This window comes from Streptomyces sp. NBC_00370, from assembly GCF_036084755.1.
Taxonomy (GTDB): domain Bacteria; phylum Actinomycetota; class Actinomycetes; order Streptomycetales; family Streptomycetaceae; genus Streptomyces.
Genome location: NZ_CP107968.1, coordinates 6327672 through 6558357, shown reverse-complemented (window position 1 = coordinate 6558357; position 230686 = coordinate 6327672). Strand labels below are relative to the sequence as shown.

199 protein-coding genes, 1 tRNA gene, 1 pseudogene and 1 riboswitch (2 of these 202 only partly in view) are annotated in these 230686 nt (G+C 70.7%); of the genes and pseudogenes, 66 read left to right on the top strand and 135 right to left on the bottom strand.

Features of this window, described 5'->3' with window-relative positions; all coding sequences use genetic code 11:
* The 10 genes from OHS57_RS29330 to OHS57_RS29285 all read right to left on the bottom strand — a co-directional run.
* A protein-coding gene (locus tag OHS57_RS29330) for a nuclear transport factor 2 family protein (RefSeq protein WP_328583825.1) crosses the window boundary here: on the bottom strand, window positions 1-21 show its 5' portion. The gene continues 462 nt to the left of window position 1, outside the view; the window shows 21 of its 483 coding nt (coding positions 1-21); its start codon is at window positions 19-21; its stop codon lies off the left edge, out of view.
* Entirely contained in the window at window positions 18-1208 is a 1191-nt protein-coding gene (locus tag OHS57_RS29325; protein WP_328583824.1) for an alkene reductase, read from the bottom strand. Before OHS57_RS29325 ends, OHS57_RS29330 begins: the two co-directional genes overlap by 4 nt.
* Before the next feature lie 138 nt (window positions 1209-1346).
* Window positions 1347-2192 carry a ribokinase gene (locus OHS57_RS29320; protein ID WP_328583823.1) on the bottom strand — a complete coding sequence of 282 codons (846 nt, stop codon included), beginning with the start codon at window positions 2190-2192 and terminating at the stop codon, window positions 1347-1349.
* Window positions 2189-3103, bottom strand: coding sequence for a carbohydrate ABC transporter permease (locus tag OHS57_RS29315; protein WP_041991970.1), 915 nt, complete (start codon window positions 3101-3103; stop codon window positions 2189-2191). Before OHS57_RS29315 ends, OHS57_RS29320 begins: the two co-directional genes overlap by 4 nt.
* A 2-nt stretch (window positions 3104-3105) precedes the next feature.
* On the bottom strand, window positions 3106-4053 hold the full coding sequence (locus tag OHS57_RS29310) for a carbohydrate ABC transporter permease (protein ID WP_328583822.1): 948 nt from the start codon (window positions 4051-4053) through the stop codon (window positions 3106-3108).
* Between the two features lie 64 nt (window positions 4054-4117).
* Complete coding sequence (locus tag OHS57_RS29305; protein WP_041991969.1) at window positions 4118-5479, bottom strand: extracellular solute-binding protein; 1362 nt, start codon at window positions 5477-5479, stop codon at window positions 4118-4120.
* A 33-nt stretch (window positions 5480-5512) separates the two neighbouring features.
* A complete protein-coding gene (locus tag OHS57_RS29300) occupies window positions 5513-6520 on the bottom strand; it encodes a nucleoside hydrolase (RefSeq protein WP_052457157.1) in 1008 nt (335 codons plus the stop codon).
* Window positions 6517-7836 (bottom strand): ADP-ribosylglycohydrolase family protein, encoded by a 1320-nt coding sequence (locus tag OHS57_RS29295; RefSeq protein WP_328583821.1) that lies wholly within the window; start codon window positions 7834-7836, stop codon window positions 6517-6519. Before OHS57_RS29295 ends, OHS57_RS29300 begins: the two co-directional genes overlap by 4 nt.
* A gap of 14 nt (window positions 7837-7850) precedes the next feature.
* The gene (locus tag OHS57_RS29290) at window positions 7851-8864 is read right to left on the bottom strand and encodes a LacI family DNA-binding transcriptional regulator (protein WP_328583820.1); all 1014 of its coding nucleotides are present in this window, start codon (window positions 8862-8864) and stop codon (window positions 7851-7853) included.
* 232 nt (window positions 8865-9096) lie between these two features.
* A complete protein-coding gene (locus OHS57_RS29285; RefSeq protein ID WP_328583819.1) occupies window positions 9097-10020 on the bottom strand; it encodes a LysR family transcriptional regulator in 924 nt (307 codons plus the stop codon).
* A gap of 148 nt (window positions 10021-10168) precedes the next feature.
* Here OHS57_RS29285 and OHS57_RS29280 point away from each other — a divergent pair, with 148 nt between their 5' ends.
* The 4 genes from OHS57_RS29280 (at window position 10169) to OHS57_RS29265 (ending at window position 15198) form a co-directional block, all read left to right on the top strand.
* On the top strand, window positions 10169-10930 hold the full coding sequence (locus OHS57_RS29280) for an SDR family oxidoreductase (RefSeq protein ID WP_328583818.1): 762 nt from the start codon (window positions 10169-10171) through the stop codon (window positions 10928-10930).
* A gap of 282 nt (window positions 10931-11212) precedes the next feature.
* Window positions 11213-13135, top strand: a complete 1923-nt coding sequence (locus OHS57_RS29275) for an ABC transporter ATP-binding protein (RefSeq protein ID WP_328585196.1) — start codon at window positions 11213-11215, stop codon at window positions 13133-13135.
* Between the two features lie 158 nt (window positions 13136-13293).
* Window positions 13294-14238, top strand: a complete 945-nt coding sequence (locus OHS57_RS29270) for an SDR family oxidoreductase (protein ID WP_328583817.1) — start codon at window positions 13294-13296, stop codon at window positions 14236-14238.
* A gap of 93 nt (window positions 14239-14331) precedes the next feature.
* On the top strand, window positions 14332-15198 hold the full coding sequence (locus OHS57_RS29265) for an LLM class F420-dependent oxidoreductase (protein ID WP_041983139.1): 867 nt from the start codon (window positions 14332-14334) through the stop codon (window positions 15196-15198).
* 147 nt (window positions 15199-15345) lie between these two features.
* Here the strand turns inward: OHS57_RS29265 and OHS57_RS29260 are convergent, their stop codons facing one another.
* Both OHS57_RS29260 and OHS57_RS29255 read right to left on the bottom strand, forming a co-directional pair.
* The gene (locus OHS57_RS29260) at window positions 15346-15933 is read right to left on the bottom strand and encodes a class F sortase (protein WP_443042987.1); all 588 of its coding nucleotides are present in this window, start codon (window positions 15931-15933) and stop codon (window positions 15346-15348) included.
* An 82-nt stretch (window positions 15934-16015) separates the two neighbouring features.
* A complete protein-coding gene (locus OHS57_RS29255) occupies window positions 16016-16612 on the bottom strand; it encodes a hypothetical protein (protein ID WP_328583816.1) in 597 nt (198 codons plus the stop codon).
* A gap of 365 nt (window positions 16613-16977) precedes the next feature.
* Between OHS57_RS29255 and OHS57_RS29250 the strand changes: the two genes are divergently transcribed.
* Window positions 16978-17328: a PRC-barrel domain-containing protein gene (locus OHS57_RS29250; protein ID WP_041983140.1), complete on the top strand. Its 351-nt coding sequence runs from the start codon at window positions 16978-16980 to the stop codon at window positions 17326-17328.
* A gap of 127 nt (window positions 17329-17455) precedes the next feature.
* Window positions 17456-18493, top strand: a complete 1038-nt coding sequence (locus OHS57_RS29245) for a zinc-dependent alcohol dehydrogenase family protein (RefSeq protein WP_328583815.1) — start codon at window positions 17456-17458, stop codon at window positions 18491-18493.
* Here the strand turns inward: OHS57_RS29245 and OHS57_RS29240 are convergent.
* On the bottom strand, window positions 18480-19184 hold the full coding sequence (locus tag OHS57_RS29240; RefSeq protein ID WP_328583814.1) for a TetR/AcrR family transcriptional regulator: 705 nt from the start codon (window positions 19182-19184) through the stop codon (window positions 18480-18482). The genes OHS57_RS29245 and OHS57_RS29240 overlap by 14 nt on opposite strands.
* Window positions 19185-19326: 142 nt before the next feature.
* Between OHS57_RS29240 and OHS57_RS29235 the strand changes: the two genes are divergently transcribed.
* Both OHS57_RS29235 and OHS57_RS29230 read left to right on the top strand, forming a co-directional pair.
* A complete protein-coding gene (locus OHS57_RS29235) occupies window positions 19327-20358 on the top strand; it encodes a medium chain dehydrogenase/reductase family protein (protein ID WP_328583813.1) in 1032 nt (343 codons plus the stop codon).
* Between the two features lie 78 nt (window positions 20359-20436).
* Window positions 20437-21531, top strand: coding sequence for a hypothetical protein (locus tag OHS57_RS29230; RefSeq protein ID WP_328585194.1), 1095 nt, complete (start codon window positions 20437-20439; stop codon window positions 21529-21531).
* A gap of 21 nt (window positions 21532-21552) precedes the next feature.
* Here the strand turns inward: OHS57_RS29230 and OHS57_RS29225 are convergent, their stop codons facing one another.
* Window positions 21553-21945: a cupin domain-containing protein gene (locus OHS57_RS29225; RefSeq protein ID WP_052456964.1), complete on the bottom strand. Its 393-nt coding sequence runs from the start codon at window positions 21943-21945 to the stop codon at window positions 21553-21555.
* Between the two features lie 276 nt (window positions 21946-22221).
* On the opposite strand from OHS57_RS29225, the gene OHS57_RS29220 reads away from it, so the two are divergent.
* The 10 genes from OHS57_RS29220 to OHS57_RS29175 all read left to right on the top strand — a co-directional run bounded on the left by OHS57_RS29220 (window position 22222) and on the right by OHS57_RS29175 (window position 32917).
* The gene (locus OHS57_RS29220; protein ID WP_328583812.1) at window positions 22222-23061 is read left to right on the top strand and encodes an ABC transporter ATP-binding protein; all 840 of its coding nucleotides are present in this window, start codon (window positions 22222-22224) and stop codon (window positions 23059-23061) included.
* Window positions 23033-23869, top strand: a complete 837-nt coding sequence (locus tag OHS57_RS29215; RefSeq protein WP_328583811.1) for an ABC transporter permease — start codon at window positions 23033-23035, stop codon at window positions 23867-23869. Before OHS57_RS29220 ends, OHS57_RS29215 begins: the two co-directional genes overlap by 29 nt.
* Before the next feature lie 11 nt (window positions 23870-23880).
* Window positions 23881-24891 (top strand): ABC transporter substrate-binding protein, encoded by a 1011-nt coding sequence (locus OHS57_RS29210; RefSeq protein WP_328583810.1) that lies wholly within the window; start codon window positions 23881-23883, stop codon window positions 24889-24891.
* Window positions 24892-24916: 25 nt separating this feature from the next.
* Window positions 24917-26374 carry a UbiD family decarboxylase gene (locus tag OHS57_RS29205; RefSeq protein WP_328583809.1) on the top strand — a complete coding sequence of 486 codons (1458 nt, stop codon included), beginning with the start codon at window positions 24917-24919 and terminating at the stop codon, window positions 26372-26374.
* Complete coding sequence (locus OHS57_RS29200; protein ID WP_198533173.1) at window positions 26371-27135, top strand: GntR family transcriptional regulator; 765 nt, start codon at window positions 26371-26373, stop codon at window positions 27133-27135. The genes OHS57_RS29205 and OHS57_RS29200 overlap by 4 nt, the downstream gene beginning before the upstream one ends.
* A gap of 68 nt (window positions 27136-27203) precedes the next feature.
* A complete protein-coding gene (locus OHS57_RS29195; protein WP_328583808.1) occupies window positions 27204-27701 on the top strand; it encodes a (2Fe-2S)-binding protein in 498 nt (165 codons plus the stop codon).
* Window positions 27701-30028: a xanthine dehydrogenase family protein molybdopterin-binding subunit gene (locus OHS57_RS29190; protein WP_328583807.1), complete on the top strand. Its 2328-nt coding sequence runs from the start codon at window positions 27701-27703 to the stop codon at window positions 30026-30028. Before OHS57_RS29195 ends, OHS57_RS29190 begins: the two co-directional genes overlap by 1 nt.
* Window positions 30028-30957, top strand: a complete 930-nt coding sequence (locus tag OHS57_RS29185; protein ID WP_328583806.1) for an FAD binding domain-containing protein — start codon at window positions 30028-30030, stop codon at window positions 30955-30957. Before OHS57_RS29190 ends, OHS57_RS29185 begins: the two co-directional genes overlap by 1 nt.
* Window positions 30954-31814, top strand: coding sequence for an alpha/beta fold hydrolase (locus tag OHS57_RS29180; RefSeq protein WP_328583805.1), 861 nt, complete (start codon window positions 30954-30956; stop codon window positions 31812-31814). Before OHS57_RS29185 ends, OHS57_RS29180 begins: the two co-directional genes overlap by 4 nt.
* Window positions 31811-32917 (top strand): amidohydrolase family protein, encoded by a 1107-nt coding sequence (locus OHS57_RS29175; protein ID WP_328583804.1) that lies wholly within the window; start codon window positions 31811-31813, stop codon window positions 32915-32917. The genes OHS57_RS29180 and OHS57_RS29175 overlap by 4 nt, the downstream gene beginning before the upstream one ends.
* On the opposite strand, the gene OHS57_RS29170 is transcribed toward OHS57_RS29175, so the two are convergent.
* Entirely contained in the window at window positions 32847-33614 is a 768-nt protein-coding gene (locus OHS57_RS29170; RefSeq protein ID WP_328583803.1) for a GntR family transcriptional regulator, read from the bottom strand. The genes OHS57_RS29175 and OHS57_RS29170 overlap by 71 nt on opposite strands.
* Window positions 33615-33656: 42 nt before the next feature.
* Here OHS57_RS29170 and OHS57_RS29165 point away from each other — a divergent pair, with 42 nt between their 5' ends.
* Window positions 33657-34316, top strand: coding sequence for a UbiX family flavin prenyltransferase (locus OHS57_RS29165; protein ID WP_328583802.1), 660 nt, complete (start codon window positions 33657-33659; stop codon window positions 34314-34316).
* Window positions 34309-35493: an XdhC/CoxI family protein gene (locus tag OHS57_RS29160; protein ID WP_328583801.1), complete on the top strand. Its 1185-nt coding sequence runs from the start codon at window positions 34309-34311 to the stop codon at window positions 35491-35493. Before OHS57_RS29165 ends, OHS57_RS29160 begins: the two co-directional genes overlap by 8 nt.
* Before the next feature lie 64 nt (window positions 35494-35557).
* Here the strand turns inward: OHS57_RS29160 and OHS57_RS29155 are convergent, their stop codons facing one another.
* From OHS57_RS29155 to OHS57_RS29145, 3 genes are read right to left on the bottom strand one after another with little or no spacing between them, the layout of a single operon-like run.
* Window positions 35558-35968 (bottom strand): Rid family hydrolase, encoded by a 411-nt coding sequence (locus OHS57_RS29155; protein WP_107070039.1) that lies wholly within the window; start codon window positions 35966-35968, stop codon window positions 35558-35560.
* Window positions 35965-37092, bottom strand: coding sequence for a mandelate racemase/muconate lactonizing enzyme family protein (locus tag OHS57_RS29150; RefSeq protein WP_041983159.1), 1128 nt, complete (start codon window positions 37090-37092; stop codon window positions 35965-35967). Before OHS57_RS29150 ends, OHS57_RS29155 begins: the two co-directional genes overlap by 4 nt.
* Entirely contained in the window at window positions 37079-37870 is a 792-nt protein-coding gene (locus OHS57_RS29145) for a creatininase family protein (RefSeq protein WP_078863353.1), read from the bottom strand. The genes OHS57_RS29150 and OHS57_RS29145 overlap by 14 nt, the downstream gene beginning before the upstream one ends.
* Window positions 37871-37911: 41 nt before the next feature.
* Between OHS57_RS29145 and OHS57_RS29140 the strand changes: the two genes are divergently transcribed.
* Window positions 37912-38871: an ROK family protein gene (locus tag OHS57_RS29140; RefSeq protein ID WP_078863354.1), complete on the top strand. Its 960-nt coding sequence runs from the start codon at window positions 37912-37914 to the stop codon at window positions 38869-38871.
* 53 nt (window positions 38872-38924) lie between these two features.
* On the opposite strand, the gene OHS57_RS29135 is transcribed toward OHS57_RS29140, so the two are convergent.
* The 5 genes from OHS57_RS29135 to OHS57_RS29115 form a co-directional block, all read right to left on the bottom strand.
* Window positions 38925-39749: an ATP-binding cassette domain-containing protein gene (locus OHS57_RS29135; RefSeq protein ID WP_328583800.1), complete on the bottom strand. Its 825-nt coding sequence runs from the start codon at window positions 39747-39749 to the stop codon at window positions 38925-38927.
* On the bottom strand, window positions 39746-40552 hold the full coding sequence (locus OHS57_RS29130; protein ID WP_328583799.1) for an ABC transporter ATP-binding protein: 807 nt from the start codon (window positions 40550-40552) through the stop codon (window positions 39746-39748). Before OHS57_RS29130 ends, OHS57_RS29135 begins: the two co-directional genes overlap by 4 nt.
* 74 nt (window positions 40553-40626) lie before the next feature.
* Entirely contained in the window at window positions 40627-41538 is a 912-nt protein-coding gene (locus tag OHS57_RS29125) for an ABC transporter permease (protein WP_328583798.1), read from the bottom strand.
* Window positions 41535-42461, bottom strand: a complete 927-nt coding sequence (locus OHS57_RS29120; RefSeq protein ID WP_078863865.1) for an ABC transporter permease — start codon at window positions 42459-42461, stop codon at window positions 41535-41537. Before OHS57_RS29120 ends, OHS57_RS29125 begins: the two co-directional genes overlap by 4 nt.
* A 71-nt stretch (window positions 42462-42532) precedes the next feature.
* Window positions 42533-44107 carry an ABC transporter substrate-binding protein gene (locus tag OHS57_RS29115; RefSeq protein WP_041983167.1) on the bottom strand — a complete coding sequence of 525 codons (1575 nt, stop codon included), beginning with the start codon at window positions 44105-44107 and terminating at the stop codon, window positions 42533-42535.
* A 54-nt stretch (window positions 44108-44161) separates the two neighbouring features.
* On the opposite strand from OHS57_RS29115, the gene OHS57_RS29110 reads away from it, so the two are divergent.
* Both OHS57_RS29110 and OHS57_RS29105 read left to right on the top strand, forming a co-directional pair.
* Complete coding sequence (locus OHS57_RS29110; RefSeq protein WP_328583797.1) at window positions 44162-45046, top strand: IclR family transcriptional regulator; 885 nt, start codon at window positions 44162-44164, stop codon at window positions 45044-45046.
* Window positions 45043-46071, top strand: a complete 1029-nt coding sequence (locus OHS57_RS29105) for a serine hydrolase domain-containing protein (RefSeq protein ID WP_328583796.1) — start codon at window positions 45043-45045, stop codon at window positions 46069-46071. Before OHS57_RS29110 ends, OHS57_RS29105 begins: the two co-directional genes overlap by 4 nt.
* A gap of 7 nt (window positions 46072-46078) precedes the next feature.
* Here OHS57_RS29105 and OHS57_RS29100 read toward each other — a convergent pair whose 3' ends face one another.
* From OHS57_RS29100 to OHS57_RS29085, 4 genes are all read right to left on the bottom strand, one after another.
* Window positions 46079-46648: a hypothetical protein gene (locus tag OHS57_RS29100; RefSeq protein ID WP_328583795.1), complete on the bottom strand. Its 570-nt coding sequence runs from the start codon at window positions 46646-46648 to the stop codon at window positions 46079-46081.
* Window positions 46649-46737: 89 nt separating this feature from the next.
* The gene (locus OHS57_RS29095; RefSeq protein WP_328583794.1) at window positions 46738-47571 is read right to left on the bottom strand and encodes an alpha/beta fold hydrolase; all 834 of its coding nucleotides are present in this window, start codon (window positions 47569-47571) and stop codon (window positions 46738-46740) included.
* 55 nt (window positions 47572-47626) lie between these two features.
* On the bottom strand, window positions 47627-48025 hold the full coding sequence (locus OHS57_RS29090; protein WP_041983178.1) for a RidA family protein: 399 nt from the start codon (window positions 48023-48025) through the stop codon (window positions 47627-47629).
* Entirely contained in the window at window positions 48022-49188 is a 1167-nt protein-coding gene (locus OHS57_RS29085; RefSeq protein ID WP_328583793.1) for an acyl-CoA dehydrogenase family protein, read from the bottom strand. Before OHS57_RS29085 ends, OHS57_RS29090 begins: the two co-directional genes overlap by 4 nt.
* A 103-nt stretch (window positions 49189-49291) precedes the next feature.
* Between OHS57_RS29085 and OHS57_RS29080 the strand changes: the two genes are divergently transcribed.
* A complete protein-coding gene (locus OHS57_RS29080; protein ID WP_041983185.1) occupies window positions 49292-50938 on the top strand; it encodes an AMP-binding protein in 1647 nt (548 codons plus the stop codon).
* Window positions 50939-50942: 4 nt separating this feature from the next.
* A complete protein-coding gene (locus tag OHS57_RS29075; protein WP_328583792.1) occupies window positions 50943-51770 on the top strand; it encodes a PaaX family transcriptional regulator in 828 nt (275 codons plus the stop codon).
* Here the strand turns inward: OHS57_RS29075 and OHS57_RS29070 are convergent.
* Complete coding sequence (locus OHS57_RS29070) at window positions 51757-54042, bottom strand: bifunctional salicylyl-CoA 5-hydroxylase/oxidoreductase (RefSeq protein ID WP_443043104.1); 2286 nt, start codon at window positions 54040-54042, stop codon at window positions 51757-51759. The two genes, OHS57_RS29075 and OHS57_RS29070, sit on opposite strands and share 14 nt — an antisense overlap.
* Window positions 54043-54200: 158 nt before the next feature.
* The gene (locus OHS57_RS29065) at window positions 54201-55028 is read right to left on the bottom strand and encodes an enoyl-CoA hydratase family protein (RefSeq protein WP_041983191.1); all 828 of its coding nucleotides are present in this window, start codon (window positions 55026-55028) and stop codon (window positions 54201-54203) included.
* A gap of 239 nt (window positions 55029-55267) precedes the next feature.
* On the opposite strand from OHS57_RS29065, the gene OHS57_RS29060 reads away from it, so the two are divergent.
* Window positions 55268-55708, top strand: coding sequence for an ATP-binding protein (locus tag OHS57_RS29060; protein ID WP_041983194.1), 441 nt, complete (start codon window positions 55268-55270; stop codon window positions 55706-55708).
* Between the two features lie 42 nt (window positions 55709-55750).
* On the opposite strand, the gene argF is transcribed toward OHS57_RS29060, so the two are convergent.
* The 6 genes from argF to OHS57_RS29030 all read right to left on the bottom strand — a co-directional run bounded on the left by argF (window position 55751) and on the right by OHS57_RS29030 (window position 64225).
* Window positions 55751-56761 carry an ornithine carbamoyltransferase gene (argF, locus tag OHS57_RS29055; protein WP_328583790.1) on the bottom strand — a complete coding sequence of 337 codons (1011 nt, stop codon included), beginning with the start codon at window positions 56759-56761 and terminating at the stop codon, window positions 55751-55753.
* Window positions 56762-56863: 102 nt separating this feature from the next.
* Window positions 56864-58096 (bottom strand): arginine deiminase, encoded by a 1233-nt coding sequence (locus OHS57_RS29050; RefSeq protein WP_041983199.1) that lies wholly within the window; start codon window positions 58094-58096, stop codon window positions 56864-56866.
* Window positions 58097-58163: 67 nt separating this feature from the next.
* The gene (locus tag OHS57_RS29045) at window positions 58164-60743 is read right to left on the bottom strand and encodes a polynucleotide kinase-phosphatase (protein WP_328583789.1); all 2580 of its coding nucleotides are present in this window, start codon (window positions 60741-60743) and stop codon (window positions 58164-58166) included.
* The gene (locus OHS57_RS29040) at window positions 60740-62269 is read right to left on the bottom strand and encodes a 3' terminal RNA ribose 2'-O-methyltransferase Hen1 (protein WP_328583788.1); all 1530 of its coding nucleotides are present in this window, start codon (window positions 62267-62269) and stop codon (window positions 60740-60742) included. Before OHS57_RS29040 ends, OHS57_RS29045 begins: the two co-directional genes overlap by 4 nt.
* Window positions 62270-62312: 43 nt before the next feature.
* On the bottom strand, window positions 62313-63224 hold the full coding sequence (gene mmuM, locus OHS57_RS29035) for a homocysteine S-methyltransferase (RefSeq protein ID WP_328583787.1): 912 nt from the start codon (window positions 63222-63224) through the stop codon (window positions 62313-62315).
* Window positions 63225-63301: 77 nt separating this feature from the next.
* A complete protein-coding gene (locus tag OHS57_RS29030; RefSeq protein WP_041983207.1) occupies window positions 63302-64225 on the bottom strand; it encodes an LLM class F420-dependent oxidoreductase in 924 nt (307 codons plus the stop codon).
* Between the two features lie 133 nt (window positions 64226-64358).
* Between OHS57_RS29030 and OHS57_RS29025 the strand changes: the two genes are divergently transcribed.
* Complete coding sequence (locus OHS57_RS29025; RefSeq protein ID WP_328583786.1) at window positions 64359-64547, top strand: hypothetical protein; 189 nt, start codon at window positions 64359-64361, stop codon at window positions 64545-64547.
* A 60-nt stretch (window positions 64548-64607) separates the two neighbouring features.
* On the opposite strand, the gene OHS57_RS29020 is transcribed toward OHS57_RS29025, so the two are convergent.
* The 3 genes from OHS57_RS29020 to OHS57_RS29010 all read right to left on the bottom strand — a co-directional run bounded on the left by OHS57_RS29020 (window position 64608) and on the right by OHS57_RS29010 (window position 66027).
* Window positions 64608-65057 (bottom strand): DUF6099 family protein, encoded by a 450-nt coding sequence (locus OHS57_RS29020; RefSeq protein WP_328583785.1) that lies wholly within the window; start codon window positions 65055-65057, stop codon window positions 64608-64610.
* 130 nt (window positions 65058-65187) lie between these two features.
* On the bottom strand, window positions 65188-65580 hold the full coding sequence (locus OHS57_RS29015; protein WP_041983210.1) for a nucleotide pyrophosphohydrolase: 393 nt from the start codon (window positions 65578-65580) through the stop codon (window positions 65188-65190).
* A gap of 45 nt (window positions 65581-65625) precedes the next feature.
* The gene (locus tag OHS57_RS29010; protein WP_041983212.1) at window positions 65626-66027 is read right to left on the bottom strand and encodes a cell division protein SepF; all 402 of its coding nucleotides are present in this window, start codon (window positions 66025-66027) and stop codon (window positions 65626-65628) included.
* A gap of 226 nt (window positions 66028-66253) precedes the next feature.
* Here OHS57_RS29010 and OHS57_RS29005 point away from each other — a divergent pair, with 226 nt between their 5' ends.
* Together OHS57_RS29005 and OHS57_RS29000 are read left to right on the top strand one after the other, a co-directional pair.
* Complete coding sequence (locus tag OHS57_RS29005) at window positions 66254-67723, top strand: sugar porter family MFS transporter (RefSeq protein WP_041983215.1); 1470 nt, start codon at window positions 66254-66256, stop codon at window positions 67721-67723.
* Between the two features lie 284 nt (window positions 67724-68007).
* A complete protein-coding gene (locus OHS57_RS29000) occupies window positions 68008-70818 on the top strand; it encodes a hypothetical protein (protein ID WP_328583784.1) in 2811 nt (936 codons plus the stop codon).
* A gap of 114 nt (window positions 70819-70932) precedes the next feature.
* Here the strand turns inward: OHS57_RS29000 and OHS57_RS28995 are convergent, their stop codons facing one another.
* Complete coding sequence (locus tag OHS57_RS28995) at window positions 70933-71322, bottom strand: hypothetical protein (RefSeq protein WP_328583783.1); 390 nt, start codon at window positions 71320-71322, stop codon at window positions 70933-70935.
* Window positions 71323-71458: 136 nt separating this feature from the next.
* On the opposite strand from OHS57_RS28995, the gene OHS57_RS28990 reads away from it, so the two are divergent.
* Window positions 71459-73147, top strand: coding sequence for a serine/threonine-protein kinase (locus OHS57_RS28990; RefSeq protein ID WP_328583782.1), 1689 nt, complete (start codon window positions 71459-71461; stop codon window positions 73145-73147).
* Here the strand turns inward: OHS57_RS28990 and OHS57_RS28985 are convergent.
* Window positions 73090-74010, bottom strand: a complete 921-nt coding sequence (locus tag OHS57_RS28985; RefSeq protein WP_328583781.1) for an alpha/beta fold hydrolase — start codon at window positions 74008-74010, stop codon at window positions 73090-73092. The genes OHS57_RS28990 and OHS57_RS28985 overlap by 58 nt on opposite strands.
* Before the next feature lie 214 nt (window positions 74011-74224).
* Between OHS57_RS28985 and OHS57_RS28980 the strand changes: the two genes are divergently transcribed.
* The gene (locus tag OHS57_RS28980) at window positions 74225-74587 is read left to right on the top strand and encodes a winged helix-turn-helix transcriptional regulator (protein WP_328585193.1); all 363 of its coding nucleotides are present in this window, start codon (window positions 74225-74227) and stop codon (window positions 74585-74587) included.
* A gap of 57 nt (window positions 74588-74644) precedes the next feature.
* Here OHS57_RS28980 and OHS57_RS28975 read toward each other — a convergent pair whose 3' ends face one another.
* The gene (locus tag OHS57_RS28975) at window positions 74645-75619 is read right to left on the bottom strand and encodes a helix-turn-helix domain-containing protein (RefSeq protein WP_328583780.1); all 975 of its coding nucleotides are present in this window, start codon (window positions 75617-75619) and stop codon (window positions 74645-74647) included.
* A 190-nt stretch (window positions 75620-75809) separates the two neighbouring features.
* Here OHS57_RS28975 and OHS57_RS28970 point away from each other — a divergent pair, with 190 nt between their 5' ends.
* The 3 genes from OHS57_RS28970 to OHS57_RS28960 all read left to right on the top strand — a co-directional run bounded on the left by OHS57_RS28970 (window position 75810) and on the right by OHS57_RS28960 (window position 80052).
* Entirely contained in the window at window positions 75810-77627 is a 1818-nt protein-coding gene (locus OHS57_RS28970) for a right-handed parallel beta-helix repeat-containing protein (protein ID WP_328583779.1), read from the top strand.
* Window positions 77628-77780: 153 nt separating this feature from the next.
* Window positions 77781-77945 carry a hypothetical protein gene (locus OHS57_RS28965; protein ID WP_328583778.1) on the top strand — a complete coding sequence of 55 codons (165 nt, stop codon included), beginning with the start codon at window positions 77781-77783 and terminating at the stop codon, window positions 77943-77945.
* Window positions 77946-77988: 43 nt separating this feature from the next.
* On the top strand, window positions 77989-80052 hold the full coding sequence (locus OHS57_RS28960) for a SpoIIE family protein phosphatase (RefSeq protein WP_328583777.1): 2064 nt from the start codon (window positions 77989-77991) through the stop codon (window positions 80050-80052).
* A gap of 79 nt (window positions 80053-80131) precedes the next feature.
* Here the strand turns inward: OHS57_RS28960 and OHS57_RS28955 are convergent, their stop codons facing one another.
* Window positions 80132-81013, bottom strand: coding sequence for an SDR family oxidoreductase (locus OHS57_RS28955; RefSeq protein WP_328583776.1), 882 nt, complete (start codon window positions 81011-81013; stop codon window positions 80132-80134).
* Window positions 81014-81098: 85 nt separating this feature from the next.
* On the opposite strand from OHS57_RS28955, the gene OHS57_RS28950 reads away from it, so the two are divergent.
* Window positions 81099-81677 (top strand): TetR/AcrR family transcriptional regulator, encoded by a 579-nt coding sequence (locus OHS57_RS28950; RefSeq protein WP_328583775.1) that lies wholly within the window; start codon window positions 81099-81101, stop codon window positions 81675-81677.
* Window positions 81678-81739: 62 nt separating this feature from the next.
* Here OHS57_RS28950 and OHS57_RS28945 read toward each other — a convergent pair whose 3' ends face one another.
* The gene (locus OHS57_RS28945; protein ID WP_328583774.1) at window positions 81740-82138 is read right to left on the bottom strand and encodes an ATP-binding protein; all 399 of its coding nucleotides are present in this window, start codon (window positions 82136-82138) and stop codon (window positions 81740-81742) included.
* A 236-nt stretch (window positions 82139-82374) separates the two neighbouring features.
* Between OHS57_RS28945 and OHS57_RS28940 the strand changes: the two genes are divergently transcribed.
* Window positions 82375-82692, top strand: a complete 318-nt coding sequence (locus OHS57_RS28940; protein WP_041983233.1) for an STAS domain-containing protein — start codon at window positions 82375-82377, stop codon at window positions 82690-82692.
* On the opposite strand, the gene OHS57_RS28935 is transcribed toward OHS57_RS28940, so the two are convergent.
* The 3 genes from OHS57_RS28935 to OHS57_RS28925 form a co-directional block, all read right to left on the bottom strand.
* Window positions 82689-83951, bottom strand: coding sequence for a phospholipase D-like domain-containing protein (locus OHS57_RS28935; RefSeq protein WP_328583773.1), 1263 nt, complete (start codon window positions 83949-83951; stop codon window positions 82689-82691). The two genes, OHS57_RS28940 and OHS57_RS28935, sit on opposite strands and share 4 nt — an antisense overlap.
* A 52-nt stretch (window positions 83952-84003) precedes the next feature.
* Window positions 84004-84342, bottom strand: coding sequence for a MerR family transcriptional regulator (locus OHS57_RS28930; protein WP_041983234.1), 339 nt, complete (start codon window positions 84340-84342; stop codon window positions 84004-84006).
* 641 nt (window positions 84343-84983) lie between these two features.
* Window positions 84984-85919, bottom strand: a complete 936-nt coding sequence (locus tag OHS57_RS28925; RefSeq protein ID WP_198533177.1) for a GntR family transcriptional regulator — start codon at window positions 85917-85919, stop codon at window positions 84984-84986.
* A gap of 278 nt (window positions 85920-86197) precedes the next feature.
* Between OHS57_RS28925 and OHS57_RS28920 the strand changes: the two genes are divergently transcribed.
* A complete protein-coding gene (locus tag OHS57_RS28920) occupies window positions 86198-88249 on the top strand; it encodes a hypothetical protein (protein ID WP_328583772.1) in 2052 nt (683 codons plus the stop codon).
* Between the two features lie 147 nt (window positions 88250-88396).
* Here OHS57_RS28920 and OHS57_RS28915 read toward each other — a convergent pair whose 3' ends face one another.
* Together OHS57_RS28915 and OHS57_RS28910 are read right to left on the bottom strand one after the other, a co-directional pair.
* Entirely contained in the window at window positions 88397-89668 is a 1272-nt protein-coding gene (locus OHS57_RS28915; protein ID WP_328583771.1) for a hypothetical protein, read from the bottom strand.
* Window positions 89665-92301, bottom strand: a complete 2637-nt coding sequence (locus tag OHS57_RS28910; RefSeq protein WP_328583770.1) for a hypothetical protein — start codon at window positions 92299-92301, stop codon at window positions 89665-89667. Before OHS57_RS28910 ends, OHS57_RS28915 begins: the two co-directional genes overlap by 4 nt.
* Window positions 92302-92765: 464 nt before the next feature.
* Here OHS57_RS28910 and OHS57_RS28905 point away from each other — a divergent pair, with 464 nt between their 5' ends.
* Entirely contained in the window at window positions 92766-93368 is a 603-nt protein-coding gene (locus tag OHS57_RS28905) for a hypothetical protein (protein ID WP_328583769.1), read from the top strand.
* A gap of 184 nt (window positions 93369-93552) precedes the next feature.
* Entirely contained in the window at window positions 93553-93993 is a 441-nt protein-coding gene (locus OHS57_RS28900) for an ester cyclase (RefSeq protein ID WP_328583768.1), read from the top strand.
* Window positions 93994-94013: 20 nt separating this feature from the next.
* On the opposite strand, the gene OHS57_RS28895 is transcribed toward OHS57_RS28900, so the two are convergent.
* A complete protein-coding gene (locus tag OHS57_RS28895; RefSeq protein WP_328583767.1) occupies window positions 94014-94814 on the bottom strand; it encodes a TetR/AcrR family transcriptional regulator in 801 nt (266 codons plus the stop codon).
* 64 nt (window positions 94815-94878) lie between these two features.
* Here OHS57_RS28895 and OHS57_RS28890 point away from each other — a divergent pair, with 64 nt between their 5' ends.
* On the top strand, window positions 94879-95394 hold the full coding sequence (locus tag OHS57_RS28890) for a cupin domain-containing protein (protein ID WP_328583766.1): 516 nt from the start codon (window positions 94879-94881) through the stop codon (window positions 95392-95394).
* 42 nt (window positions 95395-95436) lie between these two features.
* On the opposite strand, the gene OHS57_RS28885 is transcribed toward OHS57_RS28890, so the two are convergent.
* Window positions 95437-96330 carry an NADP-dependent oxidoreductase gene (locus OHS57_RS28885; protein ID WP_328583765.1) on the bottom strand — a complete coding sequence of 298 codons (894 nt, stop codon included), beginning with the start codon at window positions 96328-96330 and terminating at the stop codon, window positions 95437-95439.
* 70 nt (window positions 96331-96400) lie between these two features.
* On the opposite strand from OHS57_RS28885, the gene OHS57_RS28880 reads away from it, so the two are divergent.
* Entirely contained in the window at window positions 96401-96988 is a 588-nt protein-coding gene (locus tag OHS57_RS28880) for a TetR/AcrR family transcriptional regulator (RefSeq protein WP_328583764.1), read from the top strand.
* Window positions 96989-97050: 62 nt separating this feature from the next.
* On the opposite strand, the gene OHS57_RS28875 is transcribed toward OHS57_RS28880, so the two are convergent.
* Both OHS57_RS28875 and OHS57_RS28870 read right to left on the bottom strand, forming a co-directional pair.
* The gene (locus tag OHS57_RS28875; RefSeq protein ID WP_328583763.1) at window positions 97051-98355 is read right to left on the bottom strand and encodes an RNA polymerase sigma factor; all 1305 of its coding nucleotides are present in this window, start codon (window positions 98353-98355) and stop codon (window positions 97051-97053) included.
* On the bottom strand, window positions 98355-98774 hold the full coding sequence (locus OHS57_RS28870; RefSeq protein ID WP_041983275.1) for a YciI family protein: 420 nt from the start codon (window positions 98772-98774) through the stop codon (window positions 98355-98357). Before OHS57_RS28870 ends, OHS57_RS28875 begins: the two co-directional genes overlap by 1 nt.
* A gap of 200 nt (window positions 98775-98974) precedes the next feature.
* Between OHS57_RS28870 and OHS57_RS28865 the strand changes: the two genes are divergently transcribed.
* Window positions 98975-99049, top strand: a tRNA-Trp gene (locus OHS57_RS28865).
* A 78-nt stretch (window positions 99050-99127) separates the two neighbouring features.
* On the opposite strand, the gene OHS57_RS28860 is transcribed toward OHS57_RS28865, so the two are convergent.
* Window positions 99128-101407 carry a LamG domain-containing protein gene (locus tag OHS57_RS28860; RefSeq protein WP_328583762.1) on the bottom strand — a complete coding sequence of 760 codons (2280 nt, stop codon included), beginning with the start codon at window positions 101405-101407 and terminating at the stop codon, window positions 99128-99130.
* Window positions 101408-101839: 432 nt separating this feature from the next.
* Window positions 101840-102469, bottom strand: a complete 630-nt coding sequence (locus OHS57_RS28855) for a TetR/AcrR family transcriptional regulator (protein ID WP_328583761.1) — start codon at window positions 102467-102469, stop codon at window positions 101840-101842.
* Between the two features lie 71 nt (window positions 102470-102540).
* Between OHS57_RS28855 and OHS57_RS28850 the strand changes: the two genes are divergently transcribed.
* Entirely contained in the window at window positions 102541-103419 is an 879-nt protein-coding gene (locus tag OHS57_RS28850; protein WP_328583760.1) for a ketopantoate reductase family protein, read from the top strand.
* Between the two features lie 67 nt (window positions 103420-103486).
* Here OHS57_RS28850 and OHS57_RS28845 read toward each other — a convergent pair whose 3' ends face one another.
* Together OHS57_RS28845 and OHS57_RS28840 are read right to left on the bottom strand one after the other, a co-directional pair.
* Window positions 103487-104593: a Gfo/Idh/MocA family protein gene (locus OHS57_RS28845; RefSeq protein WP_328583759.1), complete on the bottom strand. Its 1107-nt coding sequence runs from the start codon at window positions 104591-104593 to the stop codon at window positions 103487-103489.
* Between the two features lie 93 nt (window positions 104594-104686).
* Window positions 104687-105658, bottom strand: a complete 972-nt coding sequence (locus tag OHS57_RS28840; protein ID WP_328583758.1) for an aldo/keto reductase — start codon at window positions 105656-105658, stop codon at window positions 104687-104689.
* Between the two features lie 95 nt (window positions 105659-105753).
* Here OHS57_RS28840 and OHS57_RS28835 point away from each other — a divergent pair, with 95 nt between their 5' ends.
* A complete protein-coding gene (locus tag OHS57_RS28835; protein ID WP_328583757.1) occupies window positions 105754-106338 on the top strand; it encodes a MarR family winged helix-turn-helix transcriptional regulator in 585 nt (194 codons plus the stop codon).
* Window positions 106339-106512: 174 nt separating this feature from the next.
* Here the strand turns inward: OHS57_RS28835 and OHS57_RS28830 are convergent, their stop codons facing one another.
* On the bottom strand, window positions 106513-106683 hold the full coding sequence (locus tag OHS57_RS28830) for a hypothetical protein (RefSeq protein WP_198533180.1): 171 nt from the start codon (window positions 106681-106683) through the stop codon (window positions 106513-106515).
* A gap of 253 nt (window positions 106684-106936) precedes the next feature.
* Between OHS57_RS28830 and OHS57_RS28825 the strand changes: the two genes are divergently transcribed.
* The 3 genes from OHS57_RS28825 to OHS57_RS28815 all read left to right on the top strand — a co-directional run bounded on the left by OHS57_RS28825 (window position 106937) and on the right by OHS57_RS28815 (window position 111141).
* Window positions 106937-107821, top strand: a complete 885-nt coding sequence (locus OHS57_RS28825) for a winged helix-turn-helix domain-containing protein (RefSeq protein ID WP_328583756.1) — start codon at window positions 106937-106939, stop codon at window positions 107819-107821.
* A 217-nt stretch (window positions 107822-108038) separates the two neighbouring features.
* The gene (locus tag OHS57_RS28820; RefSeq protein WP_328583755.1) at window positions 108039-108731 is read left to right on the top strand and encodes an HAD family hydrolase; all 693 of its coding nucleotides are present in this window, start codon (window positions 108039-108041) and stop codon (window positions 108729-108731) included.
* A gap of 226 nt (window positions 108732-108957) precedes the next feature.
* A complete protein-coding gene (locus tag OHS57_RS28815; RefSeq protein WP_328583754.1) occupies window positions 108958-111141 on the top strand; it encodes an aminoglycoside phosphotransferase family protein in 2184 nt (727 codons plus the stop codon).
* A 14-nt stretch (window positions 111142-111155) separates the two neighbouring features.
* Here OHS57_RS28815 and OHS57_RS28810 read toward each other — a convergent pair whose 3' ends face one another.
* Together OHS57_RS28810 and OHS57_RS28805 are read right to left on the bottom strand one after the other, a co-directional pair.
* Window positions 111156-112496, bottom strand: a complete 1341-nt coding sequence (locus tag OHS57_RS28810) for a class I SAM-dependent RNA methyltransferase (RefSeq protein WP_328583753.1) — start codon at window positions 112494-112496, stop codon at window positions 111156-111158.
* 143 nt (window positions 112497-112639) lie between these two features.
* A complete protein-coding gene (locus OHS57_RS28805; protein WP_041983298.1) occupies window positions 112640-114685 on the bottom strand; it encodes an APC family permease in 2046 nt (681 codons plus the stop codon).
* 235 nt (window positions 114686-114920) lie between these two features.
* Between OHS57_RS28805 and OHS57_RS28800 the strand changes: the two genes are divergently transcribed.
* Together OHS57_RS28800 and OHS57_RS28795 are read left to right on the top strand one after the other, a co-directional pair.
* Window positions 114921-115589 (top strand): potassium channel family protein, encoded by a 669-nt coding sequence (locus tag OHS57_RS28800; protein WP_041983301.1) that lies wholly within the window; start codon window positions 114921-114923, stop codon window positions 115587-115589.
* Complete coding sequence (locus OHS57_RS28795; RefSeq protein WP_041983303.1) at window positions 115589-116260, top strand: potassium channel family protein; 672 nt, start codon at window positions 115589-115591, stop codon at window positions 116258-116260. The genes OHS57_RS28800 and OHS57_RS28795 overlap by 1 nt, the downstream gene beginning before the upstream one ends.
* Before the next feature lie 84 nt (window positions 116261-116344).
* On the opposite strand, the gene OHS57_RS28790 is transcribed toward OHS57_RS28795, so the two are convergent.
* From OHS57_RS28790 to OHS57_RS28735, 12 genes are all read right to left on the bottom strand, one after another.
* Complete coding sequence (locus OHS57_RS28790; RefSeq protein WP_328583752.1) at window positions 116345-117181, bottom strand: DUF3159 domain-containing protein; 837 nt, start codon at window positions 117179-117181, stop codon at window positions 116345-116347.
* A gap of 3 nt (window positions 117182-117184) precedes the next feature.
* Window positions 117185-117535, bottom strand: a complete 351-nt coding sequence (locus OHS57_RS28785; protein ID WP_041983307.1) for an OB-fold nucleic acid binding domain-containing protein — start codon at window positions 117533-117535, stop codon at window positions 117185-117187.
* 70 nt (window positions 117536-117605) lie between these two features.
* Window positions 117606-118295 (bottom strand): response regulator, encoded by a 690-nt coding sequence (locus tag OHS57_RS28780; protein WP_328583751.1) that lies wholly within the window; start codon window positions 118293-118295, stop codon window positions 117606-117608.
* A gap of 26 nt (window positions 118296-118321) precedes the next feature.
* A complete protein-coding gene (locus OHS57_RS28775; protein WP_041983312.1) occupies window positions 118322-120865 on the bottom strand; it encodes a sensor histidine kinase in 2544 nt (847 codons plus the stop codon).
* Between the two features lie 191 nt (window positions 120866-121056).
* Window positions 121057-121791 carry an ABC transporter ATP-binding protein gene (locus tag OHS57_RS28770; protein WP_443042986.1) on the bottom strand — a complete coding sequence of 245 codons (735 nt, stop codon included), beginning with the start codon at window positions 121789-121791 and terminating at the stop codon, window positions 121057-121059.
* Between the two features lie 64 nt (window positions 121792-121855).
* On the bottom strand, window positions 121856-122518 hold the full coding sequence (locus OHS57_RS28765; protein ID WP_328585191.1) for a potassium-transporting ATPase subunit C: 663 nt from the start codon (window positions 122516-122518) through the stop codon (window positions 121856-121858).
* 11 nt (window positions 122519-122529) lie between these two features.
* Entirely contained in the window at window positions 122530-124641 is a 2112-nt protein-coding gene (gene kdpB, locus OHS57_RS28760) for a potassium-transporting ATPase subunit KdpB (RefSeq protein WP_443043103.1), read from the bottom strand.
* A 26-nt stretch (window positions 124642-124667) separates the two neighbouring features.
* Window positions 124668-126332 (bottom strand): potassium-transporting ATPase subunit KdpA, encoded by a 1665-nt coding sequence (kdpA, locus tag OHS57_RS28755; protein ID WP_328583749.1) that lies wholly within the window; start codon window positions 126330-126332, stop codon window positions 124668-124670.
* Window positions 126333-126335: 3 nt separating this feature from the next.
* Complete coding sequence (gene kdpF, locus OHS57_RS28750; protein ID WP_041983318.1) at window positions 126336-126425, bottom strand: K(+)-transporting ATPase subunit F; 90 nt, start codon at window positions 126423-126425, stop codon at window positions 126336-126338.
* A gap of 310 nt (window positions 126426-126735) precedes the next feature.
* Window positions 126736-127527, bottom strand: coding sequence for a DUF3710 domain-containing protein (locus OHS57_RS28745; protein WP_041983322.1), 792 nt, complete (start codon window positions 127525-127527; stop codon window positions 126736-126738).
* Between the two features lies 1 nt (window position 127528).
* Window positions 127529-128044: a dUTP diphosphatase gene (gene dut, locus OHS57_RS28740; protein WP_041983325.1), complete on the bottom strand. Its 516-nt coding sequence runs from the start codon at window positions 128042-128044 to the stop codon at window positions 127529-127531.
* On the bottom strand, window positions 128041-128661 hold the full coding sequence (locus OHS57_RS28735) for a PaaI family thioesterase (protein WP_078863366.1): 621 nt from the start codon (window positions 128659-128661) through the stop codon (window positions 128041-128043). The genes dut and OHS57_RS28735 overlap by 4 nt, the downstream gene beginning before the upstream one ends.
* Before the next feature lie 57 nt (window positions 128662-128718).
* Between OHS57_RS28735 and OHS57_RS28730 the strand changes: the two genes are divergently transcribed.
* Entirely contained in the window at window positions 128719-129177 is a 459-nt protein-coding gene (locus OHS57_RS28730; protein ID WP_041983331.1) for a DUF3093 domain-containing protein, read from the top strand.
* Between the two features lie 45 nt (window positions 129178-129222).
* Here the strand turns inward: OHS57_RS28730 and OHS57_RS28725 are convergent, their stop codons facing one another.
* From OHS57_RS28725 to OHS57_RS28710, 4 genes are all read right to left on the bottom strand, one after another.
* On the bottom strand, window positions 129223-130140 hold the full coding sequence (locus OHS57_RS28725) for a hypothetical protein (RefSeq protein ID WP_041983335.1): 918 nt from the start codon (window positions 130138-130140) through the stop codon (window positions 129223-129225).
* 13 nt (window positions 130141-130153) lie between these two features.
* Window positions 130154-130450: a DUF4193 domain-containing protein gene (locus OHS57_RS28720; protein ID WP_030902691.1), complete on the bottom strand. Its 297-nt coding sequence runs from the start codon at window positions 130448-130450 to the stop codon at window positions 130154-130156.
* A 404-nt stretch (window positions 130451-130854) separates the two neighbouring features.
* Window positions 130855-132087, bottom strand: a complete 1233-nt coding sequence (locus OHS57_RS28715; protein WP_041994920.1) for a sensor histidine kinase — start codon at window positions 132085-132087, stop codon at window positions 130855-130857.
* Window positions 132088-132092: 5 nt separating this feature from the next.
* On the bottom strand, window positions 132093-132746 hold the full coding sequence (locus OHS57_RS28710) for a response regulator transcription factor (protein WP_041983338.1): 654 nt from the start codon (window positions 132744-132746) through the stop codon (window positions 132093-132095).
* A 354-nt stretch (window positions 132747-133100) separates the two neighbouring features.
* Here OHS57_RS28710 and OHS57_RS28705 point away from each other — a divergent pair, with 354 nt between their 5' ends.
* Window positions 133101-133274 carry a hypothetical protein gene (locus OHS57_RS28705; RefSeq protein WP_198533181.1) on the top strand — a complete coding sequence of 58 codons (174 nt, stop codon included), beginning with the start codon at window positions 133101-133103 and terminating at the stop codon, window positions 133272-133274.
* Between the two features lie 142 nt (window positions 133275-133416).
* Here OHS57_RS28705 and OHS57_RS28700 read toward each other — a convergent pair whose 3' ends face one another.
* Together OHS57_RS28700 and OHS57_RS28695 are read right to left on the bottom strand one after the other, a co-directional pair.
* Window positions 133417-134235, bottom strand: a complete 819-nt coding sequence (locus OHS57_RS28700; RefSeq protein WP_241778443.1) for an inositol monophosphatase family protein — start codon at window positions 134233-134235, stop codon at window positions 133417-133419.
* An 11-nt stretch (window positions 134236-134246) separates the two neighbouring features.
* Complete coding sequence (locus tag OHS57_RS28695) at window positions 134247-135374, bottom strand: ferrochelatase (RefSeq protein WP_041983343.1); 1128 nt, start codon at window positions 135372-135374, stop codon at window positions 134247-134249.
* Between the two features lie 91 nt (window positions 135375-135465).
* Here OHS57_RS28695 and OHS57_RS28690 point away from each other — a divergent pair.
* Window positions 135466-136745 (top strand): annotated as a pseudogene (locus OHS57_RS28690) (MFS transporter).
* The gene (locus OHS57_RS28685) at window positions 136687-138024 is read left to right on the top strand and encodes a D-arabinono-1,4-lactone oxidase (protein WP_328583748.1); all 1338 of its coding nucleotides are present in this window, start codon (window positions 136687-136689) and stop codon (window positions 138022-138024) included. The pseudogene OHS57_RS28690 and the gene OHS57_RS28685 overlap by 59 nt, the downstream one beginning before the upstream one ends.
* 15 nt (window positions 138025-138039) lie before the next feature.
* Here the strand turns inward: OHS57_RS28685 and OHS57_RS28680 are convergent, their stop codons facing one another.
* Window positions 138040-138894: a hypothetical protein gene (locus OHS57_RS28680; RefSeq protein ID WP_328583747.1), complete on the bottom strand. Its 855-nt coding sequence runs from the start codon at window positions 138892-138894 to the stop codon at window positions 138040-138042.
* Window positions 138895-139360: 466 nt separating this feature from the next.
* Here OHS57_RS28680 and sepH point away from each other — a divergent pair, with 466 nt between their 5' ends.
* Window positions 139361-140407, top strand: a complete 1047-nt coding sequence (gene sepH / locus OHS57_RS28675; protein ID WP_328583746.1) for a septation protein SepH — start codon at window positions 139361-139363, stop codon at window positions 140405-140407.
* A gap of 84 nt (window positions 140408-140491) precedes the next feature.
* On the opposite strand, the gene OHS57_RS28670 is transcribed toward sepH, so the two are convergent.
* Complete coding sequence (locus tag OHS57_RS28670; protein ID WP_328583745.1) at window positions 140492-141319, bottom strand: sulfurtransferase; 828 nt, start codon at window positions 141317-141319, stop codon at window positions 140492-140494.
* Between the two features lie 219 nt (window positions 141320-141538).
* Here OHS57_RS28670 and OHS57_RS28665 point away from each other — a divergent pair, with 219 nt between their 5' ends.
* Window positions 141539-142315, top strand: coding sequence for a VOC family protein (locus tag OHS57_RS28665; protein WP_041983352.1), 777 nt, complete (start codon window positions 141539-141541; stop codon window positions 142313-142315).
* Window positions 142316-142382: 67 nt separating this feature from the next.
* Here the strand turns inward: OHS57_RS28665 and OHS57_RS28660 are convergent, their stop codons facing one another.
* The 15 genes from OHS57_RS28660 to OHS57_RS28590 form a co-directional block, all read right to left on the bottom strand.
* Complete coding sequence (locus OHS57_RS28660; protein WP_328585190.1) at window positions 142383-143255, bottom strand: HpcH/HpaI aldolase/citrate lyase family protein; 873 nt, start codon at window positions 143253-143255, stop codon at window positions 142383-142385.
* 38 nt (window positions 143256-143293) lie between these two features.
* Entirely contained in the window at window positions 143294-144523 is a 1230-nt protein-coding gene (locus tag OHS57_RS28655; protein WP_328583744.1) for a CaiB/BaiF CoA transferase family protein, read from the bottom strand.
* Between the two features lie 50 nt (window positions 144524-144573).
* The gene (rbsK, locus tag OHS57_RS28650) at window positions 144574-145488 is read right to left on the bottom strand and encodes a ribokinase (protein WP_328583743.1); all 915 of its coding nucleotides are present in this window, start codon (window positions 145486-145488) and stop codon (window positions 144574-144576) included.
* A complete protein-coding gene (locus tag OHS57_RS28645) occupies window positions 145485-146888 on the bottom strand; it encodes an ADP-ribosylglycohydrolase family protein (protein ID WP_328583742.1) in 1404 nt (467 codons plus the stop codon). The genes rbsK and OHS57_RS28645 overlap by 4 nt, the downstream gene beginning before the upstream one ends.
* Window positions 146885-148030 (bottom strand): ADP-ribosylglycohydrolase family protein, encoded by a 1146-nt coding sequence (locus OHS57_RS28640; protein WP_328583741.1) that lies wholly within the window; start codon window positions 148028-148030, stop codon window positions 146885-146887. The genes OHS57_RS28645 and OHS57_RS28640 overlap by 4 nt, the downstream gene beginning before the upstream one ends.
* The gene (locus OHS57_RS28635) at window positions 148027-149313 is read right to left on the bottom strand and encodes an ADP-ribosylglycohydrolase family protein (protein WP_443043102.1); all 1287 of its coding nucleotides are present in this window, start codon (window positions 149311-149313) and stop codon (window positions 148027-148029) included. The genes OHS57_RS28640 and OHS57_RS28635 overlap by 4 nt, the downstream gene beginning before the upstream one ends.
* Window positions 149252-150340 carry an ADP-ribosylglycohydrolase family protein gene (locus OHS57_RS28630; RefSeq protein WP_078863367.1) on the bottom strand — a complete coding sequence of 363 codons (1089 nt, stop codon included), beginning with the start codon at window positions 150338-150340 and terminating at the stop codon, window positions 149252-149254. Before OHS57_RS28630 ends, OHS57_RS28635 begins: the two co-directional genes overlap by 62 nt.
* Before the next feature lie 61 nt (window positions 150341-150401).
* Window positions 150402-151721 (bottom strand): ABC transporter substrate-binding protein, encoded by a 1320-nt coding sequence (locus tag OHS57_RS28625; protein WP_328583740.1) that lies wholly within the window; start codon window positions 151719-151721, stop codon window positions 150402-150404.
* Window positions 151721-152587: a carbohydrate ABC transporter permease gene (locus OHS57_RS28620; RefSeq protein ID WP_041983366.1), complete on the bottom strand. Its 867-nt coding sequence runs from the start codon at window positions 152585-152587 to the stop codon at window positions 151721-151723. Before OHS57_RS28620 ends, OHS57_RS28625 begins: the two co-directional genes overlap by 1 nt.
* On the bottom strand, window positions 152584-153537 hold the full coding sequence (locus OHS57_RS28615; protein WP_041983368.1) for a carbohydrate ABC transporter permease: 954 nt from the start codon (window positions 153535-153537) through the stop codon (window positions 152584-152586). Before OHS57_RS28615 ends, OHS57_RS28620 begins: the two co-directional genes overlap by 4 nt.
* Window positions 153534-154562, bottom strand: coding sequence for a LacI family DNA-binding transcriptional regulator (locus OHS57_RS28610; protein ID WP_328583739.1), 1029 nt, complete (start codon window positions 154560-154562; stop codon window positions 153534-153536). Before OHS57_RS28610 ends, OHS57_RS28615 begins: the two co-directional genes overlap by 4 nt.
* Window positions 154563-154736: 174 nt before the next feature.
* Complete coding sequence (locus OHS57_RS28605) at window positions 154737-155387, bottom strand: thymidine kinase (RefSeq protein WP_328583738.1); 651 nt, start codon at window positions 155385-155387, stop codon at window positions 154737-154739.
* A gap of 58 nt (window positions 155388-155445) precedes the next feature.
* The gene (locus tag OHS57_RS28600; RefSeq protein WP_041983374.1) at window positions 155446-156642 is read right to left on the bottom strand and encodes an alkaline phosphatase family protein; all 1197 of its coding nucleotides are present in this window, start codon (window positions 156640-156642) and stop codon (window positions 155446-155448) included.
* The gene (locus OHS57_RS28595; protein ID WP_041983377.1) at window positions 156642-157238 is read right to left on the bottom strand and encodes a DUF5998 family protein; all 597 of its coding nucleotides are present in this window, start codon (window positions 157236-157238) and stop codon (window positions 156642-156644) included. Before OHS57_RS28595 ends, OHS57_RS28600 begins: the two co-directional genes overlap by 1 nt.
* Before the next feature lie 115 nt (window positions 157239-157353).
* Complete coding sequence (locus tag OHS57_RS28590; protein WP_328583737.1) at window positions 157354-160092, bottom strand: bifunctional acetate--CoA ligase family protein/GNAT family N-acetyltransferase; 2739 nt, start codon at window positions 160090-160092, stop codon at window positions 157354-157356.
* A gap of 142 nt (window positions 160093-160234) precedes the next feature.
* Between OHS57_RS28590 and OHS57_RS28585 the strand changes: the two genes are divergently transcribed.
* Window positions 160235-160516 carry an HPr family phosphocarrier protein gene (locus OHS57_RS28585; protein WP_041994926.1) on the top strand — a complete coding sequence of 94 codons (282 nt, stop codon included), beginning with the start codon at window positions 160235-160237 and terminating at the stop codon, window positions 160514-160516.
* Window positions 160517-160621: 105 nt separating this feature from the next.
* Here the strand turns inward: OHS57_RS28585 and OHS57_RS28580 are convergent, their stop codons facing one another.
* The 3 genes from OHS57_RS28580 to OHS57_RS28570 form a co-directional block, all read right to left on the bottom strand.
* A complete protein-coding gene (locus tag OHS57_RS28580) occupies window positions 160622-161398 on the bottom strand; it encodes a M23 family metallopeptidase (RefSeq protein ID WP_328583736.1) in 777 nt (258 codons plus the stop codon).
* Window positions 161399-161411: 13 nt separating this feature from the next.
* A riboswitch (cyclic di-AMP (ydaO/yuaA leader) is annotated at window positions 161412-161573 on the bottom strand.
* Window positions 161574-161766: 193 nt separating this feature from the next.
* Window positions 161767-163134: a M16 family metallopeptidase gene (locus OHS57_RS28575; RefSeq protein WP_328585188.1), complete on the bottom strand. Its 1368-nt coding sequence runs from the start codon at window positions 163132-163134 to the stop codon at window positions 161767-161769.
* A 17-nt stretch (window positions 163135-163151) separates the two neighbouring features.
* Window positions 163152-164516: a M16 family metallopeptidase gene (locus tag OHS57_RS28570; RefSeq protein WP_198533373.1), complete on the bottom strand. Its 1365-nt coding sequence runs from the start codon at window positions 164514-164516 to the stop codon at window positions 163152-163154.
* A 189-nt stretch (window positions 164517-164705) separates the two neighbouring features.
* On the opposite strand from OHS57_RS28570, the gene OHS57_RS28565 reads away from it, so the two are divergent.
* A complete protein-coding gene (locus OHS57_RS28565; RefSeq protein ID WP_328583735.1) occupies window positions 164706-167156 on the top strand; it encodes a DNA gyrase/topoisomerase IV subunit A in 2451 nt (816 codons plus the stop codon).
* 6 nt (window positions 167157-167162) lie between these two features.
* Here OHS57_RS28565 and OHS57_RS28560 read toward each other — a convergent pair whose 3' ends face one another.
* Together OHS57_RS28560 and OHS57_RS28555 are read right to left on the bottom strand one after the other, a co-directional pair.
* The gene (locus OHS57_RS28560; protein ID WP_041983393.1) at window positions 167163-168239 is read right to left on the bottom strand and encodes a CobW family GTP-binding protein; all 1077 of its coding nucleotides are present in this window, start codon (window positions 168237-168239) and stop codon (window positions 167163-167165) included.
* Window positions 168240-168265: 26 nt separating this feature from the next.
* The gene (locus tag OHS57_RS28555) at window positions 168266-169432 is read right to left on the bottom strand and encodes a citrate synthase/methylcitrate synthase (RefSeq protein WP_328583734.1); all 1167 of its coding nucleotides are present in this window, start codon (window positions 169430-169432) and stop codon (window positions 168266-168268) included.
* A gap of 130 nt (window positions 169433-169562) precedes the next feature.
* On the opposite strand from OHS57_RS28555, the gene OHS57_RS28550 reads away from it, so the two are divergent.
* Window positions 169563-170825 (top strand): citrate synthase, encoded by a 1263-nt coding sequence (locus OHS57_RS28550; RefSeq protein WP_328583733.1) that lies wholly within the window; start codon window positions 169563-169565, stop codon window positions 170823-170825.
* Between the two features lie 48 nt (window positions 170826-170873).
* Here OHS57_RS28550 and OHS57_RS28545 read toward each other — a convergent pair whose 3' ends face one another.
* The 13 genes from OHS57_RS28545 to OHS57_RS28485 all read right to left on the bottom strand — a co-directional run bounded on the left by OHS57_RS28545 (window position 170874) and on the right by OHS57_RS28485 (window position 191332).
* Entirely contained in the window at window positions 170874-172598 is a 1725-nt protein-coding gene (locus OHS57_RS28545; protein WP_328583732.1) for a glycosyl hydrolase family 28-related protein, read from the bottom strand.
* Window positions 172599-172734: 136 nt separating this feature from the next.
* The gene (locus tag OHS57_RS28540; RefSeq protein WP_041983398.1) at window positions 172735-174339 is read right to left on the bottom strand and encodes a glycoside hydrolase family 13 protein; all 1605 of its coding nucleotides are present in this window, start codon (window positions 174337-174339) and stop codon (window positions 172735-172737) included.
* Between the two features lie 292 nt (window positions 174340-174631).
* Entirely contained in the window at window positions 174632-175582 is a 951-nt protein-coding gene (locus OHS57_RS28535; protein WP_078863369.1) for a carbohydrate ABC transporter permease, read from the bottom strand.
* Window positions 175583-175597: 15 nt separating this feature from the next.
* Window positions 175598-176557: a carbohydrate ABC transporter permease gene (locus OHS57_RS28530; protein WP_041983400.1), complete on the bottom strand. Its 960-nt coding sequence runs from the start codon at window positions 176555-176557 to the stop codon at window positions 175598-175600.
* A 7-nt stretch (window positions 176558-176564) separates the two neighbouring features.
* The gene (locus OHS57_RS28525; protein WP_041983401.1) at window positions 176565-177914 is read right to left on the bottom strand and encodes an ABC transporter substrate-binding protein; all 1350 of its coding nucleotides are present in this window, start codon (window positions 177912-177914) and stop codon (window positions 176565-176567) included.
* A gap of 736 nt (window positions 177915-178650) precedes the next feature.
* Window positions 178651-179691: a LacI family DNA-binding transcriptional regulator gene (locus OHS57_RS28520; RefSeq protein ID WP_041983404.1), complete on the bottom strand. Its 1041-nt coding sequence runs from the start codon at window positions 179689-179691 to the stop codon at window positions 178651-178653.
* Window positions 179692-179813: 122 nt separating this feature from the next.
* A complete protein-coding gene (locus OHS57_RS28515; protein ID WP_443042985.1) occupies window positions 179814-184109 on the bottom strand; it encodes a discoidin domain-containing protein in 4296 nt (1431 codons plus the stop codon).
* 415 nt (window positions 184110-184524) lie between these two features.
* Entirely contained in the window at window positions 184525-186117 is a 1593-nt protein-coding gene (locus OHS57_RS28510; protein ID WP_041983407.1) for a solute symporter family protein, read from the bottom strand.
* Window positions 186114-186590 carry a DUF485 domain-containing protein gene (locus OHS57_RS28505; RefSeq protein ID WP_041983408.1) on the bottom strand — a complete coding sequence of 159 codons (477 nt, stop codon included), beginning with the start codon at window positions 186588-186590 and terminating at the stop codon, window positions 186114-186116. The genes OHS57_RS28510 and OHS57_RS28505 overlap by 4 nt, the downstream gene beginning before the upstream one ends.
* Before the next feature lie 96 nt (window positions 186591-186686).
* On the bottom strand, window positions 186687-187373 hold the full coding sequence (locus OHS57_RS28500; RefSeq protein ID WP_328583730.1) for a response regulator transcription factor: 687 nt from the start codon (window positions 187371-187373) through the stop codon (window positions 186687-186689).
* The gene (locus tag OHS57_RS28495) at window positions 187370-188542 is read right to left on the bottom strand and encodes a sensor histidine kinase (protein ID WP_041983412.1); all 1173 of its coding nucleotides are present in this window, start codon (window positions 188540-188542) and stop codon (window positions 187370-187372) included. The genes OHS57_RS28500 and OHS57_RS28495 overlap by 4 nt, the downstream gene beginning before the upstream one ends.
* Complete coding sequence (locus OHS57_RS28490; protein WP_041983414.1) at window positions 188539-189069, bottom strand: DUF1453 family protein; 531 nt, start codon at window positions 189067-189069, stop codon at window positions 188539-188541. Before OHS57_RS28490 ends, OHS57_RS28495 begins: the two co-directional genes overlap by 4 nt.
* A gap of 139 nt (window positions 189070-189208) precedes the next feature.
* The gene (locus tag OHS57_RS28485; protein ID WP_041983415.1) at window positions 189209-191332 is read right to left on the bottom strand and encodes a DNA gyrase/topoisomerase IV subunit B; all 2124 of its coding nucleotides are present in this window, start codon (window positions 191330-191332) and stop codon (window positions 189209-189211) included.
* Window positions 191333-191780: 448 nt separating this feature from the next.
* Here OHS57_RS28485 and OHS57_RS28480 point away from each other — a divergent pair, with 448 nt between their 5' ends.
* The gene (locus OHS57_RS28480; protein WP_041983417.1) at window positions 191781-192011 is read left to right on the top strand and encodes a DUF7455 domain-containing protein; all 231 of its coding nucleotides are present in this window, start codon (window positions 191781-191783) and stop codon (window positions 192009-192011) included.
* A gap of 130 nt (window positions 192012-192141) precedes the next feature.
* Here OHS57_RS28480 and OHS57_RS28475 read toward each other — a convergent pair whose 3' ends face one another.
* From OHS57_RS28475 to OHS57_RS28445, 7 genes are all read right to left on the bottom strand, one after another.
* Window positions 192142-192990: a serine protease gene (locus tag OHS57_RS28475; RefSeq protein WP_328583729.1), complete on the bottom strand. Its 849-nt coding sequence runs from the start codon at window positions 192988-192990 to the stop codon at window positions 192142-192144.
* A 145-nt stretch (window positions 192991-193135) separates the two neighbouring features.
* Window positions 193136-194680: an RNA polymerase sigma factor gene (locus OHS57_RS28470; protein WP_041994930.1), complete on the bottom strand. Its 1545-nt coding sequence runs from the start codon at window positions 194678-194680 to the stop codon at window positions 193136-193138.
* Between the two features lie 346 nt (window positions 194681-195026).
* On the bottom strand, window positions 195027-195968 hold the full coding sequence (locus OHS57_RS28465) for a FadR/GntR family transcriptional regulator (RefSeq protein WP_328583728.1): 942 nt from the start codon (window positions 195966-195968) through the stop codon (window positions 195027-195029).
* Between the two features lie 116 nt (window positions 195969-196084).
* Window positions 196085-197884: an ABC transporter ATP-binding protein gene (locus tag OHS57_RS28460; RefSeq protein ID WP_328583727.1), complete on the bottom strand. Its 1800-nt coding sequence runs from the start codon at window positions 197882-197884 to the stop codon at window positions 196085-196087.
* A 56-nt stretch (window positions 197885-197940) separates the two neighbouring features.
* Window positions 197941-198705 carry an NUDIX hydrolase gene (locus OHS57_RS28455; protein WP_041983427.1) on the bottom strand — a complete coding sequence of 255 codons (765 nt, stop codon included), beginning with the start codon at window positions 198703-198705 and terminating at the stop codon, window positions 197941-197943.
* Between the two features lie 70 nt (window positions 198706-198775).
* Window positions 198776-200773, bottom strand: coding sequence for a glycogen debranching N-terminal domain-containing protein (locus OHS57_RS28450; protein WP_328583726.1), 1998 nt, complete (start codon window positions 200771-200773; stop codon window positions 198776-198778).
* A gap of 115 nt (window positions 200774-200888) precedes the next feature.
* A complete protein-coding gene (locus tag OHS57_RS28445; protein ID WP_328583725.1) occupies window positions 200889-202187 on the bottom strand; it encodes a DUF4192 domain-containing protein in 1299 nt (432 codons plus the stop codon).
* A gap of 164 nt (window positions 202188-202351) precedes the next feature.
* Here OHS57_RS28445 and OHS57_RS28440 point away from each other — a divergent pair, with 164 nt between their 5' ends.
* Window positions 202352-203005 (top strand): class I SAM-dependent methyltransferase, encoded by a 654-nt coding sequence (locus tag OHS57_RS28440; protein WP_052456975.1) that lies wholly within the window; start codon window positions 202352-202354, stop codon window positions 203003-203005.
* A gap of 78 nt (window positions 203006-203083) precedes the next feature.
* Window positions 203084-204433, top strand: coding sequence for a PP2C family protein-serine/threonine phosphatase (locus OHS57_RS28435; RefSeq protein WP_041983432.1), 1350 nt, complete (start codon window positions 203084-203086; stop codon window positions 204431-204433).
* A gap of 28 nt (window positions 204434-204461) precedes the next feature.
* Here the strand turns inward: OHS57_RS28435 and OHS57_RS28430 are convergent, their stop codons facing one another.
* The 3 genes from OHS57_RS28430 to OHS57_RS28420 form a co-directional block, all read right to left on the bottom strand.
* Window positions 204462-206090: a carboxylesterase/lipase family protein gene (locus OHS57_RS28430; RefSeq protein ID WP_328583724.1), complete on the bottom strand. Its 1629-nt coding sequence runs from the start codon at window positions 206088-206090 to the stop codon at window positions 204462-204464.
* Entirely contained in the window at window positions 206087-206710 is a 624-nt protein-coding gene (locus OHS57_RS28425; RefSeq protein ID WP_328583723.1) for a TetR/AcrR family transcriptional regulator, read from the bottom strand. Before OHS57_RS28425 ends, OHS57_RS28430 begins: the two co-directional genes overlap by 4 nt.
* A gap of 71 nt (window positions 206711-206781) precedes the next feature.
* Window positions 206782-208941, bottom strand: coding sequence for a RecQ family ATP-dependent DNA helicase (locus OHS57_RS28420; protein WP_328583722.1), 2160 nt, complete (start codon window positions 208939-208941; stop codon window positions 206782-206784).
* A gap of 365 nt (window positions 208942-209306) precedes the next feature.
* Between OHS57_RS28420 and OHS57_RS28415 the strand changes: the two genes are divergently transcribed.
* A complete protein-coding gene (locus OHS57_RS28415) occupies window positions 209307-209939 on the top strand; it encodes a hypothetical protein (protein WP_041983436.1) in 633 nt (210 codons plus the stop codon).
* A 158-nt stretch (window positions 209940-210097) separates the two neighbouring features.
* Here the strand turns inward: OHS57_RS28415 and OHS57_RS28410 are convergent, their stop codons facing one another.
* The 3 genes from OHS57_RS28410 to OHS57_RS28400 form a co-directional block, all read right to left on the bottom strand.
* A complete protein-coding gene (locus OHS57_RS28410) occupies window positions 210098-210754 on the bottom strand; it encodes a hypothetical protein (protein WP_328583721.1) in 657 nt (218 codons plus the stop codon).
* Between the two features lie 128 nt (window positions 210755-210882).
* Window positions 210883-211593, bottom strand: a complete 711-nt coding sequence (locus OHS57_RS28405) for a ribonuclease HII (protein WP_041983441.1) — start codon at window positions 211591-211593, stop codon at window positions 210883-210885.
* Between the two features lie 51 nt (window positions 211594-211644).
* Window positions 211645-212271: a TetR/AcrR family transcriptional regulator gene (locus OHS57_RS28400; RefSeq protein ID WP_328583720.1), complete on the bottom strand. Its 627-nt coding sequence runs from the start codon at window positions 212269-212271 to the stop codon at window positions 211645-211647.
* Window positions 212272-212405: 134 nt separating this feature from the next.
* Between OHS57_RS28400 and OHS57_RS28395 the strand changes: the two genes are divergently transcribed.
* Complete coding sequence (locus OHS57_RS28395) at window positions 212406-213965, top strand: MFS transporter (protein WP_328583719.1); 1560 nt, start codon at window positions 212406-212408, stop codon at window positions 213963-213965.
* A gap of 129 nt (window positions 213966-214094) precedes the next feature.
* On the opposite strand, the gene OHS57_RS28390 is transcribed toward OHS57_RS28395, so the two are convergent.
* Entirely contained in the window at window positions 214095-214754 is a 660-nt protein-coding gene (locus tag OHS57_RS28390) for a histidine phosphatase family protein (RefSeq protein ID WP_041983448.1), read from the bottom strand.
* 37 nt (window positions 214755-214791) lie between these two features.
* Window positions 214792-215397, bottom strand: a complete 606-nt coding sequence (locus OHS57_RS28385) for a YdbC family protein (RefSeq protein ID WP_063779600.1) — start codon at window positions 215395-215397, stop codon at window positions 214792-214794.
* A gap of 188 nt (window positions 215398-215585) precedes the next feature.
* On the opposite strand from OHS57_RS28385, the gene OHS57_RS28380 reads away from it, so the two are divergent.
* Window positions 215586-216113: a TerD family protein gene (locus OHS57_RS28380; RefSeq protein ID WP_328583718.1), complete on the top strand. Its 528-nt coding sequence runs from the start codon at window positions 215586-215588 to the stop codon at window positions 216111-216113.
* Between the two features lie 108 nt (window positions 216114-216221).
* Here the strand turns inward: OHS57_RS28380 and OHS57_RS28375 are convergent, their stop codons facing one another.
* Window positions 216222-219137, bottom strand: coding sequence for a vitamin B12-dependent ribonucleotide reductase (locus tag OHS57_RS28375; RefSeq protein ID WP_328583717.1), 2916 nt, complete (start codon window positions 219135-219137; stop codon window positions 216222-216224).
* Between the two features lie 153 nt (window positions 219138-219290).
* Window positions 219291-219800: a transcriptional regulator NrdR gene (gene nrdR, locus OHS57_RS28370; protein ID WP_041983456.1), complete on the bottom strand. Its 510-nt coding sequence runs from the start codon at window positions 219798-219800 to the stop codon at window positions 219291-219293.
* Between the two features lie 457 nt (window positions 219801-220257).
* Between nrdR and lexA the strand changes: the two genes are divergently transcribed.
* The gene (gene lexA, locus OHS57_RS28365) at window positions 220258-221043 is read left to right on the top strand and encodes a transcriptional repressor LexA (RefSeq protein WP_041983459.1); all 786 of its coding nucleotides are present in this window, start codon (window positions 220258-220260) and stop codon (window positions 221041-221043) included.
* A gap of 90 nt (window positions 221044-221133) precedes the next feature.
* Here lexA and OHS57_RS28360 read toward each other — a convergent pair whose 3' ends face one another.
* The 5 genes from OHS57_RS28360 to OHS57_RS28340 form a co-directional block, all read right to left on the bottom strand.
* Window positions 221134-223104 carry an ATP-dependent DNA helicase gene (locus OHS57_RS28360; protein WP_041983461.1) on the bottom strand — a complete coding sequence of 657 codons (1971 nt, stop codon included), beginning with the start codon at window positions 223102-223104 and terminating at the stop codon, window positions 221134-221136.
* A gap of 53 nt (window positions 223105-223157) precedes the next feature.
* Window positions 223158-224972: an IucA/IucC family protein gene (locus tag OHS57_RS28355; RefSeq protein WP_041983463.1), complete on the bottom strand. Its 1815-nt coding sequence runs from the start codon at window positions 224970-224972 to the stop codon at window positions 223158-223160.
* 84 nt (window positions 224973-225056) lie between these two features.
* Complete coding sequence (locus tag OHS57_RS28350) at window positions 225057-225767, bottom strand: GNAT family N-acetyltransferase (RefSeq protein WP_328583716.1); 711 nt, start codon at window positions 225765-225767, stop codon at window positions 225057-225059.
* 43 nt (window positions 225768-225810) lie between these two features.
* Complete coding sequence (locus OHS57_RS28345) at window positions 225811-227667, bottom strand: IucA/IucC family protein (RefSeq protein WP_328583715.1); 1857 nt, start codon at window positions 227665-227667, stop codon at window positions 225811-225813.
* Between the two features lie 37 nt (window positions 227668-227704).
* A complete protein-coding gene (locus tag OHS57_RS28340; RefSeq protein ID WP_328583714.1) occupies window positions 227705-229075 on the bottom strand; it encodes a diaminobutyrate--2-oxoglutarate transaminase family protein in 1371 nt (456 codons plus the stop codon).
* Window positions 229076-229375: 300 nt separating this feature from the next.
* Between OHS57_RS28340 and OHS57_RS28335 the strand changes: the two genes are divergently transcribed.
* The gene (locus OHS57_RS28335; RefSeq protein ID WP_328583713.1) at window positions 229376-230551 is read left to right on the top strand and encodes a trypsin-like serine peptidase; all 1176 of its coding nucleotides are present in this window, start codon (window positions 229376-229378) and stop codon (window positions 230549-230551) included.
* 110 nt (window positions 230552-230661) lie between these two features.
* Here the strand turns inward: OHS57_RS28335 and hflX are convergent, their stop codons facing one another.
* Window positions 230662-230686 carry the 3' end of a GTPase HflX gene (gene hflX, locus OHS57_RS28330; RefSeq protein WP_041983474.1) on the bottom strand. 1493 nt of this gene lie beyond the right edge of the window, so 25 of the gene's 1518 nt are visible here — the last part of the coding sequence; its start codon lies beyond the right edge, outside the window; it ends in the stop codon at window positions 230662-230664.

Genomic DNA, 230686 nt, shown 5'->3' with positions numbered 1-230686 from the left:
TCGCAGGGTCGTGTCAGTCATGACGTCCTCCGGGGTTGTGGTTGAGACGGAACAGGTTGCGGGCCGACCTCCGCCGCCGGCGAGGCGCGTATCGGTGCCGCCGGCGGATAGTCGGTGTAGCCGTCGGGGCCGCCCTGGTAGAACGTGGCCCGGTCACCCGTGGTGAGCGGCAGGCCGTGCCGGAAGCGGGCGGGGAGGTCGGGGTTGCCGATGAACAGCTCGGCGAAGGAGACCAGATCGGCGAGGCCTTCGCCGATGACGGCGTTGGCGGAATCCTGGTCGAGGCCCGCGTTGGCGATGAGCGTTCCGCGGTACAGCGGCCGGAACAGCCCGAGGGATTCCTGCCGTTGGGCCGGAGTCACCTTCTCGTTGGGCCGCCGGGTCATCATCAAGTGCAGATAGGCAAGCGGGTAGTCGTTGAGCCGCGCGGCCACATGCTCGTGCACGGCCAGGATCTCCGGCGAGACCTCGTGGGACGCCCCCAGCGCTTGGTGCGGGGCGAACTTGACGCCCACCCGGTGCGGCCCCCAGACGCCGGTCACCGCGTCGAGCACCTCGAACAGGAAGCGGGCCCTGCCCTCCACCGTGCCGCCGTAGGCGTCGGTACGCAGGTTGAGCACGGGATTGAGGAACTGGGCGATGAGATAGCCGCGTTGGGCGTGCAGCTCCACACCGTCGAAGCCCGCCAGCCGCGCGTTGGCCGCGGCCGACCGGTACTGCTCCACGACGTCCGCGATCTGGTGTGTGCTCAGCGCGCGGGGCGTGATGACGTGGGTGGGCCCGTTCGGCGTGTGCACCGTACCGCCGGGATTGACGGCGGAGGGTGCGACCGGGAGATGCCCCTGGTGGAAGTCCGGGTGCGAGGCGGCGCCGGTGTGGGCGAGTTGGGCGAAGACGGTTCCGCCCTCGTCGTGCACGGCCGACGTCACCGCCGCCCAGGCCCGTACCTGCTCCTGGCTGTAGATGCCGGGCACACGCACCGCCCCCACCGCTTGCGGGCTGATCCAGGTGCCTTCCGACACGATCAGACCGGCGCCGGCCCGCTGCCGGTAGTACTCGCTGTGCGACGTCGTCGGAGCCAGCGCCGGATTGTCCGCCCTGGCCCGGGTCATCGGCGCCATGACCACGCGGTTGCGCAGTCTCAGCCCCGCACCGAGATCGTAAGGACCGAGCAGCGGCTGCTCTTCGGTCCGGGGTGGGAGGGACATGCCCGCCTCCTCGCAGTGGCAGTGGTTCAAGCCGGTACCACCACTGTCACGCCGAGGCAGCCATCACGTCCAACGATGTCTAATGCTGATCACCAGCACCGTGGGTGATGGTGACTGCCCGTCCAAGAGGTGCGGGTCCTATCGTCCGGCCCTCGGGGTGCGGATCGCCTCGGCCGCTGCCTGGGTGGCCTGCTGGGCCGCATCGACGAGGCTGCTTCCGTTGACGAGACGGGCCGCCGTGACACCGGCGAACACATCACCCGCCCCCGTGGTGTCGACCGGTGTCAGCGCCGGTGCGGGCAGGTGGGTCGTCCGTCCGTCCGCCACGACGAGCGCGCCGTCGGAGCCGAGCGTGACGATGACGGAAACACATCGCTCCGCGAGTCGGGCCGCTGCTTCCGCCGGTGTGCCGGCGGCCGTCAGATGGTGTGCTTCGGAGACGTTGACGATGAGGGGATCCGCGGCGGCCAGGACATGCTCGGGCAGCGGGGCGCTGGGGCTGGCGTTGACCATCAGCCGGGCGCCGCGCGCCACCGTCCAGCGCGCCGTGGCCTCCGTCGTCGCCTGCGGGATCTCCAACTGGGTCAGTACGAGCCGCGGAGCGAGGGCGTCGAGTGCGCGGGTGACGTCGTCGGGCAGCAGCAGGTTGTTGGCCTCGGGGAGCACGGTGATGCTGTTCTCACCGTCGGGCGTGACCGTGATCAGGGCGAGGCCGCTGGACTCTCCCCGTACGGCGAACTGCGAGGTGTCGACGCCCCGTCGTACGAGCTCGGCCTCCAGCGCCCGGCCCGCGTCGTCGGACCCGCGGCACCCGACGAACGCCGTCGTTGTGACGCTCGCCGCGGCGACCGCCTGGTTGAGGCCCTTGCCCCCGGGGTGCCGGCGATAGTCGGTGCCCAGGACCGTCTCGCCCGCGCCGGGGCGACGGGGCGTACGGGCGACGAGGTCGAGGTTCGCGGATCCGACCACGGCTACGCGGCTCAATTCTTGCTCCCGGTGGTGGCGACCGATGCGACGAAGTAGCGCTGCAGACCGAGCAGGATCACGGCGGGAATGACCGCCAGCACGGCTGTCTCGGCGAAGACGCGGCCGTAGTCGGTGCTGAACGCGTTGAAGGTCTTGGCGATGGCGACGGGGGCGAGGTCCTTCCCGTCGCTGGTGGTGACGAGGATGGGCCACAGATAGGCCTGCCACTGGAAGAGGAAGAGGATCAGACCGGTGCCGATGAGGGCCGGCCGGGTCAGCGGCAGATAGATCTTCAGGAAGATCCTGGGCCACCCGGCGCCGTCGACACGCGCCGCCTCGGCCAGTTCGGACGGGATCCCCAGGAAGAACTGACGGAGGGTGAAGATGGCAAGACCGTTCCCGAGTCCGGGCAGGACGAGGGCGGGAATGCTGTTGGTCAGGTCCCAGTCGCTGAACGTGTGCGCCAACGGGATGGCGATGGCCTCGAAGGGGACGAGGAAGCTCAGCACGACCATGCCGAAGACGAACTTGCGGCCGGGGAAGTCGACGACCGCCAGGGCGAAGGCCGCCATCGCGGAGATCACGATGCCGAGGACGACGGTCACGGCCGCCACGATCACACTGTTGGAGAGGTTGCGCAGAAAGCCGTTGTCGACCGCGGAGCGGATGTTGTGGAACGTCCAGTGCTCGGGCCACAGCATGTGCCAGTTGAGGGAGGAGCTGTTGGCGAAGGTTTCGGTGGCGCCGCGGAACGTGCTGGCGATGAGCCAGAGGACCGGCAGCAGGAAGGCGAGGCCCACGACGACGGCGACGACGGCCAGCACGATCCGGCCGGTGCGGCCGGTGTGCCCCGTACGACCGGTGTCACCCGTGCGGCCGGACGCGGAAGCCGCGGGCCTGACAGGGTTCGGGAGCGGGGTGCGGTTCATGATCAGCTCTCCTCGACGCTGCGCAGCAGCCGGAACTGGACCGCGACGATGACGATCATCAGGGCGAGCAGCACCAGCAGTTCCGCGGCGGCGGTGTGCGGATCGGCGAGCTCGAAGCTGTTGTGGAAGATGTCGTACATCAGGAAGTTCGACTTTCCTTGCGGTCCCCCGTCGGTCAGGATCTGCATGGGCGCGAACAGGACGAAGTTCGAGACGGTGTCGGCGACCAGGACGAACAGCAGCGGCCTGCGGAGCAGCGGAAGCGTCACCGACCAGAAGCGACGGAGCGGGCCCGCTCCGTCGATGGCGGCGGCTTCGTAGTACACGGTCGGGATGTCGTTGAGACCCGCGATGAGGAAGATCATCCAGTAGCCGACGCCGATCCAGCTGGCGATGAGGATGAGGCTCGCCACCACCTGGCCCTGTCCGGTGAGGAAGGGCTGCTGGTGGATGCCGACGCCGGTGAGCGCCGCGTTGACCGGACCGTCCGGGCGGAGCGCGATCCCCCACACCACCGCGGACCCGGTCATCGGGACGGCGGCGGGCAGGAAGATCAGTGTGCGCCAGATGCCGGTGGCCGGCAGGTTCTGGGTGAGGAGCACGGCGAGGGCGAGCGCCAGCACGATCTGCAGCGGGTTGACGATGACGTTGAAGATCAAGGTCTGCTGGACGGACGACCAGAAGGCGTGGGACGAGAAGAGCGCCGTGAAGTTGTCCAGGCCCACGAAGCTCGGCGGCAGTGTGCTGCCGGGGAGACTGGTGTGCGTGGCGTCGTTGACGGCCTGGATGACCGGGATGAGCCGCAGCACGATGATGAGCGTGAGGGCGGGCGTCAGGAAGATGGCGGCTGCGCTGAGATTGCCTACGAGCCTGCGCCGGTGAAGTGTGCCTTTACGGCGTGGCGCGGGAGCCGTCTCTCCGGCGTCCGGAGGGTGCGTGGTGAGTGTCATTGCGGGAGTCCCTCCCGCCGGCCGGGGCTTGGTCGGCCCGCCCCGGCCGGTCGGTTCACATGGGTCAGCGGTACTTGGCCCACGCCTGGTTGATCGTGCTGGTGGCGGAGGACAGGGCGCTGCTCGCGGAGGCGCCGTTACTGATGTCGTCGAAGGTCTTGGACAGGGTGTCCTCGAACTCGACGTAGCCGGCGGTCCTGGCGCGCAGCGTGGCCGTGTTGGCCAGTTCGTACTTGGTCAGGTCGACGGCGCCCGCCATGCGGGGGTCCTTGAAGACCTTCTCGTCGTAGAAGGTCGCCGTACCGGCCGTGTTGGAGGGCGGCACGGTGAGGCTGGGCATGTACTGGGCGAAGCCGCCCTTGTCGAGGGCCATGAACTTCATGAAGATCTCGGAGGCGACCGCCTTCTTGCTCGCGGGGTTCAGCCCGAGCGACCAGCCACCGGTGGGTGTGGCCGCCTTGCCGCCCTTGAAGTACGGGTAGGCGGTGACGCCGAAGTCCAGCTTGGCGTTGGACGCGAACTGGGGTCCCCACCAGGGGCCGCCGGGGAAGAAGGCCACCTGGCCCGAGGCGAACAGCTCCGGGGTCTGGGCGACCGGTACGCCGCGCGGGGAGACCTTGTCCTTGTACAGCGAGCCGTACCAGGTCATCGCCTTCTCCCAGCCCGCGGTCTCCAGCTTGGGCGTGAGGTTTTTGTCCCCGCCGGCGCCCGGGCCGCCGCCCAGGCTCTCGGCCAGGGGCTGCAGCTGGTAGTAGCGGTTGACCTGGTCGAACAGCAGGCCCCACTTGGCGCCTGCCTGCTGGGTCTTCTTCGCGTCGGCGGTCACCGCCTCCCAGGTCAGCCGGTCGGCTGGCTTCGCCGAGGGGAAGGGGATGCCGGCCTTCTTCAGCAGCGTCTTGTTGTAGAAGAGCAGCTGGCTCGACGTCTGGAAGGGCATGGCGACGAGCTTTCCGTCGCTGGTCGCCGCCTGCAGTGACGTCTTGTCGACCTTGCCTGCCATGTCGGGGAACGCCGACGTCAGGTCGGTGAGCCAGCCCCGTGCCTGGTAGGCGTCGGTGCGCGGCATGTCGACGTCGTACAGGTCGAGCGTCGAGTCCCGGCGGCTCAGCCGGGTGCTGAGCACACTGTTGAACTGGTCGAACGGCACCGCCTGGTAGTTGACGGTGATGTTCGGGTGCTCCTTGTGGAAGGCGGCGAGCACCGGCTTGATGTCGTCGGCCGAGTACGCGGCGCCGGCGTAGTTGATGGTGACCGGCTTCGCCGGGTCCTTGAGGCTGTCGGCGGCGGTGAGGCCCGCGGGCTTCTGTCCGCCGCCGGACGAGTCGGAGCCGGATCCGCAGCCCGCGACCAGCAGGGCCGTGGCGATCGCGCCGACGGCGAGTTGTGTTCCGGCCCTGGCGGGGCGGGGAAGGGTGGGAAGCTTCATGACGGTCCTCTCTGACGGTCATGGGATGACGGGTCAATCGCCGGCGGACGTACCGGTGAGGCGATCGAGGAAGAGGCGGCCGAAGCCAGGCACGTCGGTGTCGACGGCGACCGAGGCGTTGGGGGGTCCGGGGGGCGGGGCGAGGGCGAGTCCGCGGTCGGCGACGACCAGGCCCCGGGCGAGTTCGCTGGTGGTGTCGGTGGCGACGTGGGCGTCGGCCCACGTGCACAGGGACGGGTCGGCCACGGCCGCCACGACGAGGGGGTCGTGCAGGAAACACGCGTCCCTGTGTTCCTCGCGCAGCGGGAAGGCCCTGGCCAGGAAGTCGATCCAGGCCAGCGCGCACTCCCCGGCCCAGCGGCCGAAGGAGTCACCGCGGGACAGTACGGCGGCGTCGTCGCGGGTGAGCCGTACCCGGGAGGTCTGGTCGATGCCCACCATGCGCAGCTCGGCGCCGCTGGCGAGGACCATCGCGAGTGCCTCGGGGTCGACGTAGGCGTTGAAGTCGCCGACGACGGTGATGTTCTGGGCGTAGCCGGTGGCGGAGCCGGCCATCATGACGATTTCCGCCACGTTCTGGGCGAACCCGGGGTCGAGTCGCAGGGCCAGCGCGAGATTGGTCATGGGGCCGATGGCGACCACCGTGATCTCGCCGGGATGCGCGGCTGCCAGCTCCACGAGATACGCGGCGGCGGTGAGGTCGCTGGTCGGTCCGAGCCGGTCGGCCGCCGCCGTGGGGACGGCGGGCCGGTCACCGACGACGTCGTCGAACAGGGCGCGCAGTGGAGCCATGTCCCGCAGCAGCGGGCGGTCGGCGCCGCGCAGGACGGGGAGGCCGGGGTGGCCGAGCCGCTGGGTCAGCCGGCGGGCGACGTCGACCCCCGTGTCGACGTCGACGTTGCCGTTGACGACGGTCAGTGCCTCGACGGTCAGTTCGGGCGACCGCAGGGCCAGCGCGATGGCCAGGCCGTCGTCGATGTCGGAGCCGGGTTCGCCCAGACCTGGGTCGGTGTCGATCACGATCCTGCGTGCGGTGGTCATGCGGGCACATCCTGTTCGAAGGTGGTACGAACGGCTTCCGTCCGTGCGGCGAGTTCGGTGACGGTGATCCGGTCGAAGCCGCGTACGGCGCTGCGGACCACTCCCCCGGTGGGTTCCACCAGCCGGCCGGGGACGGCGTCCACACCGTGCAGGGCACCGAACACACTGCCGACCGTGGCGGCCGTCGAGTCGGTGTCACGGCCCGCGCCGACGGCGAGGGCGATGCTGCGTACGAAGTCGCCCTCACCCCACAGCAGAGCGGCGGCGATGATGGCGGCGTTGTTGACAGTGTGCACCCAGTTGTAATGGCCGAGTTCGCTGTCGATCCAGCGCTGCACCGTCTCGCCGGTGGCGCCCCGCTCGGCCATGCGCAGCAGCTCGGCCTGGCTCGTGTACAGCCGCGAGCGCGGTGGGACGACGGTGAGCGCGGCCCGCAGGGCGTCGATCGGCTCGGTGGACACCAGCGCCTCGGCGTTCAGCGCCGCGGACCACATCGCACCGTAGATGCCGTTGGCGGTGTGCGACAGGACCGCGTCGGTCAGCGCCATCTTCGCCGCGGCACGGGGGTCGCCGGGCTGTACGTAGCCGTAGATGTCGGTGCGGATCAGCGCGCCGATCCACTCGCGGTACGGGTTGTCGTGGGTGGCCGTGCGGGGTGCGCGCAGGCCCCGGATGAGGTTGCGGTACGCGGCGCGCTCCGCCGTGAACGTCTGGGTGAAGGGAACGCGGTCCAGCCACTCGCGGCCGATGTCCTCGGTCGTCAGGCCGCGCCCGTACGTCTCCAGCAGGTGCAGGCCGAGGATCGTCCAGTCCAGGTCGTCGTCCCTCGGGACGGCGTCGAAGCGGCCGGCCGCGGCGAACGGAGCCGATTCGTGGAGGTGGCTGACACCGGCGGGCAGTGTGTCCAGCAGCGGGATGAATCCGGTCTGCGGCCACTGGCCGACGGCCCGCAGGTAGATGCCGACTTCGTCGCGGGTCAGGCCCTCGACGGGTTTGCCCATCGTGTTGCCCACACACCGTCCCAGCCAGGCACCGGCCAGTCGGCCGGGCAGCTGTTCCGGTGCGGCGGGCCGCGCGGCTGCCGGCGGGGCGAGCGCCGCCCATATCTCCTCGGCGTCGGACGGTTCGTCGAAGTCCCAGCTGGCGGAGCGCGGCAGGGCGGCGAGGGCGGCCGCCACGGAGGCGAGTCCGGCGAGGTCGTCGGCGGCGGCGGCCCGGCGGGCCGCCGCCAGCAGTTCTTCTGCGGCGTGGCCCGACGACAGAAGCTGTTCGGCTTCGTCGGGGACGAGATCGCGTGGGTCGAGTACGTCGTGCACGAGCGGTGAGCTCCTCAGGCAGATTCGCGATGAACGAGGTGGTGCTGGACCAGGACGCGGCGGGGCGTTCCCGAGGGGTCGTCTATGCGGCCGAGCAACAGCTCGCCCGCCACCCGCCCGATCTCCTGGGCGGGGACCCGCACCGTGGTCAGGGAAGGGCTGACGAGGCTGGCCGCGTCGATGTCGTCCACCCCGAGGACGGCGACATCGGCGGGGACGGCGAGCCCGAGCGAACGGGCCGCGTCGAGCGCGCCGATCGCCATGAGGTCGTTGGCGCAGAACACGGCGGTGGGCCGTCGCTCCAGGTCCATGAGCTGGTTCATCGCCTTGGCCCCGGACTCCCGCGTCCAGTCCCCCTCCGCCTCGGCGGCCCGCAGGGGCCGCAGGCCGTGGTCGCGCAGGGCCTGCCGGTAGCCGCCGAGACGCGCGGAGCCGGGGGCGACCCGGCTGGGTCCCGAGATGATGCCCAGGGTCCGATGGCCCTGTCCGTGCAGGTAGCTGACGGCGTCGGCGGCGATCCGCTCGTCGTCGGACGACACCACGTCGGTGGAGGTGCCGTGCCGGGGCGAGCCGACGGTCACCACCCGGGCGCCCGAGCCGAGCAGCGGTTCCAGCATCCGGTCCGGTACGTCGACGGCGGCGACGACGACCCCGTCCACCCGGCGCTGCACTGCCTCGTTGAGGAAGGCCTCGATGGGGGGCGTGCCGGCTCCGACGTCCGCCAGGAGCACGACGTACTCGCGCTCACCCACCGCTTGCTGCAGGCCACGGGCGAGGGCGGGATAGAACGGGTTGGTCAGGTCCTGGACGACCAAGGCGATGGTCTGACTGCGGCGGCCCGACAGGCCGAGTGCGAAGAAGTTCTGCTGGAACCCCATCTCCTCGACCACCCGCATCACCTTGCGGCGGGTGGCTTCGGAGACCGGGCGCCGGCCGGAGAGCACGTGCGAGACGGTCGTCTTGCTCACTCCGGCCCGCGCGGCGACGTCCGAGATGGTGGCGGGCCCTTTTGACTCCTCAGTCTCCAAACCGGTTTGCCCAGGGACCGCCTCAGGCGTACCGCCCGTCTCCGCCATCTGCACTCCTCGTTTGCAAACCGGTTTGCTTATCGGGAGCAACAGTCACCCAGATGACGCGGAGAAGTCAAGAGGCGGACCGCCTGAAATCCGACACCGCCGGAAGCAGGGCCGGAGAGGAGCGCCGGATGGGAGCGCCGGACATGAGGGCAGGACGAGACGGCAGGACATGAGGGCAGGGCGGCTACGACCTGTCGTCGTCCGGTCCGCCCAGCTGCCGCAGGGCGGGGTGCCGCTCGCGGAGCAGGTCGAGGAGGGCCTCGGTGGTCGCGCCGGGGCGGCGGTTCGCTGCGGTGGCGACGCCGAGCTGCCAGGTCAGTTCGTGGTCGGCGACCCGCAGGACGTCGAGCCCCGTCAGGTCGTGGATGAGGAAGCGGCTGAGGAAGCCGATGCCGAGCCCGGCGCGAATGAACGTGACGGCGGTTCCGATGTCGGCGACCTCCAGGGTCACCTCCCGCTCCACCCCCGCGGAGGCGAAGGCCCGGTCGACCACGATGCGGTTGCCGAAGCCCGGCGGGGAGTCCACGAACGGGAACTCGGCCAGTTGCGCCAGGGAGACCTGGCCGGCGCCGGCCAGCGGGTGGACCCGGGGCACGTAGAGCAGCAGGGGCGCGACGGCCAGCGGCCTGGTGTCCAGGCCTGCGGGCGAGGGACCCGGCAGGGACAGGAACGCCACGTCGAGCCGCCCGTCGCGCAGGTGGTCGACGAGGCCCAGCGAGCCCGCCACCGCGGCCCTGAGCCGGACCGTGACACCGGGATGCCGCTCGTGCAGCTCGGCCAGCAGTCCGGGCAGGTCGACCAGGTCGATCGAGGTCAGTGTGCCGACCGTGACCGTGCCGTGCAGGGCGCCCTGGGTCCGGTGGACGGCGTCCTTGGCGGCGCGTGCAGCGTCCAGTGTCTCCCGCGCCCGGGGCAGGAAGGCGCGCCCGGCGGCCGTCAGGGTGATCTCCTGGGGACTGCGCACGAACAGGGCCGAACCCAGCTCCCGTTCCAGCGACTTGACCGTGGCGGACACCCCCGACTGGACGACGTTCAGCCGGCTCGCCGCGCGCGTAAAACTGGCGGTGTCGGCAACGGCGAGGAAGTATTCGAGATGGCGTAGTTCCATGGCTTTTATTATCGCTCGCGGTGCTGACGCCCAGCATGAGCCATCGTTGGACGTGATCGATGCTCGGCGTGACAGTGGGGGGACGACCTGCTCGACCTACGTCCCGTCTGTCCTGTCCGTCCCGTCTGTCCCGTCACGGAGAATCGCCATGACCGCACCAGCCGCATCGTTCGACGGCAAGACCGCCCTCGTCACCGGGGGCTCCTCGGGTATCGGCCACGCCATCGCCGCAGCGCTCGCCGCGGCGGGCGCCCGCGTGTACATCACCGGCCGCAGACAGGCGGAGCTGGACGCCGCGGTCGCTGCGATCGGCCCACGCGCCTCGGGTGTACGCACCGACGTGGCCGACCTCGCCGCGGTCGACGCCCTGTACCGGACCGTCGAGGAGCACGAGGGCCGGCTGGACATCCTGGTCGCCAACGCGGGAGGCGGCGGTGGCGCGCCGCTGGGGACGATCACCGAGGAGCACTACGCCGCCACGTTCGACACCAACGTCAAGGGCCTGCTCTTCACCGTGCAACAGGCACTCCCGCTGATGGAGCACGGCGCTTCGGTGATCCTCATCGGCTCCACCACGGCGACCAGGGTCGACGGGCCCGGCATGAGCGTCTACGCGGCGAGCAAGGCCGCCGTGCGGAGCTTCGCCCGCAGCTGGGCGGTCGACCTGCGGGGACGCGGTATCCGGGTCAACGTCCTGACCCCGGGCCCCACAAAGACCCCTGGTCTCCTCGGACTTGCCGAGCCCGGTCAGGAACAGGAGCTGCTGGACTCCTTCGCGGCGAAGGTCCCGCTGGGCCGGGTCGCCGACCCTGCCGAGATCGCCACGGCGGCGCTGTTCCTGGCGTCGGACGCGTCGAGCTTCGTCAACGGGGCCGAACTCTTCGCCGACGGCGGGCACGCCCAGATCTGACCGGCTCCGTCACTCCGACCGGCCTTCCATGCGGGCCCACCGCCGCGACGTGCCCACCGGCGTGACGGTCCCGGCGCCGCCACGGTCCCGGCGCCCGCGCGCCGCGTGATGCTCCCGTGCGACCGCCTGCCGCCTCCGGGCCCCGGACTGCCCGGCCCGTCCTCCGGGTAGCGCTGTCACGGCGACGGCTTTCGCGACGACGGCTCTTCGCGAACCGCCGACAGGCGCCGGCGGATCCGCTCTGGGAGGCAGCCCGTGAGAAGACTCTTCGGACGCGTACGGATGGCCGAGCCGCAGGTCTCCGACGCCGAACAGGAGCTGTTCGGCGGCCCGTTACGGTACGACATGGGCTGGTCCCAGCACGAGCACGCAGCGCTCGACCTGACCCTGCTGTCCGCTCTGCGCTCGATGCCGAGGCTCGTCGGGGCGACCCTGCGGATCGCGTGGCACGCGGACCGGCGGGCGTTGCTCGCCGTCGCCGTCAGCGAGATAGGCCAGGGCGTGGCGGCCGCCGTCGGACTGCTCGCGGTCAACGCCGTCATGCACGCGCTGCTCGGCGCGGGCACAACGGTGGAGCGGCTGCACGCGCTGCTGCCCGGCGTGCTCGCCGGCGCCGGGGCCGCCGTCGTCAACTCGGCGCTGGCCGGCTGGTCCACCTCGCGGGCAGGACGGCTGGAACCTCTCGTGGAGCGGATCGCCACGACGCAGTACCTGGCCGCAGCGGCCTCGGTGGAGCTGGAGGCCATCGAGGACCCGCAGTTCCGCCGGCTGATCGACGTCGCCCAGTACGGCGCCGCATCCGCGAGCCGCATGATCGGGGCCTGTGTGGCCGCGCTGAACGGCACCATCTCGCTGGTCTCCACGGCCGGTGTCCTGACCATCCTGCATCCGCTCCTGCTGCCCATGCTGATCCTCATCGCGGCGCCGCGCGGCTGGGGTGCGATGCGCGTGGCGCAGGAGCGGTACGTGTCGGCCATGAGCTGGATCGAGCATGTCCGGGCCAGCCGGCTCATCGGCAATCTGCTCACCGAACGCACCGCCGCCCAGGAAGTGCGCATCCACGCCGTCGGGCGCTTCCTGCTCAGCCGTTACGAGCGCATGGCCGAGAGCGCCGAGGCGGAGCAGGAGCGGCTGGCGGCGAGCAAGGCCGTCACCGAGTGGGTGGCCGCGGCACTGTCCGGGGTGGCCATGGCGGCGACGTACGGCGCCATGTTCTGGCTGACCGTCAGCGGGCACATGAGCCTGGCCGTCGCCGGCACCGCCGTGATCGCCGTACGCTCCGGGTCGGCGAGCCTGGGCGCCCTGGTGATGCAACTCAACACACTGCACGAGGAGTCGCTGTACGTGCGCGACCACTCCCGCTTCCTGGCCGAGGCGAAGCGGCGCACCATCCCCGGCGGCGGCGATCCCGTTCCCCTGCGGGTAAGGGAAGTCGTCCTCGCCGACGTCACATACCGCTACCCGGACCGTGACTTCCCCGCCCTGGACGGAGTGTCGCTCACCCTGCCGATGGGCTCGGTCACCGCCGTGGTCGGCGAGAACGGTTCGGGCAAGAGCACACTGATGAAGGTGCTGTCGGGGCTGTTGCTCCCGCAGGGCGGAAGTGTGTTGTGGGGCGACGCCGATGTGGCCTCGCTGGACCGTTCCGAGGTCTTCGACCGGGTCTCCCTGCTCACCCAGGACTTCCAACGCTGGCCCGTGACAGCGGCGTTGAACATCCGCATCGGCCGGCCGTCCCACGAGGCGGCCCCCGGCGACCTCCAGCCGTCCATCGACTACGCGGGAGCGGGACCGGTCATCGAGAAACTGCCCGACGGCCTGCGGAGCCTGCTGGCGCTGATGTTCCGCGGGGCCAGCGAACTGTCCGGCGGTGAGTGGCAGAAGGTGGGCCTGGCCCGTACCCACTGGCGCAGTTCGACGTCACAGGCCGACAGCGTCCTCATCGTGGACGAGCCGACCTCCGCCCTCGACCCGGAGGCCGAGATCGCCGCGTTCGACCGTATCCGCAGGCTCACCGCGCCGCACCGGGCCGTCGTCCTCGTCACCCACCGCATGTCCGGCGTCCGCCATGCCGACCGTATCTACGTCCTGCACCACGGACGGCTGACCGAGCACGGCAGCCACGACGAACTCGTCGCAGCCCAGGGGCGGTACGCCGCGATGTTCGCCGCGCAGGCCGCGCAGTACGCCCCCGCCGGCGGCTGACCTCCGGCACGCGCGCGAAGGGGGGATCGGCGGTCCCTGGATCTGTTGTGCCTTCATCCATGTGCGCGACCGCGCGAGTGTTGTCCGTGAGGGCCGGTAATTCCCTTGGACATACGGGTAAAGGGGCTGTTCCGGCCGTGATCATGAAGGAGCAGCTGATGTCCCGTTCCACGCTTGATCTCACCGTGCCCGAGCTGTCCGGCAAGCTGGCCGTGGTGACCGGCGGCAGCGACGGGATCGGGCTCGGGCTGGCCGGGCGGCTCGCCGCGGCGGGGGCCGATGTCGTCCTGCCGGTGCGTAACGCGGCCAAGGGCGCGGCGGCCGTCGAGCGGATCAAGGCCGACCACCCCGCGGCGAAGGTGTCCACCCGCGAACTGGACCTGGCGTCGCTGGCCTCCGTCGCCGCGCTCGGCGCGACGCTCAACGGCGAGGGCCGGCCCGTCAACATCCTTGTCAACAACGCCGGTTTGATGACTCCGCCCGCCCGTCAGGAGACCGAGGACGGCTTCGAGCTGCAGTTCGGGACCAACCACCTGGGCCACTTCGCCCTCACCGCCCACCTCCTGCCGCTGCTGCGCGCGGGGTCGGCGCGCGTGACCTCCCAGACGAGCGTCGGCGCGCGCACCGGCGGCATCAACTGGGACGACCTGGCCTGGAAAGACTCGTACAACGGCAGCCGCGCCTACAGTCAGTCCAAGATCGCGGTGCTGATGTTCGCCCTGGAGCTGGAGCGGCGCAGCCGGGCTGGCGGCTGGGGCATCACCAGCAACGCGGCCCACCCGGGCATCACGCCCAGCAATCTGCTGGCCGCGCAGCCGCACATGGGCAGGACCAAGGACGCGCCGCCGCTGAGGCTGATCCGCGCGTTCGCCCGGGCCGGGTTCCTCTTCCAGCCGCTGGAGGACGGTCCGCTGCCCTCGCTGTACGCGGCGACCGGCCCGGCGGCGCGCGGCGGCGCCTTCTACGGGCCGAGCGGCTTCCAGCACCTCGGCGGCGCACCCGCCGAGCAGGACGTCTACAAGCCCGCGCGCGACGAGGCCGAAGCGACACGGATGTGGACAGTTTCTGAGGATCTGACCCGTGTCAGCTTCCCCGCCGGCTGATCGGAAGTGCCAGGCTCTTGCTGACGACGCCGCGCAGGACCGGGCCGGCGTCACGACTACAGACACGTCACGACCACAGACAGAGGAATCGCCGTGAAACTGGGCATCCATTTCGCCAACCACACCCTGCCGGGGGGCGCGCCCTCGCTCGCCGAAACCTTGGCCAAGGCCGCCGAGAGCGCCGACGACGCGGGCTGTGCCTGGGTCACACTCATGGACCACTGGCTCCAGATGGAGCAGTTGGCCACCGCCCAGGACCCGATGCTGGAGGGGTACACCTCCCTCGGTTTCCTGGCGGCGAGGACCAGCCGCGTACGGCTCGGCCTGCTGGTCACGGGTGTGACGTACCGCAACCCCGCGCTGCTGGCGAAGACCGTGACGACCCTGGACGTACTGTCCGGGGGCCGCGCGATGCTGGGCATCGGGGCGGCCTGGTACGAGCGCGAACACCGCGCGTACGGTGTGACGTTCCCACCGGTCGCCGAGCGCTTCGAACTGCTGGAGGAGACGCTGCAGATCGTCCGCCAGATGTGGAGCGACGACGAAGGCCCGTACAACGGGCGGCACTACCAGCTCGCCGAGACGATCTGCTCCCCGCGCCCGCTGCAGCAGCCGCACCCGCCGATCCTGATCGGCGGCAGCGGCGAGAAGAAGACGCTGCGTCTGGTCGCCAAGTACGGGGACGCGTGCAACCTGTTCGCCACGACCCCCGACGAAGTCGCCCACAAGCTGCGGGTGCTGGCCGAGCACTGTGAGCGCGAGGGCCGCGACATCGCCGAGATCGAGAAGACCATCCTGGGCGGGGACCCGTTCGCCGACCCCGACGGGTTCCTCGCAGAGATGGAACAGTACGCGCGGCTCGGCGTCGATCACGTCCAGGTGATGCCGGGGACCCCGGACCCGGTCGAATACATCGAGACGATCGGCAGGACCGTCATTCCCCGCCTCGCCGACATCTGACAGACACAGCCGCCTGACCCGCACGGCCGAATCCACCCACGGCGCCGCGGGTGAGGTGGATGCGACGACAGCCGCCGCACGCCCTGACCCATGACGCGTTCGACCGGGTCGCGGTGGACGCGCCGTGGGTCGAGGTGGACACCACGGTCACGGGGTGGTGACGCCGGTGAGGTGGGCGAAGACCACGACGTTCGCGGAGTAGCCCTTCTTGTGGTCGAACCGGCCGCCGCAGGTGAGGAGCCGGAGTTCGGCGCGGCCCGTGTCGCCGTAGACCTGCCGGTTCGGGAACGACCCCCGCGTGTACGTCTTCACGGAGTCGACCGTGAAGACCGCCGTACGGTGGTCGGCCCGCCGCACCTTGACGAGGTCACCGGGGTGCAGCGCGTTGAGGTTGAGGAAGATCGCGGGGCCCGTCGTGGTGTCACGGTGCCCCACGACGACGGCTGTTCCCCGTTCGCCGGGGGACGGGCCGGCCGCGTACCAGCCGACCCAGCGCGGCTTGCTCATCGGCGGCGTACCGAGCCGGCCGTCCCGGGCGAGGGACAGTCGCATGACCGGAGCCTCGATCATGATGCCCGGCACCGCCACCTTCTTGGGCGCAGACGGCGGCAGCGGAGCGTGGTTGACCACCGGTCGGGCGTGTGCGGTGACGGCGGCCCCCGCGGCGCGCGCCTTGCCGAGCTGGGGTGCGGCGGCGGGCTCCTCGCCGCCGCACCCCTTCACGACTCCGGTCACCAGCAGCGAGCACACGCTGAGCGTGATGGCCAGGCGGCACGCGCGGCTGGGGCCCCGGCGACGGCGACGACGAGGGCGCTCGTTATGCCGCACTGGGCATACGCCGGCGGGCCCACCGCACCGCGAACAGCGCGGCCGTACCCAGGGCGGTCGCCGCGAGCAGCGGCCCCGCCGTGGAGTGTCCGCCGCCGGCGCCGCCGATCGGCGGGACGCCGCCGCCACCCGCGCTCACCGGACCCTGCGGCTTCGCGTCGCCGGCCCCGCCGCAGTTGACCTTGAACGTCTTCTGCTTGGGCACTCCGCCGGGGAAGGTCCAGCTGAGCTGGTAGGTGCCGTCGGGCAGCGCGGTGTCCGGGGTCGCGCCCTTGCCCTGCTTCAGCGCGAGCTGGCCCGTCAGCGTCGGCTTGCCTGCCGCCTTCGGGAGCGGGGAGATCGTGTAGGTGACGGACGGTACGGTCTGGAAGTTGACCGCCGAGAGGTTGAACGAGCAGACCTTGGGCGCGTCGCTCGTGTTCGCCGCCGGCACCCCTGCGGCATGGATCCGGATCACACCGCTGTCACCGGGCGCCGCCGAAGCCGGCACGGCGCCCATCAGGGACACGCCGCCCACGGCCACCGCGGCGACAAGGGCCGACCCGAGCCGCGCGCCACCGCGGTCCGCACGCACGTGGATTCTCATTCGAGGCCTCTTTCGCGTTAGAACGATTGTCATACTGGCTGACACCGGGTCACTGAATGCCCTGACGCCCCGCCAGTCCACCGCGCAACGCGGAAGCGCCCGCAGAACGACTCGATCGGCCTACACCGCCGGTGCGCCGGCGACGAGCACGCGCCGCGACGCATGACCACGGAATTCCCGGGCACACGGCGAAATCTTCTTTTGCTTTTTCTGTCTCTTTTCGGTACGGGTTTCGGCCGGCCGGAAGTCGGCCGGAAGTGATGTGTAGGGCCGGAATCGCCGGGCACGCGGTTCATCAGCAAATACCCGCCGCGCCACGGACGCACGATTATCCGTGGCCCATAAACAAATGAGGAGCCATCTTTATGAGCAGCAACATCTGGGGTTACCAGCCGACGACCGGCCACTCCGCCGGCGCCGATCTGACCGGCTTCAAGGTCGAGGCGACCGACGGCAGCATCGGCAAGGTCGACAAGCACTCCGACGAGGTGGGCTCCTCCTACCTGGTGGTTGACACCGGCGTATGGATCTTCGGGAAGCACGTCCTGCTGCCCGCCGGCACCGTCAGCCGCATCGACACCGACGACAAGAAGGTCTTTGTCGACCGGACCAAGGACCAGATCAAGAACGCGCCCGAGTTCGACAAGGACAAGCACACCGGTGACGCGGGCTATCACGAGCAGGTCGGCGGCTACTACGGCGAGCACCGCGCCTGACGCGCGACGGTAATCCGGGGTGGGGGCCAGGGCAGTTGCCCTGGCCCCCACCCCGTGCCACCGTTGATCGTGACGGGGGCAGGCGAGTGTCGGCGGGTGGACCGACCCGCGGACCGAAAGGCAATTCATGCGAGCGACTCTTATTTACGGCGCAGGCGACATACGGGTGGAGGACGTGCCCGACCCCAAGATCCGGCAGCCCACCGACGCGGTGGTGCGCGTACTGCGCTCCTGTATCTGCGGCAGTGACCTGTGGCCCTACGGTTCCAGGCCAGCCTCCGACACGGGCGCCAGGATTGGCCACGAATTCCTGGGCGTGGTGGAGGAGACCGGCGCCGAGGTGTCGGGGCTGAAGCGCGGCGACGTCGTGGTGGCGCCCTTCGTATGGGCCGACAACACCTGCGACTTCTGCCAGGAAGGGCTGCAGACCTCCTGCCGGCACGGCGGCGGCTGGGGATCCGACGGCGTGGACGGCGGCCAGGGCGAGGCGGTACGGGTACCGCAGGCGCAGGGCACGCTGGTGAAGCTGCCCGTCGGCGAGGACTCCGCGCTGCTGCCGTCGCTGCTGACGCTCTCGGACGTGTTCTCCACCGGCCACCACTGCGCGGTGACCGCAGGTGTCGGACCCCGTACGACGGTGACGGTCGTCGGCGACGGCGCCGTGGGTCTTTCGGCGGTGCTGGCGGCCAAACGGCTGGGCGCCGAGCGGATCATCCTCATGGGCCGGCACAAGGACCGTACGGATCTCGGCCAGGACTTCGGCGCCACCGATGTCGTCGCCGAGCGTGGCGACGAGGGCATCGAGAAGGTCCGCGAGCTGACCGATGGTGACGGCACCCACACGGTCCTGGAGTGCGTCGGCCTGAAGCCGGCCATCGACACCGCCCTGGGCGTGGTGCGGTCCGGCGGCACCATCAGCCGCGTCGGCGCCCCGCAGTACCGGGACGTCCCGATGGACTTCCCCGTCTTCCTGCGCAACATCACCCTCACCGGCGGTGTGGCCCCGGCCCGCGCCTACATCGAGGAGCTGCTGCCCGACGTCCTGGACGGTACGGTCGAGCCGGGCCGGGTCTTCGACCGTACGGTGAGCATGGACGAGGTGCCGGACGGCTACCGGGCCATGGCCGACCGCGAGGCGCTGAAGGTGCTCGTCAACCCGGTGTGACCGTGGTCAGGCCTTCCAGTTCGGCCTCGAAGAGCAGCGCGGGGTCGAAGGTCATCCCGGCGAAGTGCCCCGCGAGTTCCAGGGACAGCACGCCGTGCAGCCGGGTCCAGAACGCCAGCGCCCGGCGCAGCGCGGCGACCGGGGCGGGGTGACCTTCGGCCCACTGCCTGTGGTCTTCGAGGTGTGTGTCGAAGGTGGTCGCCGCTCGGGTGGGCGCTTCCGTGGGCGCTCCGTCCGGGGGCGCGGATACGGACGGGGGCGACGCCGACGCCGTGTAGGCGTCGAGCAGTGCCGCCATGATCTCGGCCGCGATCCCGGTGATGTCGGCGGGCGCGTGATACCCGGGCACGGGCGTGCCGTAGACGAGGAAGTACCGCTGCGGATCGGCGAGCGCCCAGTCGCGCAGGGCGTGTGCCAGCGCGGCCACGTCGGGCCCCGATGCGGCGGCGGCGCCGAAGGCGTCGGCGAGACTGCGGTACGAGTCCCTGATGAGCTCGGTCATCAGCTCGTCCCGGCCGGCGAAGTACCGGTAGAGCGCGGGTCCGCTCATGCCCATCCCCTTGGCGATGGCGTTGAGGGAGAGCGCCGACGCCCCGGCCGAGGCCATCTGCTCCCACGCGCGTTCCTTGATCTCCGCACGCACCTGCGTGCGGTAGCGCTCGCGCGGGGTCCGTGTGCCCGTCTCCGCCATGGCCTGCCACCTTCCACATCTCCCGTATCCACCAGCTCCAGTTAGAGGCTATCACTGGATCTATTGACTCTCACTCTCCTTCGTTATAGCTTCTAACTAACGCGAAGCACGATAACGAATCACAGAGCATGCGGAGGTCGCCATGAGCACCGAAGGACTCGTCGAGGTCGTCCTGCCCGGCAAGGTCGAGCCGGAGGGACTGCAGATCAGGCGCGGCGCCGTCCCCTCCGCGGGCCCCGGCCAGGTCGTGGTCCTGATGGAGGCGACCGGGGTCTCCTTCGCCGAGCAGCAGATGCGCCGCGGCCGGTACTACGACCAGCCGCCGTTCCCCTTCGTGCCCGGCTACGACGTGGTCGGTACGGTGCTGACGGCCGGCCAGGGCGTCGAGCCGGGACTGGTCGGCACCCGGGTCGCCGCGCTGGTCAAGGTAGGCGGCTGGGCCAGCCATGTGGTGATCGAGGCGGCGGACGTGGTGGAGGTGCCCGAGGGGATCGGCGCCGCCGAGGCGGAGACCGTGGTGGTCAACGGCATCACCGCCTGGCAGATGCTGCACCGCAAGGCCTGCGTCCGCGCCGGGCAGACCGTCCTGGTGCACGGCGCCAACGGCGGTGTCGGCTCGGTCCTGGTGCAGCTCGCACAGGCCGCCGGTGTGAAGGTGATCGGTACGGCGTCGAAGCGCCACCACGACGCCCTGCGGGAACGGGGCGTCGTCCCCGTCGACTACCGCGCGGGGAATGTCGCGGCGCGGGTGCGCGAACTGGCCCCCGGCGGTGTGGACGCCGTCTTCGACCACGTCGGCGGCCGGAGCGTCGTCGACTCCTGGGGCCTCCTCGCGCCGGACGGCACGCTCGTCTCGTACGGCAGCGCCTCCACCCGCGACGACACCGGCTCCAAGCAGTGGCCGGTGATCAAGCTGCTCGGCCGGGTGTGGCTGTGGAACGCGCTGCCCAACCGCCGCCGCGCCTACTTCTTCAACATCTGGGCGGGGCGGTCGCTGGGCAAGGACCGGTTCAGGGCCCGGCTGCGCGCCGACCTCACGCAGGTCTTCGCGGCGCTGAAGCGGGGTGACGTGACCGCCCAGATCGCCGCCCAACTGCCGCTGACCAGCGTCGCGGACGCCATGCGGCTGGCCGAATCGGGCACCGTCGCCGGCAAGATCGTGCTCAACCCTTAGGGTTGCCGTATGTGATGATGCAGGACGGCAACTGGCCCTGGGGAGCGCCGGTTGAGTGCGTACGAGGGGGATCTCGGGGTGGGTAAGGGTGACTCGTCCATATCGGACGAGGAGTGGGAACGTTTTCTGCGGGAGTCCGAGGCGGGGGCGCCGAGTGCGCCCGAGGAGCCGTCGGCCCGGGCCCGGATGGTGACGCGGCGGCTGCGCGAGCAGTCCGGGCAGCCGCAGGGATGGCGGACCCACCAGCCGGCCAAGAGCCGCAAGGGCAAGGCCTGGTACGTGGTCGGGCTGCTGGTGCTGGTCGCGCTGATCGTTGTGGCGGTGGCACCTGACCGGGTCACCGGATGGTTCGGCGGCGACGACGGAAACGGAAACACACCGCTCGCGGCGGAGTCGGAACGGCCCGACCAGCCGCCCGCGACGCAGGCGGCGGCCCAACAGCCCACACTGCGCGAGCCGTTCAGAGGGTCACCGGCGGTGCGGTGGGCCGACGGAACGGCGGGGATCGACGTGCCGGCGGCGCGGGCCACCGGCTGGATGACCAAGAAGCAGGTGGAGCGGACGCTCGAAAAGAGCCGGGACTTCCTCGCCGCGTCCAGTCTCGATCCGGGTGTGCTGGCAGGACAGCGGCCCACGGAGGCCATCGCGCTGATCAATCCGCGTCAGCGCGATGTACGGGACTACGTGAAGGCCGCGTTCGTCACACCCACCCGCGAGAACGATCCGCTGCTGCTGTTCAGCCGTTTTCCCAAGGCGAAGATCAAGCTCGTCGGGGATGTCGTCAAGACCCGGGGCCGGATGACGTACCGGGAGGGAGAGCGCGGCGCGGTCGAGGTGACCACCGACGTCACGTACGTCTATCCGGTCACCCGCGCCGAGCAGGGCAGCGACGAGGTCGTACGCACCATCGCGCGCCGTGAGGTCGTCATGAGCTGGGACGATCCGGCGAAGGTGATCACCGAGCCGGGGACGTTCTCGCTCGTCTCCTACAAGGTGGACTCCACCAACGGCGGCTGTGACACCGTCACCGGTTACTTCGTGCCCACGTTCCGCGCGGAGCGCCCGGCCGCCGGGGAGGGCCCCGAGGTCGACCCGTACGACCGGAGCACGTCGATGGAGGAGCGCATGCGGGACGCTGACGACGGGAAGTGCGGGACCGCCACCCGGGAGTGATCCGGCCCGAAGCGCGGACGGTCAGCGGACGGGCCTTGCGAAGGGCTCGTCCAGCTGCGGCGCCGGGGCGTTGATCGCCAGGTGCACCGTCTCGGTGTCGCCCGCGTTCCAGTTGCGGTGCGGCACGCCCTTGGGGAACACCACGAGGCTGCCGGGGCCCGCGTCGTACGTACGGCCGTCGACCTCGACGGTCATGGTCCCGGCCAGCACGTAGAACACCTGCTGGACGACATGGGTGTGCAGGCCCTCGGGCGAGCCGCCGCCCGGCGGTGTGCGTATGTAGTTCACCTCGACCGCGCCTGCCCCGCTGGCGCGGTCGAGGAGTTTCTGGGACAGGCGCTCGTCGGGGCCGAGCGCGGCGAAGCGCGCGAAGTCGACCTGGCGCACGTGGGCGAATCCTGGATCGTCGGTCAACGGTCTCCCTTTCGTGGTCGACCCGGCGCTCTCTCCTGGTCGACTCCACCTCGGTAAGTGTCGACACTTAATCTATCCCATGCGCGACCTCCTCAATCGGGCCGAGTCTCGCGGATCCGACCCCTCACCCTCACCTACTGGGCTTCCATCGCCATCTGAAACAGATCTGTCGTGTGGACGTCACCCCCTAGACATCGGCCGGAACGCGCGCTTGAATCAGAGTGTCGACACTTTGCGACGGGTTGCAGTGATCGGCTTCCCATCGAGGAGGTATCCGTGAACCATCCGCGTCAGAAACTGGTCGTAGAAGACCTCAAGCTCGGCCACTGGTCGCGCCGCTCCGAAGCGTTCTCCCTGGCGTGCGACGGGCTGACGTTCGATGTCGCCGAGGGCGAGTTCGTGGCGATCGTCGGACCGAGCGGCTGTGGGAAGACCACCTTCCTGACGGCGCTGGCGGGGCTGATCCCGGTCACCTCGGGCCGTCTGGAGCTCAACGACCAGCAGATAGTGGGCGCCGCCCCTGACAGGTCCCTGGTCTTCCAGCAGTCGTCGCTGTTCCCCTGGCGAAACGTCGTGGCGAACATCGAGTTCGGGCTCAAGGCCCAGAAGCGGCTCGACGAGAGCGGCCGGGCCAGGGTCGCCGAGCTGGTGGAGCTGGTCGGCCTCGCGGGCAAGGAGGACAAGTACCCACGGGAGCTGTCCGGCGGCATGAGCCAGCGGGTCAATCTGGCCCGCGCGCTCGCCACCGATCCTGATCTGCTGCTGCTCGACGAGCCGTTCTCGGCCCTCGACGCGCAGACCCGCGAGGTCATGCAGGAGGAGCTGACCCGGATCTGGCAGTCCGACGGGGGCCGGACCGGCAACACCGCGGTCTTCGTGACCCATGACGTGCCCGAGGCGGTGTTCCTCGCGGACCGTGTCGTGGTCTTCTCCGCGGGCCCCGCCCATCTGGTCGAGGTCGTCAAGGTCGACCTGCCGCGACCGCGCGACGCGCAGATCAAGCGGACGGCCGAATTCCAGGAGATCAGCGACTACATACTCCGGCTCGTGATGAGCCAGACCCAACCAGGTCGAAGGGCGAAAGACCATGACAGCAACGCAACTGTCGTCGGATAGGGTCCGCACCCCCGTCCCGATGGTGAAGCGGCCGAGCGGGCAGGGTCCGGCGGGCCGTCACCTCAATCTCATCCTCGGTGTCATCGGCATGATCGTGGTGCTCGGCGCCTGGCAGATCTGCGCAGCGACGAAGATCGTCGATCCGAACTTCAGCAGCTCACCGGCGGGCGCCTTCACCGCGCTGGTCGACGCGGTCCGGACCGGCTCCCTCTGGGATCCGCTCGGGTCGACCCTCTCCATCGTGGCCCTCGGCATGGCCATCTCGATCGTCGTCGGCATACCGGCCGGGCTGCTGATCGGCCGGAGCAGGATCTTCTACGGGCTGACCGACCCGATCATCAGCATCATGTACTCGGTTCCCTATGTGGTGTTCCTGCCGATGCTCATCTTCTGGTTCGGCATCGGCTCCAACGCGCGGCTGGTCATCGTGGTGTGGAGCGCGCTCTTCCCACTGCTCATCAATGTGATCGCGGGTGCCCGCAACCTCGACCAGGCGCACATACAGGTCTCCCGGGTCTTCTGCGCCTCGCGGATGATGACACTGCGCTCGGTCGCCTTTCCCGCGACACTCCCCTACATACTCGCCGGCATCCGCCAGGCCGTCGGCCGCGCCCTGATCGGCGCGATCGTCGCCGAGCTGTTCATGGGGTCGGCGGGCCTCGGCTATCAAGTGCAGCTCCAGACCTCGAACTTCGAGATGGACGACGCCATGGCGTCGATCGCCGTCATCGCCGTGGTGGCCATCGTCCTGACACGCGGCGTCGGTTATCTGGAGCGCCGTTTCACCTTCTGGTCGGGCACGGACTGATGGGGCACCGCATGCGCATCACCACACCTCTCTGCCTGTCGCTGGGCGCCGTGCTCGCCGCGAGCCTCACCGGCTGCGCGGTGACGTCGTCGGCGGCCACCCCGCCGACGAGCATGAAGATGACGATCGGCTACACGGCGATCGGCGCCGCCTACTCGGACCTGTACATCTGCGAGGACCAGGGCGTCTTCAAGAAGAACGGGCTCGACGTCAAGATCACCCTGCTCAACAGCTCCTCGCAGCTCGTTGCCGCCCTGATGAGCAACAGCGTCCAGATCGGGGTGGGCGCCACCACCTCGACCGCCGCCGGTGCCATGAATCTCAAGGGGGTGGACCTGCGGTACGTGGCTCTGCCGATCAACCGCTACTACCTGGAGATGTGGGGGAAGAAGTCCGTCACCCCGGGTGAAGGTCTCAAGGGCAAGAAGATCGGGCTCAGTTCACCGGGCTCGCTGGGGGACGCGGCCGTCGACTCGCTCGTCAAGAGCAAGGGCTGGTCGGGCGACGACGTCCAGAAGATCTTCCTGAAGTCGACCCCCGCCGAGGTGTCGGCGCTGGAGAACGGCGCGGTGGACGCGATCGTCACCCAGCCGCCGACCGGCACGAAGACCCGGAAGAAGGGCTTCAAGAAAATCATGGACTTCACCGGGCTGCCGGCAGCGGCCAACGCCTACACGGTCAAGTCCAACTATCTGGACGCGAACCAGAAAGCGGTCAGCGCGTTCACGAAGTCCGAGACCGAGTGTCTGGCCATGTTGCACAACAACAAGGATCTCGCGGTCAAAAGCATCATGAAACACAGCGGAGTCAACGACAAGGCGCTCGCCGAGTATTCGTACGACTTCTTCAACCCGCTCTGGGCCAAGGACCCGAGGGTCGATCCCGCCCTGGTCAAGGACGCGTTCGCGGCCACCGTGGCGAAAGGGGTCGGGACGATGCCGAAGGACACGTCCGAATACATCGACAACAGCTACGTCGACAAGCTGCGGAAGTCCGGCTTCATCGACTCGCTCTACCACTGAGCCGGAAACTACGGAGGTGAGTGGCATGGCGTCACTTGACGACATCAACGATCTGCGCGGCTGGCTGGAGCTGGCCGAGAAGCTCGGCGAGGTCAGAACCATCACAGGTGCGCACTGGGACAAGGAGATCGGCGCCGCTTCCGAGGTGAACTACAAGCGCCCCTCACCACCTGCGCTGCTCTTCGACGACATCGTCGGCTACTCCACAGGGCAGCGTGTCCTCACCGCCTCCATGGCGAACGCCCGCAGGCTGGGAATGACCCTGCGGCTGGGCACCGACCTCGACGACCGGTCCCTGGTCGAGGCGCTGCGCACCCGGCCCGGCGAATGGGTCGCGCACGCCGCCGACTATCCCGTACGCGTGGTGGAGAGCGGTCCCGTACGGGAGAACGTGTTCGCCGCCGGGAAGGCGAATCTGCTGGACTTCCCCGTCCCGAAGTGGCATGAGGGGGACGGCGGGCGGTACATCGGCACCGGCTGCGCCGTCTTCACCACCGACCCGGAGACGGGGAAGCTCAACGCGGGCGCGTACCGGATGCAGGTGCAGAACGACGGCCGGGCGGCGAGCATCAACATCGAGGCCGGCAAGCACGGCGCCGCCCATGTCCGGGAGTGGTTCGCCCGGGAGGGGCGTGCCCCCGTGACCGTCTCGCTCGGGCACGATCCGCTGCTGCTCGTCGTCGCGGGCACCGAGGTCCCCGGCGGGGTGTCCGAGCTGGAGTACGCGGGGGCTGTGCTGGGGCGCCGGATCGAGGTGATCGAGGGCGACGTCACAGGACTGCCGATCCCGGCGACCTCGGAGTTCGCCGTCGAGGGCTGGCTGTATCCGGACCGCAAGGAGCAGGAGGGGCCGTTCGGGGAGTGGACGGGCTACTACAGCGGTGGCACGGAGGCGGTGCTCACGATGGACATCGAGCGCGTCTACCACCGTGACGACCCGATCCAGCTCGGGGCCCCTCCCGGCAAACCGCCCCACGACTACTCGTACATGCGCAGTGTCATGAAGTCGGCGATGATCCAGGACGCCCTGGTCAGGACGGGGCTGCCGGGCGTCGAAGGAGTGTGGGCGCACGAGGCGGGCGGCGGGCGGCAGTTGCTGGCCGTGGCGATACACCAGCAGTACGCGGGCCACGCACGCCAGGCCGGCATCCTCACCTCGCAGCTCCCGGCCGCCGCGTACATGAACAAGTTCGTGGTCGTCGTCGACGCCGACGTGGACCCGCGCAGCCTCAACGACGTGGTGTGGGCGATGTGTACGCGTACGGACCCGGCGGCGGACATCGAGACGATGCGGCAGACCTGGGGCAGCCGGGTCGATCCGCTGCGGGAGCAGGGACTGCCGCCGTTCAACACCCGCGCGGTGATTGACGCCTGCCGCCCCTACACCCGGCTGGCCGCGTTCCCGAAGGTCGCCGAGGCGAGCAGGGAACTGATCGACCAGGTGCTGAGGCGCTGGCCCGAGCAGCTGGGGGGCTCAAGGTGAGCGCGGAAACGGCGGCCCGGGCGACCATGCGGGGCAACGCGCTGGTCTTTCCCTCGCTCGGCGACACGGGCCAGCGGCTCGAACTGACCCAGATGCTCGGCCGGGGCATGAGCGGGCACAGCATCGCCGACGAGATAGCGCTGGCGGTGGCGACCGAGATAATCGAGGGCCGGCTGTCACCGGGCGACGACCTGAACTCCGTCGAGCTGGCCCGGACGTTCAACAGCAGCAGGACCCCGGTCCGTGAGGCGCTGCTCGTGCTGGAGCGGGAAGGGTTCGTGGAGATCACGGCCCGGCGCAGGCCACGGGTGGCCAGGCTGCTGCTCCGTGAGGTGCGCGAGCTGTACAGCCTGCGCGCCGAGCTGTACGCCGTGGTGAGCCGGGCCGTCGTACGGCTCGCGACGGAAGCCGATCTGGAGATGCTGCGCGGCCATCAGCGGGCGCTGGAGGCGGCCGTCGCCCATGACGACGTGGACCGGTACTTCTGGGTCAACGTCCAGTTCAGGAACACCGAGGCGGACATAGCCCGCAACGCGACACTGCGCCGGGTGCTCGACACACTCGCGCTGCGCGCCCTGCAACTGCGGCATCTCAGCCTGTCGCAGCCCGGACGGCTCGGCCCTTCGGTCGCCGACCACGGCCGGCTGCTGAAGGCGTACGAGGACAGGGACGCGGAGCTGGCGTCCGCCCTGACCCAGTCGCTGGTGCGCAAGGGGTTCGCGGCCATAGAGCGCTCGGGATGGACCGGAGAAGAGACATGACCGGCACAGAGACAACCAGCACAGGGACCAGCAGCACAGAGACGAACGGTGTGAGGAGGGGGAAGACCATGTCGGTCGCCTTGCGTTTCCGGCTCAACCACGAGGACGTGGAGATCCACGTCCAGGACCCGGCGGCGACCCTGCTCGACGTCCTGCGGACCGACCTCAATCTGACCGGCACCAAATCGGGCTGCGAGATCGGCTACTGCGGCGCCTGCACGGTCATCGTGGACGGCGCGGCCGTCCCGGCGTGTCTGCAGATGGTTGGGCTGCTCGAAGGGCGTGACGTGCGGACCGTCGAGGATCTGGGCGGTCCTGACGGACTCGACCCCGTCCAGCGGGCGTTCGTGAAGTGCTCCGGGTTCCAGTGCGGCTTCTGCACCCCGGGGCATGTGATGGCGCTGCGGGCGCTGCTCGACCAGGAGCCCGATCCGGGCGAGGAGCGGATCCGGCAGACGGTCGACGGCAACTACTGCCGCTGCACCGGCTATGCGAAGATCCTCGACTCCGCGCGCGAGGCCGTCGCCCTGGACCGGGCACACACGGCGGCAGGGGAGGCGCGCTGATGTCGACCACCACGGTCCCCGTGACCGGCCTCGATCTGGGGCACGCGGTCCTGCCACCGCTCATCGGCAGCGCCGTCGAGCGCATCGACGCCCTGGAGAAGGTGTCGGGCCGCGCCTCGTACGCCGCCGACACCCGGCTCCCCCGCATGCTGTTCGGCGCGGTGGTCCGCTCGCCGCACGCCAGTGCGCGCATCGTCTCGATCGACACCTCGGCCGCCGAGCGGCTGCCGGGTGTGCACGTGGTCATCACGGGGGCGGACACCGCGCAGGTGAAGTGGGGCGCTTTCCGGCCCGATCTGTATCCGCTGGCCGTCGACTACGTCCGGTACGTCGGGGACGACGTCGCGGCGGTCGCGGCCCGTGACATCGAGACCGCTCGCAGGGCGGCCGAGCTGGTGGTCGTCGAGTACGAGGTGCTGCCCGCCGTGCTGAGCCTGGACGAGGCGCTGGCCGAGGGCGCGCCGCTGGTGCACGAGAACACCCCGGGCAATGTGGCGCACGAGTTCTCCTTCGACCGGGGCGGTGTGGAGGACTGGTTCGAGCGCAGCGACGTCATTGTCGAGGGCACCTGGCAGACGGCCCGGCAGTGGCACGCGTCGATCGAGACGATCGGCTGCACGGCCGAGTGGTCCGGTGACCGGGTCAGTCTGTGGGTCAACACGCAGACGCCGTTCCTGGCGCGCCAGCGCTACGCGACGGCGCTCGGGCTTCCACTGCGTGCCGTACGGGTCGTGCAGACGGAGATCGGCGGCGGCTTCGGCGGCAAGTCAGGTGACGACAACGCCTCGGTGATCTGCGCGATCCTCGCCCGCAGAACAGGGCGGGCGGTGCAGCTCATGCACACCCGTGAGGACGAGTTCCTCGCCAGCCATCCGCGGATCCCGATGCGCTACAAGGTCCGGCTCGGCTTCACCTCCGACGGCCTGGTGACGGCGAAGGACATCGAGGTCACCGCCGACAACGGCGCGTACACGGGCAAGGCGCAGGCGGTGCTCGGCGCCGCGACCGTACGGCACGACGCGCTGTTCAACTACCGCGCCGTGCGCGCCCATTCGCGTCTCGTCTACACCAACCTCGTGCCGACAGGTGCCTTCCGCGGCTTCGGCAACCCGTCGGCTGACTGGGCCGTCGGCCAGGCGTGGGATCTGGCGGCCGACCGGCTCGGCATCGAGGTGCCGGACCTGTTCCTGCTCAACGCGGTGGAGACCGGCAGTGTGTCGCCGCACAACCACAAGATCACCAGTTGTGAGCTGAAGCAGTGCATCACCATGGCGGCCAAGGCGATCGACTGGGCGGGCAAGCGGGCCGCCCCGAAACCGAACCGCGGTCTCGCGATGGGTGTCAGTGTCCATGTGTCGGGCCGGCGCAGCTTCGGTGACTACGACGGGAGTTCGGCGATCGTCCGGCTGGCGGAGGACGGCCGCGCTGTCGTCATCGTCGGTGAGGGCGAGATCGGCACCGGCGCCCGTACGACGCTGGCACAGATCGCCGCCGCCGAGCTGGGTCTCGCCGTCGCCGATGTGTCGGTGACCCGCCCGGACACCGATCTCACGACACACGCGCTCGGCGCGCTGGCCAGCCGGGTGACGTATGTGGCGGGGAACGCGGTGAAGCGCGCAGCCGAGCACGCGTGCACCCAGCTGCTGGAGGCGGCGGCGAGCCAACTGGGCCGACCGGCCTCACAGTTGTGGGTCGAGGACGGTGTGGTGCACGGTCCGGCGGGGTCCGAGGGCGAGGGGCCCGTTCGCTCGCCCGTCGGCGCGGTCGTACGGGCCGCGCTGTACCGCCCGGACGGCGAGCCGATCGTCGGGGTGGGGTCGTTCGACAACCCCTCCGAATTCCCCGACCAGTCGCGGTACGGCAACGAGTCGGGCGCGTACAACTTCGCGGCCGAGGCCGCCGAGGTCGAGGTCGACCCGGAGACCGGCGCGGTGACCGTCGTCGAACTGGCGGCGGCGGTGGACTGCGGGACGGTCCTGAATCCGCCGCTCGCCGAGGGCCAGGTGGAGGGCGGTATCGCGCAGGGGATCGGGATGGCGCTGACCGAGCGGTTCGACTGGGAGGCGGGCGCGCCGACCAAGCCGAACTTCAACGACTACAAACTGCCGACGGCCGGCATCATGCCGAAGCTGCACATCGAGTTCGCCGACTCCTACGAGCCGACCGGACCGTTCGGCGCGAAGGGAGTGGGCGAGATCTCCCTCGACCCGGTGCCGTCGATCATCGCGAGCGCGGTGGCCGACGCGGTGGGCGTCCGGATCCATGAACTGCCCATCACCGCCGAGAAGATCTTCTGGGGCATGGAGTCAAAGGAAGGAGACCGCTGATGACTGTGCTCGACCCGAGGCTCTCCGCCGCAGAGTCGCCGCTCGCCCCTCTCACCGTGATCACCCCCACCTCCATGGACGAGGCCCTGCGTCTGCTGGCCGCTCCTGACGCGGCCGTGCTCGGCGGCGGGGTCGGCCACACCCTGCGCAGGCACGACCGGCGCCCCGCCGTCGCGACCACCCTGGTCTCGGTGGGTTCGCTGCCCGGCCTCGGCGACATCACCTGGTCGGCGGGGGGTGTCAGCATCGGCGCCGGTGTGAAACTGAGCGCCTGCGCCGCCGACCCGCGGCTGACGGCGGCCTGGCCGGTCGTCACGGAAGCCGCCGGGTCCGTCGCCACCGGCCGGATCCGCAGGATGGTCACGCTCGGCGGCAACATCGCCGCCCTGGACGACAGCCATGATCCGCCGGTGGCCCTCACCGCCGTCGGGGCCGAGCTGCTGGTGCGCGGTACCGGCGGCAGCAGGACGCTGGCGATCGGCGATCTCCGGGAGCTGCGCGCCGACGAACTGATCGAGCACGTCCGGCTGCCGCTGCCGACGGCGTCCGATGCGGTGCGTTCGGGCTCCGCGTACGAGAAGTTCCTGGTCCGTGGGGTGTGGGAGTACGCGTGCGTCAACGTCGGCGCTGTCGTCGGGCTCGGCGCCGACGGCACGGCGGTCCGGCTGTCCCTGGCCGTCGGTTCGGTGACGGGCGGTCCGGTCGCCGTCGACCTGTCCGAGCTGCTCGGCGCTCCCTTCGACCAGCGGCTCGTCGCGGAGGCGGCCGGGGTCGCGGTCGCAGCGACCCGCCCGTACAGCGATGTCAGAGGGTCGGCCGCCTACAAGTCCCGGATGATCGCGGAGTTCTCGCGCCGGGCGCTGACGGCCGCCGCGCGGCGCGCCGGACAGGATCCGTCCGCCCCAGCCGTCCCAGGAGGAAACCGATGACCGGCACCGGCACATCCGCCCACAGCGTCGAGAGGATCGAGGGCGAGGCCCGGACCAGGGACGGCGAGGCCCTGTCCTTCACCCGCCACCTCGCCCCCGACGGTGCGCCGCGGATCGTCTTCGTCCACAGTCTGGCCCTGGACCGGTCGCTGTGGGCGGGGGTGACAGCCGCCCTCGAAGGCGGGGCGGAGATGGTGACGTACGACGCGCGGGGGCACGGCCGTTCGGGTCACCCGGTCGGGCCGTACACCACGGAGCAGTTCGCCGACGATCTGGCCGATCTGCTCGATCATCTCGGCTGGGCGGCGGCGACCGTGGTGGGCTGTTCCATGGGCGGCTGCGTGGCCCAGGCGTTCGCCGCCCGGTACCAGGACCGGAGCCAGGGTGCGCTGTTCGTCGACACCACCGCCTGGTACGGGCCGACCGCACGTGACGACTGGGCGGGACGGGCGGCGGCGGCCAGGGCGAAGGGGCTCGACTCGCTGATCCCCTTCCAGCTCACCCGCTGGTTCGGTGACGGGTTCCGGGCGGCGGAGCCGGCGTTGATGGCCCGGCTGACCGAGGTCTTCGTGGCCAACGACATCGAGTGCTACGCGGCGACCTGCGCGATGCTGGGCGCCGCCGACCTGCGGACGTCGGCCGCCGCCATCGGGCACCCGGCGGCCGTGCTGGTGGGCGAGGACGACCTGGCGACCCCGCCCGAGATGGCCAGGGCGCTCGCCGGACTGATCGGGGACGGGCCCGCCACGGTCGTGCCGGGCACCCGGCATCTCACGCCGCTGGAGAATCCGGCCGTCGTGGTCGAGGCGCTGGACAAGCTGCTGCGCCGTGTGGCAGTAGCCGGGGACCGGTCATGACGGCGGGCGGGCCGCTGCCGGTGGTGGACATGCACGCCCACCACGTCGGTACGTACGCGATCGAGCGCATCCGCGAGGAGGGCGCCGCCCACCATGTCCGGCTGGTCACCTCGGAGGCCGGTGGGAAGCCGGTCACCCGGGTCGAGGTGGCCGGCAGGCCGAGCGGGCTGCCGCTGGTCCCCGCGCTCAGCGATGTGGCCGCGCGGCTGGACTGGATGGACGCGGCGGGCGTCGACATCCAGCTGGTCGCCCCCTGGATGGACCTCGCCGGGTACGAGCTGGACGCCGAGGACGGGCTCTGGCTGGCGGAGCTCCAGAACGAGTCGGCGGCCCGGCTGCGCGCCGAACATCCCGGGCGGTTCCGTACGGCCGCGGCCGTGCCGCTCCAGCAACCGGAGCTGGGGGTGGCCGAGTTGCGCAGGGCCGTCATCGAACTGGGCCATTCGGCCGTGCAGATCGGCGCCCGGGTCGGCGAACTGGGGCTGGACGACGCGAGCCTTGACGTCTTCTGGGCCGCGGCCGAGGAGCTGGGGGTGCCGGTCGTCGTGCACCCGGCCGAGCTGGACGTACCGGAGCGGAGCAGGCGGCTGTTCCTGCACATCCTGGTCGGCAACCCGGCGGAGACGACGTTCGCCGCGGCGGCGCTGATGCTCGGCGGGGTGCTGGAGAAACATCCGGCACTGCGGGTGCTGTTGGTGCACGGCGGCGGGTTCGTGCCGTACCAGCTCGGCAGGCTGGAGCGCGGATTCAGCGCGGCACCGCCCGCGTTCCGGGCGCGGGGCACCCGGAGTCCGCGCCAGGTGCTCGGCCAGTTGTACTTCGACTCCGTCCTGCACGACGACGCGGCCCTGCGTCATCTGGTGGGCGTGGCGGGCGCCGGGCGGGTGGTCATGGGCAGCGACTACCCGTTCCCGATGCGGGTCGACCGGCCCGTCCAAGCGCTGGAAGCGGCGGAGTTGGCCGCCGCCGGGCAGGCATCCGTGCTGGCGGGGGCCGGTCTGCTGGCGAGCGGCGGCCCGACGGGCGCGGGTGTCAGCGCGGGAAGCCCGGCCACCCCGAGCGTTCGACCGCCGCGAGACCACGGTGCACGATGGAGCGCGTGAGGGCGGCGGCCAGCGGCCCCTCCCGGTCCTCGTACGCCTGGAGCAGCCGGCGGTGGTCGGCGACCGAGGTAGCAACACGACCAGGCAGCGAGAGGCTGAGGTGGCGCAGCTGGAGCGTCCTGACGCCGACCGAGTCGAGGACGTCGCGTACGGTCTCATTGGCCGCCAGCCGCGCCTCGGTGTTGCGGAACGCGACATTGGCCCAGAAGTACCCGTCCAGGTCGTCGGCGGCAGCGGCCTCTTCCAAGTCGTCCTGGGCGCTGCGCAGTTCGTCCAGGTCCCGGTCGGAGCAGCGGGCGACGATACGGCGGCTCACCAGCCCGTACAGCTCACCGCGCAGCTCGTATATCTCCCGCACCTCTTCGATACCGAGCCGGCGCACCCGGGGCCGTTTGCGGGCGGCGATCTCGACGAGGCCTTCCCGTTCGAGGGTGGCGAGCGCCTCCCTCACCGGGGTCCTGCTGCTGCTGAACCGCCGTGCGAGCTCTACGGAGTTGAGGTCGTCGCCGGGCTTCAGCCGGCCCTCGATGATGGCCGCGCCGACGGAGAGCAGGATCTGCGCCCCGACGCTGTCGGGGTCCTCGGCCCTGCCGAGGACGCGCAGGATCTCGCGCTCCCCCGCGGTCAGGCCCGATCCGGCGAGCACGTCCCTCGACTGTTCCGCCCGGGAGCTGCCCGCCGCCTCGTCCACCGCCACTGCCGTGCATCCCCTCGTCGCCCTACCGTGAAAGGTCCCGCCATGGACGACCGTCACCGCACCACAGCCAGGATCCCCTGGGTCGTCGCCGTCACAGGGGCGAGCGGGACGCCCTACGCGGCGGCGGTCGTCCGGGGTCTGCTGGACGCGGATCAACCCGTCGACCTCGTGGTCAGCAAGGCCGCCCGGCTGACCATGCTAGACGAGACGGGGCTGACGTTCCGCGAGGCGCAGTGGGAGACGGACGTCAAGGCGTTCCTCGGCCGCGACCCCGGTGACATGAGGGTGTGGAAGGAGAACGACTTCACCGCGGGCCCGGCCAGCGGCAGTTACCGCACGCGCGGCATGGTGATCGTGCCGGCGACGACGGCGGTGGTCGCCGGGGTCGCCACGGGCATGAGCAAGGATCTCGTGCAGCGGGCGGCCGACGTCACGCTCAAGGAACGCAGACGGCTGGTGATCGTGCCGCGTGAGGCGCCGCTGCGCCGGGTCACCCTCCAGCAGATGGCCGACCTGTCGGGTGAGGGAGCCGTGATCCTGCCTGCCTCGCCCGGCTTCTACGCGGGCGGGCAGGACATCCAGCAGCTGATTGATTTCGTCGCGGGCAAGGTGCTCGACGTGATCGACGTGCCGCACACGCTGTACACGCGCTGGAGCGGCACGCTCGGTGCGGCACGCACGGAGGGAGACGACGATGCGTGAGATCACCCCCCAGCTGCGCGAACTGCTGCGCACGGGAACGCCGTTCGCCCTGGCCACCGTCGTCGGCGTACGCGGCAGCGCGCCGCGCGGTCCGGGCGCCGCGATGGCGGTTGCCGACGACGGGCGCGTCGTCGGCAGCGTCTCCGGCGGCTGTGTGGAGGGAGCGCTGTACGAAGCGGCGACGGAGGTGCTGGCGAGCGGCGAGGCGCGGACGGAGACGTACGGGATCAGCGACGGGGACGCGTTCGCCGTGGGCCTGACCTGTGGCGGCACGCTGGAGGTCCTGATCCGGCCGTACGGGACCGAGCCGCGCGGCGGGTCGGCCCCCACGCCCGGTCTGCTGGACCTGCTGGACGCCGTCGAGCGAGGAGAGCCGGTCGCCGTGGCCACCGTGACGGCGGGATCGGCCCCGCTGGGCGCTCAGCTCGTGATCAGAACAGAGACCGGAGCGGGGACAGGGACAGGGACAGGAATCGAGGGCGGGTCGGCCGACGGCTCGCTGGGCCATCCCTGGCTCGACCGCGCGGTGGCCGACGACGCCCGGGGACTGCTCGCGCAGGGCACTCCGGCCGTACGGCGGCATTACGGGGCGCGCGGCCAGCGCAGGATGGACGACGTGGCGGTCTTCATCCAGGCGTTCCGGCCGCCCGCGCGGATGCTGGTCTTCGGTGCGATCGACTACGCGGCCGCGACCGCCCGGATGGGCGCCTTCCTCGGCTATCGCGTGACGGTGTGCGACGCGCGTCCCGCGTTCGCGACGCCCGAGCGGTTCCCCGCCGCCGACGAGGTCGTCCGTGCCTGGCCGCACGACTATCTGGCGCGGACGGTGGTCGACGAGCGGACGGTGGTGTGTGTGCTCACGCACGACCCCAAGTTCGACATCCCGCTGCTGCTGGCCGCGTTGCGTACCCCGGCCGGCTATCTCGGGGTGATGGGCAGCCGGCGTACGCACGAGGACCGGCTGGCCCGGCTCCGCGAGGAGGGGGTGGGCGAGGCGGACCTGGCGCGGCTGGCCTCCCCCATCGGGCTGGACCTGGGCGCCCGTACCCCGGAGGAGACGGCGGTCTCCATCGCGGCCGAGATCATCGCCACCCGCTGGGGCGGCACGGGCCGCCGGCTCTCCGAGCTGTCGGGCGGGATACACCGGGACCTGACGGCGCCGAAGGTGGAAGCCTGACGGCCCGCCGCACCGAAGCGCGACGGGCCGTCAGGCCGCACAGGCTCAGTAAGGCCGGAGAGGGTCAGTCCGGCAGGACGGCCACGACGTCGATCTCCACGAGGATGTTCATCAGGTCGGAGCCCACCGTCGTACGGACCGGGTAGGGCTCGGCGAAGAACGTCCGGTAGGCCGCGTCGTACTCGGCGAAGTCCCGCCGCAGATGCTGCAGATGCACCGTCACCTTGACGACGTCGTCCAGGGTGAGGCCGCGCTCGGCCAGCACCGCCGAGACGTTCTTGAGCACCTGCCGGGTCTGGTCCCCGACCTGCTCGGGCACCTCTCCGGTCGCCGGGTCCTTGGGGCCGAACCCCGCCGTGTAGAGGAAGCCGCCCGCCACCACGCCCTGGCTGTAGGCCCCGGCCGGCTGGGGCGCCCGCTCCGTGTGTACCGCTTCCTTGCTCACCCGATCAGAACTCGTCCAGTCAGAAGTCATCCGGTCAGATCGCCTTCCCGCTCGTTGACCCCGGCGAAGTGGCGCAGCTTCTCCTCGTCCACGCTCACCCCCAGGCCGGGTCCTGTCGGCACCCGCAGACGGCCGTCCGCGAGGTGCAGCGGCTCGATGATGTCGTCCGCGTGCAGGTAGTACATGCTGTCGATCGCGCGGGAGAGCACGGGGGTGCTGGAGACGACCGCGAGATGCGCCGCCGTCGCGATGCCCAGCTCACCACCGCTGTGCAGGTTCATGCCGAGTCCGAACGTCTCGCAGTGCGCTGCGAGCGCCTTGGTGGCCGCGATGCCGCCCCACTTGTAGACGTCGCCGTGGATGACGTCGACCGCGTTGAGCCGCATCGCGGGGGCGAAGTCCTCGAACCGTACGACGCACATGTTGGTGCACAGCGGTATCCGGACCTTCGCCTTCACCTGGCTCATGCCCTCGATACCGACGCAGGGGTCCTCCAGATATTCGAGGTCCAGCTCTTCGAGGGCGATCCCGGCGCGCACCGAGTCGGGGACCGACCAGGCCGCGTTCGGGTCCACCCGCAGATTGACGGTGGGCAGGGCGGCGCGCAGCGCCCGCAGGATGGCCACGTCGCCCGCGACATCGGTGGTGCCCTTGAGCTTGACGGCGCTGAAGCCGCCTTCCTCGACCACGCGGGTCGCGTGCTCGGCGAGCTGTCCCGGCAGGGCGTCGGCGCTCGCGCCCGGCGCGTCGGCGCGGGTCACCAGAGCGGTGATGGGCACCTCGTCCCGTACCGGCCCGCCCAGCAGGTCGGTGAGGGACTGTCCTGTGGCCTTGCCCATGGCGTCCCAGCAGGCCACGTCGAGGGCGGCGATCGCCGCGTACCCGAGGTAGCCGTGGAAGAAGGGCACCATGTGCTGCTTGCGGTGGAAGCTCTCCAGGGCGAACGGGCTGGTGCCGATCAGATCGTCGGCCATCGCCCGGACGATCGCGGCGACCGGACGGCCCCACATCGTCTCGCCCCAGCCCTCGACCCCGTCGTCGGTGCGGATCCGCACCACGGTCCTGGTCTCCCCGGTCTTCGTCTCGAAAGAGCTGGTGAACGGGTTGATCAGGGGCAGGTTGACCACCCATACGTCGACGTCAGTGATCTTCATTCTTCTCCTCAGCTGGGATGGTGGCCGCGTCGAACGCACGGATCGCCCGGGCGAGTCCCCGGGCCCTGTCGTCCAGCAGCCGGCGCCCCGCGGTGGCGTCGGCGCCGGAGGCGTCGTCGGTCGATCCGCCGACCCGAGCCCATTCGCCGTGGCGCTCCACGGTCAGGCCCGGATACGGCGGGTTGTCGAAAAGCGGTGGTGGCTCGACCGGGGCCCTGGCCGCGACCGGGGTACGGACGAGTTCCGGGTGGGCGGCGAGCATCAGGGAGGTCTCGAACCAGCCCGCGTGGCCGGGCGTGACCTCGGGCCTCGCCCCGTCCGGCTCACCGTCGCCGGCCGTGACCGTCCAGTACGAGCAGGCGGCGACGGTCACGTCGGCCCGCAGCGCGAAGCGCTTCACGGCCAGCCGCATGATCTCGTCGTTGCCGCCGTGGCCGTTGACGACCATGATCCGCCGGTAGCCGCTGGTCACCAGCGAGTCCAGTACGTCGTCCAGGACGGCGCCGAGGGTGGCGGCCGACAGCGAGACGGCCGCGGCGAACAGGTGGTGCGGGCTGTGGCCGAACGGCAGGGCGGGCAGCCGCACCAGTTCCGACGCCGTCGGGTCGTCGGCGAGCAGCGCCGCAGCCCCGTCCAGCACGGCCTCCGCGAGGAGGGTGTCGGTGCCCATCGGCAGGTGGGCGGCGTGCTGCTCCTGCGATCCGATGGGCAGCAGCGCGATCCCGCGCTCGCCGGATCCGCGCACTTCGCGCCAGGTCAGCCCGGTCAGATCTCTCACAGCGCTACCCCCTGGAAACACTGTCGTGGCAGAGTCGGCGCATGGTCCATGAAGGTTCTCCGTTGCGGTTGGTGCCCGAGCCCGCGCCGGGTCCTGTCGCGCCCCGCCCGCCACGGACGCTCGGCGCTGTCGAACTGGTGCCCGGACGGGTGCGGGCCGCGGTGCTGACGATGTCCGGCACGGTGCTGCGCAGGGCCGAGGCGTCCTACGACGCCGGCACGGCCCTGCCCGCCGACATCGACTCGGCGCTCGCGCTGGCCGCCGAGGTCTTCGCCGGCTACGCCCCGGTCGGGGTCGGCGTGGCGGCGGCCGGGATCGTCGATCCGGCCGCGGGTCTGATCAACGAGGTCAACGACGTACCGGCACTGCACGGCTATCCGGTGACCGCCCGGCTCGCCGCGCTGACCGGCGCACCGGTGCGGGTCGAGCACCGGGCCAGACTCCAGGTGCTCGGCGACCGGTGGTTCGGCGCGGGGCGTGGCCGCCGTACGTTCGCCTCGGTGTCGACCGGCGAGGTGCTGGGCGTCGGCATCCTGTACGACGGCGAAGTGCTCGCCCCGGCGGGCGGGCGCAGCGGCGCGCACATGACCGTGTCGGCCAGCGGCGAGGCGTGCACCTGCGGCGGGCGCGGCTGCTGGAAGACGGTGGCCACCACCCGCTGGCTGCGTGACCGCGCCCGTACGGCCGGGCTCGGCGAGGGGGCCACGCTCGCCGCGCTGGTGGAGCGCGACGACGAGCCGGCCCGCCGGACGGTCGAGGAGTACGCGGAGAACGTCGCCCTGGGGCTGATCAACGTCCAGCAGCTCTTCGCTCCGGGCCTTTTCGTCCTGCACGGCGAGGCACGGGAGGGCGGCGAGCGGTTCCGCACCCTCATCGAGGAGCGGCTGCGCTCCGACGTCGCCTCGGTCGGCGCCGAGCTGCCGCAGGTGCTGGTGAGCGGCGCCGCGGTGGACGATGTGGCGCTGCTGGGCGGTGCGGGTCTGGTGCTGTCCCACCTCTAGGGAGGCCGTCGGCCGCGCCGCCGCCGGCCGGGTCACCTCTGGACGCCCCACGGCTACACCGCCTCCGTGTGCGGGCGGTCCCTGGTGCGGCGGGCACGGCGCGGGTCCGGTACGGGCACGGCGTCGAGCAGCTGCCGGGTGTACGGGTGCTGCGGAACGCCGAAGACGTCGGCGGCCGCACCGACCTCCACCAGTTTGCCGTGCCGCATGACGGCGACCCGGTCGGCCACCTGCCGCACGACGGCGAGGTTGTGCGAGACGAAGACGTAGGTGAGTCCGAGCCGCTGTTGCAGTTCCGCCAGCAGATCGAGGACCTGCGCCTGGACGGAGACGTCGAGGGCGCTGGTGGGTTCGTCGAGCACCACGAGCCGGGGTTCGAGGGCGAGCGCGCGGGCGATCGAGACGCGCTGGCGCTGGCCGCCGGAGAACTCGTGCGGGTAGCGGTCCTGGATCGCGGCGGGCAGCCCCACCGACTCCAGCAGCTCACCGACGCGTTCGCGGGTACGGGCCCTGCCGCGCCGGCCACGGGCCGCCGGGTCGTGGGTGATCAGCGGCTCGGCGACGATGTCCGTGATCCGCATGCGCGGGTTCATGCTGGAGTACGGGTCCTGCAGCACCACCTGCATCTGGCGGCGCACGGCGCGCAGTTGGGCCGGTGACAGGGCGGCGAGGTCCTGCCCGTCGAACCGTACGCTTCCGGCGGTCGGCTCAAGGAGCCGCAGCAGCAGCCGGGTCAGGGTGGTCTTGCCGCAGCCCGACTCGCCGACCAGGGCGAGGGTTTCTCCCTCGGTCACGGTCAGGGACACGTCGTCGACCGCCACATTGGCCGGCCTGCCGCCGAACTCCTTGCGCAGACCGTCCAGTTCGAGCAGCGTCATGCCGACTCCAATCGTGGGGTGGCGTCCAGCAACCGCCGTGTGTAGTCCTCGGCGGGGTGGTCGAAGACGTCCATGACGTCCCCGCTCTCCACGACGCGGCCCGCGTTCATGACGACGACCCGGTCGGCCGTCTCGGCCACCACTCCGAGGTCGTGGGTGATCAGTACGACGGCCATGCCGTGCCGTTCCTGGAGTGCCACGAGCAGATCGAGGATCTGCCGCTGCACGGTGACGTCGAGCGCGGTGGTCGGCTCGTCGGCGATGAGCACGCGCGGCCGGCCCACCAGCGCCGTCGCGATCATCACGCGCTGCCGGAGGCCGCCGGACAGCTCGTGCGGATACTGCCGGTAGCGGCGTTCCGGGTCGGGGATGCCGACCTCGTCGAGCGCGGCGACGGCGGCCTCCTTGGCCTCGGCGCGTGAGACGCCCCTGTGGTGCCTGAGCACCTCGGCCACCTGGGTGCCGACGCGCTGGAGCGGGTCGAGGCTGGTCATCGGGTCCTGGAAGATCATGGCGATGTCATGGCCCCGGATCGCGCAGAGTTCCTTCTCGCTCAGGGCGAGCAGGTCGCGTCCGGCGAAGCGGATCTCACCGCCCGCGTACACACACGGCGGGGCGGGGTTGAGCCGCAGCACGGACAGCGCGGTGGCGGTCTTGCCGCTGCCGGACTCCCCCACCACGGCCAGGGTCTCGCCCGCGCCGACCTGGAGGCTGACGCCCTGGACGGCGTGCACGGTGGAGGTGTCGAGCCTGAAGTCGACGCTGAGGTCGTCGATTTCGAGCACGGGCGCGGTTTCAGGCACAGGCGCGGTCTCACGTACCGGCGGAGTCTCACGTACCGGCCGGGTCTCATGTACGGGCGGGGTGCGGTCTGTTGTCATCGGCGGTACGCCTTCGGGTCCGCGACGTCGCGCAGGGCGTCGCCGGTGATGTTGACGGCGAGCGAGGTGATCATCAGGGCGACCCCGGGGAACACCGCGACCCACCAGGAGGTGCCGAGGTAGAGCTGGCCGTCGGCGAGCATCGAGCCCCAGGTGACGGTCTCCTTGGGCACACCGAGTCCCAGGTAGCTCAGGGACGCCTCGGCGACGATGGCGGCGGCGATGTGCAGGGTGCCGATGGTGGCGAGCGGGGCCATCACGTTGGGCAGCAGATGGCGACGCATGATGGCGCCGTCGGTGACCCCGATGGCGCGGGCCTCGGTGATGAAGTCACGCGAGCGCAGCGACATCACCTCGGAGCGCACGACACGGGCGTACGACACCCAGCCGGTGAAGCCGAGCACGAGGATCACGTACCAGAGCCCCGAGCCGAGGAAGCCGACGATCGCCAGGGCCAGCAGGATGGCGGGGAAGGCGAGTTGGACGTCGGCGAGCCGCATGAGCACCCGGTCGAGCCAGCCGCCGAAGTAGCCGGAGGCGAGTCCGACGACGGTGCCGATCACGCCGGCCAGCAGCGCGGCGCCCGCGCCGACGAGCAGCGAGATCCGGGTGCCGTAGATGACACGCGAGAGCATGTCGCGGCCGAGCTGGTCGGTGCCGAGGGGATGGGCGCCGCTGCCCCCGGACTGCCAGGCCGGCGGCTTCAGCCGGAGCAGCAGGTCCTGGGCGTTGGGGTCGTACGGGGCGATCAGCGGTGCGAAGAGCGCGAAGATCAGCATGATCGCGAGTACCGCGAGCGCGACGACGGCGAGCTTGTTGCGCAGCAGGGTACGCAGGGCGGCGGCGCGTGGGCCGCGCTCCGCTGCCGTCGCCGCCGGTGCGGCGGCTGCCGGTGTGGTGACGGTCATCGGGACGTCCTCACCCTCGGGTCGAGGAAGCTGTAGGAGAGGTCGACGAGCAGGTTCACCACGACGAAGGTGGCGGCGAAGAACAGCACGGTGGCCTGGACGAGCGGGAAGTCGCGGTGCGAGATGGCCTCGATCGTCAGCTGTCCGACACCCGGCCAGGAGAAGACCTGTTCGGTGAGGATCGCGCCGCCCAGCAGGCTGCCGACCTCAAGTCCGATCACGGTCACCACCGGCAGCGAAGCGTTGCGCAGGCCGTGTGTGAGCACGACCTTGACCGGTCCGAAGCCCTTGGCGCGCGCGGTGCGGATGTGGTCCGAGGACAGGACGTCGATCAGTGACGAGCGCAGCAGCCGCGCGACGACGGCGACGGAGTACACGGCGAGGGTCACCGCGGGCAGCACCAGATTGGCGAACGTGCCGTACCCGGAGGCGGGCAGGGCGTGCAGGCCGACGGCGAAGACCAGGATCAGCAGGATGCCGACCCAGAACGGCGGGGTCGACTGGCCGAGCAGCACCCCGGTCATCACACCGCGGTCGGAGGCCCTGCCGCGCCGCATCGCCGCGAAGATCCCGGCGGGGATGGCGATGACCAGCGTCACCACCAGTGCGGCTGCGGCCAGTTGGAGGGTGGCGGGCAGCCGGTCGGCGAGCACCGTGCGCACCGGTTCGTTGTAGAAGAGGGAGTTGCCGAAGTCGAGGCGGGGCAGTCCCCACAGGAAGTCGACGTACTGGGAGAACAGCGACCGGTCGAGGCCCAACGAGCCGCGCAGTACGGCTTCCTGATGGGCCGTCGCATCGGGTGGCAGCAGCAGTTTGACGGGGTCGCCGGAGAGCCGGACCAGGAAGAAGGAGACGGTCGCCGTACAGAGCAGGACGAGCAGCGCGGTGCCGAGCCTGAGCAGGACGGTGCGCAGCAGCCGCATCCCCGCCCGGTCGCGGGTACGTTCCTGTGGCTCGCCGGCCGTCTGCGGCCGTTGCTGGAGGGAGAGTTCGGTCATCGGGAGACCTCCGCGCCCGCCATGGCGAGTACGCCCGCGGGACCCGGCTTCCAGCGGGGCCGCTGGTTGCGGGCGTAGATGTTGTCGAGCTGGTAGAGGAAGACGAAGGGCGCTTCCTGCCGCATCAGCCGTTGCAGGTCGGAGAAGGCCTTGGTGCGCTCGGCGGGGTCGACGGAGAGTTCCTCGATGTCGACGAGCCGGTCCGCCTCCTTGGAGTGCCAGCGGCTCTGCCTGCGGTCGCTGCGTACGTTCGACTGGATCATGCTCTCGCCGTCCAGCGTCCAGATGGTGCTGGCCGCGAGGTACATCGGGCCGAGCGCCGCGTGGTTGGCCGAGGTGAGCCTGCTGGAGTAGGTGCCGGGGTCGAGCAGGTCGACCTTGGCGTCCACCCCTGCCTTGGCGAGGAGCCCGGACAGGGCCTCCGCGACGTTGGAGTCGATGTTGGAGGCGGTGAGCGTGGTGCTGAAGCCGTGCGGATAGCCGGCTTCGGCGAGCAGCGCGCGTGCCGTCTTCACCGAGCGGGTGAACGGCTTGACCGACGGGTCGAAGCCGAAGGCGCCGTGCGGGATCATCGCGGGCACTTCACGCGCCTTGCCGCCGAGCACCGCTTTGATCAACAGCGGTACGTCGATGGCGTGGTTGAGCGCCTGGCGCACCCGCCGGTCGCTGAGCGGCCCCTTGTCCAGGGTGTTCAGGGACAGGTAGGAGGTGCGGATCCCGGTGTAGCCGTCCAGGGTGACCCCGGTGTAGCCGTCGAGCTGCTGCGCAGCGTCGGGGGTGAGTCCGGCGACGAGGTCGACGCCGCCGCTCTGGAGGGCGGCGAGTGAGGACGAGGCGTTGGGCGCGGGGCTGAAGACCAGTTCGTCCACGTGCGGGCGGCCCGCCCAGTGTTTCGGGTAGGCCCGCATGCGCAGTTCGTGGTCGCGCTGCCAGCTGACGAAGGTGAACGGGCCCGTGCCGACGGGGTGGGCGGCGAAGCCCTGGTCGCCGACGTCGGCCAGATAGCGCGGCGGTACGGCGACCCCGCCGAACAGGGAGAGCTTGTCGGGCAGGATCGGGTCGTGCAGCGTGGTGTGCACATCGACGGTCAGCGGGTCGACGACGGCGACGTCCTTCACGTAACGCAGCTCGACGATCGGCGACTTGGTCTTGGGGTCGAGCAGCCGCTCGATGGAGAACTTGACCGCGGCCGCGTCACACACCTCGCCGTTGTGGAACGTCACGCCGGGGCGCAGGGTGAAGCGCCAGGTGCGTTCGTCGCGCGCGGTCCAGGACAGCGCGAGCCGTGGGTGCAGTTTGTTGTCGGCGCCCCGGGTGGTGAGGGTGTCGAACATGTTGATCAGGGCGTTCATCGAGACCATGTCGCCCTGTTTCTGCGGGTCCATGGTCACGGGGTCCCCGGGCTGCGACACCCGCAGGACGTTGCCCGCGCTGCTCGCGGGGTTGGCGCCGCACCCCGTCAGGAGCGCGGGCGCGGCCACGGCCGGCACGACCAGGCCGCCGAGGCGCAGGACGTCGCGGCGGCGTGGGCCGCTGCGGTCCACGGCCCGCCCTTGACGTATTCGTTCCATTGAACAACACATCCGTTCCGGCAGATGGAATGCGGTTGGGTTAAGCTAAGCGACATGTCGAAAGCGGTCAACACCCGTGCCAGCGAGCCAGAGCCCGCGAAGGGCCCCGTCGACAAGGCGATGGAGGTGCTCGAAGCACTCGTACAGGCCGGTGGGCCACACCGGTTGGGCGATATCGCACGCCGCACAGGACTCACCAAACCGACTGTCCACCGTCATCTGAGAACGCTCGCCGAGTACGGCTTCGCGCAGCCGGCCGAGGGCGGCAGCTACCGCGCGGGTCCCCGGCTGCTCGGGCTCGCCGCAGCGGCGCTGGACGACAGCAGGGATCTCGCGCTCGCCCGGCCCGTCCTGGCCGATCTGCGCCGGCGCACCGGACTGCTCGCGCGGTACGCCGTGCGCAGCGGCGACGAAGCCGTCCTGCTCGCCGGGTCGGAGCCGGCCAGGGAGTACCGGATGAGCGGGCGCCCCGGCGGCCGGACCCCGCTGCACAGCAGCGGCGTGGGCCTCGCGATGCTCTCGGCCCTGCCGCCGCAGGAGACGGCGGCCCTGCTCGACACCGGGCGGCTGGCCGCGCGTACCCCGCGCACCCCCACCGAACCCGCCGCGCTGCGCGCGCTGCTGCGGGAGGCGGCCCGGGTCGGTTACGCCGTGGACGACGAGTACGACGAGCCGGACGTACGGTCGGTAGCGGCCCCCGTCCTCGACGCCGAGGGACAGGTGGTGGGCGCGATCGGCGTCTGCGGCCTCACCTTCACCCTCGACGAGCGGAACGTGGAGCTGTTCGGTCCGATGGTGCGCGCCGCGGCCCGTACGGTCTCGGCCGGCCTGGGCAGCGCGCCCCGGACGCCGTTCCTCGTCGCGGACACGGCAGCGGACACCGCAGGGGATACGGCAGCGGACGCGGCGGTCGACGGGAAGGCCGGTGAGTTCGCGTGAGCGCCCTCGGCGACATCCTGGCGGCGGGCCGCACCCGACGGGCGTACTCGGGCGCCGCGTGGTCCGTCGGCACGGCGGCGGGGCCGCTGGACCGCGGCTGGACCGGCACCCGCGCCTGGGACGGTCCCGCGCTCACCGGGGACGAGTTGTGGGACCTCGCCTCGGTGACCAAACCCGTCGTCGGGCTCGCCGTGATGGCGCTGGTCGAGCGCGGCGCGCTGGATCTCGCCGGCACGGCGGGCCAGTATCTGCCGGCGTACCGGGGCGGCGACAAGGCCGGCCTCACCGTCCACCAACTGCTCACCCACACCTCGGGACTGCCGGGCCAGGTCCGGCTCTACCGCGAACACCCCACCCGCGAGGCGCTGTTGGAGGCGCTGCGGCTGCTGCCGCCGCGCTCGGCCCCCGGCGTCCGGGTGGAGTACTCCTCGCAGGGCTTCATCCTGCTCGGACTGATCGCGGAGAGCGCGGCCGGCGAGCCGCTGGACACACTGGTGGACCGGCTGGTGTGCGTACCGCTCGGGATGAAGGACACCGGTTTCAACCCCGACGCGGCAGGCCGTGCGCGGGCCGTCGCCACGGAGGACTGCCCGTGGCGCGGGCAGGTGGTGGCGGGTGAGGTGCATGACGAGAACGCGGTGGTACTGGGCGGAGTCGCCGGGCACGCCGGTCTGTTCGCACCGCTCGCCGATGTGGAGCGGCTCGGGCAGTCACTCGCCGGCGGGGCGAAGGAGCTGCTGCGCCCGGAGACCTTCGCGCTGATGACGGCCGCCCACACGGACACTCTCGCTCTGCGGCGCGGACTCGCCTGGCAGGGCCAGGACCTGGTCGGCTCGCCCGTCGGCCCTTCGCTCGGCCCCGACTCGTTCGGCCACACCGGTTTCACCGGGACGAGCGTCTGGGTGGATCCGGCGACCGGCCGCTACGCGGTTCTGCTGACGAACCGGGTGCACCCCTCGCGGGACGGCGAAGGCATCGTGGCCGTACGGCACGCGTTCCACACCGCGGCGGCCACCCTGACCTGACGAAGCATCAATGATGCGTCATGGCCGGGGTGTTGGCCGCCGCCGACAGTGCCCGGTCCATGCGCTCAAGGCGGTCGAGGTTGCGGCCGCGCAGCCACAGCATCCAGCTGTCGAAGACGATCGCGAACACCAGCAGCGCCATGGCCGGCGTCCACGCCCCGAGCAGCACGCCGAGCACCGGCGGGGCGAACATCAGCACCAGCAGCGGCCCGAACAGCCAGGAGTAGCGGCCCATCCGGCGCCGCCGGTGGATCACCAGCCGGTGCATCGCGGCCCGTTCGGCCGGGTCGGCGGGGACCAGGCCGTGCTGCAGGCCGTGTTCCACCGACAGGTGCTCGCCGGCCGAGACACCGCCCATGGCCGACCGGTCGCCGCGGCGCCGCAGTGCGTCGATCCCCGCGCCGAGCGCGGTCCAGAAGACGCTCTGCACCAGCCACCACACGAGGGACTGGTCCGGCCGGATCAGCCGGATGACGGCAGCGACCAGCAGGAAGCAGCCGCCGAGCTGCCCCGGCAGGCTGCGCAGCAGCACATCCGCCGTCGTCTTGATGGCCGTCCTGGCTCTGATCGCCCTCATATCGGCGAACTCCCCTCGAAATCCTGGCTCTTGTCCCTTGCGGGTACCCCGGGGAGGCAGGGGTACCCAGCGGGTCCCAGGTCGTGTTCCTAGCCGGGCTCGGCGATGAACTCCCGCAGGACGGTGGCGAGCAGTTCCGGCTGGTCCTCGCTGATGAGGGTGCGGCTGTCCGCGATCTCCACCAGCCGGCCGCGCGGCAGTACGTCGGCCAGTCTGCGGCCGTGTTCGCGCGGCATCATCAGATCCTCCGCGGCCCACACCACCAGCGCCGGTTTGTCGAACGTCCGCATTCCGTCGACCGCTTCGAGCAGTTCCGTCCTGCGCACACCGAGGGTGTAGCGGCGGAAGTCCTCCCTGATCGCCTTGTCGGTACGCAGCGGACGCAGCCAGCCGTCGACGATCTCGTCGGGTACCGGCCGCTTCGTCAGCGCGCCGAGACCGACGGGGAGCCGGCGCAGCGCCCTGACGCCGAGCGTGCGGACCAGCAGGGAGATACCGCCGGGCAGCCTGGCCGCGACGCCGATCAGCTTGCCGGGCAGCCCGGGCGGGTAGTTGTCGAACGCCTCGCAGGAGATCAGGACGAGTCTGCCGAGCCGTTCGGGGTGGTGTCCCGCCACGGTCTGGGCACGTCCGCAGTCGCTCTCCACGAGGGTGACGTCGCGCAGGTCGAGCCGGTCGAGGAATTCGACGACGAGTTCGTTGACGGCGTCCGGGTCGAGGGGCACGTCCGGGCTCATCGGCCTGCGGTGCGCGCCGTACGGCAGCGTCGGTGCGACACAGCGGTGGTCGGCCCGCAGATCGGCGATGACGTGGCGCCACACCGTGGCGTCGTGGACCAGACCGTGCAGCAGGACGACGACGGGGCCTTCGCCCCCGGTGTCCTCGTAGGCGATCGGTCCTGCGGTGAGTTCGATGTCGGGCATCACAGCTCCCTCCGGATCGGCGTCAGGGAAGGACGGGTGTCAGGGAAGGACGGCGTCAGGGAAGGACGGCGATGCCGTCCAGTTCGACCTGTGCCTGTTCGTCCCAGAGCCGGACGACCCCGATCACCGCCATGGCCGGGTAGTCGCGGCCCGCCAGCCGCTGCCAGACCCGGCCGAGGTCGGCGGCGTGCGCGCGGTAGTCGGCCACGTCGGTCGCGTAGACCGTCACCCTGGCGAGATCGGCGGGTGCGCCGCCGGCCGCGGCGAGCGCGTCGAGCAGATTGGTCAGCGCCGTCTCGAACTGGTCGGTGACGGTCTCCCCGACCACCTTCCCCGCCGTGTCGAGCGCGGTCTGTCCTGCCAGGAACACCAGGGTGCCGCCGGTCGCGGTGACGGCGTGCGAGAAGCCGGACGCCGGGGACAGCTCCTCGGGGTTGATGCGCTCCAGGCTCATGCGTACAGCTCCTTGGCGATGATGGTGCGCTGGACCTCGGTGGCACCCTCATAGATACGCGGTGCCCGCACCTCACGGTAGAGGTGTTCCAACAGATGACCCTGTTGCAGCGCGCGTGCACCGTGCAGCTGTACGGCCGAGTCGACGACGTACTGGGCCGTCTCGGTGGCGAACAGCTTCGCCATGGCCGAGCGCGCCGGGACGTCGGGGGCGCCCTCGTCGTACGCCGCGGCAGCCGCGTACACCAGCAGCCGGGCCGCCTCGGTGCGGGTCGCCATCTCCGCGACCTGGTGCGACACGGCCTGGAGGTCCTTGAGCGGCCCGCCGAACGCGGTGCGCCCCGCGGTGTGCGCGAGGGTCGCGTCGATGGCGGCCGTCGCCATCCCGACGGCGAAGGCGCCGACGCTGGGGCGGAAGAGGTTCAGGGTGTTCATCGCGACCCGGAAGCCGTGGCCGGTCTCGCCGAGCACATCGCCCCGGGTGACGGGTACGGCGTCGAAGGCCAGGGCGCCGATGGGATGCGGCGAGAGCATCGCGAGGGGCGTGCCGGTCAGCCCAGGACGGTCGGCGGGTACGAGGAAGGCGGTGATCCCCCGCGCGCCGGATCCACCACCGGATCCACTGCCTGATCCACCGCCGGAGCCACGCTGTGCCCCGTCGCCCGTGTCACCGGTACGGGCGAACACCGTGTAGAAGTCCGCGTCGGGCGCGTTGGAGATCCAGCGCTTCTCCCCCGTCAGCAGCCAGCCGTCCCCGTCCGCCTCGGCCCGCAGGGCGAGCGCCGCCGCGTCGGAGCCCGCGCCCGGCTCGCTCAGCGCGAAGGCGGCGACGGCGCGGCCCGCGCGCACCTCGGGCAGCCAGCGGGCGCGCTGCCGGTCGGTGCCCGCCTGCACGATCGGGTACGTACCGAGCCCTTGCAGGGCGAGCGCGGTCTCGGCCTCGGTGCAGCCGTAGGCGAGCGACTCGCGCAGCAGACACAGGTCGAGCGCCCCAGCGCCGAACAGCCGGTCCAGCAGGCCGAGTTCGCCGAGCGCCGCGATCAGGGCCCGGTCGACACGGCCCGGCTCGCCCTTCTCGGCGAGCGGACGCAGCCGGTCGGCGGCCAGGACACGCAGCTCCGCGCACCACGCGGTCTGTACCGGATCAAGGGAGAATACGGACATCCGGACTCCACTTCACACAGGTCTATCGCGGGCCGTTGACTGTCGTCATCTTCACGATACGCTCGATGGGCGACCCCATCGCGAGACACAGAGGGGGCGAACCATGGAGCTGACACCCTCGGCGCACCTCGACACCTTCGCACGCGACCATCTCCCGCCGGCCGGACAATGGCCGGTGTTGCTGTCCGCCCCCGCCGAACTGCCCGAGCTGCGCTACCCGGACCGGCTCAACTGCGCCGCGGAGCTGCTGGACCGTACGGCCGAGCGGTTCGGCGCCGGGCGCACCGCGTTCCGGGACGGTGCGGGCGGCGTCTGGACGTACGGCCAGTTGCGCGCCCAGGTCGACGGGATCGCCCACGTCCTCACCTCGGAGCTGGGTGTGGTGCCCGGCAACCGGGTACTGCTGCGCGGCCCCACGACGCCCTGGCTCGCCGCGTGCTGGCTGGCGGTGCTGAAGGCGGGCGGGGTCGCGGTGACCGTTCTGGCCCAGCAGCGGCCCGGGGAGCTGGCCACGATCTGCGAGATCGCCCAGGTCAGCCATGCGCTGTGCGATGTGCGGTCGGTGGACGGTCTGACGAAGGCGCAGGTGCCGGGACTGCGTGTCGTCACGTACGGAGGGCAGGCGCCGGACGATCTGCTGCACCGCGCCGCCGCGATGCCGGAGCGGTACGAGGCAGTGGCGACGGCGGCGGACGACGTGGCGCTGATCGCCTTCACGTCGGGCACGACGGGCCGGCCCAAGGGGTGCATGCACTTCCACCGGGACGTACTGATCGTCGCCGACACGTTCTCGCGCCATGTGCTGCGGCCGAGCGCGGACGACCTGTTCGCGGGCAGCCCGCCGCTCGGTTTCACCTTCGGCCTCGGTGGTCTGGTGATCTTCCCGCTGCGCGCGGGTGCGTCCGCGCTGCTGCTCGAACAGGCCCACCCCAAGCAGCTGTTGGCGGCGGTGGCACGCGAGCGGGTGTCGGTGCTGTTCACGGCGCCGACCGCGTACCGGGTGATGCTCGACGAACTCGGCTCCGCCTCCTACGACATCAGCTCACTGCGGCGTTGTGTCTCGGCGGGCGAGAATCTGCCCGCGGCGACCTGGCAGGCGTGGCGGGAGCTGACCGGATTGGACATCATCAACGGCATCGGCGCCACGGAACTGCTGCACATCTTCGTCTCTGCGGCCGACGAGGCGATCCGTCCCGGCACGACGGGCGTGCCGGTGCCAGGCTGGCAGGCGCGTGTCGTGGACACCGACGGTGTACCGGTGCCGGACGGCGAGCCGGGGCTGTTGGCCGTGCGCGGCCCACTGGGCTGCCGGTATCTCGCCGACGCCCGGCAGCTGGAGTACGTGCGGGACGGCTGGAACCTGACCGGCGACACCTATGTGCGGGAGGCCGACGGGTATCTCCGCTATGTCGCGCGCGCCGACGACATGATCATCTCGGCCGGGTACAACGTCCCCGGGCCGCAGGTCGAGGAGGCACTGCTGGCCCATCCCGATGTCATGGAGGCGGCGGTGGTCGGCCGCCCCGACGAGCTGCGGGGCCGGGTCGTCGCCGCCTACGTCGTCCTGCGGGAGGGCGTGGAGCGCGGCGACGCGGCGGCCTCGGCGCTGCGGGAGTTCGTCGCCGAGCGGCTCGTCCCGTACAAGTGCCCGCGTGAGATCACCTTCCTGGACACACTCCCCCGCACCCCGACGGGCAAGCTCCAGCGCTTCCGGCTGCGGGACCACGTGCCGGGACAGGCCCTAAAGTGATCACGTGGCCGAGCACACCCCCCGATCCCTGATCGTCACCCTGTACGGCGCGTACGGCCGGACCCCGGACGACGCGCCGCTGGCCGTGGCCGAGCTGATCCGGCTGCTCGGCGCGCTCGGTGTCGACGCGCCTTCGGTGCGTTCCTCGGTGTCCCGGCTCAAGCGCCGTGGGCTGCTGGTGCCGGGCCGTACGGCGCAGGGCGCCGCCGGGTACGCGCTGTCGGGCGAGGCGCGTGAGCTGCTGGACGACGGGGACCGCCGTATCTACCTACGGCCCGCGCCAACGCTCGGCGACGGCTGGGTACTTGCCGTGTTCTCGGTCCCGGAGGCCGAGCGCAACAAGCGCCATCTGCTGCGCTCCCGGCTGGGCGGGCTGGGCTTCGGCACGGCCGCGCCCGGTGTGTGGATCGCGCCCGGCAGGTTCTACGAGGAGACCCGGCACACCCTGCGGCGGCTGGGGCTCGACCCGTACGTCGATCTCTTCACCGGCAGCCATCGCGGCTTCGCGCCGACGGCCGAAGCGGTGACCCGCTGGTGGGACCTGCCGGCGGTCGCCGGGCAGCACGAGGAGTTCCTGGCCCGGCACGAACCGGTGCTGCGGGCCTGGGAGAAGCGCGATTCGGTGCCGCCCGAGGACGCCTACCGCGACTATCTGCGGGCGCTGGACTCCTGGCGGCATCTCCCGTACACGGACCCGGGCCTGCCGGCCGAACTGCTGCCGGACGACTGGCCGGGCGCCCGTTCCGCCGATGTGTTCTTCGCGCTGCACGGCCGCCTGCGGGAGGCCGGGCTGGCCTTCGTACAGCTCAAGGACGGCCTCAGCGAAGGGTGAGCCGGGGCTTCGGCCCGTCGGTGCGGCCTGTCGGGGGCGGCCGGCTGCCTGCCAGGTACGGCAGTGGCCAGGGCGCCCCCGGGCCCGCGTACCCCTGGTCGGCGGCGGCGTGCAGGGTCCAGTGCGGGTCGTGGAGGTGCGGCCTGGCGAGGGCGCAGAGGTCGGCGCGGCCCGCCAGCAGCAGGGAGTTGACGTCGTCCCAGGACGAGATCGCGCCGACGGCGACGACCGGCACCGCCAGGGTGTTGCGGATCAGGTCGGCGTACGGCGTCTGGTACGAGCGGCCGAACTCGGGGCGTTCACCGGCGACGACCTGGCCCGTGGAGACGTCGATCGCGTCGGCGCCGTGTGTCGTGAAGGCGCGGGCGATCTCGACGGCGTCCTCGGGTGTGGTGCCGCCGGGTGCCCAGTCGGTGGCGGAGATCCGGACGGTCATGGGCCGGTCGGCCGGCCAGTCGGCCCGTACCGCGTCGAAGACTTCGAGCGGAAAGCGCAGCCGGTTCGCGAGCGGACCGCCGTAGGCGTCGGTGCGGTGGTTGGTCAGTGGGGAGAGGAAGCCGGAGAGCAGATAGCCGTGGGCGCAGTGGAGTTCGAGCAGATCGAACCCGGCCCGGCCGGCGCGTCGGGCCGCTGCGGTGAACTGCTCGCGGATCGAGACGAGTTGGCTGTGGTCGAGTTCGTGCGGTGTCTGGCTGACCCCGGGCAGATACGGCAGCGGTGAGGCGGCCGACACCGGCCAGTTGCCCGTGGGGAGCGGTTCGTCCATGCCGTCCCACATCAGCCGCGTCGAGCCTTTGCGTCCCGAGTGGCCGAGCTGGACGCCGATGGCCGTGCCGGGCGACTGGGTGTGCACGAAGTCGGTGATCCGGCGCCAGGCGTCGCCCTGTTGGTCGGTGTAGAGGCCGGTGCAGCCGGGGGTGATTCTGCCCTCGGGGCTGACGCACACCATCTCGGTCATGACGAGTCCCGCGCCGCCGAGGGCGCGCCCGCCGAGATGGACGAGGTGGAAGTCGGCGGGGACCCCGTCGACGGCCGAGTACATGTCCATGGCCGAGACCACCACCCGGTTGCGCAGGGTCAGTTCACCCAGTTGGAAGGGGGTGAACATCGGTGGGGTGCCGGGCGGGCAGCCGAACTCGTCCTCGACGGCCCGGGTGAACCGCTCGTCGCGCAGCCGCAGGTTGTCGTGAGTGACCCGGCGGCTGCGAGTGAGCAGGCCGAAGGCGAACTGCCGTGGCGGCTGGTCGGTGTAGGTGGCCAGTTCCTCGAACCAGCGCAGGCTCGCCGCCGCCGCGCGCTGGGTCGATTCCACGACGGGGCGGCGTTCGCTCTCGTACGCGGCGAGCGCGGCCGGCAGGTCCGGCTGCTCCTCGACGCAGGCGGCGAGCGCGAGAGCGTCCTCGACGGCGAGTTTCGTGCCGGAGCCGATGGAGAAGTGCGCGGTGTGGGCCGCGTCCCCGATCAGCACCGTGTTGCCCTTGCTCCAGCGCTTGTTGACGACGGTACGGAACGCCGTCCAGGCCGACGCGTTGGAGCGCAGCGGCCGTCCGCCGAGCGCGTCGGCGAAGATTTTCGCGCACCGCTCGACGGACTGCGTCTCGTCGAACCGGTCGAACCCGGCGGCCCGCCAGACCTCTTCGCGCATCTCGACGATGACGGTGCTGGCCGCCTTCGTGTAGGGGTAGCCGTGGAGCTGCATCACGCCGTGTTCGGTCTCGGCGATCTCGAAGCGGAACGCGTCGAAGGCGAAGTCGGCGGCGAGCCAGATGTACCGGCAGCCGTGGGTGGTGACGCTGGGCTCGAAGACGTCGGCGTACGCGGCGCGGATGCGGCTGCCCGCCCCGTCGGCGGCGATGACCAGGTCGTATTCATCGGCGAGTCGACCGGCCGGCGGTGCCTCCGTACGGAAGTGGAGTGTGACGCCGAGACCGGCGCAGCGCTCGCGCATGATTTCCAGCAGTCTGCGCCTGCCGAGCGCGGCGAAGCCGTGTCCGCCGGAGGTGAGGGTGCGGCCCCGGTGGACGATGTCGATGTCGTCCCAGCGGACGAACTCCCGCTGGAGCGCGGTGTGCACGGCGGGGTCGGCGTGCTCGATGCCGCCCAGGGTCTCGTCGGAGAGGACCACACCGAAGCCGAAGGTGTCCTCGGGGGCGCCGCGCTCCCAGACGGTGATCTCGCGGGCCGGGTCGAGCCGTTTGAGCAGGGCGGCGGCGTACAGTCCGCCGGGTCCGCCCCCGACGACCGCGACGCGCAACGGCCGGGCCACGCTCAGGGCCTCTCGTTCGGATCGTGCCGGGCTCGCGGGTGCCGGTGCCGCGCCTCGCGGCGTTGTCGTCGGCCGGCGACGCTCCGCGTCGCCTCCCTCCTCCACGTTGCGATCCACGACACCAGCACCCGCTCCCTGATCCGGCCTGATCCGAACGAAAGACCCTAACGTCCCTGCCACTTCGGGGGCCGCTTCTCGGTGAACGCGGCGTGGAACTCCGCGTAGTCGGCGCCGTTCATGAGCAACGCCTGGGTGGCCGCGTCCAGTTCGACGGCGGCGGCGAGCGGCATGTCGAGTTCGGCGGTGAGCAGCGCCTTGGTCTGCGCGTGGGCCAGGGCCGGGCCTTCGGCGAGCCGGCGGGCCAGCTCGGCCGCGCGTGCGTCGGCGCCGCCCTCCTCGGTCAGCTCGCTGATGAGTCCGATCCGCTCGGCCTCGGGTGCGCGGACAGGATCGCCCAGCATCAGCAGCCGGGTGGCGTGGCCGAGCCCGACGACGCGGGGCAGCAGGTAGGCGGCGCCCATGTCACCGCCGGAGAGCCCGACCCGGGTGAAGAGGAAGGCGAAGCGCGCGGTGGGGTCGGCGACGCGGAAGTCGGCGGCGAGCGCGAGGACAGCCCCCGCGCCGGCCGCGACCCCGTGCACGGCGGCGATCACCGGGAACGGGCACTCCCGGACCGCCCGTACGACCTGCCCGGTCATCCGGTTGAAGTCGAGGAGCTGCGCGGTGTCCATGGCGAGCGTCGCGCCGATGATGTCGTCGACGTCGCCGCCGGAACAGAAGCCGCGCCCCTCACCGGCCAGCACGAGCGCGCGCACGGAGCGCTCCCTGGACAGCTCGGCGAGCAGATCGCGGAGATCGGCGTAGGCGCCGAAGGTGAGCGCGTTGAGTTTTTCCGGGCGGGCGAGAGTGACGGTGGCGACGCCGTCGTCACGCGTCAGCCGGAGATGGCGCCACTCCTCGGTACGGGGTGCGGAACCGGAAAAGGGGCTCATGGAGTGCGGCCTCCTTCAGCGCGTGCTGCGGTTCCCGCACGGTATCACTTGTGTGTGACCGTCGTCACGGGGACGCGATATTCTGACGGACATCGCCCGTGTCCCCCGGGTCCGGCAAAGGTCCCGCCCGAGATGTGGCACAGGTCCCATTCCGGACGGGCTGTCGCCCCTTGTCACCCGGGTTGCGCTCCGTAAGGTTGAAGTTAATACTTCGTGTCCCTTCGAACGGATCTCCCCCTTTGTCCCAGGCCTCCAGCTCCTCCGCATGGCGTATCGCGCTCCCGCACAGCGCGTCCGCCGTGCCGATGGCGCGTGCGCTGATCCGGACAGCGCTCGCCGAGCTGCGGGAGACGGTCACCGACTGCGACACGGCGGAGCTGCTCACCGCCGAGCTGGTGGCCAACGCGGTGGAGCACACGACGGGGACCACACCGATCGAGCTGGTGGTGCGGCTGCTGCCGACCGGCTGCCAGGTCGAGGTGCACGACTGCGACCCGAGGCCGCCCGGCGACCTCACGCACGGCCACTCCACCCCGCCGGACCCGTGGCAGGAGTACGGCCGGGGGCTGCTGCTGATCCGGACGCTCAGTTCGGACTGCGGTCACCGGTCGACGGAGCAGGGCAAGGCGGTCTGGTTCACCCTCCCCGCCCGCCCGGCCGCCGACCGCGCTGGCGCGTAACAGCCGCGTACATGACCGACCGTCGCACCGCCGGCCGCATGACTATTCGGCGGCGCCGGCCAGGGTGGCGACCAGGACCGCCTTGATGGTGTGCAGCCGGTTCTCCGCCTCGTCGAAGACCACCGAGTACGCCGACTCGAAGACCTCGTCCGTGACCTCCAGCTCCGTGAGGCCGTGGCGCCGGTGGATCTCCCGGCCGACCTCGGTACCCAGGTCGTGGAAGGCCGGCAGGCAGTGCAGAAACTTGACCTCGGGGTTCTCCGTCGCCCGCAGCACGTCCATGGTTACCGCGTAAGGACCGAGCGCCTTGATGCGCGCGTCCCAGACCTCCTGGGCCTCCCCCATCGACACCCACACGTCGGTGAGCACGAAGTCCGCCCCCGCGACACCCTCCTCGATGTTCTCGGTGAGCGTGAGCCGGGCCCCGCTGACCTCGGCGGCCTTCCTGGCGAGGGTGAGGACGTCGTCGTGCGGCCAGTAGTCGCGGGGCGCGACGATCCGTACGTCCATGCCCAGCAGCGCGCCCGTGACCAGGTAGGAGTTGCCCATGTTGAAGCGGGCGTCGCCCAGATAGGCGAAGGCGATCCGGTCCACCGGCTTGTCGGTGTGCTCGGTCATCGTCAGCACGTCGGCGAGCATCTGGGTGGGGTGCCAGTCGTCCGTGAGCCCGTTGAACACCGGCACGCCCGCGTGGGCGGCCAGCTCCTCGACCGTCGCCTGGGCGTCGCCGCGGAACTCGATGCCGTCGTACATCCGGCCGAGCACCCGCGCGGTGTCCTTCGCCGACTCCTTCTTCCCGATGTGCGACCCGGCCGGGTCGATGTACGTCGTCGAAGCCCCCTGGTCGGCCGCCGCGACCTCGAAGGCGCAGCGCGTGCGGGTCGACGCCTTCTCGAAGATCAGGGCGATGTTCTTGCCGCGCAGCCGCTGGACCTCGGTGCCCGCCTTCTTGGCGGCCTTCAGCTCGGCCGCCAGCTCGACCAGACCGCGGAACTCCTCGGCCGTGAAGTCCAGCTCCTTGAGGAAGTGGCGGCCTGCGAGGTCTATCGCCATGATGACTGCTCCTGGGGCACAGATAGAGGACGGCTCATACCGGGAAACTGAAACTATATACGACGGGTCGCATTGCTATTCAGTGATGTGACGCGACCGGTGTCACCCGGCGTCGCGCTCGACGGGACAGCTCATACAGCGCGGACCGCCCCGGCCCCGGCCCAGCTCACTGCCCCGGATCTCGATGACCTCGATGCCCTGCTTGCGCAGATGGATGTTGGTGGTGACATTGCGCTCGTACGCCACCACGACGCCCGGTTCGACGGCGAGGACGTTGCAGCCGTCGTCCCACTGCTCGCGCGCCGCCGAGTGCACGTCCTGCGTCGCGGTCAGCACCCGGATCTCCGGCAGCCCGAGCGCCGCGGCGATCGCCCGGTGCATGTGCTCCGGCGGATGGTCGGTCACCTTGAGTTCGTTGCCGCCGCTGCCCGGCTCGATCGTGTACGAGCGGAGCATGCCGAGCCCCGCGTACTGGGTGAACGTGTCGTGGTCGACCATCGTCATGACCGTGTCGAGGTGCATGAACGCGCGCCGCTTCGGCATGTCGAGCGCCACGATCGTGGTCGCCGAACCGGCCTCGAAGAGACCGCGCGCCAGCATCTCCACGGCCTGCGGGGTGGTGCGCTCGCTCATCCCGATCAGCACGGCGCCCTTGCCGATGACCAGGACGTCACCGCCCTCGATCGTGGACGGATAGTCGTCCTGCCCCTCCGACCAGTGGTGGAAGGGACCCGCGAGATCGCCGGTGAACAGCGGATGGTGCTTGTAGATCGCCTCGAAGTGCACCGTCTCGCGCTGCCGCGCCGGCCAGCGCATCGCGTTGATCGACACCCCGTCGTAGATCCAGGCGGAGGTGTCCCGGGTGAAGAGGTGGTTCGGCAGCGGGTCGAGCAGCAGGTCGTCCAGCTCCATCACATGGAAGCGGACGGACGTCGGCTCGGCGTGCCGCGCCAGGAACTCGCGCTTGGTCATCCCGCCGACCAGCGCCTCGGTCAGCTCCTCCGTGGGCAGCTCGTCGAAGACCGCCCTGAGATGGTCCGTGGCGAGCGGGCCGTACTCCTTCTCGTCGAAGACCCGGTCCAGCACGAGACGCCGCGCCGCCGGCAGCTCCAGGGACTCCCGCAGCAGATCGCCGAAGAGATGCACCTCGACACCGCGCCCGCGCAGCACGTCGGCGAAGCCGTCATGCTCCTCCTGGGCCCGCCGCACCCACAGCACGTCGTCGAAGAGCAGCGCGTCCTTGTTGCCCGGAGTGAGCCGTTTCAGCTCCAGGCCGGGGCGGTGCAGTATGACGCGGCGCAGCCGCCCGGCCTCGGAGTCGACATGGAATCCCATGCCTCCATCCTCACCGCACGGCGCGCCGTTCACCCGTCAAACGGACCACGACGATCCGTCGCCCTGGTCACAGCCGGGGGTCGACCGGCTCCGACTCCAGCGCCAGGACGGCGAACACCGCTTCGTGCACCCGCCACAGCGGCTCCCCCTCGGCGAGCCGGTCCAGGGCCTCAAGACCCAGCGCGTACTCACGCAGCGCCAGCGACCGCTTGTGGCCGAGGAACCTGCCGCGCAGCCGCAGCAGATTCTCCGGGCGGGTGTACTCGGCGCCGTAGATGATCCGCAGGTACTCGCGGCCACGGACCTTGACGCCCGGCTGGACCAGCCGGCCCTTGCCGTCCCGTACCAGCGCCTGGAGCGGTTTGACCACCATGCCCTCACCGCCGCGCTCGGTCATCTCCAGCCACCAGTCGACACCGGAGCGGACCGACTCCTCGTCGCCCGTGTCCACGACCAGCCGCCGGGTGACCTGGAGCAGACCGGTCGGGTCGTGCTCCACGAGCCGGTCGAGCCAGGCCAGCTGCTGGTCGTGGGGCACGGCGGCGAGGCTGCGGCCACGGGCGGCCAGCAGCTGGAACGGCGCGAGGCGCACCCCGTCCAGACCGTCCGTCGCCCAGCAGTAGCGGCGGTACGCCTCGGTGAACGCGGCGGCGTCGGAGGCCCGCTCCCGCTGTGTGGCCAGCAGCGCGCCCGCGTCGACGCCTCGCGCCACCGCCGCTTCGAGCGCGCCGGTCACGGCGGGGAACGCGGCGCCCGCCGCAGCGCCGACCGCCGCGTACTGGGTGCGCAGCAGACCGGTCGCCTTCAGCGACCAGGGCATCAGCTCGGCGTCCAGCAGCAGCCAGTCGGTGTCCAGCTCCGCCCACAGCCCGGCGGCGGTGACGGCGGTGCGCAGCCGGTCCAGCACCTCCTCGGTGACGGCGGGGTCGTCGAAGAAGGGCCGTCCGGTGCGGGTGTGCAGGGCGCCGGTCGGTCCTTCACCGCTCTGGTTGCCGACGCCGAAGCGCTCGGCGGCGGCTGCCGCGTCCCGGCAGACCAGCGCCACGGCGCGCGAGCCCATGTGCTTCTCCTCGCACACGACCTGCGCCACGCCGTCCTCGCGGTACTGCGCGAACGCCTCGGCCGGATGCTCCAGATAGCCCTCCTCGCCGGAGGTGGCCGTCGGCGCCATGGTCGGCGGCAGGTAGGCCAGCAGCCGCGGGTCGATCGCGAAGCGGCTCATCACCTCCAGAGCGGCGGCGGCGTTCTCCTCGCGGACCGAGAGCCGGGCCATGTGCCGGGTCTCCACGATGCGCCGGCCGTGCACGTCGGCGAGGTCGAGCGGCCTGCCCTCCCTGCCTCCCGGCGCCTCGGTGGCCAGCGGCCTGGCCGGCTCGTACCAGACCCGCTCGGCCGGTACGTCGACCAGCTCGCGCTCCGGCCAGCGCAGCGCGGTCATCTTGCCGCCGAAGACCGCGCCGGTGTCGAGGCAGATGGTGTTGTTGATCCAGGAGGTGTTCGGCACGGGTGTGTGTCCGTAGACCACGGCGGCGCGGCCCCGGTAGTCCTCGGCCCACGGGTAGCGCACGGGCAGGCCGAACTCGTCGGTCTCGCCCGTGGTGTCGCCGTACAGGGCGTGCGAGCGGACCCGGCCCGAGGTGCGACCGTGGTACTTCTCGGGCAGCCCGGCATGGCAGACCACCAGCTTGCCGCCGTCCAGGACGTAGTGGCTGACGAGCCCGTCGATGAAGGTCAGCACCTCCTGGCGGAAGGTGTCGTCCTCCTTCCCCAGTTGCTCGACGGTCTCCGCGAGACCGTGGGTGGTCTGCACCTTCCGGCCCTTCAGCCAGCGGCCCAGCTTGTTCTCGTGATTGCCGGGCACGCACAGGGCGTTGCCCGCCGCGACCATGCCCATCACCCGGCGCAGCACACCGGGGCTGTCGGGGCCCCGGTCGACGAGGTCGCCGACGAAGACGGCCGTGCGGCCGTCGGGGTGGACGCCGTCGGCGTAGCCGAGCCTGCCGAGCAGGGTCTCCAGCTCGGAGTGGCAGCCGTGGACGTCGCCGATGATGTCGAAGGGGCCGGTGAGGTGGGTGAGGTCGTTGTAGCGGCGTTCGAGGGTGACCCGGGCTGCGGACACCTCCTCCTCGCTGCGCAGGATGTGCACCTTGCGGAAGCCCTCGCGCTCCAGACCGCGCAGCGAGCGGCGCAGCTCGCTGCGGTGCCGCCTGATCACATGGCGGGGCATGGTGGCGCGGTCGGGGCGGGTGGCGTTGCGCGCGGCGCAGACGTCCTCGGGCAGGTCGAGGACGATCGCGATGGGCAGCACGTCGTACTCGCGGGCGAGCTTCACGAGCTGTCTGCGGCTCTCGGCCTGGACGTTGGTGGCGTCCACGACGGTGAGCCGGCCAGCCGCGAGCCGTTTGCCCGCGATGTAGTGCAGGACGTCGAAGGCGTCGCCGCTCGCGCTCTGGTCGTTCTCGTCGTCGGCGACGAGGCCGCGGCAGAAGTCCGAGGAGATGACCTCGGTGGGCTTGAAGTGGCGTGCGGCGAAGGTGGACTTGCCGGATCCGGTGGCGCCGATGAGGACCACCAGGGACAGGTCGGTCACCGGCAGGACGCGGCCCGCGGTGTTGTCGGTGGCGGTGTTCTGCGTGTTGCTGCTCATGCGGCCTTCGCCTCCTTCAGTGCGGTGAACACGGCCATCTGCGTGGGCGGCCCCACCTCGGGGTCGTCGGGTCCTACGGGAACGAAGTCGACGCCGTATCCGTACCGTTCGGCCGTCTCGGCCGCCCAGCGGCGAAACTCCTCGCGGGTCCACTCGAAGCGGTGGTCGCTGTGGCGTACCGTGCCCGCGGGCAGCGTCTCCCAGCGCACGTTGTACTCGACGTTGGGCGTGGTCACGACCACCGTGCCGGGCCGCGCCGAGCCGAACACCGCGTATTCGAGGGCGGGCAGCCTGGGCAGGTCGAGATGTTCGACGACCTCGCTCAGCACTGCCGCGTCGTAGCCCTTCAGCCGCTTGTCGGTGTAGGTGAGTGAACCCTGCGTCAGGCTGACCCGGCCGGCCTGCCGCTCGCTCATCCGGTCCAGCTTGAGCCGGCGCGCGGCGATGGTGAGCGCCCGCATCGACACGTCCACGCCGGTGATCCGGGTGAACCGCACGTCCTTGAGCAGACCCTGCACCAACTGGCCCTGTCCGCAGCCGAGGTCGAGCACGCTGCTCGCGCCCGCCTCGCGCAGGGCCGTCAGGATCGCCGTACGCCGCTGGTCGGCGAGCGACGGCTCCTTCACCTCGGGCTCGGCCACCTCGGCCACCTCGGCCACCTCGGCCGTCGTCTCCCCGACCTCTGTCGCTTCCCCTTCCGGTTCGGTCTGCGGCTCCTCCACCGCGTTGTCGAGCGCCTCGACGTCGATGTCGTCGGCCTCGGCGAGCCGTACCAGTTCGAGCCGTTCCATGGCCGCCCTGGTCAGACCCCAGCGACGGGCCAGATAGCGGCTGGTGATCAGCTTCTTCTCGGGGTGGTCGGCGAGCCAGCCCTCCCCGGCCCGCAGCAGCTTGTCGACCTCGTCGGGCGCCACCCAGTAGTGCTTGGCGTCGTCGAGGACCGGCAGCAGTACGTACAGCTGGCGCAGCGCGTCGGCGAGGCGCAGCTCACCCTCCAGGACGAGCTGTACGTAGCGGGACTCGCCCCACTCGGTGAACCGCTCGTCCAGTGCCACCGGACGCGCCTCCACCGTGCTCCAGCCGAGCGGTCCGAACAGCTGCCGGACCAGCTCGGCGCCGCCGCGCGCGGGCACGGCGGGTACGTCGATCCGCAGCGGCAGCGGATTGGCCGCGCGCTCGGGCAGCGCCCGGCAGTCACCGCGCAGCGCGCTCTTGAAGACCGTGCTCAGCGCGACGGCCAGCAGGGAGGACGCCGCGTAGGGGCGGTCGTTGACGTATTGCGCGAGAGCGGCGTCGGGCGCGCCGCCCCTGCCCTTGCCCCGGCCGCGCCGGAGCAGCGCCTCGGGATCGACCTCCAGCAGCAGCGCGGCAGTGCAGCGCTCGGCGGTCGCCTCGGGGTAGAGGACATGCGCCGTGCCGTGGGCGGTGGAGAACGTCTGCGCCTTGTCGGGATGCTTGTGCAGCAGGAAGCCGAGGTCGGTCGCCGGACGCTCAGGGGTGCCGGTCGTACTGATCGTCAGGAACACCCGATTGAGTATTGTCTGCCCGGCCCGCCCCGACCACGGGTTTTCACCATGATTCCGGTCCGGTCAGCGCGTCCAGCCCGGCTATCTCCTCGGGTCCGACCCGGCAGCAGCCACCGACCAGCCGCGCCCCCGACGCCTGCCAGGCCCGCACCATCGACGGATCGAACGTGCCCGCCCCACGCCAGCTCCGGGCCGTGGCGTCCCAGCGCTCGCCGCTGTTGGGATACACGACGACGGGTTTGCCCGTCACCGAAGCGGCCAGCGCCACGGCGGCTTCGGTGTCGCCCGGCTCGCAGCAGTTGACTCCCACGGCGATCACCTGCTCCGAACCGGCCGCCAGGGCGAACGCCTCCGCCAGCGGCTGGCCAGCCCTGGTCCGCTCCCCCCCGACGGTGTACGAGAGCCAGACCGGCACCCCGCAGCCCTCGGCCGCGGCGAGCATCGCCCGCGCCTCGTCGGTGTCGGGCACGGTCTCCAGCGCGAGGACGTCGGGGCCGGCTGCGGCCAGCGCCTCGATCCTCGGCCGGTGGAACCGTTCGAGTTCGGCCACGGACAGGCCGTACCGCCCCCGGTACTCGCTGCCGTCGGCCAGCGTCGCGCCGTAAGGACCGACGGACGCGGCCACCCAGATCTCGTCCTCGCCGGTGTCCGCCGCCGCACGGGCCAGCTCGACGCTGCGTCCCAGCAGCCTGTCCGCAGCTTCGCGCGGCACTCCGCGCCGCGCGAAGCTCTCGTACCCGGCCTGATAACTGGAGGTGATCAACACCCGGGCACCCGCCCGCACATACGCCGTGTGGGCCGCCTCGATCTGCCCGGGATCGTCGAGGAGAAGCCGCGCCGACCACAGCTCGTCCGACAGGTCGCAGCCCTGCGCGGCGAGCTGATTGGAAAGGCCACCGTCGAGGAGGACGGTCTCCCGCGCGAGGGCGGCGGCGAGCGTACGGACGGGTTTCACAGCTTCTCCCTCCCTCTTCTTCCTTGTTCTTCCTGTCGCGCTTCTTGCTGTCCCGCTTCTGGCTCCGTCCCGCTTGCTCAGCCGAGCTGGGACTGGACCTGCGCCGAGATCAGCTCCACATGGTCGAGGTCGTCCAGATCCATGACCTGGAGATACATCCGCTGGGAGCCGACTGCCGCGTACTGCCCGATCTTGTCGACCACTTCGGCCGGCGTGCCCGCGAGCCCGTTCGCCTTCAGTTCCTCCACTTCCCTTCCCAGCGTGGCGGCGCGGCGCGCCACCTCGGCGTCGTCCTTGCCCACACAGACGATCAGCGCGTTGGAGTACACGAGATCGTCCCCGGGGCGCCCTTCCTGCTCCAGCGCGGCCCTGACCCGGCCGAACTGCTTCTCGCTGTCCTCGATCGAGCCGAACGGCATGTTGAACTCGTCGGCGTACTGCGCGGTGAGCCGGGGCGTACGGGTCGCGCCGTGGCCGCCGATCAGCACCGGCACCTTGGCCTGGGCCGGCTTGGGCAGCGCGGGCGAGTCGGTCAGCTGGTAGTACGTCCCGTCGTAGCTGAACGTCTCCCCGGTGGGCGTCCCCCACAGGCCCGTCACGATGGCCAGCTGCTCTTCCAGCCGGGCGAACTTCTCCTTGGGGAACGGAATGCCGTACGCCTTGTGCTCCTCCTCGAACCAGCCGGCGCCCAGGCCCAGTTCGATCCGGCCGCCGGACATCTGGTCCACCTGCGCGACCTGGATGGCCAGCACTCCCGGCAGCCGGAACGTGCCCGCCGTCATCAGCGTGCCGAGCCGGATCCGCTTGGTCTCACGGGCCAGACCCGCCAGGGTGATCCACGCGTCGGTGGGGCCCGGCAGCCCGTCGGCGGATCCCATCTTCAGGTAGTGGTCCGAGCGGAAGAAGGCGTCGAAGCCGAGGTCTTCGGTGGCCTTGGCCATCCGCAGCAGTGTCTCGTAGCCGGCCCCCTGCTGGGGCTCGGTGAAAATTCGAAGATCCATGACATCCATCCTGCACCTTCCGACCCGCACCATCGAACAGCGTCAACCTCACGGCGCCCGGGCAGTGACCGGCGGCCCGCGATGATCGTTGGCTCGGGCGGAGCCGGACCGTCCGGCCCACGAGGAGGCCGTCATGTCCCAGGAAGCAACATCCGCCGAGTCCGCGCCGGAGCAGTCGGGCCAGGACGAGGCCCCCAAGGGGCTGCTCCAGCGGATGGAGGAGCTGATGGAGACGCTGACCGCCGATCTCTCCCAGCTGGACGCCGATCTCCAGACGTCGGCGGAACGTCTCGCGGCCGACGCCGCCACTCCCCTGTCTTAGCGGTCCCGCGGTCGTGTCGTAGCTGCCCCGCCGTCGGTCGTAGCGACCCCGCGCGGTACGTCATGGCGCTCCCCCGCCCAGTCTGCGCAGCATCCCGCCGAGCCGGTCCCCGGTCTCGTCCGCCGCGTCGATCGCCTCGATGCACTGCCAGTACAGCCCCTCCTCGTCCGTGGCACACGCGACGGCCACCAAGGCGATCCCCACCTCGCCGAACAGCCCGTCGAGCGCCGTCAGGGCACCCCTCACATCGGCCACCCCGGACAGCTGCGCCGCCCTGATCTCCGCACCGCCGCGCAGCGCCGGGGGACCGACGGCGCCGCCGCCGCGCTCGCCCGCCTCGCCCAGCTCGCGGGCCTCGGCGCGCAGTTCCGCGGGGCCGCCGTACGCCAGCCGGCTGCCGATCGCCTGCGCGAGTGCCTGCGCCTGCCCCGCCTCGGCCAGCACCGCACGCGCGTCGGCGCTGCCGGCCAGCACATTCCTGCTCACCCCGATGAGCCGCTCCGCGTCCATCGCCCACCCCCGATCGTCCGTCCCGTCACCCAGCCCGCCTCGACCCACTACCTAGAGTGAGCGACAGGCGGCCGAAAGGCCAGAGGAATACGGAAATCTGTGGACAGCGGGGCAGTTGTGCGAAACTCACTCACTCCGAAGAGTGACCAGGCCGATGATCAGAGGACGCCTTCGGCGGGAAGCGGTGTTCGTTCCGGTCGATCTTCGCCGAGAGCGCGGCCAGGACGTCGATCCCCAGCACGTCGCAGAACTGCAGCAGATACGCCAGCACGTCGGCGACCTCGTCGGCCACCCGGTGCGCCGACTCCGGTTTCGCCATCACCCGCGCCGACTGCTCGGGCGTCAGCCACTGGAAGATCTCCAGCAGCTCCGACGCCTCCACGCTCAACGCCGCCGCCAGGTTCTTGGGAGTGTGGAACTCCTCCCAGTCCCGAGCGGCGGCGAACGCGACCAGCCGGCTCTGGAGCCCGGCCACATCGAGCTTCGCCGCGGACTCCGTACCGTCCCGAGCGTCCTGCGTCACGTACGCGCCTCTCCTCTGTGCTCTCCGTTGCGGCCACCCTCTCCGCTACGGCCTGGGTGCGGCGACCGCCGCGATGCCTTCGACCTCCGTGCCGACCGGCGCCAGCAGGAAGACGTTCTTGTCGACCCGGTGCATACCGCTGCCGAGGCCGAAAACGACGCCGCTGCTGAAGTCCAGAATCCGCTTGGCCACATCGCTCTCGGCGCTGGTCAGATCCAGCAGGACCGGGATCTGGGCGATGAGATATTCAGCCACTTCGCGCGCGTCGGCGAACACCTGCACCCGCAGCACGACGAAGCGCCGCTGCTCGGCCGCGTACTCCTCGGGCACCGTCCGGTGGTCGACCCGGGACGGCCATTCGTTTCGGCTGCGCAGCGGAACGACCTGGGCCAGGCCCTCCCACTGTTCGTCGGTGACGTCGTACCGGTCCCTGTCGTACCTGCTCACCGAACCACCCCTCCCGTGCCCTGTGTCTGCATCCGCATTCGGCCATCCTCCCGCTCCTCACCCGTTCGGCTCAACAGCGACACGGCTCGGCCGTCGGGGAATACGGGCGCCGCCGCGTGCTCCGCCGCACATCCGGCCCGCGCCCACCCGTCCTGGTTTGCCCGCCCAGGGCGCGGGCACGCGAGCACGGGTTGAAAAAAGGTCGACAGTTAGTCAGGTGGCACTCATGGCCCGAACCGCCCTCGGAGCAGAAACCCCCAAGTCCGACATACCAGGACCACACGGTAAAGCAGTCGGTATTTCGATAGCCGCCGCCGTCGGCGGTTTCCTCTTCGGTTTCGACTCCTCCGTGATCAACGGAGCCGTGGACGCCCTGGGGTCCCACTTCCATCTCGGCTCGTTCCTCTCCGGCTTCGTGGTCTCCATCGCGCTGCTGGGCTGCGCGGTGGGCGCGTGGTACGCGGGACGGCTCGCGGACAGTTGGGGCCGGCGGCGGGTGATGGTGCTGGGCGCCGTCATGTTCGTCATCAGCTCGATTGGTTCGGCCTTCGCCTTCTCCGTGCCCGACCTGATGGTGTGGCGGGTGATCGGCGGTCTCGGTATCGGGATCGCTTCAGTCATCGCACCGGCTTACATCTCGGAAGTGGCACCGGCCAAGGGCCGTGGCGCGCTCGGATCGCTGCAACAACTGGCCATCACCATCGGACAGTTGGTGGTGCTCAGCTCCAACAAGGGCATCGCGGGTGCGGCGGGCGGCGCTTCGCAGGAGCTGTGGTTCGGCATGCAGGCCTGGCGCTGGATGTTCCTGGTCGGTGTGATTCCGGCCGTCGTGTACGGCGTACTGGCCATGATGATCCCCGAGTCACCGCGCTATCTGGTGCTCAAGGGCCAGAACGACAAGGCCGCCGAGGTGCTGGCACGGGTCTCGGGCGAGGCCGATCCGCACGACCGGGTCGAGCAGATCAAGAACACACTGCAGAAGGAACGCAACAGCAGCTTCGCCGACATCAGGGGGACCAGGTTCGGGCTGCATCCGCTGGTGTGGGTCGGCATCATCATGGCCGCCTTCCAGCAACTCGTCGGCATCAACGCGATCTTCTACTACTCCACCACCCTGTGGAAGTCGGTCGGTTTCAGCGAGTCCAGCTCGTTCACCACGTCCGTGATCACCGCCGGGATCAATGTGGTGATGACGGTGGTCGCGATGCTGTTCGTGGACCGGGTGGGCCGCCGCCGGCTCCTCACCATCGGTTCGATCGGTATGTTCCTCGCGCTCCTGCTGACCGCCATCGCCTTCTCCCAGCAGCACGGCACCGGCGACAACGTCGCACTGCCCAGCCCGTACGGCCCGCTCGCGCTGGTCGGCGCCAACGCCTTCGTGGTGTTCTTCGCGCTCTCCTGGGGTCCGGTGCTGTGGATCATGCTCGCCGAGATGTTCCCGAACCGGATGCGGGCGATGGCGCTGGCGATCGGTACCGCGTCCAACTGGATCTTCAACTTCATCGTCACCTTCGCCTTCGAGCCGATGACCAAGCACGTCGGACTCTCCTGGCTCTACGGCACGTTCGCCTTCTTCGCCCTCGCGTCGTTCTTCTTCGTGCTGCGCAAGGTGCCCGAGACGAAGCAGCAGGAGCTGGAGTCGATGACGGGCGACACGTACCACCGGCCGGACGCCACTCCGCGCACCGCGGTCTGACCCCGTCCTCCTCGGCTTCCGCAGCTGTGAGCTGCCGCTTACGGACGGTGTACCGGCAACAAGGCGGCCCCTTTTACGCCGTCTTGTTGCCTCATATCTCCGCATCAGCCGACGGAACATCCAGGTAACAAGATCGTCTCGCCGTTTTCACCGGCCCTGCATACGTTGCGAATCGCACAGCCCTCGCCATCGTTCGACAACGACGGCGAGGGCATTGGTTCGCTCACGAGTAAGGCCCTCCCTTGTCTCAACTCACCAGACGTGCGAGACGTATCGCCACAGTGTTGGCACTGACATGCCTGCCCCTCACGCTGATCCAGGGGACCGCGACCGCCGCCCCCTCCCCCAAGCCGACCGCCCGCCAGCAGGGGTCCGTCGACCGCGTCGCCGGCGGATTCCGGGTCACCCTCGATCTCGACAAGCCGCTTCCCGTCACGGCCGGAGCACCGACGCTCTCGGCGGACGGCAAGAACCTCGGACCGGCGACTGAGTCCGCGGACGGCACATCGCTCTCCCTGGTGACCACCGACTCCTCGGTCGCCGCCGCCAGTTCCGTCACCACCGACGCCTTCGGGTCGCCGTCGAGCAGCGCTCCGGCGACACCGGCCCCCAAGACTCCCGCCGCACCGGCGGCGCCCACGATCACCCCGCAGACCCTCCGGGCCGATCCTTCGAAGCTCGGCAGCCACCATGTCTCCGAGGCCGTCTACGACTTCGGCGACCAGGCGCTGCCGCTGCTCAACATCGGCGGCACGCGCGGTGAGTTCGAGGGCAAGATCTATCTGCCGGACGGCCGGGGCAAGAAGCCCGTCGTCATCTTCGAGCACGGCCGGCACAGCTCCTGCTACGGCACCGGCAGGGCCAACCCGGCGGGCTGGCCCTGCCGTACGTCGCCGGACAGCACGGAGGACCGGGCCCCCATACCCAGCTTCCTGGGGTACGAGGCGCCGGCCCGCGCGCTCGCGAGCAACGGCTACGTCGTGGTCTCCGTGTCCGCCAACGCGATCAACGCGACGGACAACCAACTCGCCGCCGACTACGGCGCGCAGGCCCGTGGCGAACTCGTCCTCGACACCCTGCGGATGCTGAAGAAGGCCAACGCCGGCGACAAGGCCGTCTACCACGACGCCTTCACCAACAAGGATGTAAGTCTCGGTCAGGCGCTGTCGGGCGACGTGCGGCCGTCCGACCTGGCGGGTCGACTCGACCTGGGCGATGTCGGGATCATGGGGCACTCGCGCGGCGGCGAAGGGGTCGTGGCGGCCTCGACGCTCAACGACGCCCTGCCCCTCTCGCAGCAGTTCGGCATCAAGGCCGTACTGCCGCTGGCGCCGGTCGACTACGACCGTATCTCCCTCCCGAATGTGGCGACGGCGACGGTCCTGCCGTACTGCGACGGGGACGTGGAGAACCTGATGGGCCAGCACATCGTCGACGACTCGCGCCACAACTTCACCGACAACGTGCTCCGTTCGGCCGTGCTGGTGCAGGGCGCCAATCACAACTTCTTCAACACCATCTGGACACCGGGCGGCTGGCCGTCCGGCACCGGCGACGACTGGGCGGCGGCCAGCGGTGCCGACGACCCGGTGTGCGACCCGAAGTCCCCGACCACGACGAGACTCGACCCGGCGGAGCAGGTCCAGGTCGGCACCGCGTACATCGCCGGCTTCTTCCGGCTCACGCTCGGCGCGGAGAAGGAGTTCCAGCCGATGTTCGACGGGTCGGCCGTCACACCGCCGTCGACCCCGTTCGCGAGCATCGCGGTGACCGCGACGCAGCCCGCCAAGTCCCGCACGGACATCAACACGTTCGAGCACACCGACGCCGCGGTACGCGCCTCCGGGGGCGCCAAGGCCGAGGTGTGCGCCGGTATGGGCGGCAAGGGCGGCATGACACTTCCGCAGTCCCTGCCGTACTGCACCACGACCCTCAACGAGGCCGCCGTACCGCACTGGTCACCCGCACAGTGGGCCTGGAACATACCGTCGTCGCCGATGCTGCACATGACGTGGGCTGCGCCGGGCGGGCAGGTACGCGTGACGGTGCCGCGCGGCAACCGCGACCTCCGGCACTACCAGCAGCTCTCCGTGAAGGTGGCCGCCGACGAACTCGTTCCCGCCGGGACGGACTTGACCCTCAGCGTCGTCGACGGCGCGGGCCGCGCCTGGTCGTCGCCGGTCTCCGCGCTCAACCCGGCCGCCGTGACCCGGCTGCCGGGCGTCAGCTCCCCGTGGCTGCGCAAGGTCATCCTGCAACAGGTGACGATCCCGACCTCCTCGCTCAAGCGGATCGATCTGCGGGACGTCCGTGAGGTGCGCTTCACGGCCGCCAGGGGCGCGGACGGCGCGGCGGCCGGCGGTGTCTACCTCTCCGACCTCTCGGCCGAGAACCGCGCCGTTGGCTCCCGGGTCCCCGCCCAGCAGACGACCGTCGACCTGGCTCCGGCCTACGTCGAGGAGGGATCGGGCCCCGGAACGGCCGAGTTGGCCGCCGTACTGTCCCGTCCTTCCCGGCATCCGGTCACCGGTTATGTCAGTGTGTTCGGCTCCACGACCGGCAAGACCGGCGCGGCGATGCAGAAGGTGACCTTCGCCCCCGGCCAGGTCTGTGTGCCGGTACGGGTCCCCACGTACGGCGACACACTGCCGAGCACCACCGGATCCACCGCGTTCAAGGTGTCGGTGACCGACATCGCGGGCGGGGTGATGGGTGACCAGGGGTTCAACACCCTGACGGTACGCGAGGACGACGGAGTCACCGCCGGTACGCAGGCTCCGGAGGCCGGCGTCCCCGGCAGCGCGTGCGCCGAGTACAAGGCGTCGCTGAAGCCCGGCAAGCTGCGCGTCCAGGGTTCCGTCGCGGCGGGCTCGACCGTACGCGTCAGCGCGGACGGCTACCGGCGCGGCGAGAGCGTCGAGTTCACGCTGGGCGCGGCTTCGCTCGGCAGGGCCGTCGCTGACAAGCACGGCGCGGTGTCCTTCACCGTACGGATCCCGGACACGACTCCGAGCGGCAGGACGTCACTGACGGCGCTCGGCGCGGGTTCGCGCCACACGGACACCACGGAGGTGACGGTGCGCAGGGCGCACTGACGCGGCAACCCGTGTGTGGTGCGACAAGTCGGCGGCCCCGGGCGGCACATTCCGCCCGGGCCCGCCGGCTCAGTCGTACGCGTGGCAGCCGTACGCGGGTCAGCCGCGGTCGTGTCAGCCGTCCTCGAACCGGGCGTCAAGTGCGGTGACCACGCTGCGTAGTTCGCGGGCACCTTGCCGCGACATCGATGCCATCACACGGTCGAGGAGAGTGCGTCCTTCGAGCGGATCGCCGCAGCAGTACCAGTCGGTGTCGCCGAACTCGTCGTCGTGCCGGACCTGGCGCCTGGTACGGCGGCCGTACGCCTTCCACCGGCTCAGCGCCGAGGCCGTGTCGCCGGGCAGCAGATAGTTCCTGGTGCGTTCGATGCGCGCGATCTCGGACACCGCCGACGAGGAGAGACGGTCGATCGCGGTCCGCGTGCCCGCGCTTCGCGTGCCCTGTTGTGCGCGCTGCCGGTCCGGGAGTTCGGCCCGGACACGCCCTGGCCGTCTACGCGGCATGGACCTTTCGGTTGGTTGTCATATCCCCATCCTGCCACGGCCCTGCGGGCGGCCGTCAGGTGTTATGCACGTGTGGCCAACTCCCGTGCCTCGCTGCACTATCGTGCTGCTTCGCGACCAGGACGGGGGGTGCTCGGTGACGACGCAGGAGCTCAAGGCCGGTGATCCGCAGGAGATCGGCGGGTACGCGCTGCACGGCAGGCTCGGCGCCGGGGGCATGGGGGAAGTCTTCCTGGGCCGCTCGCGCGGCGGCCGCAAGGTGGCGGTCAAGATCGTACGGCCGCACATCGCCGACCAGCCGGGCTTCCGCGACCGCTTCCGCCGCGAGGTCGAGGCCGCGCAGCGGGTGGGTGGCTTCTGGACCGCTCCGGTGATCGGTGCGGATCCCGACGCCGAGACCCCGTGGGTGGCGAGCCAGTACATTCCCGCCCCCGATCTGGCGACGCTCGTGGCCGACGAAGGCCCGCTTCCCGCAGCGGAGTTACGCAGCCTGGGCGCAGGTCTTTCGGAGGCGCTGGACTCCATCCACCAGGCGGGTCTCGTGCACCGCGACATGAAGCCGTCGAACGTCCTGGTCACCGACGACGGTCCGCGGGTGATCGACTTCGGCATCTCGAAGGCCCTGGAGGGCGCGACCGTACTGACCGGCACCGGCACGGTCATCGGCACACCGGGCTTCATGTCCCCCGAGCAGGCCATCGGCGGGGAGGTCGGCGCCGTGAGCGATGTCTTCTCGCTCGGTTCGGTTCTCGTCTTCGCCGCCACCGGAGCCGGCCCCTTCGGTGAGGGCACCGCCCCGGCGCTGCTGTACCGCGTGGTCCACGACGAGCCGGACCTGTCCCAACTGCCCGCGTCCTTGCGGTCCGTCGTCGCCGCCTGCCTCACCAAGAAGCCGGAGAAGCGCCCGCGTCCCAAGGAAGTGCTGGACCTGCTGGCCCCGGCGGGCGGTGACCACGCGGCCCGGCCTCCGGTACCGGCTCCGCCGCCGTCGCCGACGGTGGTGGACGACGCCGCCGCCCGGCAGAACACCCGCACCCGAACGACGCCCGGACCGCCCGTGTCACCGGCACCGGCGGCACGAGCACCGGCAGCACCGGCACAGGCACAGGCACCGGCGCGGCGGCCGGCGCAGTCGCCGCGTCCGGTCCGGCCTCCCGCCTCCGCCGCCACCCCGACCGGCCGGTCCAGAGCCCGCGCCGGGACCGGTACGGGCGCGGGGGCGGCAGCGCGTACCGGCACAGGTGGGTATGCAGGCGCAGGCGCCATCACGCCTGCGGACTCCGCGTACCGGGCCACGGGAACCAAGCTCCCCACCGGCCGTCTCGTCATGCTCGGCTTCGTCGTCGTCTGCGTCTGCCTGTACTTCATGGGCAACGTCATGACGGTCCTGACCCTGCTGCCCATGCTCCTCATCGCCGCCGTCGTCGTGGCGATCGTGGCCAGGAGGAACCGCCGGGACAACGCCACCTCCGTCCAGGTGGATCCGCAGGGGCTGCACTTCACCTCCGGGAGCGTCGTCTGGTCCCGGAGGTGGGAGGAGCTGAGCTGGGTGACCGTCCAGCATCCGTCGTCCTTCGAGCTGACCGTCGTCATGGGGCTGCCCGAACACGGCAGTGTGCCGAACGTCTTCCGCGAAGGGCCGGGCCCCGCCCGCACCCAACCGGCAGCCGACCGGGCCTGGTTGTCGCTGAGCTTCGTCCTGCCCGCCTGGACGGAAGGTACGTTCGCCGAACTGCACGCCGAGTTGTCGCAGCATGCGCCGGACGTCTATCTCCCGACCCGGCTGCCGTCGTCGTCAGCTGATGAACGCCCCTGGCGTCGCTGAGCGTTGCCCTCGGCTCGATACAAGTCCAGGGTCGAGTCCAGGAACGGGTCCAGGAGGGCGAGCAGTTCGTCAGGGCGGTGCTGCGGGACGATGTGACCGCAGTCCTCGATGACGTGCCCGACGAGATCGTCGGCGAGCGGACGAAGTTGCCCTTCCAGCACCGGACCGACCGGCTGGGCGCCGATCGCCATCGTCGGTACGGTCAACCGGCCCGCTTCAGACGCTTGTTGGATCTGCCGGGCGCTGGTCGGCAGCGCCCGATAGTACGAGAAGGCGCAGCGCAGCGCCTCGCTTCCGGTGTACGCGCGGACGAACGCGTCGCGGACGGCGGGCCGCACGCCCGCACCGAGGGTGCCCGCGTCGAGGAACCAGTCGATGTACTCGGCCTCGTGGCCGACGAGTACGGATTCGGCGAGGCCGGGGACCGCGTGGAACCCGAACCACCACGGCGCGCCGTGCGCGAGGAACGACTCGGCCCCGGGCAGCGTGCCCAACAGCGACTCCATCACGACGAGTTGACGGACGAGGTCCGGTCGGCGCATGGCGAGGAGGAAGGCGGGCGGGGCGCCCGCGTCGATGCCGACCACCGCCGCTGAGGTCTCGCCGAGCGCGCCGAGGAGCGCTTCGGCGTCGGCCGCGAGCGTACCGGCGTCGTACCCGTCCACCGCCCGCGCGCTCGCACCGGCCCCGCGCAGGTCCGGTGCGATCAGCCGGTAGCGGTCGGCGAGCCCGGCCATGACGTCGGTCCACAGCTCCCAGGTGTGCGGGAAGCCGTGCAGCAGCAGGACGGCCGGGCCCTCGCCCGTGACGGCCACGTTGAGATCGATTCCGTTGGCCGTGACCCGGCGCAGTGCGACAGACATACGGGACCGCCTCCTAAGCAGTTACCAATGGTGACAACAAAACGGTAGGTAACTAGACTGGGGATGCCAAGACGGCACTTCTGACTCAGGTGGTGAGCTTCGGGTGACCTCCTCTTCGACCCCTTCGACTCGTTCGACCCCTTCGACCTCCTCGACCCCATCGGCACCGCGCCCGACCCCGTCGGCACCGCGCTCCGCCGACGGGCGCGGTGACCTGTTCGACCCGGGGTGCAAGACCCGTCGGCTGCTCGACAGGATCGGCACGAAGTGGATGTCGATGGCCGTGAAGGTGCTCGCGGAGGCATCCCCCGACGAGGTGCGCTTCGCCGAACTGCAGCGCAGGATGACCGGCGTCTCGCAGAAGATGCTGTCGGTCACCCTCCAGGGGCTGGCCAGGGACGGCCTGGTCGAGCGCCGCGTCGAGGCGTCGGTGCCGCCGCGCGTCTACTACCGCCTCACCCCGCTCGGCCTGTCGCTGGAAGGGCCGCTGGCCGCCGTACGCGCCTGGGCCGAGGAACACATGGCCGAGATCGACCGCGCCAACGAGCGCAGCCGCGAGAGCGCGGACCAACTCTGACCTGCGGACTTACCGCGTACGCAGACGTCGGACGACGTTGCGCCCGGCGACCGGAAACTACCCGGCGGTCCGCACGAACGCTTTGCGGTACGCGGTCGGTGTCGTCCGCATCTCCCTGCCGAAGTGGTGGCGGTAGGTGGCCGCGCTGTCGAAGCCGACGGCTGCGGACACCTCGCCGACCGAGCCCTCGCCCGACTCCAGCAGCGGCAGGCTCGCCGCTACGCGCTGGGCGACGACCCAGCGCATCGGGCTGGTTCCGGTGCGGCGGGTGAAGTGCCGCAGGTAGGAGCGTTCCGACATGCTCGCCGCCCGGGCCAGCATCGGCACGCTCAGCGGGGTGTGCAGACGCTCCAGCGCCCAGGCCATGCTGCACGCGACCCCGTCGCTGTCAGGGCTGACGGGACGGACGGCCGCCTCGATGAACTGCGCCTGGCCGCCCTCGCGATGGGGCGGGACCACGAAGCGCCGGGCCACGGTGTTGGCGACCGCGGCGCCGTGGTCGGACCGTACGAGATAGAGGCAGAGATCGATGCCGGCGGCGCTGCCCGCGCTGGACAGGATGTCGCCGTTGTCGACGTACAGCACGTCGGGATCCACGTCGATCTCCGGATGGCGCTCGGCGAGGGTGCGCGCGTACCGCCAGTGCGTGGTGGCGCGGCGGCCGTCCAGCAGGCCGGTCGCGGCGACGGCGAACGCGCCCGAGCAGATCGACACCAGGCGCGCACCGCGCGAGTGCGCCAGGCGCAGCGCGGCGACCAGCTCAGGGGAGACCTCCCCGCCCACCTCGGCGACGCCCGGCACGATCACCGTGTCCGCCGCCGCCAGCTCCGCGAGGCCGTACTCGGCGCGCAGGGTGACTCCGCCGACGACCCGCAGGTCCCGGCCGGGCTCCTGCGCGCACACCCGCAGGTCGTACCAGGGCTGTTCGCCGAGCTCCGGCCGCGCCAGGCCGAACACCTCGACCACCACGCCCAGCTCGAAGGGCGCCATCCCGTCGAAGGCCAGTACGGCCACTTCGTGTGTCGCGCTCACCCCGCGATGCTAGCGCCGCACGGAAACAAGCGCTTTCCCGATTCCACCGAGCGAACCAGAAGGAACGAGGTGTACCAGTCTTGACTTCCCATATTGGCGCCTAGATGCTGGCCGTTAAGAATAGAAAGCGTTTACCGTGACGATCCGTCACTACCCCCCACACGTCACTGAACCCATCAAGGGGTGACACATGTACCGAAGAATCTTGTCCGGCTTGTGCGGTGCCGCACTGCTCACCGCGGGCGTCCTGGTCGCACAGCCCGGCGGCGCGGCGCCCACGGACATCACCGCCACCGCCCGCACCGCGTCCGTCGCGGCAGCCGCAGGCGCCACCACACCTTTCGTCACGGTCGAAGCGGAATCCGGCACCCTCGGCGGCGGCGCCCGACTCCGTTCCATCAGCCCTGGGGCGCCGAAGCCGACGGCCGCATCGCTGGAGACCGAGGCCTCGGGTTACGCACTGACGGAGCTGAAGGCCAACGGCGATTCGGTGACCATGCCGAACAACACGGGCAAGGCCGCCAACACCCTGGTGGTCCGCGCCTCGATCCCCGACGCCCCGGCGGGCGGCGGTATCGACGCGACGCTGAACCTGTACGTGAACGGGACGTTCCGCCAGGCGATCGCGCTCAGCTCCCGCCAGGCGTGGAACTACCGCGGCGCGACCACCAACCCGGACGACCCGCACGCGGGCGGGGTGCCGTACCGCTTCTACAACGAGTTCCCCGTCCGGGTGACCGGCGCCCCGATCGCCGCGGGCAGCAGCATCAAACTCCAGAAGGACGCGGCCAACACGGCCGCCGTCTACGACGTCGACTCCGTCGACCTGGAGAACGTGGGACCGGCCCTGGCCCAGCCGGCCAACTCGATATCGGTGGTCAGCAACGGCGCGGATCCGAACTTCGGCAAGGATTCGACGGTCGCCATCCAGAACACGGTCAACGCGGCCCGCACCCAGAAGAAGTCGGTGTGGATCCCGCAGGGCAAGTACCTGACGAACAGCCTCGTGTCGAAGCCGCTGGACTTCACCGGCGTGAAGGTACAGGGCGCCGGCATGTGGTACACCACCATCTACCGCAAGGTCCCGCTGCCGGCCAACGCGTGGCGCTCGCAGATCACGGTGGGTTCGGGCACCACACTGACGGACCTTCAGATCGACGCCAACGCCGTCTGGCGGGACATCGGCGGCAGTGGCGGTTCGGACTACGGCGTCAACGCGAGCGGCGCGGGCGGCTGGCAGATCGACCACATCTGGACGCGCCATGTCGACGCCAACTGGCTGTCGGGCAGCAACGGCGTGGTCCAGAACAGCCGGACCGCGGACAGCTACGGCGACGGGTTCAACATCAACAACGGCAACACCCCGAGCCCTGACAAGCTCGGCACCAACATCACGGTCAAGAACAACTTCGCCCGCAACACCGGTGACGACTCCTTCGCGACGTACTCGGACGCCGGCGCCGACGGCAAGAACGGCCAGATCACCGGCGCGAAGATCCTCAACAACACGGCGGTAGCGCCCTGGTGGGCCAACGGCATCCGGGTCGCGGGCGGGAAGAACGTCGAGGTGCGGGACAACCTGGTGAACAGTGTGTCGTCGAACAACGCCCTGGAAGTCAGTGTGTTCGGCGACTCGGGACACCCCCTGGAGTCAGCGACGATCACCGGAAACGTCCTGACCGGCGGCGGCGGCTGGAACGGCCCCCGCCAGGGCGTACACATCGGCTCCCCCGGCCCCACCTCGCTGTTCCCGACCGCCTACACGAACGTCACCATGAGCAACAACATCATCCGCGGCTCCCTCAGCACGGGCCTCATGGTCGACAAGACCCGCGCGAACGTCACACTGACGAACAACACGATCGACCACCCGGCAACCCAGGGAATCCTGATAGCGGCGGGCGTGACCGGCACGGGCAAGTTCACCGCCAACACGGTGCGGAACCTGCTCCCGGGCCAGGTGGCCCAGCGGAACGACTCCCCGAACACCTTCAAGATCACCGGCTGAACGCGCCGGGGTGATGTCCGGATGTCCGGGCAACCGACTCCGGGCATCACCCCGACCTGGCGGGCAGCCTGTGCAACTCGAAGATGCCGACTTGCGGTTTGTCGCTTTGAATGGGTTGTGCGTGCGGGTACGCCTCGCCAAGGGAGACAGGCCATGGCCGCGACACTGATCACCGGAGCGATGCGGGACGTGTTCGAGACCAATACGCACTTCTGCTCCGACATCGCCTGTCCGTCGTCGAAGGCCGCGGTCAACATGCTCAGGGCCGAGGGGCCCACCGGTGGGTTCTTCGACGCCAACGGCACCATCCCCTGGTAGCGGGGTCGACCATGCCACGCCAACAGCAGCGGCGGTCGGACCGATGAACGGCGGCCCGGCGGGCGGTCCCGGCGCAGCCGGGGCGGGCAGCGTCGAGGCTCTGTTCGACCAGGCCAGGGCCGGTCTTGAGGTGTACGACACGAACTTCCGGGTCCTCCGGGCGAATCCCGCCGTCCTGCGCATGCGCGACAGGACCGCCGCTGCCGTGATCGGCGCCGACGTCAGAGACCTGGACCGGGGATTCCCGGTCTCCCCCGTCATCGAAGAAGTGCTGCGGACCGGGTCGACGGTCGAGGACCGTCCGATGACGGCGCATCCGAGGTCCGACGCGGGGCAGCGGCGCGAGTACGTCGTCACCGGCTACCCCCTGCGGGACGGCGACCGGACGACCGGCGCCGCCTCGATGGTCCACGACGTCACCGAGCAACTGCGCGAGCGAGCGGGCCTGGAGCTCCTGAGCACGGCGCGCGCTCACATCGGCAGCCATCTGGACGCGCTGCGCACCGCCCAGGAACTCGCCGACACGGCCGTCCCCGGCTTCGCCGACAGCGTCGCCGTCGACGTGGTGGAGTCCGTCCTGTCCGGTGACGCGCCGATCGGCCCGGTGAGCGGCCGGCTGCCCATGCGGCGCGCCGCGTTCCAGTCGCACGACGGTGCGTACGGCGCCTATCCGGTGGGCAGCGCCAGCGACTACGCGTTCCCCACGCCGTACACCCAGGCGCTGAGCGATCTGCGGCCCCGCCTGGTCGCTTCGGTCGCGCCGTACGGTCAGTGGCTCGCCCAGGACCAGCCGCGCGCCGAGTTCATCGCCAGGACAGGTGTGCACTCGTTCATCGCGGCGCCGCTGACCGTCCACGGGCTGGTGCTGGGGATGGCGACCTTCTACCGGGACGGCGCCCGTCCCGAGCCCTTCGACGAGGCGGACCTGTCACTCGCGACGCAGATCGCGGGCGTCACGGCGCTGTGTGTCGACAACGCGCGCCGCTTCACCCGTGAACACACCGTCGCGACGGCGCTGCAGCGCAGTCTGCTGCCCCGGACCCCACCGCGGGTGGCGGCGGTGCGCTCCGCCCAGTGCTACCTGCCGGGTGAGTACGGGGCCCACTGGTTCGACGTCCTCCCGCTGTCCAGCTGCCGGGTGGGGCTGGTCCTCGGGTATGTGCCGGGCGAGGACCTGTGGGCATCGGCGACGATGGGCAGGCTGCGGACCGCGGCCTCGACGCTCGCTTCGATGGACCTGCCGCCCGACGAACTCATGGCACACCTCGACGACGTCTCCCAGAGCCTCGGCCGCGAGCAGGAGGCGGATCCCGGCAGCAGGCACCGCGGCCGACCGCCGTTCACCGCCTCGTGTCTCTACCTGACGTACGACCCCGTCAGCCGGCGGTGCGCCCTGGCGTCGGCGGCGCACGACGGCCCGCTGCTCGCCGATCCCGAGGGCACCGTCAGCCGGCTGGAGGTCCCGCGCGGGGCGCCGCTCGGGCAGGGCACCCCGTACGAGATGCGGACGGTCGACGTCGCGGTCGGGAGCCTGTTGTGTCTGTACTCCGACAGCGTCGCCGGCCGGTATCCGGCGGAGGCGGACAAACGCCTCAGCCGGCTGCGCGACGTACTGGCGGACCCCTCGGCGACCCCCGAGGAGGTCTGCGACTCGGCGACGTACAAGCTGCTGCGCGGCGCCTCGCGGGAGGGGATGGCGCTCCTGACGGCGCGGCTCAACCGGCTCGATCCGCACCACGTCGCCTCCTGGACCTTCCCGGCCGAGGCCGTCTCGGTACGTGAGGCACGGCGCGCGGCCCACCACCAGCTGGCCGAGTGGGGTCTGGAGGAGCACGCTCCCACCACCGACCTGGTGGTCAGCGAACTGGCCACCAACGTGCTCAGCCACGCGACGGGGCCCATCCGGCTGCGGCTGATCCTCGACCGGACCCTGACCGTCGAGGTCTCGGACGAGGCCGACACCGCCCCGCATCTGCGGCACGCGAGGCTCCAGGACGAGGGCGGCCGCGGGCTGTTCCTGATCGCGTCGTTCACCCGGCACTGGGGGACACGTTACGAGGAGAACGGCAAGACCATCTGGGCCGAGCAGAGCCTGACGGACGTCTGAGCCGCCCGGCCGGGGAGCGGCCGGCGGGGGCTGCCATTGCCCCGCGCGGGACGGCGTAGCGACCCAGCGGTGCGTGACGTCAGGGCTGGATGTTCTCCAGGTCCGCCAGCAGGCTCGGGTGCTTCGGTTCCCAGCCGAGCGTCTGCCGGGTGTGCGTGCTGGACGACGGCTGGTCGGTCGCGAAGATCGGGCCGAGCGGGCCGTACGTCTCCGGCGGCACCGACTCGACCGGCAGGTTCAGCCGACGGCCGATGACCGCGGCGATGTCGCGCACCGTGTCGCCCTCGTCAGCCACGGCGTGCCAGGAGGTGCCGGCCGGCGCCTTTTCGAGGGCGAGCCGGAAGAGGACCGCCGCGTCGAGCGCGTGCACGGCCGGCCAGCGCTGCTCGCCGTCGCCCGCGTACCCGGAGACTCCGCTCTGCCGTGCGATACCGGTCAGCATTCCGGCGAACCCGCCGTCGCCCTGGTTGTGCACCGTGCGCGGCATGCGTACCGCCGTCGTACGGACGCCGCGCGAGGCCAGCCCGAGCATGGCCGTGACCGCGCGGCCCCGACCGCCGACCGGCCCGTCGGTCGGCAGCGGGTCGGTCTCGGTGGAGAGGCGGCCGGGCACCCAGGGCGTACCCGAGACGGTGACGAAGGGGCGGTCGCTGCCGACGAGTTCCTCGCCGAGGGCCGCGATGGCGGCGCTTTCCTCCGCGACCGCGTCGGCGACGGCTTCGGGGCTGCTGAAGTCGTTGCCGAACGCGAGATGGATCACCCCTTCGCTCTGCGCCGCGCCGGTACGAAGGACGTCCAGATCGGCGAGGCCTCCCCGGAGCGGCTGCGCGCCGGCCGCCTCGACGGCACGCGCGGACGCGTCGGAGCGGGCGAGGGCGAGGACGGTGTGGCCGTTGCCGAGCAGTTCGGCGACGACGGCGGATCCGATCAGGCCGGTACCGCCGGTGACGAAGACGCGCATGGAACTCTCCCGCGAGTGATGGGACTCTTGTCCCATCAGCCTAACAGGGTGATGGGACAAGAGTCCCATCACGTATGATGAACGTATGGCGCGGTGGGAAGCAGGGGCACGGGAACGCCTCGTCGTGGCCGCCGTCGACCTGTTCACCGAGCAGGGGTACGACGCCACGACGGTCACGCAGATCGCCGAGCGCGCCGGAGTCACCAAGAGCACCTTCTTCCGGCACTTCCCCGACAAGCGCGAGCTGCTGGTGGCCGGGCAGGAGACGCTGAGCCGACTGCTGGCCGAGGGGATCGCCGAGGCGCCCGACAGCGCGGGGCCGCTGGCGGCCGTCGCCGCCGGTCTTGAGCGCGCCTCCGGCGTGATGGGTCCCATGAACCGGGAACTCGCCCCGCGGCTGAAGGCGGCCGTCGCCGCCAGCACCGAGCTCCAGGAGCGTGACGCCCTCAAGAGCGTCAGCCTCACGGCAGCGATGACCACGGCCCTGGTCGCCCGTGGCGTACCCGACCCGACGGCGGCCCTCGCGGGTGAGCTGGGGCTTCTCGCGTTCAAGCGGGGCTATGCCGAGTGGGCCGAGGGCGAGCGCGGCGACGATGACGAACTCGCCGGGCACATCCTGACGGCCCTGGACGAGCTGCGCGCGGCCAGCGCGTCACTGACCTGACCAGCACCTGACCAGGATTCCGACCACCCGGCCCCGCAACCCCGCGCGGTCCCGCCGTCCCGTCAGACGGCGGCGTCCGCCAGGAGCAGGCGTACGGTGATCTGTTTGCCGGCTTCCCTGCGGGCCACCTGGAAGCCCCCGCACAGAGCGGTGATGATCTCCATCCCGTGCCGGCCCACCCGCGTCGGATCGTGCTCCGTCACCACCGGCAGCTGCGGCGAGGTGTCCCAGACCGTGATCGCCACCGTCTGGCCGGTCAGTTCCAGGTCGACACCGCACGGGCCGTCGGTGTGCCGCACCGCGTTGGTGACCAGTTCCGAGACGACCAACTGCACGATCTGGACGGTCTGCTCGGCCGCCGCCGCGCCGCCCATGCCGACCCGGGACAGGAAGCGCGCCGCCAAGTGCCGGGCAGCGGCTACCGCTCCAGGCTCCCCCGGGTAGCTCTCACTGCTCCGCACGTCACCATCTCCCACTGGAGGATCCTGCTGACGGTCTTCCACCGTTGCACCGCACGAAGTACGGGCATCGAGTGTGTGCAGGACGCACCATATCCGTCGACTGGTTGCTTCTACCCCGATCCCCGGAGCTACACGGAACTGGGGGCGGCGATGACGGAGATCACGGTTCTGGCTCTTTGCCCGACGCAGCTCATCGCGTTGCCCCGGAGCAACCCGGTCTTCGACATACTGAAGCTATGTCGACAAGCGACCACGCTCCCACGCAACTGCCGGTCGTCACCGCGGCAGGTGACCTGGACGCCGACAATCTGAAACCGCTCGACGTCCAGCTCCAGGAGGCCAGCGCAGCGGCCCCCGCGGTGATATTGGACGTCAGTGACGTCACCTTCGGTGACTCCACCTTCCTGAACCTGCTGCTCCGCACGCACCAGCGCACCGATCTGCGCATCGTCGGCCTGCGGCCGCCGCTGGACCGGCTGTTCAGCATCGTCGGTGTCGACGCCGTGCTGAACACCTACCGGACGCTCGCGGAAGCGCAGGACGTTCCGTACTAGAGGAAGCGCCTGATCGGCACGACGGCCGTTTCCTTGGCGCGCTGGAGCGGTGAGCGCCGCTTCCAGCGGCCCGGCCTGATGAGTTCGCTGTGTTGCAGATCCTCCGTGAAGTGGCCGTCCAGGGTCGCGGTGAACGCCGGGTCGAGCACGGCGAGCATGACCTCTTCGTCGTGGTCGAGTGAGCGGCGGTTGAAGTTCGTCGAGCCGATGAGCGCCATTGTCCTGTCCACGGTGATGACCTTGGTGTGGAGCATCGTCGGCTGGTACTGGAAGATTTTGACGCCGCAGGCGTTGAGGTCTTCGTAGTAGCGCTGTCCGGCCAGTTGGCAGACCCGCTTGTCGGTGTGCGGGCCGGGCAGCAGGATCTCGATCTCGACGCCGCGGCGCGCGGCCGCGCACAGCAGCTCGATGAAGTACGCGTCGGGCGCGAAGTAGGCGGTGGCCAGCCGGATTCGTTCCTCCGCGGACTCGATGACCACCCGGAACAGCGTCTGCATGTCCTGCCAGCCGAAGCTGGCGGACCCGCGCACCACCTGTACGACGGCATCGCCCTGGGCGGCCGGGGAGATGAACCGGTCGCGGTCGTCGAAGAGTTCGTCGTGACACTCGGCCCAGTTCTGGGCGAACGCAGCGGCCAGTCCGTCCACCGCCGGTCCGCGCACCTGCACATGGGTGTCGCGCCACTCGTCGGGGTTGCGGGCGTCGCCGCACCACTCCTCCGCGATGCCGACCCCGCCGGTGAAGGCCGTCTCCTCGTCCACGACGAGGACCTTGCGGTGGCAGCGGTGGTTCTGCTTCAGCGGGGACAGATAGAGGGGCTTGCGGAACCAGGTCACCTGCACACCGGCCTCCCGCATCACCGCCAACTGGCCCTTGTCGATGAGCCGGCTGCCGAAGCCGTCCAGCAGGAGCCGCACCCGCACCCCCGCGCGCGCCCGGTCCGCCAGCGCGTCGGCGAACCGCTGGGCGATCTCGCCCTTCCAGTACACGAACGTCATCATGTCCACGGTGTGCCGGGCGGCGGCGATGCCGTCGAGCATGGCGGTGAAGATCTCGTCCCCGTTGCGCAGCGGGACCAGTGCGTTGCCCTCGGTGGCCGCTATGCCTATGAGCCGTTCCAGCCGGCGTCTGGTGCGCCGGACGCGTTCGTCGAGGAGCGCATCCCCGTCACCGCCGTCCGCCGCGCCGTCGAACCCCTGGGGTCGCGCTGTCCTGGTCGATTCGGCGGGTTCTACCGGTGCGTTCTGCGTGCGTGTCATAGCTGCACCTTCCCGGATGGTGGCCGGGAAGACAAAGCACAGCGCCGGGCCCTCAGCCCGTGGCCGTCGGATCCGCCGACCGGGCGGCGCGACGGTATTCGGCGTTGATGCGCTGGGCCTCTTCGAGCTGGTCCTCAAGGATGACGATGCGGCACGCGGCCTCGATCGGGGTGCCCTGGTCGACGAGTTCCCGTGCGCGGGCCGCGATGCGGAGCTGGTAGCGGGAGTAGCGGCGGTGTCCGCCGGCGGAGCGCAGCGGGGTGATCAGCCGGGCTTCGCCGATGGCGCGCAGGAAGCCCTGGGTGGTGCCGAGCATCTCGGCGGCCCGGCCCATGGTGTAGGCGGGGTAGTCGTCGTCGTCGAGACGGCTGAGCGAATCGTCTGCTGCCATTTGCACCTCTCTGTGGAACACGCTGGAGGGGCCTTGGTGCCGAACGGCACCAAGGCCCCGAAGGAACTGCTACACCATCTGCCGGCCCACCTACGGCGCCGGCCTTCTGTGTCCGCGTGCCCATCCCGTGGGGGATGAGAACTGCGGGGATCGCGGTTGCTTGACCGGAGACCACCTCACTATCGATGTCCTGCGGTACCCGGGCCCAAGTGGTGCGCCCGGGCGATCCTGATGGCGCCTGGCTCCTCCGTTCTTCCCTCTTGGTCAACTACTGATGTCATGTACTGCGGTGTTGCTCATGGCGGCCCCTGATCACTGCGGGCCCCCCGGTCCGGTCGTCAGTCCCGTCACCGTCCTGCGACAACCCTGGCTTCGGAACTCCACCACCGCACCGTGCTGCGTACTACGCGTACTTCCGCCCGCCAGTTCGTCTCTGCCGGGCCTTGCTGATCTCGGCTACGAGAGAAACACTAGCCACCCCGCCACCCAATGTCTACTCCGGCCGCCATAGATTTTCGCGTATTCGACGGCAAGGTAATGAAGGCCTGCTGGAACAGGGAGGCTGGTCGCCGACCGGCGGCCGCAGTGCGTCCGCCGTGGTGCGTCCGCCGCAGCACGTCCGCCGCGGTGCGCCTGTCGCTTCAGCCGCGGAGGTCGGGGGCGGGAATCCGCTTGGCGGCCTGCATGTCACCGACGACCTGGGTCACCATACGGATGGACGCGGCGTCCAGTACGTTGCCGAACTCGATCACCTTGACCCGCCCGTCGAAGCGGGCTTTCAGCTCGGGCATGTTGTTGGGGACCACCACGAGGTCCATGTCAGCGACGGCGGCGTCGTCCGAACCGTCCAGCACCTTGATGTTGGCGATGCCCGACTGGGTCAGGGAGTCCCGGATGCTGACGGCCTGGCCGTCGGTGTAGTAGCAGATGCCGACCTTGCCGTTCTTGGCGGCGGAGGCGATCTGCACCAGCGTCTGCACATGGGGTGCGACGACGAGGGCGACCACCTCGGTCTGCGGCCGGCGCCACAGCCTGCGCACCTCGGCCAGGTGGAAGAACGTGGTGAGCACGAGATCGGCCTGTTCCTCGTCCGAGGTGAAATCTCCGAGCACGAGCGGCTTCACCTTGAGGCCGACATGCAGGCCGAGTTCACTCGCGAAATAGCTCGCCCGGTCGGCGTTGCACTCCACGAACGAGACCTTGAGGAGATCGTCCTCGGCACGCATGGCGAGGCTCGTCACGAGCGACTGGATCTCGACGGCGGACAGACCGAGGGCGACGCATTCCTTGGCCGCCGCTTCGAGCACCATGCGTGCCCGGTCGCGGGCGGGCGCACTCTCCTGCGCCAGGCCCGTCCCGACGACGGTCGTCCCGCCGCGTCCACGGCTCTCGACCAGACCCAGGTCACCCAGCTCCGCGTAGGCACGGGCCACGGTGTTGCGGTTGATCTGCAGGTTGTCGGCCAGCAGCCGGGCGCTGGGCAGGGTCTGGCCGACCGCCAGATCGCCGGTCTCGATCATGAACGACACCTGAGTGACGATCTGCCGGTAGATGGGCATGTCGGAGTGACGACTCACCTGTAGCTCGCTGTCCACCCGGTGCCCGACTTTCCCCGTCACACAACCAACGATCGCGTTTCTCCGTCACACAACACAGCCGGACCACCTTACCCGGGCCGACGGGATCGGAGATATGCCCGACCATCGCCACCCATTGACCCAGCGCACTAGGTGAAAACTACCTAACCTGCCGCCTGAACCCCGAACTACGGGTCTGTAGTGCGCCAAGTGTCCACTGAGGGGTCTAGCATCGGCCTACTAGGATAGGCACTAATGTGTCGTCGGGAGGACGGTCTATGCGGATATCCCCCACGCCCCCGCCGGTCGACTCCCACGGGCACGCGCTGGCGGCGCGACGGCGCAGGGTGTTCACCGGCCGGGTCGCCGAACTGCGGCTGCTGCGGGAGCTGCTGCTCAGCGACCAGCGGGGCTGCTTCGTGGTGTGGCTGCACGGCATGGGCGGCATCGGCAAGAGCAGCCTGTTGCACCGGTTCGCTGACGAGGCGGCGACGACCTACGGCAGGACGGTCCGCACGGTCGACATGCGGGTCACGGACCCGGCACCGGAAGCGTTCCTGGCCGCCCTGGAGGCACAAGGGCCGCCGGAGGAAGCGCAGTTGCTGCTGATCGACGGCGGCGAAGCACTCGGCCCGCTGGAGCAGTGGCTGCGCGACGAGTTCCTGCCCCGGATGCCCGCGCATCTGCTGCTCGTGGTCGGCAGCCGCCGGCCCCCCGCCGCCGAATGGCGCACCGACGCGCAATGGTGGCAGGCGCTGCGCAGCGTGGAGCTGCGCTGCATGGACGACGCCGAGGCCGCGAAACTGCTGTGCAACCGGGACGTGCCGGAGGCGGCAGTCCCCGACATCGTACGGGCCGCGCACGGACTGCCGTTGGCGCTGGCGCTCTTCGCCGACGCCAGGGAACGCGCCACCGACGCCGTGGAACCCCACCCGGGCTGGGAGTTGCGCGACTCCCCCGACCTGGTGGGCGAGCTGCTGCAACTGCTGCTGCGCGAGAGCGTGTCGCTCGCCAGGGCCGACGCCCTGCACGTCCTGGCGCTGGCCCGGGTCACCACCGAGGAACTGCTGCGGCACGCGCTGGAGGTGCCGTCGGCCGAGGCCCGCAGGCTCTGCACCTGGCTGCGCGGACAGTCGTTCGTACGCAGCACCGCCGAGGGGCTGGTCCCGCACGAGCTGGTACGCGAAGCGCTGCTGGTCGATCTGCGCTGGCGTGACCTGTCGGCGTACGAGCGGCTGTTCCGCAGGCTGCACTCGCACCTGGCCGGGCAGTTGTCACGGCGCACCGGCAGCCGCTGGGCGTTCGGAGCGGGCCTCGCCTACCTGGGCAGGACCAGCCGCGCCGTACGCGACGCGGTGGACTGGCACGGTACGGACCGGCTCCGGCTGCGCGCCGCCCGCCCGGAGGACCAGGACGACGTGCTGGCCGCGATCGGTAAGGAACACGGTGATGTGGCGGCCGGACTGGCCCGGCAGTGGTGGGACCAGCAGCCGGCCGCCTTCACCGTCGCCGAGGACGGCCGCGGCGGACTCGCCGGCACACTCACCGCACTCTGTCTGGAACCGGACGCCGCCGGGCTGCCCGACGACCCGGTGGCGCGCGCGGCGCTGGCGTACGCGGCCGAGCGGTCACCGCTGCGCCGCAGCGAGCGGCTGCTGCTGGGGCGTTGGAGCACCGGCAGCGCCGCGACGGCCGGCTTCGCCCTGACCACACTGTGGGCGACCACACCCGGCCTGGCGATGAGCTGGACCTGCACGGCGCGGCATCAGCCGGGGCTGGCGGCGCTGCTCGACCTGTACGGCCAGCAGCGTGCCGTCCCTGCCGAAGACCCGGACACCGGGCGGGTGTTGCCGTTCGTGCAGGACTGGCGCAACGCGCCCTTCGACCACTGGGCGGCGGCCGTACGCGGCCGGCTGCTGACCGACGAGTCGTCGGCGAGCCCCGCACCGGTCACGGTCACGGCCGAACCCGCCATGCCTTGGCCGGAGTTCGTGAACGCGGTCAAGGACGCCTACCGGAGCCTGCTCGACCCCCGCCAGCTCGCGGAGAACGCGCTGCTGGGCACCCGGCTCGTGGCACCGGGCGCGGACGCCGAAGGGCTGCGCAAGGTGCTGACGGAAACGGTGACGCAGTTGCGTGCACAGCCCGGACGACGGCAGTTGGGCGACGTCCTGGAGATCACGTACCTGAGCGGGCCGCGCAGCCAGCAGGCCGCGGCGAGCCGGGCGGCGCTGTCCTTCAGCACCTACCGGCGCCGGCTGTCCACGGCGCTGAGCACAGCGGCGCAGGTGCTGCGGGAGCGCGAGCTGTACGGATCGGTCCCACGTTGACCGATGTCGCTGAGCCGGTGACACCCAGTCAAACACCGTCACGAGTGCCGTCGGTGCGTGTGAGCAGCACCTGAACAGGTTCTGATCACAAGAAGCGTGCCAGGGGGCGCCCCTGGCACGCTTCTTGCTTGCTTGCCCTCCTGTGGGTCACACGGTGAACCGCACCGCGTCCAGCCAGCGCGTCACATCCATGGTCCCGCCGAAGATGTAATTGTTGGCGGTCTGCGGGGTGTCGCAGGCGACGCCCTGCCACGGACCCTTGCTGCTGTACGTGTTCTGGCAGACGTTGCCCTTGCCGACACTGATGCCGAAGCCCGACAGGTTCGGTGCGTCCTGCCTGGCCTCGCCCAGGGTGAGATTGCTGCCGTCCGCCACGGTCATCCACGGCTTCTTCACCCATCCCTTGGCCTGGATGTAGGCGGTGGCGGATGTGCCGCTGGTGCCGGACACGGCGATCTGAATGGCCTTGACGCTCCGGCTGTCCACGTCCGAGCCCGCCGTTGTGCCGTCACAGACCGCGGACTGCCAGCCGAACGTTTTCACGTAGACCCGGTAGCAGATGTGCCGGCCCGGGTCGTGTGCCACCAGCTGCTGGACCCTGGTCGCGGCGGATCTGTCCGTCGGCATCTGCGGGCCGGGAGCCAGGTACGGGGTGACCTTCTTCGGCGCCGGCGGACTCGGCTTGGTCGCCCAGTGCGGAGCCGCGGCCGGCTTCTCGGCCTTGACCACGGGTTCGAGCTCGGGCTTCGACGCGGGCGACGGCTTGGTGGTGTGCTTCTTGGTGGTGTGCTTCTTGGTGGGCGTGGCCTTGGGCTTCTCGGCCGGGTGTACGGGCTGCGCGGCGACCAGGGGTGCACCGGCCGAACGGTCTTCGGTGTTGGCCGCCGTCGACACGTTGTCCTTCTTCTGCCCGGACTCACCGGCCGCCCAGACCACCAGGGGCACGGCGAGGAGGGCCACACCGACTACGCCCGCGGCGGCGAGCAGCGGCTTTCGCGAGGGCCCGGAGGGCGGTTCGTCGTCCGGGCGCGCGGATACGCGGGCCGCGGTGGCGGTGGGGGTGCGAGTGGGAGTGGGGGACGAAGGGGCGGGCGCCGTGGCCTGTGCCGTGACGGGCGCTGTGACGGGGAGGACGGTGGTGGGGGCGGCGTCCGGGCCGGGGGTCGACTCCGGTTCCGCCGACTCCGGTTCCGCCGACTGCCGCGAGGTAGCGGACGTCGTAGAGCGAGGCCGTACCGCCTCCTCGCTCGCGCCCCGGACCGTACCGGCCGACGGCGGCCCGGCGGGGGTCAGTTCCGCCCCCGGGGCGGACACCACCGGCCCCAGTGCCACGGCTCTGCGCACCGAAGAACCGCCGGCGCCCTCCGCGGGCCGACGCGACGGCCCTTCGGGGTCGGGTCGGGTCTGGCGACTGCTCATTGTTCTCCTTCGGCCTGGTGGGTGGTCGGTCGTACGGCGGCTCGGGGCGGCTGGTGGCCGACGGGCCCGACGCAGCGCTCGGGCCAGCCCGCCCCCTCGCCGCCGGGCAGCCCAGCGGCGAGCGCGTCCTTGAGCTGAGTGCGCGCCCTGAGGTCCCGTTGGCTCAGTTCCTGCGTCCCGTCCATGTATGCGGTCGCGTGCGCGGGAAGCTCCCTGAGCAGCACGACGGAGGGCCCGGCGGGCGGGGTCCAGCTCCCCAGCACCCGGAATCCGGTGCCCGGCGCGAAGACGATTTCGTCGTTCGTGTCGGGCGCGGTGTCCGCCGGTTCGGTCAGTCGGCGGACCTTGCGTCCCGTGGCGGACAAGATGGCGTACCGCACGGGAGTTCCGCCGGCCAGCGCCGGGCCGAGGACCAACCCGCTGACCGGCGCGGGATCTTGGAGCAGGGCGCCGGTCTCGGGCTCGGGCTCGGGGCTGTCCGCCGCACCACCACCGCGCAGGACCACGCCTCGGTAGGAGGGCAGCGTACGCAGCGCGGATGTCACGCATCCGGCGTAGGGGAGCAGTCGCCCCTCCCCCGCGCGCAGGTCGTCGACCAGCTCGCGATGGTGCAACGGGCCTTTCTCGGCGGTCAGATAGGCGTGTACGGCGACGAGGTCGGTGCGTACCGCCTCCAGTTCACGGCCGCGCAACACGGGCATCCTGGAGAGCAGCCGGGACACGGCGGCGGCATGCCGGTCCCAGCCGTCGCCGGCGAACTCACGGAACGCCGCGCGTTCGGCCGCGTCACTGACATGCCCGGGGAGCACGGGGAGGAACGGAGCAGTCACCGCCGTGGACTCCGGCTCCACGGGCCCGGGTTGGCCGCCTGGGGTCGGCGGAGCCGCAGATGAGGACGTACGGACGAGCGTTCCGCCGGCAGCGGCGTCCCCGGCCGGGGGCACACTGCTGGTGAGCGCGTTGGTGGGTACGGGTCGACGCCCTGGCTCCGTACGCGGCGCCGCCCCCGTACCGACGGGCCCACTGACGGCAGGAGGCCGTGCGGCGGCGGGCGGCAGTTCGGCAGGCGCTCGCACGACGGGTGGGGGTACGGCACCGGGCGGGAGTGCGGGAGCGGGTGCGGACGCGGGCAGCCCCGGGGCCGGTCCCCGGCGGCGCGGCGCGGGCCAGGAGGGCACGGGCCCGCCGGGTCGCCCGGCCGTCACGTAACGGATGCCCCGTACGCCGTGTTCGGCCGCCAGCCGCCGCAACTCGCCCTCGCCGCCGACGATTCGGCCCCGTACCAGCAGGGTGGTCCTGGCCCGCGCAGTGGCGCCGAGACCGGTCAGGAGCCGGGACAGCGCGGGCAGCAGCGAGGCGTCCAAGGGCTGCCCGGGGAAGCCCAGTTCGATGGCGCAGGTCTCCGGGTCCACGGCCGCTCCCGCGAGCGGTGGGCGGGGGCCGCCGCGTGCCCACAGGGCGAGCCCGGACCGCGTCACGGTGGCCTGCCAGCGGTCGGTGAGCCGTACGGTGCCCGGTTCCGTACCGCCGGGGAGCCAGGCGGGCGGATGGCTGCCGAGCAGACGGGGAACGGGAGTTCTGCCCTGCGTGTCGGTGGGCAGACAGGCCACGGACGTGACGTACGGCTGCCAGCTCGGTTCCCCGTCGAAGCCGATCAGGGACGGCCGGGGGACGGCTCCGGGCGGCGCGTGGTCGGCCAGCAGCGGCAGGCCCGTCAGGACTTCGACCGTACCGTCCAGCAGGTCGGCGACCGCGTGGCCGAGCCGCAGAAGGTCACGGCGTCCACCAGGGGCGAGGCGGGCGCGGGAGCGGTGTTCGGCGGGCAGGGCGGTCAGCACGGCTGCCACCTCGTCGGCCGCGACGTCCTCCGCCTGCGGGGCGCCGACCAGGACGGTGGCGTGTTCGGTGTCGAGGGGAATCGCGAAACACAGGTCGTCGGGGCGCGGCGCGGGGGCGTCGGCAGGGCGTATCAGCACGCCTGCGGGTATCTGCTCCACCACGCACCCGCCCGTGGTGCGCTGCGGCACCCGGCCGACGGCGTCCTGCCAGGCAGGGGCCGGGGCGCGGGGGCCCAGTTTCCGGGGGGTCTCGCCGGGCGCGAAGCGCCACCAGGCGCCGTCGGGGCGCGAGCCGCCGTCGACGAAGAGTGTGCCACCGGGGGTGATGAGCACAACGCCGTCCGGCGCGAACACCTCCAACTCCCAGGCGTCGGCGATCCTTCGGGCGGTGCTGGGACGGCCGGGCCGTTCGTCGCCCGCACCGGACAGGACGAGCCGGACCCGGCTGGTGCCCCGCGCGCGCAGCGAGTCGAGGAGTCCGGCCAGCCGCGACCAGTGACCACCGTCCTGCCCGCCACCCGGCTGACCGCCGCTGGCCTGCCCACCACCTGCCTGACCGCCACCGCCCGAGCCGACCAGTACGGTGACGACGTCGTCCTCGGCGCCGAAGGCATGCGCCACTTCGGCCAGCATGGCGATCGGGAAGGAGTCGTCGTCCACCGAACGCACCAGGAGAACACCGTCGATATCCTCGACGGGCGGCCCACCGGCGGCGTCGCGGGAGCCACCCCCGGAGGCTCTGTCGCCGGACGGCCCGCCGCCCTGGCGGAAGAGGTGGGAGACCCAACGCCTCATGTGTCGTCCCCTGGATGATCGGAAGGCCGTGTGACGCACGGTCAGTTAGTACCTGGCTTCATGGCCGCGTATTGGCCCTACTGAGTGGGCCGATCGTTCGCACAGATATATCAGACGATAATGTCCCCGCACTGTTGAGCCGGTCACCACGGCCGCCTCCCCCACGTCCATCGACGCCGGGATTGTGCTCACTTGATGGCCAACCAGTGCTCAGCCATGAGGTTTCGGGTATCGCGCTCAGTAATGTCGTGCTCGCCGGTCTCGCGACCAAGCGATGGGCACAGCCGGGCAGCAGTCGGCTGCGACCACTCACACGAGAGGTCTGAGGCAGAGAAATTGCGATGCCTATTACCGCGTTGAGCCACGACATCACGCATGCCGTCCCCGTCGAGGGGCAGTTCCCCTATCCCGTACACGTCGTTCTCTCACTTCAGCGTGAGCGGACGTCAACTCTGCTCCGCGCGATGCGCAGTCAGCACGTACTGCCCGCGCTGAGCCACGCCTGGGGCTCCGAGCAGGCTTACGCCACACTGCTGCGCAAGACCCGCACCCCTCTCACCGTCCTGGATGTGCCCGGGCCACGGTGGAACGAGGATCTGGAGCAACGCGTCAGCGCCCTCAGCCACTTGTCGTCCGTGGTGGTGCTGGTACCGGACCGGACGGACTCCGTGGATCTGCTGCTGGCCGGCGCCGCCAACGTCATCCCCCGGGACACCCACCCCCGCGAGCTGGCGGGGAGAATCCTCGCCGAGCGGCGTTGGCTGGACACGGGGTCCGCGCCGCGGCGCCGCCCGGTGGACTCACCACGGTACCGCTCGCTCCGCCCCCGCCAGGGCACCCAGCAGGTGCTGTTCGACCTGCTGCGCACAACGGCGCGACCGTGGTGCTGCCACGAGCTGTGCCTCCTGCTGGGCACGGCGGGCGAGCCCATGAGCCGACGGGCCCTGCAGGCGCGGATCCTGCGGCTCGGCGAGCGGCTCATGCCGGAGGGCGTCTCGGTCGACTGCACATCCCAGTGGGGCCGGACCACCTTCAACGGCCTCGCCAGCGGCGCCCGAGGGACATGACCAGGGCCGATCTGCCACGACATCACCGAATACGCCCGTAACCTTACAGAGATAAGTTTGTTACGCGGCGCCTTGCGAACCCAAAGATTACAAGCGTAGTCTTACGATCGTAAGTCCGCGAGCGACACTCCTCGCCGCCGCTACCTGTCACCTGTCACCTGTCACACGTCACGAGAGGCCCACCATGACCACCGACCTGGCTACCGCCACCGACCTGAAGTCCCTGCTCGACGCCTGGCTCAGGCTCTGGAACGGCGAGGACGCCCTGGCGCCGGCCATCGTCTCGGACGACTTCCGCCTCCACACCGCCCTCATCCAGGGCGGCGACAGCAGCTCCATCCGGGGCGCCCACGGCCTGGTGGGCTGGATCCTGCACAGCCGCGCGGCCTTCCCCGACCTGGAGTTCACCATCGAGGTCCCCCCGCTGATCGACGGCGCCTATCTGTCCGTGCGCTGGACGGCCACCGGCACGTACGGCGGCGGTTTCCCCGGCGCCAAGGCCGAACTCGGGACCGTGGTCACCTTCACGGGCACCGACACGCTGCTCGTACGGGACGGGAAGTTCGTCGAGTACTGGCTCAACTCCGACACCCTGCAGATGCTCCAGCAGCTCCAGGCACTCTGATCGCGGGTCCGGCAAGACCCTCAACCGCTGCGCGCGGAGCCGGGATCGAGACCGGACCCCGCGTCGGCGAGCAGCGCCGTCGTGACCTGCTGGGCAAGCCACTCCTCCGTGACGTCCCAGGACCACCCTTGCCCGACGGCGAGTTCGTGCCAGGAGTGGTGACCGAGGTAGAACCACAGAATGTCCGTGGCACGCGCGGACGTCAGACCGGGCCGTAGCGCGTCCAGTTCGACGAGCCGGCGCGTCACGGCGGCCAGGCCCTCCCGGTACGCGTGATTCGCGCGGACGAGAGCGGCGGCGGCGTGCTCGTCCGCGTGCGCCGCGCTGACCATGACCCGGACGAGACGGTGGTGCCGCTCGTTGTCGAGCCGAGTGCCGTGGGCGGCGGCGGCGAGCGCTTCGCGCGGTACGCCGGTCGCGCGCACGGCAGCCAGCGCCTCGGCCGATGCGGAGCTCTGCAGGCCGTCCACGATGAGAATCGTCAGGATGGCGCCCTTGCCACCGGTACTGGCGTACACCGTGGGAACGGCGGCACCCGCCTCCCGGGCGATCTGCGCGACGGTCACACTCGCGTACCCGTGGTCGAGGAAGAGCCGCGTCGCCGCGTCGAGGATCGCCTCCCGGGTCTGCGCGGCCGCCTTCGTACGGCGGGGCGCGTGGTAGGCGCGTCGTTGCGGGGACGGGGCGAAGTCGCCGCCCGGACCACCCGTCGGAGCTCCTTCCCGAGCGGCTTGCCGGGCAGCTTCCTGAGCGGCTTGCCGCGCGACTTCCCGAGCCGCTTGCTGGGCTGTTCCCGGGCGCGCGGCACCCTTCTTCCCCACCGGACCGACTTTCACTATAGGGTTCCTCTATTCATTACAGTGCAGCCTCATCGAAGGACGACGAGTGAGCTACTTCCCCTCCCTGTCCACCAACCCCGACCATCCCGACCGCCAGTACGTGCTCGGTCAGGAACTGCGGGTTTCCATTCTCACCTCGGCGGAGGAGACCGACGGCCGTCACGACGTGACGGACTCGTTCATGCCGGCCGCCGCGGCCACCCCGCTGCACGCCCACACGAAGTACGAGGAGCGCCTCTGGGTCTCCTCAGGCTCGCTGACCGTATGGGCGGGCGACAACAAGGTCACCCTGGGCTCGGGGGACTTCTACACGATCCCCCTGCGCGTCCCGCACGCGATAGCGGCGGGTCCTGAGGGTGCCCGCGCCCTCAACATCTCGTCACCGGCCGGCTTCGCCGAGATCATCGCCCGGGCCGGCACCCCGCTCCACCTGGCCACTGACGCCACCACACTGGACGTCGAGCTGTTCAGCGCGGTGGCCGAGGAGCTGGGCGACCTCGTCCTCGGCCCCCCAGGAGCCACCCCGGCCGACCTCCCGCCGGACCACCCGGCACGCGCCTGACGCCACCGGCGCCGCGCCGCTCGCCCCGGGGCGGCCAACGGCTCAGACGACCATGACCCGGCGCCCCCGCGTGTGGCCTGCCTGGCTGTCGGTGTGCGCCGCCGCCGCCTCGGCCAGTGTGTACGCCTTCTCGACCGGGATGTGCAGCTTGCCCCGCGCGATGAGGGCGGCCGCCTCGGCGAGCGCTTGCGGCACACTCCCGGCCACGCCGGAGAACCGGACGCCGAGTTCCGGCGCTGTGAGGTCGGCGATGGAGATCACCTTCTGCGGGTCCCCGGTCAGCTCGACGAGTTCACGGATCACTCCCGAACCGGCGAGATCGAGCGCGGCATCGACACGGCCGAGGCGCCGTACCCGCTCGACCCAGCCGTCGCCGTACGTCGTGGCGAGGGCGCCCAGGCTCCGCAGATAGTCCTGGTTGGGGGCGCCGGCCGTGCCGATCACCGCGATGCCACGCTCACGGGCGATCTGCAGCACCGCCGAGCCGACTCCCCCGGACGCACCGCTGACCAGCAGCGTCTGCCCGGGCCGCACACCGACCTCGCGGATGACACGCAACGCCGTCTCCACGACGGAGGGATATCCGGCCGCCTCCTCGAAGCTCAGCCCCTCGGGCATAACGGCCCAGGCCGTCAGCACGGCGAACTCGGCGTAGGTGTCGGCGCCTTCGCCGAACACGCGGTCGCCGACCGCGACCCCTGCGACGCCCTCACCGATCTCGTCCACCACCCCGGCGGCGTCCAGGCCGACTCCGGCGGGCAATACGACCGGATGGGCCTTCAGGACCTGGCCCTCACGGACCCGCCAGTCGGCGGGGTTCACACCTGCCGCCCGCACGGCGACGCGTATCTGGCCGGGGCCCGCGTGGGGCTCCTCGGCGGTTGTCAGTTGCAGAACGTCCGGACCGCCGAACTCGGCGAAGCTCACTTTCTTCATGCCGCCGACCGTAGCGCTAACGGTTAGCTTTTAACAACCGATGCAGCTTCGCACCTGATAGCGTCATCTCATGACCGAGCCGACCGGACGCCGTGAGCGCAAGAAGGCAGCCACCCGTCAGAAGATCGCCGACGCCGCCCTGCGGCTCTTCCTGGAACGCGGGTACGACGCGGTGGGCATCCGTGAAGTGGCAGCCGAGGCCGACGTGGCCGTGACCACGCTCTTCTCCCACTTCGCCGGCAAGGAAGCCCTGGTATTCGAGCAGGACGCGGACTTCGAGCAGCGCCTGACGCGAGCGGTCACCGACCGGGCCCCGGACGAGCCGCTCATCCCCGCGCTGCGCGGCGAGATCCTGGCCCTGGTGTCCCACTGCACGGCGGACAGCCGCGTCCCGATCTGGCACATGATCGACGGATCACCCGCCCTGCGGAAGTACGAGGAGTCGATGCGGGCGCGCCACGCGGAAACACTGGCAGCGGCCATCGCCGCCGATCCGGAGCTGTCCCGGACCACAACGGCGAGCCGGACCATCGCGCGGTTCGTCCTCGACGCCTTTTCGCTGGCCCGCGAGGCGGCCGATCCCCAGGCCGCGGTGGACGAGATCTTCGGCATGATCGAGGCGGCCTGGGAGGCCACTCGCACCGCTCAACGCGCGTGAGGAACCGCCCGTACAGCCGAGGAACGGTCAGCACCTAACGGCACGCCGTCACGGCAGTACCGTCACGACAGTGCGGCGGCCTTACGCAACAGCACCGAGCGTTCGCGGGCGTTGCGGCACAACCGGGCGGCGAGTTCCAGCTCGGTGCGTGCCTCGGTGGTCCGGCCGAGGCGGATCAGCAGTTCCCCGCGCACGCTCGGCAGCAGATGGGATCCCGACAGCCGGTCGGTGGCGACCAGTTCGTCCACCATCGCCAGGGCCTGCCCCGGTCCGTGGGCCATGGCGACGGCGACGGCCCGGTTCAGCTCGACGACGGGGGAAGGCGCGACCCGGCCCAGCGCTTCGTACAGCAGCACGATGCGCTCCCAGTCGGTCTCCGACACCGACGGCGCCGACGCGTGGCAGGCGGCGATCGCCGCCTGCAGCCCGTACGGCCCCAGGCCGCGCCCCAGTGTGGAGGCGCGGCCGATCGCGGCGAGTCCACGACGGATCGCGGACCGGTCCCAGAGTTTCCGGTCCTGGTCCTCCAGGAGCACCGGCTCGCCGTCGGGGCCGGTGCGCGCGGGAAAGCGCGCGGATGTCAGCTCGAACAGGGCGAGGAGACCGTGCACCTCGGGCTCGTCGGGCAGCAGCGCGGCGAGTACGCGGGCCAGCCGGATCGCCTCGTGGGCCAGGTCCGTACGCAGCAGGGACTCGCCGGCCGTCGCCGTGGAGCCCTCCGTGAAGATCACGTACAGCACGCCGAGGACACCGACCAGCCGCTCCCGCCGCTCCTCGGCGGGCGGCAGCTCGAACGGGACCCGCGCCGCCGCGATCGTCTTCTTGGCCCGGGTGATCCGCGCCTGGACCGTCGGTACGGGCGCCAGGAAGGCGCGGGCGATCTCCTCGCTCGTCAGACCGCCGACCGCGCGCAGCGTCAGCGCCACCCGGGCCTCGGGCGAGAGCACGGGATGGCAGGCCACGAACATCAGCGCGAGGACGTCGTCGTCGATGCGGTCGGGGTCCCAGGGCAGCTCGTCCGACCGGCCCTGCGGAACCGCCGCGCCGGAACTCGCCTCACCCTCGCCGAGCGTGCCGGCGAGCACGGCGTAACGCTCGTCGAGGGCCGACCGGCGGCGGAAACCGTCGATGGCGCGCCGCCGCGCGGTCGCGAGCAGCCACCCCACCGGGTCGGCGGGGAGCCCGTCGCGCGACCAGACGAGCAGCGCCTCGGCGACCGCCTCCTGGGCGATGTCCTCGGCGAGCTCGAAGTCCCGGGTGTAGCGGGCGAGCGCGCCGACGATCCTGGCGGATTCGATCCGCCAGACGGCCTCGACGACCCGCCGTACCGACTCGGTGATCGGCGGGCCGTCGGTGCCCTGCGACATCAGAGCTGACCGGTGCGCTCGCGCCAGGCCCGCTCCTTGATGATCCACTCGTTGTCCTGCGGGAACTCGTCGATGCCCGGCACCCGGCGCACCTCGACCTTGCTCCCCGGGATCGACGGCAGCCGCTTGGCCCACTCGACCGCCTCCTCCTTGGAGGCCACATCGATCAGGTAGAAGCCGCCGAACAGCTCCTTGGTCTCGCCGTACGGCCCGTCGGTGACCACGGGCTTCTCGCCCGCGAAGTCGACCACCACGCCCTGACCGGGATCGTCGAGCCCCTCGGCGGCGACGAGCACACCGGCCTTGATCAGCTCGTCGTTGAACCGCCCCACCGTCTCCAGCATCTGCTCGAAGGGCGTCTCCATCATCGTGGCCATGGTCTCGTCCGTGCCCCGCATGATCAGCATGTACTTCGCCACAGTCGGTCTCCTTCGCTCAAGAGGTCGCCGTTCGCGCCTCGTACTCCAAGGTCGAACGGCGCAGCCGCGGATCGACACGACTCCCGAACATTTTTCACCGCCCCCACCACCAACCGCTCCTGGACCCGCCCGCCGAGGGACGGCGAAACGTACGCGGACAACAGACCGGGGGCGAGATGAGGAAGGATGACGGTCGGGGCAGAGCCGTAGCGCAGCGGTCGTCGCGCGCGGTCTCCAAAACCGCGAGGACGCCGGTTCGATTCCGGCCGGTTCTGCCTTTCCGCCCCTGCGGGGCTGGACGGGGCCGAGCCGGTGGACGAAGAGGGAGATCCGCTTCACCCACCGGGACCGGATCAGTCGCCGGCGATGACGTGCGAACGGACCTGGTCGGCAGTCATCGCTCCGGCCCAGATCCGCAGACGGCCGAGCTGCCCCGCGAAACGGTCGCTGTCGGCAGTACCGCCCATGGTTAGAACGCCGGTGCCTTGCTGGGGCTCGCTGACGGCGTTGTCGGGGCCGTCTTCCACCAGGGTGCTGCCCACGTACAGGTGCATACGGCCGCCCTCCTCCTGCGCGTCGTACACACCCGTCAGCGTTACCGGGGAGCTCGTGTCGGCCGCCTCGGACCTGTCCGTCACATCAGCCGTTGTCACGGTGGTTCCGGAGGACGTGGTGCGCAGGAATTTCCACAGATAGATGTCTGGCCCCGCCTTCTGCACCGTAAGGGCCCACGAGGCGCCCCCGCTTCCCTGCTGGCCCGCGATCTGCGCCACATAGCCGTCGGGCTTTGTATTGAGTACGTCCGCATTGATCTGAGCCCGGGCAGAGACCGTGAAAGATCCCGTCTCGTCGACCGCAGGTCCGGCCACCGACGCATAACCCGAACTGCCGTCCAGTACCAAAGTGCCGGATTCCGCATCCAGACTTGCCCCGCCGGACAGTGCCATGCCATCTCTCGGATAGGACGAATACTCACCGATCGCCGTCCCTGACGAGCCCTCCGCGTTCCAGTCGGCGACCAGTTCGACGGCCGGCTGACTGTCTTCCGCTGCCCGTGCCTCCGCGACGACCTTGTCCGCAGGCAGCGCGCTCTGCCAGACCGCGACCTCGTCGATGAGACCGCGGAAGTACTGCCCCGGCGCGCCCCGGACGATCGAACGGCCGACCTGCAAGCCCTTGTTCGCCTCCCAAGGGATGTAACTGGCTGCTGCGGCGCGCAGGTTGACCGGGTTGCCCTGGGGGCGGCCGTTGACGAACAACTGGATGGTGTCGCCCTGCGGCGTCCGGTTGCCGTTCGTGTCGGTGGCAGCGGTGAAGACACCGGCAAGATGCGTCCAGACCCCCAACGGCGGTTCGACCGTGGACGCGTTCGACCTGACGATGACGGGGGTGGCCGAGTCCGTGGCCGTGTAGTGGAACGCGTACGACTTGGACGACGACGAGTAGTACAGGGCGAACGCCTGAGCCTGCTCGCCAGGTGCCGTGACGATCATCCGGCTGGACGAGGCGTCCGTGAGGTTCACCCAGGCCGAGACGGTGAACGAGTCGGCGGTGTTCACCACCGGCACCGACGCGTCGGCGTACGCCTGCTGCTGCGCGGGATCGCCGCTGTCCAGCCCCAGCGAGTTGTCCTCCTCGCCCCTTCGGGCCAGCGGGGAGAAGTCGGAGCCGCCGCGCAGCGTCAAGTCATGCGCCGGGTCGTGCTGCGGATACTCGCCGGAGCTGTCCTTGGCGATGGTCTCCCCCGAGCCGGGCGCGGCGTCGTCGAAGTGCCAGCGGCCGACGGGGCCTTGCGGCGGGCTCACCTGGAAGTCGAAAGTCTGCGGCGTACCGAGCCGGGTCCTGACGTCGACGGCCCACACCTTCAAGGTGTGCACTCCGCCCGCGGCCGGGACGACGTCGCTGATCTCGGCCGTGTGATCGGCCCTCGCCGTTACGGTGTGCGCCGTGCCTACCTGACCGCTGGGGCCGTTCAGCGTCCACTCGTACTTGGTGATGTCCGTGTCGGCACTGTTCGGTGTGAGGACGAAGCTGCCGGCGACACCGGGACCGCCCTTGGGCGTGCACCGGCCAGGCACACACTCCACGTAGGGCGAACCGTTGACCGGGTCCTCGGGCTGGATCGTCGGAGCCTTGGGCGCGGAGGTGTCGACGGTGAAGTAACACCACGGCGAGAAGACGGAGTACAGCTCGCCGCTGTCGCCGTTGGAAGACCAATGCGACTGCGTGCGGGCACGGTAGCGGTACTGGGTGCCGTCCGTGAGTTGGGTCGTCTGCTTGTCCAGCAGCGTGCCGTCCGGCACATAACCGCTGTCAGGGCTGTCGGCCGCCCAAATATCCTCCCAGGCACCGGTGTCGAGCTTGCGCGCGACGCGGTAGTTGACCCTCAGCTGGCCACTGCTGCCGTTCGTGCCCGGCGAGACCTCCGCCTCCGCCCTTGCCCGTACGGTAGGCCGGTCCACCGTGACCGCCAGCGGAGCGCCGGCCGGCTGGCAGGATCCGGCCGAGCCGCCCCCGGCCACCTCCGGAATGACACCGACATCGGTCGGGACACCCGGTGCCGTCGCCTGCCTGAGCGTGTGCGTCGCGTCCGTTACAGCGGAGGTCTGTGCGTGCACAGCCGAGGAATTCACGACGACAATTCCACCGGCGAACAACGCCCCTGCCAAAAACCTCGCAACGACTCGCCGCACTCGCGCGCTATCCATAGAAAACCCGTCCACCATGTGAATTCACAGGCCCCACCCCAAGGACACAAAAGCTTCACGAATATTGCGTAGATCCAACCAAGGAACCTCACAGGAAATCAACAGTGACGTGGATCACATATCGATGATTTGCGAGCGAATCGCCGAGAGTGTGCGCTTTTACAGATCCACTATCGTCGAGCACTGGATGAACAATGAAATTACGGCGAATTGAATCGAAGTAAATCGAAAACGATGAGGGCACGAGATCCTGCACGCGCTCACCCCCGAAGAGCGCACGACGCTGCACGAGTTGTCGGTACGGGCCGTCGGGGCACCAGGCCCCAGCGCCGCGCAGTCGTCAGCACCCCACGGCCGTCAACTCCCCGTCCGTGGCGCGCTCATCGCCGCCGCCAGGAACGTGATCGCCCAGCGCCGGGCCGCGTCGCCCGGCGGCGGGGACACGCCGACCGGGGGGTGCCGGTTGTATACGTCGACGCGGTCCACGGCCGTCACGGCGAGGATCCCTCGCATCCGGAACCACAGCTCCTCCGGGGCCAGTTCGGGCAGTGCGCGCGCGAAGGCCGCCAGGTAGCGGTCGCGGACCGCGTCCTCGGCCGGGCCCGTCCAGCTGCGCATCTCCTCGGCCGGGTCACCCAGGATCGTCACGATCAGCCGTGACGTCCGGGCGCCGCCCTCGTCGCCGCCGGGCATCTCGTCGAACAGCGGGCCGGCGAACGCCTCCACCAGTTCGGCGACCGACGGCTCCTGCCCGCTGGCGAGCAGCCGGTCGAGTCCGGCGCTCTGCGCGGCGTTGATGGGCTCGACCACCCGGCGGACGACCACGGCCAGGAGCTCCGCCTTCGAGCCGAAGTGGTACGCGACGGCGGCCAGGTTCGCCCCGGCGAGGTCGGTGATCGCGCGGACCGAGGTGCCGCGGAAACCGCGCTCGGCGAAGAGGTGCTCGGCCGCGTCGAGGATCTTGGTGCGGGTGTCGGGTGTCGCCATGCAGGCGTACTATACAGTCGTTTGATTGAAACGAACGTTTGACTCAACCGAGCGCGCGAAAGAGAGCTGCCATGAAACTGCTCGTGTACGGCGCCGGGGTCACCGGCACCTTGTTCGCCTCCCGCCTGCATGAGGCCGGGCTCGACGTCTCACTCCTCGCCCGGGGCGAGCGCCTGGCCGCCCTGCGCCGACACGGCGTACAGCTCGCCGAAGGAGACAGCCCGACCGTCAGACGGGTACCGGTACCGGTGGTCGACCATCCCGCCGGCGAGTACGACCTGATCGCCGTCTTCGTCCGCACCCACCAGGTGGACGCGGTGCTGGAGTCACTCGCCGGCCTCGAAGCCCCCGTACTGTTTCTGCTCAACTGGGCGGCAGGTCCAGAGCCGTTGGGCGCGGCGATCGGCCACGAGCGGGTGTTGCTCGGCTTCCCCACGGACGGCGGCACGATGGACGGCGACGTCGTCCGCTACCGCGCGGCCAACTTCACGACCCGCCGGGTCGCGACGCCGATCGGCGAACCCGACGGCCGGACGACCCCTCGACTGGAACGGATCGTACGGGCGTTCCGCACGGCCGGAATCAACGCCAAGGCTCAGCCCCGCATGGACGCTTGGCTCAAGACGCACGCCGCCTTCGAGGTGCCGCTCGGGCAGGCCGTGCACACGGCGGGCGGCCCGGTGGCGCTCGCCGACGACCCGAACGCGGTCCGCGCCATGCTCCATGTCGTACGGCAGAACCTGACCGCCCTGCCGACGCCGCCGGTCCCTCGCGCGTTCGCCGCGCTGCGGACTCTGCCGGAAGGCCTGCTCGTACCCCTGCTGCGCCGCTTCCTGCGCAGCCCGACGGCCGTACACAGCGGACTCAGCGACGCCTCGCCCTCGACGGTGGCCGAACTCGACCGGCTGGCCGAACAGATGCGGGCTTACGCGACGGCCGGCGGGCGCTAGGTCACCCCGCACAGGCAAGGCGACCAGGCCAATCAGCGCATCCCAACCACGCAGCTCTACCGCCGCGTTACTGACGGATGCCGGTCTGCGCGGCCCGGCCGACCCGGGCGATCAAGCGACTGTTGTGGGCCGCGTGCCGGAACCCTGGAGTGTGGTGGGTCCCGCTCGCGATGTCGCGGGCAAGGCCGGCGTACACCTCGCCCACGTTGATGGACGCACCTGCCCATATCTCGGCGGCAGTTGGGCCCGTACCTGTGGCGACGGGGCTGTCCGGCGGGGTGAAGTCCACGCTTGACGACAACACGAGGTCGCCGACCTGAACGCCCGCAGGGTGACTGCCCGTCAACTTCAGCCAGCCGTCCGATCCACGGACCTCCATCCGGAATTGGGCATCCGGTACGGGCACGCCGGCCAGGATCTGCACGCCCACCGGGGCGCCCGACGAGGTCTTGAGGATGGCGTCGAGATGATCCGGGACCTCCCGGACGGTCGTCACGCCGGTGTCGGCCAACGTGACCTCCGGCCAGAGGAGTTCCGTACGCGCGTCGATTTCGGTGATGTCACCCAGAACCGTTTCGACCACATCCAGGACGTGTCCCGCCGCGACCGTCAGGAACCCGGCACCCGCCGCCGCCTTGTCGAAGTACTCGTACGCGCTCACCGACTCCGGGCCGTTGCCGAATGTCGTCGCGGTGACCCGCGCCGAGAGCAGTCGCCCGAGCCGGCCCTGCGCGATGATCTCCGCCGCCCGGCGGACCGACGGGTTGAGCCGGCCCTGCAGACCGATCGCGGTGTGCAGCGAACCGGCCGCTTCGGCCATCTCCTCCGCCTCCGCCACGGTCGCGCCCAGCGGGGACTCCGCGTACACCGCCTTGTTCGCCGCCAGGGCGGCGAGGACCAGCTCACGGTGGGCCGGGATCTTCACCGCGACGGTGACGAGGTCGATCGACGGGTCGCCGATGAGCGCGTAGGGATCCGCGAACCACCGCCTGGCCCCGAAGGTCTCGGCCGCGCGACGAGCGCTCTCTTCGTGCCGGGTGGCCACGGCCTCCAAGGAGAACTCCGGCTGCGCCGCGAGTGCGGGAATGTGGGATGCCCCCGCCCAACTCGCCTTCGTATCAGCTCCGATGATGCCGACACGGATCACGTTGCTCCGCACGTTGTCCAGCTCCATTCATTCGTCTTCGAACGCGGCACGGCCGATCCGTGCCGCGAGGGTTGTCCACCGCCGTCATCCGGTCCGAGCCCGAGGGGCTCAACCGGTGGGTCAGCGATCGATCACGGCCATGTCGGGCTCCGCGTGACGAGCACCGGACGCCGGGGCCAGGTCGTTCAGACGGGCGAGGTGGCCGGCGGTGAGCCGGACGCCGTCGGCCGCGCTGTTCTCCTCCAGCCGGTCGACACGTTTCGTTCCGGGGATGGGCGCGATGCCTTCTCCCTGTGCGAGCAGCCACGCCAGAGCGACCTGGGCGGGCGTCGCGTCGACATCGACGGCGATCTCGCTGACCTCGTCGATGATGCGCAGGTTGCATGTGAGGTTGTCGCCGGTGAAACGGGGATTGGTGCGCCGCCAGTCGGTGGCGTCCAGGCCGTCGAGGGAGCGGATGTCACCGGTGAGAAAGCCGTGTCCGAGCGGCGAGTAGGGGACGAGTCCGATCCCGAGCTCCCGCAGTGTGGGCAGCACTTCCGTTTCAGGGTCGCGGGTCCACAGCGAGTACTCGGTCTGGACGGCGGACACCGGGTGAACGGCGTGGGCCCGGCGGATCGTCGCCGCGGATGCCTCCGACAGCCCGACGTGGCGCACCTTGCCCGCCGCCACCAGAGCGCTCAACGCTCCCATGGTCTCCTCGACCGGGGTGCTGGGGTCGATCCGGTGCTGGTAGTAGAGGTCGATGTGATCGGTGCCGAGCCGCCGCAGCGAGCCGTCCACGGCGGCTCTGACGCTGGCGGGCGTGCCGTCGAGACCAGGTCGGCCGGTGTGGGAGACGAGGCCGAACTTGGTGGCGAGTACGACCTCGTCCCGGCGCCCCTTGATCGCGCGCCCCACCAGTTCCTCGTTCACGTAGGGCCCGTACACCTCCGCGGTATCCAGGTGCGTGACACCGAGGTCCAGAGCGCGGTGGATCGTACGGATCGACTCGGCGTCCGCACGTCCGGCGCCCGTGTAGAACGCCGACATGCCCATGGCTCCGAGTCCGATGCGCGAGACCTCCAGCCCACCCAGCGATGTGACCTGCATCCGGTAGTCCTTTCCTGCGACGCGAAGTGAACTTGATGCGTCAATAACTACACCTCCGGACTTGAAGCGTCAACAACTGCTGTTAGAGTCGTGGCATGGCAGAGACACCAGCGGGAGGCAGGGGACAGCGCCCCAGTCAGGCCCAGGAGGAACCGGCCGCAGAAGGGCCTGGTGCGGCGGATACCGACGGATCTGCCGCAGCGCCGCGATGGCTGAACCGTGACGAGCTGGCGGCATGGCTGGCCAACTCCGCGATCATGATCAGCTTGCCCGCGGCCCTGGACGCGCGGATGCAGCGCGAGTCCCAACTGACCTTCTTCGAGTACATGGTGCTCTCGGTACTGTCCGAGGAGCCGGCCCACACCCTCCAGATGAGCGACCTGGCAGCTCGCACGTCAGCGTCGCTGTCACGGTTGTCGCACGTCGTCGGCCGGCTGGAGAAGCGCGGACTGCTCACACGAGCCCGGGTTCCCGGCCCCGGCAGACGCACCAACACGACGCTGACCGAGGCGGGTTACGAGGAGGTCGTCGCCGCGGCGCCCGGACATGTCGCCGCGGTCCGCGAGTACCTGATGGACGAGCTCGAACCCCACGAGCTGTCGACACTGCGCCGCATCGGCACCGCGGTCGAAGCCGCCATCAAGCGCGGCAAACCCGACGGACCAACCCCGAGCCCATGAGCAGCGCAGCGTCCACGTTCTGACGGCTGCTCATACGACCCCGACCGGCTGCGGCCGCCGGTCACGGAGCTGCCGCATCAGCCCGGCCCAGAAGCCGTGCAACCTCGCATCCTCGATCCGCTGGACCCACCCCTTGGCGGAGGCCGGCCGGGACGACCGGCCTACCGGGCCCGGTCAGCCGAGGCCCGGCTGCATGACCAGCAGGGCCAGGATGATGGCGCCGATTCCTGCGCAGGTAGAGTTCTTGATCTTGAACCCGACACTGAGCAGCAGGAGCGCGACGGCTCCCACCGTGCCGTACTTCCACTGGATGAACTGTTCTAATGCGATGGCGATCACAGGCATGTGCGTCGCTCCTTCGACAGCGGACAACTCGGAGATGCACCACGCGCAGGAGGGGGAGCGCGACTGGACGCGCCTGGATCGAGCAGCCCGTACGACACTGGGCGGGCCACGGTCGGAGCGGGTCGTTCACCTCGTTCGGCTAGTTGGAGGCGACTTGGCGACCAACTATGGGAGTTATTCCCTCTTGGTTGCCACTCATAACCAACTCTCCGGATAACTCCCGCCAGATGGCGACAAGTTGTAGCGTGATCCTGTGACCTTTGATCGCAGCGCACCGGACGGCACGGGAAGGCCCACGTCGGACGACGTGGCGGAGGTCCTGCGCCGACGCATAGACGACGGAGTCATCGCAGTCGGCGCGGCTCTGCCGACCCAGGCTGCGCTGGCCGAGGAGTTCGGTGTGCAGCGAGGCGTGATCCGCCAGGCGGTCAAACTGCTCCAGAGGGACGGACTGCTCACCGAGGTCACCCGAGGAGCGCCGCCCCGCATCGCCGGCCGCGGTATACGCCGTGAAGCCGTGGCCGGAATGCCTCAGGAGACGCTGGTCGCCCTGGGCCCCCGCATCAACGACGCGTTCGCGGCCACAGATGTCCGCATCGACGCCCTGTGCCTGACGGCCGAATCGCTGAGTGCCGCGCTCGGTGAGCAGCGCAGGCTGATCCACGAACGCGCCGCCGCGCCGTCGACCGTCACGGTCCGCGTGCTGCTGCCCAACCGGGACATCGACCTGGCCTTTCCCCGAATGGTGGACAACCCGAACGACCGCGACCCGGTGCACCGGCGCTGGCTCAGGCAGCGCAACTCCCACGGTTCGGTCCTGAGGGACCATCTGCTCGGCCTGGGCGCCGCGCACGACATCGACATCGACATCCAATTCAGGGCGATGCCCTTCACGCCGCCGGTCAAGCTCTACCTCCTCAACGGCTCCGAGGCACTGTTCGCCTACTACCGGGTGCAGAAGCGTGAGGAGCAGATCAACGCGACGGCCGTCGAGATGTTCGACGCCATCGGCGGCGAATCGCCGCTGTTCGCGTTCCGCGCCGACGAACTCGAACGGGACAGAGCGTTCGTGACCCAGTCCCAGGCGTGGTTCAACGCGCTCTGGCAGACCATCGCAACCGACCTGGCGCTCGACTGAGCCTCTTGACAGGCAACGGGCACCCGACGGCGGGTATCCGGGCCACTCCGGAACGCTCCCGTTGTAGCGTTCTTATGTGGTTCTGACGATGCCGGTGCCGAACGGAGGCCGCACTCCGCCCTCGCGGGTAAGGCAGTGGCGCAAGGTTCAGGGGAACAACACCGTTGCCAGGCCTTTCCCGCGCAGTTGCCGACCCGCACTCGACGGACGGAACGATGTGTCTCTTCTCCTGGAACTCCTCGAACCAGTGACGTGCGTGATGTTCGACTTCGACGGACCGGTCTGCCACCTGTTCGCCGGCCACCCGGCGGAGCAGGTGGCGGACGACCTCGTCAGCCGTCTCCGCACGCTGGACGCCGAGGAACTGCTGCTCACGGAAGGTGTCAACTGGAAGGACCCGCACGCGGTGGTGAGGCTCGCCGGCCGGCTCTACCCGAACAGTGGTCTGGTCGAGACACTGGAGGAGAGGCTCACCGCGCACGAACTGCGCGCCGCACACGGGGCGATACCGACGACGCACGCCGACGAGCTGATACGCGCCTTGTGGGCGAAGAGCTACAAGCTCGCCGTTACGACGAACAACTCAGCTTCTGTCGTGGAGAGTTACCTGAGCACGAAGGGGCTCCTCGACTACTTCACCCCGCATGTCCACGGCCGTACGAAGGATCTGCTCCGCCTCAAGCCGGACCCTGACTGTCTGATCCGAGCTCTGGAATCGACCGGCACCGCGGCTGCGGAGTCCCTGATGATCGGCGACACCGGAGCGGATTGCGAGGCGGCCCACAAGGCAGGCATTGCCTTCATCGGCTACGCGAAGAACGAGACCAAGCGGGTTCAGCTGAAGAGTGCGGGGGCAGAGCGCATCGTCAGTTCGTTGGATCAGGTGCTCGAAGCCGTTCGGGGTGAATAGGAGGTGCCGAGGCATGACAGGCAGCATCGGAAGACGCACGATGACACATCGTCATCGTGCTGCGCCGTCATCCGTACGGGGTAACCACGGGCATCCGTGACGGCGTTGTTAACGTGGGAGCTGAGTAAACGCGTGGGGTTTGGTGGTTAGATATGCACCGATCACTCTGGCGATCGATACTGTGGGAACGACGCTGGGTGCAATTCCCCATGCGGCCGGAGTCCCATTGTCCGATAAGGCATCGTTGGGCGCGTACGACAGCTTCGCCAGCTATGCGTTGCGCCAGGGCGTCCAACAGCGCGGACACCACCACGACAACTTCGTGGTGTCCCCGGCCGAAGACATGGCCGCCTTGCTCGGTCTGGAACCGGGTGTCCCCGTCACCCTGCGCCGTCGGCACGCCGGTCCGCTTCCTGTCGTCCTGCGCACCTGGCAGGACGAGACCCAGATCCTGCAATCCATCAAAGGGCTGCTGAGGTACGTCCCGCAGTGCCTCGCCAAAGGCGACGGCTCGGCCGTGCACAGCTATGTCCAGGGAGTACCGCTCTCGACCGTCTGCCCTGATGAAATGCCGCTGGATGAGCGGTTGTTGCATGCATTGGCCGGTCTGCTCGCCGAGATGACCGCAGTCCACAGGGAGCGTCTCCCTGAACTACCCCCGTCGTGGCCCTGTGAAGGCAGCAGCGGCAGCTTTCTGCGGACACTCACCACCCTCACCGAAGCACAGGTGCGGCTGCCGAACTGGCGCGCTTTCGGGGGGTTGTTCGCGGCGCTCGGCGTCCCTGAAGACGCCATGAAGGAGTTCGCCGGGCGGGTCCCGTCGATGGTGGACAGACCGTTCAGCCTGCTGCACACCGATCTCCACCGCGACAACGTCATCTTCTCCTACTCCGAGTCGGACGCGCCGCTGATCTGCGTCGACTGGGAACTCGCCTCCTACGGGGACCCGCTGCACGACCTCGCCACCCACCTCGTCCGGATGCACTACCCCGCCGCCCAGTGGGACGACGTCAAAGAGGCATGGGCGCGCGCGATGCGGAGCGTGCGGCCAGAGGCGGTGCACGGACTGGATACCGATGTACAGCACTACATCGATTTCGAACACGCACAGTCCGTCTACCCGGACGTGATGCGCGCGGCTCATTCCCTGGGCCTGGAAGCCGAACCGACGGGCCTCGAAACAGCGACCGAGTCGGTCCGGCGCGCACTCGAACTGGCAGCCCGACCTCTGCGGCTCAGAGGCGTTCCGGACGCGAAAGAGATCCGCAGCGCTCTCTACCGCTGGCACGCGGCGCTCCCCGGCCGGGCGTCCAGGGCCGCCGCCTCTGCCGTGACTGTGGAGTGGTGCGGCACCGGTTGGGGGGAGAGCGACGGGGCGCGAGTCGGCCTGCCGTATGACGCGGTGGTCGAAGCGCTGAGCAGGGAGGGCGCCGCCCCCGCCGAACACGTCTTCAAGGGGACCGGGCATCTCAACACGGCCGTCCGCGTCGGCCGGCACGGGAGACCCGTGATCGTGCGGCGACGACTGAACGACAGGACCCGCAGGGAGCCGCGCTTCCTGGAAGAGCACGACGTGCTGCTTGCCCTCGCGGCGGTCAAGGGCGACGTGCGCGCACCCCAATTGCTCGCCTTCGGAACCAGCAAGCCCAACGATGCCTTCGCCGTTCATTCCTACGTCGGTACGGCCGACAGGATCCGTCCGCCCGAGCACCCGGTGGACGGACTGAGCCCCCGCGAGGCGGACGACCTGGTGGACCAGCTGTGCGCACTGACGCGAGTGCCGACGGAGCGCCTTCATTCCAGCCCGTCGTACGGGGACTTCTACCAGTGGTTGAGCGCGCAACTCGTCAAGATGGTGGCCGCGCTGCCCGAGGAGTCACGGCAACTCGCCGTCGCCCTGGGCCTGCCCGACGCGACACGGTTGCGAGATCTGCTGGGAGGCCGGTTCGTCACACCGCGGAACTCGGTGCTGCTGCACGGTGACCTCAACCCCTGGAACCTCGTCAGGGACGGTGAGTCCGGCGAACTCACCATCATCGACTGGGAAATGGCCATGGTCGGAGACCCGCTCTACGATCTGGTGCGGCATCTTCATCTGACGCCGCACAGCCCGGGCATGCGCGACCGGATGCTCCACCGCTGGAGCAGTCAACTGGACAGTGGCTTCACCAAGGGCTGGGAGGAAGAGTGGCGCTACTACCGGTGCATCGAGATCGTCCGCTCCGCCTACATCGACTTGGACCGCCTGGTCACCGCGGACGTACTGGACGCCCCGAACGTGGACAGGGCACTCAGCTCGTACTCGCTCACCCTGTCCCGTGCGGCGGAGTTCCTCGGACTGCGCACCGGTCGCATCGCCAACCCCTATCTGGAGATCGCGCTGCCAGGCAGTGAACTGGTCGGCCACTGAGGCGTGTTGACTCGTCAGGCGCCCTTTGCGATCGGTTCGAGGATGGCTACGCACTCCACGTGGTGGGTCATCGGGAACAGGTCGAACGCTCGTAGTGTGCGCGGCTTGTAGCCTCCCTCGCGGAAGTAGGCCAAGTCGCGGGCCAGGGCTGCCGGGTCGCAGGCCACGTAGGCGATTCTGCGGGCGCCCAGGGTGGTGAGGTGTTTGACCACCTGCTTGCCTGCTCCCGCGCGTGGGGGGTCCAGGACGATCAGGTCTGTTTCCGTGATGCGGGTGCGCGGCAGGACGGCGTCGACCTTGCCGTGTTCGATGCGGACCCGGGTCAGGTCCTGGAGGTTGTGGACCGCGTCCTCCGCCGCGCGTTTGCCCGACTCGATGCCGAGCACCGCGCCTGTCTCGCCCACACGTTCGGCGATCGCGCCCGCGAAGAGGCCGACGCCGCAGTAGAGGTCCAGGGCGCTGTCGCCCTTACGGGGCATCAGGCCCTGCATGACCGCTTCCACCAGGATCTGCGGTGCCTGCGGGTGGACCTGCCAGAAGCCGCCCATGCCGACGCGGTACGTGCGGCCGTCGGCGCGTTCGCGGACGAAGGCGCGGCCGTGGACGCGGTGCACTCCCCCGTCGTGCTCCTCGACGCGCAGTACGGAGACCGGCTTGTCGAGTTCGACCAGCGGCAGCCGGCCGCCGGCGCGGGGGGCGACGATGACCTGACGGTCGCCCGAGCCCGAGGCGGCGATGGCCTCGACCGAGGCGATCTGCGGCCATTCGCGGTGCTCGACGCCCAGTTCGCTGACGCCTTCGGTGGCGATCAGGCACTGGTCGATGACCTCGACGTCGTGCGAGCGGTGCTTGCGCAGCCCCACCCGGCCGTCCTCGTCCACCGCGTACTGCACGCGGGAGCGCCAGGCCGGCACCTCGCCCGCCGGGAGCTTGTCGCCGGGCGCCGGCATGACCGTACCGTCCCAGCCGGCTTCCTCCGGGGTGAGGCCCGCGAGGCGCTTCAGCTGCTCGGTGATCACGTCGCCCTTGAGGCGGCGCTGGGTGCCGGGCTTGGCGTGCTGCCAGTCGCAGCCGCCGCAGCGGCCGGGGCCCGCGTACGGGCAGGGCGCCTCGACGCGCTCCTTGGACGCCTCGACGATCTTCACCGCGTCGGCGCGCAGATAGCGGGAGTTCTCCTCGCCCTCCGTGACCCGGGCGACGATCCGCTCGCCGGGCAGCGCGTGCCGGACGAACAGCACCTGGCCCTCCGAGGTACGGGCGATGCAGTGGCCGCCGTGTGCGACGGGGCCGACCTCGACCTCGTACTCCTCCCCGACCAGCGAAGCCTGCTCTGAAGGCTGGGGTTGCGTTGACATGAAGGGGTGGCTCCAGGGATCAGGGGGGAACGGTGGATCGAGGCGGAAGGACGGACCAACGGACCAACGGAAGGACGGGTCAAAGCGAATCGGCCGGACCGCAGCCCGTCAGTCTACTTGGCTGCCGTCCGGCCGATCGCCAGTCACTTTTTTGACGTGTCCTTCGGGCGCGCGTCCACCGGACCCCGCCTGACCGCCCCCGGCGCGTTGTACATGCCCCGCCGCTTCGCCCGCTGCTTCGCCAGCTCCGACGACTCCAGCTGGTACGGCACGGAGGTGACCATGACCCCCGGCGTGAACAGCAGCCTGCCCTTGAGGCGCAGCGCGCTCTGGTTGTGCAGCAGGTGTTCGTACCAGCGGCCGACCACGTACTCGGGGATGTAGATGCTGATCACGTCACGCGGATTCTCGGTGCGCAGGCCGCGTACGTACTCTATGACCGGCCGGGTGATCTCCCGGTACGGCGAGTCGAGGATCTTCAGCGGCACGTTGATGCCGCGCCGTTCCCACTCCGCCCGCAGCGCCTTCGTCTCCGCCGGGTCGACGCTGATGCTGAGCGCCTCCAGGGTGTCGGAGCGCATCAGCTTCGCGTAGCCGAGCGCCCGCAGGGTCGGCTTGTGCAGCTTGGACACGAGCACGATCGAGTGCACGCGGGACGGCTTTATCGTGTCGTCGGACGGGCCCTCGGCCGCCGCGATCTCGTCGGCCACCCGGTCGTAGTGCTTGCGGATCGCCGTCATCGTCCCGAAGAAGATCACCATGCCCAGCAGCGCCACCCAGGCGCCGTGCGTGAACTTGGTCGCCAGGACGACGACGAGCACGAGCCCGGTGAAGAAGGCGCCGAAGGCGTTGATCGCGCGGGAGCGGACCATGTGGCGGCGCTTGGCCTGGTCACGCTCGGTGCGCAGGTGGCGGTTCCAGTGCCGGACCATGCCGGTCTGGCTGAGGGTGAAGGAGACGAAGACCCCGACGATGTAGAGCTGGATCAGCCGGGTGGAGTCGGCCCCGTAGATGATGACGAGCAGCGCGGCGGCGCCCGCCAGCAGCACGATGCCGTTGGAGAAGGCGAGCCGGTCGCCCCGGGTGTGCAGCTGGCGCGGCAGGTAGCGGTCCTGCGCGAGGATCGAGCCGAGCAGCGGGAAGCCGTTGTACGCGGTGTTCGCCGCCAGGAACAGTACGAGCGCGGTGGCCGCTGCGAGGACCACGAAGAGGAAGGTGCCCTGGCCGAAGACGGCCGCGGCGACCTGGGAGATGACCGGGTCCTGGACGAAGCCGCTGCCGACGGGGACGCCGTTCTTCAGCAGGTCGGTGGCCGGCTCCGAGGCCATCCGTACGTGCGTGGTCATGGCCAGCACGATGATGCCGCAGAACATGGTGACGGCGAGGCCGCCCATCAGGGCGAGGGTCGTCGCCGCGTTCTTGCTCTTGGGCTTGCGGAAGGCCGGTACGCCGTTGCTGATCGCCTCGACGCCGGTGAGCGCGGCGCAGCCGGAGGAGAAGGCGCGCAGCAGCAGGAAGACCATGGCGAAGCCGGCCAGGCCGCTGTGCTCCGCCTTGATGTGGAAGGAGGCGGTGGGCGCGTTCATCGTGTCGTTCAGCACCAGGCCGCGGATGGCGCCCCAGATGATCATGATGAAGACGCCGCCGACGAAGACATAGGTCGGGATGGCGAAGAGTTTGCCGGACTCCCTGACCCCGCGCAGGTTCATCAGCGTCAGCAGCACGATGACGACGACGGCACAGATGACCTTGTGCTCGACGACGAAGGGGATGGCGGAGCCGAGGTTCTCGACGCCCGAGGCGATCGACACGGCCACGGTCAGCACGTAGTCGACCAGCAGGGCGCTGGCGACCGTCAGGCCGGCCTTGGGGCCGAGGTTGGTGGTGGCCACCTCGTAGTCGCCGCCGCCGCTGGGGTACGCGTGCACGTTCTGCCGGTACGAGGCGACGACGGTGAACATCAGGACGACGACGGCCAGCGCGATCCACGGGCTGAAGTGGTACGCCGAGACGCCGGCGACCGACAGCACCAGGAGCACTTCCCCGGGTGCGTAGGCCACCGAGGACAGCGGGTCGGAGGCGAAGACGGGCAGCGCGATGCGCTTGGGCAGCAGCGTCTCACCGAGCTTGTCGCTGCGCAGCGCCCGTCCGATCAGGATCCGCTTGGGCACGTCGGTCAGTTTGGACACGGGGAGGATCGTATGCGTTCGAACAGGTCACCGTGCGGCCAGTACCCCTATTACCCGGCCTGGGCACGGGTTCTTGGGACGATCGTGATGAAGGCAACGTGCACGTTCCCGCATAAGCTCGTGGCTCGGGGAATGCCGCGTACGGTTGCCCCAATGGTGCCCGGCAGGTCGACAAGAAAGAGTGAACAGGTGTTTTCGCAGGTCAGCGTGGCAACCAGGACGGCGGGGTAGGGGCGTGCACGTCGTCATCATGGGCTGCGGCCGGGTGGGCTCCGCACTCGCGCAGACCCTGGAGCAGCAGGGACATACGGTCGCGGTCATCGACCAGGACCCCACGGCGTTCCGCAGGCTCGGCTCCGGCTTCGGCGGCAGACGCGTCAGCGGGGTCGGGTTCGACCAGGACACGCTCCGCGAGGCGGGGATCGAGGAGGCGGGCGCCTTCGCCGCTGTGAGCAGCGGTGACAACTCGAACATCATTGCCGCCCGGGTCGCCAGGGAGATGTTCGGCATAGAGAATGTCGCGGCCCGGATCTACGACCCGCGCAGGGCCGAGGTCTACCAGCGGCTGGGCATCCCCACGGTCGCCACGGTCCGCTGGACCGCCGACCAGATGCTGCGCCGGCTGCTGCCTTCGGGCGCCGAGCCGCTGTGGCGCGACCCGAGCGGCGGGGTCCAGCTCGCCGAGGTGCACACCCCGGACGACTGGATCGGCCACAAGGTCAGCACCCTCCAGGAGGAGACCGGCGTGCGCGTGGCGTTCCTGACGCGGCTGGGCGAGGCGATGCTGCCGACGTCCCAGACGGTGTTGCAGGAGGGGGATCTCGTCCACGTGATGATGCGTACCGACGACATCGTGAAGGTCGAGGCGGCATTCGCCCAGGGTCCTGAAGGAGGGGCGCACTGATGCGCGTCGCGATTGCGGGGGCAGGCGCGGTGGGTCGTTCCATCGCGGGCGAACTGCTGGAGAACGGGCACGAGGTCCTGCTGGTCGACAAGGCGCCGACCGCCATCTCGGTGGAGCGGGTGCCGATGGCCGAGTGGCTGCTGGCCGACGCCTGTGAGATCACCTCGCTCGACGAGGCGGCGCTGCAGCGGTGCAACGTGGTGATCGCGGCGACCGGTGACGACAAGGTCAATCTGGTCGTCTCGCTGCTCGCCAAGACCGAGTACGGCGTGCCGCGCGTGGTGGCCCGGGTCAACAACCCCAAGAACGAGTGGCTGTTCAACGAGTCCTGGGGTGTCGACGTGGCGGTCTCCACGCCGCGGCTGATGTCAGCGCTGGTGGAGGAGGCGGTGAGCGTCGGCGATCTCGTACGGCTGCTGCGCTTCAGCCACGGCGACGCCAACCTCGTCGAGCTGACGCTGCCGCCGGAGTCCGCGGTGACCGGTACCCAGGTCGGGGATGTGACCTGGCCCGAGGACACGTCCCTGGTCACGATCATCCGCGGTACGCGCGTGCTGACGCCGACCCCGGACGAGACGCTGGAGGCGGGCGACGAGCTGCTGTTCGTGGCGGCGCAGGCGCGCGAGGAACAGCTGGAGGACCTGCTGTCGGTACGGCGCGAGGGCGAGTGACCCCGGCGCCGTAGACATGCGTGGACATGGGTGGGGCCCCGCACCGGCCGGTGCGGGGCCCCACCCATGTCTACGCCGACCGCGTCACGCCTCGCGGCGGTGGCTGCGTGGCGCCGGCCGGTCGGCCGCGGGCCCCTCGGCCGAGGCCGCCGAAGCCGCTGCCTTGCGCTCCTTCTCGGCCTGCTCCTCGGCCTCCATCTCGGCGAACACGTCGATGGGCGGCGGCGCCTTCGCCAGGAAGACCCAGGTCAGATAGACCGCGAGCAGGAAGGGCGGGATCTTGAGCGAGATCAGGATCCAGCCGAGCGACGTGGTGTCGGCCCACCAGTAGAGCGGGAAGAGGATCGCGCACTTGGCGAGCAGGATCAGTCCCCACGCCCAGCTGGACTTGGCGTAGGCCTTCTTGCGGCCGGGGTTGCGGGTGCGCCAGGAGAGGTTCTCCTTGAAGACGGGCCCGAGGATCAGACCGATCAGCGGCACCCCGGCGACCGTCGTCACGATGTACGCGACGGCGAGGCCGAGCGTGTAGATCATCCCCGGCAGGTAGAAGTCCTTGGCGTTGCCGGTCATCATCGCGAAGACGACACCGAAGGCCACCCCGAAGACACCGCTGAAGGCGTGCTTGACGGTGTCGCGGCGGATCAGCCGGACGGCGACGAGCACCACCGAGATGGCCAGCGCGGCGATCGCCGAGGCGTACAGGTTCTTGTTGATGGTGAAGATCGTGACGAAGAGCAGTCCCGGCAGGACCGTCTCCACCATCCCGCGCAGTCCGCCGAACGCCTCGAAAAGGGCGGCCTCGGTGACGGCCCGCGCGTCCTGCTCCTCCGTGGTCCTGGGATCCTCGGGGCCCTGGGGGTCCCCCGTGGCGGGCGAGGTGTGAGAAGCGGTCGAGGCGGCTGACTTGTCGACTGACGTCACCGGCTACTCCTGTCCGAGCGGTCGGAGCTCGTATTTGGGATTGAACAGCACCCGGCGGCCGTGGCTCACGGAGATCCGGCCGGAGGCGATCAGCTTGCGGCCCGGCTCGATCCCCACGATGGAGCGCCGGCCCAGCCACACCACGTCCAGCGGTGCGGTGCCGTCGAACAGCTCCGCCTCCAGAGCCGGCACACCGGCCCGCGGACGCAAGGTGACCGTCCGCAACGTACCAGTCACCCGGACGATCTGGCGGTCGTTGCACTCGGAGATCCGGGTGCACCCGGACGCGTGTGCGTCTTCCCGCAGCTCCTCGGACTCCAGATCCTCCTGGGAGCTGGACAGCCGGTCGAGCATCCGGCGGAATCGGCCGCTCGGCTTGTCAGCACTCATGCGCCAAGGGTACCGGGATCGGAGCGCTGTCGAATCAGTGCTCGAAGCGGTAACCCATACCCGGCTCGGTGACGAAGTGCCGGGGGTGCGAGGGGTCCGCCTCCAGCTTGCGGCGCAGCTGTGCCATGTAGACCCGCAGATAGTTGGTCTCCGTGCCGTAGGAGGGGCCCCAGACCTCCTGGAGGAGCTGTTTCTGGCTGACGAGCCGGCCGGTGTTGCGGACGAGCACCTCCAGCAGGTGCCATTCGGTCGGCGTGAGCCGTACGTCGCGGCCGTCCCTGTGCACCTTCTTGGCCGCCAGGTCGACGGTGAAGCCCTCCGTCTCGACGACGGCGACCCCGTCGTCGCCGTCCCCGCCGACCGGCTCGGTGCGCCGGACGGCCGCGCGCAGCCGGGCCAGCAGCTCGTCCATGCCGAAGGGCTTGGTGACGTAGTCGTCGGCGCCCGCGTCCAGCGCCTCGACCTTCTCGTCCGAGGTGTGCCGGGCGGAGAGCACCAGGATCGGCACCCGGGTCCAGCCGCGCAGTCCCCTGATGACCTCGACGCCGTCCATGTCGGGCAGGCCGAGGTCGAGCACCACGACGTCGGGATGGCGGGCGGCGGCGAGTTCCAGCGCCGAGGCGCCGTCGGATGCCGCGTCCACCTCGTACTTGCGCGCCTTCAGGTTGATCACGAGGGCACGTACGATCTGCGGCTCGTCGTCGACCACGAGCACCCGGGTCATGGGGGTCTGCCTTTCCGCCGTCCCGGTCACGAGATGACCCGGGAGGAGAGTTCGGGGCGGGCCGGCAGCAGGCCGGTCGCCGCTCTGAGTGTGAGGACCATGGTCATACCGCCGCCGGGGGTGTCCTCGGCGGCGAGGGTGCCGCCCATCGCCTCGACGAAGCCGCGGGCGACCGCGAGTCCGAGGCCGACGCCGGCGCCGCGCGGTGCGTCGCCGTGGCGCTGGAACGGTTCGAATATCCGGTCCTTGGCCTCGTCGGGCACGCCGGGGCCGCTGTCGGTGACCCGTACCTCGACCCGGGCGCCGAGCGCGCTGGCCGCCACGGTGACCGGCTGCGCGTCGGGGCTGTACTTGACGGCGTTCTCGACGATATTGGCGACGGCGCGCTCCAGCAGTCCCGGATCGACGGCCACCATGGGCAGCGACTCGGGGATGTCCAGCTCCACGCTGTCCTCCGGCACGCCGCCGAGCGCCATCGGAACCACCTCGTCGAGGTCGATCTCGCGGATCAGCGGGGTGACGGTGCCGGTCTGCAGCCGGGACATGTCGAGCAGGTTGCCCACCAGGTGGTCGAGCCGGTCGGCGCCGTTCTCGATGCCGGCGAGCAGTTCGGCGCTGTCCTCCTCGGACCACTCGACGTCGTCGGAGCGCAGCGAGGAGACGGCGGCCTTGATCCCGGCGAGCGGGGTGCGCAGGTCGTGGCTGACGGCGGCGAGCAGCGCGGTGCGGATGCGGTTGCCCTCGGCCAGCTCGCGCGCCTGCTCGGCCTCGCCGACGAGGCGCTGCCTGTCGAGGACGACGGCGGCCTGCGCGGCGAAGGCGGCGAGCACCCTGCGGTCCTCGGCGGGCAGCATCCGGCCGGACAGGGCCAGCGCCATGTGGTCGCCCACGGGCATGTCCACGTCGGCGTCGTCGGGGCGGGTCGCGGGCTTGGGGCCGACACTGCCCGCGCAGGTCCAGGGGTCGACGTCGCTGGAGCGCTCCAGCAGGGCCACCGAGTCCATGGCGAAGGTCTCGCGTACGCGTTCGAGGAGGGCGTCGAGGGTCGTCTCGCCGCGCAGCACGCTCCCGGCGAGGAAGGACAGGATCTCCGACTCGGCGCGCAGCCGGGCCGCCTGGTGGGTTCTGCGGGCCGCCAGGTCCACTACGGAGGCGACGGCCACGGCGACGGCGAAGAAGACCACGAGCGCGACGATGTTCTTCGGCTCGGCGATGTCCAGGGTGTGGGTCGGTGGCGTGTAGTAGAAGTTCAGCAGCAGTGAGCTGACGGCGGCCGAGGCGAGCGCCGGTTTCAGTCCGCCGAACAGCGCGGACAGCACGGTCAGGAAGAGGAACAGCAGGACGTCGTTGGCGAGCCCGAGGGGGTCGGCCAGCGAGGAGAGCAGCAGCGAGAGCAGGACGGGCGCCACGACCCCGGCGAGCCAGCCCCAGATGATCCGGGAGCGGCCGAACCGCGCGCCGCGCGCCACCGGCAGTCCGCGCCCCTTGGCGACCTCGCTGTGGGTGACGATGTGGACGTCGAGGTCGGTGCCCGAATCGCGGGCGACCGTCGCGCCGACGCCGGGTCCGAAGATGTACTGCCAGGTCTTGCGGCGGCTCGATCCGAGGACGATCTGGGTGCCGTTCACGCCGCGGGCGAATTCGAGGAGCGCCGAGGGCACGTCCTCGCCTATGACGTGGTGGAAGGTGCCGCCGAGGTCTTCGACGAGGGTGCGCTGGAGCGCCAGTTCCTTGGGCGAGGCCGAGGTGAGCCCGTCGCTGCGGGCGATGTAGACGGCGAGGATCTCGCTGCCGGAGCCCTTGGCCGCCATCCGGGCGGCGCGGCGGATCAGCGTACGGCCCTCGGGGCCGCCGGTGAGGCCGACGACGATCCGCTCGCGGGCCTGCCAGGTGGAGCGGATGTTGTGCTCACCGCGGTACTGCTGGAGGTATTCGTCCACGCGGTCGGCCACCCACAGCAGGGCCAGCTCGCGCAGGGCGGTCAGGTTGCCGGGTCTGAAGTAGTTGGACAGCGCCGCGTCCAGCTTCTCCGGCTTGTAGATGTTGCCGTGCGCCATCCGGCGGCGCAGCGCCTGGGGCGACATGTCGACAAGCTCTATCTGGTCGGCCCTGCGGACGACCTCGTCGGGGACGGTCTCGCGCTGCCGCACCCCGGTGATGGACTCGACGACGTCGCCGAGGGACTCCAGGTGCTGGATGTTCAGGTTGGAGACCACGTTGATGCCGGCCTGGAGGAGCTCCTCGATGTCCTGCCAGCGCTTGTGGTTGCGGGAGCCCGGGACGTTGGTGTGCGCCAGCTCGTCCACGAGGGCGACGGCCGGCCGGCGTTCCAGTACGGCGTCGACGTCCATCTCGGTGAATACGGTGCCGCGGTACTCGATCTCGCGGCGGCTCACCTCTTCGAGGCCGCGCAGCATGACCTCGGTGCGCGGCCGGTCGTGGTGCTCGACGAAGGCGACGACGCAGTCGGTGCCGCGCTCCACCCGGCGATGCGCCTCGGAGAGCATCGCGTAGGTCTTGCCGACGCCCGGCGCCGCGCCCAGGTAGATCCGAAGCTTGCCGCGTCCCATGGCCCCATTGTCTTCCGGAAGAGCCGTCCGCGTCGGGCGGGCGGCTCTCTCGAAGCTACAGCCACCGATAGGGACATTTGGGGCATGCGGTCTGCTCCGGAGTGGGTCTTGACGCGACCCTGATGCGCCGGAATCCACCGTGACCGACGGTTGTGCCCGATCCGGACGACCGGCGCCAGGGAGTGTCCGACCTAGGCGTGTTCGACGATGTGGCCGTCGCTGAGTTCCAGCACCCGGTCGGCGAGGCCGAGGAGCTGTGTGTCGTGGGTGGCGACGAGCGCGGTGACGCCCTCGCTGCGTACGACGGCGCGCAGCAGCTCCATCACGTCGAGCCCGGTCTCCGCGTCGAGCTGCCCGGTGGGCTCGTCGGCGATCAGCAGGGCGGGCCGGTTGGCGAGGGCGCGGGCGATGGCCACCCGCTGCTGCTGGCCGCCCGACAGCTCGCCTGGCCGCTGGGCGGTGTGGTCGGCGAGACCGACCAGGGCGAGCAGCAGCGCCACCCGCTCGTCGCGCTCGCGGGCGTTCGTCCTGCGCAGCCGCATCGGCACTCCGACGTTCTCGGCGGCGGTCAGGATCGGGATGAGTCCGAAGGACTGGAAGATGAAACCGATCCGGTCCCTGCGCAGCGCGAGCAGCCCGTCCTCGCCGAGCGTGGACAGCTCGGTGCCGTCGACGGTGATCCGTCCCCGGCCCGGGGTGTCGAGGCCGCCGACCAGATTGAGCAGGGTCGTCTTGCCGGAGCCCGACCGGCCCTTCAGGGCGACGAGTTCGCCGCGCGGGATGTCGAAGGAGACACCGCGCAGGGCGTGTACGGCGGAGGCGCCCGCCCCGTACGAGCGGTGCACGTCCTCGACCCGCACCATGGGGCCGCCGGCCTCTTCCGCCAGGGTGGCCGCCGCGCCACGGACGCCGATGCTCTCACTCATGGGCGCCAGTATGTGCGGAGCCCATGAGTGAGAGCAATGGCCGTCGATCACCATCTGCCGTGCGTCAGCCCGCCAGCTCCCTCAGTGCGATGTTCAGCTTCAGGACGTTCACCTGGGGCTCCCCGATGAAACCGAGGGTGCGTCCGACGGTGTTCTTGTCGATCAGCTTCTCCACCTGCGCGAGGGTGAGGTGGTTCTTCTCCGCCACGCGGTGCGCCTGGAGCTGCGCGTACTGCGGGGAGATGGACGGGTCGAGTCCCGATCCGGACGAGGTGACGGCGTCGGCCGGCACCGCGGACGGCTTGACCGTGTAGCCCGGGGTCGAGTTGTCCTTGATCACGGCGGCCTTGGCGTCGGTGACCTGCTTGATCAGGTCCTTGCTGTCGCCCGCCAGGTTGGTGGCGCCGGAGAGGATCAGCGTGTACCGCGTGTTGACGCTGTTCTCGCCGAGACCGTTGGACGGGCGCGGCTGGAACCACTTGAGGTCGGGGGCCGGGGTCTCCTGGCCCTTCTTCAGCGGCAGGTCGTAGCGCTGCCCGATGAGGGACGACCCGACGACCTTGCCGTTCTCCTTGATCTCGGAGCCGTTCGCCTTGTTGTGGAAGGCGGCCTGGCCGATCCCCATTACCGCAAGCGGGTAAATCACGCCGCACAGGACGCTCAGGACGATGAGGGCGCGTAGCCCGGCCCAGCCGAGCCGGAGCACGCTGCCTGCCGAATTGTTCATGCTCATGCCGTTCACCCGATGCCGGGGATGAGAGAGATGATCAGGTCGATGATCTTGATGCCGATGAACGGCGAGATCAGGCCGCCGAGGCCGTAGATCGCGAGGTTCCTGCGCAGCATCTTGTCGGCGGTCGTCGGCCGGTAGCGCACACCGCGCAGGGCGAGCGGTACGAGCGCGACGATGACCAGCGCGTTGAAGATGACCGCCGACAGGATCGCGGACTCGGGCGACGACAGGTCCATGACGTTGAGCTTGTCGAGGCCCGGGTAGGCGACCGTGAACATCGCCGGGAGGATCGCGAAGTACTTCGCGACGTCGTTGGCGATGGAGAACGTGGTCAGCGCACCGCGGGTGATGAGCAGCTGCTTGCCGATCTCGACGATCTCGATCAGCTTGGTCGGGTTGGAGTCCAGGTCCACCATGTTCCCGGCCTCCTTGGCTGCCGAGGTACCGGTGTTCATGGCCACGCCGACGTCGGCCTGGGCGAGCGCGGGCGCGTCGTTCGTCCCGTCACCCGTCATCGCGACGAGCTTGCCGCCGCTCTGCTCACGCCTGATGAGCGCCATCTTGTCCTCGGGCGTGGCCTCGGCGAGGAAGTCGTCCACGCCCGCCTCGTCCGCGATGGCCTTGGCGGTCAGCGGGTTGTCACCCGTGATCATGACCGTCTTGATGCCCATCCTGCGCAGCTCGTCGAACCGCTCCCGCATGCCTTCCTTGACGACGTCCTTGAGGTGGACGACACCGAGGACCCTGGCTCCCGTGCCGTCCTCGACGGCGACCAGCAGCGGGGTGCCGCCGGCCTGGGAGATGGTCTCGGTCAGCATCCGCACCTCGTCGGGCACCTGGCCGCCGCGCTCCTGGACCCAGGCCACGACCGAACCGCTCGCGCCCTTGCGGACCTTGCGCCGTACGCCTTCCTCTTCGAGGTCGACGCCCGACATCCGGGTCTGGGCGGTGAAGGCGATCCAGTCGGCCCCGGTCAGCTCGCCCCGGGTGCGCTCGCGCAGGCCGTACCGCTCCTTGGCGAGGACGACGACGGACCGGCCTTCGGGGGTCTCGTCGGCCAGCGAGGAGAGCTGGGCGGCGTCGGCGAGTTCGTCCTCGCGCACCCCGTGGACGGGCACGAACTCGGACGCCTGGCGGTTGCCGAGGGTGATGGTGCCGGTCTTGTCGAGCAGCAGCGTCGACACGTCGCCCGCCGCCTCGACGGCCCGTCCCGACATCGCCAGCACGTTGCGCTGGACGAGCCGGTCCATGCCGGCGATGCCGATCGCGGAGAGCAGCGCGCCGATGGTGGTCGGGATCAGACAGACCAGCAGGGCGACCAGCACGATCGTCGTCTGCCGCGATCCCGCGTAGATGGCGAACGGCTGGAGGGTGACGACGGCGAGCAGGAAGACGATGGTCAGCGAGGCGAGCAGGATGTTCAGCGCGATCTCGTTGGGTGTCTTCTGCCGTGCGGCGCCTTCGACCAGCTTGATCATCCGGTCGATGAAGGTCTCGCCGGGCTTGGTCGTGATCTTCACGACGACCCGGTCGGAGAGGACCTTCGTACCGCCGGTGACGGCCGAGCGGTCACCGCCCGACTCGCGGATGACGGGGGCGGACTCACCGGTGATGGCCGACTCGTCGACGGACGCGACGCCTTCGACCACGTCACCGTCGCCGGGGATGGTGTCGCCCGCCTCGCAGACGACCAGGTCGCCGATGCGCAGTTCGGTGCCGGGCACCCGCTCCTCGGCCGTGCCGTTCAGCCGCCGGGCGACGGTGTCGGTCTTGGCCTTGCGCAGCGTGTCCGCCTGCGCCTTGCCGCGTCCTTCGGCCACCGCCTCCGCCAGGTTGGCGAAGATCGTGGTGAGCCACAGCCAGCCGGCGATGGTCCAGCCGAACCAGTTGCCCGGGTCCTTGAAGGCGAACACGGTCGTCAGGACGGATCCGACGAGGACCACGAACATGACGGGCGATTTCCACATGACGCGCGGGTCGAGCTTGAGCACGGCCTGCGGGAACGACGTCAGCAGCTGTTTGGGGTCGAACATGCCGCCGCCGACGCGGTTGCCCTGGCTGTTGTGGCCCGCTGGTAGGTCGCTGTGCGGCGCACGGGTCGGAGTGGACGTGGACATCGAGTCCTCTTGCTTCAGACGAGTGGTCATGACGCCAGCCCCTCGGCCAGCGGTCCCAGCGCGAGCGCGGGAAAGTAGGTCAGACCGCTGACGACGATGACGGTGGCGACGAGCAGCCCCGCGAACAGCGGCTTGTGGGTGCGCAGCGTGCCCAGCGACGCCGGGATCTTCTTCTGCTCACCGAGCGAGCCCGCCAGCGCCAGGATGAAGACGATCGGCAGGAACCGGCCGAGCAGCATCGCCAACCCGATCGTGGTGTTGTACCACTGGGTGTCGGAGCTGAGTCCGGCGAAGGCCGAGCCGTTGTTGTTGGCACCGGACGTGAAGGCGTACAGGACTTCGGAGAAGCCGTGCGCGCCGCTGTTGAGCATCGAGTTCTTCGGCGTGGTCATCGCCATGGACGCGGCGGTGAAGCCGAGCGCGAGGGCCGGCGTGATCATGATGTAGAGCGCGGCGAACTTGATCTCGCGGGTGCCGATCTTCTTGCCCAGGTACTCGGGCGTACGGCCGACCATCAGGCCGGCGATGAAGACGGCGACGATCGCGAGGATCAGCATGCCGTAGAGCCCGGAGCCGACACCGCCCGGCGCCACTTCGCCCAGCATCATGCCCAGCAGGGTGATTCCGCCGCCGAATCCGGTGAAGGACGAGTGGAACGAGTTGACGGCGCCCGTCGACGTGAGCGTGGTGGTCGTCGCGAAGAGCGACGAGCCGCCGACCCCGAAGCGGGTCTCCTTGCCCTCCATGGCACCGCCCGCGATGTTGAAGGCGGGCGCGCCGTGGTGGAACTCGGTCCACATCATCAGGGCGGTGAAACCGATCCAGATCGTCACCATCGCGGCGAGGATCGCGTATCCCTGCTTGACCGAGCCGACCATCGTGCCGAAGGTGCGGGTCAGGGCGAAGGGGATGACCAGGATCAGGAAGATCTCCAGGAGGTTCGAGATCCCGCTCGGGTTCTCGAACGGGTGGGCCGAGTTGGCGTTGAAGTAACCGCCGCCGTTGGTGCCCAGCTCCTTGATGGCCTCCTGGGAGGCGACCGCGCCGCCGTTCCACTGCTGCGAGCCGCCGGCGAACTGGCCGACCTCGTGGATCCCGGAGAAGTTCTGGACGGCGCCGCAGGCGACCAGCACGACGGCGCCGATGAACGCGATCGGGATCAGGATGCGGACGGTGCCGCGCACCATGTCCGCCCAGAAGTTGCCCAGTTCACCGGTACGGGAGCGGACGAAGCCCCGGATGAGGGCGACGGCGACGGCCATGCCGACAGCCGCCGAGAGGAAGTTCTGGACGGCGAGGCCACCGGTCTGTACGACGTGGCCCATGGCCTGTTCGCCGTAGTACGACTGCCAGTTGGTGTTGGAGACGAAGGACGCCGCCGTGTTGAAGGCCTGGTCGGGGTCGATCGACGAGAAGCCGAGCGAGCCGGGCAGGCTCCCCTGGACCCGCTGCATCAGGTACAGGAAGAGCACGCTGATGAGCGAGAAGGCGAGCAGGCCGCGCAGGTAGGCGGGCCAGCGCATCTCGGTGGCCGGGTTGGCGCCGATGGCCCTGTAGATCCACTTCTCGACGCGCAGATGCTTCGGCGAGTTGTACACCCGTGCCATGTAGTCGCCCAGCGGGCGGTACACCAGACCGAGTACCACGATCAGGGCGATCATCTGGAGCACCCCGGCGAGTACGGGACTCATCACTCAGAACCTCTCAGGACGGACGAGGGCGAGGACGAGGTACACCAGGAGGGCGACGGCGACGACGAGGCCGACGATTGTCTCGGCGCTCACAGTTTCGCCACCCCCTTGGCGATGAGAGCCACCAGCGCGAACACCGCGATCGTGGTGAGGACGAAGGCCACGTCGGCCATCGGTCTGCTCCTAGCTGAGATGAGGCGGAATCTGACTTCTTGAGGAAACCTCCTCGTCCGCCCGATTCCGCTCGCGTTGACGTGTCCCATACGGCCACGGGCACCGGCTTGACGCACTCCATATGTCAGCGGCCGTGACCAGGGGAAACGCCAGTGGGCCGCACCCCGGGTGCCGGGGTACGACCCACTGCTCTCAGCTGTGTTCCGCCCGTCGTCCGACGGGCCCTTCGTCAGCGCACTTCGGTGATCTCGGGGCCGCGCTGGAGCGAGCCCATGCCGCCGGAGAACCGGGAGCCCTCCTGCTCGTCCTGCTGGACGCCCTCGGGCACCATCTGCGCGTCGTTGGGGAGCTTCAGGACGATCGGGTCACGGGGCGCCATCGGTCCGTCGCCACGTACCACCACGGTGTCCCGGAAGACGCTCTCCAGCAGGCCCGCGGCCTCGGGCTGCACGGCGCCCTGCCCGGAGATCACGCCGCGCAGGAACCAGCGGGGGCCGTCGACCCCGATGAAGCGCACCAGCTGGACGCCTCCGGTGCCGTCGGGCAGCTGTACGGGGACCTGCGCGCGCAGCTCCCAGCCCAGCGGGCCCTCGACCTCGTCGATGATGCCGCCCTGCTGGGTGATGCCGGTGGCGATCTCCTCGCGGACCTCGCCCCAGATGCCTTCCTTCTTGGGCGCCGCGAACGCCTGGAGCTGTACGGCGCTGTCGCGCACCACGACCGTGGCGGCCACGATCGCGTCACCGGCGACCTCGACCCGCAGCTCCATGCCTTCGACTCCGGGCACGAAGATGCCGCCCAGGTCGACCCGGCCGTCGTCGGCCTTGCTGACCTCGGAGATGTCCCAGGGACCGTCGGGCCGCGGGGCCGGAGGAAGGTTCACCCGGCGGCTCGCGGGCTCGGCGTCGGCAGCGCCTGCGTCGGCGTCAGCGGCGTCGTACGACTCGACGTCCTGCCCTGCCTCGCCGGCCGCGTCCGTCGCGTCCTCTGCGGAACCACTCTTCTTGCGACGTCCGAACACGTCACTGTCCTTCCCGGTCGGATACGACCGAAGCGTATCGATTCCCACCCTGTGCGCCGTCCACGGCGGCATGGCCGCCGGTGGACCCGAAGCCCCCCTCGGCCCGCGCGGAACCGGGAAGCTCCGCCACCTCGTGGAAGCGCACCTTCTCGACCTGCTGGACGACGAGTTGGGCAATCCGGTCGAACCGTTCGAACCGCACGCTCTCGCGCGGGTCCAGATTCACCACGATCACCTTGATCTCTCCACGGTACCCGGCATCCACCGTCCCCGGGGCATTCACGAGGGCGACACCGCACCGGGCGGCGAGCCCGGAACGCGGGTGCACGAAGGCCGCGTAGCCGTCCGGCAGCGCGATCGACACGCCCGTCGGGAGCACGGCACGCTCACCGGGCGCCAGCTCGGCGGCCTCGGTGGTGACCAGATCCGCCCCGGCGTCGCCGGGGTGCCCGTAAGCGGGGAGCGGCACCTGCGGATCGGTCCTGCGGATCAGCACATCGACAGGGGGACGGCTCATGGGTTCACCTCGAAGGCACGTGCGCGCTTGATCTGGTCGGGGTCGGCCATGGCTGCCCGGATCTCCTCCTGGCGGCCGTGTGAGACGAAGTGATCGACCTTGACCTCGACGAACAGGGCGTCGGCGCGGACCGCCACCCGCCCGTCGGGGCCGCCGATCCGGCCGGTGGCCGTCGAGTAGATCTTCCGGCCGTGCACGGCGGTGACCTCGGCCTCCAGGAACAGCACCGTGCCGACCGGCACCGGACGCAGGTACTCGGTCTGCAGCTTCCCGGTCACCGCCACCACCCGCAGCAGCCAGCCGAGGGCGCCGAGCGTCTCGTCGAGCGCGGTGGCCAGCACCCCGCCGTGGGCGAGCCCCGGCGCACCCTGGTGGGCCGCGCCGACGGTGAACTCGGCGGTGAGGCTGACGCCTTCGCCGGCCCGCGCCTGGAGGTGCAGTCCGTGCGGCTGCTGGTCGCCGCAGCCGAAACAGTGCTGGTAGTGCGAGCCGAGCAGCTCTCCGGGAGCCGGGGCGTCGGGATGCCGCACCGGGGCCGTGGCGTCGGCCGGAGGTGTCAGGGCCGGGGAACCCCCGGAGGTGCCCGCGGGTGTTCCCGGTGATGGCGCGTTACTCACAGGCGCAGACCTTACCCGCGCGGCGGCCCGCCGGGCGCACCGTGCCAAGCTTGGTCCATGGAGCACTCCGCCGCACGCTACGACGAACGTCTGACCGCACCGGCCTCCTGGTGGGGCATCGCCGCCCTCGTGGGGGTGGCGGGCGCGCTGATCCTGCTGCCGCTGGGGCCGCTGCCGATGCTCGGCGGGCTGGTGGGCGCGGGCGCGCTGGCGGCGGGCGGCGTCAGCGCGTACGGCTCGGCGCGGATCCGGGTGGTGGCCGATTCGCTGGTGGCGGGCGACGCCAGGATCCCGGTCTCGGCGCTCGGCGAGGCCGAGGTGCTGGACGGCGAGGAGGCGCGGGCCTGGCGGCTGCACAAGGCCGACCCGCGTGCGTTCATGCTGCTGCGCAGCTACGTCCCGACGGCGCTGCGGGTGCCGGTCGTCGACCCGGACGATCCGACGCCGTACCTGTATCTGTCGACCCGCGACCCGCAGGCGCTCGCCTCGGCGCTCGACGCGGTGCGCGCGAGCTGACTCCGGTACGTACGAGCCGGCGCCGTCAGGGCCGGACGACAGGCCCTAGCTCCCCAGCTCCTTGGGGAACTCGGGCGGCAGCTCCTTGGGCTGCTCCAGCGGGGGCAGGGCGGGCAGCGCGTCCCAGGCGACCTGCCTGGTCCGCAGGTCGTCGCGGATGCGCTCGGCGACGTGTTTGGTGTCGCGGCGGTTCATCATGGCGCCGACGGCGGCCCCGATCATGAACGGGACCAGGTTCGGCAGGCTGCGGACGGTGCGCTTCATGATCTGCTGGCGCAGTTCGCGCTTCATCCGGTTGCTGAGGGCCGAGTTGATGGAGGCGGCGGGCTTGGTGACGTCGACCCCGCGCTCCTCGGTCCAGGACGTCAGATAGGCCGTGCCGCGCTCGCGCAGATTGCCGGGCGGCCGCTGTCCGTAGACCTCGTGCAGCTCGGCGATCAGCTTCAGCTCGATCGCGGCGACCGCCGTGATCTCGGCGGCCAGCTCGGCCGGCATCGCCGGCGGTACGGGCAGCATCGCGGCGGCGCCGATGCCCGCGCCCACGGTCGAGGTGCTGTTGGCGGCGCCCGCGACGAGCTTGTCGGCCAGCTCCTCGGGCCCGAGGCCGGGGAACTGCCCGCGCAGGGTCGCCAGATCGCGCACGGGCACGCGCGGGGCGATGTCGATGATCCGGTCGGCGACGAAGCCGAGCCCCGCCTTGGCGCTCGCGCCGCCTTTCCGTACTCCCCGTTTGACGGCACCCAGGCGACGGCCCTTGGTCACGGGGTCGTCGTGGTCTTCCTGGTCTGCTCCGAGCGAGGCCGGCAGGCCTCGCTCGTCGTCACGTGCGCCGGGACTGTGCAGGAGAGCGGCGTGCTCAGCAGAGGGCTCAGTGCCTTCTGCCGGGCCTGTGCCGCCCTGGTACGCCTCCGGTGCACTGTTACGCCGGAAGCGTCGTTTCCTGGACGGTGCGTCGTCTGCCACGGCTGCCTCGACCTCAGTCGCAGTCGCGGCAGATCGGCTGACCGTTCTTTTCCCTCGACAGCTGGGACCGGTGATGCACCAGGAAGCAGCTCATGCAGGTGAACTCGTCGGCCTGCCTGGGCAGCACCCGGACGGACAGCTCCTCGTTGGAGAGATCCGCGCCGGGCAGCTCAAGGCCTTCCGCCTGCTCGAACTCGTCGACGTCAACCGCTGACGTCGACTTGTCGTTCCGACGGGCCTTCAGTTCCTCAAGGCTGTCCTGATCGACGTCGTCATCGGTCTTGCGTGGGGTGTCGTAGTCCGTTGCCATGTCGCTCTCCCCCTCTGGGTTTCTGTGGTGTCTCCAGCGCACGTAACGCGTGAGAGGCCGGACTTGTGCCCGACCTGAGGCGGAGATTTTGCCTCACATCAAGGTCTGTTACTCAATCGACACCCAACCGCACCCCTCACGAGTGATCGGCTTCAGGTGGCGAAGGGGACCGTACACGGTCCGAATGTCGTACTTCACGGGCGCCACCCCGTGTACTTCCCGTAATCCTGGCCTCTGGAAACCCGGACTTTACTGGCTTTCCGGCGGTGGCTTGATCACGGAGCGTAGATAGGCGTGAAATCGACCGTGCGATCGATCACACATGGACACAACAGGAAAGTGTCCAGAAAATTCCGCGCAAAGCGAACAAAGATGGCTCAGGTCCGTCATCATGAGGCCCGGCTTCAGACAGGCAGCGTGACGCGCATCACGAGCCCGCCGCCCTCCCGGGGTTCCGCGATGATACGGCCGCCGTGCGCCCTGGCGACGGAGCGCGCGATCGACAGGCCGAGACCCACCCCCTTGTCACTGCCGGTGCGCTCGGTGCGCAGCCGCCGGAAAGGCTCGAAGAGATTGTCGATCTCGTACGCGGGAACGACGGGACCCGTGTTCGACACCAGCAGGATCGCCTGACCCTGCTGCAGCTCCGTGCCGACCTCCACCCAGCCGCCCTCCGCGATGTTGTAACGGACGGCGTTCTGTACGAGGTTCAGCGCGATCCGCTCCAGCAGCACGCCGTTGCCCTGCACCACGGCCGGCACACAGGCGGTGCGGATCTCCACCCCCTTCTGCTCGGCCTCGGCCAGCGCCTGGTCCACGGCCCGGGTGGCGACCTCCGCGAGGTCCACCGGTTTTCGGTCCACGAGCTGGTTGTCGCTGCGGGCGAGCAGCAGCAGCCCCTCGACCAGCTGCTCGCTGCGCTCGTTGGTGGCCAGCAGGGTCTTGCCGAGCTGCTGCAGCTCGGCCGGCGCGCCCGGGTCGGAGAGATGGACCTCCAGCAGCGTGCGGTTGATCGCGAGCGGTGTGCGCAGCTCGTGCGAGGCGTTGGCGACGAACCGCTGCTGCGCCGTGAAGGCGCGCTCAAGGCGCTCCAGCATCTCGTCGAAGGTGTCGGCCAGCTCCTTCAGCTCGTCGTCCGGGCCGTCCAGCTCGATCCGGCGCGCCAGGTCGGAGCCGACCACCCGGCGGGCGGTACGGGTGATCCGGCCGAGCGGCGAGAGCACCCGTCCCGCCATCGCGTAGCCGAAGGCGAAGGCGATGATGCTGAGGCCGACCAGGGCGAACAGCGAGCGGGTCAGCAGGTCCTCCAGCGCCTGCTGGCGCTGGTGGTTGACGCAGCTGTTCATCAGCGAGTTGAACGTGTCCGGATCGGCGTTGGCGGGGAAGTTGCAGACCTGGCTGCTGACCCTGCCCGAGACGATCTTGAACGGCAGCTCGCTGCCCACGTGCAGTGCCTGCGCCGCCAGCATGTAGATGATCGACAGCAGCAGGATGCCGGCGATCAGGAACATCCCGCCGTAGAGCAGCGTCAGCCGTATCCGGATGGTCGGGCGGACCCAGGGGAGCAGCTGCTCCTGGCGTCTGGGGTCCCAGGTCGGTTTCGGTGGCGTCGTGGGCGGCGCCGGGGTGGCGGCCATCGGCATCAGATCCGGTAGCCGGAGCCGGGCACGGTCACGATCACCGGAGGTTCACCGAGCTTGCGGCGCAGGGTCATCACGGTGACCCGCACGACATTGGTGAACGGGTCGGTGTTCTCGTCCCACGCCTTCTCCAGCAGCTGCTCGGCCGAGACCACCGTGCCCTCGCTGCGCATCAGGACGTCCAGGACCGCGAACTCCTTCGGCGCGAGCTGGATCTCCTTGCCGTCCCTGAAGACCTCGCGGCGGTTGGGGTCGAGCTTGATCCCGGACCGTTCGAGCACGGGCGGCAGGGGCACCGTCGTCCGGCGGCCGAGCGCGCGGACCCGCGCGGTCAGCTCGGTGAAGGCGAAGGGCTTGGGGAGGTAGTCGTCGGCGCCCAGCTCAAGGCCCTCGACCCGGTCGCTGACATCGCCGGAGGCGGTGAGCATCAGCACCCGGGTGGGCAGCCCCAGCTCGACGATCCTGCGGCACACGTCGTCACCGTGGACCAGCGGAAGGTCACGGTCGAGCACCACCACGTCGTAGTCGTTGACGCCGATCCGCTCCAGGGCGGCCGAGCCGTCGTACACGACGTCGACGGCCATGGCCTCCCGGCGCAGTCCGGTGGCCACCGCATCGGCGAGCAGCTGCTCGTCCTCGACGACGAGTACGCGCACGTCGTTGTTCCTTCCTCGAAGCCTTCTGTACCGGTCCTTACCGGGCCGCATCCACGGCTGGTGCTGCCCCATCCTGCCTGGTACGGCCATAAACCGGCGGTAAGACGATGCCGGACGACCAGGCACAACCGGGAATAGACAGGATTATTCGAGAAGTTGAGGTTTCTGCCCGGCCGGGGCTGGGGATGACGAGTTCACACCTGAGATCGCGCCCTGTACGTGGCATGTCATAGCCCGGTCCGTCCCCCAGAGACAGACGGGTGCGAGATCGAACCGCCGTCGGCACACCCCCGTGCCACTGAACCGATGACGTCGGCACACCCCCGTGCCACTGACCCACGACGAGGGGGCGCAATGGACGCATTCACCGCAGGGCTGCTGCAGCGTATAAGGGCCACGCAGACAGACCTCACACGAGCCCGTGAGACGGGCGACGACTTCCTCGCGGACGTCGAGCAGGAAGAGCTGGAGGATCTGCGGCGCCTCGCCGCGGAACACGGTGTCGAGGTCGGCGCGCCGAGCGTCTGACCCCGTACATGTCCTGACCCATACGTTCGGCCCGCGTCGGTACGCGCGGGTCCCCGAGGTTCACACAGGTAAGGGCCCCGGCGCCGAGGGGATGGCGCCGGGGCCCTTCCGTGTGCGGGCGTCCGGATGCCCCGGCTTCGGGTCAGTCGTGCCAGGCGCCGTACTCCTCCAGCAGCGTCTGGAGGGGTCCGAAGACACCGGGCGACGCGGCCACGGTCAGCTCGCGGTCGGGCCGCGCGCCGGGGCGTCCGCCCGTCAGCGCTCCCGCCTCCCTGGCGATCAGCTCGCCCGCCGCGAGGTCCCAGGGGAAGAGCCCCCGCTCGAAGTAGCCGTCGAGCCGGCCCGCCGCCACGTCGCACAGGTCGACGGCGGCCGAGCCGCCCCGCCGGATGTCCCGCAGCCGCGGGATCAGCCGCTGGGCGACGGCGGCCTGATGGGTACGGACCGTGGTGACGTAGTTGAAGCCGGTGGAGACCAGCGCCTGGTCGAGCGAGGGCGAGGGGCGGCAGGTGACGCTCCGGCCGTTGACGAGAGCGCCGCCGCCCCGTACCGCCTGGAAGGTCTCCCGGCGCAGCGGGATCTCCACCACACCGACCAGCGTCTCGCCGTCGCGTTCGGCGGCGATGGACACGGACCAGGTCGGCAGCCCGTACAGATAGTTGACGGTGCCGTCGAGCGGGTCGATCACCCAGCGCACCCCGCTGGTGCCGGCCGAGCTGGCGCCCTCCTCGCCGAGGAAGCCGTCGTCCGGGCGGTGCTCGGAGAGATACGTCGTGATCAGCTTCTCCGCCGCGATGTCCATCTCGGTGACGACATCGATGGGGCTGGACTTCGTGGCGGCGACGGCGAGATCGTCGGGGCGGCCGTCCCGCAGCAGCGCGCCGGCCTGCCGCGCGGCCTCCAGGGCGAGGGCGAGCAGTTCGGCGGTCAGCGAGTCGTCGGTCGAGGCGTCGTCGGACACAAGGGGCTCCTTCAGGCGTACGGGCTGTCGGCGCCCGCGGCGGCGGGCCTGGGGGCGCGGGCCGGGCAGCAGCCGACCGGGCAGAGGTCGTGGCTCGGGCCGAGGGCGCCCAGCGCGCAGCGCTCGGGGTCGCGGCCCCGCTCGGCCGCCGCCCGCTCCAGGAGGAGATCGCGTACGGCGGCGGCGAAGCGCGGGTCGGCGCCGACCGTCGCCGAGCGGCGGACGGGCAGGCCGAGTTCGGCGGCCTTGGCCGTGGCCTCGGTGTCCAGGTCGTACAGGACCTCCATATGGTCCGAGACGAAGCCGATGGGGGCCATCACGACGGCGGGGACGCCTTCGCCGTGCAGCTTCTCCAGGTGGTCGCAGATGTCGGGTTCCAGCCACGGGATGTGCGGGGCGCCGCTGCGCGACTGGTAGACGAGCTGCCAGGGGTGGTCGACGCCGGTCTCCTCGCGCACGGTGTCGGCGATCAGCCGGGCGACGTCGAGGTGTTCGGCGACGTAGGCGCCGCCGTCGCCGTGCGCGTCGGCGGGCCCCGACGTGTCGGCGGCGGCCTCCGGGACGGAGTGGGTGGTGAAGGCGAGGTGCGCGCCGGCCCGTACATCCTCCGGCAGGTCGGCGAGCGAGGCCAGCACGCCCTCGATCATGGGGCGGACGAAGCCCGGGTGGTTGAAGTAGTGCCGCAGCTTGTCGACGCGCGGCAGCTCAAGCCCCTCGTCGGCGAGCGTGGCGAGGGCGTCGGCGAGGTTCTCGCGGTACTGGCGGCAGCCCGAGTAGGAGGCGTAGGCGCTGGTGGCGAGGACCGCGATCCTGCGCCGGCCGTCCGCGACCATCTGCCGCAGGGTGTCGGTCAGGTACGGCGCCCAGTTGCGGTTGCCCCAGTAGACCGGCAGCTCGACGCCGTGCTCGGTGAAGTCCGCGCGCAGCGCGGCCAGCAGGGTGCGGTTCTGTTCGTTGATCGGGCTGACGCCGCCGAACAGGAAGTAGTGCTTCCCCACTTCTTTGAGCCGTTCCTCGGGGATGTCGCGGCCGCGGGTCACGTTCCGCAGGAACGGGACGACGTCGTCCGGGCCTTCGGGGCCGCCGAAGGACAGCAGGAGCAGGGCGTCGTAGGGGGAAGTCACAAGCTCTTCGGGCATGTTTCGATCCTGCCATCCGCCCTGGCCGCTCGGACAACCGCCGCACTCGTAACCTGTACGGACCTTCTTCATTCCTTACCGGAGCGTTCCCTTGCCCAGTCCGTACCAGGCGATCTTCACCACTCCCGGCGCCAAGGGATTCAGCGCTGCCGGTCTGCTCGGCAGGTTGCCGCTGTCCATGATGGGCATCGGCGTCGTGACGATGATCTCGCAGCTCACCGGCAGGTACGGCCTCGCGGGCGCGCTCTCGGCGACGCTGGCGATGTCCTCGGCCGCGCTCGGCCCGCAGATCTCCCGGCTGGTCGACCGGCACGGCCAGCGGCGGGTGCTGCGGCCCGCCGCACTGGCCGCTGTGGCGGCCGTCGCCGGACTGCTGTTCTGCGCCCAGCAGGAGGCGCCGGAGTGGACGCTGTTCGTCTTCGCGGCCGGAGCGGGCAGCGTGCCGAGCGTGGGCTCGATGGTGCGGGCGCGCTGGGCCGAGATCTACCGGGACTCACCGCGCGAGCTGCACACCGCGTACGCGTGGGAGTCGACCGTCGACGAGATGTGCTTCATCGTCGGCCCGATCGTCTCCATCGGTCTGTCGACCGCGTGGTTCCCCGAGGCGGGTCCGCTGCTCGCCGCCTGCATCCTCGCGGTCGGTGTCCTGTGGCTGACGGCGCAGCGCGCCACCGAGCCCGTGCGCGGCCGCGCGAGGAGCACACCGGGCGTTCGGCGCTGCGCTCCCCCGGGCTGCGGGTGCTGGTGACCACCTTCCTGGCGACCGGGGCGATCTTCGGCGCGATCGACGTGGTGACGGTCGCCTTCGCCGAGGAGCAGGGCCACAAGTCGTGGGCGAGCCTGGTGCTCGCCGTGTACGCGCTCGGGTCCTGTCTCGCGGGGGCGGTGTTCGGGCTGCTGCACTTCACCGGCTCGGCGTCGCGGAGATGGCTGGTGGGTGTCTGTGCGATGGCCGTGAGTATGATCCCTCTCCAACTGGCCGGGAGCCTGCCGTTCCTGGCCGTGGCGCTCTTCGTCTCGGGGCTCCTGGTCGCACCGACGATGGTCACCACGATGGCCCTCGTCGCGGCGCACGTACCGCGTACCGAACTGACCGAGGGAATGACCTGGACCAGTACCGGGCTCCTGGTCGGGGTGGCGCTCGGCTCGTCGGCGGGCGGCTGGGTGGTCGATGCGGCGGGGGCCGAGGCGGGGTACTGGGTACCCGCCGCCGCAGGGGCGCTCGCGGCCGTGGTGGCGGTCCTGGGGGCTCGCCGGCTGCGCGTGCCGACGGCCGTACGGCCGGAAACTGTGCGACGAGGGAGCGGGGCCGATGAGCTGGAGCCAGTCGACGAGGACGGCGACCACGACGAGGGGCGGAGCCTGGCGTAACTGGGCGGGGAACGTCACCGCCCGGCCGGCCCGCACGGTCTCCCCCAGGTCCGTCGACGAGCTGGCCGCGGTCATCCGCCGGGCGGCGGAGGACGGGCTCAAGGTCAAGGCCGTCGGTACGGGCCACTCGTTCACCTCGGCGGCGGCGACCGACGGGGTGCTCGTACGGCCCGACCTGCTGACCGGCATCCGCTCGGTCGACCGGGCGGCGAGGACCGTCACCGTCGAGGCGGGCACCCCCATGAAGCGGATGAACGCGGGGCTGGCCCGCGCGGGCCTGTCGCTCACGAACATGGGCGACATCATGGAGCAGACCGTCGCGGGCGCGACCTCCACCGGGACGCACGGCACGGGCCGCGACTCGGCGTCGATAGCCGCCCAGATCCGCGCGCTGGAACTCGTCACCGCCGACGGCTCGCTGCTGCGCTGCTCCGCCGACGAGAACCCGGAAGTCTTCGCCGCCGCCAGGATCGGGCTGGGGGCGCTGGGTGTAGTGACCGCGATCACCTTCGCCGTCGAGCCGGTCTTCCTGCTGACGGCCCGTGAGGAGCCGATGAGCTTCGACCGGGTGACCGCCGAGTTCGACGAGCACTTCACCGAGAACGAGCACTTCGAGTTCTACTGGTTCCCGCACACCGGCAACTGCAACACCAAGCGCAACAACCGCAGCGCGGGCCCCGCCGCCCCGCCCGGCCGGGTCAGCGGCTGGATCGAGGACGAGTTCCTCTCCAACGGCGTCTTCCAGGCCGCGTGTTCGCTGGGCCGGGCCGTGCCGGTGACCATCCCCGCCATCGCGAAGGTCTCCAGCCGCGCGCTGTCGGCCCGTACGTACACGGACATTCCTTACAAGGTCTTCACCTCACCGCGCCGGGTGCGGTTCGTGGAGATGGAGTACGCGCTGCCGCGCGCCGCTGCGGCCGACGCGCTGCGCGAGGTCAAGGCGATGGTGGAGAGTTCACCGCTGCGGGTGAGTTTTCCGGTGGAGGTGCGGACGGCGCCCGCCGACGACATCGCGCTGTCGACGGCCTCGGGCCGGGAGAGCGTCTACATCGCCGTGCATCTCTACCGAGGCACCCCGCACCAGGCGTACTTCACCGCGGTGGAGCGGATCATGACGGCGCACGGCGGCCGGCCGCACTGGGGGAAGATCCACACCCGGGACGCGGAGTATCTGGCGGGCGTGTACCCGCGCTTCGGCGAGTTCACGGCGCTGCGCGACCGGCTCGATCCCGACCGGCTGTTCGCCAACGACTACCTGCGCCGGGTGCTCGGCGACTGACGGACCCACGGCACCTCACTGCCCCGAGGTGCCCGTACCGGTCTCCGACGTGGCGGCGCCACCGTCGCCCTGCGAAGGCGTCGGGGCGAGTGCCGAAGGGGTGGGCGCGCTGTCGGAGGGCGAGGGCTGCGGGGTGCCGGGGCTCCGCGAAGGTCCGACCTGCTGCCCGCCGTCCCCGCTGCTCGGGGAGTCGCCGGGGGACGGGGTGACCTGACTGGTCCCGTCGTCGCCGGGGGCGCCACCGGGGTCCTGACCTGGGTCTTGTGACCGCTGGGTGTCACCGGGCTGAGGGGACGGCTCGGACGGTTGCCCGCCACCGCCTCCTCCGCCGCTGCCTCCGACGACCGAGCCGACGGTTGTGCCCTTGCCGCCGCTGAGGTCCTGTCCCGAGACCAGTTCGAAGCCGGTGATGCCGATCATCGCCACCAGGAAGACGACGGCCGCGGCGATGACCGGGCGCTTCCAGCCCCGTACCCGGGTGCCGTGCGTGGTGGCTTCACCGAACTCCCCGTCCGGCGCCTCGGCGAGGGTGACCGGGCCCGAGCCCGCGTCCCGCACCGGGACCTGACGGCCCTTCGGCTTCGCCTGGACCGTCACTACACGTATCTGCTCGCCGGTGCGCCGGAACAGATGCTGGAAGACGGAGGCCCCGCACGTCGCGATCACGCTGACCACACCCGCGCCGATGATCGTGCCGTACACGCCGAGCTGGGAGGCGAGCACCGCAGCCGCGATGGCGGCGACCGCACTGCCCGCGACCTGCGGAAGGCTGAGGTCGAGCCGCCGCCCCCCGCGCCCCCCTTCGTCGTCCGCGCCCGGCGTCGCCCCGCCGTCCTGCCGCTGATTCATCTCCAGCCCCTGCTTGCCCATCTGCCCCACCCTGCATCAGGAAGGGACAATTGGGCGAAGTGAAACCTTCCGATTCTGCGGATTGTGTGAAGCGCAACACCGGACGACGGCCGGGGGAAGGGCTCAACTCCCGTGGTCACGGAGAACTTGGGCGGCGCGTCAGCCCACCCGGATGGCCCGAATGGAGTACTGTGGCGAGCCCTGGGGCCGGACTCCCTCGCGGGTGTCCGGGACCTCCGGAAGGGGGCCGAAGTGGCACTCGATCCGGCGGGGCCGTTGCGCCGCACGGACGCCTGCTGCACAGAGTGACCGGTCCGTCACTCTGCGTCGCAAACAGGTAACCGTGCCATAACGGCGATCCAGGACCCCTGCCCGACACGCCGGGCAACACGGCAAGGTTGTGGCAGGCTGCACCCGGGCAGGCCACACTCGACTAGCGGAAGCAGCGACGCACGTGACGTCGGCAGGCACCACCCGGGAGGTTCCCATGCCCGAACTGCGTGTCGTGGCCGTCTCGAACGACGGCACACGACTGGTGCTCAAGGCTGCCGACAGCACGGAATACACGCTGCCGATCGACGAGCGGCTGCGGGCAGCCGTACGGAACGACCGTGCCAGGCTCGGTCAGATCGAGATCGAGGTGGAGAGCCACCTCAGGCCCCGTGACATCCAGGCGCGGATACGGGCCGGAGCATCGGCCGAAGAGGTCGCCCAGTTCGCCGGCATCCCCGTCGACCGGGTCAGGCGCTTCGAGGGCCCCGTGCTGGCCGAGCGCGCCTTCATGGCCGAGCGCGCGCGGAAGACAGCTGTCCGGCGGCCCGGCGAGAACGCGGGTCCCCAGCTCGGTGAGGCGGTGCAGGAGCGGCTCACCCTGCGCGGCGCCGAGAAGGAGACCGTCCAGTGGGACTCCTGGCGGCGGGACGACGGCACCTGGGAGGTGCTGCTGGTCTACCGCGTCGCCGGTGAACCGCACTCGGCGAGCTGGACGTACGACCCGCCCAGGCGGCTCGTCCAGGCCGTCGACGACGAGGCGCGCGCGCTGATCGGCGATCCCGACGACACGCTGGCGGCCCCGAGCCAGGAGCCGAGCTTCCCGTTCGTGCCCCGGATCGCCAGGCTGCCGCGCGACCGGCCGCTCGACCGCGCCCTCGACCGGGCCATGGAGCGCCCCGGCGTACCGGCGGAGCCCGACGAGACCAGTGAGCGCGACTCGCTGACGAGCCTGCTGGAGGCGGTACCGAGCTTCCGTGGCGACATGGTCGTGCCCGAGCGGCCCGCGCCGCCCGAGCCGCCCGCCGCCGAGCCCGCGCAGGAGCCGGAGGCCGAGGAGCCGCCGGCGCCCGCGGCTTCGGCCGGTGCCGGGTCCGCCTACGCGGACGTGCTCATGCCGCGCTCGGTCTCCGGTCACCGCGACCGGCTCACCGGCACGACGGACCGGCAGGCCGAGGCGGACGGTGTCCGGCCCGGCAGGCGCGCGGCGGTGCCGAGCTGGGACGAGATCGTCTTCGGCACGCGCCGCAAGAAGCAGGAGTAGCGCTTCGTCGTACGCGCTTCGTTCTACGCGACAGCGCGGTGGCCCGTACGCATCTGATGCGTACGGGCCATCGCGCTGTCCGGCCTAGGCGGGGTCCGGTCCGGTGGCGACCGGGCGGGTGGTGTCCGCCGACCACTCCGACCAGGAGCCCGCGTACAGCGCCGCCGGGATGCCCGCGATCTCCAGCGCCAGCACCTGCTGGGCCGCCGACACGCCCGAGCCGCAGTAGACCCCGACCTCGGTGCCGGGGGTGGCGCCCAGGGCCTCGAACCGGCTCACAAGATCAGCAGTCGGGAGGAAGGTGCCATTTTCGGCCAGATTCCCGCTCGTAGGAGCGGAGTGCGCGCCTGGCACATGGCCGGCCACCGGATCGATCGGCTCGATCTCGCCCCGGTAGCGCTCGGCGGCCCGCGCGTCGAGCAGGAGTCCCCGCCGGGCGAGCGCGGCGGCGCCGTCCGCGTCGAGCACCGGGAGTCCGCCGGGCGCCGGGCGGAAGTCGCCCTCCTCGGGCTTCGGAATCTCGGTGGACAGCGGCCCTGTCCAGCTTGCGAGACCGCCGTCCAGTACGCGGACGTCCTGGTGGCCCGCCCAGCGCAGCAGCCACCAGGCGCGCGCCGCCGACCAGCCCTGAGCTCCGTCGTAGACGACCACGGACGAGTCGGCGGACACACCGGCGCGGCGCATCACGGCGCCGAAAGCGGCAGCGTCGGGGAGCGGATGGCGCCCCGCGGGCCCGGGCTCACCGGCCAGTTCGGTGTCCAGATCGACGTAAACGGCGCCCGGCAGATGCCCCGCCTCGTACGCGGGGCGGCCGGGCGGCCCGCCCAGCGTGTAGCGGATGTCCAGGAGGACGGGCGGCCGGGGTCCGGCCGACTCGCCCGCGAGTTCCGTCGCGGTGATGATGGCTGTCATACCGCCATCCTCGCGCACCCCGTCATAGCCGCGTAACGCCGCCAAAACGCGCGGTAAACACCGAATCCAGATCACGCCAAAAGCGGTGGAGTCGAGAAGCGCGGCGGGCCGGGTGGTGCGAGAGTCTGCTTGGGAGTGTCCCCGCGACCCGGAGCGGGACTTCGCGGACACGCCCCAGGGACGCACCCCGCGAGTCCGCCGGGTACACGAGGAGAGTCGATGACCGAGGCAGCGATCCGGCGCACTCCAGGCACGCCCTGCTGGGTGAGTCTGATGGTGCACGGCCTGGCCGCGACCCAGGAGTTCTACGGCGCGCTGTTCGGCTGGGAGTTCCAGGAGGGCCCCGGGCAGCTCGGCCCCTATGTGCGCGGGACGCTCGACGGTCAGGTGGTCGCCGGCATCGGCGAGCTGCCGCCCGACCGGCATCTGCCCATCGCCTGGACGACGTATCTGGCGACCGACGACGCCGACTCGACCGCCGAGACCATCAGGAGCTGCGGCGGCACCGTCGGCGTGGGCCCGCTGGACGCGGGCAAGGCGGGCCGGCTGGCCATCGCCTCCGACCCGGCCGGCGCGGTCTTCGGCATCTGGCAGGCGTGGGCGCACACCGGGACCGCGGTCGCGCAGTCCCATGGCACGCCCGCGTGGAACGAGCTGCTGACCCGGGAGACGTCGTCGGTCGCCAAGTTCTACCAGGCGGTCTTCGGCTACGACGCCGAGGCGGTCGTCTCCGCCGACTTCGACTATCTGACGCTGCGGCTCGCAGGACGGCCTGTCGCCTCGCTGCACGGCCTGGGCAACTCCCTCCCGCGCGAGCTGGGTTCGCACTGGATGACGTACTTCGAGGTGGAGGACACGGACGCGGCGGCGCGGCTCGTGACCGAACTCGGCGGGGACGTCATCCAGCCGCCGCACGAGGAGGAGACGGGCCGGGCGGCGAAGGTCGCCGACCCGGAGGGCGCGGTCTTCACGATCGTCAGGTCCACCTCCCGCTGAGCGCTTGCGGCGAGGCCGCCCAGGCACGACGGCGACGCCCGACGGGCACCACGGCCGTGACGGGGCGTCAGTTGTGCCGGGGCGCCGCCGCGCGGTCCGCGAGTGCGAGGGTGCGGCGGGCCCCCGCCACCACGGCCGCGTCCACGAACCGGCCGTCGGGCAGCGCCAGCGCTCCCCCGTCGGTCTCGGCAGCGGCAACCGTCTCCCTGGCCGCCGCCACCTCGGCGACCGTCGGCAGATAGGCCCGCTCGATCACCGGCAACTGCCGTGGGTGGATGGCCGTCCGGCCGAGGAACCCGAGCGCGCGGCCCCGCGCGCAGGACTCGGCGAGCCCGGCCAGATCCTTGACGTCGGGGTAGACGGACTGCGCCGGTGGCGCGAGTCCCGCCGCGCGGGCCGCCACGACGACCCGGGCGCGCGGCCAGGCGAGCGCGTTCTCGTCGCTCATGCCCAGATCGGCCCGCAGATCCGCCTCGCCGAGCGCGATCCCCCGCACGGCGGGATCGGCGGTGGCGACGGCGAAGGCGTTCTCGATGCCGAGCGCCGATTCCAGCAGCGGGTAGAGACCGGGGACGGCGCCGCCGTGGCCCGCGTCGCCGTCCGGCCGGGCCCGTAGCTGCCGTACGACATCGGCGATCTCGGCGGCGACAGCGACCTTCGGCAGCCGGAGACCGCCGAGCCCCGGCAGCGACGCCAGCGCCGCCAGGTCGGCCGCCGCGTGCTGCCCTCCGATCGCGTTGATCCGCACATGGACGGCGGCCGGGCCCGGCGCGGGCTGCGCCAGCAACTCGGCGGTGGCGGCCCTGGCGTACTCCTTACGGTCGGGGGCGACCGCGTCCTCCAGGTCGACCAGCACCACATCGGCGCCGGACCGCAGCGCCTTGGCCACCACGTCGGGCCGGTCGCCCGGCGCGTACAGCCAGGTCAGTACGGTGTCCATGGCGCCCGGCGCGCGGGGCGCGGTGACGGATCCCGTGCTCACAGCGCGCCGCCTTCCCGCAGTCCGGCGATCTCGTCGTCGCTCAGGCCCAGTTCGGCCAGGATCTCGGTGGTGTCGGCGCCGTGCGGACGGCCCGCCCATTTGACGGCGCCGGGTGTCGCGGAGAGCCGGAAGAGGACGTTCTGCATCTGCACCGGCCCCAACTCCTCGTCCTCGACGCGGACGATGGAGCCGAGCGCGCGGTACTGCGGATCGGCCATCACGTCCCGCACGTCGTAGATCGGCGCGACGGCGGCCTGTGCCTTCTCGAAGACCGCGACCACCTCGTCGGCGTCGTGCCGGGCGATCCAGCCGCCGACCGCCTCGTCCAGGGCGTCGGCGTGCTGGGCGCGGCCCGCGCCGGTCGCGAACCACGGCTCGTCGATGAACTCGGGGTGGCCGACGAGCCGTACGACCCGTTCGGCGATGGACTGGGCGGAGGTCGAGACGGCCAGCCACTTGCCGTCGGCGGTCCGATAGGTGTTGCGCGGGGCGTTGTTGGCTGACCGGTTGCCCGTCCTCGGCTGCACATAGCCGAGTTGGTCGTGCCACAGGATCTGCGGGCCGAGCATGGCCAGCATCGGCTCGATGATCGCCATGTCCACGACCTGGCCCTCGCCGGTGCGGTCGCGGCCCGCCAGCGCGGTCATCACCGCGTACGAAGTGGCCAGCGCGGCCACGGAGTCGGCGAGGCCGAAGGGCGGCAGGGTGGGTGGCCCGTCCGGCTCGCCGGTGACGGCGGCGAAGCCGCTCATGGCCTCGGCGAGGGTGCCGAACCCCGGCCGGGTGGAGTACGGGCCGAACTGGCCGAAGCCGGTGACCCTGGCCAGCACCAGACGGGGGTTGACCGCGGACAGCTCCTCCCAGCCGAGACCCCATTTCTCCAGGGTGCCGGGGCGGAAGTTCTCGATGATCACATCGGCGTCGGCGGCCAGTTTGAGCAGCACGTCCCGACCGCCGGGGGTGGACAGGTTGAGCGTCAGATTGCGCTTGTTGCGGCCGAGGTGCTTCCACCAGAGGCCGACGCCGTCCTTGCTGGGGCCGTGGCCACGGGACGGGTCGGGCTTCAGCGGATGCTCGATCTTGGTCACCTGCGCGCCGAAGTCACCGAGCATGGTGGCGGCGAGCGGACCGGCGAACAGCGTCGCCATGTCCAGCACGCGCAGCCCGTCGAGCGGGCCGGGGTGCCGGGGCGCCGAGTGGTCGTCGTCCGGGGGCTGTTGCTGCATGGCGTGCCTGGGCCTTTCGTGTCGGCAGGGTGTCCGGCGGGGAGGACGGGTCAGGGTGCGGTGGCGGCCAGCGCCTCGATGCGTGAGCGCTCCGGCATGGAGGACGAGGCGCCCTGCTCGGCCACCGACAGGGCGGAGGCGGCCGAGGCCCAGGCCAGCGCGCGCGGCATGGGGACGCCTTCGCCGAGAGCGACGGACAGCGCGCCGACGAAGGTGTCACCGGCGGCCGTGGTGTCGACGGCGCGGGTCTTGCGCGCGGGGACGAGCAGCGGCTCCTGGCCACGGGCCGCGTACAGGCTTCCCTCCGCGCCGAGCGTGATCACGGCCTCGGGTACGGATTCGAGCAGGACGGGCGCCGCCGCCCAGGCGTCGTCCTTGCCCGTGAGGGTGGCTGCCTCGTGTTCGTTGGGGACCAACAGATCCGTGACGGCGAGGAGTTCGGGGGGCAGCGGCTGCGCGGGGGCGGGCGTCAGGATCGTCCGTACGCCGTGCCGGCGGGCGGCGCCGGCACCGGCCAGCACAGCCTCCATGGGCAGTTCGAGCTGGAGCAGCAGCGCGCCCGCCGCGGCGATGACGTCCTCATCGCCTTCGGCGAGCGCGGTGACGGTGCCGTTGGCGCCGGGGACCACGACGATCGCGTTCTCCCCGGCGTCGTCCACGACGATGTGCGCGGTGCCGCTCGGGCCCGGCACGGTGCGCAGCGCGCCGGTCGCCACACCGGACTCCGCCAGGGTGGCGCGCAGCCGGCTGCCGAAGTCGTCCTCACCGACGGCGCCGATCATGGACACGGAGCCGCCGGCGCGGGCCGCCGCGATGGCCTGGTTGGCGCCCTTGCCGCCGGGGACGGTGACGAAGGACCGGCCGGTGACGGTCTCGCCGCGCGCCGGGGCCGTGCTGGTGTAGGCGACCAGATCCATGTTCGTACTGCCGAGGACGACGATCCTCGCTGCGGTAGCTGCGGTCATGGTGTGGTGTCCTCCTGGGCGGCGATGGCCAACGCGGCGGTGCGCCGGGCCAGTTCGTCGAAGCCGATCCCGTCGAGACCACCGACCGTGGTGGCCAGACGGTTCTTGAGTGGGGCGGTCCAGCGGGCCGGGAGCGCGTCCGGGGTCCCGGCGAGCAGTCCGGCGATCGAGCCGGCCGTGGCGCCGTTGGAGTCGGTGTCCCAGCCGCCGGAGACGACCCGGCAGATGGAGCCGGTGAAGTCGCCTTCGGCGTGGGTGAGGGCGGCGGCGAGCAGGGCCACGTTGGGCAGCACATGGACCCAGTGGTGGTGGCCGTACTCGGCGTGCAGCTGGTCCACGACGGAGGCGAACCCGTCGATGGTTCCGGTCGGTTCGGCCCGCGCCGCCGCGACGCCGAACCGTACGGCGCGGGCCAGCCGGGAGCGTTCGGGTACGACGGCGAGCCCGGCCCGCAGACAGGCGTGCACATCGCCGCCACCGGCCGACGCCTCGGCGACGGCCGCTGCGGCGAACATCTCGCCGTACACACCGTTGGCGGTGTGTGTCAGGACGGCGTCACGCCAGGCCTGTTCGGCGGCGGCGCGCGGGTCGCCGGGGTGGGTCCAGCCGAAGATGTCGGCGCGGATGAGGGCGCCGATCCACTCGCGGAAGGGGTTGCGCAGCTGTCCGGTGGCGGGCGGCTCGACGCCGTCGAGCAGATTGCGGTACGCGACGCGCTCGGCGGTGAAGGTGCGGCCCGCAGGGAGTTCGGCGAGCCACAGCTCCGCCACGTCCCGCGTACGGAAGCCGTGGCCGTGCGACTCCAGCAACAGCAGGCCGAGCAGCGGGTAGTTGAGGTCGTCGTCCTCGGGCATGCCGTCGATGTTCTCGGCCAGCGAGGTGGGCCTGCTGCGGCGGTTCCACGGCCAGCGGGCCGCGACCTCGGGGTCGAGGCCGCGTTCGGTGAACCAGCCGTCCAGCGGCCAGTTGCCGGTGGAGCGCGCGATCTCCCGGATACCGGCGAGCGGCAGCTTCTCGACGGGCTTGCCGAGCAGACAGCCCGCAGCGCGGCCCAGCCAGCCGGCTTCGAGCCGCTGGGTGAGCCCGGCGCCGACGGGCCGGGCGGCCGGGGACGCCGGTGCCGCTGCGGCTGCCCGGATTTCTGCCAGGCCGGTGGGCTCTTCGGCGGCCGAAGGGGCCGGGATCAGGGCCAGTTCGTCGAGAAGTCGCCCGGCGAGCGCGCGCAGCGCGGGGTCGGCGGGTCCCGGGGACGCCCCGGCCAGCTCGGGCGCGCGGTGGCCCCCGGCGGCGAGCCAGCGCCGTTCGACGTCGGCCGCGTCCCTGCCGTCCTCGCGTGCCTGGCGCAGTTCGTGGCCCACCAGGTCCTCGGGCTGCACCCAGGTCAGCCGGAGGCCGGTCATGACACGTCCGCGAGGGCGGCGAAGGCGGTCTCGTGCTCCCGCCTGCGGATGACGTCGCGGTCGAACACCTCGCGGGTGACGACGGCCAGTTCGTCGGCGGGGGTGGTCAGGTCGAGCTTGCTGGCCCGTGCCACCTCCTCGCTCCACTCGGCGGGGACGCCGGCGGCGCCGCCGAGGACTCCCGCTATGGCGCCGCCCATGGTGGCGATGGAGTCGCAGTCGCGGCCGTAGTTGACCGCGCCGAGCACGGTGTCGTGGAAGTCGCCGCCGCCGACGAGCAACATGCCGAGCGCGACGGGCAGTTCCTCGATGGAGTGCAGCCGGGAGGGCCTGCGGGCGCCGAGCGAGGGCTGCCGGTACTCGGGTCCCACGGTGTCGAACGGCGCGACGGCCTCCCGCAGCGGTGCCAGCGCGGACTCGAAGTCGTCGTGTTTCACGGCCACTTCGCACACCGCCTCGATCGCGGCGCGGGTGCCGTCCTTGGCGAGCGCCAGCGCGTCGTCGACCACCGAGCGGGGGGTGGCACCGGGGCGGAAGGCGGCGGCCACGGCGGCGGCGAAGACGCCCGCCGCCTCGCGTCCGTACGACGACTGGTGCGGGGCCGCCACCTCCAGCGCCTCGGTGTAGGCGGCTGCCGGATTGCCCGCGTTGACGACGCCGACGGGCGCCATGTACATCGCCGCACCGCAGTTGACGATGTTGCCGACGCCCGCCTCGCGCGGGTCGACATGGCCGTAGTGCAGCCGGGCCACGATCCACTTCTCGGCGAGGAAGATCCGCTGGAGCGGCAGCGCCTCGGCCTCCAGCTCCGGGATCCAGCGGGGGGTGCCGATCAGGTCGGGCACCAGATGGTCGGCGACGCTGTACGCGTCGAGGTGGTCGCGCACCGTGCCGTAGACCCGGACGAGCGCGTGCGTCATCAAGGTGTCGTCGGTGACGTACCCGTCGCCCTTGTGGTACGGCGCGATGGGCCTGGCGGTGCGCCAGTTCTCGTAGAAGGGGCCGACGATGCCGCGCACCCGGCCGCCGTGCCGTTCGGTGATCTGTTCGGGACTCCAGCCCTCGACCGGGCCGCCGAGCGCGTCGCCGACGGCGGCGCCGACCAGACAGCCGGTGACGCGGTCCTCCAGGGTCAGCTTCATGAGAGACGGGATCCTTCCGGGACGGTGGGTTCGATACGGGCGAGCCGGCCGGCCAGGTCGACCAGGTCGGTGCCGGCCTGGCGCGGGAGGGCGCAGCCGGCGAGGGTGCGGCATGCGTCGCGCCAGGCGGGCGGCAGGGCTTCGGCCCCTTGGACGGCGCCGGCGAGCGCCCCCGCGAGGGCGGGCGCCGAGTCGGCGACCCGGGACAGACAGGCGGCGGCGGGTACGGCTTCGCCGAGGGAGCCGCCGGCCGCCAGCACCAGCGCGAGCGCGACGGGGACGGTCTCGGCCGCCGCGATCCCGTAGCTGTAGACGTGGTCGATGATCTGGTGTTCCAGTACGGGGACCAGGGCGAACGCGTGCCCCGGTCCGCCCGGTGCACCCTCGGACGCGGCCTGGACGAGCGCGACGGCCTGTCGCGCGTTGCGGCCGATCTCGGACTCGGGCGGCAGCTCGGCCAGGGCGGCGCCGACGCAGTCGGTGACCGGCGCGCCGGCCAGGGCCAGCGAGACGGCCGCCGCCATCGCCCGCGCGCCGAGCACGCCGTCGCCGTCCTGGGTGTAGCGCGCGTCGTACTCGGCGAGGTCGGCGGCGGCTGCCGGGTCGCCGGGGTGCACGACGGCGAGGACGCAGGCGCGCCCGCAGGCGGCGTCGTCGAAGAAGTGCGGGTTGTCGTGTCCGGTCGCGGGCGGGCGCAGTCCGGTGGCGAGGTTGCCGAGTCCGGCCCGTACGGAGATCCGGGCCCGGAGCGGTATCACGGCGGACTCCACCTCGGGCGCCATCGCCGCAGCCGCCGAGATCTCGGCGGCCAGGGAGATCCAGGCGAGGTCGACGGCCGCGCGGACCCTGCGGTCGTTGGTCAGGTCGCTGAGCATGTTGCCGTGCGAGGAGATGATCGACTCGGCGGTGAACGCCGCCCACTCGGCGTCGTCGGACGGGCCGAGCCGCAGCGGCTCCGGCGGCTGGTTGAGCGCGATCGGCACGGGCAGGGTGGTGGTGGCGTTCTGCTCGGCGAACGTGTCGAGTTCACGGGTGAGCCGGCGGGTCCACTCGGGCATCCGGGCCGCGCGGTGGCGGGCGGCGGGCCAGCCCGCGGCGTCGCCGGCGGCGAGGCCGAGCAGCAGCCCCTCGACCCGGCGCGGCGCCTCGGCGCCGCCGGTACCGGCGCCCCCTCGGCCTCCCCCGGCGCGGATCCCTGGTGCTTCAGTTCGGTGCGCGCTGTCACGAGGCGGCCCGTCCTTCCTGGTCGGGTACGAGAAGATCCGCGATGTCGAGCACGTGATAGCCGGCCATGGCGGGCAGACAGCTGCCGCGTACCGGCTTGATCACGGACGACCAGTGCTCGGGGACCGCCCCGTATCCGCCGAGCGCTCCGGCGAGGGCGCCGGCGATGGCGGCTGTCGTGTCGGCGTCGCGGCCCATGTTGACCGCGGTCAGTACGGAGCGGCTGAAGTCGCCGTCGGCCAGGGCGAAGGCGCCGAAGGCGAGGCCGACGGCCTCGGGGGCGAGATCGGTCCAGGGGTAGCCGCCGATGACGACGGCGGCCCGCAGGGCACGCTCGCTCTCCAGGACGCTCAGCGACCGGTCGAGCCGCACCCGGCGCGCGGTGGTCACGGCGCGCCGCAGCGACCTGGCGGTCCAGGAGTCCTCGGGGATGACGGAGAGCGCGGCGGTGATCACTTCTGAGCAGCCGGCGCCCGTCATGGCGGCCGCGACACCGGCAGCCGCGGCCTGGCCGCCGTAGATGCCCTCCCCGTCGTGGCTGATGGTGCCGTCGATGGCGACGAGCCGGGCGGCCTCGCCGGGGCGGCCAGCCGCGAACACCCCGAACGGGGCGGCGCGCATGGCGAGTCCGTCGCTCCAGGCGTGCCGGTGCTGGGCGCTGATCGGCGCCGCGAGTCCGCGCCTGAGGTTCTCCAGGGTGCCGCGCTCGCTGAACCCTGCGCCCCTGAAGGGGCCTTCGTCGCGGTCGGCGATCCACAGGTGCCAGGCTGTCTCGACGTCGGCGGTGGTCAGCGCCGCGCCGTGCTCGGCGAGCAGCAGCCCGGAGAGGATCGCGTACTCGGTGTCGTCCGTGCCCGCCGGGTCGTCGCTGACGAAGTCCTCGATACGGCCCCAGCGCTGTCTGATCTGGGACGGCTTCATGTTCTCCGCCGGGGCTCCGAGCGCGTCCCCGACGGCGAGGCCGGTCAGTGCCCCCCGCGCGCGGTCACGTGGGGTGCCCGCCGCCGGCCGGGGCCGGGCGGCTCCGGGGGGCGGGGGCACCGGCGGAGCGCCGGACTCGGACGGTGGGGCGGGTAGTGCGTTCATGCCGTGTGCCGTTTCTTGGTGCTCGGTGTGGCTGGGTGGTGCGTGGTCGGCCGGACAGGACCTAGCTCCGGTAGCGGTCGAAGATGCGGTTGCCGTCTCTGACGAGCTTGTCGCGCAGCGTGCCGAGACCGATCGAGCCGCTGTAGTACTGCTGGAGCGCGGGCGCGGCGATCTTGTCCTTCCATTCGGGGAAGCCGCGCACGCCGAGGACGGGTGAGGCGGTGAGGTGGGCGCCCATGTCGACGCCGACGCTCCAGCCGGTCTTGGCCGTGGCTATCAGCGGGTCGCGCAGCGCGGCGCTGCCGGTGGGCAGCAGCCAGTCGCCGCGGGCGAGTTGGACGAGGTGGCTGTTCTGGGTCATGAAGGCGATGAAGTCGACGGCGGCCTGCTTGTGCGAGCAGTCCTGGGAGACGGACAGGGTCTGGGGGCTGACGCCCTGGGCGCGTCCGCCGTCGGGGGCTTTCTCGCCCACCGGGAGTGGCAGTGTCACCCAGTCGAAGCCCTTCGGCGCCTGCTGCTGGACCTGCTGGCGGTACGAGAAGCCGAGCGGCAGCAGGGCGTAGTGGCCTGCGAAGAAGCCGGGCAGCGTGTCACCGCCGCCCATGCCGAGCCCGCTGGCGGGGGCCGAGTGATCGATGTTGACCTGCCGGTTGATGAGTTCGGCGACGGCGGAGTCGGCGGGTCCGAACCGGATCTCGGAGCGGTCGTCACCCCGGTAGAGGATTCGCCCTCCCGTGGTCATCGCCAGGTTGACGGTCACGTTGACCGGCTCCTTCATCGCCCAGGCGACCCCGTACCGCGAGTCGGCCCGGCCGCCGGGTCCGGTCAGCTCCTTGCAGATGTCCTCGAACTCGCTCCAGGTCCAGGGCCTTTCGGCGGTGGGCAGCCGGATGCCGGCCTTGGCCAGCAGCGGGCGGTTGCCGATCAGGACCCGCGGCTCCTGGAGGAAGGGCACTCCGTAGACGCCGCCGTTGAAGCCGGCCATGTCCCAACTGGACTGAGGGATGCGCTTCTTGAGGTCGGCCGGCAGGTAGCGCGTCAGGTCGGCGAGATCGCCGCCCGAGGCGAAGTCCGTGAGGTCGTTGCCCTCGTCGTGGATGATGTCCGGCGCGGCGCCGCCCTCGAAGGAGGTCAGGAGCTGGTCGTGGACGTTGTCCCAGCTGCCCTGGATGTAGCGGACCCGCACCGTGGGGTGGGCCCTGTTCCACTGCGCCACGAGCGCCTTGTTGGCGGCGACGGACTCGGTCTGCCAGGCCAGCGACAGATAGTCGAGGGTGGTGACTCCCCCGGCGCTGTCCGAACCGTCGTCGGAGCAGGCGGAGAGCAGGGTGGCGGCCGCCGCTGTGCCGGCGGCGGCGCCCAGGAACGTACGGCGGCGCATCAGCCCTTCACCGCCCCGGTCATCGCGCTGCCGGTCAGCCGCCTCTGCAGGAAGGCGAAGAAGACCAGGCTGGGGATGGTGGCGAGGACGGAGGCAGCGGCGAGCGGGCCGAGGTCGGCCGCGCCCTCGGCGCCGATGAAATGGGTCAGGATCACGGACATCGTCTGCTTCTCCGGTGACTTGAGCAGGACCAGGGCGAAGAAGAACTCGTTCCAGGCCGTGACGAAGGAGAACATCAGGGTCGCCACGAGACCGGGCGCCAGCAGCGGCAGTACGACGCTGCGCAGCGTGCGCAGCCTGCCGGCGCCGTCGATCGAGGCGGCCTCTTCGAGGGAGCGCGGTACGGCCTTCACATAGCCCTGGAGCATCCAGAGCGAGAAGGGCAGGTTCCACACGACGTACACGACGATCAGACCGACCAGCGAGTCGATCAGATGCACGTTCTTCAGCAGCAGGAACAGCGGGATGATGATCAGGACCAGCGGGAACATCTGGCTGAGCAGCACCCAGCCGGTGCCGAGCCTGCTGACCACGGACCGGAACCTGACCATCACGTAGGCGGCGGGCACGGCGATGGTCACCGAGATCACGGCGGCGACACCGGCGACGATCAGGCTGTTGAGCGCGGAGCGCAGCAGCGGCTGCTCGTCCAGCGCCGAGCGGAAGTTGCCGAGCGTCGGATGTTCGGGCAGCCAGGTCGGGTTGACGGAGCCGAGTTCCTGCGGGGACTTGAACGCCGTGGACAGCAGCCACAGCAGCGGGAAGGCGAGGAAGACCAGGTAGCAGACGAGGGCGACGTACTGTCCCGTACGGCCCGCGGCGCGCTTGGCCCGGCGCTTCTTCCTGATGGGCAGGGTGGTGCTCACTGCTCGTCCTCCTTCAGGCGGTTGCGCAGGAATACGGCGAGCAGCACGGCGATCACCGCGATCATCACGAATCCCATGGCGGCGGCGTAGCCGAACTGGCCGTACTGGAACGCCTCCTGGTAGGCGAAGAGCATCGGCAGCCGGGTGGCGCCGCCGGGTCCGCCGTTGGTCAGCACGTAGACCAGGCCGAACGAGTTGAAGTTCCAGATGAAGTTGAGCGCGGTGATCGACAGCACCACGGGCTTGAGCGTCGGCCAAGTGACGGTGGCGAAGCGGCGCCAGACACCGGCTCCGTCGAGGGCCGCTGCCTCGTGCAGTTCGAGCGGCACGTTCTGCAGGCCGGCCAGCAGGACGACGGTGGTCTGCGGCATCCCGGCCCAGACGCCGACCACGATGACGGCGGGCAGGGCGAGCGACAGGTCGGAGAGCCAGTCGACGTTGGTGGAGATCAGATGCAGATGTCGCAGCGTGGTGTTGAGGATCCCGGAGTCCGGGTTGTAGACCAGCCGCCACATGATGCCGATGACGACCTCGGGCATCGCCCACGGCACGAGCGCCAGGGTGCGGGCCAGCCAGCGCAGCCGCAGGTTCTGGTTGAGCAGCAGGGCGAGGCCAAGCGACAGCAGGAACTGCAGCGCCGTGACGCAGACGGCCCAGATGAGGCCGATCCGGAAGGAGTCCCAGAACAGCGAGTCGAGCCGGAGGTTGGCGAAGTTGGTGAGCCCGGTGAAGGAGGTGGAGCTGGTCCTGCCGGACTGGGCGTCGGTGAAGGCCAGCGACAGGCCGTAGAGCAGCGGGCCGACGCTGAGCACGAGGATCGGGATGAGGGCCGGCAGCAGCAGGAACCAGGCGTCCTTGTCGAGTCCGAGGACCCGGCGCCTGGCGCCCGTGGTGCGGGGCGGCGGGGTGCCCGCCTCGTGCGGGGGCCGCAGCTCGGTGTCGACGCTCATGCGGGCACCGCCGATGACGCCCGTACGACGAGCCGGGGGGCGACCGTCTCGCTGCGTACCGGACTGCCGGGGGGCGCGTCACCGCCGGCGAGCCGGGACACCAGCATGTCGGCGGCGATCCTGCCGCGCTCGGCCGAGCCGAGGTCGACGCTGGTCAGCAACGGCCAGCCGGCCCTGGCCAGTTCACTGTCGTCCATGCCGACCACCGCCAGATCGCCGGGTATGTCGAGGCCGCGGTCCTGCGCCGCGTGGGCGGCGCCGAGCGCGAGCTGGTCGTTGGCGCAGAAGATGCTGTCGATCGCGGGGTCGGCGGCCAGCAGCCGGTGGGCCGCGGCGGCGCCGGCCTCGATGCCGAAGTCGGTGGTCTCCGTCAGCGCGGGGTCGGGGACGATCCCGGCCTCGGCCAGCGCCTTGTGGTAGCCGGCCCGGCGGTTGTGGCCCGGCACGGTGTCGGCGGGCCCGTTGATGAAGGCGATCCTGCGGCGCCCGGTCTCCAGCAGATGCCGGACGGCGAGCACGACTCCGGAGACCGAGTCGGCCCGCACGCTGTCGACCGGCGCGCCCTCGGGCAGCGAGCCGATGACGACGACCGGACCCGCCGCCGCCTCCATGGCGGCGAGATGCGCGTCGGTGACCCGGATCGGGCAGAGGATCAGTCCGTCGCTGGTCCGCTCGGCGAGGCTGCGCACCACGCCCAGTTCGTCCTCGGCGACGGCGTCCGTCGAGTGCAGCAGCAGCCGGTAGCCGAGCGGTTTCGTGACGGCCTGTATCTGACGGACCATCGACACGTAGGTGGGGTTGCCTATGTCGGGCATGGCGAAGGTGAGCTGGCGGGTCCTGCCGCCCTTGAGGGAGCGGGCCACGGCGTTGGGCACGTAGCCCAGCTCGGCGACGGCCCGCTCGACCCGCCGGACGGTGTCCGGGCGTGCGCCGTGTCCGTTGATGACCCTGGACACCGAGGCGATCGAGACGCCTGCCACTTTCGCGATCGTCTCCACCGTCGGTGGTCCGCTCGACGTCATCATCCTTGCCCCTTTGCTGACACGACGCACATTTACTGACAGAACCATCAACTGGAAACGTTTACAGTTCGGGCCTGAACCACCCCTGCGGAGAGATGGGTTTCCTCAATGTTGCGTACGCGTTTCGCTGTCAGTCAATGAGTTGTGGCTTGGATCACCCGTTACGGTGCCGTCCTGTTATCCGCCGTTGACCGGAAGGACATCGGGCGAGAGCGCGCCCGCCTTGGCGCTGGCCGCCGTCATCCGGCGCCGGTGATGGCGCCTGCACAGCACCTCGTAGCCGATCTCGTCGCCCGCCTGGTGGACGTCGCCGACGACGACCTGCGCGCCCTCGACCACCATCGCGCCGCCGACCGTACGGGCGTTGTGGGTGGCCCGCGCGCCGCACCAGCACAGCGCCTCGACCTGCAACACCTCGACCCGGTCGGCCAGTTCCACCAGCCGCTGCGAGCCGGGGAACAGCTTGGAGCGGAAGTCGGTGGTGATCCCGAAGGCGAAGACGTCCAGATCGAGGTCGTCCACGACCCGGGCGAGCTGGTCGACCTGCTCGGGGCCGAGGAACTGCGCCTCGTCGGCGATCACGTAGTCGCACCTGCCGCCCTGCGAGAGGCGGTCCACCAGATACCCGTAGAAGTCGAAGCCGTCGGCGGCCTCGACCGCGTCGGTGACCAGGCCGAGCCGGGAGGACAGCTTGCCCTCGCCCGCCCGGTCGTCCCGGGTGAAGATCATGCCCTGCAGTCCGCGCGCCGACCGGTTGTGCTCGATCTGAAGGGCGAGGGTGCTTTTCCCGCAGTCCATCGTTCCGGAGAAGAACACCAGCTCTGGCATGAGGGGGTGACGGCCTTTCGGTGGGGCGGGTGCGGGGGCGGCGGGGCCCCGGGGGCGGCTACGAGCGTACTTCGAGCAGCGGAACGAGCTGTTCGACGGGGGTCATCGAGCCGTGCATCCCGACCATCGCCGACTCGTGCGGCTCCTGGACCGAGGCCGTGATCACCACGTCGTCGTGCGCAGCCGCCACGACGTCACCGATCCTGCCGTACACCCGCTCGTCCATCTGTCCCGGCGGGCCGAACCAGCCGGCCTCGATCGCCTCGTCCCTGCTCGCGATCCAGAACCGGTCGCCCAGCACCTCGCGCCAGACGGTGAGCACGTCCCCGTGGGCGCCCGGCACCGCGTAGACATGGCGGGCCCTGCCCTCGCCGCCCAGCAGGGCGACCCCGGCGCGCAGCTCCCAGTCCTCGTCGAAGTCGATGCGCGACTCCTCGTCGAACGGGACGTCGATCATGCCGTGGTCGGCGGTCACGTACAGCACGGAGCGCGGCGGCAGTTGCTCGGCGAGCCGCTGCACCAGCCGGTCCGCGTACATCAGCTGGCCGCGCCAGGCGTCGGAGTCGATGCCGAAGCGATGGCCCTTGCTGTCCACCTCGCTGTAGTACGTGTAGACCAGCGACCGGTCGCCCGCCGCGAGCTGGGCGGCGGCCAGATCCATCCGCTCCTCGCCGGAGAGCCGGCCGTGGAAGGTGCCGCCGCTGAGCGCGACCTTGGTGAGCGGGGTGTGGGTGAAGGTCGGCGACGACACCTGCGCGGTGTGCACCCCGGCGGCGTCGGCGCGCTGGAAGACGGTGGGGTACGGCTGCCAGACGTGCGGGTCGGTCCACGGCTTCCAGCGGAGCTGGTTCATCAGCGCGCCGGTGTCCGGGTCGCGCACGGTGTAGCCGGGCAGGCCGTGCGCGGAGGGCGGCAGTCCGGTGCCTACGGAGGCGAGCGAGGTCGCCGTGGTGGCGGGGAAGCCGGCGGTGATCGGCCGGCCAGTCGCGCCGCGCGAGGTGGGCAGCAGCGAGGTCAGGAAGGGGGCCTCGACGGGATGCGCGAGGATCTGCTGCCAGCCGAGGCCGTCGATCAGGAAGACGCAGTTCCGGTCGGCGGGGGTCAGTTCGGCGATGGCGGCTGTCATGTCCGGCACACCCTGCCCCGCCGCGATGGTCGGCAGCAGGTCGGCGAGGGAGCCGCTGCCGTACTCGGGCAGCGGCGCGGTGTCGAGACCGAGCGGCACGGGATCCTGCCAGAGGTGCTGAGCGGCCATCAGCGGGCGGTCGCAGCGGCCGCCGTCGTGGCCTCGGAGAGCGACTGGGCGAAGACGAGCGACTGCCGTACGGCGTCGGGCCCGTCGCCCGCCTCACTGACCCGCAGGCTCAGGTCGTCGGCGGTGGAGCTGCCGGTGTAGCCGTGGTCGGCCTCGCAGTTGGGGTCGCCGCAGGCGGCGGGCTCCAGGTCGATCCGGGAGACGGCGCCCCACCCTATGGTCAGGACGACCTCGCGGGGCAGCGACCCCGGGGTGTACGACTCGGGGTTGGCGACGACCCGGCTGACCACGACGGACGAGATCCGGTCGAGCCTGACCGACTCGGTCGACGTCGTGGCGTACGGCGTGGGCGAGCTGCTGTCGGCGGCCTGCTCGTCGGTGTGGCTCACCACGAACCGGTGGGCGGTCAGGACGAGGACGGTCACATGGCGGCGCACCTCGTTGGAGTCGAAGGTGGTCTCCTGATGCACCAGATACGACTCGACGGGCTCCCCGCCGACAGCGGCCTCCACCGCTTCGGCCACCAGAGCCGGGTAGTAGCCGCTGCGCTCGATCGCCGTGCGCAGCCCCTGGGTCGTCGTACCGGTCTTCGCCATGCGTCACATCCTACGGTGGCCCCATGGCTGCGGGAGACGCCGCGTCGGCTGCGGGAAGACGCCGCGTCCTGGCCGCTCGGGCCTGATCCGAACGCCGGGCCCCGGGCGGCGGGTGTCAGTAGCTGGGGAGGCTGCGGGGGCCGAGGTCGTCGCGGGCCGGCGGCGGTGCGAGACGTACGTGCGCGTCGAGCACGGACAGCCCGTGGGTCGCGACGACGACGGGTTCGAGCGCCACGGAGACGATCTCGGGATGGTCGTCGACCAGCAGCGAGAGCCGCAGCAGCAGTTCCTCCAGGGCCGCCGTGTCGACGGGCGCCGCGCCGCGCCAGCCGAAGAGGAGCGGCGCCGCCCTGATGGACCTGATGAGTTCGGCGACGTCGCGGTCGGTCGCCGGCACCAGCCGGTGCGCGACATCGCCGAGCAGTTCGGACGCGGCGCCCGCGAGACCGAAGGAGAGCACGGCGCCGGCCGCCGGGTCGAACGTCGCGCGTACGACGGTGTCGAGGCCGCGCGGCGCCATCGCCTGGACGACGGGCCGCAGCTCGGCGGGGCTGCCGAGGGCCTCCGTCAGCTCCTGGTACGCGAGCCGCAGCCGCTTCGCGTCGCCGAGTTCCAGCCGTACGCCGCCGAGGTCGGCGCGGTGCCGGAGCCCCGGCGCCGTCGTCTTGAGGGCGACGGGGTAGCCGAGGGTGTCGGCCGCCTCGACGGCGGCGTCGGGGTCCGGCGCGGCCAGCGTCGGCCGTACGGCGATGCCGTAGTGGCCGAGCAGCGCACGCGAGTCGGCCGCCGACAGGGCGATCCCCCGGGTGTCGGGAGCCGCGCCGAGCAGCCGGGTGATGAGGGCGGCGGCCTCGCCCTCGGCGATGTTCTCGTACTCCGGGACCCGCCCCACGGCGGCGGCCTCCCGCCGCCACTGGGCGTACTTGACGGCTTCGCCGAGCGCCCGTACGGCCCGCTCGGCGGCGGGATAGGCGGGGATCCGCCGGCCGGGAGCGGTGGAGTCGGGCGCTCCCAGGGCGTCGGCCAGACCCTCGATCTCCACATGGACCACGGCCACCGGTTTCGCGGGGGCTTCGGGGGCCGCTTCGCGCAGGGCCGCCGCCAGGGCGGGGCCGTCGGCCGGGTGTGCGGTGCCGTCGTCGGCGACGACGCCCGGGATCGCCGTCACCACGACCGCGTCGCAGGCCGGGTCGACGACGGCCGTGGCCAGCGCGGCGCGGAAGACCTCGGGGGTGGCCGCAGTCGTCAGGTCCAGCGGCGGCAGGGGGCGCAGCCCCGCTGCGAGGCAGGCGTCGTAGGTGAGCAGGCCGAGGGACTCGGAGTTGCCGAGGATCGCCACGCGCGGCCCGGCGGGCAGCGGCTGTCCCGCGAGCAGCAGTCCGGCGTCCACCATCTCGGTCACGGTGTCGACGCGGATGACGCCGGCCTGCCGCATCAGGGCCGAGACCGTGCCCTCCGGGATGCGGCTGACCGGGACGGCGTGGCCGGGCGGTTCGCTGCCGGTGTGCCGGGCGCCCTTGACGACGACGACCGGTTTCGTGGCGGCCATCCGGCGGGCGAGCCGGGTGAACTTGCGCGGGTTGCCGAGCGATTCGAGGTACATCAGGACCACGTCGGTCTCCGGGTCCTCGTACCAGTACTGCAGGAACTCGTTGCCCGAGACGTCGGCGCGGTTGCCCGCCGAGACGAAGGACGAGAGGCCGGCGCCGCGCCGGTGGAGGCCGGAGAGCAGGGCGATACCGATCGCGCCCGACTGGGTGAAGAGCCCGATGCGGCCGCGGTGCGGCGACTGCGGTGTGAGGGAGGCGTTCAGCCGTACGTCGGCCGCGGTGTTGATGATCCCGAAGGCGTTGGGGCCGATGAGCCGCATCCCGTACGAGCGGGCCTGCCGCAGCAGGGCGCGCTGGCGCTCCCTGCCCCGGTCGCCGCTCTCGGCGTATCCGGCGGAGAGCACGACCACGCCCCGTACGCCGTGCGCGCCGCAGTCGGCGACGGCGTCCGGCACCCGGCCGGCGGGTACGGCGATGACGGCCAGGTCGACCGGGCCTTCGACGGCGGCGACCGAGCGCAGGGCGGGTACGCCGTCCAGCTCGCCCTCGTCGTCGGCGAAGGCGCTGTTGACCGCGTACGTACGGCCGGTGAAGCCGGCGCCGAGGAGGTTGCGCAGGACCGTGCGGCCGACGCCGCCGGGGGTCCGGCTGGTGCCGACGACGGCAACGGATCCGGGGGCCAGCAGCCGCTGCACCGAGCGCGCCTCGGCCCGCTGCTCACGGCCGCGCTGCACGGCCAGCGACTCGGCGGTGGGTTCGAGGTCGAGGGTGAGGCGTACGGCGCCGTCCTCGAAGCTGCGCTTCTGGGTGAATCCGGCGTCCCGGAACACCTTGATCATCTTGTTGTTGGCGGGCAGCACCTCGGCGGCGAAGCGCCGGATGCCGCGCTCGCGTGCGACCGCCGCGATGTGTTCGAGCAGTGCGGAGGCGACGCCGCGCCCCTGGTGGGCGTCCTGGACGAGGAAGGCGACCTCCGCCTCGTCGGCGGGCGCCGAGGCCGAGCGGCCCAGCTCGTCGATCCGGTCGTAGCGGACGGTCGCGATGAAGTCGCCGCCCACGGTGACGGCGAGTCCGACCCGGTCCACGTAGTCGTGGTGGGTGAACCGGTGCACGTCCTTGTCGGAGAGCCGGGGGTACGGCGCGAAGAAGCGGTAGTACTTGGACTCGTCGGAGACCTGCTCGTAGAAGCTCACCAGCCGTTCGGCGTCGTCGGCGGTGATGGGCCTGATCCGCGCGGTGCCTCCGTCGCGCAGCACCACGTCTGCTTCCCAGTGATCGGGGTACGCGTGATCCGACGGCGTCATACGTCAAGCCTATGGCCTGACCCGCGGCGTTCGCAGCGGTCGCGGCCGGTGGCGGGGCGGGGCACCCTGGGGCGGCAGAACCGTTTTGGCCGCACATGAGACACTGGTCTAGACAACCTCTTGAGACTTGAAGGGCAACACCATGGCTGAGCGCCGCGTCAACGTCGGCTGGGCCGAGGGCCTGCACGCCCGCCCCGCATCCATCTTCGTCCGCGCCGCCACGGCCTCCGGCGTCCCCGTCACGATCGCGAAGGAAGGCGGCAGCCCGGTCAACGCCGCGTCCATGCTGGCCGTGCTGGGACTCGGTGCGCAGGGCGGCGAGGAGGTCGTGCTCGCTTCCGACGCGGACGGCGCCGACGCCGCGCTGGACCGGCTGTCGAAGCTGGTGGCCGAGGGACTGGACGAGCTTCCCGAGACGGTCTGACCCGCCCGGCGCGTCCGAAGCGTCCGTAGCCAAGCGGCGGTGACCCCCGGATCCGGGGGTCACCGCCGCTTGGCTGTCCGCGTGGGCCCGCGGGGGCCGCCGGTGTCAGACGTGCACGCCGTGCTTGCGCAGATACGCCAGCGGGTCGACGTCCGTGCCGTACTCCTGGCCGGTCCTGGCCTCGAAGTGCAGATGCGGTCCTGTGGCGTTGCCCGTCGCCCCCGAGAGGGCGATCCGCTCCCCCGGCGTGACGGACTGGCCGACCGTCACCTGGATCGAGGAGAGATGGCCGTACTGCGTGTACATGCCGTCGCGCATCCGGATCACCACGTTGTTGCCGTAAGCGCCGCCCCAGCCCGCCTCCACGACGGTGCCGGCGCCGACGGCGACCACCTCGGTGCCCGTGGCGGCGTGGAAGTCGATGCCGGTGTGGCTGCCGGACGACCACAGCGCCCCGCCGCTCTCGTACCCGGTGCTCACGTACGAGTGCGCGACCGGCGTCCGGAAGGCGTTCAGCCGCTTGCGCGCGGCGGCGCGCGCGGCGCGCTGCCTGGCCTCGCGCACCTCTTGGGCGCGCGCCTCGGCCTTCCGCTTCGCCTCCGCCCTGGCCTCGGCGACCCGCTTCGCCTGCTCGGCGGCGGCCCGCTGGGCCGTCGCCTGGGCGGCGATGGTGTCGCTTATCGAATCGCCGATGACGATGGCCTGGGTGGTGCTGCTGCCCTGTCCTGCGGCCGGGCCCTCGGGCTCGGCGGCGAGCGCCTGGGAGGACAGTGCTCCGACGACTCCGCTGACGGTGAGCGTCGCGACGCCCGCCACGCTCATGCTCCTGCGGGTGGGACGTCTGCGGGCACGGTGCTTCCCGGTGGGACGGGTGAACGCCATGGAGTGGCTGATCCTTTCCTTCCTTCTCGCCTACCGGGTTAGCTGACGGGTTCGGAGCAGGAAGGTCTCCTACGGGCACCTCCGCACGGCCGGCGAAGGCATCCGATTCACCCCAGGGACATGGGTCCCCGGCTCCCCAGGCTCGCGCCTGACGGGGACTCGGCGATGGCTGCCCGATGCCGCGGACGCGGCTGGTGACTGGCGGACAGCCCGACCGACGCTAAGCGGGCGGACTTCGCATCACCAAAGCCGCGCGGGCATTTGTAGCGCACACCACAGGGCAGAGCGGGCAAAAGGGAGAACCCCGGCCACCCGCACCGGGGTTCTCCCCTGAGGTCCTGCCGCTCGGATCGGCCCTTACGGACGGATCAGCCCGCGACGACCGTCACATCGCCGATACCGAGAGCCGTGACCGGCTCCTTGATCTGCGCGGCGTCACCGACGAGCACCGTGACGAGCCGGTCGACCGGGAACGCGTTGACGGCAGCGGCCGTCGCCTCGACCGTGCCCGTCTCGGCCAGCCGCGCGTACAACTGCGCCTGGAAGTCGTCCGGGAGATGCTGCTCGACCTGGTCGGCCAGCGTCCCGGCGACCGAGGCGGCCGTCTCGTACTTCAGCGGGGCGACCCCGACCAGGTTCTGCACGGCGACGTCCCGCTCGGCCTCGGTGAGACCGTCCGCCGCGAGGGTGCGCAGCACCGTCCAGAGGTCCTCCAGCGCCGGGCCGGTGGACTCCGTGTCCACCGAACCGCTGATGGCGAGCATCGCGGCGCCCGTGCCGTCGGCGGCCGAGCGCAGCACCTGGCCGAACGCCCGTACGCCGTACGTGTAGCCCTTCTCCTCACGCAGCACCCGGTCGAGCCGGGAGGTGAGCGTGCCGCCCAGGCAGTACGTGCCGAGCACCTGGGCCGGCCAGACGCGGTCGTGCCGGTCGGCGCCGATGCGGCCGATCAGCAACTGCGTCTGTACGGCGCCCGGTCGGTCCACGATCACGACGCGGCCCGTGTCGTCGGCGGTGACGGCGGGCACCGGGCGCGGCTCTGCCGTGTTGCCCGTCCAGTCGCCGAGGCTGTCGGCGAGCACCTGGTCCAGATCGACGCCGGTGAGATCGCCGACGACCACGGCGGTCGCCGTGGCCGGACGGACGTACGCGTCGTAGAAGGCGCGCACGCCCGCCGCGTCGATCCGCTCGACCGTCTCCTCGGTGCCCTGGCGCGGCCGGGACATCCGCAGGGACGCCGGGAACAGCTCCTTGGAGAGCTGCTTGGCGGCGCGGCGGCCCGGGTTGGCCGTCTCGTGCGGGATCTCGTCGAGGCGGTTGCGCACCAGCCGCTCGATCTCGCTGTCCGCGAAGGCGGGGGCGCGCAGCGCCTCCGCGACCAGGCCGAGCGCCTTGGGCAGCCGGGAGACCGGCACTTCGAGGGAGACCCGGACGCCGGGGTGGTCGGCGTGCGCGTCGAGCGTGGCGCCGCAGCGCTCCAGCTCGGCGGCGAACTCCTCGGCCGAGTGCTTGTCGGTGCCCTCTGACAGGGCGCGCGCCATGATCGTGGCGATGCCGTCGAGCCCTTCCGGCTCGGCGTCGAGGGGGGCGTCGAGACAGATCTCGACGGCCACCACCTGCTGTCCCGGGCGGTGACAGCGCAGCACCGTCAGACCGTTGGCCAGGGCGCCCCGTTCGGGCGCGGGGAAGGCCCAGGGCCTGGCCTCGCCGGCCGTCGGCCGCGGGTGGAACTCCATGGTCGCGGCAGCCTCGGTCACTTGTCCGCCCCTTCGTGCTCGGTCTCTTCGGTGGCCGCTTCGTCAGCAGGCTCTTCGGCGGCGAGCGGTTCGTACACCAGGACCGCCCTGTTGTCGGGGCGCAGTCGCGCGGCGGCGACGGCCTTCACCTCGGCTGCCGTGATGTCCAGGACCCGGGTCACCGCGGTCAGGGCCAGCTGCGGGTCGCCGAACAGCACGGCGTACCTGCACAGTTCGTCGGCGCGGCCGGCGACCGTACCGAGCCGGTCCAGCCACTCGCGCTCCAGCTGCGCCTGCGCGCGCTCCATCTCCTCGTCGGTCGGGCCCTCCTCGGCGAGGCGGGCCAGCTCCTCGTCGACGGCGGACTCGATCTGCGGGATCTCCACGCCGCCCGACGTCTTGACGTCCAGCCAGCCGAGCGAGGGCGCGCCTGCGAGACGCAGCAGGCCGAAGCCCGCCGCCACGGCCGTACGGTCCCTGCGGACCAGGCGGTTGTGCAGCCGGGACGACTCGCCGCCGCCGAGGACGGTGAGCGCCAGGTCGGCGGCGTCGCACTCGCGCGTGCCGTCCTGCGGCAGCCGGTAGGCGGCCATCAGCGCACGGGCCGGCACCTCTTCCTGGATCTCCTCGCGCAGCTGCTCGCCGATGATGTCGGGGAGCGTGCCGTCACGCGGCGGCTTCTTGCCGTCGTGCGAGGGGATCGAGCCGAAGTACTTCTCGACCCAGGCCAGCGTCTGCGCCGGGTCGATGTCGCCGACGACCGACAGCACCGCGTTGTTGGGCGCGTAGTTCGTACGGAAGAACGCGCGGGCGTCGTCGAGCGTCGCCGCGTCCAGGTCGGCCATCGAGCCGATCGGGGTGTGGTGGTACGGGTGGCCCTCGGGGTAGGAGAGCGCGGTCAGCCGCTCGAAAGCCGTGCCGTACGGCACGTTGTCGTACCGCTGGCGGCGTTCGTTCTTGACGACGTCGCGCTGGTTCTCCATCGACTCGTCGTCGAGCGCGGTGAGCAGCGAGCCCATCCGGTCGGCCTCCAGCCAGAGCGCGAGCTCCAGCTGGTGCGTGGGCATGGTCTCGAAATAGTTGGTGCGCTCGAAGCTGGTGGTGCCGTTCAGCGAGCCGCCGGCGCCCTGGACCAGTTCGAAGTGGCCGTTACCCTTCACCTGTGCGGAGCCCTGGAACATCAGGTGCTCGAAGAGGTGGGCGAGTCCGGTACGGCCCTTGACCTCGTGTCGGGAGCCGACGTCGTACCAGAGGCAGACAGCGGCAACCGGGGTGAGGTGGTCCTCGGAGAGCACCACGCGCAGGCCGTTGGCCAGCCGGTGCTCCGTCGCTGTCAGGCCGCCGGAGCCGGCCTGCGCTGTGGCCGTGTGACCCATGGGCATGTACGTCCCTTCGATGGCGAGGTGGAGAACTGCTGCCACTGTATGCAAGCGTGCTGACAGCTGGCGAAGTTCCCGCGTAACGGGCCCGGGCGACGGGTCGGGGTCCGTGATGTCAGTGGCACGGTCCACAATGGTCCGCGTCAGTTCAAGAACAAGCCGTACAGGACCTGTGAAGGAGCCGCAGCAGCGATGGCCCGCCGCAGCACGAAGACCCCGCCGCCGGAGGACTTCGAGGAGAAGATCCTCGACATCGACGTGGTCGATGAAATGCAGGGCTCCTTCCTTGAGTACGCGTACTCGGTGATCTACTCCCGGGCCCTGCCCGACGCGCGTGACGGCATGAAGCCGGTGCACCGCCGCATCGTCTACCAGATGAACGAGATGGGGCTGCGCCCCGACCGCGGCTATGTGAAGTGCGCCCGTGTCGTCGGCGAGGTCATGGGCAAGCTGCATCCGCACGGGGACGCGTCGATCTACGACGCGCTCGTCCGGATGGCACAGCCGTTCTCGATGCGGCTGCCCCTGGTCGACGGGCACGGCAACTTCGGCTCGCTCGGCAACGACGACCCGCCGGCCGCCATGCGGTACACCGAGTGCCGGATGGCCGACGCGACGTCGCTGATGACGGAGTCGATCGACGAGGACACCGTCGATTTCGAGCCGAATTACGACGGCCAGGAGCGGGAGCCGATCACGCTCCCCGCCGCCTACCCGAACCTCCTGGTGAACGGGGCGACGGGGATCGCGGTCGGGATGGCGACGAACATGCCGCCGCACAACCTGGGCGAAGTGGTGGCCGCCGCCCGCCATCTGATCCGGCATCCTGCCGCCGACCTGGAAACGCTGATGCGTTTCATCCCCGGCCCCGACCTGCCCACCGGTGGCCGGATCGTCGGCCTCGGCGGGATCAAGGACGCGTACGCGAACGGCCGCGGCACGTTCAAGATCCGCGCGACGGTCGCGATCGAGGACGTCACGGCGCGCCGCAAGGGCCTGGTCGTCACGGAACTGCCGTTCACGGTCGGCCCGGAGAAGGTGATCGCCAAGATCAAGGATCTGGTCTCGGCCAAGAAGCTCCAGGGCATCGCCGACGTCAAGGACCTCACCGACCGCTCGCACGGGCTGCGTCTCGTCATCGAGGTCAAGAACGGCTTCGTCCCCGAGGCGGTGCTGGAGCAGCTGTACAAGCTGACGCCGATGGAGGAGTCCTTCGGCATCAACAACGTGGCCCTGGTGGACGGCCAGCCGCTGACGCTGGGTCTCAAGGAGCTCCTTGAGGTCTATCTGGACCACCGGTTCACCGTGGTGCGCCGGCGCAGCGAGTTCCGCAGGACGAAGCGGCGTGACCGGCTGCATCTGGTCGAGGGGCTGCTGGTCGCGCTCATCGACATCGACGAGGTCATCCGGCTCATCCGGTCGAGCGACAACTCGGCGCAGGCCAAGGAGCGGCTGATCGAGCGCTTCTCCCTGACCGACATCCAGACGCAGTACATCCTGGACACGCCGCTGCGCCGGCTCACCCGGTTCGACCGGATCGAGCTGGAGAGCGAGCGCGACCGGCTCAACGGCGAGATCGACGAGCTGACCGGGATCCTGGAGTCGGACAGCGAGCTGCGCAAGCTGGTCTCGGCCGAACTGGCCGTGGTGGCGAAGAAGTTCGGCACCCCGCGCCGTACGGTCCTGCTGGAGTCCGGCGCTTCGGTCGCCGCCGCCGTGCCGCTCGAAGTCGCCGACGACCCGTGCCGGGTGCTGCTGTCGTCCACGGGCCTGCTGGCCCGTACGGTCAACGGCGAGCCACTGGAGGGCGGTGACGGCAGGCGGGTCAAGCACGACGTGATCATCTCGGCCGTACCGGCGACGGCGCGCGGCGATGTCGGAGCCGTGACATCGGCGGGCCGGCTGCTGCGGATCTCGGTGATCGACCTGCCGCAGCTCCCGGACACGGCGTCGGCGCCGAACCTCTCGGGCGGGGCGCCGATCGCGGAGTTCCTGGCGCTGGAGGCCGACGAGGACCTGATCTGTCTGACCACGCTGGACGAGTCGTCCCCGGGGCTGGCGCTGGGCACCCGGCAGGGTGTCGTCAAGCGGGTCGTCCCCGACTACCCGGCCAACAAGGACGAGTTGGAGGTCATCTCCCTCAAGGAGGGGGACCGCGTGGTGGGCGGCGCCGAGCTGCGTACCGGCGAGGAGGACCTGGTCTTCATCACCTCGGACGCCCAGTTGCTGCGCTACCAATCGGCGCAGGTGCGTCCGCAGGGCCGCGCCGCCGGGGGTATGGCGGGCATCAAGCTGGCGGAGGGCGCGTCGGTGATCTCGTTCACCGCGGTGGATCCCGCGGCCGACGCGGTGGTCTTCACCGTCACGGGCTCCGAGGGCACGCTCGACGACTCGGTGCGTACGGCCAAGCTCACCCCGTTCGACCAGTACCCCCGCAAGGGCAGGGCGACCGGCGGGGTGCGCTGCCACCGGTTCCTCAAGGGCGAGGAGCTGCTGGTCCTCGCCTGGGCGGGCGCGAGCCCGGCCCGCGCGGCGAAGAAGAACGGCACACCGGTGGAGCTGCCGGAGCCGGACCCGCGCAGGGACGGCTCGGGCCAGCCGCTGGAGACGACGGTCGAGGTGCTGGCGGGCCCGGCGCACTGACCGGTTCTAGGGCGTCTCGGTGACGTCCCGTACGTAGCGCAGGACGCCCCACATGCCGTGTTCGTCGGCGGGGGCGTCCTGTGCGTCCTGTGGCGCCAGGTTCCGGCACGCCTCCAACTCCTTGAGCAGGGCGTCCCGGTCGATGCCCGCGCCGATCAGTACGAGCTGGGTGAGCCGCCGCTCGGCGGCTTGCCAGGGTTCCGGCGTGAAGCGCAGGAAGCGGCCGACGGCGTGCAGGGCGTAGCGGTGGTCCGGGTCGGCGGCGCCGAAGTCGGCGAATCCCTTGATGCGGTACAGCCCTTCGGGCCGCTCGTCGAGGAACGCCATCAGCCGGCGCGGGTCCAGCGGCTCGGCCGAGACGAACTCCACGCTGTCGTAGGCGGCGTGGAGGTGATCGTCGTGGCCCCCGTCGCCGGCGGCTGTGCCTTCCCCGGACTCCTCGGCCCGCAGGTCGTCGAAGGAGAGCTGCCCCACGGTCCGCGCGCCCGGCCTGCGGTCGAAGAGGACGTCGGGATCGACGCGCCCGTGCGACGCGGCGACGACCGGGGTGCCGGGGCTCAGTCCGGCGAGGACGCCGAGGATCCGCTCCCGCTCGGCCGGTTCCGTACGGTCGGTCTTGTTGAGCACGACGAGGTCGGCGACGGCGAGATGCCGGTCCGTCTCGGGGTGCCGCGCCCTGGTCGCCTCGAACTCGGCGGCGTCCACGACCTCGACCAGTCCCCCGTAGCCGACGCGCGGGTTCTCTCCGGCGAGGACCATGCGGACGAGTTCCTGCGGTTCGGCGAGCCCGCTGGCCTCCACGACGATGACGTCGATGGCCAGTTCGGGGCGGGCGAGCCGGTCGAGATAGCCGTCCAGCTCACTGGCGTCCACGGCGCAGCACAGGCATCCGTCGCCGAGGGAGACCATCGAGTCGACCTGCCCGGCAACGGTCAGGGCGTCGATCTCGATGGCCCCGAAGTCGTTGACGACGACCCCGATCCGGGTGCCCCGGCTCTGCGTCAGCAGATGGTTGAGGAGGGTCGTCTTCCCCGAGCCGAGGAATCCGGCGAGGATGACGACGGGGATGGCTTTCCTGGTCACGCCGCCTGATCGTAATGCCTTCCCGCTCAGCCGGCGGCGGGCACCGGCTGCGGCGGGGGCGGGCCCGTGTAGCGGGCCGCCGGGCGGATGATCTTGGTGTCGGCCGCCTGTTCGAGGACGTTGGCGCTCCACCCGACCACCCGGGCGGCGGCGAAGGTAGGGGTGAACATCTCGCGCGGCAGACCGCACAGCTCCATGACGACCCCGGCGTAGAACTCCACGTTGGTGTGCAGCTCCCGGCCCGGCTTGAGTTCGGCGAGTACGGCCTCGACGCCCGCCTCGACCTGCACGGCGAAGTCGACCCGTGGTCCGCCGAACTTCTCGGCGATCCCGCGCAGCATGCGCGAGCGCGGGTCCTCGGTGCGGTAGACGGCGTGGCCGAAGCCCATGATCCGGTCGCCCGCGAGCACCCGCTCCCTGATCCAGGGGTCGATGCGGTCGGGCGTCCCGATGGCGTCGAGCGTGTCCAGCGCGCGGCTCGGCGCCCCGCCGTGCAGCGGTCCGGAGAACGCGCCGATGCCGCCGACCAGAGCGGCCGCCAGGTCGGCGCCGGTCGAGGCGATCACCCGCGCGGCGAAGGTGGACGCGTTGAATCCGTGGTCGATCGTGGAGATCAGATACTGCTCGACCGCGCGCGCCCGCTCGGGCTCCGGTTCCGTGCCGGTCAGCATGTACAGATAGTTCGCCGCGTACGGCAGATCCTCGCGCGGCTCCACCGGTTCGAGGCCGTGGCCCAGCCGGTACAGCGCGGTGAGCAGCGTCGGGACGACGGCGCACACGGCGAGGGCGTCCTCGCGCCTGCGCTCCGGGTCTATGTCGTACAGCGGGCTCAGCCCCGCCGAAGCGCCGAAGAGCGAGAGCGCGGTGCGCAGCCCCGCGAGCGGTCCCGAGCGGGCGCAGAGGCGGGCGACCGCGGGCAGCACGTCCCGTACGTCGTCGGGGAGTCTGCGCAGCGCCGCCGTCCGGGCGGTGAAGGCCGCACGAGCGGCGCTGTCCGGCAGCTCCCCCTCGAACATCAGATGCCAGACGTCCTCGAAATCGCGGGTCTGTGCCAGTTCGACCGCGGAGTACTGGCGGTAGTGGTAGAAGCCCTCGCGGCCCCTGACGTCGCCGAGCGCGGTCTCGGTGACGACGACGCCCGCGAGTCCGCGCGGTACGTCGGGCACCGGGGTGTCGGTCCCGTTTGCCGGCATGGTGCGCCTCCCTGCTAGATCCCTGGCTGCGTGTGTTCCTGGCTGCTGCGTTCCTGACTTGATTCAACTGTCCATGCTTGATGAGATCACTGTCAACATTGATTGAATCAATATGTGTACGGTGGGGACCATGAGCGACGCCATCGACGACGAAACGGGCGAGAGCACGCGCGGGGAACGGCGGCTGACCACCCGCGAAGCGGCCGATCTGCTCGGCGTGAAGCCGGAGACGGTCTACGCGTACGTCAGCCGCGGCCAGCTCACCAGCCGTCGTGACCCCGGTGGCCGGGGCAGCACCTTCGACGCCGCGGAGGTGGACGCGCTCGTCCGCAGAGGGCGCAGGGAGTCCGCCACGGGCGGCGGCGATCCCGTCCCGCGGATCCGTACGGGCATCACGCTGATCGAGGGCGACCGCTACTACTACCGGGGTGTGGACGCGACGGAACTCGCCCGCGCGTTCCGCTACGAGGAGATCGCCGACTGGCTCTGGACGGGTTCGCTCGATCCCGGCGTACGGTTCACCGCGCCCGCCGAGGCGCTGGCAGCCGCCCGGCGCTCCGTCGCCGCGCTGCCCGCGCACAGCGGCTCGACGGACCGGCTGCGGGTGGCGGCCGTCGCCGCCGCTGTCGCCGACCCGCTGCGTTTCGACCTCTCCCCCGCTGCCGTGCTCGGCACGGCCCGCAGCCTCATCCCCACCCTGGTCGACGCGCTGCCCACGGTCGGCGGGCCCGCGCGCGGCGACGCGGGTGTCGCGGGCAGGTTGTGGCCCAAGCTGACCGAACGGGTCCCCGGCGAGGCGGGGTTGCGCACGCTGGACATGGCGCTCTCGCTGCTGATCGACCACGATCTGGCCGCCTCGACGCTGGCCGTACGGGTCGCGGCATCGGCGCGCGCCCATCCGTACGCGGTGGTCTCGGCCGGCCTCGGCGCCCTGGACGGGCCGCTGCACGGGGCCGCGAGCGGGCTCGCCCACCGGATGCTCACCGAAGTGCTGGAGCGGGGCAGCGCGGCGGCCGTCGTCGCCGACCATCTGCGGGCGGGCCGACGGGTGCCGGGGCTCGGCCACCGGATCTACCCGGGCCCCGATCCGCGCGCCGTGGCACTCTTCGCCGTCCTGCGCGAACTCCCGGGCGCCGAGCCCGTACTGACGGCGGCGCGCGAGGTGGAGGCGACCACGGCCCGGCATGTGCGGCTGCACGCCAACATCGATCTGGCACTGGCCGCGCTGTCCGTGATCACGGGCATGGCGGCCGACGCGGGCGAGACGGTGTTCGCCGTGGCCCGCACGGCGGGCTGGATCGCGCACGCGCTGGAGGAGTACGGCGAGCGGCCGCTGCGGATGCGCCCGGTCGGGCAGTACAGCGGCCCCCGCCCGCCCGGGCAACTGCCCTGAGCGGACGGGGGCCTTGGTCGTACCCGCTGAACTCGCAGCCTACGGCGGCTACTTCGCCTGCGGCCAGCTCCCGCAGTCGTCCCAGACGGTGTCGAGCCCGGAGTTGCCTCCGCCGTCGTTGAGCGTGAAGGTGCCGCTGCCCGTGGGGAACGGGCAGTTGTAGACGCCGGCGGCGCCGAGGCCAGACGCCTTGACGTTGCTGATCTTCGCCGAGCCTGGAGTCTCCGCCTGGACGGCGACCGTGCCCGCCCCGTCGATCGTCGCACCGTCGATCGTCACGTTCTGGACGGCCTTGCCCGTACCGCCGCCGGAGACGAACTCGAAGGCGCTGTACGGGCTGTCGGTGAAGGTCGTGTCGTTGATGTTGACGTTGGCGGCAATGGCGCTGTCGTACGCGTCGACCCGCAACGCGCCCATCGGATGGCCCCAGTTGGGGTTGATCGCGCCGGTGCGCACCAGGGTGTTGCCGGTGACCGTGATGGTGCCGGCCAGCGGGAAGAACGGGTCGGCGAACTTCTGGTTGGAGATCGCAATTCCGCTGCCCAGCGCGTTGGTGTCCTGGACGAGGTTGCCCTGCACGGTGATGTCCGTGCCGCCGTAGATCGCGATCCCGTTGGCCAGGTTCGGCTGCGAGATCGTGTTGTTGCTGAACGAGCTGCCCTCGTCGGCCGAGTTGAGCGACCACATGGCGAGCGAGTCGTCGCCCTGGTTGCGCAGGAAGTTGTCACGCACCTGCACGTTGTGGGCGCCTCCGTTGAGGTTGAGGCCGTCGGCCGTGGTGTCGAGGATGCGGTTGTTCTCCACGACGAGGTTGTCGTTGTTCCCCGTCAGCCACAGACCGACCTTGAGGTGCTGGATCCACATCCCGGAGACGGACGAGTCGGGGCCGAGCGAGCCGTTGACGAAGTTGTCGGGGCTGCTGTCGTTGCGCTCGGTGACCTCGCCGACGACGGCGAAGTCGTGGAGCCCCACCTTGCCCGCGCTGTTGCCCTGGTTGATGAAGCTGGAGCTGTGCACGACGGAGTACCAGCCGCCCGCGCCCCGGAGTTCGACGTTCTCCACGCCGCTGAGCGCGGAGGTCAGCTTGTAGTCGCCCGGCGGGATCCAGACGGTGCCGCCCTTGGCCGCGCCGATGGCGTCCCGGAACGCCTGCGTGGAATCACCGGCGCCACTCGGGTCGGCGCCCTTGTCGACCACGGACACCGCGCCCGCCGGGGCGGTGGCGGCCGCCGCGACCTGCTCGAAGTCCGCCACGTCGACGGTGGTCGGGACGCTCGCCTCGAACTTCACCTTGGCACCGGCCGGCAGGTCGGCGCCGAGCAGCGCGCGGGTGTTGTCGAACAGGTGGTGGGTCTTGGCGCCGACGATCCACGGGGTGTCGACGTAGGAGTACTTGGAGGTGACGGGCAGCGTCGTGGCGGTCTTCTGCCCGTCCACGTACACCGCGAGCGTGCCCGACTGGCCGTCGGGGACGCTGTACGAGAGGTTCACCGCGTTGGCGGCCTTCGGCAGCGTGAACTCCACGCTCTGCCCGGCGTTGAGCTGCACCGCCTGCCGGCCCGACGCCTCGGAGGCGAGGGTGCCCTGAGTGTGGTCCGGGCCGATCTTGGCGCCGTCCGTGGTGGCGCTCTCCGCCTCGACGGAGCTGAAGGGGAGACTCGCGCCCGCCGTCGCCGCGGCTGTCGCCGTGGGGGCGACGAGAGCGAGCCCGGTCGCCGCCACCGCCACAGCGGTGGAGACGGCAAGTGTCATGTGCCTGACATGTGCATTCATGTGGGGATCCTGCACCTTCCGGTGGGGGGAGGGATGTCGGGAGGCTGTGTCCTCCCACTCGCCGGTCCGTGGTGCCCGCCCGCCCGTGGGGGGCGGGACGGGCGCCACGGCCCGCGAGAAACTGTGCGGCGGCGGGTCAGACCCGCAGCCAGGCCGCGGTGTCCTGCGGCAGCCGTCCGTCGGCCAGCGGACCGCTGGTGATCAGGACGGCGCGGTGCGGCGGGAGTTCGGCGGGTTCGGCGGCGAAGTTCACGACACAGACCAGCCCTTCGGTCCGGGTGAACGCCATGACGCCGGGCGCGCTGTCCAGCCAGCTCAACGGCCCGTCGCCGAAACCGGGTTCGCTACGGCGCAGCCGCAGGGACTCCCGGTAGAGCGTGAGCATCGACGCCGGGTCGCCGGCCTGCAGATCGGCCGAGTAGTCAGGCCAGGACGGCGGCTGCGGCAGCCACGGCTCGGCGTCCGAGCCGAACCCCGCGTACGGCGCGTCGGCCGTCCACGGCAGCGGCACCCGGCAGCCGTCGCGGCCCGGGTCGACACCGCCGGAGCGCAGGTGCATCGGGTCCTGGATCCGGTCGATGGGGATCTCCACCTCGGGCAGGCCCAGTTCCTCGCCCTGGTAGAGGTAGACGGCGCCGGGGAGCGCCAGCGAGAGCAGCGCCGCCGCCCTGGCACGGCGGGTGCCGAGCGCCAGGTCGGTCGGGGTGCCGAAGGTCTTGGCCGCGAAGTCGAACCCGGTCTCCGCCCGGCCGTACCGGGTGACCGTACGGGTCACGTCGTGGTTGGCGAGCACCCAGGTCGCGGGGGCGCCGACCGGCGCGTGCTCGGCGAGTGTCTCGTCGATGGCCGTTCTGAGCAGGTCCGCGTCCCACGGACAGGTCAGGAAGTTGAAGTTGAACGCGGTGTGCAGCTCGTCCTGGCGCAGATAGCGTACGAAGCGCTCGGTGTCCGGCAGCCACACCTCGCCGACGAAGATGGCGTCGTACTCGTCGGCGATCGCCCGCCACGCGCGGTAGATGTCGTGCAGCTCGTCCAGGTCGATGTACGGGTGCGGGTCCTGGCCCGCCACGAAGTCCGGCAGCAGCGGGTCCTTGGTCAGCAGCGCCGCGGAGTCGATGCGTACCCCGGCCACCCCCCGGTCGAACCAGAAGCGCAGCACGTCCTCGTGTTCCTGGCGCACCGCGGGGTGGTCCCAGTTGAGGTCGGGCTGCTCGGGTGCGAAGAGGTGCAGGTACCACTCGCCGTCGGGGAGACGGGTCCAGGGGGTGCCGCCGAACTCGCCTACCCAGTCGTTCGGGGGGAGTTCGCCGTCGGCGCCGCGTCCTGTCCTGAAGTGGAACAGCGCGCGCTCGGGGCTGCCGGGCGCGGCGGCGAGCGCCGCCTTGAACCAGGCGTGCTGGTCGGAGACATGGTTCGGCACGACGTCGATGATCGTGCGGATACCGAGCTGACGCGCCTCGTCGATCAGCTTCTCCGCCTCGGCGAGGGTGCCGAACGCCGGGTCGATCGTGCGGTAGTCCGCGACGTCGTAACCGCCGTCGGCGAGCGGGGAGAGGTACCACGGGGTGAACCAGAGGGCGTCCACGCCCAGTTCCACGAGATACGGCAGCCTGGCCCGTACGCCGGCGAGATCGCCGGTTCCGTCTCCGTCACCGTCGGCGAAGCTGCGAACGTAGACCTGGTAGATGGCGGCATCACGCCACCAGTTCGTATCGGCGGGCGCCAGGGGGCTGCCTTCCATGGGACGTTCCTTTCGGGGCTTGTGCGGTGGCCCTCACGGCGGTGACGTCCGTGACGAGGCGAGGGTGGTTCGTGGGCTGCGCACCGCCGCCCCACAGCGGGGACAGAGATCGGTGGCGGCGGTGCGCAGGATGTTCGGCCGGGCCGGCGGACCGGCTCAGCCCGTGCTGGTGTGGCGCTCGTACACCAAAACCTCCATCAACGGCGAACCGAGGCAGGGGAGAGCTGACTCACGGTGCGGGGCCTTCGGTACGGAAGGTGACTGAGGGGGGTGGCTGGGGTGCGGGCCGGGATCAGCCCTTGGTACTGCCGGCACTGATGCCGGCGATGATGTGCCGCTGGAACACGAGGAACATCAGGACCATCGGCACGCTGGCGATGACCATGGCGCCGATCAGCACCGGCGTGGAGATGTTCTGGGAGAGCTGCACCAGGGCGACGCTGATGGGCTGTTTGTCGGTGTCGGAGAAGACCATCAACGGCCACAGGAAGTCCTGCCAGACGGCGACCAGGGCGAAGATCGAGACCACCCCGAGCACGGGTCTGGACATCGGCAGCAGGATCGACCAGAGCGTACGGAGCTGTCCCGCGCCGTCGATCTCGGCGGCCTCCAGGACGTCACGCGGGATCTGGTCGAAGAACCGCTTGAGCAGGTAGAGGTTGAAGGCGTTGGCGACGGCCGGCAGCCAGATGCCCAGCGGGTCGTTGAGCAGGCTGGTGTGGATCAGCGGCAGATCGGCGATCGTCAGGTACTTGGGGACGACCAGCGCCTGCGCCGGGACCATCAGGGTGGCCAGGATGCCGCCCAGGATGACCTTGCCGAAGGCCGGCTTCAGCTTGGACAGCGAGTAGGCCGCCGCCGTGCAGAAGACGATCTGCAGGATCCAGGCGCCCGCCGCCTGCACCACCGTGTTCCACAGGTGCGTGGGCAGGTCCATCAGGTCCCACGCGTCGGTGTATCCCTTGAAGTTGAGGGACTTGGGCAGCAGGGTCGGCGGTGTCTGCTGCAGTTCGCCCGCCGACTTCATGGCCCCCGAGACCATCCAGTACACGGGGAACAGGAAGGCCGCGGCGAAGACCAGGACGACGGCCGTGAAGATGATCCAGTAGATCGTCTTCCCGCGCGGGCTGGCGAGCGTGAGCGGGGAGACGAGGGTGCGGATGGCCGTACCGTCCGGCTTCTTGCCGGTGGCCTCGACGGGCGCGGGTGGTGCCTGCCGGGGAGGCGGCGCGATCTGGGTCATGGCGCTGCGCTCCTCTCAGTCGTCGGTGCGGGTGAACCGCAGGTAGAGGGCGGAGAAGATGCTGAGCAGCACGAGCAGCATCACGCTCAGGGCGCAGGCCCCGCCGAAGTTGTTGTAGAGGAAGGCGTACTTGTAGATCAGGTAGAGGATGGTGACCGTCGAACTCTCGGGCCCGCCTCCGGTGATCACGAAGGGTTCGGTGAACACCTGCATCGTGGCGATGATCTGCAGGAGCATCAGCATCAGGATGATGAAGCGGGTCTGCGGGATCGTCACGTGCCGTACGCGCTGGAAGATGCTGGCGCCGTCGAGTTCGGCCGCCTCGTACAGCTCCCCCGGGATCCCCTGGAGCGCCGCGAGGTAGATCAGGACCGTACCGCCCATGTTCGCCCAGGTGGCGACGATGACCAGGGAGATCAGCGCGGTGTCGGTGCCGTTCGACCAGTTCGACGTCGGCAGGTGCAGCGAGCTGAGCACCTCGTTGGCGAGGCCGGCTCCCGGATCGTAGAACCACTTCCAGAGCAGGGCGCTGACCACCGGCGGAATCATCACCGGCAGGTAGACGACCACCCGGAAGAAGGCCCTGGCGTGGCGCAGTTCGTTGAGCACCAGAGCCATCAGGAACGGTACGGCGAATCCGATGAGCAGGGCGATCAGGGTGAAGGTGAGGGTGTTGCGCCAGGCCGTACCGAACTCCGGGTCCTTGAAGACCGCGGTGAAGTTGTCGGTTCCCACCCACTCCGGAGCCGATCCGGGGGTGTACTTCTGGAACGCGATGATCACTGCGCGGATCGCCGGGTACCAGGAGAACAGCAGGAAGCAGAGCAGGCCGCCGATCAGGAAGCCGTAGGCGCGCACCTGATGGGAGAGCTTGCGGCGCAGGGGGCTGGTGGAGCCCCGACGGCCCGCCGGGCGATTCCCCTGCTGAGGGGGGATCGCGACGGCGGACCGCTGAGGAGCCTGGGCTGTTTTCATCGGTGCGTCAGCTCCGAGCCAGAATTCCGTCGATCTTGGTTCCCGCGTCCTTCAGCAGACTGTCGATGTTGGCGTCCTTCTTGGTGAGGACGGCCGAGACAGCGGCGTCGAGGACCGAGTAGATCTGCTGGGCGTTGGCCGGCTCCAGCTTCGGCGTCAGCGCCTGGCTGCCGTCGAGGAAGGCCTGGTAGTTCTCGACCGGGACGTTGGCGTACTGCTTCTTCAGCGCCAGGTCCTTGGCGTCCGTGGCACCGGTCCACAGCCGCGGCTCGGGCAGTCCGACCGGGGCCTTGTTGGCGGCGGCGCGCTTCCAGTTGTTCAGCCCCGAGCCGGGGGTGTTCGTCTGGAACTCCAGCCACTTCAGACCGGCCTTGATCTGCTCCGGCGTGTCCTTCTTGTTGAACATGTAGCCGTCACCGCCGGCCAGGGTGCCCTTGCCGCCGGGCATCGGGGCGAGGGCGAGGTCGTCGTAGTTGCCGCCCTTCTCCTTGACCAGGATCGGGATGTTGTCCGGCGCCGAGATGTACATGCCGAGCTTGCCCGAGCCCATCATCTGCTGGACGTCGTTGAGGATGAGCAGCTGCTTCGAGCCCATCGAGTTGTCGCCCCAGCGCATGTCCTTGAGGTTCTGCAGGACGGCCTTGCCCTCGGGGCTGTCGACGTTGGACTTCTTGCCGTCGGGGCTGACCACGTCACCACCCTGCGAGTACACCTCGGCGGTGAAGTGCCAGCCGCCCTGGTTCTGCGCGCTGTAGTCGGCGTATCCCACGGTGCCGTTGCCGAGAGCGGCGATCTTCTTGGCGGCTGCGCGGACCTCTTCCCAGGTGGCCGGGGGCTTGTTGGGGTCGAGTCCCGCCTGCGTGAAGAGCTTCTTGTTGTAGAGGAGGCCCATCGAGTAGTTGGTGCGCGGAACGCCGTAGACCTTGCCGTCGACGGTGTAGACGTCACGCAGCGACTGCTGGATGTCGCTGTAGCCCTTCATGTTCTTCACGTACGACGTGATGTCGGCTGCCTGGTTGATGTCGACGACGTGCTTGGCGTCGGTGAAGTACGTGTAGAACACGTTCTCCATCTGGCCGCCCGCGAGCTTCGCGTCGAAGGTCTTCGGGTCCTGGCAGGGGAAGGCGTCCGCGCCGACGATGTCGATCGTCGGGTTGGCCTTCTCGAAGGTCTTGATGTCGTCTTCGAAGCTCTTACGGTCGATCTTCGCGCTCTTGGGCGGCTCGCAGTTCACGCTGATCTTGGTCTTGCCACCCGCGGAGTTCTCGCTGTCCGAGCCGCATGCGGCCAGTCCAGTGAGGGCCAGCGCGGTGGCTATGGCGGCGGTACACGTACGGCGGAACCCGGGACTTCTCATCGGTGGGACCCCTCTTGGGCAGGAGCGTGGGAAACCCACAGCTGCTCGCTGTGTGGCGGCGCTCACTCAACCACTAACTACGGATGTCCGCAATATGTCGCTCCGATTTCGCAAATACTTGACAGTCACCTGCATGACCTGACCTGCCGCCGAGCCACACCCCCGCCGCCGAGCCTTACCGGCCAGACGGCACCTGCGGCGGCCACGGGCCGCGATGTCCGGCGTACTTTCCGTACGACAACTTCACCCCCGGGGTCGCACCTCCGGAGTGACGCACGATGATCGTGTCACCGAAACCGTCTGGCTTTTGCGCGCCGTTCGTGAAAAATTGCTGGGACACTCTCGGTCAGACGTCGCCGGCGGCGGAGAAGCGGCGGGGAGGGGGGAGCGTCGGCGGAGCGCGACGCGATGCCGGCCGGTCGTCATGGACGACGGCACGATCCGTCGGGCGTCATGTCAGCCGCGAGCGAGATCGCGTGGGCACTGCCGCGGGGCGCTCCGGTCGCCGTCGGCGGTCCAGCTCCTCAGAACGCCGGTTCCCGGGGGCGCGGGCAGCGGGCTCGTCCTGCCCGTCTGCTACCGCTCGGACTCAGCGCCCTCACCCCGCTGATCGCCTCCCGGCGGCTCGGCGGCATCCAGCGGCACCGGGGCGGTCAGCGGACGCTCATTGAACCGAACGCTCCGCTCAGAAGCCGTCTCCGTAATATTTCACGCGTGTTTCGAAAAAGTTCGACAGTTAGCCGCGCGCCGCTGCCTCGGCCCGAGCCGCCTGTCGCGGCGCCTGCGCCGTCGAGCTCCGCACGACCAGTTCCGGCTCGAACAGCAGCTCGCCGGGCGGCACCGCGCCGCCCTGGATCTGCGCGGTCAGCATCTCGACGGCGGCCCGGCCCATCGCCTCGATCGGCTGGCGCACCGTGGTCAGCGGGGGCTCCATGCAGTTCATGAACGCGGAGTCGTCGAAGCCCACGACCGACACGTCGCGCGGCACGTCGAGACCGCGCCTGCGGGCCGCCCGTACGGCCCCGAGGGCCACCGGGTCGCTGGCGCAGATGATGCCTGTCACGCCCCGGTCCAGCAGCCGTGAGGCGGCCGCCTGGCCGCCTTCGAGGGAGAACATGGACCGCTCGATGTACTCGTCGGGCAGCTTGGCCTTGGTCGCCTTGGCCGTCGCGATGGCGGCCGCCAGCTTGCGCCGGGACGGCACGTGGTCGGCCGGGCCGAGCACCAGCCCGATGCGCTCGTGGCCGAGCGAGGCGAGATGGCGCCAGGCCTGCTCGACGGCGACCGCGTCGTCGCAGGAGATGCAGGGGAAGTCGAGGTTCTCGATGGGGGCGTTGATCAGCACCACCGGGATCTTCCGCTCGGCGAGCTGGCGGTAGTGGTCGTGCGGGGCGTCGGCTTGGGCGAACAGACCGCCGGCGAAGACGACCCCGGAGACCTGCTGCTGGAGCAGCAGCTCGACGTAGTCGGCCTCGGAGACGCCGCCCTTGGTCTGCGTACAGAGCACAGGCGTGAGCCCCTGCTGGGCGAGCGCGCCGCCGATCACCTCGGCGAACGCGGGGAAGATGGGGTTCTGGAGCTCCGGCAGGACCAGCCCGACGAGCCGGGCACGCTCACCGCGCAGCTGTGTGGGCCGCTCGTAGCCGAGCACGTCGAGCGCGGTCAGCACGGACTGCCGTGTCGCCTGCGAGACCCCTGGTTTGCCGTTGAGCACCCGGCTGACCGTGGCCTCGCTGACTCCAACCTTTTTAGCCACCTGAGCAAGTCGTCGCGTCATACCTGCAAGACTATCGCAAAGAATGCAAGTTACTTGCTCTTCTGCGTAAAGGCCCCAACATGCGTTCAACGGGCACGGTGCCGGCCGGGGCGAACCCGGCCGGCACCCTCCCTCGCGGACCCTTACGGGTTGATGTTGATCTTCATCGTGGAGGTGGTGTTCTTGATGTCCTGGGCGTTGCCGCTCAGCTTGAGACCGTTGAACGTCACCTCACCGACGGCCGGACCCTGTCCCGCCTCCGGCATCTCGTTGGCCCAGAGTCCGAAGCCGGACTTCGCGTCGAAGGCGTCGCCGCTCTTCTTGGCGCCGGAGATCGAGATGTCCGTCAGGATCGTGTCCTTGATCGGGAACTGTGGCTGTCCTCCCACGTAGTTGGTCTGGAACATGATGCCGCTGTAGGTCGGATCGACGATGTCGACGTTGTTGATCCGGATCCCCTGGAAGATCTTCGAGGCCGAGAACAACCAGATGGCCGGGAAGGTCTGGGTGCCCCAGAAGTGGCCGCCGGTTCTCACCAGCGACATGTTCTCCAGGGTGGTGGGCTGGGTGCCGAAGCCGTTCATCGCGTAACCGAAGTCCAGCGAGCTGACCGTGACACCCGAGTAGACGAGCGTGTCCGCGACGTTGATGTTGCGGAAGGTGTTGTTGTAGCCGCCGTAGACGGCGATACCGGCCGCACGCCAGGTCGTGAGAGCCGTCAGGTTCTCGTAGACGTTGTTGTACATGTCGGCGCCGCCGGCGTCGATCGCCGAGAACAGCGCGAAGCTGTCGTCACCTGTGGACCGCGCCTCGTTGTTGACGACGTGGTTGTCGGTCGAGCCGTTGGTCATGTTGATGCCGTCGGCGAACGTGTCACGGATCCGGGAGTTGCTGATCGTGATGCGGTCGGCGTTGGCGCCCCAGTAGAGGCAGACCGTGTGCTCGTTCCAGATGTTGTCGATCGTGATGTCGGTGATGTTCGAGAAATCGAACACCTTGCCAGGACCGTCGATACGCGAGGTGTAGTTGCCGAAGTACGCGAAGTTCTTGAAGGACGAGCCCTTCGCCGCCGCCTCGGCCCGGAAGCCGACGTCGGTGTTCTCCTGCGTGTCCGGCGCGTGGAACCTGGTGTACCAGGGGCCCGCCCCGACGACCTGGACCGGCTTGCCGTAGACCTGGAACTTGCTGGAGGTCTGGTAGTCACCGGCCGGCAGGTAGACACCCACCAGCTTCCCTGTGGTGTCCATCCGGACCTTGTCCAGCGCGTTCTGCACGTCCTGCTGGGCGAATCCGGTCGGGGTCACATAGGTGGCCGGGTCCGGGTTGGCGATCTGCGCGACCTGCTCCGTGTTGATGAAGTCGATCGCGTACTTGGACGTGTTGGCCGTGTCCTTCTGCAGCCTGATCTTGCTGCCCGCCGGGACGGTCGTCCCGAGCATGACGTTCGCCTCGTCGTAGATGTGCCGCGGTCCGCCGGAGCCCGGGGAGTTGCCGGGGCCCGTCTCCGCGCCGTACAGCCACGCGTACTTCGACGTCAGGTCGATCGCCTTGAGGAAGGTGCCGTTGACGTAGATGTTCAGGCTGGCGTCGGTGCCGCCGCCACCCGCGGAGTCCGGGATGGAGAACCGCGTCACGAGCGTGTTGGTGCTGGCCCTGGTGGTGAACTCGACGTAGTTGCCGGTGTTGTTGAGGGTGACTGCCTTACGTCCGGACGCCTCACCCGCGAGGTCTCCGACGGTCCTGTTCGGGCCGACGACCTGTGCGCCGCCGCCGGCGACGCCGTCCTCGGCCTCGTACATGTCGTACGGCATGTCCGCGCCGCGGCCCACGAAGAACGACTGGGTCGAGGTGTTGTTGGTGCGCTTGACCGGCAGCTCGTTGGCGTCGTCGGCTATGACGACCTTGACGGTGTACGAGCCGTTGGCAGCCGTCCAGGTGCCGAGACCGACGGTCCCCGAGGTGGCGCCCGCGGCGATGGCCCCGTTGTAGGCGCCGGTCAGGGTCTTGACGGTGGCGCCCGACTCGTTGAGCAGGGTCAGGGTGATGGCGTGGCTGCCCGACGCGGAGGCCACGGTGCCCTGGTTCTTGATGGCGGCCGAGAAGGTGACGGTGTCACCGGCGGCCGGGGACGACGGGGTCGTGGCGACGCTCGCCGAGACCAGGTCCGAGCTGGAGACCGGCTTGACCACCAGCGAAGTGGAGCTGGTGAAGGTGTTGTTGGTCTCGTTCGACTCGATGACCGCGTTCGCCGGGTCGGCGACGGCGCTCAGTTCGTACGTACCGGCGTCACGTGCGCCGATGTTGGCCGTGACGGTGGCCGAGGCACCGGCCGCGAGAGCCGCCACGTTGGCCGTGCCGACCTTGGTGCCGCCGAGCCGCAGTTCGACCGTGCTGGCAGGGGCCGCGACGGCTCCGGCGTTGCGTACGGTCGCCGACAGGGTGACCGGGTCGGACTCGACCGGCGCGACCGGCGACGCGGAGAGCGCGGTGACCTGGAGGTCCGGGTTCGGGGCAGGGGTGCCCAGCACCTGGAACTCGGCCACCTGGCCCGCGCCGGAACCGGTGTTGGAGTTGATCTTCAACTGCACGTCGGCGACCCGGCCGCTGACCGGGATCGTCACCGAGTTCCCGGTGGCCGGGTTGAAGGTGTAGTTCTGCGCGGCCGACAGGCTGGTGAAGGTGGTGGAGTCCTGCTCACGGCCGAGCACCTGGATGTTCTGGGTGCGGGTGGACCAGGAGTTGTCGGGGTTGAGTTTGACGACCACGCTCTGTGTGTCGGCGTTCGAACCGAGCTTCACCGTGAGGGTGTTGGGGTAGCTGCCGCCCGCGCCCTCCCAGTAGGTGTCGAGCTTGTTGTCGACGGCGTTCTCGGCGACGAAGGTGAAGACCGACGAGGACGCGGTGACCGGCTTGCCGACGGCGAGGTTGGAGGCCGTTCCCGTACTGCCGTTCCTGGTCACGGTGTTGCTGTTGCCCGACACGTTGCCCGCGGCGTCCTTGGCCCGTACGTAGTACGAGACGGTGGTGCCGGCCGACTGGGTGTCCGTGTACGTCGTGACGTTGCCGGCGACCGTGCCGCGCAGCGCGTTGTTGGCGTAGACCTCGTAGCCGGTCACGCCCGTGTTGTCCGAGGACGCGCCCCAGTTGAGCTTGATCTGGCCGGAGGCGGGCTCGGTGAAGCTGAGGTTCGACGGCGTGGTGGGCGCCTGCGTGTCACCGGTGTCACCGGTGCGGGTGACGGTGTTGCTGTTGCCCGACACGTTGCCGGCCGCGTCCTTGGCCCGCACGTAGTACTGGATCGTCGAGCTGGTGGGCTGGGTGTCGGTGAAGGTCGTGACATTGCCCGCGACGCTGCTGCGCAGCTCGTTGTTGGCGTAGATGTCGTAACCGGTCACGGCGGTGTTGTCCGTCGAGGCGTTCCAGGTCAGCTTGATCTGACCGGTGACGGGCTGGGTGAAGGCGAGGCCGGTCGGCGCCGAGGGCGCGACGGTGTCACCGGTCGCGGGTCCGTACACCTCGAACTCGGAGAGCTGGGCCGCCGGCCATGCCGAGTTGGCCGTGAAGGTGGCGCGCACGTAGCGCGTGGTGGTCGAGTTGAAGGTGATGGTGACCGTGTTGCCGGAGGCCGGGTCGAACGTGTACGCCTTCGAGGCGGCCACGTCGCTGAAGGTGGACCCGTTGGCCGAGCCCTGGACCTTCAGGGTCTCGCTGCGGGACTCCCAGCCGTCGGGCAGCTTCAGTACGACGCTGTTGACGGCGACGGACGAGCCCAGGTCGGCCTGGATCCACTGCGGGAAGGCGTTGTTCTGGCTCTCCCAGTAGCTGGCCTTGTTGCCGTCGTTGGCCTTCGCCGCCGGATACACGTCGGTGAAGCTGCTCGCGGTGAGCGTCTTGCCGAGGGCGAGGTTGTCCGAGGCCGCAGCGGCGGCCGCGGTGTGCACTTCCAGCTCGGACAACTGGGCCTTGGCACCAGCTGTGTTGTCGGTGATGTCCGCCCGCACGTAACGCGCCTTGGTGGCGGGGAAGGACACGGTCACCTGGTTGCCCGCGCCGGGGCTGAAGGTGTATTTCGCGGACGACTTCAGCGTCTCGAAGCTGCTGCCGTCGGCGCTGCCCTGGATCGACAGGGTCTGCTTGCGGGTCGCCCAGTCGGCGGGGACCTTGAGCACCACCTGGTCGACGCGCTTGCTGGACCCGAGGTCGGTCTGCACCCACTGGGAGGCGCCCTTGCCGGTGCCTTCCCAGAACGTGGACTGGTTCCCGTCAGTCACGTTCCTCGCTGCGGCCTTGCTCGCCGCCGCGCTTGCCGCTGCGGCCCGACCCGCTGCGGCGTTGGGCCCGTCGGCCGCCATGGCTGCGGCGGCCGGCCAGCCGATCATCAAAAGACTGGTGGTGGTGACGGCGGAGACTACCCGCCATCTCCAGCGTAGCGATCTCAATGGATCCCCGATCTTCGGCCTCGGCGCGGGGGGCGGCGAGGGCGCGGCTCTGGCTGCTGGCATGCCGGGGGTGGCATGCGTTTCTGCACTAATGAACGGAGTCTTTTGCGTATTGCGGTCAGAGAGTTGCAGAGAAATGCGAGTCCGTCTACTGCTCGGACAGAACGAAATCGTCCGGAGCACGTCAGGCGCTTGTCCGCATACCCCCACACCAGCCGGTTTCTGGCCGATCGTCAGGGAACGTAAGCGGCCCGCAAATGATGCAAACTATTTGCGGGACGATGAAAGTTTCCGAAAGCCGTCGCCTCGCGACCCGGTCCGGGCGCACAGAAGCCGGCCGAGTCGCCGCAGGGCAGGGCGGCGACTCGGCCGGCTTCTGGGTGTCCGGCAGGGGTTCGGCAGATACGCAGGCGGCTTACACGGCCCCGGCACCTGTCAGCGAACGGACCTCGGTCTCGGCGTGCTTGGCCTGGTCCGGCGGCTCGGTCGAGGTGACCGTACCGATCCAGCCGACCAGGAAGCCGAGCGGGATGGAGATCAGCCCCGGGTTCTGGAGCGGGAAGACGTGGAAGTCCACACCGGGGATCAGCGACTCGGGCGTGCCCGACATGACGGGCGAGAGCACCACGAGCAGCAGGGCCGGAATCAGCCCCCCGTACACGGACCAGACCGCGCCCCGGGTGGTGAAGTTCCGCCAGAACAGGGAGTACAGCAGCACCGGCAGGTTGGCGGACGCGGCCACGGCGAAGGCGAGGCCGACCAGGAAGGCCACGTTCAGATCCTGGGCCAGCAGGCTGAGCGCGATGGCGACGGCGCCGATCCCGGCGGCGGCGACCCGGGCCACGGCGACCTCGCTGCGCGCCTTCGCGCCACGGCGGCGCAGCGACGCGTACAGGTCGTGGGCGACCGAGGCGGACGAGGCGAGCGTGATACCCGCGACGACGGCGAGGATCGTGGCGAAGGCGACCGCGGCGACGACGGCGAACAGCACCGTGCCGCCCGTCGAGCCCGCGCCGCCGCCCAGGTCGAGCGCGAGCAGCGGAACGGCCGTGTTCCCGGCCGGATTCGACGCCCGTACCTGGGCCGAGCCGACGATCGCTGCGGCGCCGAAGCCGAGCACGATCGTCATCAGGTAGAAGCTGCCGATGAGTCCGATGGACCAGACGACGGACCGGCGGGCGGCGCGCGCGGTCGGCACGGTGTAGAAGCGGGACAGGATGTGCGGCAGCCCCGCCGTGCCGAGCACGAGCGCGAGCCCGAGGCTGATGAAGTCCGTCCGCGCCGTCCAGTCGCCGCCGTACTTGAGGCCGGGCGAGAGGAACTCCCTGCCGTGACCGCTGTGCGCGACAGCGGTGTTGAGCAGGGAGTTCACATTGCCGTGGAACCGGACGAGGACCAGCACGGTCAGCCCGATCGCACCCGCCATCAGCAGCACGGCCTTGACGATCTGGATCCAGGTGGTGGCGCGCATGCCGCCCAGCGTCACGTAGATGACCATCAGCGCACCCACCCCGATCACGGTCCAGGTGCGCGCCGCCGCGCCCGTACCGCCGAGCAGCAGGGCGACCAGCGATCCGGCGCCGACCATCTGCGCGACCAGGTAGAGCACGGAGACGGTGACCGACGACGCGCCGGCGGCGATCCGCACCGGGCGCTCGCTCATCCGCGAGGCGACGACGTCGGCCAGGGTGAACCGGCCGACGTTACGGACCAGTTCGGCGACGAGGAAGAGCACCACGAGCCAGGCGACCAGGAAGCCGACCGAGTACAGCATGCCGTCGTAGCCGAAGAGGGCGATCAGCCCGGAGATGCCGAGGAAGGAGGCCGCCGACATGTAGTCACCCGCGATGGCGAACCCGTTCTCCATCGGCGAGAACAGCCGGCCGCCCGCGTAGAACTCCTCGGCCGAGCCGTGTCTGTTGCGGCTCACCCAGGTGGTGATGCCCAACGTGACGGCGATGAAGGCGCTGAACAGCACCAGGGCCAGGTACTGGTGTTCACCGTTCACCGTTCGGTCCCCCGCGTCATCTCCTGTGTCTCCCAGCGCAGATCGAGCGCCGCACGGTCCCGGCGCAGCCGCGCGTGCCTGGCGTACGCCCAGGTCAGCAGGAAGGTCGAGAGGAACTGGCCGAGTCCGGCCACCATCGCCACGTTCACCGCTCCCGCCACCGGCCGCGCCATCAGCTCCGGCGCGACGGTGGCCGCCACGACGTACGCGAGGTACCAGACGAAGAAGGCCAGCGAAGCGGGGACGACGAACCGCCGGTAGCGCCCGCGCACTTCCTGGAAGGCGGCGCTGCGCTGCACTTCGAGATAGATGTCGGCGGCGCTGTGGCCGCGCGTGGGCGGCCCGCCCTGCGCGGGCACGGTGGGGGCCGCGGGCTGTTCTGCCCTGTCCAGCTCACCCCAGCCGTCTGCCAGCGCGTCGTACCACGGGTCGTCGAGCCGCACTGCGGCCTCGCGCCCTTCCTGCTTCTCCACCGGTGAACTCTCCTTGTCAGCAGACCGTTTCGGCCGCCTCCCAAGGATGGACAGAGTAGGAAGATCCCGGACTCTTTACCGCCCTACTTCACCCCATCAGGTGATGGTTTTCCCTGGTGGTTCGATGAGTCCCTGTTGATAGGCATATCGGACCGCCTGCGCGCGGTCGCGTACCCCGGTCTTCGCGAAGAGGTTGTTGATGTGCGTCTTCACCGTGGCGCCCCCGATGTGCAGCCGTCCGGCGATCTCCTTGTTGGACAGCCCGTCGGCGACCAGCGCCAGCACCTCGGCCTCGCGCACGGTCAGTCCGTCGGGCAGTTCCCTCGGCGCCGCCACGGTGGGCGGCGGCGGGGAGGTGACCCGGTCCAGGAGTCTGCGCTGGACGGCGGGCGCGAGCCCGGCCTGTCCCGCCATGACGTCGTCCACGGCCCTGACGATCTCGTCGCCGTCCGCGTCCTTGGTGAGATAGCCGCGCGCGCCGGCCTGCAGCGCGGCGAACAGCGAGTCGTCGTCGGCGTAGGTCGTCAGCACCACGACCTGGGTGCCCGGGTGGTCGGCGCGGATCCTGCGGGTGGCCTCGACACCGTCGCAGCGCGGCATGCGCAGGTCCATCAGGACGACGTCGGGGGCGAGTTCGGCGACGAGCGCGAGGGCTTCCTCACCGTCCCTCGCGGCGCCGACGACCTCGATGCCGGGCAGCAGTCCGAGCAGCATCACGATGCCCTCGCGGACCACGGCCTGGTCGTCGGCCACGATCACCCGGGCTGTCGCTCGCTCGGTCATGCCGGTACTCGCAGCCTCACGGTGTACCCCTTCCGGTCGCCCTCGGGACCGGCTTCGAGCGTGCCACCGATCAGTTCGGCGCGCTCCCGCATCCCCAGCAGACCGTACCCGGAGCCAGAGCCGTCGAGCCCGGCCGGGCCGCCGCCCTTGGCACCCGAGTCCCGCACGGCCAGGGTCACTTCGCCCTCGCCGTAGCTGAGCCGGATCCGCACCTCGGCGCCGGCCGCGTGCTTGCGTACGTTGGTCAGGGCCTCCTGGACGACCCGGCGCACGGTCTGCGACGCCTCGGCCGTCAACGGCCTCGGCACGCCGGCGACCTCGACGGAAGCGCCGTCCATGGCGGCCAGCTCACGGAGGTAGTCGCCCAGGGGCGCCATCTCGCCGCGCAGCGCGGAGAGCGCCTGCCGGGTCTCGGCGAGCCCTTCGCGCGCCATCGAGCGCGCGCCGACGACCCGCTCCAGGATCTGGTCGCGGAACGGGCCCGGCGGCTCCTGCTCGATCCGCAGCCGGGCCGCCTCCAGGTGCACGAGCTGCGCGGAGAGGCTGTGGGCGAGCACGTCGTGGATGTCACGGGCGATCCTGGCCCGCTCGGCGAGGGCGGCCGACTCGGCCTCGGCCGCGTGGGCGGCCCGCTCCTGGACCAGCAGTCTGCGGGCGTTGCCGCGCGCCTCGGCGTCCAGCCGCATGACGTACCCGCCCAGCAGCAGTCCCGCCGTGCTGATGGCGGTGGACAGCCAGGCGCCGTCGTTGAGCACCGCGAACCCGGCGAGCGCGAGCGCAGCCGCCGGCAGGGCCCCGGCCAGCGGCAGCCGGGCCATGGAGGTGACGGCGCAGCCGCACCACAGCACGATCGCGGCCACCCGGAAGCCGCTCTGCGAGGCGCCGATCGCGGCGCCCATCAGGATGATCAGCAGCCCGACCGAGGGCCAGAGCCGGTGGCGCAGGGTGGTGCGCTGGAACAGCCAGGCGCTGTATCCGACGGTGAGGAGCCCGCCCACCGCGGCGAGCGCCCCCCAGCTCGACACCTGGCGCTCGGTGAAGGACGACCAGAGCACGGCGGCGACGGCCGCGACCCGGACGAACCGGGTCATCCAGTGCCGTGGATACGTCGGCGTCTCCCGGGAGAGTGCTTCCCGGGAGGGCCAGTTCGTCCAGACCTCGAGCCTCACACACGGTCCTTCCACGCGGCGGCGCCTGTGCGGCCACCGTACGACGGGCCGTCGTACGCCGAGGATCCGGAGCCGGCGGCCCGCAGCGTCAGCAGTCCGCCGCGGACGAGCACCGAGGCGGCGAGCCCGAGCATCAGCGCTCCGCTGCCCTGGTGGACGCCGACCAGGGCGCCGATGCCCGTCAGTCCGAGCCGTACGGCGATGCCGAGGACCCAGACGGCCGCGGTGGCCTTGGTGCCCCTGGACCAGACAGAGCCGTCGTCCTCGGTCCAGATCCGGCTGGTCCAGGCCCAGCCCGCGCCCATCAGCAGACCGACGAGCAGTTCGACGGCGAGCAGCGCGACCGACATCCCGCGGTCGTCGGCGTCCAGCACGCCACCCGGTTGGCGCAACGCGAAGACGACGAGTACGACGGGGACGACCAGCCAGCGGTGCCCGCCGTCCCGCATCCGCTGCGGCTTGAACTGGCGGGCGAGGACGAGAACCACAGCGGCGGCGATCACGAGCGCCGTAACGAGCGATGACATGCGGGGCCTCCGGGGACGAAGTCATTTCCACTACGTCGAATCTACGGAGAAACCCCAGGTCAGGGATGGTCCCAGAGGTGGATCGGGGGTGGATCTCCGCTCTCCACCCGGGGGTGGAGAGCGGAGTACGCCGAACTGGTTACGCGTCGATGCGCGAGCGGTCCAGGGTCGCGGCCGAGCTGGTGATGAACTCCTTGCGCGGCGCGACCTCGTTGCCCATGAGCAGGTCGAAGATCCGCTCGGCGGAGTCGAGGTCCCCGATGTTGATGCGCCGCAGCGTGCGGTGGCGCGGGTCCATCGTGGTCTCCGCCAGCTGGTCGGCGTCCATCTCACCGAGGCCCTTGTAGCGCTGGATGGAGTCCTTGATCCGGGTCCCCTTGCGCTGGTACTCCAGCAGCTTCTGCCGCAGCTCGCCGTCCGAGTACGTGTACACGTACTTGTCCTGGCCCTTCTTGGGCTGGACCAGCTCGATCCGGTGCAGCGGCGGCACGGCGGCGAAGACCCGGCCGGACTCCACCATCGGACGCATGTACCGCTGGAAGAGCGTCAGCAGCAGGATCCGGATGTGCGCGCCGTCCACGTCGGCGTCGACGAGGAGCACGATCTTGCCGTAGCGCGCCGCGTCGATGTCGAAGGTCCGGCCGGACCCCGCTCCTATGACCTGGATGATCGCGCCGCACTCGGCGTTCTTCAGCATGTCGGAGACGGACGCCTTCTGGACGTTCAGGATCTTGCCGCGGATCGGCAGCAGCGCCTGGAACTCGCTGTTGCGGGCCAGCTTGGCCGTACCGAGCGCGGAGTCGCCCTCCACGATGAACAGCTCGCTGCGGTCGACGTCGTCACTGCGGCAGTCGGCGAGCTTGGCCGGCAGCGAGGAGGACTCCAGCGCCGTCTTCCTGCGCTGCGCCTCCTTGTGCTGGCGTGCGGCGATACGGGTACGGGCGGCGGCGACGGCCTTCTCCAGGATGGCCCGCGCCTGCGCCTTGGCGTCCCGCTTCGTCGAGGTCAGGAACTCCTTCAGCTCCTTGGCCACGACGTTCGCCACGATCCTGTTGGCGGCGGACGTACCCAGGATCTCCTTGGTCTGGCCCTCGAACTGCGGCTCCGCGAGCCGCACCGTGACCACGGCGGTCAGGCCTTCCAGGGCGTCGTCCTTGACGATGTCGTCCTCGGCGACGCGCAGCAGCTTGGCCGAGCGCAGCACCTCGTTGACCGTCCTGGTCAGGGAGCGCTCGAAACCGCTCACATGGGTGCCGCCCTTGGGGGTGGCGATGATGTTCACGAACGAGCGGACCGTCGTGTCGTACCCGGTCCCCCAGCGCAGCGCGACGTCGACGCCCAGCTCGCGGGTGACCTCGGTCGGGGTCATGTGCCCGCGCTCGTCGAGCACCGGCACGTTCTCCTTGAAGATGCCCTGTCCGGTCAGCCGCAGCACGTCGCTGACGGCCTTGTCCGGCGCCAGGTACTCGCAGAACTCGCTGATGCCGCCGTCGAAGCGGAACGTCTCCTCGACCGTGCCGTTGCCCTCGCTCTCGCCTGCCGCGCGCTCGTCCCTGACGACGATGGTCAGGCCGGGGACGAGGAAGGCGGTCTGGCGGGCGCGCTGGTGCAGATGCTCCAGGGAGAGCTTGGCGTCCTTGAGGAAGATCTGCCGGTCGGCCCAGTAGCGGATCCTGGTGCCGGTCCTGCCCTTCGGCACCCGCTTGCCCTTGAGCAGCCCGCTGGACGGGTCGAAGGGCGCGTCAGGACCCGGCTCGGTGAACATGCCGGGGACGCCCCTGCGGAAGCTGATGGAGTGCGTGACGCTGCGGTCCACCTCCACGTCCAGCCGGGCGGAGAGCGCGTTCACGACGGAGGCGCCCACGCCGTGCAGACCGCCGGATGCGGCGTACGAGCCGCCGCCGAACTTTCCGCCGGCGTGCAGCTTGGTCATCACGACCTCGATGCCGGAGAGGCCGGTCTTCGGCTCGATGTCGACCGGGATGCCCCGGCCGTTGTCCTTGACCTCGACCGAGCCGTCCTCGTGCAGGGTCACGTCGATGTGGTCGCAGTAGCCGCCCAGGGCCTCGTCGACCGAGTTGTCGATGATCTCCCAGAGGCAGTGCATGAGGCCGCGGCTGTCGGTGGACCCGATGTACATGCCGGGGCGCTTGCGGACCGCTTCGAGTCCCTCAAGGACGAGCAAATGCCGCGCGGTGTAGTTGGAGCCGTCACGCTCTGCTGTCAGCAGCGCTCTGGACGGCACGGACGTCTCGGCGGTCACGCGGTTCGCTCCTCGCTGAATTTGAGATGTGGCCTCGTGGGGTAAAGGCCCGGCGTCTTCCATCGGTCAGAGGGTACAGAGGCCTGGTAGAGCGGTTCTCACGCCACCCTCGCTCAAACCCATGCTAGTCCAGCCTCGTATAGGTGTTCGATCCCTCGTGGGAGTGAAGCACACATCACGTTCCCTTCCAGGCATGAACCATTTAGGCTCCGGGCACGTCCTCATCAACAACCGGCAAGCCAGCCGGTGAGGGCTACTCCCCGAAACGACCGAGACAACCACGCGAAAACCCGTAAAGCTAAGCAATACGGCTCATTCGCCGCCAACCGTCAGCAGTTCGGCCACTTCGGAAAAGAAGTTTCGAGGAAAAGCCGTGAGCGGGAACGTTTTCGGCCTGGTTGGATGTTGACCCTGGTACGACAGCTCGTCGAGCTAGAGAAGAGGCGACGTGACTACTGTTCTGACCCCCGCGAGCCCGCTGACGGCGGCTGACCGCTGCGACCGATGCGGCGCCCAGGCTTATCTGCGCGTCCTCCTGTCCAGCGGTGGTGAACTGCTCTTCTGTGCCCACCACGGGCGCAAGTTCGAGCCGGAACTCAAGAAGATCGCCGCGGAAATACAGGATGAGACCGACCGACTGACGGCCGTACAGGCCGGCGGCGGTGAAGAGGAACACTGACACCTCGCATCCACGACGAGCCAAGGGCCGGTCCCGGACCGGCCGACGGGTGGCCATCCCTGCACCGGCAGAGATGACCGCCCGTTCTCATGTCCGGATGCGCCAGGTGCCGGGGCCCGCAGCCCGGGGCTCAGCGCCTGGCGTGCGCCCGCAGGGCCCCGGCGACCGGCGCCAGGTCCGAGGTGATCCGGGCGTAGACGCCCGGGGCGTCCGCCCGGCCGCAGCCGCTGCCCCAGGAGACGAGCCCGATCAGCCGCCCCTGCGCGACCAGCGGTCCGCCGCTGTCGCCCTGGCACGCGTCGCGGCCCCCGGCCGGGTCACCGGCGCAGAGCATCGAGGAAGCCACGTAGCGGCCCCCTGAGCCCCCCGGATAGGCCCGCTCGCATGCGGAGTCCGCCAGGACCGTCACAGGGGCGGAGCGGAGCGCGTACGCGTAGTCACCCCGTCCGGTGGTGTCGCCCCAGCCGTAGACCACGGCGGCGGTGCCCGGCGCCGACGCCTTGTCGCCCGGGTCCGCGGGGCGGATCGCGTAGGACGCGGGCAGCGGCTTCGACAGCGTCAGGACGGCCATGTCGTTCTGGTTGCTGTCCGCGTCGTACGTGGGGTCGACCACGTAGCTCCGTACGGCGACCTCCTGGCCGCCGGTGCCGCGCAGCCGGTCGCGGCCCGCGATGATCCGCAGGTCGCCCACGTTGTCGGGGCCGGCCCCGAGCGCGTCGGCGCTCATGCAGTGTGCGGCCGTCAGTACCTTCGTCGGCGCCACCACCACGCCTCCGCAGAACTGACCGGCCCGGGTACCGCCGAAACGGTCACGGCTGGACAGGGCGACGACCCAGGGGCTGTCGGCGACCTTCGCGGGCGTGCCGCCCACGACCACGCCGTCCGCGGCGGCGGTCCCGCCCTGGGCGAGCGGCAGCACGGCCCCCGCCGCCAGCACGGTCAGCCCTCCTGTCAGCAGACGGGCAATAGTGCGACGCATATGAACTCCTGACTCTCCGTCGAGTGGTGATCCACTCAGGGTCATCAAACCGGGAGAGTCCCGCACCCGCGAAATGCGGGGGCACATACGAGAGCCCGGATCCTCGAAGGGATCCGGGCTCTCGTGACGTACGGCGCCGCCGCCTCTAGTCGAGGTAGTCGCGCAGCACCTGCGAACGCGACGGGTGCCGCAGCTTCGACATCGTCTTCGACTCGATCTGCCGGATGCGCTCACGCGTCACGCCGTAGACCTTGCCGATCTCGTCCAGTGTCTTGGGCTGGCCGTCGGTGAGACCGAAGCGCATCGACACCACACCCGCCTCGCGCTCGGACAGGGTGTCCAGCACCGAGTGCAGCTGCTCCTGGAGCAGGGTGAAGCTGACCGCGTCGGCCGGTACGACGGCTTCGGAGTCCTCGATGAGGTCGCCGAACTCGCTGTCGCCGTCCTCGCCCAGCGGGGTGTGCAGGGAGATCGGCTCACGGCCGTACTTCTGGACCTCGATGACCTTCTCGGGGGTCATGTCGAGTTCCTTGGCCAGCTCCTCGGGAGTGGGCTCGCGGCCCAGGTCCTGAAGCATCTGGCGCTGCACGCGCGCGAGCTTGTTGATGACCTCGACCATGTGCACCGGGATACGGATGGTGCGGGCCTGGTCGGCCATGGCGCGGGTGATCGCCTGCCGGATCCACCAGGTGGCGTACGTGGAGAACTTGTAGCCCTTGGTGTAGTCGAACTTCTCGACGGCGCGGATCAGACCCAGGTTGCCCTCCTGGATCAGGTCCAGGAAGAGCATGCCACGGCCGGTGTAGCGCTTGGCCAGCGAGACCACGAGTCGGAGGTTGGCCTCCAGCAGGTGGTTCTTGGCGCGGCGCCCGTCCTCGGCGATGATCTCCAGCTCGCGCTTGAGCTTGGGGGCGAGCTTGTCGGAGTTGGCGAGCTTGTCCTCGGCGAAGAGGCCGGCCTCGATGCGCTTGGCCAGCTCGACCTCCTGCTCCGCGTTGAGGAGCGGGACCTTGCCGATCTGCTTCAGGTAGTCCTTGACGGGGTCGGCGGTGGCGCCGGCGACGGCGACCTGCTGGGCAGGCGCGTCGTCCTCGTCGTCGTCGGAGAGTACGAAGCCCTTGTTCTCGCCTTCGCCCTCCTCCTCGTCGCCCTTGCCCGCCTGGACTTCCTCGGCCGGCTCGTCGCCGTCGGCCTCGTCGGCGTCCTTCTTGGTGGTGGTCTTCTTGGCCGTCGTCTTCTTGACGGCGGTCTTCTTGGCAGTCGCCTTCTTCGCCACGGTCTTCTTCGCCGCCGCCTTCTTCGCGGGAGCGGCGGCCTCGTCGGCCGGGGCTTCCACGATGTCGGCGGCGGGAGCGGCGGCTGCGGCGACTGTCGTCGTCGCTGTCGCCTTCGCCGCGACTGTCTTGGTGGCGGTGCGCTTGACCGGGCTCTTCGCTGCGACGCTCTTGCGGGTGCGCTTCGGCGACTCCGCGGCACTGACCATCAGCGTCACACCCTCTTCCTCGAGGATCTGGTTGAGGCTGCGCAGAACATTCTTCCACTGGGTTGGCGGAATCTGGTCAGCCTCGAAGGCCCGACGCACGTCATCGCCGGCGATCTGCCCATCAGCCTTTCCCCGCTCGATGAGCGCCATCACAGACTCGGACTCGGCGATCTCCGGCGGGAGCGTACGGGATGTGCTGGCCGACACGAACAACCTCTCGGAACGATGGAAACGGCTTCCGGCCCCGCCCTGGATCGGGCCGGAGCCGACGACCGCCGGCTGGGGATGTCACCGACGGCGCGGGCTTGGACCTCGGAGGTGAATACTCGGCGCCGCGGACGGCGGTCGCATTCCCTCTTCGGCTGTCACCTCTTAGGTCATCGCCCTGCCCCGAGGAGTGTTACGCCCAATCCACGTGGCCCGAGTCACACCTCATTGGCGACAAAACGGCCAGAAGGGGTTTTAAGCCCCCACGATCGTGTCGCCGGACGCGCGGCAGCGCCCGGCGACACTCGTCGCGTACATCCCCGTACGCCCTGGCCCGGGGCTGCGCTCAGTGCTCGCGAGGAGCCGGAACGACTCGCTCCACTTCAGGATGGACGGTCAGCAGCTGGCGCATCGCCGATTCGGCCGCGTTGGCGTCACCCGAGCCCAGCGCGTCGATGATCCGCGCGTGGTGCGCGAGCGAGGCGTCGGTGGGGCGGTCGCAGCCGCTGACCGGACCGCCGGAGACCTGGAGCGCGGCGCAGACGATGCCGGAAAGGTGCTCCAGCATGCGGTTGCCGGCGAGCTGGATCAGCAGGGAGTGATATTCGGCGTCGGCGCGGGCGAAGGTGACCGTGTCCGCCTGGGCGAGGGCATGGCCCATGATCTCCACCATGTCGACCAGCCGCTGCTGCACGTCCTCACGGCCGTGACCGGCGGCGAGCCGCGCGGCGAGGGGCTCGATCGTCCAGCGCAGCTCGCTCAGCTCACGGCGCTGGTCGTCACGCTGCGGTCCGAAGGCGCGCCATTCGATGATGTCGGGGTCCAGCAGATTCCAGTCGCTGACCGGGCGGACGCGGGTACCGACATTGGGGCGGGCGCTCACCAGGCCCTTGGCCTCAAGGACGCGCAGGGATTCCCGCACGACCGTGCGGGAGACCTCGAAGCGCTGGCCGATCTCCTCGGGCACCAGCGGCCGGTCGGCACCCAGGTCACCGGAAACGATCATCTGTCCGAGCTGCTGGACGAGTTGGCCGTGCAGACCGCGGCCGCGGCTGCCCGCGGAGCGGCGGCCCATCCGGCCCAGATCGTTCTCAGGCCCGTCCCAGACGGGCGGGGCGGCACGGTCGGCGCCGGGCGCCTCGGCAAAGGGGTAGCGGTCGAGTTCGCCCGGGCCGGGCAGGCCGGACTCGACGGAACGGGCGGCGGTCATCATGGTGTGCGCAAGGGTACTCACGCATCCTTTGTCGGCGCCGTTTCCACCGCCCTTGAGGTCTTTGGTGAAAAGCACACGAAAGGGTGATCGGCGCCCGCGCCTCGATTGACGCGTTCCGCATCCTTGGCGTAAAGAACCGCGCTTTCTCAGGGGAGTTGTGGCCAGTAGGGCATTTTTCTGTCACCAGGCGATCACCAACGGGCCCTGCGGCGAAGCCCGGTGAACAAGTACGCACAGAGCAGGGCACAGAGCGAGAGGGCGAGCGCGGCGGCCACCGGTTGGGCGATCAGCCGTGCGGTGGCCATCAGCCAGTGGTCGGCCTGGTGGGGCCACTGCAGCCAGGCGAGTTCACGCAGTCTGCTCGGGAGTCCGACGATCGAACGTGCTGACGGCCCCGCGAGCGCCTTGTTCAGCAGCGGAACGACCAGTACCGGTACGGCGATCACGGCGGTGACGCCGGCGGCGGTGACCCGGAAGACGCCGGCGCCGAGCAGTCCCGCCCAGGCACAGCCGACCGCGAGCCCGGCCCAACCCGCGCTCAGGGCGAGCCAGTTGTCGGGTACGGGCGTGGCTGCGGCGCCGTAGACGAGGCGCAGCGCGCCGCCGTCGGCCGCCACGGCGGCCGCGGCGAGCAGGACGGCCGCCGTGGCGGTGACGGCGAGTTTGGCGGCGAGCAGTCCGAGCCGGCGGGGGACGGTGCCGCGCGCGCCGGCGAGCGCGGGGTAGCGGAACTCGTCGCCGAACGAGAAGGCGCCGAGCAGCCCGGCGCCGAGCGCGGCGGGCGGCAGCGGCAGGATCCGGGGCCACGCGGCGAGCAGGCTGGGCAGCGGGGTGGCTCCGGTACGGGCCAGCGGTACGGCGAGCGCGACGGACGCGACGAGGACGGCGGCGGCGACGAGCGGCGCCGTCCGGACGCCGAGCATGCGGCGCAGCTCGTAGCGCAGGGGCCGCAGCGGACTGCGGACCGGGCGCGCGGGCAGCGGCGGTGCGACGGTCCGGGCGCCCTTCGCCTGCACGGGCAGGTCCACCAGCGTGTCACCGGGCTCGCGGGCCGGGGCGCCGGACGCCCGGGCGGGTGTCGGACCCGGCGCAGGGCCCGGCGCAGGACCTGGCGTCGGGCCGGTGTCGCCGATCTCGTCGGCGAGCTGGTGGACGAGGACGCCGTGCCGGAACGCCGTCTCGCCGATCTCCGGGCAGCTGCTGCCGTAGACGGTGAGTCTGCTGCCCGCGTCGGCGACCACCTCGACGGAGCGCCTTCCCGCCCTGGCCTCCCGGGTCAGTACGTCGGCGAGCCGTGCGGCGTGCGGAGTCCTGACGGCGACCCGGGGCCGCAGCCGGGTGGCGGCGAAGGCAGCGCCGTCCTGGTCGGCGACGAGTCGGCCGCCGTCGATGGTGACGACCCGGTCGGCGGCGCGGGCCGCTTCCTTGGGGTCGGCGGTCGTGTAGAGGACGGTGCCGCCGTGCGCGGCGTGCGCGCGCAGCAGGCCGTGCAGCCAGCCGGTCTCGCGGGGGGAGAGTCCTGCCGACGGCGCGTCGAGCAGGAGGGTGTGCGGATCGCCCAGCAGCGCGGAGGCGAGTCCGAGCCTGCGGTCCATGCCGACCGAGAGGTTGCCGAGCCGTTCGTCGCGCAGGGCGCCGAGCCCGACGACGTCGAGCAGTTCGTCGGCGCGGACGGCGGGCACCCCGGCAGCGGCGCACAGCATCCGCAGCTGACCTCTGGCGGTGCGCGCGGGGTGGCCCGGCACATCGCCGAGCAGCACCCCCACCTCGCGCGCCGGATGGGCGATGCGATGCAGTGGCCGGCCGCGGAAGTAGGCGACACCACGGCCGTGTTCGAGTTCGAGCATCAGCCGGAGCGCGGTGGTCTTGCCCGCGCCTGGCGCCCCGAGGAGCGCCGTGACACAGCCGGGCCGGGCTTCGAAGGTCAGGTCGTCCACGGCCGGCGGGAGGTCGCGACGGGGGTTGCTGGTCAGTCCGATGGCCTGGAGCACACCAGCAAGATAACGCTACATGTCCGACTTGCGGGGTAATGCTAACCGTGCGGGTGTCAGACCTCGGGCCGCAGCATCGGCGGATTGAGCACGGTCGCGCCGCCCGCCCTGAACAACTGGGCCGGCCTGCCGCCCTGACGGGTCGTCGTCCCGCCCGACGGTACGAGGAATCCCGGGGTGCCCGTCACCTTGCGGTGGAAGTTACGGGGATCGAGGGCCACGCCCCACACCGCCTCGTACACCCGGCGCAGCTCGCCGACGGTGAACTCGGCCGGGCAGAACGCGGTGGCGAGCGACGAGTACTCGATCTTGGACCTGGCCCGCTCCACCCCGTCCGACAGGATCCGCGCATGGTCGAAGGCCAGCTGCGCCGGCTGTTCACTCTCCCGGCTGAACCCGCCCTCCTGACTGAGCAGCACCTCGACCGGGGCCCATCTGGCGCTGTTGGCGTCACCACCCGCGCGCGGCGCGGGCAGGTCGGGCGACAGCGCCAGATGGGCCACGCTGACCACCCGCATCCGGGGGTCCCTGCCGGGGTCCCCGTAGGTGGCGAGCTGTTCCAGATGGGCCGCGTTCCCCTGACCGGCCGACTGCGCGTCCTGGGCGCCGAGGCCGGTCTCCTCGGCGAGTTCACGGGCTGCTGCGGCGGCCAGATCCTCATCCACCCTGACGAATCCGCCGGGCAGCGCCCAGCGGCCCTGGAACGGCGGCTCGCCACGCCGCACGGCAAGCGCGCAGAGCGCGTGACGGCGCACGGTGAGCACGACCAGGTCGACGGTGACGGCGAAAGGGGGGAAAGCCGACGGGTCGTAGGGAGACATGCCGCGATCATAGTCGTCTGCCTGACGATAAACAGTCGTTCCGGCATCCACGATCGACGTTCTGCCCCTGTCACACCCCCAGTTGGAGTCCTGCGGCCGCTTCCTCGACCATCCCGAGGCCGAGCCGGCTCACCCGTACGGCGAAGGGCTCCCCCGCCACCCGCAGCCCGGCGAGATGCAGCCCGCCGAGCGGCGCGTCGCGCACCGGCCGCAGCGTGAGCGTCCCCGCGGGCGCGTCGGGGCGGATTCCGGCGAGCGTGACGAGCAGCTGGATCCCGGCGCCCGCCGCCACCGCCGCCGGACGGCACGCCGCCGGATGCGGTGCGGGAGCCCCGCCCGCCGTGCGCTGCTCCCCCGCGTACATCTCGGGCAGCCGGTAGCCGAACGCCTCGGCCGTAGCCAGCACCCCGCGCAGCAGTCCTGCCGCCTCCTTCTCATGTCCTGCCGCCGCGAGTCCCGCGACGGCCACAGCCGTCTCGTGGACCCGGACCGCCCCCGCCCGGTGGCCGAAGGGGTTGTGCCCCGGCTCCCTGGCGCCCAGGCCGCGCAGCCCCCAGCCGGAGTCGAGCCCCGGGCCGCCGAGCAGCTTGGCCAGCTGCCCGGTCTGCGCCCGGTCGAGGAGACCTGGGGCCTGCTCTCCCCCGCCGATCAGGCCCGTGTCCAGCAGATGCGCCGAGCTGCCGCTCAGATACGGCAGCAGCCGCCCGTCAGGGCTGCGCGCGACGGCCGGCCGGCCGCCCGCTCGGTCGTCGATCCAGAAGCTGCGCCGGAACGTCACCCGCAGGGCCCCCGCCCACTCCCGCCACTCGTCGGCCCCCGGTCTCCCGCACGCCTCCAGCAGATCGGCGCCGAGCACGGCGGCGCGGTGCGCGTGCGCCTGGGTCTCGGCCCGCTGCGGCCCGGCGGACCTCTGGTCCGCCAGCAGCCCGTCCTCGCCGGCCGCGGCACGCAGCCAGCCAAGACACCGCTCGGCCGTCGGCAGCAGCTCGGCCAGCTCCTGCTCCGGCAGCCCCCAGCGCCGGGCCTCCGCCAGTACGGCGGGGAAGGCGAGCGTCGCCTCGACGCCCGTACAGCTCGGCGGCAGATGCGGCCCCGCGTCCCGCAGCGGCCCGGGGAACCGGCCGCGGTCGTCCCCCGCTCCGGTGAGCTGGCCCCGGGCGACGGCCCGCAGCGTCCCGGCGGCGAGGCGGGTACCGAGCGGGAGCGCCATCCGTACGGCCCACAGCGCCTCGGCGGAGGGCGGCCCGCACCGCCAGGGGACCCCCGCGGCGGGATAGACGTCCGTGGGCCCGCCGGGGCCCCGCAGCAGGAGCGCCCGCAGATCGCCGACGCTCGCGGCGAACAGCGCCCGCACTCTCGGGTCGTCCCCCTCCGCCGTCGCCTCCGGCAGGGGGACACCGCCGGTCCTGCTCGCAGGCCGGACGGGGCGGCCCGAGCGGACGCGCAGCTCGATGGTGCGAGGCACACCGGGGCGCAGGTCGAACTCCCAGCGCAGCAGTCCCGCCGAGGCGAGCGCGTCGGCAGGAGCGGGATCGGCCGTGACGACGGCGTACCGGCCGTCGGCGGCCGTCCAGCGCAGCCCGGCCGTGTGGACGGTCGCGGGGAGTTCGGGTCCGGCCCGGCCTGCCGCGACGGCCGCGAGCTCCGCCAGATCCGTGCCGAAAGCGATCTCCACCATGAGGCGGCGCGGCGCCTTCGCGGCGCTGCGCAGGACGACACGCTCGGTGCCGTCGGCGTCCCTGAGCCGCTCGACGCTGATCTCCGGATCGGGTCCGGTGTCCGCGGGCGTGCGCACCACGGCCAGGAAGCGCGCCTTGTCCGCCGCGACCAGCCGCCCCTGCAACGCGACGGGCTCGCGCCCGGCGACCCGGAGCTGACAGCGCGACAGGAGCCTTCGGCCCGACTCGTAGAAACCGTCAAGACCGATGCCGGTGAGCTGGCCGTGCTCGGCCGAGACCGCGAGGCACGGCAGCGCGACGCACAGCAGGGCCCGGTGTGCCGCCGGCAGTTCACCCGGGGGCGCGGCGCGGGAGGGTCCGGTTCTGGTGGGAGGGACGGTGAGAGCCATCTGGGGTCAGCTGTGCCTTCTGTGCGCTCCGGTGAGCCGCCGGGTGACCGGCGGCGCGGCTCGTACGACTCCGCCACCCCGATGAACGCGGTTTCGGGGGGCCGGGTCACGGCTGTCATCGCCCGCTCCTCGTCCCGCGCTGCCCGCTGCGCCCGCTCGCACGGTCGCGCGCGGCCGTCGTACCCGGCCGCCTGGCCGCCGGCGGCAGGGCGCCGGGCCGTGGCGTCCGGCCCGTGGGACGGGGTCGCGGCCGGCTGCCCGCCTTCCGCGAAGCGGCCGTGGCACGCGAGCCGCGCTCCTCCCGCAGACACGCGCGCAGCGCCTCGGGATCAAGGCCCTCGTTGCACGCCTGATGGAGCAGTTGCGCGAAGACGTACCGGGGATCGGTCCGCAGGGCGAGCCCCAGCGCGACCCGGGCCGCCGGCTCGTCACCCGTGGACCAGGCGACCCAGCCGGCCAGGGTGAGCGGAGCCGCGGCGTGTTCCGCGTACGCCCCGACGCAGCGGCGGGCCAGCGCGCGCCAGAGCCGCAGCGCGGATTGCGCCTCCGGACCTTCCATCCATTCGGCGGCGCGGTCGCGGGTCTCGCGGTCCTGGAGGCCGAGGATGACCTGGGCCGCTTCGGCGTGGCTGATCAGCCCGTCGTCCGCCGCGTCCGCCTCGACCGCCGAGCGGTCGGCGACCGACGTCCCGCCGAGCCGCGTCATGAGGGCGCGCGCCATCCGCAAGGTCTCCCTGCCGACCTGCTGCCTGTTCCCCGCGCCCAGAATCCTCGGGACGAGCGCGGCCCCCGCGTCGTCCAGGGCCCGGAGCTGATCGTCGACCGCCGGGGTGCACCAGGGCCGCAGGCGCGCCTCCATCTCCTTCAGCGATCCGCGCACCTGAATGCCCGCGTACGCGGCGGCGGCCGCCATCACCGAGGTGCCGGGCAGCACCAGCTCCTTGCCTTCCGGCGGACAGCAGCGGACATCAGGACAGCAGTACGACCAGAAGCGGCCCCCGGAAATACACAGCACCTCGTGCACGGGCACGTCGAGCGCGCCGCACGCGGTGCGCAGCCGCTGGGCGAGCGGGCGCAACCGCTCCATGACCTGCCGGCCCGTCCGGCCGTCGGCCGGGTCCTGGCAGAGGAACGCGATGATCCCGTCGGGCCGCTCCCCCCGCCGCTCACTCCCCTCCACCAGACAGTCGGCGAGCTGATCGGCCACCGGCAGCCACTCGTCCGGCGCGGCCGGAATCCCGAGCCTGAGCCGGCCGCCGAAGCGGCCGTGCTCCCCGTGCAGGGCGACGAGGACCACCGAGTCGGTCGGATGAAAGCCCATCAGGTAGGGCAGTGCGTCGGCCAGTTCGGCCGGGCTGCGCAAGGTGATCTGCTGCTCGTCGGACGGTCCGGTCTGTGCGCTGTGCTTGTTCATGGCTCGACGGTCCCGCACCGGTCACCAGACCCGCGACCCCTGTGGATAAAGTTATCCACAGGGCGTCCTGGGGCTCGGGCGTGAGGTGCCTGTCCGGCGTAGAGTCGAAAGGCAGCGACCTGCAGTCGCGCGATCCGGCGACGGCAGCGACAGGAGGCCCGCACATGCCCGCACCGCTCCCGCCCGACGACGCTGATCACGCCGCGGCCGGCGACCCGAACCCCTGGCAGGAGCTGGAGGACCGGTACGCCGAGCCTCCGCCGTGGGAGATCGGGCGCCCGCAGCAGGCGTTCCTCGACGTCGCGCGCTCGGGCGCCGTCCGGGGACGGGTGCTGGACGTCGGCTGCGGGACCGGCGAGCACGCGTTCATGTGCGCCGACCTCGGTCTCGACGTCACCGGCATCGACCTGGCGACCACCGCGCTGCGGACCGCGGAGGACAAGGCCCGGCAGCGCGGCTCCGCCGTCCGGTTCCTGCGGCACGACGCACTGGAGCTGCCGGCTTTGGGAGAGCGGTTCGACACCGTGCTCGACTCGGGCATGTTCCACATGCTCGATCCGCAGGACCGGGCCGCGTTCACCGGCGGCCTGCGGACGGTGCTGCGCCCCGGAGGCCGCTACTTCCTGCTCTGTTTCAGCGACCGGGAGCCCAAGACCCCCGGGGTGACGGTCCCGTACCGGCTGTCGCGTGACGACATCACCGCCGCGTTCGCCGACAAGCTCCAGATCGATTCCGTCGTCCCCGCCACCATCGAGATCACCCTCGATCCGGCCGGCATCCGCGGCTGGCTCTGCGCCATGACACGCACCTCGGCCTAGGTTCCGCGAGAGCCGTCCCGGCACAGAGCCGTCCCGGCACAGAACCGGCCCCGCCGACGCAGCAGAGAGAAGAAGCGATTGAGCACGCAGCCAGAAGGCGACAGGGATTTCGACGTGGACCGGGCGGTGCAGGACTCGCTCGACCGGTTGACGCTCGTGGCCAACGCGTCGGAGGCGCTGTCCAGCACCCTGGAGCTGGAGCCCGGGCTGCGGCGGCTGTGCCGGGTGCTGGTGCCCGCCCTCGCCGACTGGTGTGCCATCGACCTGATCGAAGAGGACGACGAGCTGCGGCTGCGCCGGGTCGTCGTGGAGCACCGCGAGCCCAACGCGCTGCCTCCCGACTTCCTGGAGGCGCTTCTCCCGGCGGCCGAAGCCGACTCCCAGGCGCCGCTGGCGCGCGCGTTGCGCGGCGCCGGGCCGCTGCGGCTGACCGAGTTCCCCTCGCCCGCCGAGGGGACCGACGCCCTGGAACGTATCGAGTTGCAGACCTTCGCCCAGCTGGGGGCGCATCAGGCGGTGCTGGTGCCGCTGCGGGCGCGCCGCAAAGTGGTGGGCGTGCTGACCTTGGTGCGGGTCGACCAGGACGGGCTTGACCAGCAGGAGCGGCTGCCGCTCGTCGTCGATCTGGCGCACCGCATCGCCATGGCCGTCGATAACGCGCGCCTGCACGCCCAGACCGCGCACACGGCGGAGCGGCTGCAGCGCTCCCTGCTGCCCACCCTGCCCGACACGGGCCATGTGGAGCTGAGCGCGCGCTACGCGCCGGCCCGGGTCAGCGCCGAGGTCGGGGGTGACTGGTACGACGCGTTCCCGCTCCCCGACGGCGCCCTCACGCTGATCATCGGCGATGTCACGGGTCACGACCTGAGAGCCGCCGTGGCCATGAGCCAGATGCGCAACATGCTGCGGGGCATCGCCTGTGACCGTAAGGAGCCGCCCGGCAAGATCCTGGCCAGGCTGGACGCGGCGAACGAGATCCTCTATCCCACCCAGACGCTGACCTGCCTGTACGGCCTGATCGTCAAGCCGGATCCGTACGGTCCCTGGCTGCTGGAGTACGCGTCGGCGGGCCACCCGGCCCCGCTGCTGATCACCGACGAGGGCGACACCCGTTTTCTGACCGGGGGCCGCAGCATCCTGCTCGGGGTCACGCCCGACGCGCTCCGCTCCGACGCCACCGAGTCCCTGCCGCCAGGCTGCACGCTGCTGTTGTACACGGACGGGCTGATCGAGCGCCGCAGCGAGACGTTCGACGACGGGATGACCCGGCTGCGCCAGCATGCGGCGGCCCTCTCCCGCGAGCCGCTGGAGACGTTCTGCGACGAGCTGATGTCGGGGCTCGGTGACGCGAGTACGGACGACATCGCCCTGCTCGCCGTCCGCATCCCGCCCGCCACCGCGCCGCCGCACACCGCCACGGCGGAATGAACCCTGGCGGCCCGGACCATGTGCCGGGTCAGCGGATGTCCTGCCAGAAGGCGCAGTGGTGGGCCGCCGCCGCGTCGACCATGCGGTCACCGCTCGGGGTCAGTTGCAGCACGTCCTTCGCCGGTGCCGTCCCCGCCGTCGCCCTGGACCAACTCGGAGCCTTCGGGGCGACGGGCCTGCCGTCGTGCGCGAAGGAGGACCAGTAGTCGATCATCCGACTGGACAGCGCCTGCTGCCCGCCGGTCCGCAGCAGGCTCTTGCCGCCGAGGTCGAAGAGGGACGGCAGGTCCGTGGCGTGCGAGGCGCCCAGCGGCAGGCCGGGGACCTTGAGCCCGTTCACGTTCGGCGCCTGCGGATCGGCGAATTCGTACGCGTAGACGGTGGTCCTGGCTGCCAGGGCCCGGTCTCCCGCGAGGGTCGGACAGGTCCACGCCCCGTCCGTGATCACCGTGGACCAGGCCAGGGCAGCGGAACCGTACTTCTTGACCGGATACACCGCCGCGACATCGGCGGCCCGGTCGCCGAACGCGGCTGCCAGGAGCTTGGGGTAGGTCGCCGCGGTGACCGCGGCGGGGTCGGCGCGCAGCGCACCGCCGACGAACGACCTGGCCTCGTCCTTGTTCCCGCCGGACAGCACGGGGACATGCGCGAAGTCACCGCGCCGTAGAGCGGTCGCGGGGTTGCCGGGCAGCAGATCGGTTCCGTACGAGAGGTGGTCGGCGAAGTCGTTGTTCAGCTTCACCACGTCGGAGGCGGGCAGCGACCGCAGGCACGCCAGTTTCGCGGCGGCGTTGCCGTGGCCGCAGCCGACGCTCGCCGCGACCCTGGCACCGTCGGCCTCGTCGGTGGCGAGCGGCTTGTAGGGGGTCTCGTTCGGGGCGCCGGGATACAGGGCGCCCGGAAACCAGTCCAGCAGACAGGAGCCGGACATGACGGCGGCCTTGTCGACGAGGCCGCGCGCCTTCGGTGAGCTGAGCACGGCGCAGGTCGACATGGCCCCTGCCGACTCCCCGAACACGGTGACGTTGCCGGGATCGCCGCCGAACGCCCGCGCGTTGCTGTCGGCCCAGCGCAGCGAGGCGAGTTGGTCGGCCAGGCCGAAGGTGCCGGAGCCGGGCAGCCCCTTGAGGCCGAAGTAACCGAAAGCGCCGAGCCGGTAGTTGGCGGTGACGACGATGACCCGGCCCTGGCTCGCCAGCCGCTGTGCGTCGTAGTCGGAGCCCGCTCCCGTGGTGTAGCCGCCGCCGTGCCACCACACCATGACGGGCAGCTTCTCCCCCGGGCGCCGGTCGCGCGGAGTGGTGACGTTCAGGAACAGGCAGTCCTCGGTGGTGGCCGCTTTCGCGCCCGGCGTGGCCGCCGCCTGCGCGCAGCGCGGTCCCGGCTTCGTGGCCTGTGTGGTGCCGGTGGCGGCGGAGACCGGTTGCGGCGCCTTCCAGCGGCGGGCGCCGGTCGGGGGCTGTGCGAAGCGGATGCCCAGGAATTGGTGGGCCGTGGGGGTGGCGAGGCCGTGCAGCCGGCCACTGCTGGTGTTGACGGTGAGCGGCGCGGTGATCGGCCGCTCGGACCGGCGGCCGTTGCCGCCGCAGCCAGCGGCGGCGAGGACGGCCGCGACCGCCAGCACGCTCCACCGGGTGTGCCGAAGGGTGGGTTTCATGAGGTCTCCTTCCGGGTCGCGGCGTCGCAGGTCCGCCGGAGCTCGGCGCTCAGCAGTCCGGCGTCGCCGCCGGAGGTGACGTGCCGGACGGCGGCGTCCAGGACGGCGCGGAGGGTGAGGATCATGAGAGGGATGTCGAAGGAGCGGAACTGGCCGCCGCGCTGCCCTTCGGCGAGGATCGCGGCCAGGTCGGCCGTCTCGTGGTGGTGTTCGGCGCGGCCGTCGCGTGAGCGGGTGAGCGAGTGCCGGTCGGCCGCGAAGATCTCGACCAGCGCGGTCATATGGGCCGGGTGCCGGGCGTAGAAGTCGACGCTGCCGCCGACGAAAGCCAGCAGGGCGTCGCGCGGTGTCTCCGCTGCCCGTACCGGGGGCCCGACCTCGGCCTCCCCGATCCGGTAGACCTCCTCGACCACCCGGTCGAACAGGTCGTCCCTGTCCCGGAAGTGGTACGTGACGACGCCTCGGCTGACCCCGGCACGCTGGGCGATCCGCACGATCGACGCGCGCTCGGCGCCCAGTTCGGCGATCACCTCGACGGCGCAGTCGACGAGCTGTTGGCGCCGCGCCGCCTGGATGAACGACGGCGGGCGCTGCTCGGGGCCCTGCGTTTCCGACTCCACCTCTCCACATTTAGCACCCCTGACAAAAAATTGCCAGCACTGCTAGTTCGGGTGGGTCGGCGGCGTCCGCGTCACCCCGCGGCGGCGAGCACCAGGGGCAGCACACCTTCGGCGCCTGCCTGGCGCAGCAGCCGGGCGGCGACCGCGAGGGTCCAGCCCGAGTCGGTGTAGTCGTCCACGAGCAGGACAGGCCCGGGCGCGCCGGCCAGGGCCGCGGCCAGGTCGGCCGAGACGGTGAAGGCGCCGGACAGCGCCCGCAGCCGCTGGGCCGAGTTGCTGCGGTGGGTCACATGCGCGCCGCCCGGTCCGCTGTAGGTCAACGTCCCCAGGAAGGGCAGGCGGCCGACGGTCGCGATGCCCTGGGCGAGCGAGCCGACCAGCTGCGGACGGCCCAGGGACGGTACGGCGACGACGCCGACCGGCCTGGCCGAGGCGTCGGGGACGGTCGGTGCCCAACCGCCCGACGAGCGCGCCCAGTCGGCGAGGACCGCCACCGCGGCCTGCAGGACATCGTCGGGGACCGGCCCGTCCGGCGCGTTCTCGGCGAGCAGCGGGCGCAGCCGGTTGCCCCAGCCGATGTCCGAGAGCCGGCCCAGCGCACGGCCGGTGGAGCACTGCTCCTTGACCGGGATGCGCCCCTTGAGGTCAATGCCCAAGGCGGGCATGCCCGTCGGCCACATCCGGCGCGGTTCCACCTCGGTCCCCGGCCGGTCCAGCTCCTTGGCAGCCCCCGTCAGCGCCTCCGCAGAGACCCCGGAATCGGCCCAGGGACCCGCACAGTTGTCGCACCGGCCGCAGGGGGCCGCCCCCTCGTCGTCCAGCTGTTGGCGCAGGAACTCCATCCGGCACTGCGCCGTGCTCGCGTAGTCGCGCATGGCCTGCTGTTCGGCCGCCCGCTGCTTGGCCACCCACGCGTAGCGCTCGGCGTCGTACAGCCACTCGGCTCCGGTGGCCGTCCAGCCGCCCTTGACCCGCTTGACCGCGCCGTCCACGTCCAGCACCTTCAGCATCGACTCCAGCCGGCTGCGCCGGAGGTCGACCGTGGCTTCGAGCGCCGGCACGGACAGCGGCCGCCCCGCGTCGGTGAGGGCCGCGAGGGTCTGCCGGACCTGCGCCTCTGGCGGGAAGGCGGTGTCGGCGAAGTAGCGCCAGATGGCTTCGTCCTCCCGGCCCGGGAGCAGCAGTACATCGGCGTGCGCCACCCCGCGCCCGGCGCGTCCCACCTGCTGGTAGTACGCGATCGGCGAGGACGGCGAACCGAGGTGGACCACGAAGCCCAGGTCCGGCTTGTCGTAGCCCATGCCCAGCGCCGATGTCGCCACCAGCGCCTTGACGCGGTTCTCCTGGAGGTCGACCTCGGCCTGCAGCCGGTCGGCGTTCTCCGTCTTCCCGGTGTACGAGGCCACCTGGAAGTCGCGCTGGCGCAGGAAGACCGTGGCCTCCTCGGCCGCCGCGACGGTCAGCGTGTAGATGATCCCGGAGCCCGGCAGGTCGTTCAGATGCTCGGCGAGCCAGGCCAGCCGGTGTGCGGCGTCCGGCAGCTGGACCACGCCGAGCCGCAGGCTCTCCCGCTCCAGCGGACCGCGCAGCACCAGGGCCTCACCGGCGCCGGTGCCCAGCTGCTCGGCCACATCGGCGGTCACCCGCGCGTTGGCCGTCGCCGTGGTGGCCAGCACCGGCACACCGGCCGGCAGCTCGGCCAGCATCGCGCGCAACCGCCGGTAGTCGGGCCGGAAGTCATGGCCCCAGTCGGAGATGCAGTGCGCCTCGTCGACCACCAGCAGACCGGTCGTCGCCGCGAGTCTGGGCAGCACCTGATCGCGGAAATCCACCGAGTTGAGCCGTTCTGGACTGACCAGGAGGACGTCGGTCTCGCCGCGCTCGACCTCCTGGTAGATGGTGTCCCACTCCTCCGGGTTGGCCGAGTTGATGGTGCGCGCCTGGATACCGGCGCGCGCCGCCGACTCGACCTGGTTGCGCATCAGGGCCAGCAGCGGCGAGATGATAACCGTGGGACCCGAGCCGCGCCGGCGCAGCAGGGCGGTGGCGACGAAGTACACCGCCGACTTGCCCCAGCCGGTGCGCTGCACCACCAGCGCGCGCCGGCGCTCCTCCACCAGGGCGGCCACCGCCTGCCACTGGTCCTCGCGCAGCCGCGCCGTGCCGCCCGGGTCACCGACCAGCTCGGCAAGGATGGCGTCGGCCTCGGCACGCAGCTCCTGGTTACTCATGCCCCCATGCAACCCCACCGCACTGACATCGGCCCAATCCCGGCCGCGCAGGACGAGCGGGCGCCGGGCGTGTTTGCGCTGGTACTCGGCGTCCGCACTCCTGCCCCGTACCGATGTCCCCACCGCTGCCCGGACCGATGTCCGACCGGGCAACAGGAGTCAGCGGGGGTCGCGCTGGGCAGGGATATGACACACATACCCGCGCATTCCTGTCAGCCAGGCCAATTGCTCGTTGCCGCGCGCCCCCGCGCCAGCGAGAATTGGACCTGCCCCCGCACGGTCCTGTTCGCGTCCGCAAGGGCTGACCGCGGTGCGCCCTCACTCGACCTAGCCCGTATGACGGGCGCGTATGCGAAGGGAGGAACGTGACCTTCGGATTCGCTCCGTCCGCAGCCACTTCGATCACCGCATCGGCCGACTCCGTCAGCCGCCTCGCCAGGATGCTGGAACCCGCCGAATGGGCGGCGGCCGGGATACCGCTGATGCGCAATCCGCGTGAGGTCGTCAGCGGCCTGCACAGCCGGCACCGTCCGGTGCCGGGTACAGCGGTCGTCGCCGTCCTCGACCATGAGGAACGGCTCGCGGCCAGCGCCTCGTTCGTCCCGCGGGCCGCGGCGCCGGTGGACGGCTGGGAGTTCCGTAACGCTTTGCTGGCGCATCTGCGCCGGGTCATCCCGCACGATCTGCGCCGCCGTACGCCGGTGCGCACCGCCGCCCTGCTCTACTGCCGCGAGGGTGACGAGCGCTGGACGGAGGCGGACGGCGCCTGGATGTGGGGACTGCGGGACGCCTGCACCCTGCACGGCCTGCGCTGCGGCGCGTACATCACGCTGACGCGCGGCGGCTGGCAGGTGCTCGGCGAGGGCCGTGGCGGCCGGCAGCCCAACTCCCAGTCCAGGCCCACCGCGCTGGCCGACTGGGCGGCCGATCCCGACCCGTCGCCCCTACGCGGCGGTGGCGGCGCCGTCGAGGTGCTCCGCAGGACAGCGGCCCGCTGAGCGCGGCCCCGCCGACCCACGTGGCGGGAGCCGCCGACACACGTCGCGAGCCCGCGTCGCGCGACCGTCGGCGCAGGCTGACGGCCCGGCCGCCCCGAACGGGCAGCCGGGTCAGGGCACCTGGCCGCGACCACGGCCGTACGCGCGCGTCGTACCGCTCAGACGCCCGCGCCCAGTACCGCGTTGGCCCGCTCGGAGTCGCCGCACACGATCAGCAGCGCACCGGCCCGCCGCAGCGCCGAAGGCAGCGCACGGCCGACGGCGGCGTCGTCGCCCCCGTTGAGCGCGACGACCACCACGGCCCTGGACGTGGCACGGTCGGCGGCGGCGGCGTCGGCGAAGAACACGTCCTCGCCGGCGTCGTGCTGGGCCCAGTAGGCGTCCTCGCCGAAGGACAGCTCGTGCGTCGCCCACGGGTGCTGTTCGCCCGTGGTGAGTACGAGGATGTCGCCCGGCGCGCGACCCGAGTCGAGCAGCAGGTCGACCGCTTCCTCAGCGGCGTCCAGCGCTCCGCCGGCCGGGGCCGGGACGAGCTGGATCTGAGGGGCGGAGAGGTCGGAAGAAGCGGAAGGGGTGCTCGGCCGGGCCGCCTGGGGCGCTCCGGCAGAGCTGTGCGAGCGCTGCGCCGGGGGCGCCTGCCTCGCAGGACCGGGACCCGGACGTCCGGGGCGCGGTGTCGACGCGGAACGCGGGCCCGGTACGGGGCGCGGTCCGGGTACGGGACGCGGGGTCGGCGCGGTCCGGCCGGTGGCCGGTGCGGCGCTGGGACCCTGGGCTCTCTCGTGAATCTGAGGCTCCTCGGGGGTGAGAGGCATAACTGGATGTCTATCAAACACCGGTGCGAAAGGCATCGGCGGGGTGGGCACATTTGTGCCCATGTCTGCGGAAGTACCCATGGGCGCGGCACGAAAGCACACACCGGTCCCAGGGTTCACCGGAAGTTTCAGAAATCGAAGCCGAGTTGGCCCCCGTCTTCCAACGTTTCCGGTGCGGCGGCCACCCGGAACTTCTTGAGATGCCGCCACCGGGGCAGCGCGTCGAGGTAGGACCACGAGAGCCGGTGGTGCTCCGTCGGCCCCCGCTCCTCCAGCGCCGCCCGGTGCACGGGCGAGGGATAACCGGCGTTGTCGGCGAAGGCGTACGGCGCGTACTCGGCCGATCCTTCGGCCAGTTCGGCCATCATCGCGTCCCTGCGCACCTTGGCGAGCACCGAAGCCGCCGCCACCGAGACGCAGGACTGGTCGCCCTTGATGACCGTACGGACCTGCCACGGCCCGCCGAGATAGTCGTGCTTGCCGTCGAGGATCACCGCGTGGGGCCGTATCGGCAGAGCTTCCAGGGCGCGTACGGCGGCGAGCCGCAGCGACGCCGTCATCCCGAGGTCGTCGATCTCCTCCGGAGAGGCGTGCCCGATGGCGTGCGCCGTGACCCAGCCGTCGAGCTGACCGGCCAGCGCCGTACGGCGTTTGGGGGTGAGCAGCTTGGAGTCGGTGAGTCCGGTCGGCGGCCTGCGCAGGCCGGTGACCGCCGCGCACACCGTCACGGGACCGGCCCACGCTCCGCGTCCGACCTCGTCGACGCCGGCGATCACGGTGGCGTCGGTGGTGGCGCGGAGCGAGCGCTCGACGGTGTGGGTGGGTGGTTCGTACGGCATGACGCCAGCAAGATTACGCCGCCCCGACGCCGCGCGACAGCCCGGGTGCGGTCAGCCGGACGGCAGCCGCAGCAGCGGCATCATGACCTTGTCGATGACCTCGGCGATCTCGACGTCGGCCCAGTCACTCGCGCATACCTTCGTCCGGTACATCATCAGGGCGGGGATGACGTCGTAGACCATCGCGTCGGCCGCGTCGGAGCGGACCTCACCCCGCGCGATCCCCCGGCGGACCACCTCGCCGAAGAGCCGCGTCGACGGCTCGATGACACTGCTGATGATCAGCTCGTGGAAACGCTCGGCGCTCGACCCGTCGCACTCGTGCAGTACGGCGCGCAGCGCGGCGCCGGTACGCGAGTACATCCCCTCCCGGATGGCCGCGCACAGTTCGTACAGATCGGCGCGGACACTGCCGAGGTCGGGCGGCTCCTCCATCGCCGGCAGCCCGTCCCGCAGGGCCTCGACGACGAGATCCTCCTTGGACGGCCAGCGGCGGTAGACGGCGGCCTTGCCCGTCTGCGCGGCCGCTGCGACGCCTTCCATGGTCAGGCCGTTCCAGCCGACCGTACTCAACTGCTCCAACGCGGCGTCGAGGATCGCGCGTTCCAGCACGGGCCCTCGGCGGCGCAACGACACCTGCTGCGGCCGAGCGGTGGCCGCAGAGTGCGAAGAAACCATCAGTAACTCTCCATCGGGGCGACACTCCGGACGGCAGCTACAGTGAACGCTTGCGTTCTCTGTTGGGGACTCACTACCGTAGTCGAGGACAGTGAACGGGCACGTTCACTAACTCACTTGTGGGGGATCCAACAGTGACGACAACCTCTCAACTCGAAACAGCGAACAGAGAACCGGGCGCCGCCCGTCGGAGCGGGCGCCCTGGGATCGCCCTCGCCGTCATCGCAGCCTGTCAGCTCATGGTCGTACTCGACTCGACGATTGTGAACATCGCGCTACCGCATATTCAAGACGCACTCAGCTTCTCCACCGCCGACCTGTCCTGGGTGGTCAGCGCCTACACCCTCACCTTCGGCGGAATGCTGCTGCTGGGCGGCAGGGCCGGCGACATCCTCGGCCGCCGCCGGGTGTTCATGACCGGCATCCTGCTCTTCACGCTGGCCTCGCTCCTCGGCGGCTTTGCCCAGGAGCCGTGGCAACTGCTCGCCGCCCGCGCGCTCCAGGGAGTCGGTGGCGCGATCGCCTCACCCACCTCACTGGCGCTGGTCACCACCACCTTCCCCGAAGGCCCCGAACGCAACAGGGCCTTCGCCGTCTTCGCCGCCGTCTCGGCCGGCGGCGGCGCGATCGGCCTGCTGGCCGGCGGCATGCTCACCGAGTGGCTGAACTGGCGCTGGGTGCTGTTCGTGAACGTGCCGATCGGCGTGCTCATCGCCGTACTCGCACCGATCTACATCACCGAGTCGAAGCGCCATCCGGGCCGGTTCGACTTCTCCGGGGCCGCGACCTCGACCCTGGGCATGGCCTCGCTGGTCTACGGCTTCATCCGGGCGTCGGAGGACGGCTGGCGGGACTCGCTCACCATCACGTCGTTCGTGGCCGCCGTCGTCCTGCTCGCCGCCTTCGCCCTCATCGAGTCGCGCGCGAAGGAACCCATCGTCCCGCTGCGGATGTTCGCCGACCGCAACCGTTCGGGCTCCTACGTGATCATGCTGTGCCTCGCGGCCGCGATGTTCGGGATGTTCTTCTTCATCGTGCAGTTCGTCCAGAACGTGCTCGGCTACACCCCGATCCAGTCCGGGCTCGCCTTCCTGCCGGTGACCGTCGCGATCGTCGTGGGCGCCGGACTGTCGCAGCGGCTGCTGCCGGTGCTCGGCCCCAAGCCGTTCATGGTGACCGGTGCGGCCCTGACCGGCCTCGGCCTGTTCTGGCAGACGCAGATCACGCCGGACAGCTCGTACCTCGGCGGGGTGCTCGGCCCGCTCATGGTCTTCGGCCTCGGCATGGGGCTCAACTTCGTCACCCTCACCCTGACCGCGGTGTCCGGTGTCGCCCAGCACGAGGCGGGCGCGGCCTCCAGCCTGCTGAACGCGAGCCAGCAGGTGGGCGGTTCGCTGGGCCTGTCGATCCTGGTGACCGTGTTCGGCACGGCGAGCAGGGACGAGGCCAAGAAGGTGCTGCCGGACTTCATGGCGCACGCGAGTCCGCAGGAGAAGGCGCAGCTCGCCAAGACCCAGCAGCTGCCGGGCCATTGGGGCCATGAAGTGCTCACCCAGAGCATCTCCAGCGCGTTCCTGGCCGCCGTGGCGATGGCGGGCGTCGCCCTGCTGACGGCCCTCCTGGTGGTCCGCGTACGCAAGAGCGACCTGGAGGCCCTGAGCGGCAAGGCCGAAGCGGTGGGCCCCGCGGCCTGAGCACCGCGCGCCGCTCGCCACGGGGGGCGGGCGGACGACGCCCCGAGGTACGGGACGGACGGCGGGTCCGTCCCGTACCTCGGGGCGTCGCCGGTCACCCTGACCGGCCCGTTCCCGGTCACTCCATGGTCAACTGGTGACGCCGTACGGCTCCGGGACGCGCCAGCGTTCGAATTCCTTGTCGAGCGTGTACCGGCCGTCCGGACCGAGCAGCAGGGTCCTGGTCTCGGCGTTGCGCGGGTTCGACAGCGATTCGAACTCGGCCACCGACCAGTGGAACCAGCGCATGCAGAACAGACGCATGGTGAGCCCGTGGGTCACCAGCAGCACGTTGGGCGGCGAGTCCGGCTCCTCGAAGCTGCGGTGCAGGCTCTCCAGGAACGCGCCGACCCGGTCGTACACGTCGGCACCCGACTCTCCCTGCGGGAAGCGGTAGAAGAAGTGCCCGTACGCGTCGCGGTACGTCTTCTGCAGCCGTACGTCGTCGCGGTCCTGCCAGTTCCCCCAGTCCTGCTCCCGTAGCCGGGGCTCCTCACGGACCCGTACCAGCGCCGGGTCGAGCCCGAACGCGTGGAAGGTGTCATGGGTGCGGCGGTACGGCGAGACGTACGCGCTGACCGGCGTCGCGCCGAACATCCGGCGCAGCCGCACGCCGGTCTCCTCGGCCTGCCGGCGCCCGGCGGGGGTCAGTCTCAGGGCATGGTCGGGTTCCCGTTCGTACACCGAGTCGTCGGCATTGCCTTCGGACTCGCCGTGCCGGACGAGGACGATGCGTCGCGGTCGTGCCATACCCCCGACCTTAGATCGTCCTGCGGTAGGGCGATTGTCATACCGTCCAGGAGGGTTCCAGCTCGACGATGTCCCCGGCCAGCGCGGCCACGTCGGTGGCGGTCTGGGCGCGCAGTGTCAGCCGCTCCACCCGCTCGATGCGGTACTTCCCGTGCTCGGCCGCCGACTGCCACATGGACAGCACCAGGAACTCGTTGCCCGGCGCCTCCCCGAACAACCCGCGCAGCATGCCGGGCGAGCCGGCCATCGCGGGATTCCACACCTTCTCCTGCATCAGCGCGAAGTGCTCGACCCGGTCCTCGTGCACCTTGCTGTGCGCGACCCGCACCACGTCCGCGTCGGTGAACCTCGGCTCGAAGCCGGTCTTCACGTCGAAGCGGTGGTCGAACAGCTTGGACTGGCTGTCCTTGTACGTCCCCGACTGCGCGGCCGCGAGCCGGTCATGGGCGCGCGCCATGAACGAGTCGTAGAACGCACGGCTCTCCCAGAAGGTGAAGACGTGGGCCACGCCCGGCCGTACCCTGCTCCATCCTCCGCCCTGCCCCCTGAACCCCGGTTCGCCGAGCAACCCCGCCCATTTCCGCTGTCCGCGTTCAAAACCTCGACGGTCGACCACGGTGCAGCGAATCCACTTGACCAGCACCGCGCCATCGTACGGGGCCCGGGCGTGGCGCGGGTCACTGTCCGGTTCACGTCACGCACCCCCGGCGGCGAACGGAAACCGGCCAACCTGGCGGCCGGGAGACCCTGGGCCCTCTGCGTTGTCGGTGGCCCGGTCTAGCCTGGCAATCAAGGCTGGGAACACGGCCCGTCGCGGGAGGGCGAAGACTGATGAGCAACCTCAACAAAGGGGTGTCCAAGGCCGAGGTCACACTGAAATGGGATCCGAGCCCGCTCGGGCAGCCGGCCCATGACCTGGACCTCGTCGCCGGGACGTTCACCTCGGACGACCCGCGTGGCAACCCCGCCTACCTGGTGTTCTTCGGCAGCCGGTCGCCGGACGGCACGATCACACTGAACCGGGACAGCAAGGACGGCGTCGGTTTCGGCACCGACGAGGACATGACACTGGAGCTGGACCGACTGGGGGACTCGTTCACCCGTGTCGTGGTGGGTGTGGCCATACAACAGCGCGACGGCGAGCTGACGTTCGGCGAGATAACCAACCCCTCCGTGCGGGTGCTGGAGGGGTACAACGAGCTGGCGGCGTACGACTTCGCCGATGTCCCGGAGGCCACAGCGGCGACGTTCGCCGAATTCAGCCGCGAGCCCGGCGGGGTCTGGGTGTTCCGCCCGGCCGTCCACGCGTTCGACGACACGGACCCGCAGTCCTTCGGCCGGCTGATGGGCCGCGTCTGACGGCGGCGCTGCGCACGAGCACGGCAGCGGCCCCCGCCGGACGTCTTCACGTCCGGCGGGGGCCGCTGTGCAGGTCAGCCGCTGTGCAGCGGCAGCCGGTGTGCGGGCTCAGCTGCAACCGCTGGTGGAGCCGCAGCCCTCGCAGATGTAGCAGGACCCGGCCCGCTGCATCTTCGTACCGCAGGAGAAGCACAGCGGTGCGTCGGCGCTGATGCCGAGCTGCATCTCGACGAGCTCCGCCGAGGTGTGGGCCTCCTGCGGGGCCGGTGTCATCGCCGGGACCGAGGGCGTCGTCGCGACCGCCTTCAGCGCGGGCTCCTGCCGCCGGGGGGCGGACTGGGCCAGGCTGTCGGCGTCCAGACCGGCGTCACCTTCGAGCCCGTCGTCCGGCTGCTCGTACGAGCCGGTGTCCAGGTGGCGCTGGCGCTCGTCGGCCGAGTGGATACCGAGCGCGGAGCGCGTCTCGAAGGGCAGGAAGTCCAGCGCGAGGCGGCGGAAGATGTAGTCGACGATCGACTGCGCCATCCGCACGTCCGGGTCGTCCGTCATACCGGCCGGCTCGAAGCGCATGTTGGTGAACTTCGAGACGTACGTCTCCAGCGGCACGCCGTACTGGAGCCCGACGGAGACGGCGATCGAGAAGGCGTCCATCATGCCCGCGAGGGTCGAGCCCTGCTTGGACATCTTCAGGAAGACCTCGCCCAGACCGTCGTCCGGGTAGGAGTTCGCCGTCATGTAGCCCTCGGCGCCACCCACCGTGAAGGAGGTGGTCAGGCCAGGACGGCCCTTGGGCAGGCGCTTGCGGACCGGGCGGTACTCGATGACCTTCTCCACCGCCTGGCGGATGGTGGACTCGGTCTTCTCCGTGACCTCCTCGGCCGCCTTCTCCTTCTTCTTCGCGGAGAGGGGCTGGCCGACCTTGCAGTTGTCGCGGTAGATCGCGAGCGCCTTGACGCCCATCTTCCACGCCTCGAAGTAGACCTCTTCGACGTCCTCGACGGTCGCCGTCTCCGGCAGGTTGACCGTCTTGGACAGCGCGCCGGAGATCCACGGCTGGATGGCCGCCATCATCCGGACGTGGCCCATGGCCGAGATGGACCGCTCGCCCATGGCGCAGTCGAACACCGAGTAGTGCTCGGTCTTCAGGCCGGGCGCGTCGATCACATTGCCGTGCTCGGCGATGTGGGCGACGACCGCCTCGATCTGCTCCTCCTGGTATCCCAGCCGGCGCAGCGCCTGCGGCACCGTGCCGTTGACGATCTGCATCGAGCCGCCGCCGACGAGCTTCTTGAACTTGACCAGGGCCAGGTCGGGCTCAAGGCCCGTGGTGTCGCAGGACATCGCGAGACCGATGGTGCCGGTCGGGGCGATGACGGACGCCTGCGCGTTGCGGAAGCCGTTCTTCTCGCCGAGCCGCAGCACGTCCTGCCAGGCTTCGGTGGCCGCGGCCCAGACGGGGCTGTCCAGGTCGTCCACGCGGGGCGCGGTGGCGTTGGCGTCGGAGTGCTGCTTCATGACCCGGTTGTGCGGCTCGGCGTTGCGGGCGTAGCCGTCGTACGGGCCGACGACAGCGGCGAGTTCGGCGGAGCGCCGGTACGACGTGCCGGTCATCAGGGAGGTGATGGCGCCGGCCAGCGAGCGGCCGCCGTCCGAGTCGTACGCGTGGCCCGTGGCCATCAGCAGGGCGCCGAGGTTGGCGTAGCCGATGCCGAGCTGGCGGAAGGCGCGGGTGTTCTCGCCGATCTTCTGCGTGGGGAAGTCGGCGAAGCAGATGGAGATGTCCATCGCGGTGATGACCAGCTCGACGACCTTGGCGAACCGGTCCACCTCGAAGGACTGGTGGCCCTTGCCGTCGTCCTTGAGGAACTTCATCAGGTTCAGCGAGGCCAGGTTGCACGAGGTGTTGTCCAGGTGCATGTACTCACTGCACGGGTTCGAGCCGTTGATCCGGCCGGACTCGGGGCAGGTGTGCCAGCGGTTGATCGTGTCGTCGTACTGGATGCCGGGGTCGGCGCACGCCCACGCGGCCTCCGCCATCCTGCGGAAGAGGGACTTGGCCTCGACCTCTTCGATGACCTCGCCGGTCATCCGGGCCTTCAGACCGAACTTGGCGCCGTTCTCGACGGCGTGCATGAACTCGTCGTTCACCCGGACCGAGTTGTTGGCGTTCTGGTACTGGACGGACGTGATGTCGTCGCCGCCCAGGTCCATGTCGAAGCCCGCGTCACGCAGCGCGCGGATCTTCTCCTCTTCCTTGACCTTGGTCTGGATGAAGTCCTCGATGTCGGGGTGGTCGACGTCGAGGATGACCATCTTGGCCGCACGGCGGGTGGCGCCGCCCGACTTGATCGTGCCGGCGGAGGCGTCCGCACCACGCATGAAGGAGACCGGGCCCGACGCGTTGCCGCCGGAGGAGAGCAGTTCCTTGGAGGAGCGGATCCGGGAGAGGTTCAGGCCGGCGCCCGAGCCGCCCTTGAAGATCATCCCCTCTTCCTTGTACCAGTCGAGGATCGAGTCCATCGAGTCGTCGACCGACAGGATGAAGCAGGCGGAGACCTGCTGCGGCTGCGGGGTGCCGACGTTGAACCACACCGGTGAGTTGAAGCTGAAGATCTGGTGCAGCAGCGCGTACGCCAGCTCGTGCTCGAAGATCTCGGCGTCGGCGGGCGAGGCGAAGTAGTGGAAGTCCTCGCCGGCCTTGCGGTACGTCCGCACGATGCGGTCGATGAGCTGCCGCAGACCCGTCTCGCGCTGCGGGGTGCCGACGGCGCCCCTGAAATACTTGCTGGTGACGATGTTGACCGCGTTCAGCGACCAGAAGTCGGGGAACTCGACGCCACGCTGCTCGAAGTTGACCGAGCCGTCGCGCCAGTTGGTCATGACGACGTCACGGCGCTCCCAGGCCACCTCGTCGTACGGATGCACTCCGGGCGTGGTGTGGATCCGCTCGATCCGCAGACCCTTGCCTACCTTGGCGCCCTTGGTCCGGGAGCCTCGTGCCGGGCCGCTCGTCGTCTGTGTCATGCCGCCTCCATATACGTACAAAAACGCCCTGAAGTGCCATGTTCTTCCCGTGGCACGTCATGTCTGTGCTGCCCTCGGACGCGACGATGCGTCCGTGGCACGTCCTGGCTGGTCCTGCTCGCCGCGTGAGCGGCCGGTGTGGTGGCCGGCCGGTCAGTCGGCGGCGGTGGCGGGCACGGGGACCTCGGGGTCCTCGCCGGCCGCGCCGTCCTGTGCGTGAGGCCGCTCGCGCAGCTCGCCGATGGCGGCCTCGAAGTCTTCGAGCGAGTTGAAAGCCCGGTACACGGATGCGAAACGCAGATACGCGACGAGGTCGAGTTCCTGCAGGGGGCCGAGTATGGCCAGACCCACGTCGTGGGTGGTCAGCTCGGCGCTTCCGGTGGCGCGCAGCGCCTCCTCGACCCGCTGGCCGAGCTGGGCGAGCGCGTCCTCGGTGACCGGCCGCCCCTGGCACGCCTTGCGCACGCCGGAGATGACCTTGGTACGGCTGAAGGGTTCGGTCACGCCGCTGCGCTTGATGACCATCAGCGAAGCGGTCTCCACCGTCGTGAACCGGCGGGAGCAGTCGGGGCACTGCCGACGGCGCCGGATCGACGTCCCGTCGTCCGTGGTGCGACTGTCGACGACGCGGCTGTCGGGGTGCCTGCAGAAGGGACAGTGCATGGTTCCCTTTCCCTCCCTCGCAGCATGGCTGAATAGCCTCGTCAGAGGCCGGAAACAGCCCCTCGAAGCAACCCCCAGCATAGGCGATGGCCTCGGTCGGGAAAGACCCGGGACCACAACTTCTGGGTGGCTGAGATAATCCAACCACTAGATCTGGTGTCTGCGCGCACCATACGCCTCTACGCGTGTCGCGCGTCGTAGGCGTACCGGCGGGTCTCACCGACCGGCCATGAGAGTACGGGAAGGGCGCGTCGCCACCGCTCGCGGACCGCCGGGCGATACGGTGACGACGGCGACGGCGACATGTGCACAGCCACCCGCATGGCCGGTCCATACACCCAGGCACAGACCTACGTAGGGCTCTCCATAATTTTTCACTCGAACGTGTGTTTGGCGCAACCTTTCGAAAGCTACTACCGTTGTCCAGCTAGGGAGAACACATTCGAGAGGGGCCGACGTGACCACCACCGCAGACAGTGCCACCATCACTGCCCAGGACCGCTCCCAGAGCCGACTCGAGCCGGTGCATGCCATGAATGACGCAGTCACGAACCCGGACGGCGCGAAGCCCGCGCGCTCGCTGCCCGGACGACCTCCTGGAATCAGGGCGGACAGCTCCGGTCTCACCGACCGGCAGCGCAGGGTCATCGAGGTCATCCGCGACTCCGTGCAGCGGCGCGGATACCCGCCGTCGATGCGGGAGATCGGTCAAGCGGTCGGCCTTTCGAGCACGTCGTCGGTGGCCCATCAGCTGATGGCCCTGGAGCGCAAGGGCTTCCTGCGCCGCGACCCGCACCGGCCCCGGGCGTACGAGGTCCGTGGCTCCGACCAGCCGAGCACCCAGCAGACCGATACGACGGGCAAGCCGGCCGCTTCGTACGTGCCGCTGGTCGGCCGGATCGCGGCCGGCGGACCGATCCTCGCCGAGGAGTCCGTCGAGGACGTCTTCCCGCTCCCCCGCCAACTGGTGGGTGACGGCGAGCTGTTCGTCCTGAAGGTCGTCGGTGACTCGATGATCGAGGCGGCCATCTGTGACGGTGACTGGGTGACGGTCCGCCGCCAGCCCGTCGCCGAGAACGGCGACATCGTCGCGGCGATGCTGGAGGGCGAGGCCACGGTCAAGCGCTTCCGCCGCGAGGACGGCCATGTCTGGCTGCTCCCGCACAACGCCGCGTACCAGCCGATCCCCGGCGACGACGCGACCATCCTCGGCAAGGTGGTGGCGGTCCTGCGCCGCGTGTGACGCTCAGCCGTCACCCATCGGCCTCGACCAGGCCCCGGGATGCCGTACGAGACGGCCCCGGGGCTTTGTTGTGTCCGCCCGGCTCCCCCGCTACCGGCCTTCCTTCTTGGCCAGCTCGTCGATCGCCGCGAGCGAGCGGCGCGCCTGGTTACGGTCCGTGGTGTACCAGAAGTCGGGCAGCGAAGCGCGCAGATAGCTGCCGTAGCGCGCGTTCGCCAGCCTCGGGTCCAGCACGGCCACCACACCGCGGTCGCCGCTCGCCCGGACCAGCCGGCCGGCGCCCTGCGCCATCAGCAGCGCCGCGTGCGTCGCCGCCACGGCCATGAATCCGTTGCCCCCGGCCTCTTCCACGGCCTTCTGGCGCGCGCTCATCAGCGGATCGTCCGGGCGCGGGAACGGAATCCGGTCCATGACCACCAGCTGCGAGCTGGGCCCCGGCACATCGACGCCCTGCCACAGCGAGAGCGTGCCGAACAGACACGTGCCGGGATCGGCGGCGAAGGCCTTGATCAGCTCGCCGAGGGTCTCCTCGCCCTGGAGCAGGATCGGCACGTCCAGCCTGACCCGCAGCTCCTCGGCCGCCGCCTGGGCGGCCCGCATCGAGGAGAAGAGGCCGAGCGTGCGCCCGCCCGCGGCCTCCACCAGCTCCGCCAGCTCGTCCATCATGTCGCCGCGCGAGCCCTCACGGCCCGGCGGGTTCAGATGCCGGGCGACGTACAGGATGCCCTGCTTGGGATAGTCGAACGGCGATCCGACGTCCACGCCCTTCCACTGCGGGACGTCCTCGCCCGCCGTGCCCTCGGGCGCGAGGCCGAGCGAGGCGCCCACACCGTTGAAGTCACCGCCGAGCTTGAGGGTGGCGGAGGTCAGGACGACGGAGCGGTCGGTGAAGAGCTTCTCCCGCAGCAGCCCGGAGACCGAGAGCGGAGCGACCCGCAGGGAGGCGCCGAACCGGTCGTGGCGCTCGTACCAGACGACGTCCCACTCCGAGCCGTTGGCGATCCGCTCGGCCACGCTGTGCACCGCCTCGACCGAGGCCAGCGCCTGCTTGCGCACCACGTCCTCGTCCTGCACGGACTTGTCGCGGGTCGAGCCGAGCGCGGAGAGCACCGTACGGGCCGCGTCGCGCAGCGCCATCAGCGCGTAGCCGAGGTCTTCGGGGATCTCTTCGAGCCGCCCCGGCAGGGCCAGCTCCATCAGCCGCTCGAAGGTCTCCGCCGCCGTCTGCAGCGAGTCGGCCGCCTTCTCGTTGACCAGCTTCGCCGAGCGGCGCACCGCGCGGTTGACCTGTCCGGGGGTCAGCTCGCCGGTGGCGACGCCGGTGACCCGGGAGACCAGCTCATGGCCCTCGTCGACGATCAGCACCTCGTGCTTCGGCAGCACGGGCGCGCCCTCGATGGCGTCGATGGCGAGGAGCGCGTGGTTGGTGACGACGACATCGGCCAGCTTGGCGCGCTCACGCGCCAGCTCGGCGAAGCACTCGGCGCCGTACGCGCATTTCGTCGCCCCCAGGCACTCACGCGACGAGACGGAGACCTGGGCCCAGGCGCGGTCGGAGACGCCCGGTGTCAGCGCGTCGCGGTCGCCGGTCTCGGTCTCGTCCGCCCAGTCCCGCATCCGGAGCAGGTCCTGGCCGAGTTTGCTGGTGGGCGCCGCTGCCTCGAACTGGTCGAAGAGCGCGTCCTCCTCGTCCTGCGGCATGCCTTCGTTGAGGCGGTGCAGACAGAGGTAGTTGGAGCGGCCCTTGAGCATCGCGTACTCGGGGCGGCGGCGCAGCAGCGGGTGGAGCGCGTCGACCGTACGCGGCAGGTCGCGCTCCACGAGCTGGCGCTGGAGCGCGAGCGTCGCCGTGGCCACCACCACCCGCTCGCCGTGGGCCAGGGCGGGCACCAGATAGCCGAGGGACTTGCCCGTGCCGGTGCCGGCCTGGACCAGCAGGTGGGAAGGGGTGTCGATGGCCTCCGCGACGGCCTCGGCCATGGTGACCTGGCCGGGCCGCTCCACGCCGCCTACGGCGGTCACGGCGGCGTGGAGGAGCTCAGGGAGTGATGGCTTCGTCATAGCCCGACCACCCTACGGGTCGCCACTGACAACGACGCCCACGCTCCGCTCCGTCAGGGTGCCGGCGGCCCGGCCAGCGGGTTGGCGACGGTGCCGTGCACGGCGGCGTGCGGGCGCTCCGTGCGGTCCCGGTAGCCGTCGAGGTGGAGCCGGTTGCGGTTGAGGCACAGCCGCTCGATCCGGGGGGTGAGCAGGTCGAACGTCTCGAAGCGCTCCTTCAGCTCGGGGAAGCGGGCCTGGTGGCGCAGGATCTCCGCCCGTACGAGCGACCAGAACTCGTCCTCCGGCACGTCCAGTTGCTCCTGGCACAGCGGTGACAGGTAGCGGAACACCCCGACGAAGAGACCGGAATGGATGAACTGGGTGAGGAAGGAGGGCTCTTCGGTGAGGAGGATGTCGCGTACCTCGTCGGGCATGGTGGCGTGCTCGGGCAGCGGCTGGGCGCTCACGTTGACGTCGTCCACGAAGTCCTTGATCGCCAGCCGGACCGGCACGTCCCGCTCGTCGAAGACGACGATGGCGTTCTCGCCGTGCGGCGAGAAGACCGTCCCGTAGCGGTAGAGGAAGTGCAGCAGCGGCGGCAGGAGCGCGGCGAACAGCCGCTGGAGCCAGTCGGACGGGGTGAGTCCCGACCGGGCGATCAGCTCGGTGGTGAGGGCCCGTCCGTGCGGGTCGACCTGGAGCAGCGACGCGAGGGTGCGGGCGCGTTCGCCGGGCGCGAGCAGGCCGGGCAGGGGTTCGCGCCAGATCGCGCCGAGGATCTCCTTGTACTGGTAGGGCACTTCGGGCAGTTGGTCGTACAGGGGGTGTTCGACGGTGACCGAGGCGACCTCGCCGAGCAGGATCACCGCGCACTCGTCGCGCAGATACGGGTCGGCGTCGCGCAGCGAGTGCACCCAGGCGGTGACGGCGGGCGCCGCGAGGGTGCGCCTGGTCGGCAGGCCGCGCCAGACGAGGGTGTTGAGGATGGACAGCGGCAGCTTGACCGTGTGCCGGTCGGGCCTGTCGACGTTCAGGAAGGTCCGGATGGACTGCTGCGGCAGCCGGAGATCGCCGTCGGTGGGGAGCGGGACGATCGCCCCCCGGGCTATGGCGGGGGTGTAGAGCTGGAGCAGGACCTCGTCCCACTGCCAGGGGTGCACGGGCAGGTAGAGGTAGCCGCCGGGGTCGAGGCCGCGCTCGCGCAGGACCGCGTCGAACCGCTCGCGGACGGGCGCGTCGAGTTCGGTGCCGTAGAGCCGGTCCGGTGTGCGGAGCGCGTGCACCCCCCGGTAGGTGGCGAGGGTGGTGCTGACGGCGATCCAAGGCAGCCGGGCGGGCGTACGGGCCTCCGGCGCCCAGCGGGCGGTGTCGGTGGCGGAGAACCCCGCCCGGCCCTTGCTGAGGACGATCCAGGGGTGGCCGGTCTGGTGCCCTTCGAGGTCGGCGTAGCCGAGGTCGGCGAGCCGGCCGGCGGTGAGAGCCGTGTGGTCGAGCCGGGCGTCGGCGGCGAGGGTGGTGGTGAGTTCGCGGACGAGATGGCCCAGGGTCTCGCCGTCGAGTGCGAGCAGTCCGCGCGCGAGGAGCAGGAAGCGCAGCGGGTCGGTGAAGGGCCGGCCCCGGTGTTCGATGCTGTCCGGGGCGACGCGCCAACTGCCGTAGGCGCCGCGGGAGGCGCGGAAGGTGAGGGTGTCTCCGGCGTCGAGCGTGAGGGTGTACTGCTCAGGTCCCGTGGGGTCGGGGACGGGTTGGACGATCTCCTCGTAGGAGAACTCTCCGAGCAGTTTGGCGAGGAGCCGGCCGGCTGCCCGCTCCCAGGTGTCCGGGTTCAGCTCGGGTGGGGAGAAGAGCGGGGAGTCGGAGTCATGGGTGGCAGGGGATGTCGACACGGGGACTCCTCCGGAACGGAACCGATCTGGTTCGAGCGGTGTATATCAGGCAGCGGGGCACTCGGCGGTCCGCGCGCGGACCGTTCAGAGCAGGTCGCGGAGCGCGCGTTCGCGGACCATCAGGGCGGCTCGCTTGTCGGGAAGTTCGACTTCCGCCGAGAAACGGAAACCGGCGTTCAGAAATGCTGCCACGGAGGGGGTGTTGCGTAGGTCCGGTTCGGCAAGGACGCGCGCGCAGCGGGGTCGTTGCTCCAGGATGAGATCGGCGACTGCCCTCAGGAGGGTGGTGCCGACGCCCCGGCCCCTGTCCGTCACGCCGCCGAGGAGCAGATGGATGCCCGTGTCGTGCGGGCGGGACGGATAGTGCCTGGCCAGCGGGTCGAGGTCGGCGCGGTAGATCTCCCAGTAGCTCATGGGGATCCCGCCGAGGACGCCGAGGCAGGGGACGCTGCGTCCGTCGCCGTCGAGTTGGCCGCGCAGATGCGTGGCGGTCACGCCTTCGGAGCCCGCCAGCTCCCAGAAGGCGGCGACCGCGGGGTCGTTCATCCAGCGGGTGATGAGCGTCAGGTCGCGCTCGACGCGTACGGGGACGAGCTGGAAGACGCCGGCGGGGGTGGTGACGGGCCCCCAGCCGGCGAGGGAGTCCAGCAGGTCGTCGTCGAAGGCGCCGGGCGGTGGAGGGGAGGTCACCGGCTCCCCTTCCGCGAACAGGGCGCCGAGTTGGTCGCTCAGCCGCAGGTCGAGGGTGTCGTTCGAGCTGGTTCCGGTGTCGGTGCTCGCATCGGTGGGAGGCACGGTGGCGCTCTCCTCTCGGGCAGTGCGGACGGTTCGTGTTCGGTCAGCGGCGAAGGGGGTTGGTGATGGTGACGTAGACGGACTGGGTGTCGACGGGACCGACGAGTTCGTCGAGGCCGTGCATCCGGGTCAGCAGATTGGCCTTGCAGCGCAGGGTGTCCGCGTCCAGCAGCCGGCCGGGCAGCGGGGACCCGAGGGAGACCGCCCGGGTGAGGAACTGGCGGAAGGCGGCGAGGAGTACGCGCTCGTCGGCGAGCCGCTGCGAGCCGAAGGCCCCGATCAGGCCGAACACGTTGTTGATGGCGAGGTAGTAGGCGAACCGCTCGTCGGTGACCGCGTCGGAGACGAAGGTGTCGCTGACCACGCCGATCCCGGGCAGGCCGCGGTCCAGGTCCGCGCGGCGGGACTCGCGGAAGTAGTAGCCCTGGTTGTCGCGGTAGCGTCCGCCGACGGGCCAGCCCTGCGGGTCGAGCAGGACCAGCGTGTTCTGCTGGTGTGCCTCAAGGGCGATGCCGGCGGCGCCGTCCAGCCAGAGCACCGGCCGTACGACCTGGTCGAGATAGCGCAGGAACCACTCGGCGGCCACGGCTGTCTGCGGGCGGCCGGTACGGGCGGCCAGGCTAGAGATGACGGCGGCCAGCCGTGAGTGGACGCCCGGGTGGCCGGGGTAGGGCCGGGGCGCGGTGAGTCCGGCGATGCAGACGGCGTCGTCGGCCGGGCCGAAGGGGTTGTGGCGCAGCATCACGTCGAGTCCGCCGACCGGTCGGCCGTCCGGGCCGTCCACGGCGAGCCAGGCGGGGTCGCGGACGATGTCGAAGCCGGGGTGGGCCGCCGTCCACCGCGCGGCGAGTCCTGCGCGCAGCAGCCGGTGCACCTCGACGCCCCGGTGGAGCTCCTTGCGGAGGTTCTCCCGGCGGGAGTTGGTGATCCGCAGGCCGAGGGAGAGCTTGAGCATGACCGGCGTGCCGGGGCGGTGCACGGTACGGATGGAGGAGGTGGGATGCCAGGGCGCGCCGTGCGGGCCGAGGTCGTGGAGCAGGCCCGCGCCGAGCATGCGCGCGACGGCGGGACGGTGCGTCAACTCCCGCGCCTGCCAGGGGTGGAGGGGCAGGGCGACGGTGTGGTCGGGGAGCGGTACGTCGCCGAGGAGCCGGGCGGTGAGCCGCTCGGCGGGCACGAGCCTGCCCTGCTCGGTCCAGGCGGAGTCGGTGGCGAGTACGGACCGGTCGACGGCGAACCAGTGCAGGGGGAAGGAGCCGCGCAACTCCGGTGAGTAGATCCGGGCTTCGGTCTCGGAGAGCCCTTCTCTGCTCTTGGGGGTGGGATGGAGGGGGTGGCCGAGGAGCAGCGACTGCTCGGCGGTCAGGAAGAGGTCGGTGTCGGCGGGGGCTTCGGGACGGCGGCGGCGCTCGGCGACGAAGTCGGCCGTGCGGTGCACGGAGTCGGCGACCCTGCCGGCCAGGTCCGCGCCCTGCTGCCGGCCCGACTCACGGGCCAGCAGCGACGCGAGGGTGACGGCCTCCACCTCGGGCGCCCCGGCGGGGGCGCTCTCCAGGGAGGGCAGTCCGAAGCGGTGCCAGCCGGTGGCCGACCAGTACCGGACGGGCGCGAGCAGGGCGGTGCCGCTCATGGTGAGCGGGATGCGCAGCACGTCGCCCTCGGGCCGGGCGAGGTTGTTCTCCCTGGCCCAGCAGCGCAGCAGGTTCTCGACGGCCGCCGCGTCCGCCGCCTGCTGCGGGTCCGGGTGGTCGAGGTGGTCGCCGGCCGGCCGGTCCGCGGCGGTCTCCGCGACGGACCCGCGCAGCTCGTCGGCGGCTCCCGTCTGCTGCCGTGGCACCGTGGCCGACTCGACGGTGAGGGGGGTGTGCGCCGGCACATCGGGAACGGGTGTGGGGTTCACGGAGGGCTTCCTTGTATGGGGGTCCGGGGTCACGGGGTCAGTACGAGGATCCGGTCCGAGTCCGGCGGAGCGCGGAACGCTCGGCGGCGGCCAGGGCGTCGGCGAAGCGGTCGAGGACGGCCACGGCCTGTTCGTCGGTGATGGTGAGCGGAGGGAGCAACCGTACGACGGCGCTGTGGCGTCCGCCGAGTTCGACGATGAGTCCACGGCTCAGGCACTCCCGCTGGATCTCGGCGGCCAGACCGGGATCCGTCGGGGCGGGGGTGGTGCCGTCGGGCTCGGGGGCGACGATCTCGACGCCCATCATCAGCCCCCGGCCCCGTACGTCCCCGACGCAGGGGTGCCGGCCCGCGAGTTGCCGCAGTTGGCCGAGCATCCGGTCGCCGAGCTGCGCGGCGCGCCGGGCGAGTCCGTTCTCCCGTACGTAGGCGAGGGTGGCCGTGCCCGCCGCCATCGCCAGTTGGTTGCCCCGGAAGGTGCCCGCGTGGGCTCCCGGCGGCCAGCAGTCCAGGTCCGAGTGGTAGACGATCACGGCGAGCGGGAGGGAGCCGCCGATGGCCTTGGAGAGCACCATGACGTCCGGGGTGATCCCACTGTGCTCCACCGCCCAGAAGGTACCCGTCCGTCCGACGCCTGTCTGCACCTCGTCGGCGATCAAGGGAATGCCCCGGTCCTCGGTGATCCGGCGCATCCGGCGCAGCCAGCCGTCCGGGGCCGGTACCACCCCGCCCTCGCCCTGCACCGGCTCGACGATCATGCCGGCCGGGGCCGGCACTCCCCCCTTGGGGTCGTCGAGCAGGTTCTCGGTCCAGCGGGCGGCCAGTTCGGCGCCGCGCTCGCCGCCGACGCCGAACGGGCAGCGGTAGTCCTGCGGGAACGGCAGCCGGGTCACCTGGACGTCCCGGGCGCCGCCCGAAGCGGCCAGGGCTCCGCTGGTCATGCCGTGGTACGCCCCGGTGAAGGCGAGCAGCCCGTTACGGCCGGTCGCGGTCCTGACGAGGGTGAGGGCCGCCTCGACGGCGTCGGTGCCTGCGGGGCCGCAGAACTGCACCTTGGCGTGGTCGGCGAACTTACCCGGCAGGGTGGCGAAGAGTTCGGAGGTGAAGGCGTCCTTGACGGGGGTGGCGAGGTCCAGGACGTGCAACGGGGCGCCCGAGTCGAGGACTTTGCGGATCGCCTCCAGGACCACGGGGTGGTTGTGCCCGAGGGCCAGGGTGCCCGCTCCGGACAGACAGTCCAAGTAGCGGCGCCCGTCGGCCCCTTCGATCGTCAGCCCCCTGGCCCGCACCGGCACGATCGGCAGGGACCGCGCGTAGGTGCGGGCCGCCGACTCGCGTTGGGCCTGGCGGCGGAGAATGCCTTCGTGTGCGACGGTCGGTGCCACCGGCGCGGGTTCGGTCACGGCCACGGCTTGTCGGTCCTCCCGTTGTCACAGTTGCGTTGCACGTCAGTACGGCGCTCGACCGCCGAGCGTTCGACGGGGAACGCTGACCGGTGTCCTCCGTTCGTACCAACGACACCGGATCCCGGGGATCACGGGTCGTCCGAAGATCGTTGCGGCCCGGAACCACGGACCTGCTGTGAAAGGTCCCTCCCGGGACCGGCATAGTGGTGGACCGCGTCCTGGCCCCGCGACCGTGAGCGAGGATGCGTCAACTGTTCCATTCGCGCCATCAGTTCTGTACCGAAGTCCCAGGGGGATCACGTCATGCGACCCATTCGTCCGATGCTTGCCGCGGCTTCAGTCGCCGCGGTACTCGCTCTGACCGCCACGGCCTGCGGGCCGGGCGACGACGACGCGAGCGACAAGCCGAGTGCCGCGCCCAGCAGTTCGTCCGACGGCAAGGTGAAGATCCCGGACGACCTGAAGGAGCGGCTGAAGGCCCGCGGGATAGACCTCGACAAGTGGCGGGGCGGCGAGTGGAAGAACTGGGACAAGGACAAGTGGCTGCGTGAGGCGAGGGACTACATCAACCCGATCATCGCGGGACTGTGGGACCAGGACCGGATGCGCGAGGCGGACAAGCCGCCGGAGACGCCCGTCCCCAACGACATCTCGGGTGACCAGGGTGTCACCGACCCGACGCCCGAGCCGGTCAACGCCCGCGCGGTGAAGGCGCCTTACGCCGACAGCGCCCCCGCTTCCGGCAAGCTGTTCTTCGACGGGCCCGAGGGTTCGATGGTCTGCTCGGCGACCGTGGTCGAGGACCCGGCGCACCCGGGCAAGTCCAACTTGGTCTGGACGGCGGGCCATTGCGTCCACGCGGGCAAGGCGGGCGGCTGGTACCGCAACCTCGCCTTCGTGCCGGCGTACAACAACAAGGGTCTGTCGACCGACGCGTTGCAGAACGCGCCCAAGGAAGAAGTCGCGCCCGACGGCGTGTGGTGGGCGGACTGGGCGCAGACCTCGGACCAGTGGATCGCGCAGGGCGCGTCGAGCGGCGGGCTCGGCGCTCCGTACGACTACGCGGTGCTCCATGTCACCCCGGAGAAGGGCGGCAGCGGCAAGTCCCTGGAGGAGACGGTCGGTTCGGCCCTGCCGGTGAACTTCAACGCACCGGCCACACCCAAGATCGCCGACCTGACGGCGACCGGCTACCCGGCGGCTCCGCCCTTCGACGGCCAGAAGCTCTACCAGTGCGAGGCCCGGCCCGGCCGGCTCTCGCTGAACGAGTCCGACCCGACGATGTACCGCGTCGGCTGCACCATGACGGGCGGCTCCTCCGGCGGCGGCTGGGTCGCGAAGGGCTCCGACGGCAAGCCCGCGCTGGTCTCCAACACCTCCATCGGCCCGGTGACCTCCGGCTGGCTGGCGGGCCCCCGCCTCGGTGACGTGGCCAAGGGCGTCTACGACGGCGTCAGCAAGAAGTTCGCAGGCCAGTGAGCAACGGACCGGTGAGCCCAGTCCGGTGAGTCCGGACCGGTGAGCCGGTGCACGTCAGGACGAAGGCCCGTCCCCTCGGTCGAGGGGACGGGCCTTCGTTTGCTTCTCGATCAGGTGGCAGCCGGTACGGCGACC

Bases quoted from the DNA above. Each gene is read 5' to 3' on its own strand.
- OHS57_RS29030 (WP_041983207.1), bottom strand. From the start codon at position 64,225: ATGGATCTTCGAATTTTCACCGAGCCCCAGCAGGGGGCCGGCTACGAG.
- OHS57_RS29315 (WP_041991970.1), bottom strand. From the start codon at position 3,103: ATGAACCGCACCCCGCTCCCGAACCCTGTCAGGCCCGCGGCTTCCGCG.
- OHS57_RS28570 (WP_198533373.1), bottom strand. From the start codon at position 164,516: ATGCCCATGGGTCACACGGCCACAGCGCAGGCCGGCTCCGGCGGCCTG.
- OHS57_RS28705 (WP_198533181.1), top strand. From the start codon at position 133,101: ATGGACGCATTCACCGCAGGGCTGCTGCAGCGTATAAGGGCCACGCAG.
- OHS57_RS28590 (WP_328583737.1), bottom strand. From the start codon at position 160,092: ATGACGCCGTCGGATCACGCGTACCCCGATCACTGGGAAGCAGACGTG.
- OHS57_RS29280 (WP_328583818.1), top strand. From the start codon at position 10,169: ATGACCGCACCAGCCGCATCGTTCGACGGCAAGACCGCCCTCGTCACC.
- OHS57_RS29160 (WP_328583801.1), top strand. From the start codon at position 34,309: ATGCGTGAGATCACCCCCCAGCTGCGCGAACTGCTGCGCACGGGAACG.
- OHS57_RS29150 (WP_041983159.1), bottom strand. From the start codon at position 37,092: ATGAAGATCACTGACGTCGACGTATGGGTGGTCAACCTGCCCCTGATC.
- OHS57_RS28965 (WP_328583778.1), top strand. From the start codon at position 77,781: ATGGCCGCGACACTGATCACCGGAGCGATGCGGGACGTGTTCGAGACC.
- OHS57_RS28445 (WP_328583725.1), bottom strand. From the start codon at position 202,187: ATGAACAAGCACAGCGCACAGACCGGACCGTCCGACGAGCAGCAGATC.
- dut (WP_041983325.1), bottom strand. From the start codon at position 128,044: ATGAGCCGTCCCCCTGTCGATGTGCTGATCCGCAGGACCGATCCGCAG.
- OHS57_RS28655 (WP_328583744.1), bottom strand. From the start codon at position 144,523: ATGCAGCAACAGCCCCCGGACGACGACCACTCGGCGCCCCGGCACCCC.
- OHS57_RS28645 (WP_328583742.1), bottom strand. From the start codon at position 146,888: ATGACCGGCCTCCGGCTGACCTGGGTGCAGCCCGAGGACCTGGTGGGC.
- OHS57_RS28920 (WP_328583772.1), top strand. From the start codon at position 86,198: ATGCGGATATCCCCCACGCCCCCGCCGGTCGACTCCCACGGGCACGCG.
- OHS57_RS29195 (WP_328583808.1), top strand. From the start codon at position 27,204: ATGTCGGTCGCCTTGCGTTTCCGGCTCAACCACGAGGACGTGGAGATC.
- OHS57_RS28455 (WP_041983427.1), bottom strand. From the start codon at position 198,705: ATGTCTCCCTACGACCCGTCGGCTTTCCCCCCTTTCGCCGTCACCGTC.
- OHS57_RS29305 (WP_041991969.1), bottom strand. From the start codon at position 5,479: ATGAAGCTTCCCACCCTTCCCCGCCCCGCCAGGGCCGGAACACAACTC.
- OHS57_RS29310 (WP_328583822.1), bottom strand. From the start codon at position 4,053: ATGACACTCACCACGCACCCTCCGGACGCCGGAGAGACGGCTCCCGCG.
- OHS57_RS28540 (WP_041983398.1), bottom strand. From the start codon at position 174,339: ATGGAAGGCAGCCCCCTGGCGCCCGCCGATACGAACTGGTGGCGTGAT.
- OHS57_RS29285 (WP_328583819.1), bottom strand. From the start codon at position 10,020: ATGGAACTACGCCATCTCGAATACTTCCTCGCCGTTGCCGACACCGCC.
- kdpB (WP_443043103.1), bottom strand. From the start codon at position 124,641: ATGTCCACGTCCACTCCGACCCGTGCGCCGCACAGCGACCTACCAGCG.
- OHS57_RS28550 (WP_328583733.1), top strand. From the start codon at position 169,563: ATGAGCGACGCCATCGACGACGAAACGGGCGAGAGCACGCGCGGGGAA.
- OHS57_RS29115 (WP_041983167.1), bottom strand. From the start codon at position 44,107: ATGGAACGAATACGTCAAGGGCGGGCCGTGGACCGCAGCGGCCCACGC.
- OHS57_RS28530 (WP_041983400.1), bottom strand. From the start codon at position 176,557: ATGAAAACAGCCCAGGCTCCTCAGCGGTCCGCCGTCGCGATCCCCCCT.
- OHS57_RS28430 (WP_328583724.1), bottom strand. From the start codon at position 206,090: ATGAAACCCACCCTTCGGCACACCCGGTGGAGCGTGCTGGCGGTCGCG.
- OHS57_RS28625 (WP_328583740.1), bottom strand. From the start codon at position 151,721: ATGCGCCGCCGTACGTTCCTGGGCGCCGCCGCCGGCACAGCGGCGGCC.
- OHS57_RS28545 (WP_328583732.1), bottom strand. From the start codon at position 172,598: ATGAATGCACATGTCAGGCACATGACACTTGCCGTCTCCACCGCTGTG.
- OHS57_RS29050 (WP_041983199.1), bottom strand. From the start codon at position 58,096: ATGGGATTCCATGTCGACTCCGAGGCCGGGCGGCTGCGCCGCGTCATA.
- OHS57_RS28765 (WP_328585191.1), bottom strand. From the start codon at position 122,518: ATGAACAATTCGGCAGGCAGCGTGCTCCGGCTCGGCTGGGCCGGGCTA.
- OHS57_RS29095 (WP_328583794.1), bottom strand. From the start codon at position 47,571: ATGCCCGACATCGAACTCACCGCAGGACCGATCGCCTACGAGGACACC.
- OHS57_RS28450 (WP_328583726.1), bottom strand. From the start codon at position 200,773: ATGGCTCTCACCGTCCCTCCCACCAGAACCGGACCCTCCCGCGCCGCG.
- OHS57_RS28855 (WP_328583761.1), bottom strand. From the start codon at position 102,469: ATGGCGACACCCGACACCCGCACCAAGATCCTCGACGCGGCCGAGCAC.
- OHS57_RS28575 (WP_328585188.1), bottom strand. From the start codon at position 163,134: ATGGAGTTCCACCCGCGGCCGACGGCCGGCGAGGCCAGGCCCTGGGCC.
- nrdR (WP_041983456.1), bottom strand. From the start codon at position 219,800: ATGCACTGTCCCTTCTGCAGGCACCCCGACAGCCGCGTCGTCGACAGT.
- OHS57_RS28785 (WP_041983307.1), bottom strand. From the start codon at position 117,535: ATGCTCGACCGGCTGTCCAGCTCCCAGGAGGATCTGGAGTCCGAGGAG.
- OHS57_RS28910 (WP_328583770.1), bottom strand. From the start codon at position 92,301: ATGAGGCGTTGGGTCTCCCACCTCTTCCGCCAGGGCGGCGGGCCGTCC.
- OHS57_RS28985 (WP_328583781.1), bottom strand. From the start codon at position 74,010: ATGTCTGTCGCACTGCGCCGGGTCACGGCCAACGGAATCGATCTCAAC.
- OHS57_RS29140 (WP_078863354.1), top strand. From the start codon at position 37,912: ATGGTCCATGAAGGTTCTCCGTTGCGGTTGGTGCCCGAGCCCGCGCCG.
- OHS57_RS28375 (WP_328583717.1), bottom strand. From the start codon at position 219,137: ATGACACAGACGACGAGCGGCCCGGCACGAGGCTCCCGGACCAAGGGC.
- OHS57_RS29100 (WP_328583795.1), bottom strand. From the start codon at position 46,648: ATGAGGGCGATCAGAGCCAGGACGGCCATCAAGACGACGGCGGATGTG.
- OHS57_RS28490 (WP_041983414.1), bottom strand. From the start codon at position 189,069: ATGTCATCGCTCGTTACGGCGCTCGTGATCGCCGCCGCTGTGGTTCTC.
- OHS57_RS28390 (WP_041983448.1), bottom strand. From the start codon at position 214,754: ATGGCACGACCGCGACGCATCGTCCTCGTCCGGCACGGCGAGTCCGAA.
- OHS57_RS28360 (WP_041983461.1), bottom strand. From the start codon at position 223,104: ATGACGAAGCCATCACTCCCTGAGCTCCTCCACGCCGCCGTGACCGCC.
- OHS57_RS28875 (WP_328583763.1), bottom strand. From the start codon at position 98,355: ATGTCGCAGGGCACCGACGGCCCGCCGATCACCGAGTCGGTACGGCGG.
- OHS57_RS28810 (WP_328583753.1), bottom strand. From the start codon at position 112,496: ATGTCAACGCAACCCCAGCCTTCAGAGCAGGCTTCGCTGGTCGGGGAG.
- OHS57_RS28640 (WP_328583741.1), bottom strand. From the start codon at position 148,030: ATGAAGCTGACCCTGGAGGACCGCGTCACCGGCTGTCTGGTCGGCGCC.
- OHS57_RS29255 (WP_328583816.1), bottom strand. From the start codon at position 16,612: ATGAGAATCCACGTGCGTGCGGACCGCGGTGGCGCGCGGCTCGGGTCG.
- OHS57_RS29045 (WP_328583789.1), bottom strand. From the start codon at position 60,743: ATGAGCAGCAACACGCAGAACACCGCCACCGACAACACCGCGGGCCGC.
- OHS57_RS28795 (WP_041983303.1), top strand. From the start codon at position 115,589: ATGCGCGTCGCGATTGCGGGGGCAGGCGCGGTGGGTCGTTCCATCGCG.
- OHS57_RS28915 (WP_328583771.1), bottom strand. From the start codon at position 89,668: ATGAGCAGTCGCCAGACCCGACCCGACCCCGAAGGGCCGTCGCGTCGG.
- OHS57_RS28670 (WP_328583745.1), bottom strand. From the start codon at position 141,319: ATGACAGCCATCATCACCGCGACGGAACTCGCGGGCGAGTCGGCCGGA.
- OHS57_RS28685 (WP_328583748.1), top strand. From the start codon at position 136,687: ATGAGCTGGAGCCAGTCGACGAGGACGGCGACCACGACGAGGGGCGGA.
- OHS57_RS28730 (WP_041983331.1), top strand. From the start codon at position 128,719: ATGGAGCACTCCGCCGCACGCTACGACGAACGTCTGACCGCACCGGCC.
- OHS57_RS29090 (WP_041983178.1), bottom strand. From the start codon at position 48,025: ATGAGCCTGGAGCGCATCAACCCCGAGGAGCTGTCCCCGGCGTCCGGC.
- OHS57_RS28960 (WP_328583777.1), top strand. From the start codon at position 77,989: ATGAACGGCGGCCCGGCGGGCGGTCCCGGCGCAGCCGGGGCGGGCAGC.
- OHS57_RS29120 (WP_078863865.1), bottom strand. From the start codon at position 42,461: ATGCGGCTGCTGCGCACCGTCCTGCTCAGGCTCGGCACCGCGCTGCTC.
- OHS57_RS29025 (WP_328583786.1), top strand. From the start codon at position 64,359: ATGTCCCAGGAAGCAACATCCGCCGAGTCCGCGCCGGAGCAGTCGGGC.
- OHS57_RS29235 (WP_328583813.1), top strand. From the start codon at position 19,327: ATGAGCACCGAAGGACTCGTCGAGGTCGTCCTGCCCGGCAAGGTCGAG.
- OHS57_RS29250 (WP_041983140.1), top strand. From the start codon at position 16,978: ATGAGCAGCAACATCTGGGGTTACCAGCCGACGACCGGCCACTCCGCC.
- OHS57_RS28420 (WP_328583722.1), bottom strand. From the start codon at position 208,941: ATGAGTAACCAGGAGCTGCGTGCCGAGGCCGACGCCATCCTTGCCGAG.
- OHS57_RS28335 (WP_328583713.1), top strand. From the start codon at position 229,376: ATGCGACCCATTCGTCCGATGCTTGCCGCGGCTTCAGTCGCCGCGGTA.
- OHS57_RS28500 (WP_328583730.1), bottom strand. From the start codon at position 187,373: ATGACCGAGCGAGCGACAGCCCGGGTGATCGTGGCCGACGACCAGGCC.
- OHS57_RS28720 (WP_030902691.1), bottom strand. From the start codon at position 130,450: ATGGCAACGGACTACGACACCCCACGCAAGACCGATGACGACGTCGAT.
- OHS57_RS28615 (WP_041983368.1), bottom strand. From the start codon at position 153,537: ATGAGCGTCGACACCGAGCTGCGGCCCCCGCACGAGGCGGGCACCCCG.
- OHS57_RS29215 (WP_328583811.1), top strand. From the start codon at position 23,033: ATGACAGCAACGCAACTGTCGTCGGATAGGGTCCGCACCCCCGTCCCG.
- OHS57_RS28610 (WP_328583739.1), bottom strand. From the start codon at position 154,562: ATGATGACGTCGAGCGGACCACCGACGGTGGAGACGATCGCGAAAGTG.
- OHS57_RS28905 (WP_328583769.1), top strand. From the start codon at position 92,766: ATGCGCAGTCAGCACGTACTGCCCGCGCTGAGCCACGCCTGGGGCTCC.
- OHS57_RS29325 (WP_328583824.1), bottom strand. From the start codon at position 1,208: ATGTCCCTCCCACCCCGGACCGAAGAGCAGCCGCTGCTCGGTCCTTAC.
- OHS57_RS29110 (WP_328583797.1), top strand. From the start codon at position 44,162: ATGTCGAAAGCGGTCAACACCCGTGCCAGCGAGCCAGAGCCCGCGAAG.
- OHS57_RS29270 (WP_328583817.1), top strand. From the start codon at position 13,294: ATGTCCCGTTCCACGCTTGATCTCACCGTGCCCGAGCTGTCCGGCAAG.
- OHS57_RS28970 (WP_328583779.1), top strand. From the start codon at position 75,810: ATGTACCGAAGAATCTTGTCCGGCTTGTGCGGTGCCGCACTGCTCACC.
- OHS57_RS28630 (WP_078863367.1), bottom strand. From the start codon at position 150,340: ATGAACGCACTACCCGCCCCACCGTCCGAGTCCGGCGCTCCGCCGGTG.
- OHS57_RS28885 (WP_328583765.1), bottom strand. From the start codon at position 96,330: ATGAAGAAAGTGAGCTTCGCCGAGTTCGGCGGTCCGGACGTTCTGCAA.
- OHS57_RS29275 (WP_328585196.1), top strand. From the start codon at position 11,213: ATGGCCGAGCCGCAGGTCTCCGACGCCGAACAGGAGCTGTTCGGCGGC.
- OHS57_RS29080 (WP_041983185.1), top strand. From the start codon at position 49,292: ATGGAGCTGACACCCTCGGCGCACCTCGACACCTTCGCACGCGACCAT.
- OHS57_RS28660 (WP_328585190.1), bottom strand. From the start codon at position 143,255: ATGGACACCGTACTGACCTGGCTGTACGCGCCGGGCGACCGGCCCGAC.
- OHS57_RS29135 (WP_328583800.1), bottom strand. From the start codon at position 39,749: ATGACGCTGCTCGAACTGGACGGTCTGCGCAAGGAGTTCGGCGGCAGG.
- OHS57_RS29180 (WP_328583805.1), top strand. From the start codon at position 30,954: ATGACCGGCACCGGCACATCCGCCCACAGCGTCGAGAGGATCGAGGGC.
- OHS57_RS28955 (WP_328583776.1), bottom strand. From the start codon at position 81,013: ATGCGCGTCTTCGTCACCGGCGGTACCGGCCTGATCGGATCCGCCGTC.
- OHS57_RS29125 (WP_328583798.1), bottom strand. From the start codon at position 41,538: ATGACCGTCACCACACCGGCAGCCGCCGCACCGGCGGCGACGGCAGCG.
- OHS57_RS28520 (WP_041983404.1), bottom strand. From the start codon at position 179,691: ATGACGCGACGACTTGCTCAGGTGGCTAAAAAGGTTGGAGTCAGCGAG.
- OHS57_RS29085 (WP_328583793.1), bottom strand. From the start codon at position 49,188: ATGTCCGTATTCTCCCTTGATCCGGTACAGACCGCGTGGTGCGCGGAG.
- OHS57_RS28605 (WP_328583738.1), bottom strand. From the start codon at position 155,387: ATGCCAGAGCTGGTGTTCTTCTCCGGAACGATGGACTGCGGGAAAAGC.
- OHS57_RS28535 (WP_078863369.1), bottom strand. From the start codon at position 175,582: ATGACCCAGATCGCGCCGCCTCCCCGGCAGGCACCACCCGCGCCCGTC.
- OHS57_RS28830 (WP_198533180.1), bottom strand. From the start codon at position 106,683: ATGCCTGTGATCGCCATCGCATTAGAACAGTTCATCCAGTGGAAGTAC.
- OHS57_RS28400 (WP_328583720.1), bottom strand. From the start codon at position 212,271: ATGGTTTCTTCGCACTCTGCGGCCACCGCTCGGCCGCAGCAGGTGTCG.
- OHS57_RS28405 (WP_041983441.1), bottom strand. From the start codon at position 211,593: ATGCCGTACGAACCACCCACCCACACCGTCGAGCGCTCGCTCCGCGCC.
- OHS57_RS28930 (WP_041983234.1), bottom strand. From the start codon at position 84,342: ATGGCAGCAGACGATTCGCTCAGCCGTCTCGACGACGACGACTACCCC.
- OHS57_RS28475 (WP_328583729.1), bottom strand. From the start codon at position 192,990: ATGCGTCGCACTATTGCCCGTCTGCTGACAGGAGGGCTGACCGTGCTG.
- OHS57_RS28770 (WP_443042986.1), bottom strand. From the start codon at position 121,791: ATGAGTGAGAGCATCGGCGTCCGTGGCGCGGCGGCCACCCTGGCGGAA.
- OHS57_RS28780 (WP_328583751.1), bottom strand. From the start codon at position 118,295: ATGACCCGGGTGCTCGTGGTCGACGACGAGCCGCAGATCGTACGTGCC.
- OHS57_RS28835 (WP_328583757.1), top strand. From the start codon at position 105,754: ATGGCAGAGACACCAGCGGGAGGCAGGGGACAGCGCCCCAGTCAGGCC.
- OHS57_RS28900 (WP_328583768.1), top strand. From the start codon at position 93,553: ATGACCACCGACCTGGCTACCGCCACCGACCTGAAGTCCCTGCTCGAC.
- OHS57_RS28595 (WP_041983377.1), bottom strand. From the start codon at position 157,238: ATGGCGAAGACCGGTACGACGACCCAGGGGCTGCGCACGGCGATCGAG.
- OHS57_RS28695 (WP_041983343.1), bottom strand. From the start codon at position 135,374: ATGCCCGAAGAGCTTGTGACTTCCCCCTACGACGCCCTGCTCCTGCTG.
- OHS57_RS28600 (WP_041983374.1), bottom strand. From the start codon at position 156,642: ATGGCCGCTCAGCACCTCTGGCAGGATCCCGTGCCGCTCGGTCTCGAC.
- OHS57_RS28880 (WP_328583764.1), top strand. From the start codon at position 96,401: ATGACCGAGCCGACCGGACGCCGTGAGCGCAAGAAGGCAGCCACCCGT.
- OHS57_RS29020 (WP_328583785.1), bottom strand. From the start codon at position 65,057: ATGGACGCGGAGCGGCTCATCGGGGTGAGCAGGAATGTGCTGGCCGGC.
- sepH (WP_328583746.1), top strand. From the start codon at position 139,361: ATGCCCGAACTGCGTGTCGTGGCCGTCTCGAACGACGGCACACGACTG.
- OHS57_RS28410 (WP_328583721.1), bottom strand. From the start codon at position 210,754: ATGCCTCTCACCCCCGAGGAGCCTCAGATTCACGAGAGAGCCCAGGGT.
- OHS57_RS28440 (WP_052456975.1), top strand. From the start codon at position 202,352: ATGCCCGCACCGCTCCCGCCCGACGACGCTGATCACGCCGCGGCCGGC.
- OHS57_RS28845 (WP_328583759.1), bottom strand. From the start codon at position 104,593: ATGGAGCTGGACAACGTGCGGAGCAACGTGATCCGTGTCGGCATCATC.
- OHS57_RS29065 (WP_041983191.1), bottom strand. From the start codon at position 55,028: ATGAGCCCCTTTTCCGGTTCCGCACCCCGTACCGAGGAGTGGCGCCAT.
- OHS57_RS28840 (WP_328583758.1), bottom strand. From the start codon at position 105,658: ATGCAGGTCACATCGCTGGGTGGGCTGGAGGTCTCGCGCATCGGACTC.
- OHS57_RS28680 (WP_328583747.1), bottom strand. From the start codon at position 138,894: ATGGGCAAGCAGGGGCTGGAGATGAATCAGCGGCAGGACGGCGGGGCG.
- OHS57_RS28525 (WP_041983401.1), bottom strand. From the start codon at position 177,914: ATGAGAAGTCCCGGGTTCCGCCGTACGTGTACCGCCGCCATAGCCACC.
- OHS57_RS28665 (WP_041983352.1), top strand. From the start codon at position 141,539: ATGACCGAGGCAGCGATCCGGCGCACTCCAGGCACGCCCTGCTGGGTG.
- OHS57_RS28380 (WP_328583718.1), top strand. From the start codon at position 215,586: ATGAGCAACCTCAACAAAGGGGTGTCCAAGGCCGAGGTCACACTGAAA.
- OHS57_RS29005 (WP_041983215.1), top strand. From the start codon at position 66,254: ATGGCCCGAACCGCCCTCGGAGCAGAAACCCCCAAGTCCGACATACCA.
- OHS57_RS28565 (WP_328583735.1), top strand. From the start codon at position 164,706: ATGGCCCGCCGCAGCACGAAGACCCCGCCGCCGGAGGACTTCGAGGAG.
- OHS57_RS29240 (WP_328583814.1), bottom strand. From the start codon at position 19,184: ATGGCGGAGACGGGCACACGGACCCCGCGCGAGCGCTACCGCACGCAG.
- OHS57_RS28850 (WP_328583760.1), top strand. From the start codon at position 102,541: ATGAAACTGCTCGTGTACGGCGCCGGGGTCACCGGCACCTTGTTCGCC.
- argF (WP_328583790.1), bottom strand. From the start codon at position 56,761: ATGGCGATAGACCTCGCAGGCCGCCACTTCCTCAAGGAGCTGGACTTC.
- OHS57_RS29190 (WP_328583807.1), top strand. From the start codon at position 27,701: ATGTCGACCACCACGGTCCCCGTGACCGGCCTCGATCTGGGGCACGCG.
- OHS57_RS28715 (WP_041994920.1), bottom strand. From the start codon at position 132,087: ATGGCCGCCACCCCGGCGCCGCCCACGACGCCACCGAAACCGACCTGG.
- OHS57_RS29300 (WP_052457157.1), bottom strand. From the start codon at position 6,520: ATGACCACCGCACGCAGGATCGTGATCGACACCGACCCAGGTCTGGGC.
- OHS57_RS28940 (WP_041983233.1), top strand. From the start codon at position 82,375: ATGTCGACAAGCGACCACGCTCCCACGCAACTGCCGGTCGTCACCGCG.
- OHS57_RS29210 (WP_328583810.1), top strand. From the start codon at position 23,881: ATGCGCATCACCACACCTCTCTGCCTGTCGCTGGGCGCCGTGCTCGCC.
- OHS57_RS29165 (WP_328583802.1), top strand. From the start codon at position 33,657: ATGGACGACCGTCACCGCACCACAGCCAGGATCCCCTGGGTCGTCGCC.
- OHS57_RS29175 (WP_328583804.1), top strand. From the start codon at position 31,811: ATGACGGCGGGCGGGCCGCTGCCGGTGGTGGACATGCACGCCCACCAC.
- OHS57_RS29245 (WP_328583815.1), top strand. From the start codon at position 17,456: ATGCGAGCGACTCTTATTTACGGCGCAGGCGACATACGGGTGGAGGAC.
- OHS57_RS29155 (WP_107070039.1), bottom strand. From the start codon at position 35,968: ATGACTTCTGACTGGACGAGTTCTGATCGGGTGAGCAAGGAAGCGGTA.
- OHS57_RS28555 (WP_328583734.1), bottom strand. From the start codon at position 169,432: ATGCCGGCAAACGGGACCGACACCCCGGTGCCCGACGTACCGCGCGGA.
- OHS57_RS29185 (WP_328583806.1), top strand. From the start codon at position 30,028: ATGACTGTGCTCGACCCGAGGCTCTCCGCCGCAGAGTCGCCGCTCGCC.
- OHS57_RS28935 (WP_328583773.1), bottom strand. From the start codon at position 83,951: ATGACACGCACGCAGAACGCACCGGTAGAACCCGCCGAATCGACCAGG.
- OHS57_RS28775 (WP_041983312.1), bottom strand. From the start codon at position 120,865: ATGGGACGCGGCAAGCTTCGGATCTACCTGGGCGCGGCGCCGGGCGTC.
- OHS57_RS28950 (WP_328583775.1), top strand. From the start codon at position 81,099: ATGGCGCGGTGGGAAGCAGGGGCACGGGAACGCCTCGTCGTGGCCGCC.
- OHS57_RS28580 (WP_328583736.1), bottom strand. From the start codon at position 161,398: ATGGCGTTCACCCGTCCCACCGGGAAGCACCGTGCCCGCAGACGTCCC.
- kdpA (WP_328583749.1), bottom strand. From the start codon at position 126,332: ATGAGTCCCGTACTCGCCGGGGTGCTCCAGATGATCGCCCTGATCGTG.
- rbsK (WP_328583743.1), bottom strand. From the start codon at position 145,488: ATGACCGCAGCTACCGCAGCGAGGATCGTCGTCCTCGGCAGTACGAAC.
- OHS57_RS28585 (WP_041994926.1), top strand. From the start codon at position 160,235: ATGGCTGAGCGCCGCGTCAACGTCGGCTGGGCCGAGGGCCTGCACGCC.
- OHS57_RS28995 (WP_328583783.1), bottom strand. From the start codon at position 71,322: ATGCCGCGTAGACGGCCAGGGCGTGTCCGGGCCGAACTCCCGGACCGG.
- OHS57_RS29205 (WP_328583809.1), top strand. From the start codon at position 24,917: ATGGCGTCACTTGACGACATCAACGATCTGCGCGGCTGGCTGGAGCTG.